The 227,987-nt window shown below is 62.7% G+C and carries 211 protein-coding genes, 1 tRNA gene and 3 pseudogenes (2 of these 215 only partly in view); 145 read left to right on the top strand and 70 right to left on the bottom strand.

All coding sequences use genetic code 11. From position 1 onward, the window contains the following. A protein-coding gene (locus CDO35_RS12195; RefSeq protein ID WP_099524998.1) for a YdgA family protein crosses the window boundary here: on the top strand, positions 1–1,402 show its 3' portion. 98 nt of this gene lie to the left of the window's left edge; only the last 1,402 of its 1,500 coding nucleotides appear in the window; its start codon lies beyond the left edge, outside the window; it ends in the stop codon at positions 1,400–1,402. Positions 1,403–1,580: 178 nt separating this feature from the next. Here CDO35_RS12195 and trpA read toward each other — a convergent pair whose 3' ends face one another. Both trpA and trpB read right to left on the bottom strand, forming a co-directional pair. Then, positions 1,581–2,390, bottom strand: a complete 810-nt coding sequence (gene trpA, locus CDO35_RS12190; RefSeq protein WP_099524997.1) for a tryptophan synthase subunit alpha — start codon at positions 2,388–2,390, stop codon at positions 1,581–1,583. Beyond that, positions 2,387–3,601 (bottom strand): tryptophan synthase subunit beta, encoded by a 1,215-nt coding sequence (gene trpB / locus CDO35_RS12185; protein WP_099524996.1) that lies wholly within the window; start codon positions 3,599–3,601, stop codon positions 2,387–2,389. The genes trpA and trpB overlap by 4 nt, the downstream gene beginning before the upstream one ends. Positions 3,602–3,725: 124 nt before the next feature. On the opposite strand from trpB, the gene CDO35_RS12180 reads away from it, so the two are divergent. The 6 genes from CDO35_RS12180 (at position 3,726) to CDO35_RS12155 (ending at position 9,658) form a co-directional block, all read left to right on the top strand. Continuing rightward, the gene (locus CDO35_RS12180; protein WP_099524995.1) at positions 3,726–4,604 is read left to right on the top strand and encodes a LysR family transcriptional regulator; all 879 of its coding nucleotides are present in this window, start codon (positions 3,726–3,728) and stop codon (positions 4,602–4,604) included. Between the two features lie 74 nt (positions 4,605–4,678). Further along, complete coding sequence (locus CDO35_RS12175) at positions 4,679–5,185, top strand: sigma-70 family RNA polymerase sigma factor (protein ID WP_099524994.1); 507 nt, start codon at positions 4,679–4,681, stop codon at positions 5,183–5,185. Next, complete coding sequence (locus tag CDO35_RS12170; protein WP_099524993.1) at positions 5,182–6,123, top strand: FecR domain-containing protein; 942 nt, start codon at positions 5,182–5,184, stop codon at positions 6,121–6,123. Before CDO35_RS12175 ends, CDO35_RS12170 begins: the two co-directional genes overlap by 4 nt. Positions 6,124–6,219: 96 nt before the next feature. After that, positions 6,220–8,628: a TonB-dependent receptor gene (locus CDO35_RS12165; protein WP_099524992.1), complete on the top strand. Its 2,409-nt coding sequence runs from the start codon at positions 6,220–6,222 to the stop codon at positions 8,626–8,628. A gap of 123 nt (positions 8,629–8,751) precedes the next feature. Beyond that, complete coding sequence (locus tag CDO35_RS12160) at positions 8,752–8,967, top strand: dodecin (protein WP_099524991.1); 216 nt, start codon at positions 8,752–8,754, stop codon at positions 8,965–8,967. 109 nt (positions 8,968–9,076) lie between these two features. Next, the gene (locus CDO35_RS12155) at positions 9,077–9,658 is read left to right on the top strand and encodes a hypothetical protein (protein WP_099524990.1); all 582 of its coding nucleotides are present in this window, start codon (positions 9,077–9,079) and stop codon (positions 9,656–9,658) included. Between the two features lie 21 nt (positions 9,659–9,679). On the opposite strand, the gene CDO35_RS12150 is transcribed toward CDO35_RS12155, so the two are convergent. The 4 genes from CDO35_RS12150 to CDO35_RS12135 all read right to left on the bottom strand — a co-directional run bounded on the left by CDO35_RS12150 (position 9,680) and on the right by CDO35_RS12135 (position 11,921). Continuing rightward, on the bottom strand, positions 9,680–10,909 hold the full coding sequence (locus tag CDO35_RS12150) for a nucleoside recognition domain-containing protein (protein ID WP_099524989.1): 1,230 nt from the start codon (positions 10,907–10,909) through the stop codon (positions 9,680–9,682). Positions 10,910–11,067: 158 nt separating this feature from the next. Continuing rightward, complete coding sequence (locus tag CDO35_RS12145) at positions 11,068–11,529, bottom strand: inhibitor of vertebrate lysozyme family protein (protein ID WP_099524988.1); 462 nt, start codon at positions 11,527–11,529, stop codon at positions 11,068–11,070. A gap of 10 nt (positions 11,530–11,539) precedes the next feature. Next, positions 11,540–11,704 (bottom strand): DUF1328 domain-containing protein, encoded by a 165-nt coding sequence (locus tag CDO35_RS12140; RefSeq protein WP_017676339.1) that lies wholly within the window; start codon positions 11,702–11,704, stop codon positions 11,540–11,542. Between the two features lie 19 nt (positions 11,705–11,723). Then, positions 11,724–11,921 carry a hypothetical protein gene (locus tag CDO35_RS12135; protein WP_099524987.1) on the bottom strand — a complete coding sequence of 66 codons (198 nt, stop codon included), beginning with the start codon at positions 11,919–11,921 and terminating at the stop codon, positions 11,724–11,726. Positions 11,922–12,295: 374 nt separating this feature from the next. Here CDO35_RS12135 and CDO35_RS12130 point away from each other — a divergent pair, with 374 nt between their 5' ends. Continuing rightward, positions 12,296–12,700, top strand: a complete 405-nt coding sequence (locus tag CDO35_RS12130) for an acyl-CoA thioesterase (RefSeq protein ID WP_017676341.1) — start codon at positions 12,296–12,298, stop codon at positions 12,698–12,700. Positions 12,701–12,766: 66 nt separating this feature from the next. Here CDO35_RS12130 and CDO35_RS12125 read toward each other — a convergent pair whose 3' ends face one another. Then, positions 12,767–13,867: a TRAP transporter substrate-binding protein gene (locus CDO35_RS12125; protein WP_099524986.1), complete on the bottom strand. Its 1,101-nt coding sequence runs from the start codon at positions 13,865–13,867 to the stop codon at positions 12,767–12,769. Between the two features lie 244 nt (positions 13,868–14,111). On the opposite strand from CDO35_RS12125, the gene CDO35_RS12120 reads away from it, so the two are divergent. From CDO35_RS12120 to CDO35_RS11985, 29 genes and pseudogenes are all read left to right on the top strand, one after another. Continuing rightward, positions 14,112–14,657, top strand: a complete 546-nt coding sequence (locus CDO35_RS12120; RefSeq protein ID WP_099524985.1) for a TRAP transporter small permease subunit — start codon at positions 14,112–14,114, stop codon at positions 14,655–14,657. After that, a complete protein-coding gene (locus CDO35_RS12115) occupies positions 14,650–16,026 on the top strand; it encodes a TRAP transporter large permease (protein WP_099524984.1) in 1,377 nt (458 codons plus the stop codon). Before CDO35_RS12120 ends, CDO35_RS12115 begins: the two co-directional genes overlap by 8 nt. Positions 16,027–16,125: 99 nt before the next feature. Then, positions 16,126–17,028 (top strand): D-hexose-6-phosphate mutarotase, encoded by a 903-nt coding sequence (locus CDO35_RS12110; RefSeq protein ID WP_099524983.1) that lies wholly within the window; start codon positions 16,126–16,128, stop codon positions 17,026–17,028. A gap of 434 nt (positions 17,029–17,462) precedes the next feature. Continuing rightward, complete coding sequence (gene tssA, locus CDO35_RS12105; protein ID WP_099524982.1) at positions 17,463–19,025, top strand: type VI secretion system protein TssA; 1,563 nt, start codon at positions 17,463–17,465, stop codon at positions 19,023–19,025. A 55-nt stretch (positions 19,026–19,080) separates the two neighbouring features. Further along, complete coding sequence (gene tssB, locus CDO35_RS12100) at positions 19,081–19,587, top strand: type VI secretion system contractile sheath small subunit (protein WP_099524981.1); 507 nt, start codon at positions 19,081–19,083, stop codon at positions 19,585–19,587. Between the two features lie 25 nt (positions 19,588–19,612). Next, a complete protein-coding gene (tssC, locus tag CDO35_RS12095) occupies positions 19,613–21,091 on the top strand; it encodes a type VI secretion system contractile sheath large subunit (protein ID WP_017676348.1) in 1,479 nt (492 codons plus the stop codon). A 6-nt stretch (positions 21,092–21,097) separates the two neighbouring features. Next, positions 21,098–21,523 carry a type VI secretion system baseplate subunit TssE gene (gene tssE / locus CDO35_RS12090; RefSeq protein WP_099524980.1) on the top strand — a complete coding sequence of 142 codons (426 nt, stop codon included), beginning with the start codon at positions 21,098–21,100 and terminating at the stop codon, positions 21,521–21,523. Further along, positions 21,513–22,031, top strand: coding sequence for a PAAR domain-containing protein (locus CDO35_RS12085; RefSeq protein ID WP_099524979.1), 519 nt, complete (start codon positions 21,513–21,515; stop codon positions 22,029–22,031). Before tssE ends, CDO35_RS12085 begins: the two co-directional genes overlap by 11 nt. Continuing rightward, on the top strand, positions 22,024–22,935 hold the full coding sequence (locus tag CDO35_RS22805) for a hypothetical protein (RefSeq protein ID WP_143507328.1): 912 nt from the start codon (positions 22,024–22,026) through the stop codon (positions 22,933–22,935). The genes CDO35_RS12085 and CDO35_RS22805 overlap by 8 nt, the downstream gene beginning before the upstream one ends. Further along, complete coding sequence (locus CDO35_RS12075; protein WP_099524977.1) at positions 22,932–23,960, top strand: hypothetical protein; 1,029 nt, start codon at positions 22,932–22,934, stop codon at positions 23,958–23,960. The genes CDO35_RS22805 and CDO35_RS12075 overlap by 4 nt, the downstream gene beginning before the upstream one ends. Before the next feature lie 59 nt (positions 23,961–24,019). Next, positions 24,020–24,481, top strand: a complete 462-nt coding sequence (locus CDO35_RS12070; protein ID WP_143507326.1) for a carboxypeptidase-like regulatory domain-containing protein — start codon at positions 24,020–24,022, stop codon at positions 24,479–24,481. Then, the gene (tssF, locus tag CDO35_RS12065; RefSeq protein ID WP_099524975.1) at positions 24,481–26,271 is read left to right on the top strand and encodes a type VI secretion system baseplate subunit TssF; all 1,791 of its coding nucleotides are present in this window, start codon (positions 24,481–24,483) and stop codon (positions 26,269–26,271) included. The genes CDO35_RS12070 and tssF overlap by 1 nt, the downstream gene beginning before the upstream one ends. Then, entirely contained in the window at positions 26,235–27,242 is a 1,008-nt protein-coding gene (tssG, locus tag CDO35_RS12060) for a type VI secretion system baseplate subunit TssG (protein WP_099524974.1), read from the top strand. Before tssF ends, tssG begins: the two co-directional genes overlap by 37 nt. Positions 27,243–27,253: 11 nt before the next feature. Beyond that, on the top strand, positions 27,254–29,854 hold the full coding sequence (tssH, locus tag CDO35_RS12055; protein WP_099524973.1) for a type VI secretion system ATPase TssH: 2,601 nt from the start codon (positions 27,254–27,256) through the stop codon (positions 29,852–29,854). A gap of 10 nt (positions 29,855–29,864) precedes the next feature. Next, positions 29,865–31,394: a sigma-54-dependent Fis family transcriptional regulator gene (locus CDO35_RS12050; RefSeq protein ID WP_099524972.1), complete on the top strand. Its 1,530-nt coding sequence runs from the start codon at positions 29,865–29,867 to the stop codon at positions 31,392–31,394. Between the two features lie 11 nt (positions 31,395–31,405). After that, positions 31,406–31,795 (top strand): DUF805 domain-containing protein, encoded by a 390-nt coding sequence (locus tag CDO35_RS12045; protein WP_075744710.1) that lies wholly within the window; start codon positions 31,406–31,408, stop codon positions 31,793–31,795. A gap of 37 nt (positions 31,796–31,832) precedes the next feature. Next, positions 31,833–31,967 carry a type VI secretion protein gene (locus CDO35_RS12040; RefSeq protein ID WP_099524971.1) on the top strand — a complete coding sequence of 45 codons (135 nt, stop codon included), beginning with the start codon at positions 31,833–31,835 and terminating at the stop codon, positions 31,965–31,967. 20 nt (positions 31,968–31,987) lie between these two features. Then, complete coding sequence (tagH, locus tag CDO35_RS12035; protein WP_099524970.1) at positions 31,988–33,184, top strand: type VI secretion system-associated FHA domain protein TagH; 1,197 nt, start codon at positions 31,988–31,990, stop codon at positions 33,182–33,184. Positions 33,185–33,189: 5 nt separating this feature from the next. Next, entirely contained in the window at positions 33,190–33,672 is a 483-nt protein-coding gene (gene tssJ / locus CDO35_RS12030; RefSeq protein ID WP_099524969.1) for a type VI secretion system lipoprotein TssJ, read from the top strand. Further along, complete coding sequence (gene tssK / locus CDO35_RS12025) at positions 33,669–35,000, top strand: type VI secretion system baseplate subunit TssK (RefSeq protein ID WP_021487504.1); 1,332 nt, start codon at positions 33,669–33,671, stop codon at positions 34,998–35,000. Before tssJ ends, tssK begins: the two co-directional genes overlap by 4 nt. Before the next feature lie 2 nt (positions 35,001–35,002). Further along, positions 35,003–35,884 carry a type IVB secretion system protein IcmH/DotU gene (icmH, locus tag CDO35_RS12020; RefSeq protein WP_099524968.1) on the top strand — a complete coding sequence of 294 codons (882 nt, stop codon included), beginning with the start codon at positions 35,003–35,005 and terminating at the stop codon, positions 35,882–35,884. Continuing rightward, positions 35,881–39,420: a type VI secretion system membrane subunit TssM gene (tssM, locus tag CDO35_RS12015; RefSeq protein ID WP_099524967.1), complete on the top strand. Its 3,540-nt coding sequence runs from the start codon at positions 35,881–35,883 to the stop codon at positions 39,418–39,420. Before icmH ends, tssM begins: the two co-directional genes overlap by 4 nt. Then, positions 39,420–40,148: a PP2C family protein-serine/threonine phosphatase gene (locus tag CDO35_RS12010; protein ID WP_099524966.1), complete on the top strand. Its 729-nt coding sequence runs from the start codon at positions 39,420–39,422 to the stop codon at positions 40,146–40,148. Before tssM ends, CDO35_RS12010 begins: the two co-directional genes overlap by 1 nt. Then, on the top strand, positions 40,145–41,116 hold the full coding sequence (locus CDO35_RS12005) for a serine/threonine-protein kinase (RefSeq protein WP_099524965.1): 972 nt from the start codon (positions 40,145–40,147) through the stop codon (positions 41,114–41,116). The genes CDO35_RS12010 and CDO35_RS12005 overlap by 4 nt, the downstream gene beginning before the upstream one ends. A gap of 38 nt (positions 41,117–41,154) precedes the next feature. Next, complete coding sequence (locus CDO35_RS12000) at positions 41,155–43,260, top strand: type VI secretion system Vgr family protein (protein WP_099524964.1); 2,106 nt, start codon at positions 41,155–41,157, stop codon at positions 43,258–43,260. 60 nt (positions 43,261–43,320) lie between these two features. Continuing rightward, entirely contained in the window at positions 43,321–45,954 is a 2,634-nt protein-coding gene (locus CDO35_RS23025) for a hypothetical protein (RefSeq protein WP_243699075.1), read from the top strand. A gap of 9 nt (positions 45,955–45,963) precedes the next feature. Further along, the gene (locus CDO35_RS22800) at positions 45,964–46,512 is read left to right on the top strand and encodes a hypothetical protein (RefSeq protein ID WP_143507324.1); all 549 of its coding nucleotides are present in this window, start codon (positions 45,964–45,966) and stop codon (positions 46,510–46,512) included. Positions 46,513–46,604: 92 nt separating this feature from the next. Further along, positions 46,605–46,844, top strand: a pseudogene (locus CDO35_RS11990) (contractile injection system protein, VgrG/Pvc8 family); the annotation flags it as partial. 158 nt (positions 46,845–47,002) lie between these two features. Continuing rightward, positions 47,003–48,052: a tetratricopeptide repeat protein gene (locus tag CDO35_RS11985; protein ID WP_099524963.1), complete on the top strand. Its 1,050-nt coding sequence runs from the start codon at positions 47,003–47,005 to the stop codon at positions 48,050–48,052. A gap of 10 nt (positions 48,053–48,062) precedes the next feature. Here CDO35_RS11985 and CDO35_RS11980 read toward each other — a convergent pair whose 3' ends face one another. From CDO35_RS11980 to purE, 6 genes are all read right to left on the bottom strand, one after another. Further along, positions 48,063–48,530, bottom strand: coding sequence for an FAD/FMN-containing dehydrogenase (locus CDO35_RS11980; protein ID WP_099524962.1), 468 nt, complete (start codon positions 48,528–48,530; stop codon positions 48,063–48,065). Positions 48,531–48,548: 18 nt separating this feature from the next. After that, positions 48,549–49,085 (bottom strand): DUF3299 domain-containing protein, encoded by a 537-nt coding sequence (locus CDO35_RS11975; RefSeq protein ID WP_099524961.1) that lies wholly within the window; start codon positions 49,083–49,085, stop codon positions 48,549–48,551. Between the two features lie 64 nt (positions 49,086–49,149). Beyond that, positions 49,150–49,395 (bottom strand): GlsB/YeaQ/YmgE family stress response membrane protein, encoded by a 246-nt coding sequence (locus CDO35_RS11970; protein ID WP_017676370.1) that lies wholly within the window; start codon positions 49,393–49,395, stop codon positions 49,150–49,152. A 66-nt stretch (positions 49,396–49,461) separates the two neighbouring features. After that, complete coding sequence (locus tag CDO35_RS11965; RefSeq protein ID WP_099524960.1) at positions 49,462–50,226, bottom strand: substrate-binding periplasmic protein; 765 nt, start codon at positions 50,224–50,226, stop codon at positions 49,462–49,464. Positions 50,227–50,280: 54 nt separating this feature from the next. After that, entirely contained in the window at positions 50,281–51,366 is a 1,086-nt protein-coding gene (locus tag CDO35_RS11960) for a 5-(carboxyamino)imidazole ribonucleotide synthase (RefSeq protein WP_099524959.1), read from the bottom strand. A 147-nt stretch (positions 51,367–51,513) separates the two neighbouring features. After that, complete coding sequence (gene purE / locus CDO35_RS11955; RefSeq protein ID WP_003242109.1) at positions 51,514–52,005, bottom strand: 5-(carboxyamino)imidazole ribonucleotide mutase; 492 nt, start codon at positions 52,003–52,005, stop codon at positions 51,514–51,516. 276 nt (positions 52,006–52,281) lie between these two features. Between purE and adhP the strand changes: the two genes are divergently transcribed. The 3 genes from adhP (at position 52,282) to CDO35_RS11940 (ending at position 55,290) form a co-directional block, all read left to right on the top strand. Next, positions 52,282–53,304, top strand: a complete 1,023-nt coding sequence (gene adhP / locus CDO35_RS11950; protein ID WP_099524958.1) for an alcohol dehydrogenase AdhP — start codon at positions 52,282–52,284, stop codon at positions 53,302–53,304. Positions 53,305–53,422: 118 nt separating this feature from the next. After that, the gene (locus tag CDO35_RS11945; RefSeq protein ID WP_099524957.1) at positions 53,423–54,217 is read left to right on the top strand and encodes a hypothetical protein; all 795 of its coding nucleotides are present in this window, start codon (positions 53,423–53,425) and stop codon (positions 54,215–54,217) included. Positions 54,218–54,297: 80 nt separating this feature from the next. Then, positions 54,298–55,290, top strand: coding sequence for an AraC family transcriptional regulator (locus tag CDO35_RS11940; protein ID WP_099524956.1), 993 nt, complete (start codon positions 54,298–54,300; stop codon positions 55,288–55,290). A 103-nt stretch (positions 55,291–55,393) separates the two neighbouring features. On the opposite strand, the gene CDO35_RS11935 is transcribed toward CDO35_RS11940, so the two are convergent. The 5 genes from CDO35_RS11935 to CDO35_RS11915 are packed head-to-tail and all read right to left on the bottom strand — an operon-like array spanning position 55,394 to position 59,935. Then, positions 55,394–57,430 (bottom strand): LTA synthase family protein, encoded by a 2,037-nt coding sequence (locus tag CDO35_RS11935; RefSeq protein WP_099524955.1) that lies wholly within the window; start codon positions 57,428–57,430, stop codon positions 55,394–55,396. Beyond that, positions 57,427–58,026: a hypothetical protein gene (locus tag CDO35_RS11930; protein WP_099524954.1), complete on the bottom strand. Its 600-nt coding sequence runs from the start codon at positions 58,024–58,026 to the stop codon at positions 57,427–57,429. Before CDO35_RS11930 ends, CDO35_RS11935 begins: the two co-directional genes overlap by 4 nt. Continuing rightward, positions 58,019–59,299 (bottom strand): sialidase family protein, encoded by a 1,281-nt coding sequence (locus tag CDO35_RS11925; RefSeq protein WP_099524953.1) that lies wholly within the window; start codon positions 59,297–59,299, stop codon positions 58,019–58,021. The genes CDO35_RS11930 and CDO35_RS11925 overlap by 8 nt, the downstream gene beginning before the upstream one ends. 10 nt (positions 59,300–59,309) lie before the next feature. Then, positions 59,310–59,612, bottom strand: coding sequence for a PepSY domain-containing protein (locus CDO35_RS11920; RefSeq protein WP_099524952.1), 303 nt, complete (start codon positions 59,610–59,612; stop codon positions 59,310–59,312). 53 nt (positions 59,613–59,665) lie between these two features. Further along, positions 59,666–59,935, bottom strand: a complete 270-nt coding sequence (locus CDO35_RS11915) for a PepSY domain-containing protein (RefSeq protein WP_099524951.1) — start codon at positions 59,933–59,935, stop codon at positions 59,666–59,668. Between the two features lie 212 nt (positions 59,936–60,147). Between CDO35_RS11915 and CDO35_RS11910 the strand changes: the two genes are divergently transcribed. After that, positions 60,148–61,176, top strand: a complete 1,029-nt coding sequence (locus tag CDO35_RS11910) for a histone deacetylase family protein (RefSeq protein ID WP_099524950.1) — start codon at positions 60,148–60,150, stop codon at positions 61,174–61,176. Between the two features lie 63 nt (positions 61,177–61,239). After that, entirely contained in the window at positions 61,240–62,334 is a 1,095-nt protein-coding gene (locus tag CDO35_RS11905) for a polyamine ABC transporter substrate-binding protein (RefSeq protein WP_099524949.1), read from the top strand. 123 nt (positions 62,335–62,457) lie between these two features. On the opposite strand, the gene CDO35_RS11900 is transcribed toward CDO35_RS11905, so the two are convergent. After that, positions 62,458–63,363 carry a LysR substrate-binding domain-containing protein gene (locus tag CDO35_RS11900; protein WP_099524948.1) on the bottom strand — a complete coding sequence of 302 codons (906 nt, stop codon included), beginning with the start codon at positions 63,361–63,363 and terminating at the stop codon, positions 62,458–62,460. 179 nt (positions 63,364–63,542) lie between these two features. On the opposite strand from CDO35_RS11900, the gene aspA reads away from it, so the two are divergent. Then, positions 63,543–64,967 (top strand): aspartate ammonia-lyase, encoded by a 1,425-nt coding sequence (gene aspA / locus CDO35_RS11895; RefSeq protein ID WP_099524947.1) that lies wholly within the window; start codon positions 63,543–63,545, stop codon positions 64,965–64,967. 242 nt (positions 64,968–65,209) lie between these two features. On the opposite strand, the gene pdxR is transcribed toward aspA, so the two are convergent. Beyond that, on the bottom strand, positions 65,210–66,676 hold the full coding sequence (gene pdxR / locus CDO35_RS11890) for a MocR-like pyridoxine biosynthesis transcription factor PdxR (protein ID WP_099524946.1): 1,467 nt from the start codon (positions 66,674–66,676) through the stop codon (positions 65,210–65,212). Positions 66,677–66,773: 97 nt separating this feature from the next. Between pdxR and CDO35_RS11885 the strand changes: the two genes are divergently transcribed. Genes CDO35_RS11885 through CDO35_RS11875 form a run of 3 tightly spaced genes read left to right on the top strand, consistent with a single transcriptional unit; the run spans position 66,774 to position 68,536 of the window. Then, entirely contained in the window at positions 66,774–67,406 is a 633-nt protein-coding gene (locus CDO35_RS11885; RefSeq protein ID WP_099524945.1) for an FMN-binding negative transcriptional regulator, read from the top strand. An 18-nt stretch (positions 67,407–67,424) separates the two neighbouring features. Then, positions 67,425–67,865 (top strand): GNAT family N-acetyltransferase, encoded by a 441-nt coding sequence (locus tag CDO35_RS11880; protein ID WP_099524944.1) that lies wholly within the window; start codon positions 67,425–67,427, stop codon positions 67,863–67,865. Then, a complete protein-coding gene (locus CDO35_RS11875; protein ID WP_099524943.1) occupies positions 67,865–68,536 on the top strand; it encodes a GNAT family N-acetyltransferase in 672 nt (223 codons plus the stop codon). The genes CDO35_RS11880 and CDO35_RS11875 overlap by 1 nt, the downstream gene beginning before the upstream one ends. A gap of 4 nt (positions 68,537–68,540) precedes the next feature. Here CDO35_RS11875 and CDO35_RS11870 read toward each other — a convergent pair whose 3' ends face one another. Next, on the bottom strand, positions 68,541–69,353 hold the full coding sequence (locus CDO35_RS11870; RefSeq protein ID WP_099524942.1) for a helix-turn-helix domain-containing protein: 813 nt from the start codon (positions 69,351–69,353) through the stop codon (positions 68,541–68,543). 159 nt (positions 69,354–69,512) lie between these two features. Here CDO35_RS11870 and CDO35_RS11865 point away from each other — a divergent pair, with 159 nt between their 5' ends. The 3 genes from CDO35_RS11865 to CDO35_RS11855 all read left to right on the top strand — a co-directional run bounded on the left by CDO35_RS11865 (position 69,513) and on the right by CDO35_RS11855 (position 72,541). Continuing rightward, positions 69,513–70,952, top strand: a complete 1,440-nt coding sequence (locus tag CDO35_RS11865; protein WP_099524941.1) for an alanine/glycine:cation symporter family protein — start codon at positions 69,513–69,515, stop codon at positions 70,950–70,952. Positions 70,953–71,080: 128 nt separating this feature from the next. Then, the gene (locus CDO35_RS11860; RefSeq protein ID WP_099524940.1) at positions 71,081–72,070 is read left to right on the top strand and encodes an asparaginase; all 990 of its coding nucleotides are present in this window, start codon (positions 71,081–71,083) and stop codon (positions 72,068–72,070) included. Between the two features lie 27 nt (positions 72,071–72,097). Continuing rightward, a complete protein-coding gene (locus CDO35_RS11855; protein ID WP_099524939.1) occupies positions 72,098–72,541 on the top strand; it encodes a GNAT family N-acetyltransferase in 444 nt (147 codons plus the stop codon). A 6-nt stretch (positions 72,542–72,547) separates the two neighbouring features. Here the strand turns inward: CDO35_RS11855 and CDO35_RS11850 are convergent, their stop codons facing one another. Beyond that, a complete protein-coding gene (locus CDO35_RS11850) occupies positions 72,548–72,943 on the bottom strand; it encodes a RidA family protein (RefSeq protein WP_099524938.1) in 396 nt (131 codons plus the stop codon). Between the two features lie 63 nt (positions 72,944–73,006). Next, on the bottom strand, positions 73,007–73,915 hold the full coding sequence (glsB, locus tag CDO35_RS11845) for a glutaminase B (RefSeq protein ID WP_099524937.1): 909 nt from the start codon (positions 73,913–73,915) through the stop codon (positions 73,007–73,009). Between the two features lie 142 nt (positions 73,916–74,057). Between glsB and CDO35_RS11840 the strand changes: the two genes are divergently transcribed. Then, the gene (locus tag CDO35_RS11840; protein ID WP_099524936.1) at positions 74,058–74,987 is read left to right on the top strand and encodes an AEC family transporter; all 930 of its coding nucleotides are present in this window, start codon (positions 74,058–74,060) and stop codon (positions 74,985–74,987) included. Here CDO35_RS11840 and CDO35_RS11835 read toward each other — a convergent pair. Next, complete coding sequence (locus CDO35_RS11835; RefSeq protein ID WP_017676404.1) at positions 74,977–75,618, bottom strand: hypothetical protein; 642 nt, start codon at positions 75,616–75,618, stop codon at positions 74,977–74,979. The genes CDO35_RS11840 and CDO35_RS11835 overlap by 11 nt on opposite strands. A gap of 404 nt (positions 75,619–76,022) precedes the next feature. On the opposite strand from CDO35_RS11835, the gene coxB reads away from it, so the two are divergent. From coxB to CDO35_RS11815, 4 genes are read left to right on the top strand one after another with little or no spacing between them, the layout of a single operon-like run. Then, positions 76,023–77,147: a cytochrome c oxidase subunit II gene (gene coxB / locus CDO35_RS11830; RefSeq protein WP_026088514.1), complete on the top strand. Its 1,125-nt coding sequence runs from the start codon at positions 76,023–76,025 to the stop codon at positions 77,145–77,147. Between the two features lie 4 nt (positions 77,148–77,151). Then, complete coding sequence (gene ctaD / locus CDO35_RS11825) at positions 77,152–78,735, top strand: cytochrome c oxidase subunit I (RefSeq protein ID WP_017676406.1); 1,584 nt, start codon at positions 77,152–77,154, stop codon at positions 78,733–78,735. A gap of 10 nt (positions 78,736–78,745) precedes the next feature. Then, on the top strand, positions 78,746–79,294 hold the full coding sequence (locus CDO35_RS11820) for a cytochrome c oxidase assembly protein (protein WP_099524935.1): 549 nt from the start codon (positions 78,746–78,748) through the stop codon (positions 79,292–79,294). Between the two features lie 11 nt (positions 79,295–79,305). Beyond that, positions 79,306–80,202 (top strand): cytochrome c oxidase subunit 3, encoded by an 897-nt coding sequence (locus CDO35_RS11815; protein ID WP_099524934.1) that lies wholly within the window; start codon positions 79,306–79,308, stop codon positions 80,200–80,202. A gap of 6 nt (positions 80,203–80,208) precedes the next feature. Here the strand turns inward: CDO35_RS11815 and CDO35_RS11810 are convergent, their stop codons facing one another. Then, entirely contained in the window at positions 80,209–80,412 is a 204-nt protein-coding gene (locus CDO35_RS11810; protein ID WP_017676409.1) for a twin transmembrane helix small protein, read from the bottom strand. Positions 80,413–80,483: 71 nt separating this feature from the next. On the opposite strand from CDO35_RS11810, the gene CDO35_RS11805 reads away from it, so the two are divergent. The 5 genes from CDO35_RS11805 (at position 80,484) to CDO35_RS11785 (ending at position 84,587) form a co-directional block, all read left to right on the top strand. After that, on the top strand, positions 80,484–81,215 hold the full coding sequence (locus CDO35_RS11805) for an SURF1 family protein (RefSeq protein WP_099524933.1): 732 nt from the start codon (positions 80,484–80,486) through the stop codon (positions 81,213–81,215). Further along, on the top strand, positions 81,190–81,768 hold the full coding sequence (locus CDO35_RS11800; protein WP_099524932.1) for a hypothetical protein: 579 nt from the start codon (positions 81,190–81,192) through the stop codon (positions 81,766–81,768). The genes CDO35_RS11805 and CDO35_RS11800 overlap by 26 nt, the downstream gene beginning before the upstream one ends. Before the next feature lie 55 nt (positions 81,769–81,823). After that, positions 81,824–82,879 carry a COX15/CtaA family protein gene (locus tag CDO35_RS11795; RefSeq protein ID WP_099524931.1) on the top strand — a complete coding sequence of 352 codons (1,056 nt, stop codon included), beginning with the start codon at positions 81,824–81,826 and terminating at the stop codon, positions 82,877–82,879. 23 nt (positions 82,880–82,902) lie between these two features. Further along, the gene (gene cyoE, locus CDO35_RS11790) at positions 82,903–83,802 is read left to right on the top strand and encodes a heme o synthase (RefSeq protein ID WP_099524930.1); all 900 of its coding nucleotides are present in this window, start codon (positions 82,903–82,905) and stop codon (positions 83,800–83,802) included. Between the two features lie 152 nt (positions 83,803–83,954). Then, entirely contained in the window at positions 83,955–84,587 is a 633-nt protein-coding gene (locus CDO35_RS11785) for an SCO family protein (RefSeq protein ID WP_099524929.1), read from the top strand. Between the two features lie 150 nt (positions 84,588–84,737). On the opposite strand, the gene CDO35_RS11780 is transcribed toward CDO35_RS11785, so the two are convergent. Both CDO35_RS11780 and CDO35_RS11775 read right to left on the bottom strand, forming a co-directional pair. Further along, a complete protein-coding gene (locus tag CDO35_RS11780; protein WP_055986022.1) occupies positions 84,738–85,688 on the bottom strand; it encodes a homoserine kinase in 951 nt (316 codons plus the stop codon). 17 nt (positions 85,689–85,705) lie between these two features. Next, positions 85,706–85,990, bottom strand: a complete 285-nt coding sequence (locus CDO35_RS11775) for a DUF2782 domain-containing protein (protein WP_037002230.1) — start codon at positions 85,988–85,990, stop codon at positions 85,706–85,708. 75 nt (positions 85,991–86,065) lie between these two features. Between CDO35_RS11775 and polA the strand changes: the two genes are divergently transcribed. Further along, the gene (polA, locus tag CDO35_RS11770) at positions 86,066–88,861 is read left to right on the top strand and encodes a DNA polymerase I (RefSeq protein ID WP_099524928.1); all 2,796 of its coding nucleotides are present in this window, start codon (positions 86,066–86,068) and stop codon (positions 88,859–88,861) included. A gap of 434 nt (positions 88,862–89,295) precedes the next feature. Here polA and yihA read toward each other — a convergent pair whose 3' ends face one another. Beyond that, positions 89,296–89,943 carry a ribosome biogenesis GTP-binding protein YihA/YsxC gene (gene yihA, locus CDO35_RS11765; protein WP_055986012.1) on the bottom strand — a complete coding sequence of 216 codons (648 nt, stop codon included), beginning with the start codon at positions 89,941–89,943 and terminating at the stop codon, positions 89,296–89,298. 243 nt (positions 89,944–90,186) lie between these two features. Between yihA and CDO35_RS11760 the strand changes: the two genes are divergently transcribed. The 5 genes from CDO35_RS11760 (at position 90,187) to CDO35_RS11740 (ending at position 94,888) form a co-directional block, all read left to right on the top strand. Beyond that, on the top strand, positions 90,187–90,477 hold the full coding sequence (locus CDO35_RS11760; RefSeq protein ID WP_017676419.1) for a c-type cytochrome: 291 nt from the start codon (positions 90,187–90,189) through the stop codon (positions 90,475–90,477). A gap of 50 nt (positions 90,478–90,527) precedes the next feature. Further along, on the top strand, positions 90,528–91,133 hold the full coding sequence (locus CDO35_RS11755) for a c-type cytochrome (protein ID WP_017676420.1): 606 nt from the start codon (positions 90,528–90,530) through the stop codon (positions 91,131–91,133). A 347-nt stretch (positions 91,134–91,480) separates the two neighbouring features. Next, positions 91,481–92,107, top strand: a complete 627-nt coding sequence (locus CDO35_RS11750; RefSeq protein ID WP_099524927.1) for a thiol:disulfide interchange protein DsbA/DsbL — start codon at positions 91,481–91,483, stop codon at positions 92,105–92,107. Between the two features lie 19 nt (positions 92,108–92,126). Continuing rightward, positions 92,127–92,999, top strand: coding sequence for an endonuclease/exonuclease/phosphatase family protein (locus tag CDO35_RS11745; protein WP_017676422.1), 873 nt, complete (start codon positions 92,127–92,129; stop codon positions 92,997–92,999). Between the two features lie 5 nt (positions 93,000–93,004). Further along, complete coding sequence (locus CDO35_RS11740) at positions 93,005–94,888, top strand: GGDEF domain-containing protein (protein WP_099524926.1); 1,884 nt, start codon at positions 93,005–93,007, stop codon at positions 94,886–94,888. Between the two features lie 58 nt (positions 94,889–94,946). Here the strand turns inward: CDO35_RS11740 and CDO35_RS11735 are convergent, their stop codons facing one another. Continuing rightward, complete coding sequence (locus CDO35_RS11735; protein WP_099524925.1) at positions 94,947–96,485, bottom strand: nucleobase:cation symporter-2 family protein; 1,539 nt, start codon at positions 96,483–96,485, stop codon at positions 94,947–94,949. 231 nt (positions 96,486–96,716) lie between these two features. Here CDO35_RS11735 and CDO35_RS11730 point away from each other — a divergent pair, with 231 nt between their 5' ends. Then, entirely contained in the window at positions 96,717–97,307 is a 591-nt protein-coding gene (locus CDO35_RS11730) for a MarC family protein (RefSeq protein WP_037001645.1), read from the top strand. Beyond that, complete coding sequence (locus CDO35_RS11725; RefSeq protein WP_099524924.1) at positions 97,304–98,086, top strand: N-acetylmuramoyl-L-alanine amidase; 783 nt, start codon at positions 97,304–97,306, stop codon at positions 98,084–98,086. The genes CDO35_RS11730 and CDO35_RS11725 overlap by 4 nt, the downstream gene beginning before the upstream one ends. On the opposite strand, the gene CDO35_RS11720 is transcribed toward CDO35_RS11725, so the two are convergent. Continuing rightward, positions 98,087–98,752, bottom strand: a complete 666-nt coding sequence (locus CDO35_RS11720) for a DUF3313 domain-containing protein (RefSeq protein ID WP_099524923.1) — start codon at positions 98,750–98,752, stop codon at positions 98,087–98,089. 50 nt (positions 98,753–98,802) lie between these two features. Next, positions 98,803–99,195 carry a response regulator gene (locus CDO35_RS11715; RefSeq protein ID WP_099524922.1) on the bottom strand — a complete coding sequence of 131 codons (393 nt, stop codon included), beginning with the start codon at positions 99,193–99,195 and terminating at the stop codon, positions 98,803–98,805. Between the two features lie 131 nt (positions 99,196–99,326). Between CDO35_RS11715 and CDO35_RS11710 the strand changes: the two genes are divergently transcribed. From CDO35_RS11710 to CDO35_RS11685, 6 genes are all read left to right on the top strand, one after another. Then, positions 99,327–102,827, top strand: coding sequence for a response regulator (locus CDO35_RS11710; protein WP_099524921.1), 3,501 nt, complete (start codon positions 99,327–99,329; stop codon positions 102,825–102,827). Continuing rightward, positions 102,827–103,636 carry a CheR family methyltransferase gene (locus CDO35_RS11705; protein WP_099524920.1) on the top strand — a complete coding sequence of 270 codons (810 nt, stop codon included), beginning with the start codon at positions 102,827–102,829 and terminating at the stop codon, positions 103,634–103,636. The genes CDO35_RS11710 and CDO35_RS11705 overlap by 1 nt, the downstream gene beginning before the upstream one ends. Beyond that, a complete protein-coding gene (locus tag CDO35_RS11700) occupies positions 103,633–104,244 on the top strand; it encodes a chemotaxis protein CheB (RefSeq protein WP_099524919.1) in 612 nt (203 codons plus the stop codon). The genes CDO35_RS11705 and CDO35_RS11700 overlap by 4 nt, the downstream gene beginning before the upstream one ends. After that, complete coding sequence (locus tag CDO35_RS11695) at positions 104,238–105,425, top strand: hybrid sensor histidine kinase/response regulator (protein ID WP_099524918.1); 1,188 nt, start codon at positions 104,238–104,240, stop codon at positions 105,423–105,425. Before CDO35_RS11700 ends, CDO35_RS11695 begins: the two co-directional genes overlap by 7 nt. 176 nt (positions 105,426–105,601) lie before the next feature. After that, the gene (locus tag CDO35_RS11690; RefSeq protein WP_099524917.1) at positions 105,602–105,913 is read left to right on the top strand and encodes a hypothetical protein; all 312 of its coding nucleotides are present in this window, start codon (positions 105,602–105,604) and stop codon (positions 105,911–105,913) included. Positions 105,914–105,931: 18 nt separating this feature from the next. Beyond that, entirely contained in the window at positions 105,932–106,117 is a 186-nt protein-coding gene (locus CDO35_RS11685) for a PA3371 family protein (protein WP_099524916.1), read from the top strand. Between the two features lie 89 nt (positions 106,118–106,206). Here the strand turns inward: CDO35_RS11685 and CDO35_RS11680 are convergent, their stop codons facing one another. Further along, positions 106,207–108,003 (bottom strand): ATP-binding protein, encoded by a 1,797-nt coding sequence (locus tag CDO35_RS11680; RefSeq protein WP_099524915.1) that lies wholly within the window; start codon positions 108,001–108,003, stop codon positions 106,207–106,209. 13 nt (positions 108,004–108,016) lie between these two features. Beyond that, positions 108,017–109,369: a sigma-54-dependent response regulator transcription factor AlgB gene (gene algB / locus CDO35_RS11675; protein ID WP_099524914.1), complete on the bottom strand. Its 1,353-nt coding sequence runs from the start codon at positions 109,367–109,369 to the stop codon at positions 108,017–108,019. 210 nt (positions 109,370–109,579) lie between these two features. Between algB and CDO35_RS11670 the strand changes: the two genes are divergently transcribed. From CDO35_RS11670 to CDO35_RS11590, 17 genes are all read left to right on the top strand, one after another. Beyond that, entirely contained in the window at positions 109,580–110,410 is an 831-nt protein-coding gene (locus CDO35_RS11670) for a BON domain-containing protein (RefSeq protein WP_099524913.1), read from the top strand. Between the two features lie 67 nt (positions 110,411–110,477). After that, positions 110,478–110,912 (top strand): ferritin-like domain-containing protein, encoded by a 435-nt coding sequence (locus CDO35_RS11665; protein WP_017676439.1) that lies wholly within the window; start codon positions 110,478–110,480, stop codon positions 110,910–110,912. 894 nt (positions 110,913–111,806) lie between these two features. After that, a complete protein-coding gene (locus CDO35_RS11660) occupies positions 111,807–112,775 on the top strand; it encodes a PstS family phosphate ABC transporter substrate-binding protein (RefSeq protein WP_075744772.1) in 969 nt (322 codons plus the stop codon). A gap of 178 nt (positions 112,776–112,953) precedes the next feature. Continuing rightward, the gene (locus tag CDO35_RS11655) at positions 112,954–115,239 is read left to right on the top strand and encodes an ABC transporter permease subunit (protein ID WP_099524912.1); all 2,286 of its coding nucleotides are present in this window, start codon (positions 112,954–112,956) and stop codon (positions 115,237–115,239) included. Between the two features lie 15 nt (positions 115,240–115,254). After that, entirely contained in the window at positions 115,255–116,931 is a 1,677-nt protein-coding gene (pstA, locus tag CDO35_RS11650; protein ID WP_166432401.1) for a phosphate ABC transporter permease PstA, read from the top strand. A 66-nt stretch (positions 116,932–116,997) separates the two neighbouring features. Then, on the top strand, positions 116,998–117,831 hold the full coding sequence (gene pstB / locus CDO35_RS11645; RefSeq protein WP_013713351.1) for a phosphate ABC transporter ATP-binding protein PstB: 834 nt from the start codon (positions 116,998–117,000) through the stop codon (positions 117,829–117,831). Positions 117,832–117,993: 162 nt separating this feature from the next. Further along, positions 117,994–118,722 carry a phosphate signaling complex protein PhoU gene (gene phoU, locus CDO35_RS11640; RefSeq protein ID WP_099524911.1) on the top strand — a complete coding sequence of 243 codons (729 nt, stop codon included), beginning with the start codon at positions 117,994–117,996 and terminating at the stop codon, positions 118,720–118,722. Positions 118,723–118,857: 135 nt separating this feature from the next. After that, on the top strand, positions 118,858–119,763 hold the full coding sequence (locus tag CDO35_RS11635) for a response regulator (protein ID WP_099524910.1): 906 nt from the start codon (positions 118,858–118,860) through the stop codon (positions 119,761–119,763). Between the two features lie 139 nt (positions 119,764–119,902). Next, positions 119,903–120,799: a peptidoglycan DD-metalloendopeptidase family protein gene (locus CDO35_RS11630; RefSeq protein ID WP_099524909.1), complete on the top strand. Its 897-nt coding sequence runs from the start codon at positions 119,903–119,905 to the stop codon at positions 120,797–120,799. A 435-nt stretch (positions 120,800–121,234) separates the two neighbouring features. Then, positions 121,235–122,530, top strand: a complete 1,296-nt coding sequence (fliD, locus tag CDO35_RS11625) for a flagellar filament capping protein FliD (RefSeq protein WP_099524908.1) — start codon at positions 121,235–121,237, stop codon at positions 122,528–122,530. After that, a complete protein-coding gene (gene fliS / locus CDO35_RS11620; protein ID WP_099524907.1) occupies positions 122,530–122,928 on the top strand; it encodes a flagellar export chaperone FliS in 399 nt (132 codons plus the stop codon). The genes fliD and fliS overlap by 1 nt, the downstream gene beginning before the upstream one ends. Further along, positions 122,912–123,229, top strand: a complete 318-nt coding sequence (locus CDO35_RS11615) for a hypothetical protein (RefSeq protein WP_099524906.1) — start codon at positions 122,912–122,914, stop codon at positions 123,227–123,229. Before fliS ends, CDO35_RS11615 begins: the two co-directional genes overlap by 17 nt. Positions 123,230–123,232: 3 nt before the next feature. Next, a complete protein-coding gene (locus tag CDO35_RS11610) occupies positions 123,233–124,318 on the top strand; it encodes a flagellar hook-length control protein FliK (RefSeq protein ID WP_099524905.1) in 1,086 nt (361 codons plus the stop codon). 27 nt (positions 124,319–124,345) lie between these two features. Then, the gene (locus CDO35_RS11605; RefSeq protein WP_079784983.1) at positions 124,346–124,822 is read left to right on the top strand and encodes a flagellar basal body-associated FliL family protein; all 477 of its coding nucleotides are present in this window, start codon (positions 124,346–124,348) and stop codon (positions 124,820–124,822) included. Positions 124,823–124,833: 11 nt separating this feature from the next. Beyond that, positions 124,834–125,568: a FliA/WhiG family RNA polymerase sigma factor gene (locus tag CDO35_RS11600; RefSeq protein WP_099524904.1), complete on the top strand. Its 735-nt coding sequence runs from the start codon at positions 124,834–124,836 to the stop codon at positions 125,566–125,568. Between the two features lies 1 nt (position 125,569). Continuing rightward, complete coding sequence (gene motA, locus CDO35_RS11595) at positions 125,570–126,442, top strand: flagellar motor stator protein MotA (RefSeq protein ID WP_099524903.1); 873 nt, start codon at positions 125,570–125,572, stop codon at positions 126,440–126,442. Beyond that, complete coding sequence (locus CDO35_RS11590; protein ID WP_099524902.1) at positions 126,439–127,380, top strand: flagellar motor protein MotB; 942 nt, start codon at positions 126,439–126,441, stop codon at positions 127,378–127,380. Before motA ends, CDO35_RS11590 begins: the two co-directional genes overlap by 4 nt. An 18-nt stretch (positions 127,381–127,398) precedes the next feature. Here CDO35_RS11590 and CDO35_RS11585 read toward each other — a convergent pair whose 3' ends face one another. The 10 genes from CDO35_RS11585 to glcD form a co-directional block, all read right to left on the bottom strand. Continuing rightward, a complete protein-coding gene (locus CDO35_RS11585) occupies positions 127,399–127,866 on the bottom strand; it encodes a hypothetical protein (RefSeq protein WP_099524901.1) in 468 nt (155 codons plus the stop codon). Continuing rightward, positions 127,863–128,699: a winged helix-turn-helix domain-containing protein gene (locus CDO35_RS11580; RefSeq protein WP_099524900.1), complete on the bottom strand. Its 837-nt coding sequence runs from the start codon at positions 128,697–128,699 to the stop codon at positions 127,863–127,865. The genes CDO35_RS11585 and CDO35_RS11580 overlap by 4 nt, the downstream gene beginning before the upstream one ends. Before the next feature lie 344 nt (positions 128,700–129,043). Next, positions 129,044–129,877, bottom strand: coding sequence for a lateral flagellin LafA (gene lafA, locus CDO35_RS11575; RefSeq protein ID WP_099524899.1), 834 nt, complete (start codon positions 129,875–129,877; stop codon positions 129,044–129,046). A gap of 271 nt (positions 129,878–130,148) precedes the next feature. After that, on the bottom strand, positions 130,149–130,316 hold the full coding sequence (locus CDO35_RS11570) for a rubredoxin (RefSeq protein ID WP_003242223.1): 168 nt from the start codon (positions 130,314–130,316) through the stop codon (positions 130,149–130,151). A gap of 139 nt (positions 130,317–130,455) precedes the next feature. After that, positions 130,456–132,156, bottom strand: coding sequence for an L-lactate permease (locus CDO35_RS11565; RefSeq protein ID WP_099524898.1), 1,701 nt, complete (start codon positions 132,154–132,156; stop codon positions 130,456–130,458). A 252-nt stretch (positions 132,157–132,408) separates the two neighbouring features. Next, entirely contained in the window at positions 132,409–134,586 is a 2,178-nt protein-coding gene (locus tag CDO35_RS11560) for a malate synthase G (RefSeq protein WP_099524897.1), read from the bottom strand. A gap of 127 nt (positions 134,587–134,713) precedes the next feature. Beyond that, positions 134,714–135,112 (bottom strand): heme-binding protein, encoded by a 399-nt coding sequence (locus tag CDO35_RS11555; RefSeq protein WP_013713369.1) that lies wholly within the window; start codon positions 135,110–135,112, stop codon positions 134,714–134,716. Between the two features lie 75 nt (positions 135,113–135,187). Then, positions 135,188–136,405 carry a glycolate oxidase subunit GlcF gene (gene glcF / locus CDO35_RS11550; RefSeq protein ID WP_099524896.1) on the bottom strand — a complete coding sequence of 406 codons (1,218 nt, stop codon included), beginning with the start codon at positions 136,403–136,405 and terminating at the stop codon, positions 135,188–135,190. Between the two features lie 3 nt (positions 136,406–136,408). Continuing rightward, positions 136,409–137,464, bottom strand: coding sequence for a glycolate oxidase subunit GlcE (gene glcE / locus CDO35_RS11545; protein WP_099524895.1), 1,056 nt, complete (start codon positions 137,462–137,464; stop codon positions 136,409–136,411). Beyond that, on the bottom strand, positions 137,464–138,963 hold the full coding sequence (gene glcD, locus CDO35_RS11540) for a glycolate oxidase subunit GlcD (RefSeq protein ID WP_099524894.1): 1,500 nt from the start codon (positions 138,961–138,963) through the stop codon (positions 137,464–137,466). The genes glcE and glcD overlap by 1 nt, the downstream gene beginning before the upstream one ends. Before the next feature lie 238 nt (positions 138,964–139,201). Between glcD and glcC the strand changes: the two genes are divergently transcribed. After that, on the top strand, positions 139,202–139,975 hold the full coding sequence (gene glcC / locus CDO35_RS11535; RefSeq protein WP_072423634.1) for a transcriptional regulator GlcC: 774 nt from the start codon (positions 139,202–139,204) through the stop codon (positions 139,973–139,975). Between the two features lie 142 nt (positions 139,976–140,117). Here glcC and flgA read toward each other — a convergent pair whose 3' ends face one another. Continuing rightward, complete coding sequence (gene flgA / locus CDO35_RS11530) at positions 140,118–140,933, bottom strand: flagellar basal body P-ring formation chaperone FlgA (protein WP_208019961.1); 816 nt, start codon at positions 140,931–140,933, stop codon at positions 140,118–140,120. 81 nt (positions 140,934–141,014) lie between these two features. On the opposite strand from flgA, the gene CDO35_RS11525 reads away from it, so the two are divergent. The 23 genes from CDO35_RS11525 to madM all read left to right on the top strand — a co-directional run bounded on the left by CDO35_RS11525 (position 141,015) and on the right by madM (position 161,265). Next, positions 141,015–141,368, top strand: a complete 354-nt coding sequence (locus CDO35_RS11525; protein ID WP_099524893.1) for a flagellar basal body protein — start codon at positions 141,015–141,017, stop codon at positions 141,366–141,368. 2 nt (positions 141,369–141,370) lie between these two features. Beyond that, positions 141,371–141,799 (top strand): flagellar basal body rod protein FlgC, encoded by a 429-nt coding sequence (gene flgC, locus CDO35_RS11520; RefSeq protein ID WP_017676466.1) that lies wholly within the window; start codon positions 141,371–141,373, stop codon positions 141,797–141,799. After that, the gene (gene flgD, locus CDO35_RS11515) at positions 141,799–142,476 is read left to right on the top strand and encodes a flagellar hook assembly protein FlgD (protein WP_099524892.1); all 678 of its coding nucleotides are present in this window, start codon (positions 141,799–141,801) and stop codon (positions 142,474–142,476) included. Before flgC ends, flgD begins: the two co-directional genes overlap by 1 nt. Positions 142,477–142,512: 36 nt before the next feature. Continuing rightward, complete coding sequence (gene flgE / locus CDO35_RS11510) at positions 142,513–143,700, top strand: flagellar hook protein FlgE (protein ID WP_099524891.1); 1,188 nt, start codon at positions 142,513–142,515, stop codon at positions 143,698–143,700. Positions 143,701–143,709: 9 nt separating this feature from the next. Continuing rightward, entirely contained in the window at positions 143,710–144,441 is a 732-nt protein-coding gene (locus CDO35_RS11505) for a flagellar basal body rod protein FlgF (RefSeq protein WP_074677691.1), read from the top strand. A 145-nt stretch (positions 144,442–144,586) separates the two neighbouring features. Then, positions 144,587–145,372, top strand: coding sequence for a flagellar basal-body rod protein FlgG (gene flgG / locus CDO35_RS11500; protein WP_045733674.1), 786 nt, complete (start codon positions 144,587–144,589; stop codon positions 145,370–145,372). 5 nt (positions 145,373–145,377) lie between these two features. Further along, positions 145,378–146,040 (top strand): flagellar basal body L-ring protein FlgH, encoded by a 663-nt coding sequence (gene flgH, locus CDO35_RS11495; protein ID WP_099524890.1) that lies wholly within the window; start codon positions 145,378–145,380, stop codon positions 146,038–146,040. A 10-nt stretch (positions 146,041–146,050) separates the two neighbouring features. After that, positions 146,051–147,145: a flagellar basal body P-ring protein FlgI gene (locus tag CDO35_RS11490; protein WP_099524889.1), complete on the top strand. Its 1,095-nt coding sequence runs from the start codon at positions 146,051–146,053 to the stop codon at positions 147,143–147,145. 3 nt (positions 147,146–147,148) lie between these two features. After that, complete coding sequence (locus CDO35_RS11485; protein WP_099524888.1) at positions 147,149–148,273, top strand: lytic transglycosylase domain-containing protein; 1,125 nt, start codon at positions 147,149–147,151, stop codon at positions 148,271–148,273. A gap of 3 nt (positions 148,274–148,276) precedes the next feature. Then, positions 148,277–149,644: a flagellar hook-associated protein FlgK gene (gene flgK, locus CDO35_RS11480; RefSeq protein WP_099524887.1), complete on the top strand. Its 1,368-nt coding sequence runs from the start codon at positions 148,277–148,279 to the stop codon at positions 149,642–149,644. A gap of 24 nt (positions 149,645–149,668) precedes the next feature. Next, positions 149,669–150,586 carry a flagellar hook-associated protein FlgL gene (gene flgL / locus CDO35_RS11475; RefSeq protein ID WP_099524885.1) on the top strand — a complete coding sequence of 306 codons (918 nt, stop codon included), beginning with the start codon at positions 149,669–149,671 and terminating at the stop codon, positions 150,584–150,586. Positions 150,587–150,599: 13 nt separating this feature from the next. Beyond that, entirely contained in the window at positions 150,600–151,622 is a 1,023-nt protein-coding gene (locus CDO35_RS11470) for a hypothetical protein (protein WP_166432404.1), read from the top strand. Between the two features lie 298 nt (positions 151,623–151,920). Then, positions 151,921–152,703, top strand: a complete 783-nt coding sequence (locus tag CDO35_RS11465; protein ID WP_099524881.1) for a type IV pili methyl-accepting chemotaxis transducer N-terminal domain-containing protein — start codon at positions 151,921–151,923, stop codon at positions 152,701–152,703. Positions 152,704–152,781: 78 nt separating this feature from the next. Next, positions 152,782–153,753: a sensor domain-containing diguanylate cyclase gene (locus CDO35_RS11460; protein ID WP_099524879.1), complete on the top strand. Its 972-nt coding sequence runs from the start codon at positions 152,782–152,784 to the stop codon at positions 153,751–153,753. 105 nt (positions 153,754–153,858) lie between these two features. Next, a complete protein-coding gene (gene mdcA / locus CDO35_RS11455; RefSeq protein ID WP_099524877.1) occupies positions 153,859–155,520 on the top strand; it encodes a malonate decarboxylase subunit alpha in 1,662 nt (553 codons plus the stop codon). Continuing rightward, positions 155,520–156,398 carry a triphosphoribosyl-dephospho-CoA synthase gene (locus tag CDO35_RS11450; RefSeq protein WP_099524876.1) on the top strand — a complete coding sequence of 293 codons (879 nt, stop codon included), beginning with the start codon at positions 155,520–155,522 and terminating at the stop codon, positions 156,396–156,398. Before mdcA ends, CDO35_RS11450 begins: the two co-directional genes overlap by 1 nt. Position 156,399: 1 nt before the next feature. Beyond that, positions 156,400–156,699: a malonate decarboxylase subunit delta gene (locus tag CDO35_RS11445; RefSeq protein WP_037005700.1), complete on the top strand. Its 300-nt coding sequence runs from the start codon at positions 156,400–156,402 to the stop codon at positions 156,697–156,699. Continuing rightward, a complete protein-coding gene (locus CDO35_RS11440; protein ID WP_099524874.1) occupies positions 156,692–157,543 on the top strand; it encodes a biotin-independent malonate decarboxylase subunit beta in 852 nt (283 codons plus the stop codon). The genes CDO35_RS11445 and CDO35_RS11440 overlap by 8 nt, the downstream gene beginning before the upstream one ends. Before the next feature lie 2 nt (positions 157,544–157,545). Beyond that, positions 157,546–158,352: a biotin-independent malonate decarboxylase subunit gamma gene (gene mdcE / locus CDO35_RS11435; RefSeq protein ID WP_099524872.1), complete on the top strand. Its 807-nt coding sequence runs from the start codon at positions 157,546–157,548 to the stop codon at positions 158,350–158,352. 122 nt (positions 158,353–158,474) lie between these two features. Further along, complete coding sequence (locus CDO35_RS11430) at positions 158,475–159,110, top strand: malonate decarboxylase holo-ACP synthase (RefSeq protein WP_099524869.1); 636 nt, start codon at positions 158,475–158,477, stop codon at positions 159,108–159,110. Next, positions 159,107–160,033, top strand: coding sequence for a malonate decarboxylase subunit epsilon (gene mdcH, locus CDO35_RS11425; RefSeq protein WP_099524868.1), 927 nt, complete (start codon positions 159,107–159,109; stop codon positions 160,031–160,033). The genes CDO35_RS11430 and mdcH overlap by 4 nt, the downstream gene beginning before the upstream one ends. Positions 160,034–160,093: 60 nt before the next feature. Continuing rightward, a complete protein-coding gene (madL, locus tag CDO35_RS11420; RefSeq protein ID WP_099524866.1) occupies positions 160,094–160,495 on the top strand; it encodes a malonate transporter subunit MadL in 402 nt (133 codons plus the stop codon). Positions 160,496–160,500: 5 nt separating this feature from the next. Continuing rightward, positions 160,501–161,265, top strand: a complete 765-nt coding sequence (gene madM, locus CDO35_RS11415) for a malonate transporter subunit MadM (protein ID WP_026088523.1) — start codon at positions 160,501–160,503, stop codon at positions 161,263–161,265. Positions 161,266–161,348: 83 nt separating this feature from the next. Here madM and CDO35_RS11410 read toward each other — a convergent pair whose 3' ends face one another. Continuing rightward, entirely contained in the window at positions 161,349–162,260 is a 912-nt protein-coding gene (locus CDO35_RS11410) for a LysR family transcriptional regulator (RefSeq protein WP_099524864.1), read from the bottom strand. 221 nt (positions 162,261–162,481) lie between these two features. Between CDO35_RS11410 and CDO35_RS11405 the strand changes: the two genes are divergently transcribed. Beyond that, the gene (locus tag CDO35_RS11405) at positions 162,482–162,934 is read left to right on the top strand and encodes a PaaI family thioesterase (protein ID WP_099524862.1); all 453 of its coding nucleotides are present in this window, start codon (positions 162,482–162,484) and stop codon (positions 162,932–162,934) included. Beyond that, positions 162,931–163,947 carry a zinc-dependent alcohol dehydrogenase gene (locus tag CDO35_RS11400; protein ID WP_099524860.1) on the top strand — a complete coding sequence of 339 codons (1,017 nt, stop codon included), beginning with the start codon at positions 162,931–162,933 and terminating at the stop codon, positions 163,945–163,947. The genes CDO35_RS11405 and CDO35_RS11400 overlap by 4 nt, the downstream gene beginning before the upstream one ends. Positions 163,948–163,953: 6 nt before the next feature. Here the strand turns inward: CDO35_RS11400 and CDO35_RS11395 are convergent, their stop codons facing one another. Continuing rightward, positions 163,954–164,421, bottom strand: coding sequence for a MarR family winged helix-turn-helix transcriptional regulator (locus CDO35_RS11395; protein ID WP_099524857.1), 468 nt, complete (start codon positions 164,419–164,421; stop codon positions 163,954–163,956). Between the two features lie 80 nt (positions 164,422–164,501). On the opposite strand from CDO35_RS11395, the gene CDO35_RS11390 reads away from it, so the two are divergent. The 8 genes from CDO35_RS11390 (at position 164,502) to pelG (ending at position 177,596) form a co-directional block, all read left to right on the top strand. Then, positions 164,502–165,107, top strand: a complete 606-nt coding sequence (locus tag CDO35_RS11390; protein WP_099524855.1) for a glutathione S-transferase — start codon at positions 164,502–164,504, stop codon at positions 165,105–165,107. A 360-nt stretch (positions 165,108–165,467) separates the two neighbouring features. Further along, a complete protein-coding gene (locus CDO35_RS11385) occupies positions 165,468–168,236 on the top strand; it encodes a bifunctional glycoside hydrolase/polysaccharide deacetylase family protein (RefSeq protein WP_425048537.1) in 2,769 nt (922 codons plus the stop codon). After that, positions 168,214–171,816: a tetratricopeptide repeat protein gene (locus tag CDO35_RS11380; RefSeq protein WP_166432400.1), complete on the top strand. Its 3,603-nt coding sequence runs from the start codon at positions 168,214–168,216 to the stop codon at positions 171,814–171,816. The genes CDO35_RS11385 and CDO35_RS11380 overlap by 23 nt, the downstream gene beginning before the upstream one ends. A gap of 27 nt (positions 171,817–171,843) precedes the next feature. After that, positions 171,844–172,362 carry a hypothetical protein gene (locus CDO35_RS11375; RefSeq protein WP_045733695.1) on the top strand — a complete coding sequence of 173 codons (519 nt, stop codon included), beginning with the start codon at positions 171,844–171,846 and terminating at the stop codon, positions 172,360–172,362. Between the two features lie 5 nt (positions 172,363–172,367). Further along, complete coding sequence (locus CDO35_RS11370) at positions 172,368–173,735, top strand: PelD GGDEF domain-containing protein (protein WP_099524850.1); 1,368 nt, start codon at positions 172,368–172,370, stop codon at positions 173,733–173,735. Further along, positions 173,713–174,702 carry a HEAT repeat domain-containing protein gene (locus CDO35_RS11365; protein ID WP_099524848.1) on the top strand — a complete coding sequence of 330 codons (990 nt, stop codon included), beginning with the start codon at positions 173,713–173,715 and terminating at the stop codon, positions 174,700–174,702. The genes CDO35_RS11370 and CDO35_RS11365 overlap by 23 nt, the downstream gene beginning before the upstream one ends. Continuing rightward, on the top strand, positions 174,699–176,225 hold the full coding sequence (gene pelF, locus CDO35_RS11360) for a GT4 family glycosyltransferase PelF (protein WP_099524846.1): 1,527 nt from the start codon (positions 174,699–174,701) through the stop codon (positions 176,223–176,225). The genes CDO35_RS11365 and pelF overlap by 4 nt, the downstream gene beginning before the upstream one ends. Next, positions 176,226–177,596 (top strand): exopolysaccharide Pel transporter PelG, encoded by a 1,371-nt coding sequence (gene pelG, locus CDO35_RS11355; protein ID WP_072423603.1) that lies wholly within the window; start codon positions 176,226–176,228, stop codon positions 177,594–177,596. It begins immediately after the preceding gene. A gap of 95 nt (positions 177,597–177,691) precedes the next feature. Here pelG and CDO35_RS23270 read toward each other — a convergent pair whose 3' ends face one another. The 3 genes and pseudogenes from CDO35_RS23270 to CDO35_RS11345 form a co-directional block, all read right to left on the bottom strand. Continuing rightward, positions 177,692–178,555, bottom strand: coding sequence for a methyl-accepting chemotaxis protein (locus CDO35_RS23270; RefSeq protein ID WP_425048539.1), 864 nt, complete (start codon positions 178,553–178,555; stop codon positions 177,692–177,694). Continuing rightward, a pseudogene (locus CDO35_RS23265) lies at positions 178,547–179,302 on the bottom strand (MCP four helix bundle domain-containing protein); the annotation flags it as partial. The pseudogene CDO35_RS23265 and the gene CDO35_RS23270, both read right to left, overlap by 9 nt. A 104-nt stretch (positions 179,303–179,406) precedes the next feature. Further along, the gene (locus CDO35_RS11345) at positions 179,407–180,204 is read right to left on the bottom strand and encodes an EAL domain-containing protein (protein ID WP_099524842.1); all 798 of its coding nucleotides are present in this window, start codon (positions 180,202–180,204) and stop codon (positions 179,407–179,409) included. A gap of 447 nt (positions 180,205–180,651) precedes the next feature. Here CDO35_RS11345 and CDO35_RS11340 point away from each other — a divergent pair, with 447 nt between their 5' ends. Together CDO35_RS11340 and CDO35_RS11335 are read left to right on the top strand one after the other, a co-directional pair. Then, on the top strand, positions 180,652–181,659 hold the full coding sequence (locus CDO35_RS11340) for an AraC family transcriptional regulator (RefSeq protein ID WP_099524840.1): 1,008 nt from the start codon (positions 180,652–180,654) through the stop codon (positions 181,657–181,659). A gap of 163 nt (positions 181,660–181,822) precedes the next feature. Further along, positions 181,823–182,803, top strand: a complete 981-nt coding sequence (locus tag CDO35_RS11335) for a GntR family transcriptional regulator (RefSeq protein ID WP_208019957.1) — start codon at positions 181,823–181,825, stop codon at positions 182,801–182,803. Positions 182,804–182,924: 121 nt separating this feature from the next. Here the strand turns inward: CDO35_RS11335 and CDO35_RS11330 are convergent, their stop codons facing one another. Next, entirely contained in the window at positions 182,925–184,460 is a 1,536-nt protein-coding gene (locus CDO35_RS11330; protein ID WP_099524838.1) for a UxaA family hydrolase, read from the bottom strand. Positions 184,461–184,688: 228 nt separating this feature from the next. Here CDO35_RS11330 and CDO35_RS11325 point away from each other — a divergent pair, with 228 nt between their 5' ends. The 7 genes and pseudogenes from CDO35_RS11325 (at position 184,689) to CDO35_RS11300 (ending at position 190,879) form a co-directional block, all read left to right on the top strand. Further along, complete coding sequence (locus CDO35_RS11325; protein WP_037001854.1) at positions 184,689–185,192, top strand: TRAP transporter small permease; 504 nt, start codon at positions 184,689–184,691, stop codon at positions 185,190–185,192. Positions 185,193–185,259: 67 nt separating this feature from the next. After that, on the top strand, positions 185,260–186,540 hold the full coding sequence (locus CDO35_RS11320; protein ID WP_099524836.1) for a TRAP transporter large permease subunit: 1,281 nt from the start codon (positions 185,260–185,262) through the stop codon (positions 186,538–186,540). Between the two features lie 103 nt (positions 186,541–186,643). Further along, entirely contained in the window at positions 186,644–187,666 is a 1,023-nt protein-coding gene (locus tag CDO35_RS11315) for a TRAP transporter substrate-binding protein (protein ID WP_099524834.1), read from the top strand. A 35-nt stretch (positions 187,667–187,701) separates the two neighbouring features. Then, positions 187,702–188,214 (top strand): annotated as a pseudogene (locus CDO35_RS23090) (NAD(P)-dependent oxidoreductase); the annotation flags it as partial. Next, complete coding sequence (locus CDO35_RS23085) at positions 188,188–188,652, top strand: NAD-binding protein (protein ID WP_279432785.1); 465 nt, start codon at positions 188,188–188,190, stop codon at positions 188,650–188,652. The pseudogene CDO35_RS23090 and the gene CDO35_RS23085, both read left to right, overlap by 27 nt. Beyond that, complete coding sequence (locus CDO35_RS11305) at positions 188,649–189,497, top strand: fumarylacetoacetate hydrolase family protein (protein ID WP_099524830.1); 849 nt, start codon at positions 188,649–188,651, stop codon at positions 189,495–189,497. Before CDO35_RS23085 ends, CDO35_RS11305 begins: the two co-directional genes overlap by 4 nt. Before the next feature lie 176 nt (positions 189,498–189,673). Further along, positions 189,674–190,879 carry an alpha-hydroxy acid oxidase gene (locus CDO35_RS11300; protein WP_099524828.1) on the top strand — a complete coding sequence of 402 codons (1,206 nt, stop codon included), beginning with the start codon at positions 189,674–189,676 and terminating at the stop codon, positions 190,877–190,879. Positions 190,880–191,071: 192 nt separating this feature from the next. On the opposite strand, the gene CDO35_RS11295 is transcribed toward CDO35_RS11300, so the two are convergent. From CDO35_RS11295 to CDO35_RS11275, 5 genes are all read right to left on the bottom strand, one after another. After that, the gene (locus CDO35_RS11295) at positions 191,072–192,118 is read right to left on the bottom strand and encodes an Ldh family oxidoreductase (RefSeq protein ID WP_099524826.1); all 1,047 of its coding nucleotides are present in this window, start codon (positions 192,116–192,118) and stop codon (positions 191,072–191,074) included. After that, positions 192,115–193,650, bottom strand: coding sequence for a tripartite tricarboxylate transporter permease (locus CDO35_RS11290; protein ID WP_099524824.1), 1,536 nt, complete (start codon positions 193,648–193,650; stop codon positions 192,115–192,117). Before CDO35_RS11290 ends, CDO35_RS11295 begins: the two co-directional genes overlap by 4 nt. Before the next feature lie 10 nt (positions 193,651–193,660). Continuing rightward, a complete protein-coding gene (locus CDO35_RS11285; RefSeq protein WP_099524822.1) occupies positions 193,661–194,110 on the bottom strand; it encodes a tripartite tricarboxylate transporter TctB family protein in 450 nt (149 codons plus the stop codon). 69 nt (positions 194,111–194,179) lie between these two features. Further along, positions 194,180–195,166, bottom strand: a complete 987-nt coding sequence (locus tag CDO35_RS11280) for a tripartite tricarboxylate transporter substrate binding protein (RefSeq protein ID WP_099524820.1) — start codon at positions 195,164–195,166, stop codon at positions 194,180–194,182. Between the two features lie 156 nt (positions 195,167–195,322). Continuing rightward, the gene (locus CDO35_RS11275; RefSeq protein ID WP_099524819.1) at positions 195,323–196,261 is read right to left on the bottom strand and encodes a LysR family transcriptional regulator; all 939 of its coding nucleotides are present in this window, start codon (positions 196,259–196,261) and stop codon (positions 195,323–195,325) included. Positions 196,262–196,429: 168 nt separating this feature from the next. Between CDO35_RS11275 and CDO35_RS11270 the strand changes: the two genes are divergently transcribed. After that, entirely contained in the window at positions 196,430–197,611 is a 1,182-nt protein-coding gene (locus CDO35_RS11270; RefSeq protein ID WP_099524817.1) for a fumarylacetoacetate hydrolase family protein, read from the top strand. A gap of 8 nt (positions 197,612–197,619) precedes the next feature. Here CDO35_RS11270 and CDO35_RS11265 read toward each other — a convergent pair whose 3' ends face one another. Further along, positions 197,620–198,555, bottom strand: coding sequence for a LysR family transcriptional regulator (locus CDO35_RS11265; RefSeq protein ID WP_099524815.1), 936 nt, complete (start codon positions 198,553–198,555; stop codon positions 197,620–197,622). Positions 198,556–198,676: 121 nt separating this feature from the next. On the opposite strand from CDO35_RS11265, the gene araD1 reads away from it, so the two are divergent. Both araD1 and CDO35_RS11255 read left to right on the top strand, forming a co-directional pair. Further along, positions 198,677–199,678, top strand: a complete 1,002-nt coding sequence (gene araD1, locus CDO35_RS11260) for an AraD1 family protein (protein WP_099524813.1) — start codon at positions 198,677–198,679, stop codon at positions 199,676–199,678. 206 nt (positions 199,679–199,884) lie between these two features. After that, a complete protein-coding gene (locus tag CDO35_RS11255) occupies positions 199,885–201,468 on the top strand; it encodes an aldehyde dehydrogenase (NADP(+)) (protein ID WP_099524811.1) in 1,584 nt (527 codons plus the stop codon). A gap of 69 nt (positions 201,469–201,537) precedes the next feature. On the opposite strand, the gene CDO35_RS11250 is transcribed toward CDO35_RS11255, so the two are convergent. Then, positions 201,538–202,311 carry an alpha/beta fold hydrolase gene (locus tag CDO35_RS11250; protein ID WP_099524809.1) on the bottom strand — a complete coding sequence of 258 codons (774 nt, stop codon included), beginning with the start codon at positions 202,309–202,311 and terminating at the stop codon, positions 201,538–201,540. Positions 202,312–202,412: 101 nt separating this feature from the next. On the opposite strand from CDO35_RS11250, the gene CDO35_RS11245 reads away from it, so the two are divergent. Next, complete coding sequence (locus CDO35_RS11245; RefSeq protein ID WP_208019956.1) at positions 202,413–203,843, top strand: HD domain-containing phosphohydrolase; 1,431 nt, start codon at positions 202,413–202,415, stop codon at positions 203,841–203,843. Positions 203,844–203,847: 4 nt separating this feature from the next. Here the strand turns inward: CDO35_RS11245 and CDO35_RS22960 are convergent, their stop codons facing one another. The 7 genes from CDO35_RS22960 to CDO35_RS11210 all read right to left on the bottom strand — a co-directional run bounded on the left by CDO35_RS22960 (position 203,848) and on the right by CDO35_RS11210 (position 214,758). Continuing rightward, positions 203,848–204,042: a hypothetical protein gene (locus tag CDO35_RS22960; protein ID WP_208019955.1), complete on the bottom strand. Its 195-nt coding sequence runs from the start codon at positions 204,040–204,042 to the stop codon at positions 203,848–203,850. Positions 204,043–204,159: 117 nt separating this feature from the next. Continuing rightward, positions 204,160–206,409 (bottom strand): ATP-binding protein, encoded by a 2,250-nt coding sequence (locus CDO35_RS11235; protein ID WP_099524807.1) that lies wholly within the window; start codon positions 206,407–206,409, stop codon positions 204,160–204,162. Next, on the bottom strand, positions 206,406–207,020 hold the full coding sequence (locus CDO35_RS11230; RefSeq protein WP_099524805.1) for a biliverdin-producing heme oxygenase: 615 nt from the start codon (positions 207,018–207,020) through the stop codon (positions 206,406–206,408). The genes CDO35_RS11235 and CDO35_RS11230 overlap by 4 nt, the downstream gene beginning before the upstream one ends. 575 nt (positions 207,021–207,595) lie before the next feature. Continuing rightward, positions 207,596–210,691, bottom strand: a complete 3,096-nt coding sequence (locus CDO35_RS11225; RefSeq protein ID WP_208019954.1) for a type I restriction endonuclease subunit R — start codon at positions 210,689–210,691, stop codon at positions 207,596–207,598. Next, entirely contained in the window at positions 210,688–211,758 is a 1,071-nt protein-coding gene (locus tag CDO35_RS11220; protein ID WP_099524801.1) for an SIR2 family protein, read from the bottom strand. Before CDO35_RS11220 ends, CDO35_RS11225 begins: the two co-directional genes overlap by 4 nt. Then, positions 211,755–213,080 (bottom strand): restriction endonuclease subunit S, encoded by a 1,326-nt coding sequence (locus CDO35_RS11215; protein WP_208019953.1) that lies wholly within the window; start codon positions 213,078–213,080, stop codon positions 211,755–211,757. The genes CDO35_RS11220 and CDO35_RS11215 overlap by 4 nt, the downstream gene beginning before the upstream one ends. After that, positions 213,070–214,758, bottom strand: coding sequence for a type I restriction-modification system subunit M (locus CDO35_RS11210; RefSeq protein ID WP_099524799.1), 1,689 nt, complete (start codon positions 214,756–214,758; stop codon positions 213,070–213,072). Before CDO35_RS11210 ends, CDO35_RS11215 begins: the two co-directional genes overlap by 11 nt. A gap of 580 nt (positions 214,759–215,338) precedes the next feature. Between CDO35_RS11210 and CDO35_RS11200 the strand changes: the two genes are divergently transcribed. Continuing rightward, entirely contained in the window at positions 215,339–215,647 is a 309-nt protein-coding gene (locus CDO35_RS11200; RefSeq protein WP_099524795.1) for a hypothetical protein, read from the top strand. Positions 215,648–216,450: 803 nt separating this feature from the next. Here CDO35_RS11200 and CDO35_RS11190 read toward each other — a convergent pair. Together CDO35_RS11190 and CDO35_RS11185 are read right to left on the bottom strand one after the other, a co-directional pair. Then, a complete protein-coding gene (locus CDO35_RS11190; protein ID WP_099524791.1) occupies positions 216,451–217,056 on the bottom strand; it encodes a helix-turn-helix domain-containing protein in 606 nt (201 codons plus the stop codon). Then, complete coding sequence (locus tag CDO35_RS11185) at positions 217,053–217,355, bottom strand: hypothetical protein (RefSeq protein WP_099524789.1); 303 nt, start codon at positions 217,353–217,355, stop codon at positions 217,053–217,055. The genes CDO35_RS11190 and CDO35_RS11185 overlap by 4 nt, the downstream gene beginning before the upstream one ends. Positions 217,356–217,464: 109 nt before the next feature. Between CDO35_RS11185 and CDO35_RS11180 the strand changes: the two genes are divergently transcribed. Next, positions 217,465–218,037 carry a hypothetical protein gene (locus CDO35_RS11180; RefSeq protein ID WP_099524787.1) on the top strand — a complete coding sequence of 191 codons (573 nt, stop codon included), beginning with the start codon at positions 217,465–217,467 and terminating at the stop codon, positions 218,035–218,037. A gap of 3 nt (positions 218,038–218,040) precedes the next feature. Here CDO35_RS11180 and CDO35_RS11175 read toward each other — a convergent pair whose 3' ends face one another. Both CDO35_RS11175 and CDO35_RS11170 read right to left on the bottom strand, forming a co-directional pair. Beyond that, positions 218,041–219,114 (bottom strand): site-specific integrase, encoded by a 1,074-nt coding sequence (locus CDO35_RS11175; RefSeq protein ID WP_099524785.1) that lies wholly within the window; start codon positions 219,112–219,114, stop codon positions 218,041–218,043. A 111-nt stretch (positions 219,115–219,225) separates the two neighbouring features. Continuing rightward, a tRNA-Arg gene (locus tag CDO35_RS11170) sits at positions 219,226–219,302 on the bottom strand. A 348-nt stretch (positions 219,303–219,650) separates the two neighbouring features. Between CDO35_RS11170 and gabD the strand changes: the two genes are divergently transcribed. From gabD to CDO35_RS11150, 4 genes are all read left to right on the top strand, one after another. Next, a complete protein-coding gene (gene gabD / locus CDO35_RS11165; RefSeq protein WP_099524783.1) occupies positions 219,651–221,102 on the top strand; it encodes an NADP-dependent succinate-semialdehyde dehydrogenase in 1,452 nt (483 codons plus the stop codon). A 157-nt stretch (positions 221,103–221,259) separates the two neighbouring features. Continuing rightward, complete coding sequence (gene gabT / locus CDO35_RS11160; RefSeq protein WP_099524781.1) at positions 221,260–222,540, top strand: 4-aminobutyrate--2-oxoglutarate transaminase; 1,281 nt, start codon at positions 221,260–221,262, stop codon at positions 222,538–222,540. A gap of 107 nt (positions 222,541–222,647) precedes the next feature. Further along, entirely contained in the window at positions 222,648–223,175 is a 528-nt protein-coding gene (locus CDO35_RS11155; RefSeq protein WP_099524779.1) for a TetR/AcrR family transcriptional regulator, read from the top strand. Beyond that, the gene (locus CDO35_RS11150) at positions 223,172–224,341 is read left to right on the top strand and encodes an MFS transporter (protein WP_099524777.1); all 1,170 of its coding nucleotides are present in this window, start codon (positions 223,172–223,174) and stop codon (positions 224,339–224,341) included. Before CDO35_RS11155 ends, CDO35_RS11150 begins: the two co-directional genes overlap by 4 nt. A gap of 73 nt (positions 224,342–224,414) precedes the next feature. On the opposite strand, the gene CDO35_RS11145 is transcribed toward CDO35_RS11150, so the two are convergent. Continuing rightward, positions 224,415–224,774: a cupin domain-containing protein gene (locus tag CDO35_RS11145; RefSeq protein ID WP_099524775.1), complete on the bottom strand. Its 360-nt coding sequence runs from the start codon at positions 224,772–224,774 to the stop codon at positions 224,415–224,417. Positions 224,775–225,027: 253 nt separating this feature from the next. Between CDO35_RS11145 and CDO35_RS11140 the strand changes: the two genes are divergently transcribed. Then, the gene (locus CDO35_RS11140; protein ID WP_099524773.1) at positions 225,028–226,521 is read left to right on the top strand and encodes an aldehyde dehydrogenase; all 1,494 of its coding nucleotides are present in this window, start codon (positions 225,028–225,030) and stop codon (positions 226,519–226,521) included. Between the two features lie 242 nt (positions 226,522–226,763). Further along, on the top strand, positions 226,764–227,912 hold the full coding sequence (locus CDO35_RS11135) for an MFS transporter (protein WP_099524771.1): 1,149 nt from the start codon (positions 226,764–226,766) through the stop codon (positions 227,910–227,912). Positions 227,913–227,918: 6 nt separating this feature from the next. Here the strand turns inward: CDO35_RS11135 and CDO35_RS11130 are convergent, their stop codons facing one another. Then, positions 227,919–227,987 carry the final stretch of an aminotransferase-like domain-containing protein gene (locus tag CDO35_RS11130; RefSeq protein WP_099524769.1) on the bottom strand. The gene runs 1,386 nt beyond the window's last position, so the window shows 69 of its 1,455 coding nt (coding positions 1,387–1,455); the start codon falls outside the window, past its right edge — the gene reads right to left on this strand; the stop codon is at positions 227,919–227,921.

The following is a 227,987-nucleotide window of genomic DNA, read 5'->3' as shown; positions in this document are numbered from 1 at the left end:
GCACGCTGCCATCAGCCAGGCCAACGCCTCGCTGGCGCAGGAGGCACCGTACCTCAAGGGCCAGATGCAACTGGTCGAGTTCGAGCAGGGCATCTTTTCCAGCCGTGCTCGCTACACCCTCAGTTTTTCTGTCGACGCCGACGCGGCGCCGCTGACCCTGGCCTTTAGCGACAACCTCGAGCACGGGCCGTTTCCGCCCTCGCGGCTGGCAGCCGGCAAGCTCGCCCCGGTCATGGCGCAGAGCCACTTCAGCCTGGAGCAGAATGAGCTGACCGCGCCGCTGTTCGAAGCGGCCGGTGGCAAATCGCCGCTCACCGGTGAAGTCGCGCTGAACTACGACCAGAGCCAGAGTGGTCGCATCGACTTGGCTGCGCTGCAGCACACTCACGCCGCAGGCACCCTGCGCACGTCCCCGGCCAGCATGGACTTCAGCGGCTCCAGCGACAGGAAGCACATCAGCGCCAGCGGGCAGTTGGCCGAGATGGATTTCAACTTCGCCGAGAGCGACAGCGGTGGTCCGGTCAGCGTGCAGCTGCGTGACCTCAGCCTGCAGGCCGACAAACAGGAAAACGCCAACGGCTTTGCCTTGGGCCCCAGCTCGGCCACGATCAAGCGCGTGACGATCCAGTCTTCGTCGGATCAGCAGATCGAACTGCAGGACGCAGTGATCGAAGAAGCCCTGACCCAAAACGGCAGCAGCCTGGATCAGACCGTCGCCTATCGCGTTGGTCTGGTGCGGGTGCAGGAGCAGAGCGTTGGCGGCGTGAAGCTGGCCGTCAGCGCCCGCCACCTCGACGAGGTCGCGTTCAAGGCGCTCAAGGACGCCTATAACCAGCTGTTACTGAGCAGCTTGGAAGGCCAGGAGGCCGGCAGCGACACCGAGGAAGAATTCAAAGGTCTCGCCCTGGCCCTGTTGGAAGGTGCTCCGGTGCTAGCCCTGGACGAGTTCTCGCTGAACACTGCCAGCGGCGAAGGCAAGGCCGCGTTGTCGTTCAGCCTGCGTAAGCCGGCAGAAGATGCCAGCAGCCCGCAGGAAATGGCACAGAGCGCACTGGCTACGCTGCAGGCCGATATCAAGCTGGACAAGGCGGTGATCAGCGACCTGGCTACGGTTCAGGGCACTCTGGAAGGTGCAGCCAGTGGCGATGTCGACTCGCAAGCCATTGCCCAGCAGGCGCAAATGATGACCGAGATGTTCAGCGGCATGGCGCTGGCCTCGCAGTGGGTAGTGGAAGATGGCAATGCCCTGCGCGGCTCGCTGGCCTACGCCGATGACAAGGTGACCTTCAATGGCAAGGTCATGAGCGTGCAAGAGTTCATGGCCTTCGCCATGGGCAGCGCTCCGGGCATGACTGGCCTGGAGGACGATGACAGCGAGTTGGAGCAATACGGCCTGGAATAACCCCGGCCCACCCACAAACGCCCGCTAAATGCGGGCGTATGCTTTTTTCTTTCATCAGACAATTCCCGGGGATCGCTGCGCTCGCTCAAGGCCGCCGAGTCATAGGCGCGAGATGCATACGAAAAAGCCGCTGACAGATTGCTCCGTCAGCGGCTTTTTTCGTATGCCAGAGAGCGGGTCAGCGACGCGCGCCACGCACCCCTTCGGCCAGCTCGCGGCACAGGCCGAGCACGCCGTCGATGGCCTGCTGCGGGCTTTTCGCCTCGGCGATCTTGTCGATCAGTGCCGAGCCGACCACCGCGCCTTCGGCGCGCTTGGCCACTTCGGCGGCGTGCTCCGGAGTGCGAATGCCGAAGCCGATGCACACCGGCAGGTCGGTGTGGCGACGCAGGCGCGCCACGGCTTCCTCGACGTGATCCATGGTCGCCGCACCTGCACCGGTGACACCCGCGACCGACACGTAGTAGACGAAGCCGGAGCTGCCAGCCAGCACGGTGGGCAGGCGGTCGTCGTCGGTGGTCGGCGTGGTCAGGCGGATGAAGTCGATACCCGCGCTCTGCGCCGGCTCGCACAGCTCGTCGTTATGCTCCGGCGGCAGGTCGACCACGATCAGGCCGTCGACACCGGCCTCTTTGGCGTCGGCGATGAAACGCTCGACGCCGTAGACGAAGATCGGGTTGTAGTAGCCCATCAGCACCAGCGGCGTGCTCTGGTTGCCTTGGCGGAATTCACGAACCATCTGCAGTGTCTGCTGCATGCCCTGCTTGCCGGCCAGCGCGCGGATGTTGGCGAGCTGAATGGCTGGGCCGTCGGCCATCGGATCGGTGAACGGCATGCCCAGTTCGATCACGTCGGCGCCAGCGTCCGGCAGGCCCTTGAGGATGCTCAGCGAGGTGGCGTAGTCGGGATCACCAGCGGTGATGAAGGTCACCAGCGCGGCGCGGTTTTCCGCTTTCAGTTCGGCGAAACGGTTCTGCAGGCGGCTCATGCGTGCTTCTCCTGGTTGTCCTGCATGTGGTGCATCACGGTCTGCATGTCCTTGTCGCCACGACCGGACAGGTTGATCACCATCAGGTGATCCTTGGGCAGCTTCGGTGCGCGTTTGAAGGCTTCGGCCAGTGCGTGGGCGCTTTCCAGGGCCGGGATGATGCCTTCCAGGCGGCAGCAGTGGTGGAAGGCTTCGAGGGCTTCGTCATCGCTGATCGGCACGTATTCGACGCGCTTGATCTCGTGCAACCAGGCGTGTTCCGGGCCAACGCCGGGATAGTCGAGGCCGGCGGAAATCGAGTGGGCATCGGTGATCTGGCCGTCCTCGTCCTGCAGCAGGAAGGTGCGGTTGCCGTGCAGTACGCCCGGCGCGCCGCCAGCCATGCTCGCCGCATGCTTGCCGGTGTCGACGCCATGGCCAGCCGCCTCGACGCCGACGATCTGTACGCCTTGGTCATCGAGGAACGGGTGGAACAGGCCGATGGCGTTGGAGCCGCCGCCGATGCAGGCCACCAGCGAGTCGGGCAGGCGCCCTTCCTTCTCGAGAATCTGCTCACGCACTTCGTTGCCGATCACCGACTGGAAGTCACGCACCATGGCCGGGTACGGATGCGGGCCGGCGGCGGTGCCGATCAGGTAGAAGGTGTTGTGGACGTTGGTCACCCAGTCGCGCAGGGCCTCGTTCATGGCGTCCTTGAGGGTACCGGTGCCGGCGGTGACCGGGATCACCTCGGCGCCGAGCAGTTTCATGCGGAAGACGTTGGCCTGTTGGCGATCAATGTCGGTGGTGCCCATGTACACCACGCACTGCATGCCGAAGCGCGCAGCCACGGTGGCGGTGGCCACGCCGTGCATGCCGGCGCCGGTCTCGGCGATGATGCGCTGCTTGCCCATGCGCTTGGCCAGGAGGATCTGGCCGATGCAGTTGTTGATCTTGTGCGCGCCGGTGTGGTTCAGGTCTTCGCGCTTGAGGTAGATCTTCGCTCCGCCGAAGTGCTCGGAGAGTCGCTCGGCGTAGTACAGCGGGCTGGCGCGGCCGATGTAGTCGCGCTGGAAGTAGGCCAGTTCTTCGAGGAAGGCCGGATCGTTCTTGGCCTTCTCGTATTCGGCGGCCAGCGAGTTGATCAGCGGCATCAGGGTTTCGGCGACGAACTGACCGCCGAAGCGGCCGAACAGGCCGCGAGCGTCGGGGCCGGTGCGAAATGAGGTCATGGCGTGCTCCTTGTCGACAGCACTGGGCTGGCAGGGCGAGTGGGTGATGGGGCCATTCTACCGCTGGCCGACGCGGTGAAAAGCGATTAGATTGCAGTAACACGTCAGAAAAAGTCACATAACCATGAGCCGAGAACTGCCCCCGCTCAACGCTCTGCGCGCCTTTGAGGCCGCCGCACGCCTGCAAAGTATCAGCAAGGCAGGTGAGGAGCTGCATGTCACCCACGGTGCGATCAGCCGGCAGATTCGTGCCCTGGAAGAACAGCTCGGTGTTAGCCTGTTCGACAAGGACGGGCGTGGCGTAAAACTCACTGATGCCGGCTTGCGCCTGCGTGATGTCACCACTGAGAGCTTCGAGCGTCTGAGTAGCGTTTGTGCTGATTTGCGCCGTGAAACCGAAGAGCGCCCCTTCGTCCTTGGCTGCCCCGGCAGCCTGCTGGCGCGCTGGTTCATCCCGCGCCTGGATCGCCTGCAGCGCGAGCTGCCCGAACTGCGCCTGCAACTGTCGGCCAGCCAGGGCGAGCTGGACCCGCGCAGCGCCGAGGTGGACGCCACTCTGCTGTTTGCCGATCCGCCGTGGCCGAGCGACATGCAGGTCTTCGAGCTGGCGCCCGAGCGTATCGGTCCGGTACTCAGCCCGCGCTATGCCAACCACGCGCAGTTGAGTTCGGCCACCGCCGATGCGCTATACGCTGAGCCACTGCTGCACACCACCTCGCGCCCGCAGGCCTGGCCGCAGTGGGCCCGTGCCCAAGGGCTGGCATCCGAGCGACTGCAGCAGGGCCAGGGTTTCGAGCATCTCTACTATCTGCTGGAGGCTGCCGCTGCGGGTCTCGGTGTGGCCATTGCGCCGCAAACGCTGGTTGCTGACGACCTGCGTGCTGGCCGCCTGTTCGCGCCCTGGGGCTTCGTCGAAACCACGGGCTGCCTGGCGCTGTGGACGCGTCGCGCCGACCCCCGCAGCGAGCGCCTGGCGCAGTGGCTGAGGCGCGAGCTGACGTAGCGCCGGCGGTGTTGCCAAGTCGATGAGGTACGGATGACAATGCAATTCATTGTCATTTGATATGAAATCGCGCTATGCCCGCCGACGCCCAGGTGCTGCACACCCTCTACCGTGACCATCACAACTGGCTGCAAGGCTGGCTGCGTCGGCGTCTGGGCAACGGCTGCGATGCCGCCGATCTGGCGCAGGACACTTTCGTGCGTCTGCTGCGCGCCGGCAATGCGGCGAGCATTCGTGAGCCACGTGATTACCTGGCCACCGTGGCGCGTGGGTTGATGGTCGATTTCCTGCGTCGGCGCTCGTTGGAGCAAGCCTATCTCGAAGCGCTGGCCAATCAGCCGCAGGCCGAACACCCCAGCGCCGAGCATCAGGCGCTGCTCCTCGAAGCGCTGATGGAGGTCGACCGCCTGCTCGCCGGCCTCGGCCGCACGGTGCGTGAGGTATTCATCCTGTCCCAGCTCGACGGCCTCACCTACGCGCAGATTGCCGCGCGGCTGGGTATTTCCCTGCGCAGCGTGAACACCTACATGGCCCGCGCCGTGGAGCATTGCTGCCTGCTGCAGGCAGGCTGGCAGCCGTGACCGAGGCGCAGCGCGCGGCGCTCAAGGCCGCCAGCAGCTGGTACGCGCGGCTGTGCGCCGGCGACAACGATGCCCATGAGCAGCAGGCCTGGCAGCGCTGGTACGACGCCGACGAGCTTCATCGCCAGGCCTGGCAGCAGATCGAGCAACTGCGTGAACAACTGGGCCTGCTGCCCGGCCCCATTGCTTCGTCGACCCTGCGTGGCGTCGACCATGGCCGGCGCCACCTGCTTGGCAGCCTGGCGTTGGTCGGCCTGGCGCTGCCGCTGGGTTGGTTCGCCTGGCACAGCGATACGCGGCGCTACTGGCTGGCCGACTACCGCAGTGCCGTGGGTGAGCGCCGCCAATGGCAGTTGAGCGATGGCAGCCAGCTGATGCTGGGCACGGCCAGCGCCGCGCAATGGCATGTCGATGGGCAGCGCCGCCTGTTGCGCCTGGTCAGTGGCGAGGCGCTGATCCAAAGCCTCGACGAAGCCCGCCCCTTGCTGGTGGAAACCCGTCACGGCGTGGTTCGCAGCGAGGGCGCGCGGTTCTGCGTGCGCAGCGATGAGCAGGGCTGTCGCGTTGCGGTGCTGGAGCAGCGGGTGGAGGTCGCGCCGCTGCGGCATCTGCAAGCCATGCAGACGCTGCTTGCCGGGCAGCAATTGCATTTCGATGCCGAACGACTCGGGGCGCCGCGTGCCAACGATGCCGCCACGACGGCCTGGACGCAGGGCAGCCTGATCGCGCTGGATCAGCCGCTGGGTGAGGTGATCGCCGAACTGGCGCGCTATCGCCATGGCGTGCTGCGTATCGACCCGTCCCTGGCCGGGTTGAAGGTGTCCGGCAGCTTCCCGTTGGCCGATACCGATCGTGCCCTGGCGGCACTTGAACACAGCTTCCCGCTGCGTGTGGTTAGGCGCAGCGATTACTGGGTAACGCTGGTGCCAAAGGTTTAATTAGCAAAAATATTCATTGTCGTTTGCACTTTTTTCTCGACTGGATCGGCCCTCCTGACATCTCGGCTACAGGCCTTTCGTTCTCAGGGGAAATCCATGCGTCAACCTCGCTGCAACCTGCATTCGCTAACCCTCGCTGTGCAAACTGCCCTGCTCTGTTCCGGCCTGGCGCTGGCCGTGCCGCTGGCCAGCGCTGCACCCGCCGAGCCTGCCGTGCAGACACAGGTTTTCGACATCGCTGCCGGCCCGCTGGCCGAGGTGCTCAACCGTTATGCCAGCGCCGCCGGCGTGGCGTTGTCGTTCGATGCCAGCGCGCTGCAGGGGCAAAGCAGCCCGGGTCTGCAGGGCCCCTATCAGGTCGAGGATGGCTTTGCCCGTCTGCTGCAGGGCAGTGGCTTGCGCGCGGTGCGCCAGGCCGAGGGGGTCTACGGCCTCGAAGCGCTGCCCGCGCCAAGTAAGCTGGGTAGTGATGTGTTGCAGCTGGAAGCGATGACCGTCAGCACTCTGCGCAGTGACAGTGCAGTGGGCGAGACCACGCAGCGCGTGACCGTCATCGATCGCCAGCAGATCGAGCAGCAGCTGGCGCTGAGCAGCGACCCAGGGCAGGTGCTGAGCAACCTGATTCCGTCCTACTCGCCGAGTCGGCAGAAGATGTCCAATGCCGGTGAGACGCTGCGTGGGCGCACCCCTCAGTTTCTTGTCGACGGCGTGCCGCAAGCCAGTTCGATCCGCAACGACGGGCGCAGCAGCTACACCATCGACCTGGCACAGATCGAGCGCATCGAGGTGATTCATGGCGCCTCGGCCGAGCACGGCGGCGGCGCCACCGGCGGCATCGTCAACTTCATCAGCCGTCGGCCTGAAGGTAACGGCGTCAGCCAGCACGCCGGGGTCAGCCTGGAGAGCGACGACCGCTTCAGCAAGGATGGCCTGAGCTACAAGATGAACTACCGGTTCAGCGCCCAGCAGGGTAACTGGGAGACGCTGTTTGGTGCCACCTGGCAGGAGCGCGGTGCGTTCTACGATGCCAACGATGAGCTGATTGGCGTCGCCTACCCGGGCGAGATCCAGGACACCCGCGACCACGATCTGATGTTCAAGCTCGGCTACTGGATCGACGAGGTGCAGCACCTGCAATTCAGTGCCAACCATTACGAGCTCAAGGGCAACAACGACTACGTGCCGGTACTCGGCAACCGCGCCGCCGGTATTCCCACCACTGCGCGCAAGGGCGATCCGCAGGGCGACCCTGCGTTCAACGAGAACCGCCAGTACACCTTCAGCTACAGCAATCAGGACCTGTACGGCAACGTGCTCGACGTGCAGCTCTATCACCAGCGCTACCGTGGCCAGTTCGGCGCGTTGATCTCAGCGACCTTCCAGGACCCCAGCATCGCGCCGGTCGGCACCCTGTGGGAGCAAAGCCGCAGTGACTCGGAGAAGTGGGGTGGCAAGCTGACCCTGCGCCGCAAAGGCCTGTTCGATGGTCTGCTGGATCTGACCGGTGGCGTCGACCTGATGCGCGACAAGGGTGAGCAGGTGCTGGTACAGACCAATCGTAGCTACGTGCCGCCGTCCACCTACGACAACCAGGCCGGCTTCCTCCAGGGCGACCTGCACCTGACCGACAAGCTGACCCTGATGGCTGGCGTGCGCCGCGAGCACTCCGAGCTCGACGTGGATGACTTCCGCACCGTGTGGGGCACCAACAACGCCGGTGGGGTGAGCGTCACCGGCGGCAAGGTGTCGTTCGGCAAAACCCTGAGCAACTACGGCTTCACCTATCAGGCCACCGATTGGGCACAGCTCTACGGCGGCTACTCCGAAGGCTTCGGCATGCCTGACATCGGTCGTGTGCTGCGCGGGCTGGACGAACCGGGGCTGGAGGTGGAAAGCCTGCTGGAGCTGGAGCCGATCGTCACCCGTTCGCGTGAAGTGGGCCTGCGTCTGAACTTCGACCGCGTGGACATGGAACTGAGCTATTACGAGTCCTTCTCCAGCGTCGGCGAGCGCCTGTCGGTAAACAGCGACGGCAACTACATCGCCAACCGCGAGCGAGTGGAGATCCAGGGGTACGAGCTGACCGGCAACTGGCATATCGATGACCGCCACAGCCTGCGCGGCAGTTACGCCCACAGCCAGGGTAAATCCGACACCGATGGCGACGGCAAGGTGGATACTCGCCTGACCGGCCTGAACATCTCGCCGGACCAGTACAGCCTGGGCTGGCAAGCCAACTGGAACGACGACTGGTCGAGCTACCTGCAATACAACTACTACGTCAGCCGCAGCTTCGACGACCCGCGCCTGGAATTCGATGGCTACGCCCTGCTCTCCGCCAGCGTCAGCCGCCGCCTGCCGGTGGGTAGCCTGTCGCTGGGCATCGACAACCTGCTCGACGAGGACTATTTCACCTACTACTCGCAGTCGGCACGTATCGCCAACGACTACAACTTCAAGGGGCGTGGGCGCACCTTCACCCTGGGCTACCAGGTGGACTTCTGAGGCCAGCCCAGGCGCTGGAAAGCCCGTGGCGGCTTTCCAGCAGGCCGGATAAGGGTGCGACAGATGACACTTCTACGGGGCGGGCTAGTCTGAACAAGAACCTTCACCACTCAGGAGTCCGTCATGTCCACTCACCACACCTACAAGAAGATCGAGATCGTCGGCTCGTCGCGCACCAGCATCGAGGAAGCCATCGAAAATGCCCTGGCCGAATGCGCCAAGAGCGTGCGCAACATGGACTGGTTCGAGGTGATCGACACCCGTGGCCATATCGAGAATGGCAAGGTGGGGCACTATCAGGTCACGCTCAAGGTCGGCTTTCGCCTGAGCGGTAGCTGACAGGCACTCAGGCGCAAGGCTGTGGCACCGCGCACAGCGACGAGGGCTGTCGCTGGCGAGGTGTGCTCGGTTCGGGCAAGCTGCGCGGGCCAATTCAGGGAGGAATGCCATGTTCAGACTCGTGCTGCTGCTCAGCCTGCTCGCACTCGCGGGCTGCGTCGACAACGAACCGCCTCTCGCCGAGGAGCGCCGACTGCTGCTCAGTGGCGAGGATTTCGCCGCTTACGAGGCCCCGGATGAGGGGCGCTACGAGAAGTTGGTGACCTACGCTGCGCGCAGCATCGACCTCAGTTTCGAGAGCGAGGGCAGCGACTGGTTCTACCTCTACAGCGGTGTCTCTCTCTACCCGCGCGCCGGTGATGCCTTGATGACCAGCTACGCCGAGACGTTCGGCGCCTCGTTCGGCCTGCGTGACAGCGGGTTGGTGCAACAGGATCTGCCGCTGGACACCAAGCTGGCCAGCCGCGCCAGCCTCAAGCTGCTGACCCAGGACGGTGAGCCGGTGGGCAACCTGTTCTATGCCACGGTCGGCAACAAGTCGATGTTCACCATTTTCACCGGGGTGTACTTCGAACAGGCCGAGGACTTCGAGGCATTCATCGCGCCCAAGCTGTTGGCGTTGCGCGAATACCAGCACAGCGATCCGTTGCTGAGCTGGGCGAGCGACAAACTGGGGTTTGGCGCCGACTGAGCGGCCCTGACTTCGCAGCGATTAGCCGAAGAACCAGTAGCACACGCCGATGGCGGCGATGATCCCGGCAGCATCGGCGACCAGGGCGCAGCCCACGGCGTGGCGGGCGCGCTGCAGGCCGACCGCCCCGAAGTACACCGCCAGCACGTAGAACGTCGTTTCGGTACTGCCCTGCACCGTCGCCGCAACCAGCGCCGGGAAGCTGTCGACGCCGAAGTTCTCCATGGTTTCGATCAGCATGGCGCGTGCGGCACCGCCGGAGAAGGGTTTCATCAGCGCAGTGGGCAGAGCATCGACGAAGCGGGTATCCCAGCCCAGCGCTTCGATCAGCCAGCGAATGCCGTCGAGGCCGAAATCCAGCGCGCCGGATGCGCGCAGAACGCCGATGGCGCAGAGCATGGCGACCAGATACGGCAGCAGGCTTTTGGCCACGTCGAAGCCTTCCTTGGCACCGTCGATGAAGCTCTCGTACACCGCCACCTTGCGCAGCGCGCCAACCACCAGAAACATCAGGATCAAGCCGAACAGGGTGAGGTTACCGAGCAGCGATGACAGCGCCGCCAGCGCCGTGGCGCTCATGCCGGCGAGCAGGGCCATGAAGCCGCCGAGCAGCAGCGCGGTAGGAATCAGGTAGGCCAGCACCACCGGGTCCCACAAACGCAGGCGTTGCATCACCGATACCGCCAGCAGGCCTGCCAGGGTCGACGCGCTGGTCGCCAGCAGGATCGGCAGAAATACCAGGGTGGGATCTTCAGCACCTTGCTGCACGCGGTACATGAAGATCGATACCGGCAGCAGGGTCAGTGAGGAGGTATTGAGTACCAGGAACAGGATCTGTGCATTGCTCGCCGTGGTGGCGCTGGGGTTGAGATCCTGCAAGGCGCGCATGGCCTTGAGACCAATGGGCGTGGCTGCATTGTCCAGACCCAAGCCATTGGCGGCGAAGTTCATGCTGATCAGCCCCAACGCTGGATGGCCGCGTGGCACTTCAGGCATCAGGCGGGCGAACAATGGGCCCAGCATGCGTGCGAGCAGATCGACCAGCCCGGCCTTCTCGGCGATGCGCAGTAGCCCCAGCCAGAGTGTCAGGGTGCCGAACAGCACCACCATCAGCTCCACCGAGAGCTTGGCCATGGCGAACAGGCTTTCGACCATGGCGCCGAATACGGCTGCATCACCGCCAATCAGCCAGCGTGCCAGAGCGGCAGCGGCTCCCAGCAGAAAAAAGCTCAGCCACAGGCCGTTGAGCATTGCGATCCCCCTAGATTGGCAAGCGAAGCCTTCCCTGATCGCCTTCTCCCTGAGGAAGAAGATGGCGCAAAGCGCCAGATGAAGGAGGGCATGCCGTTATGGCGGGGGATGATAACGTGCCGGCGGTGTCTGTGGGACAGCCGGCAAACTGCCGTCACTCAATACCAGTTGGGATCGCTGCGCAGCTGTTCCATCAGCATCTGCTGGATTTCCTCGTCCGGCTCGCCCAGCCAACGCAGGCTGGCATGCTCGCTTGGCGCGCGGTCTTCCGGCAGGCCATCCGGTACCTGCACATACAGCGCGTAGGCATCGTCGTCTTCCCATTCGAAGGCGACATAGGCGCGCTGATTGAAGCATCTGTTCGCTTCGCAGATCTGGCCAACCAGATAGCGATCGCTATCGGCTTCCACTGTCTGCATGGGAGTGGACAGGCCGCTGAGGTTGATCAGCCAGTCCGGCAAGCGCTCTTCGTTCTTCACCAGATCCTGCCAGGCTTCACGGTACTCGGTGTTGCTGGTGAGCAGCTCGCCTGGATGGAAACTGGCGTCGCGGTCGGCGGCCTGAGCCGCCAGGGCGCCGCCCATCAGCAGGGCGGCGGCAATGGCGTGGATCGATTGCATCTATGTCTCCCTAGAGGCGCGGGCGGCGGCCCATGACAAACGAGACGATGAACAGCACCAGGAACACCACGAATAGAATCTTGGCGATACCTGCAGCGGTGCCGGCGATACCACCGAAGCCCAGTACTGCGGCGATGATGGCGATGATCAGGAAAGTGACTGCCCAACTAAGCATGGTGTTTCTCCTTGATGGATCAGTGGGTAATGGCCCAGGCAGGCCAGGGGTCTTGCGCGTTGCTCGGGTCCACAGGCTGGGGCGCGGCGCCCGTAGGCAGCTCCAGCTCGGCGGTATTGCGGCTTGCGCACAGGGTCTGGCCAATCAGTACAACGCTTGCGAGCGTCAGACTGAGCAGAAGCAGCAGGGTGGCGAGCACCAGAGCAACTATCCACATGGCGGTTCTCCTGTTGCGTGGGAGGCGGATGGCTCGGGTGTGTGGCATATCCGTCTCTTCCTTATTTCTGCATTGCAACCGGTACATGACCAGTTACGTACTAGGAGTAGTGCAGCACCCGTGCCAGACTTTTTGTTTACTAAAAGTCCTTTAAAATCATTCTCTTACGATTTAGTGATGGCGTTTTGTGGTAGGCATACTGCCCGAATGAGGTTTGCCGGGTCGTGCGTTTTGCCCGACCGGGCATGGGCTGTGGCGTTTTGCGCCCCGCCAGAGTGGTCGCCCGTCGACTGCACAGTCGGTATACTCGTTGCGCCCGTGTGCCATGCGGGTTCCGCGCCCAGAACAACAACCGCGCCGCGAGTCTCGAACCGATGAACGACTACGAACAGGAAGACCCGATTCCCCAGGGCGACCTCGCTCTGCAGATCACCGCGTTGCCGCGCGAGACCAATGGTTTCGGTGATATCTACGGTGGCTGGCTGGTGTCGCAGATGGACCTCGCGGGCACCGCGATGGCGAGCAAGGTTGCAGGTGGCCGCGTGGCGACCGTCGCCATTGATCGCATGGCCTTTCTGGTTCCGGTATCGGTGGGCGCGCAGCTCTCGTTCTACACCCAGGCGCTGGAGATCGGCCGCAGTTCGATTCAGATGATGGTCGAGGTGTGGAGCGACGATCCGCTGTCCAACGAGTGGCGCAAGGTCACCGAAGCGGTATTTGTGTTTGTCGCCATCGACGGCAGTGGCCGCACTCGTCCGGTGCCGCCGCGTCGAGGCTGACCGCTTTCTGAATTGCAGTAACGAAAACGCCGGCTAGAAGCCGGCGTTTTGTTTTGCCCTGAGCGGTCAGCCGCGGATGTTGTAGATATCCTTCTCGTTGCTTTCCGCGTATTCGTACAGGCGCTTGAGATAGGCCTTCTGATGTTCCCAGACTTTGGTTGCCGCCGGATCGGCCGCAGCGCTGGCATCGACTACCTCGGCAGCCACTTCCTTCAGGCGTGCCAGGACTTCGTCCGGCAGGCGGCGAACTTCCACGCCGTCGGCCTTGAGCTGCTCCATGGCCTCCATGTTCTTGGCGTTGTAATCGTCGAGCATGTCGCCGTTGACGTCACGAGCAGCCGCGCGAACGATGGCTTGCAGATCTGGCGGCAGGGTTTCCCAGGCCTTGATGTTGACGTCCAGTTCGAACAGAACGCTCGGCTCCTGCCAGCCCGGGGTGTAGTAGTACTTGGCTGCTTTGTGCAGGCCGAGGGCCAGGTCGTTGTATGGGCCGATCCACTCGGTGGCGTCGATGGCGCCGGTCTGCATGGCGGTGAAGATTTCACCGGCCGGCATGTTGACCACGGTACCGCCCATCTTGGTCAGCACTTCGCCACCCAGACCCGGGGTACGCATCTTCAGGCCTTTGAAGTCGTCGACCGAGTTCATTTCCTTGTTGAACCAGCCGGCGGTCTGCACGCCGGTGTTGCCGCAGGCCATCGGCAGTACGCCGAACGGTTTGTAGACCTCTTCCCACAGCTGCTGACCGCCGCCACGGTGCAGCCAGGCATTCATTTCCTGGGCATTCGGGCCGAACGGCGAGGCGCAGAAGAACTGAGCCGCCGGCACCTTGCCTTTCCAGTAGTACGGCGCACCGTGACCCATCTCGGCGGTGCCGCGAGAGACTGCATCGAATACTTCCAGGGCCGGTACCAGTTCACCGGCTGCGTATACCTTGACCTTCAGGCGGCCGTTACTCATTTCATCGACCAGCTTGGCGAAGCGCTCGGCCCCCACGCCGACGCCCGGGAAGTTTTTCGGCCAGGAGGTGACCATCTTCCAGTTGAAGGTCTGAGAACTCGAACCCTCTTGAGGTGCTGCGGCGCTTTTGGCTTCTTCTTTACAGCCAGCCAGTGCGGTTGCTGCAAGGCCTACGCCCGCTGCGGCGAGTATGTCGCGACGTTTCATGCAATGCTCCTTCTTGTTGTATTGGTCTTACCACGGGATCGCCGAAGGCAGACCGGGCGTGAATAACATAGGGGGTCGTGACCTACAAGCCTAGCTACTACGACTAAAGTTGTACGGGCATTGCTGCAATACTAGTAGCCTGCATAGAATCGCCGGCCTGCGGCCCATAAGGACGCGGGCGGCGTGATATGCAGCCAACAGGTTTGCTGTCCTGTCTCCTACTCATAACGATAAAGGACTCACTATGTCCGACAAGCCTTCATTTCCCCTCGCTCTTGCATATCTGATCGATGCGCTGAACAGCTGGTTCGGCAAGGCCTGCGCCTGGCTGACGGTATTTTTGGTAATCGGTACAGCCATCGTCGTGGTGCTGCGCTACGGTTTCGGTATCGGCGCGACTGCCCTGCAGGAAGCGGTGCTGTACGCTCACGCACTGGTGTTCATGGGCGCAGCGGCCTGGGTGCTGCAACGCAACGGACACGTGCGTGTGGACATCTTCTACCAGAAGTTCAGCGGCCGCCGTCAGGCGCTGGTCGAGATCTTCGGTAATCTGCTGTTCCTGCTGCCAGTCGCGCTATTCCTCGGTTGGGCCAGTTGGGATTACGTCAGCAACTCCTGGTCGACTTTCGAAGCGTCCAGCGAATCTGGCGGCCTCAAGTTCGTCTACCTGCAGAAAAGCATCATCCTGGTACTGGTCGTCAGCCTGGTACTGCAAGGTATTTCCAATCTGATCAAGGCAATCTACGTCTTCAGCGGTCGCCTGCCAGCTCCGGAGGTGAAACATGGCTGAGTTGATGGCGATTCTGCTGTTCGTCAGTATTTGCGTGGCCTTGATGGCCGGCTTCCCGGTAGCGTTCACCCTGGCTGGCGTTTCTCTGCTGTTCGCCGCCATCGGTGTCGTCACGGGCACCTTTGATCCTGGTTACCTCAGCGCCCTGCCGAACCGTCTGTTCGGCATCATGAACAACCAGACGATGCTCGCCGTGCCGCTGTTCGTGTTCATGGGGGTGATGCTGGAACGTTCACGGGTGGCCGAGGATCTGCTCGAGTCCATGTCGCGTCTGTTCGGCACCCTGCGTGGCGGCCTGGCCATCTCCGTGTGCGTGGTCGGTGCCCTGCTCGCTGCTTCCACCGGTATCGTCGGTGCCACCGTGGTGACCATGGGCCTGCTGGCACTGCCGACCATGTTGCGCCGTGGCTATGATCCGGCCATTTCCACCGGCACTCTGGCTGCTACCGGCACCCTGGGGCAGATCATTCCTCCGTCCATCGTGCTGGTGCTGCTGGGTGACGTGATGTCCAGCGCCTATCAGCAGGCGCAGCTGAAGATGGGCATCTTCTCGCCGAAGACCGTCTCGGTTGGCGACCTGTTCGTCGGTGCTCTGCTGCCCGGTCTGTTGCTGGTCGGCCTGTATATCGTCTACATCATTGCCGTCGCCATCCTGCAGCCGAAGAAACTGCCGGCGCTGCCGCAAGAAGAGCTCGGCCCTATCGAGTGGGGCAAGCTGGGCAGGGCGTTGATTCCGCCGCTGATCCTGATTGGCGCGGTACTGGGCTCGATCCTGGCTGGCTACGCTACGCCGACCGAAGCAGCAGCGCTGGGCGCCGTAGGCGCGATGCTGCTGGCCTTCAGCAAGGGCAAGCTGAACTTCGGCCAGCTCAAGGAGGTGGCCTACGGCACCACCGAAATCAGTGCCATGGTCTTCATGATCCTGATCGGCGCGTCGCTGTTCTCCCTGGTGTTCCGCGGCTTCGGCGGTGAGGCGCTGATCGAGGACGTGTTCGCCCAGCTGCCAGGTGGTGTGCTCGGTGCGTTCTTCCTGGTGATGGTGGTGATCTTCCTGCTCGGCTTCATTCTCGACTTCATCGAGATCACCTTCGTGGTGGTGCCGATCGTCGGGCCGGTACTGCTGGCCATGGGGCTCGATCCGATCTGGCTGGGCGTGATGATCGCACTCAACCTGCAAACCTCCTTCCTCACTCCGCCATTCGGCTTCGCGCTGTTCTATCTGCGTGGCGTGACACCGGCGAGCATTCCCACCAGTACCATCTACAAAGGTGTGGTGCCGTTCATCCTGATCCAGATTCTGCTGCTGGTGATCGCCTATATCTTCCCAGGGCTGATCACTTGGCTGCCGGAGCAGGTCTACGGCAAGTAAGTCTCGCTGGCTGGTTTGGCAAAACGCCCGTCCTCGTGATGGGCGTTTTGCTTTTTGCGTTGTCACACTATTGGTCATCTATCTCAACGAGAGGTCGTCATGAGCACCGCCCAAGTCGAACGCGTGGAACTGGATCAACTGGTCTGCTGGCGCATTCGTGCTGCCGGCAGCGAATTGCTGGTAGCCCAGCAGGGCGCGCAGATTCTCAGTTACCAGCAGGGTGAGCAGCCGCCGCTGATCTGGCTAAGCCCGGATGCGGCCTATCAGCGTGGCCAAAGCGTGCGCGGTGGTGTGCCGGTGTGCTGGCCCTGGTTCGGAGATCTACGCCGCAATCCGCAGGCCGTGCAGGCGCACTATCACCTCGAGCAGGCGTCGGCCCATGGCCTGGTGCGTGCATTGGACTGGGAGTTGCTGGGCATCGACGAGGAGGACGACGCCGTCACCCTGCGGTTTGCCTACGACACACGCGCTCAGCCGCTGGAGGGCTGGCCCAGGGATGTCGGCCTGACCTTCGTCGTGCGCCTGGCAGACGATCTCGGCATGAGCCTGGAAACCCATAATCGCGGTACGGAGCCGCTGACCCTGAGCCAGGCGCTGCACAGCTACTTCGCCGTCAGCGACGTGCGCCAAATCAGCGTCGAGGGGCTGCAGGGCTGCCGTTATATCGACACCTTGCAGGACTGGCAGGAGCTGCGTCAGCAGGAAGCGCTGCTGTTCGATGCGGAGACCGATCGCATCTACTTCGACACCGCCGCGCGACTGAGCATCGTCGATCCGGGCTGGGGTCGGCGCATCCATCTGGATGCTCGTGGTTCACGCTCGGCTGTGCTGTGGAATCCCTGGGTCGACAAGGCCAAGCGCCTGTCGCAGTTCCCCGACGAGGCCTGGCAGAACATGCTTTGCATCGAGACGGCCAACGTGCTGGAAGACATCGTGCAGCTGAAAGCCGACGAGCGGCATCGGCTGGAGTTGCGCCTGTCCAGCGAGCCGCTGCTGAACTGACAGGCACTGAGCTGGCTGGCTGTCCTGGCATAAAGCCAGCTCTCTGGACAGTGGCTGGCATCACAAAAAATAATATCAATGCGCCAGTAAGTGTGATGCGCCACTAATTTGCTAGTAAGTAATTTCTTACAACTATCCAAGGGCTTATCTGAAACGCAAAACATCGATAACAACTTGTCCTAAGTGCGGGACAAATAGTCGGCACTAGCGTTCCGGTAATAATTTGAAAGATGTCGACGAATGTTAGGTGTTTCACACTTTGGGCGGTTGCTCACCTCCGGTCATGGGGCTAGGATGCCCGACCTATAAGGATCTTGCGCAATTTGTTGCACAAACAACTGCGCAAAAAGTTGCGCACTGCGATGTTTTTTCTAAGCCATAGCGGCGATATGAGATTTCGCGGAAGTTGCCCACTTTAATAGTTGAGTCATGGAATGACGTACTCCAGCAAGCTGACCGCGCATTATCTTAATTTGGCTAGATCTCCTATTAATGAGGGGAACTTTGCCGGTGAGGATGTCCGCTATTCCAGCGAATACGAAATGCTGGAAACCGAGCTGGGCAAGGCATCGTCCCTGCATGAAACCGGTGCTATCGACTGGCAGAAGGTGCGCGACGGCAGCGAGAACCTGCTCACTACGCAATCCAAGGATTTACGCGCTGCCACCTGGCTGACCTGGGGGCTGTTCCAGCGCGAATCCTTCGCCGGCCTGCAGGCCGGTCTGAACCTTCTGCACTACCTCTGCGAGCACCACTGGCACGAACTGCATCCGCGTAAGTCGCGAACCCGTGCCGCTGCCCTCAACTGGTTGCTACCGCGGCTGGAGCAGGCGCTGGCCGAGCATGTGCCGATCAGCGAGCAATTGCCGCTGTTCCGTCGCTTGGCCGAGCACCTGCATGGTCTGGAAGCCAGCCTGTCGAGCCATCTCGGCGAAGAATCGCCGCTGCTGCTGCCGCTGTGCCGTCGCCTCGACGAGCAGATCAAGCGCGCCAGCCAGGGCCAGGCTGAGCCGGGTGCCGTGGGCGCGGCCATCGCCCAGGTCAAGCAGGTCGCCACCCAGATCATTACCGGCACCGGCCCCATCGAGAACGACAAGGACGCGCACAAGGCCCTGCGTACTCAGCAGGACGCGGCCCGTCCGTTGTGCGCCTGGTGGTTGAAGAACAAGGCCACCGATCTCAAGCCGTTGCGCCTGTCGCGCACCCTGCTGTGGCTGCCCATCGAGTCGCTGCCCGAGCGCAACGCCGAACACATCACTGCCCTGCGCGGCCTACCGGCCGACAAGCTGGCCTCCTACAAGGAGCGCTTCGCCCAGGGCGCCTATGCCGATTTGCTCGCCGACCTCGAAGCCAGCATCGCCCGTGCGCCGTTCTGGCTCGACGGCCAGCGCCTGGTCTGGGAGTGCCTGCAGGAGCTCAATGCCGAGCAGGCCATGCGCGAAGTGGAAATCCAGCTCGCCCTGTTCCTGCAACGTGTTCCCGGCCTGGACGAGCTGCGCTTTCACGACGGTGTGCCTTTCGCCGACGCCGAAACCCGCGTGTGGATCGGTGCCCACGTGCTGCCGCACCTGCAGGCTCCGGACGTTGAGAAGAAGCCTGCCGCCAGTGAACAGGGCGCCACGCCGGTCTGGGAAGAAGCGCTGCAGCAGGTGCTCCCCGGCCTGCGCAAGGACGGCCTGAAAACCGCCGTGCAGCAGCTCAAAGAAGGCATGTCGCGCGCCCGTGGCGGTCGGGAACGCTTCTTCTGGCAACTGACCCTGGCCCGCCTGTGCTTCGCCGCGAAGAAGTACGACCTGGCCAAGACTCAACTCGAATCGCTCGACCAGACGCTGCAGGCCTCCGGCCTTGGCGAGTGGGAACCCGATCTCGCTCTGGATGTGCTGCGTCTGCTGCACAACTGCTGCGAGCTCCTGCCGCAGAACCATGCGGTGCGCGACAGCAAGGACGAGATCTATCGCAGGTTGTGCCACCTCGACCTCGAGGTGGTGCTGGAGTAAGGCGCCAACACGCCCAATCAAGGCCTCCGGGCCATCAACGCAAAGGAGAACACCCATGGCCAAAGAAGGCTCGGTAGCCCCCAAGGAACGCATCAACGTCACCTTCAAACCCGCCACCGGCGGCGCTCAGGAAGAAATCGAACTGCCCCTGAAACTCATGGTGCTCGGCGATTTCACTCAGCGTGCCGACGATCGCAAGATCGAAGACCGCAAGCCCATCAGCATCGACAAGAACAGCTTCGACGAAGTGCTGGCCAAGCAGGAGCTGAACCTCACCTTCGCCGTGCCGAACCGCCTGCAGGACGAGCAGACTGACGACGAGCTGGCCGTGCAGTTGAAGATCAACTCCATGAAGGACTTCAACCCGGCCAACCTGGTCGACCAGGTGCCGGAGCTGAAGAAACTGATGGAACTGCGCGACGCCCTGGTTGCCCTGAAAGGCCCACTGGGCAACGCTCCGGCTTTCCGCAAGGCCATCGAGAGCGTGCTCTCCGACGACGACTCGCGCGACCGCGTGCTCGGCGAGCTGGGTCTGGCCGCACAAGACAAGCTCGATTCCTGATTTTCACTGACAAGGACGCATATTCATGAGCACGACTAGCGCAGCAGTAGAAGGCGGCCGTAGCGCTGCTGACCTCGGCATCCTCGACCGCATCATCGCGGAAACCAAGCTGACTCCGGACGACGAAGCCTACGACATCGCCAAGCGTGGCGTGTCGGCCTTCATCGAAGAGCTGCTCAAGCCGCAGAACGAAAACGAGCCGGTGAAGAAGGCTATGGTCGACCGCATGATCGCGGAGATCGACGCCAAGCTCAGCCGGCAGATGGACGAAATCCTCCACCATGAGCAGTTCCAGGCCCTGGAATCCTCCTGGCGCGGCCTCAAGCTGCTGGTGGATCGCACCAACTTCCGCGAGAACATCAAGCTGGAGATCCTCAACGCCTCCAAGCAGGACCTGCTCGATGACTTCGAAGACAGCCCGGAAATCGTGCAGTCCGGCCTGTACAAGCACATCTACACCGCCGAGTACGGCCAGTTCGGTGGCCAGCCGGTCGGCGCCCTGATCGCCAACTACTTCTTCGATCCGAGCGCTCCGGACGTCAAGACCCTGCAGTACGTCGCCTCGGTGGCCTGCATGTCCCACGCACCGTTCATCGCCGCCGCCGGCCCAAAATTCTTCGGCCTGGAGACCTTCACCGGCCTACCGGATCTGAAGGATCTGAAAGACCACTTCGAAGGCCCGCAATTCACCAAGTGGCAGAGCTTCCGTGAGCAGGAAGATGCCCGTTACGTCGGCCTGACCGTACCGCGCTTCCTGCTGCGCAACCCGTACGACCCGGAAGACAACCCGGTGAAGACCTTCGTCTACAAGGAAAACGTGGCCAACAGTCACGAGCACTATCTGTGGGGCAACACCGCCTACGCCTTCGCCAGCCGTCTGACCGACAGCTTCGCCAAGTTCCGCTGGTGCCCGAACATCATCGGCCCGCAGAGCGGTGGCGCGGTGGAAGACCTGCCGCTGCACCACTTCGAGAGCATGGGCGAGATTGAGACCAAGATCCCGACCGAAGTGCTGGTGTCCGACCGCCGCGAATACGAGCTGGCCGAGGAAGGTTTCATCGCCCTGACCATGCGCAAGGGCAGCGACAACGCCGCGTTCTTCTCCGCCAACTCGGCGCAGAAGCCGAAGTTCTTCGGCATCAGCGAAGAAGGCAAGAACGCCGAACTGAACTACAAGCTGGGCACCCAGCTGCCGTACATGTTCATCGTCAACCGCCTGGCTCACTACCTGAAAGTGCTGCAGCGCGAGCAGATCGGTGCCTGGAAAGAGCGTACCGACCTCGAGCTGGAACTGAACAAGTGGATTCGCCAGTACGTTGCCGACCAGGAGAACCCGAGCTCTGAAGTGCGTAGCCGTCGTCCGCTGCGTGCCGCCCAGGTCATCGTCAGCGATGTCGAAGGCGAGCCGGGCTGGTACCGCGTCAGCCTGAACGTGCGCCCGCACTTCAAGTACATGGGTGCCGACTTCACCTTGTCGCTGGTCGGCAAGCTGGACAAGGAGTAAGCACGCATGGCCTACGGCAGCCTGTTCGAGCGCCTCGGTGGTGAGGCTGGCCAACGCGCCGGCTGGAGCCGCGAGGTCGCCGCCATGGCCTCGGTGGCTGCCCATCTGGCCAAGATGCTCAGCACCCGTGCGGGCAGCGTGCAGACGCTGCCCGACTACGGGTTGCCCGATTTGAACGATATGCGCTTATCGCTGCACGACTCGCTGCAGCAGGCGCGTATCGCCATCGAACGCTTTATCGAAGCGTACGAACCCCGTCTGACCCAGGTGCGCGTGATTTCCCTGCCGCGCACTCATGACCCTTTGCGTCAGGCCTTCGCCATCGACGCCATGCTGGAAATGGACGGCATCAAGCGTCAGGTCAGTTTCTCCGCGAGCCTGGATGGCAGCGGTCAGGTCAACGTCAACCCAGGAGCCTCACATGTCCGGTAAACCCGCCGCCCGCCTGAGCGATCCCACCGCCTGCCCGATTCCCGGTCACGGCACCAACCCGATCGCTGCCGGCTCGCCCGACGTGCTGTTCGACAGCCTGCCGGCCGCCCGCCAAGGCGACCCTTCCGCCTGCGGCGGCGCCATGGCTGGCGCGGTGATTCCTACCGTACTGATCAACGGCAAGCCGGCGGCGGTGGTGGGGAGTGTGGGGAGCCATGGGAATGTGGTGGTGAGTGGGTCGGGGACGGTGATTGTTGGTAGCGCCCATACGCCCGCCGAGCTCGCTCCGTTGCTCCCGATGCCAGGTTATTTCGATGAGTTCTTCGTCCTCAAAGACGAGGAGGGAATTCCTGCTTCCAATTATCGCTACCGTATCGAAACCGGTAGTGGAGATGTATATGAAGGCATCACCGATGAAGCGGGTCGCACAAAACTGATCAGCACCGGTAAACAAGCAGAAAAGCTGAGTCTTTCGCTATTGCAGTCAGAAGGTGTCGCTCATGGCTGACAACATTATTAAACGTACGAGCTCTACGCCATCTAGTCAGCGTACAGGGCAGGTTGTCACCCTGAGTCTAACGAAACTTGCCCTTTACGAGTTCAACGTACGCTCTTTCCATCCCGGCAGGACTTTTGGCTGGAGCGGGTTGAATTTTGAAGGCGATGCCCGAGGCTTTTCCCTGGGCGCAAGTGGGATTTCAGGTGGTGTCGGAGCTGAAGTTACCTCACGGATATGGCATCGCTTCAAAATAGATACGCTTTCCGGAGAAACAATTGAAATGGAAACAGAGTCAAACGACTCTGGAAAAATAGGTGGTGATCATACTCGCTACGACGGTGCTCTAAAACCGAAAGGCGGTGCTTGGCCAGCGATGAAGAAGGAGGCCGGGGCAGTGACGACACTGCATATCGATGGAGGATATGCTGGTGAGAATCATGCATTTTTCCCCTCGGCAGAATTGAAGAGAAACTTAGGTGTAACTTTTGTTCCTAGCCTGGATGTTACTTACAAGTTTATTATCACGATTGATCGCATTGCCAAACATATGGATGTCGTTACCTATGTGACAGGTGATGGATTTCCAAATTGTGAGGCATTCATTGTTGATGCTGCGGGTACCCCAATATTTTTGGGCGTCCATGTTCGCAAGGGAGCAGCATTGTTCTCCCTGTGGGGCGACAAGAAATACCCAATGATTGCCTCAGCCATACGGCTTGGCCTGGATGATAATGGCAATTTCAATGGTCTCATTGCGAACGAATTAAAGCGTAAACAACAGAACAAGGAAAAACTCGAATTCCATCCAATCGCTGAGTGGAATGATTTTTTCCTTAGCCTTGATCCGAGCGCTGAACGTTGGATGTGGCCATGGCAGGAGCCCATGCCAGATAAGCCGAGCGTAGCCCAGTGAATAAGTCAACCTACCGTTTTTTTCAGGTGGCCATATGGATTCCAGCGGCTCTCTTTTTATCGTTGCCTTTTCTAGAGATCTTGAGCCGTGGCATGGAAAACGTTGAGAACATGTTCGTGGCTTATGGTCTTTGGTTTGGAACCTTGGCCTATCTGATTTTTGCAATGTGGGCTTCTTGGTATATCAAGGGAAAGCCAGAGCCTCTCATAGTTCGCCTTGTTTGGTGGGCGCCGGTTATGTTTATTCCGTTCTATGGGATTCCATGGATAGTGTACGGATTGTTTCATGTCGCAATGGGTGATGCATCTGGCTTCGCGATGGCTGTGCTATGGGTCGCTTTCTCACCTTACATAATCATAGCGGGTTATGTATGTGTTGCTGTGACTTTCGTTGTTTATCATATGTTCTTTAAAGCGGCCAATGCTGGGCATGAGGTTATGCATATGGCGCCGAGATCAAGCTTAAATATGACAGGGGCTGCCGAATTGTTCGGCAAAAAAGTTGAGCGCGATGTATTTGTCGGCGGTAAAGAGGATTTTGCATTCTATCCCCGAAAAACTTTCCTTGGGCAGCAGGGCTTATTTGCTTACCACACAATCTTGATGATTGCCGGCAGCGAGTTCGAAGGCTTTCGTGAACTGGTTGGGGCGGTGTTCGATCAAGTAACGATAAAGCAGGATCAAGAGAGCATATGCACGAGCGGTGACGGCGGCGGTCTGAAGCTTGCCGTACGCCAAGAGTTCAACGGCCTAATCATCGAGTTGATCACCAACTCGAAGACCTTTCTCGAGAAGCTGGATGCTTCCTTCAAGGCGCCACCACCACCTTGGTTTGCATTTCCCGACATGCAGCCCATCGAGGCGATCATGAACAAGCAGGGCAGCCTCGAATACTGGTGGGACTGGATTTGGAATCCCTTTTGGGAGCGCGCCTCTGCCGAAACTCGAGCGGATTATCTGAGTGCCCATAAGGCAAGCGATGAATGGGCCGAGTATTTGGCTGGACAAGCCAATGGCTCCGACTGATCAGGGATAGATAGATGTCTTTCAATCACTACCACAGCGAACTTGCAATGCAGAGGAAGATGGGTGCATCCCTCGTGCTTGTGGCGCTCTCGACTCTCGGTGCCTGCGTCCCCTATCCACACTCGGTGACCCGAAACCCTGCCATCGAGGGGCGTGTGCTGTCTGCCGAAACGGGGCAGCCCGTGGTGGGCGCCAGAATTGAGCTGGATATCGGCAGCGACGAATTCTGGGGCGATGAAACGGTCAGTGACGCCGAAGGCCGTTTCGCCTTTGCCGAGCAACGCGACTATCGCCTGATTGCCCTGCTGGCCGATGCGCCACGCTGTTGGACCAGGCTTTCGGTCAGTGCACCCCGTTATCGCACGCGCCGTTGCGGCTGGATCAGCATCCATGGGTGTTCGTCAGAACCGCTGGTGCTGCCGCATCTGACCCTGCAGTCGGAGCATCTCGCCGCCCTCGAAGAAGAGGCGCCAGATGACCTCTGGCATTGCATCGAATCGGCCATGGAGAAGGCCAACTAATGTCTTTCAACCACTACTACCAAAGCGAACTAACTGCCCTACGCCAACTGGGCAAGCGCTTCGCCGAGCGCAGCCCGGCGCTGGCGCCGTTCCTTGGGCAGGCTGGGCGTGATCCGGACGTCGAGCGCCTGCTCGAAGGCTTCGCCTTCCTGTCCGGGCGCCTGCGGCAGAAGCTCGACGACGAACTGCCGGAGCTGACCCACTCGCTGATGCACCTGCTGTGGCCGAACTACATGCGTCCGTTGCCGGCTTTCAGCATGCTGCAGTTCGACCCGTTAACCCGTCCCGGTCCGGCGCTGCCGGTTGGTCGTGGCACGCCGGTGGAGGCCAAGGCCATCGAGGGCGTCACCTGCCGCTTCCGCACCTGCTTCCCCACTGAAGTGCTGCCGCTGGCGTTGAACGGCCTGGATTACTCGGTCAAGGGCGACGGTGCACTGCTCAGCCTGCGCCTGGGCATGAGCGCCGACGGCCATATCGGCGAGATCGGCCTGAACAAGCTGCGTCTGCACCTGGCGGGGGAGCGTTATATCGGCCAGATGCTCTACCTGGCGCTGCTGCGCAACCTAGGCGGCATCCAGCTGGTGCTGCTCGATGCTGCTGGCAAACCGATGCAGGATGCCTTTGGCCAGACCCTGGGCACGCTGCAGCTCAAGCCCGAGAAGGTGCAGCCGGTGGGCTTCGCCGAAGACGAGGCGTTGATCCCCTACCCACTGAATACCTTCCGCGGCTACCGCTATCTGCAGGAGTACTTCGCCTTCCAGGAGAAGTTCCTCTTCGTCGACCTGCTCGGCCTGGATGCCATTCACAGCTTGCCCGAGGATCTGCTCAAGCAGGCGCGCGGCCTGGAGCTACGTTTCGATATCCACAAGGCGGGCGTGCAGCGTATCCGTCCGACCCTGGAAAACGTGCGCCTGTACTGCACGCCGGTGGTCAACCTGTTCCAGCACGACGCCATTCCGATCCGCCTCGATGGCAAGCAGGATCAATACCTGCTGCTGCCGGCCGAGTTCGATTCACAGCATTGCGGTGTGTTTTCGGTGGACCGCGTCACCGGCTGGAAGCCGGGCGGCATGGGCTACGAGGAGTACGTGCCGTTCGAGTCGTTCGAACATGACCCCAGCTTCGACGTACCGGTGGCGCGCCCGCACTACAGCGTGCGCCAGCAACCCTCGATGCTCGGCGACGGCCTGGAAACCTGGCTCAGCTTCGGACTGCGCAACCTCGACCAGCACGAGACGCTGTCCATCGAGCTGACCTGCACCAACCAGAACCTGCCGCGTCAGCTGCGCCTGGGCGATATCTGCCTGCCCAGCGAGGACACCCCGGACTTCCTCAGCTTCCGCAATATCAGCGCCGTTACACCCAGTTATGCGCCGCCGCTGCATCGCGACTTCCTGTGGAAGCTGATTTCCAACATGTCGCTGAACTACCTGTCGCTGGCCAACGTCGAGGCGCTCAAGGTGATCCTCGAAACCTACGACCTACCGCGTTACTACGACCAGCACGCCGAGCGCGTCAGCAAGCGCCTGCTCGGGGGCCTCAAGAATATTGGCCATCGCCACGTCGACCGCCTGCACCGCGGCCTGCCGGTACGCGGTGTACGCACTGAACTGACCATGAATCCGGAAGGGTATCTGGGTGAGGGCGACCTGTTTCTGTTCGCCTCGGTACTCAATGAGTTTTTCGCCCTCTACGCCAGCCTCAACAGCTACCACGAGCTGCACGTACAGAGCACACAGGGAGAGTTGTACAAATGGACGCCACGTATGGGGCAGCAGCCCCTGCTCTAACTCGATTGAGCAAAGGCATCCGCGAGTACAGCCTGTTCCAGGCCGTACAGCTGGTGCTGGAACGCTTGGGTGCTGCTCATCCGCATCTGGATGAGGAGCGCCTTTACGAATACCTGGAGTTCCAGGCCAATCCGAGCCTGGGTTTCCCTGGCAGCGATATCGATCGCGTGCAGTTCTTCGAGGAGCACGGCGAGCTGCGCGCGCGCATGCGCGTCAACCTGGTCGGCCTGTTCGGCGGCGGTTCACCATTGCCGGCCTTCTATAGCGAGCAGGCTCTGGGCGACAGCGAGGACGGCAACCCGACCCGCGACTTCCTCGACCTGTTCAACAACCGCCTGCAGCGCCTGTTGCTGCCAATCTGGCAGAAGTACCGCTACCGCGCCTGCTTCCAGAGCGGGGCGATGGACGCTTTCTCAGCGCACCTGTTCGCCCTGATCGGCCTGGGCAGCGAGCAGATTCGCCAGGCCCAGGAGCTGAACTGGAAGCGCTTGCTGCCCTATCTCGGCTTGCTCAGTCTGCGTGCTCACTCGGCGGCGCTGATCGAGTCGGTGCTGCGTTACTACTTCAAGCACGCCGAGTTGTTCATCGAGCAGTGCCTGGAGCGCCAGGTGGTGGTGCTGGAAGAGCAGCGTAACCGCCTCGGTCTCGCCAACAGTCGCCTCGGAGAGGACACGGTGCTCGGCGAGCGCGTGCGCGACCGTGGCGGCAAGTTTCGTATCCACGTGCGCCAGCTGGGCTGGACGCGCTTTCACGAGTTCCTGCCGATCGGTACGGGCTATCAGCCGCTTTGCGCGCTGGTGCGTTTTACCCTGCGCGACCCGCTGGACTACGACATCCGCCTGGAGCTGCGCCAGGACGAAATCCGCGACCTGCGCATTGGCGAAGGAAACCCCTGCCTGCTGGGCTGGACCACCTGGCTCGGGCGTGAGAACGCCGATGGCCTGGTGACGCTCGGTAGCAAGATTCATTAAGGACAGATGAAATGATCAACGTCGACCTGCAACAACTGGTTCAAGCCCTGGACGCCGCGAGCAAGCGCGACCTGGAGATGGCCGCCGAACGCTGCGTGGTACGCGGCGGCAACAAGATCCTCGTCGAAGACCTGCTGCTGGGCCTGCTCGAGCGCCCGGAGAGCCTGCTGGCGCGTGCCCTGCAGGATGCCGAGATCGATGCTGGCGAGCTGGCCCAGGCGCTGCAGCCACGTGGCGAACACAGCGAATCGCGCAACCCGGTGTTCTCTGCAGAACTGGTGCAGTGGCTGCAGGACGCGCTGCTGGTGGCCAACCTGGAGCTGGGAGCCAGCCAGATCGACCAGGCCGCGCTTATCCTCGCCCTGCTGCGCAACCCCATGCGCTATGCCGGCAGCCGTTATCAGGCGCTGCTGGGCAAGCTCAACGCCGAGCGCCTGCGCGACTTCGCCCTCAGCCAGCAGCCGCAGACTGCGGGCGGCAAGCCGGCGGCCGGTGGCGAATCGAACCTGGCGCGCTTCACCCACAACTTCACCCAGCAGGCCCGTGACGGCAAGCTCGACCCGGTGCTGTGCCGCGATGGCGCGATCCGCCAGATGGTCGACATCCTTGCCCGTCGCCGCAAGAACAACCCCATCGTGGTCGGCGAGGCCGGCGTCGGCAAAACCGCCATCGTCGAAGGCCTGGCCCTGCGCATCGCCACTGGCGAGGTGCCGCAGGTGCTCAAGGGCGTCGAGCTACTGTGCCTGGACCTCGGTCTGCTGCAGGCTGGCGCCAGCGTCAAGGGCGAGTTCGAACGCCGCCTGCAGGGCGTGATTGACGAAGTGAAGGCCTCGCCCAAGCCGATCATCCTGTTCATCGACGAAGCCCACACCCTGATCGGCGCCGGTGGCCAGGCCGGCAGTGGCGACGCCGCCAACCTGCTCAAGCCGGCCCTGGCCCGTGGCGAGCTGCGTACCATCGCCGCCACCACCTGGAGCGAATACAAGAAGTACTTCGAGAAGGATCCGGCTCTGGCCCGCCGCTTCCAGCCGGTGCAACTGCACGAGCCTACTGTCGACGAGGCGGTGACCATCCTGCGTGGCCTGGCGCCGGTGTACGAGAAGAGCCACGGTATTTACTTGCGCGATGACGCCGTGGTTGCCGCTGCCGAACTGTCGGCGCGCTACCTGGCCGGCCGTCAGCTACCGGACAAAGCCGTGGATGTGCTCGACACCGCCTGCGCCCGTGTGCGCATCAGCCTGGCTGCTGCGCCCGAGGCGCTGGAGCGTCTGCGCGGCGAGATTGCCGAGGGCGAGCGCCAGGGTGAGGCCATGCGCCGTGACCTGGACGCCGGTCTGAATATCGATCACGAAGCGTTGGATACGCTGGAAAACCGTCTGGTCGCCGCCCGCGCCGAGCTGGAACAGGTGGAAACCCGCTGGGCCGTGCAGCGTGAACTGGCCGAACGCCTGCTGGAACAGCGCAAGCAATGTGCCGCGGCGCGTCTGGGTAACGACGAGGACGCCAGCGACGAACCACGCCCGAGCCTGGAAGAGCTGGAAGCCGAACTGCGCGCCATCCAGGCCGAGCTGGCTGCCGCCCAGGCCAGCGAGCGTCTGGTCAGCTTCGAGGTCTGCCCGCGCCTGGTGGCCGAAGTGATCAGCCACTGGACCGGCGTGCCGCTGAGCCAACTGGCGCGTGAGCACAACACCAAGGTCATCACCTTCGCCGACGACCTGCGCCAGCGCGTGCGTGGTCAGGAGCAGGCGATCCAGGCGCTGGACAAGGCCATGCGCGCCACCGCCGCCGGCCTCAACAAGCCCGATGCACCAGTGGGCGTGTTCCTCCTGGTCGGCCCCAGCGGCGTCGGCAAGACCGAGACAGCCCTGGCCCTGGCCGACCTGCTGTACGGCGGTGAGCGCTTCCTCACCGTGATCAACATGTCCGAGTTCCAGGAAAAGCATACCGTCTCGCGGCTGATCGGCGCGCCGCCCGGCTACGTCGGTTATGGCGAAGGCGGCATGCTCACCGAAGCGGTGCGGCAGAAGCCTTATTCGGTGATCCTCCTCGACGAGGTGGAAAAGGCCGATCCGGACGTGATGAACGTTTTCTACCAGATCTTCGACAAGGGCGTGGCCAACGACGGTGAAGGGCGCGAGATCAACTTCCGCAACACCCTGATCCTGATGACCAGCAACCTGGCCAGTGAGCGCATCGCCAACCTCTGCGCCGGCGGCGAGCGTCCGGCCGCCGAGGACCTGGAGCTGGCCATCCGCCCGCAGCTGAGCCAGCACTTCAAGCCGGCCCTGCTCGGCCGTATGCGCGTGGTGCCTTACTACCCGATGGACAGCGGCCTGCTGCGCCAGCTGGTCGGCCTCAAGTTGGCCCGTTTCGGCGAGCGCCTGGCCCGTCGTCAGCTCGCCTTCAGTCACTGCGACGGCCTGGTCGAGCACCTGGCCGAGCGCTGCACCCATGGCGACAGCGGCGCGCGCCTGATCGATCACCTGATCGACCAGCACCTGCAGCCGCTGGTGGTCGACCGCCTGCTCGATGCCATGGCCGCTGGCGAAAGCCTGCAACGTGTGCACGCCACGCTGGATGGCGATGCGGCCGTGACCTGCGAGTTCGCCTGAGGTGCCGCCGATGTTCGCCGAAGTTCCGCAACCGCTTCGCTACGCCGAAGCCCTGCTTGGCCGCTATGCCGAACTGGCCGGCGCTGCCAGCAGTGAGCGCCTGCTCGCCAACCTGGTGCGTGCCACGGCCGAACTTGCCGACTGTGCACTGGGCCAGCTGTATCTGCTGGACCATACCAACACCCGCCTGACCCTCTCTGCCGAGTGGCTCGACGGCCTGCTGCAACCGCGCGAGTCAGCCAGCCTGCCGAGTGACTATGACGGCGAACAGCTGCTGCAGTACTGCCTGTGCCAGAACCAGGTGCTGTGTATCGACGAACTCGACAGTGGCCTGCACAACATCGCCTGTCTGCCGGAAGGCAGCCGTGCCTGGCGCAGCCTGCTGTGCCTGCCGCTGCATGACGGTGTTGGTTGTACTCGTGGTCTGCTGCTGGTGGCTAGCCATGAGCGGCGAATCCTGCAGGGCTTTGCCGCCTCTTTCGCCCAGCTTGGCAGTTTCGCCTTGGCTCAGCTGCAGCTGTTGCAGCGTTTACGTGCACCGGCTGTCGAGGGTACCGCCAGTGCTGCAAGCGTCTCGTCTGTTCCAGGCACGCCCTGTGCCAGCGGCTACGGTTTGCTCGGTCAGAGCCAGGCCATGCGCCGTGTCTACCAGCTGATTGGCAAGGTGCTGCACAGCCCGGTCAGTGTGATGCTCACTGGCGAGACGGGTACCGGCAAGGAACTGGTTGCCCGCGCCATCCACGATTGCGGCGCGCGGCGCAGCAAGGCGTTCATCGTGCAGAACTGTGCGGCGCTGCCGGAGAACCTGCTGGAGAGCGAACTGTTCGGCTATCGCAAGGGCGCCTTTACCGGCGCCGACCGTGACAAGCCCGGCCTGTTCGACGCCGCTGACGGCGGCACGCTGTTCCTCGACGAGATCGGCGATATGCCGCTGACGCTGCAAGCCAAGCTATTGCGCGTGCTGCAGGAAGGCGAAGTGCGACCGCTGGGCTGCAGCGAGACGCACAAGGTCGACGTGCGCATCGTCGCCGCCACCCACCAGGAGCTGCGCAAGCGTGTCGAGGAAGGACGGTTCCGCGAAGACCTGTTCTACCGCCTATCGCATTTCCCCATCGAGTTGCCGGCGCTGCGCGAGCGTGACGAAGACATCCTGTTGCTCGCGCGTCACTTCGCCAGCACCGCCAGCGGCCTGCTGCAGCGTGACGCCTGCCGCTGGAGCGATGCCGCTCTGGAGCATCTGGCCGGCTACGCCTTCCCCGGCAACGTGCGTGAGCTCAAGGGTGTGGTCGAGCGCGCCGTACTGCTCTGCGAAGGCGGCGAGTTGCTGCCTGAGCACTTCAATCTGGAACAGACCCAGAGCGAAGGCAGCGAACCGCTGAGCCTGCGCGAGCGCATGGATCGGCTCGAGCGCAACCTGCTGCTCGACTGCCTGCGCAAGAACCGCGGCAACCAGACCAACGCCGCCAACGAGCTGGGTCTGCCCCGGCGCACCCTGCTGTACCGCATGCAACGGCTGAAGATCAGCCCGAGCGAAGTGTGATGAGAGAGGCAATGAAGAATCTACGGAACCGCGTGGCGTCATTCGTGCTGGAGCCAATGATCTCCAGCGGACGAATTGGGCGAGTCAAATATCTGCTGCTCCATGTATGGAGCGCCTGGCCACTTTTCCTCGTGGTGGCCTTGAGCAACCAGAACTCTCCGTTGTGGATGCAGCACGTGCTCTCGGCTCTTGTTGTTGTCGGACTCATTTATTGGTGGGTTGCCACGCTGACTGCAGGCGTTCGTCGCCTGCATGACCTTGGGCGGAGCGGTTACTGGGTGCTGCTGATCAATCTGATCTGGCCATTGCTGCTGCTCTGGCCTGGTCAACGCCAGAGTAATCGCTACGGCCCTCCTGTGTTGAAACGTTCTGCTGCTACGCAGATGGCTGGAACGGCCTGACATGTTCACTTTCACCTCTCTTAAAGGAGCGCATTCCATGCTGCATTGCTATCGGACCGCCGCCCTGCTCGCCCTGGCCATTGCCCTGGCCGGCTGCACCGGCAACTACAAGTTCAGCGACGACCAATACCGCCCGCTGGGCGACCCGCAAGCCGAGAAACGCGGCCACTGACCGCAAGGAGTAGGTTCACCATGGAACTGGTATTCGATGTGGTCAGCGCGCAGCAGTTCGTGCCAGGTCTGTTGACCACCAAGACGTTCAAGCAGGCCGGCGGCGTGATCGGTCGAGCCGACGAGTGCGACTGGGTGATCCCGGATCGCAAGCGCATCCTGTCCAGTCGGCATGCAGAAGTGAGCTATCGCGATGGCGCCTTCTATCTGACCGACACCAGCAGCAACGGTATCCAGCTCAAGGACAGTGGCGCCAGCCTGGCCAAGGGCAGTCCGCAGCGCATCGAGCATGGCAGCGTGTACTGCCTGGGCGACTTCGAGATCCGTGCGCGCCTGGTGCGTGACCCGGCCATGTTCGAGGGTGATATCGGTCTGCCGCAGGCCGCTGGGAGCATCATCCCCGATGACGCCTTCCTCGACCTCGACCCGATCACCGCCCTGGAGCAGCAGGAGCGCGTCTACGCCGAAGTGGACGATCTGACCGCCGTACTGCGCCCCAGCACCGCCCAGGCACAGCAGCGCGATTACGCGCAGATCGACGAGGAAAACCTGCTGGTGCCCGAGTTGGTGATGCCGACGCCCGCGCCGCAGCCGAAAGTCGCTCCGGAGCCCGAGCGCCTGCCGCCGACTTTCTGGGAGAAGTTCGCCGATGCCCTCGGCGTGCGCCTCGACGACCTCGACGACGATGCCCGCGAGGCGCTGGCGCTCAACGCCGCCAAGCTGCTCCGGCAGAGTGTTGGCAGCCTGCAGCAGGCCTTGCGTACCCGCAGCGAGCTGAAGAATGAACTGCGCCTGGCCCTGACCACCGTGCAGAGCGCCGGCAACAACCCGCTCAAGCATGGCCTGGACACCAGCGAAACCCTGAGCACCCTGCTGCGTGGCGGCAAGCCCGGCCAACTGCCGGCCGAGCAGGCCATCAATCGCAGCTTCCGCGACTTGCAGGCGCATCAGGTGGCACTGCTCGCAGCCAGCCGCGCAGCGGTCAAGGGCATGTTCGAACAGTTCACGCCCGAGCAACTGACCCTGCGTTTCGAGCGCAATGGGCGCAAACCGCTGTTGGCTACCGATGGCGGCCGCTGGCGTGCCTATCGTCGCCTGCATGCGGCGCTGGCGCAGAACGATGACTGGAGCGATCGTCTGTTCGCCCGTGATTTTGCCAGTGCCTACGAAGAGCAGGTTCGCCTGATCGCCACCCTCAATACCGACCTTCAAGGATGAACACCATGCCTCGCTTGCTTTTCCTGGCCCTATGCGCCGCACTCCTGACTCTCGCTGGCTGCGCCGCGCTGTCGCCTTACTCGACCATGACCAAGCTGGACCTGAGCCTGGCCGGCAGCGACCAGCTCAACCCGGACCTCAACGGTCGTCCTTCGCCTATCGTGATCCGCCTGATGGAGCTCAAGCACCCGGTGGCTTTCGAGAATGCCGATTTCTTCTCCCTCTACCAGCGTCCGAAAGAAGCGCTGGCGCCGGACCTGGTGACCCAGGAAGAACTGGAGCTGCGCCCGGGCGAAACCCGCGAACTGAAAGTATCGGTGCAGGAGGGCAGCCGCTATGTCGGCGTGCTCGCCGCCTATCGCGACCTGCCGGAAGCCAGCTGGCGCTACGTCATTGCCATTGACGAGCAGCAACGCAACGCGGCCAACCTGCGGCTCGACGAGCGCGGCATTCGCAACCTGGATGACGAGCAGGAGCGCAACCGATGAGCCAGCATAAAGTCGTCTGGCAGGAAGGCATGCTGCTGCGACCACAGCATTTCCAGCAGAACGATCGCTACTTCGATCACCAGCTCAAGGTGCGTACGCAGAAACTGGACAGCTACGCCTGGGGCTTCTTCGAACTGGAGATCGACCGCCAGTTTCTCAACATGGGCAAGCTGGTGGTGAGCAAGGCCAGTGGCGTGCTGCCTGACGGCAGCCTGTTCGACCTCGGTGCCGAGCGCGAGCCGCTGGGCCTGGACGTACCGCCGAACACCGGCAACACTCCCGTCTACCTGGCGTTGCCGCTGGTCACCGGTAATCACATCGAGAGCCGTCGCCCGGACCAGCGCGACGTGCTGGCGCGCTACGTCGCCTTCGACGAGGAAGTGGCCGACTGCAACGCCGGTGACAGCAGCGTCAGCCAGGTCAGCACTGGTCGCCCGGATTTCCGCCTGCTGCTCGGCGAGCAGCAGAGCGACCAGGGCTACGTGAAGATGAAGCTGTGCGAAGTGCTGGACACCACACCGGACGGGGTGATCAGCCTCGACCCGGAATTCAGCCCGACCTATGTCAACTTCCAGGCCTCCGGCTACCTGCTGAGCTGCCTCAAGGAAGTGATCAGCATGCTCGCCCACCGCGGCGACATCCTCGCCGAGCGCATCCGCGCCACCGGCAAGGTGGGCGGCGCCGAGGTTGGTGACTTCATGATGCTGCAGCTGATCAACCGCTACGAACCGATCCTGCGCCACCACCTGGGCGTCGAGCAGGTACACCCGGAGCAGATCTACCGCGAACTGGTCGGCCTGCTCGGCGAGCTGGCGACCTTCTCCAGCGAGACCAAACGTCCGCGCCTGGAAGGCCGCTATCTGCACAGCGACCAGGGCATGAGTTTCCGCAAGCTGATGGACGCCATCCGCCAGGTGTTGTCGATGGTGCTCGAGCAGCACGCCATCGAGATGCTCCTGCAGCAGCGCCAGTACGGCATCCAGGTGTCGCCGCTGCACGACCACAAGCTGCTCGGCACCTCCAGCTTCGTACTCGCCGCCAGCGCCCAGTGCGATTCCGAAGAGTTGCGCCAGCGCCTGCCCGCGCACCTCAAGGTTGGCCCGGTGGAGCGCATCCGCCAACTGGTCAACCTGCACCTGCCGGGGATCAAGGTCAAACCGCTGCCAGTGGCACCGCGGCAGATCCCCTTCCATTCGGGCAAGACCTACTTCGCCTTGGAGCTCAGCTCCGAGGAACTGGCGCAGCTGGAACGCTCCGGCGGCTTCGCCTTCCACGTGTCCGGCGAGTTCACCGGGCTTGAGCTGAAATTCTGGGCGATCAGGAACTGACCATGACAACCAAGGAAATGGAATACGGCCAGGATGACAAGACGGTCATCCTCAACCGCAAGGGCGAAGCCCGCGCCGAAAGCGCGCTGACCGATTTCAGCGCGCCACCGAAGTTCGAGCAGCTTGAGGAACGCATGATCTTCGCCGCGCGCCTGCGCCCGGCGGAGAGCTTCAACATCAGCCTCAACCCGCTGGTGGCGGCAGCCTCCACGCTGCTCTCGGAAGTGGTGCGGCTCAAACACAGCTTCGAAAGCGAGGACATGGATGCGCTCAACCAGCGCCTGACCCGCGAGATCAAGCTGTTCGAGCACCGTGCTCTGCACGATGGCGCCGAGAGCAGCCAGGTAATGGCCGCACGCTACGTGCTGTGCACCGTGGTCGACGAAGCGGTGGTGACCACGCCCTGGGGCAACGAGAGCCAGTGGTCGCAGATGAGCCTGCTGTCCTCGTTCCACAACGAGACCTTCGGTGGCGAGAAGTTCTTCCAGCTGCTCGAGCGCCTGTCGCGCAACCCGGTCAAGCACCTGCCGATGCTGGAACTGATGTACCTGTGCCTGTCGCTCGGTTTCGAGGGCAAGTACCGCGTGCTGCAGCGCGGCATGCTCGAACTGGAAGCGGTGCGCGACAGCCTCTACCGACAGATCCGCCAGTTGCGCGGCGATGTGCCGCGTGAAGTCTCGCCGCACTGGCAGGGCCTCAAGGACACCCGCCGACGCCTGGTGCGCATCGTGCCGTGGTGGCTGGTGGCGCTGTTCACCCTGATGTGCCTGGTGATGATGTATGGCGGCTTCGCCTGGGTATTGGGCGAGCAGCGCGACACCGTGCTCAAGCCGTATCAGCAACTCGACCCGGCCTCGGGTGTCAGCATGGATGACGTGAAATGAAGAGCTTCTTCGCCAAACTTGGCGCCTTTTTCCGCAAGACCTGGGTCTGGAGCCTGCTGCTGGTTCTGATTCTCGCCCTGCTGGTGTGGTTCGTCGGCCCGCTGCTGGCCGTCAGTGACTACAAGTTCTGGGAGTCGGCCACCAGCCGTCTGTTGACCATCAGTCTGATCTTCCTGATCTGGGGCCTGGCCATGGTCTTCGCCAGCTGGCGCGCCACCGCGCGCAAGAAGGCCGAGGAAAGTGACGCCGACGCCCAGGAGCGCCTGCGTCGCGAGGAGCAGATCAGCGAAGAGCAGAACGAGCTGCGCCACCGCTTCAAGGACGCCCTACGCACCCTCAAGCGCTCCAGCCTGTACCGCGGGCGCAGCGAGAAGTGGCGCAACGACCTGCCCTGGTACCTGCTGCTCGGCCCGCAGGGCAGTGGCAAGACCAGCCTGCTGGATTTCTCCGGCCTGGACTTCCCGCTCAACCGTGGCGAAAGCCAGCGCCTGACCAAGGACGTGTCCGGCACCCGCTACGCGGACTGGTACTTCGCCGACCATGCGGTGCTGATCGATACCGCCGGGCGCTACCTGACCCAGCCTGACGCGCAGGTCGACGGCCGCGCCTGGGGCACCTTGTTGGGTCTGCTACGCCAGCGCCGTGCGCGCCCGCTCAATGGTGTGCTGGTGAGCATTCCGGTCGAGCAGCTGCAGGGCGGTAGCGAAGTGGAGCTGGAAACCCTGGCCCGTCAGACCCGCCAGCGCCTGCATGAGATCCACCAGCGCCTGGGCGCCGATGTGCCGGTCTATCTGGTGCTGAGCAAGGCTGACAAGGTACTGGGCTTCGACGAGTTCTTCGACCAGCTGTCACGCGAAGAAAGCGAGCAGGTGCTCGGCGCCAGCTTCCGCAAGGAGCAGAACGTCAGCGATGTGGGCGTCGTACGCCAGGAGTTCGAAGAACTGCTGCGCCGCCTCAACAGCCAGGTGATCCTGCGCATGCACCAGGAGCGCGACACCCAGCGCCGTGGCCGCATCCTCGACTTCCCGCACCAGCTCGGCCAGATCGGCGAGCGCCTGTGCCTGTTCATCGAACTGGCCTTCGCCGGCAACCGCTACCAGCGGGCCAGCAAGTTGCGCGGCTTTTACCTGACCAGTGCACCGCAGTTGAACGAACAACTCGACCCGCTGACGGCTGGTATCGGTCGCAACCTCGGCCTGGCCGACAGCGCGCTGCCGACCTTCCGCAGCGGTCGCGCACGGTTTATCAATCATCTGCTCAGCCGGGTGATCTTCCCCGAGGCCGAATTGGCCGGCCTGGATCAGAAGGAGGTGCGTCGCATCGACTGGGGCCAGCGTGCCATGTACGCCACCGCCTTCGCCGTGCTGGCGCTGTTCGGTGTGCTCTGGGCCAGCGGCTTCTCGGCCAACCACGGCCGTTTGGAAGAGCTACGCGAGATCGCCCAGAAGCTTACCCGCGAGCATGGTTCGATCAATGCGCAGGACGATGCCCTGCAAACCCTCAAGGCGCTGGACAGCAGCTACGCCGCGACCCTGGTGTTTCCACCCAAGGGCGAGGTGTCCTACCTGGAGCGTACCGGCTTGTTCCAGGGCGAGGCGGTCAATCCTCCGGTGTATTCGACCTATCGCGCCGAGTTGGAAAACCTGCTGCTGCCGCGCGTGGCCCGTCAGCTGGAAGCACAGATCCGCGCCAACCTCAGCGACCGCGAGCGTCTGCTCGGTAGCCTGCGTGCCTACCTGATGCTCAACCTGGAAGAACGTCGCGATGCCGACTTCCTCAAGGAATGGGTCGCCGCCGACTGGTCGCTGCGCTACGCCGGCAACAGCCCGGCGCAGCATGGTCTCAATACCCATTTCGCGCGTCTGCTCGACGAGCCGTTCGCGCCCTATGCCCTCAACGCCCAGCTGGTTGCCCAGGCGCGCCAGGTGCTGCGCAGCGAGTCGCTGGCCAACGTTGTCTACCGCATGCTGCGGGAACAGGCGCGCAATCTGCCGGAATACCGTCTGAGCCAGAAACTTGGCCCGCAGGGTGGGCTGATCAGTGGCAGCGACTACGCCATTCCCGGCTTCTACACCCAGAACGGCTACAGCAAGACCTTCACCGCTCAGGGCGGCAACCTGGTGCGCGAGATCCTGCGTGACAACTGGGTGCTGGGCGAAGGCGAAACCCTCAGTGCAGGGGACCTGGGTCGCCTGATGGTGGAGCTGGAGCAACTGTACTTCCGCGATTACGGCAACTATTGGGGCGAGGCCATCGCTCAGCTTGGCCTGGAACCGATCGGCAGTGCCGGTCGCGGTGCTGCCCTGCTCAACGGCCTGACCGCTGCCAACTCGCCGCTGCTGCAATTGCTGGTGGAAGTGCGTGACAACACCCGTTTCAAGGGGCTGGCTGAGGCCGCCGACGATGCCGGTGCCGCCGCCGAAGCGCTGGAAGGCGCCAAGGGCAAGCTGGGCAAAGCCGCCAAGCTGGCCAGTGCCGCCGCTGAACAGGCGCAGCAGGCGCTGGCCAAGAACACCCCGGATACGGCGCGCAAGACGCTGGAACGCCGCTTCGAGAGCTTGCACAAGCTACTCGACGATAACGGCGGTGCCGGCGTCGACCTGGCGGCCAGCCTGCAGGCTCTGGACGAGCTGCAACGCCAGCTGGCCAGCCTGGCCAATGCCGGCGCCAGCGACCAGGCTGCATTCGAGATGGCCAAGGCACGCATGGGCGGCAAGCGTGATGCGATCAACCAGGTACGCACTGCCGCCGCGCGCCTGCCACAGCCCATTGGCAACTGGCTGGCGCTGTTGGCCGAGGACAGCTGGACGCTGGTACTCAATGACGCCTACCACTTCCTCAACCAGCGCTATCAGAGCGAGCTATACGCCGCCTACGACAACTCGCTGAAGCAGCGTTACCCCTTCACCGCGCACAGCGAAAGCGACGTGGCGGTGGCGGATTTCCGCGAGTTCTTCAAGGCCCAGGGCATCGCCGAGCGCTTCTTCGACCAGTACCTGCGCCCCTTCGTCAGTGGCAGCGCCGACGAATACCGCCTGCGCCGCGTCGATGGCCGCGGCCTGCCGCTGTCGCGCGAGTTCCTCCTGCAGATGAGTCGCGCCCAGGTGATCCGCCGCAGCTTCTTCGCCGAGAACCCGGCTGAACCGCAGGTGCTGTTCAAGCTTGAGCCCTACTCGCTGGACTCCAGCCTGAGCCGCGCCGACTTCCGCCTCGGCAAGCAGCAGCTGGAATACCGCCACGGCCCGATCGTTGCCACGTCTTTCCGCTGGCCAGCGGCGAGCGAGGAGGATCGCACCAGCCTGGTAGTCGAAGAGCTTGGCGGTCGTCGCGTCGGCATCGAGAAGAACACCGGCCCCTGGTCGCTGTTCCGCCTGCTCGACCTGATGGACGTGGACTACCACAGCGGTCGTGACGTGCTGATCCTCAAGGCCAACCTCGGTGGTCTGCACGCCAACTACCTGCTGCACAGTCAGCGCTCGCCGAACCCGTTCGACATCGGCCTGCTGCGCAGCTTCAAGCTGCCGGCGACGCTCTGATGACCGCAGTCGCCAGCGCCTGGCGCAGTGCCGCACGCACTGATACCGGCAAGGTGCGCGCGCGCAACGAGGACGCCTTCCTGGCCCTGCCCGAGCAGGGCCTGTGGGTGGTGGCCGACGGCATGGGCGGGCACCAGAACGGCGCCCTGGCCAGTCGCCTGATCGTCGAGCATCTGGCCGAGTTGCCGGAGGGCAGCCTGGAGCAGCGCCTGATTGAACTGCGCCAGTGCCTGCATCGGCTCAACCATCGGCTCGGCCAGGAGCTGACGGTCACCGCCGACCGCCCGGACACGGTGATCGGCAGCACCGTAGTCGCCCTGTTGCTCGAGGAGGACCGCGCCGCCTGCGTCTGGGCCGGTGATAGCCGCTGCTACCTGTGGCGCGGCGCGCGGCTGTATCAGCTCAGTCGCGACCATTCACTGGTGCAGCAACTGATCGACGAGCAGGGCCTGACGCCGCAGGAGGCCGCGCGCCACCCGGCGGCGCATGCCCTGACCCGTGCCATCGGCGCCAGCGAAACCCTGCAACTGGACATCCTCGAACTCGATGTGCTGCCTGGCGATGTCTTCCTGCTGTGCAGCGACGGCCTCTATCAGGGCGTTTCCGCCGACGAGCTGGGCGCCTGCCTCAACCTGCCCTCGCCGCACCTGGCCGTGGAGCGCCTGTTCCAGCGCGTGCTCGACGGCCCGGCCCGTGACAACCTCAGTGCCGTGGTGATCCGCCGATGACCGAAACCGCCGAAGCCAGCGACCTCACCTACTTCGCTCTGGCCGCCACCGCGGCCAAGGAACCTGTGCGCGAAACGCCGCGCCAGGCGCCGGGCGAGCTGCCCGATGTGCTTGGTGGGCGCTACAAGATCGAGCGCCTGCTCGGCGTTGGGGGCATGGGCGCGGTATATCGCGCGCGCGATCTGCTGCGCGAACAGTTCGGCGACCCCGAGCCCTATGTCGCGCTGAAGACCCTGAGCGACGACTTCGCCGAGTACCCGGACGCCAACGCCCTGCTCTACAGCGAGTTCGCCCTCACCTCGCGGCTCAACCACCGGCATGTGGTGCGCCTGTTCGGCTTCGAAGTGGACACTGCCTGCGAGCGCGCCTTCATCACCCTGGAGCTGATGCGCGGCCTGACCCTCGATCAGCTGCTGTGCGAACGCCCGGAGGGGCTGCCCTGGGAGGAACTTCGCGATATCGCCATCCCCCTGCTCGACGCCCTCGCCTATTCCCACGAACTGGGTGTGCTGCACGGTGACCTGAAGCCCAGCAATGTGATGTTGGCCGACGACGGCCTGCGCCTGTTCGATTATGGTCTGGGCCAGCCTGTGGAGGGCTTGCTGCCTGGTCTGCCACGCCTGTGTCGCAACCGTATTGCCGCCTGGACACCGCGCTACGCCGCGCTGGAGCTGCTCGAAGGCGCATCGCTGTCGGCCGCTGCCGACGTTTATGCGGTGGCTTGTGTGCTGGTCGAGCTGGCCAGCGGGCAACACCCGTTCCGCCGCCTCAGCGCCAAGCAGGCCAGGAGCATGGAACTGGACAGGCAACTGCAACGCCCGGCGCAGGTGCCGCTGCACTGCTGGCAGGCCCTGCGCACTGCGCTGGCCTTTGAGGAAAGCCAGCGGCAGATCGGCTGCAGCGAGCTGCTCGATGCGTTTCGCCGGCCACCGGCTTCGCGTCTGCAGCGCTGGCTGGGCAAGGCATGACAGGCTGTTGAAAAGGACTCAATCGAAAGGATACGCATATGTTCAACCCGGCCAACGAAACCCATTTCAGCCTGAGCATCGAGGGCGTCGAGCACGACCTGCAGGTGCTCGAATTCAGCGGCCGCGAGGCCATCAGCCAGCCCTATCGCTTCGACGTCGAGCTGATCAGTGAACGGCCGGACCTCGACTTGGCCAGCTTGCTGCACCAGCGCGCCTTCCTCGCCTTCAGCCCCAATGGCGACGGCATCCACGGCCTGATCCACCGTGTCGAACAGGGCGAATCCGGCAAACGCCTGACCCGCTACCGCCTGGCCATCGTGCCGCAGCTTGCGTACCTGGCGCACCGCACCAACCAGCGCATCTTCCAGCACCTGACCGTGCCGCAGATCGTCGCCCAAGTGCTGGAAGAGCACGGCATCGTCGAAGGCGGCTACCAGTTCCAGCTCGGCCCCACCCTCTACCCCGAGCGCGACTACTGCGTGCAGTACGACGAGAGCGACCTGCACTTCGTCCAGCGCCTGTGCGAGGAGGAAGGTATTCACTACCACTTCCAGCACAGCGAAAGCGGCCACGTGCTGACCTTCGGCGACGACCAGACCGCCTTCGCCAGGCTTGGCCAGCCCACGCCCTATATCCAGGACAGCGGCATGACCGCCGACGACCCGGTGATCAAGCGCCTGGCCCTGCGCCTGGAAACCCGCACCCGCCGCACCACCCGCCGTGACTACGACTTCGAGCAGCCACGGCTGCTCCTGGAGGCGGCCTACCAGGGCGAGCAAGCCGGCGAGAACGACGGCCTGCCCGATCTGGAAGACTACGACTATCCCGGCCGCTACACCGACCGCACGCGCGGTAAGCACCTGGCCAAACGCGCTCTGGAGCGCCACCGCGCCGACTACCAGCAACTGGAAGGACAGAGCGACCAGCCGCGGCTGGTTACGGGGCACCTGCTGGAGATTTCCGAGCATCCACGCAGCGACTGGAACGACCTCTGGCTGCTCACCGAAGTGCTGCACGAAGGCAAGCAACCACAGGTGCTGGAGGAGTCGGTCACCAGTGATTCGGTGCTGGGCAAGGGGCTCTCGGCCCTGCTACGTGGGGTCACCGGCAAGGCGGACGCCAACGCAGACGATGACTTCCACCAGGGCTACCGCAACCGCTTCCTCGCGACTCCCTGGGACGTGCCGTATAGGCCTTCCCTGGCCCACCCGAAACCTCGTGTTCTGGGTAGTCAGCGCGCCGTGGTCACTGGTCCCGCCGGCGAGGAAATCCACTGCGACCAGTACGGCCGGGTGAAGGTGCAATTCTTCTGGGATCGCGAAGGCCAGGCCGACGAGAAAACCAGCTGCTGGCTGCGCGTCAGCTCCAGCTGGGCCGGCGATCGTTACGGCGCCATCACCATCCCGCGTATCGGCATGGAAGTGCTGGTCACCTTCCTCGAAGGCGACCCCGACCAGCCGCTGGTCACCGGTTGCCTTTACCACGCCGAACACGTGGTGCCCTATGACCTGCCGGCGAACAAGACGCGCAGCGTGTTCAAGACTCTGAGCAGCCCCGGCGGTGGTGGCTACAACGAACTGCGCATCGAGGATCGCAAGGGCGCCGAGCAGATCTACATTCATGCCCAGCGCGACTGGGACGAGAACATCGAACACGACCAGAAGATCCGCGTCGGCAACGAACGCCACGACACCGTAGAGAAGAACAGCTACACCGAACTGCTGGCCGAGGAACACCTCACCGTCACCGCCGACCGCAAGGTCGAGGTCAAACCGCAGGATCACCTGACGGTGGGCACCGACCAGCACATCAAACTGGGTACCGCACAACTGACCAAGGCGGGCCGCGAGATCCACCTCAAGGCGGGTCAGAAAATGGTCATCGAAGCCGGCATCGAACTGACCATCAAGGCCGGCGGAAGCTTTATCAAACTCGACCCCGGCGGCATCACCATCAGCGGCCCGCTGGCCAGGCTCAACGCTGGTGGCTCGCCGGGCAAGGGCTCGGGGCTCAAGATCAAACCGCCGGTGCTGCCGGGTATGGCCGATAGCGACAAGGCGGGGAGTTTGTTGGAGCAGGCGCAGCCGGGCGAGTTGGCCAGTACGCCGCTGAAGCGTAAACGGACGCTCAACTTCTCCGGTTAAGACAGGGATAAACGCCGGCCGCCCAGACAGCCGGCAGTCAAGGTAAAGGACGGATTTAAGATGGCCGAGAACAAACCGATCAATTGGGCTTATCCTTTTCCCAGCAAGGAAACGAGCAGCAATCCGCTGCAGCTTCTTACCCATATGGCCAAGGCCAAGGGCGGTTACTACCCGACTGGTGAAAATGGCCTGTGGCATGGCGGGGTACATTTCGATGAAGGCACTGCAGCCGTATTCGATCAGTCGAGTGTGCGTTGCATCGCCGATGGTGAAGTGATTGCTTACCGTATCGACCAGCGCTATCCGATCAGCGAGTTCACCGATGAAATTCCAAGAGTCAAGCGGGCGCTATTTTCCACAGGATTCGTTCTGGTCAAACACATTCTTCAGCCGCCACAACCCAAGAAAGCCGAGGGCGACGCAACTGATGAGCAAATACCTCCGAGTCTGACTCTCTACAGCTTGTACATGCATTTACAGGATTGGGAGAGCTATCAGGCTAAACTCGATCTGCCACGACCAGCCTTTTGGGAGGCCAAGAGCTATATCGTCAATACCCAAAGTGGAGGCTTGGGCGTCCGTGCTAACCCTGACGCCAACTCCACTAGATTGTCCGAACTCTCCAAGGGTGCAGAAATCACGGTGAGCGCCGCAGAGGGTGGTTTTGTCAAACTTGTCAGCATCATCAGCGGTGCAGCAAGCTCAGCCCTTACGGCCGATGGTGAAGGCAATCTACCTGGCTATGTTTCCTCCAAATTTCTGACCCCTCGGAGTGAGCCCAAAGATCCAGGCACGCTCGTCATCCTAGGCGAAGGCATCTCGATCAAGGCGGGCGAACTGATTGGCCACCCTGGGATTTATCAGAATCACAATGGATCAGCTCATCCTCTCGTCCATCTCGAAGTCTTCAGTTGCGACGATGTGCCTGGTTTTATCGCGCAGAGCCGCGCCTGGGCCAATCGGTTGCCCGCAGATCAGAAAACCCTGCTCAAGGTCTATAAGGGCGCGAGTAAATTGATTGCCCATCGTGATGACATCAATGCGGGCAACCCACCCAAGCTAAGCGACAACGGCAGCCAGATCGGCGTCGACCTGATCATTCCCCAGGCGCTGCTGGATGGCCTACCAGCGGCGAACAAGATTCAAGTCAAAACCACTGTGGAAGGTAGCGCCACACCCAACACAACCTACTGGTGGCGACTGGATGGATTGTTCGCTGACGAAAACGGCAATTCCATCGACGGCTGGCTTGCCGAGCAGGAACTGATCACGACCCGGCATAGCCCTTGGGAATGGCTGGATTTCCAATGGGTTGAGGACACCGGAACACCCTTGGAGAAACTGACCTATGCCTTCAACGCCAGGGGCATGCTGAGTACGGACGAACAGCACAACTATCGCGCCCAGATCAGCAAGGCCGATGGTGGCCCAATTGTGGCGCTTGCCCGTTTATACGACATCGTCGATAGCGACAAGGATGGCGTACTGACCAGCAAGGAAATCCGCGCAGCGCTGGCCAAGCCTTGGCACGCCCAAGTGCTAGGGCAGTTGATCACCAAGTACGAAAGCGAATGGTTCTGGAATAAGGGTAAATGGGATGAGCTCGATCCGTTGCTGGCGGAAGAGCCTGGTAAGCCGAATCCGATTTGGGAAGTGGAAAAACAGCGGATCGAAAAGCTGAGCTGGTGGAAAGAGCTGGCGGGGCAGCATGGGATTAATGGAGATGGGAAGGCGTGGCATATTCAGCCTGCAGGATTCTTAAACCAGTTCTTCTCTGAAAAAATAACAGACTGCGGATGCAAACTTGGCCGGATATTCTCGTGCGTGCGTTTTAAAGGGCAAAGCGCAACGATTTATGGTCCCTTATATGCAGGATCAATCTCTCTAAAAGAATACGTTAAGTGGGATGAGTCTGTCGCTGCCGGCATAGTCACCGAGGAAGAGAAAAAAATCTTTATTGCAATGTCTCCGAACGAGGGAAATATAGACTCTATACAGTCATATGATAGTGAAATACTAACAGCCGGAGCCATGCAGAAAACCATAAACTCGACCGGTTCCGGAGAATTCCCTATCCAAGTTTTTGACTTTAAAGAGCGTCACCCAAGTTTTTATACCGCTCTCTTTGAAGCGTGCGGATGGATAGTCAAAGGACCTCGGGCGCAGGCAAAGCTGTATTACAAGAACACGGCCCTCACTGGGGGCAATGAATATACTGGAACTGACCTCAAAAAGCTGATTCGGGAGGGTTTCAGTGAAGATGTTTTCGCCAAGAAACAGAAGGTTGAATCACCTCCTCTTGGTGCAATACTTAAAGCTATTACTCATGAGAAATTTCAAGAGCAACAGGTTCTAGATTTTTCTAAGCGTATGAGAAATGAGGTGTTAGAGATAAGACCTACAGGCTCTGAACACAAACTCAAGGAATTTCTCAAGTCCCCGCTTGGGAAGGCTACTGCACTTGATCATCATATCAACCGCCCCGGCTATGTTGGTAGAGACTTTGGAGCGGCCTTAAATAGATTCTTCGATAAAAATCCAAATGTATCTAGATTCCCTTCGAACTGGGGTGATAGCCACGCCATTTACGAGCTTGAAATACTTGAGGACTATGGCAGTACACGAAGAATGGCGATAGTAAATGGCCGCAGTGTTGCCCTGAGCAGATACAAACATTTAAAAGACGCCCTTTGAGGAAAATTTGTGAAAACTATTTTAGGCAAGCCAACATCATTGGGATTTTTGTTTCTTGCCGTTTGCAGCGTATACGCCTGTGCGCAAGATGCCTCCAGTGTAGCTAAAACTCATAGTGGCGAGGTAGTTTTTGCCAGCCCAGAACAAGGCTCTTGGCGCAAAGTTTTTTATCTGAAAAACGGTGTCTCTCAGAAACTCTTTTCAGGAGATAGTGCTTACTTTGATGAGAGTGAAGATGCCGATTTTTCATGGGGCAAGAAATACTTAAAGGTAAATAAAATTATCCGCGGATTCTTGCAAGGTGGAGGCACTGATGAAGAATATGAACGCGCCTATTGTGTGTTTATTGAAATGTCCAGCGGGTGCGTAGTCAGGCAGGAAACCGGTTCATTTTGTGGCGGAGAGTGGGCTAGCAATGGAGATGCGTGGATATGGGGCGGAGAGGAAATAATCATTGATGAGCGTGACCCACACAAACCATTAAGTGATTCTGATATTGAAAGGCTTTCAGATATCGGCGGGAGAGAAAATATTTCTCGTTGCATAAGTCCAAAATAGAGACAGAAGGAGACTGATCTATTTACCAGGCGGCGGCGATGCTCTTTAACAAATAACCCACAACACACTTGGCGTCATCTGACGCCAAGTGTGAGGCCATCAGCCAGCCCTATCGCTTCGACGTCGAGCTGATCAGCGAACGGCCGGACCTCGACCTGGTCAGCCTGCTGCACCAGCGTGCGTTCCTTGCCTTCAGCCCCAACGGCGACGGTATCCACGGCCTGATCCATCGTGTCGAACAGGGCGAGTCCGGCAAGCGCATGACCCGCTATCGGCTGGCCATCGTGCCGCAGCTCGCCTACCTCGCACACCGCACCAACCAGCACATCTTCCACCCGACCGAATACAACTAGTCGGATGACAGCCATGTCGACCTTGCCTTCGAGGCGGGCGGCAAGACTACGATCTACAGAACCCTTGGGGCGGCCTGCGGCCTCTGATCACTCAAGGCAATAACCCAGAACAGAGTGCAGCGGCAAAATAGCTAAAGATGATAGCCCTCGTTATCTCAGGAACAATCAAGTGGCGTTTCGCTCTCACCTCCCTGCTGATGCTGGCCGGTGCCCTGGCCCACGCCGAAACGATGCGCTTCGAAGGCCTGTCCGCGCTGAAGGAGCTGAGCATCGCAGAGGGTGACTTAGGTGCCCAGCGCCTGCTGATCATTGACCGCACAGGCAAGGTGGTGCTCGACACCGGCAAGGCCTTGCAGCGTATCGAGAACGAATACTCGCCCAATAGTTACGACGGCTACTCGGCGAAACTGCTTGCCGAGCGTCAGGCCAAGATAACGGCCATTGATCTGCAGGGCGAGCGCTACGATCTGCTTTCACCATCTACCCGGGCAGGAGATTACCTGCTGTTGATCACTCGCGAAGAGGGTAATGGCGCCTATAACTTCAACCTAAGATTTAGATACGACGACACCGCGAAGTCCTTCGATCTGAACCAAGTTCTTCTGAATGAGAACAACACCGAGTGCGACCATTCGCTCCTGAGTAGCTACTCAATAGACAAGAAGATCCTTGGCGTTACATCGATTGCTAACTTCGATGGCAGCCGAGTCTTCAGTGTATTGAGGGAGTGGCGTCTGGCGCGCCAGACATCGGGTAGCATGGCGGAAAAACTGATGCCAGAGACGGTAGCTAGCAATTTCGACGCCGCTCTGAAGGCTTACAAGGTGGGTGACGCACAAGCGCTGAATACCCTCGTCGGCTACTTCCTCTCGGGCGACGAGGATGGCGACTGCGAGCCCGGCAACTACATCGCCGAGAAATACTACTTCCCGCAAAAGGTCGGCTGGTCGAACGACCTGGGCTTTCTGTTCGAGCAGGCCGGCTATTACCCGGAAGCGGTGGAACTGCTGAAGCACATCACCCGCAAACACCCGGACAGGGTCGTCGCTTACCTCAACCTGGCGGATGCCTACTGGGCGCTGGGAGAGCGAAAACAGGCCCGGGAAGCCTATGGCCAGTACCATGAGAAGATGATCGCCGCCCGGAAGCAGGCGAGGATCCCGCCGCGCGTGCTGGAGAGAAAGTAAGGCGCAGCGATCAGTGCCGCTCTGCGGCCAATGCTTGATCCAAAGCCTTTGCATCCCTGAACACCTTCTGCTCCACCAACGTCCCATCCTCCAACTGCAACCACAGCACCTCACCCTCTCCAACCTGATAACGCGGGGCGATGCGGGCGTCGTGGTCGAGGAGCACGCGGTAGTTGTAGTCGCGCATCTTCGGCAGGGCGAAGAGGGTGGCGATGATGCGGGGCATGCGGCTGATATCGGCGAGGAAGACCGCGTGGCGCTCGTCCAGATAACCCTTGGGCTTGCCTTCCAAGGCAGCGTTGACCAGTTTGGCGCCGTCCATGTCGCGGGCGACCAGGAGGATGCGGGTCTCGTCGTTCAGGGTATAGGGCACGTCATGCTGATCCAGCAGCGTCCAGGGCGCCAGGCGTTCGCCGGGCTCCAGAGCCAGTACGGCGGTAGACAGCAGGCACAGCAACAACAGGGCGGCAGCTTTCATGCGCAGACTCCAGAGCAATCAGTAGAGGTCTTCGTCGGTTACCAGACGCACTTCGCCCGCCTCCATGGCGTAGGCAGCGTCGGCCAGGTCGTTGCTGACCTGCTCCACCTTCAGTTCGCCGCTGACCCACAGTGGGGCGTAGATGTCCTCGAGTGGGATGCCCTTGGGGTAGCGCACCAGTACCAGCTGGTTGGGCGGCGGTGGTGGCACGTGGATGCAGGCGCCCGGGTAGGGCACCAGGAAGAACAGGGTGCTGTTGCCTTTCTCGTCGTTCTCCAGCGGTACCGGGTAGCCGCCCAGGCGGATGGCCTTGCCGTCGAGTTCGGGCACGGTCTTGGCGGAGTACATCACCGCAGGCAGATCCTTGTCCTGCTGGCGCAGGCCGCCCTCGTTGTAGAAGGTGCTATCGCCTTCAGGACTGTCGTGGCTGATCTCGGGCATTTCCTCGAGGGCCTTGCGGTCTTCGGGTGGCATCAGGTCGAGCCAGTCGGTTTCCGGCAGTTCGGCGTGGGCCAGGCCGGTACAAAACAGCAGGGCGAGCAGCAGGTGGCGCATGGGGTATGGCATCTCGTGGCGGCGTTAACGAGGAGCCGACAAGTCGGCTCCTGACCAGGGCTTGTCAGCCCTTCTTGATCGCGCCGTAGATTACCAGCAGAACGATGGCGCCGATCACTGCGCCGATAAAACCGGCGGCCTGTCCGGCCTGGTAGATGCCCAGCGCCTGACCGCCATAGGTAGCGGCGATGGAGCCACCGATGCCGAGCAGGATGGTCATGATCCAGCCCATGCTGTCATCGCCGGGTTTGAGAAAACGTGCGATCAACCCGACGATCAGGCCGATGAAGATGGTGCCGATAATGCCCATTGGCGTGTCTCCTTGATGAGTGCCGCTCGTGCGGCAGGCTCGGCATGGGACAAGTCAATGGGGCTATCAGTTCGCCTCGTCTGGCGGCAGAACGCCATAACGGTGGTAGATCAGGGCAACTTCGCCCTCTTCACGCATGCGTTGCAGCTCAGCGCCAAGGCGGTCGTAGAGTTCGCGCCGGTCGCTCTGGTAGCGTTTCAGCGATGCGCCGAAGTGGTTGCCCAGTACCTGCTGGTGGGCGTAGTGCGCGTAGCTGTAGGCGCGAAAGTTCATGGCCTGGAATTGCGCCTCCATCGGTACGGCGTCGAGCACTGCGATGGTGTCCAGGCGCCCAGCCCGGAACATCGCGGCCAGTTGCGCATCGTCGCTGGCATAGGCGCGACCGAGCATGTCATCGCTGTCGAAAGGTTCGAAATAGGCCGTACCGCGTTTGACGCCCAGGGACAGGTCGTACAGATCCTCGTAGCGGCTCAGTCTGGCCTCTTCCCCCGGGCGCACGACGAAGCGAACGTTCAGTTGCTGATTGCCGATGCTGGGCAGGAAATGGATGTACTCGCGGCGCTGTTGAGTGAGCAGCACGCGCGGCACTAGGTCGACTCGTCCGGAGCGCAGGTCGTCAAGACTGCGCAGGAAGGGCGCTTCACGCCACTGCAGGTCTACCCCGACACGGTGTGCGGCCGTTTCCAGCACGCTGATCAGCGGGCCGCTGGGTAGCCCGTCGACAGCACGCATCTCCGGTGGCCGTTCGCGAAAATCGACGCGCAGCACCTCTTGCGCGCCCACGCAGGTCAGCGTGAACAGTAGAGGCAGTAAGGAAAGAAGACGCTTCATGGGGGGCTCTTGAACGACCACCGTCGTTCAAGAGTCTAGCTGCGAATCGATCTGTCAGACTTCGGCGATCAACGTCTGAACGTCGGCGATACGCGCATCCAGGCTGGCGCGGTCGGCGCAGCGCAGGGTGGCATGACCGACCTTGCGCCCGGCCTTGAAGGCCTTGCCGTAGTGGTGCAGATGGCAGTCGGCAACGCTGATCACCTTGTCCACCGGCGGCACTGCGCCGATGAAGTTGAGCATGGCGCTTTCACCCAATTTGGCGGTGGAACCCAGCGGCAGGCCGGCGACGGCGCGCAGGTGGTTCTCGAACTGGCTGCACTCGGCGCCTTCGATGGTCCAGTGCCCGGAGTTGTGCACGCGCGGGGCGATCTCGTTGGCCTTGAGGCCGCCGTCCACCTCGAAGAACTCGAAGGCCAGCACGCCGACGTAGTCGAGCTTGTCCAGTACGCGGCCGACGTAGTCCTCGGCCAGCGCCTGCAGCGGATGATCGGTGCTGGCGACGGACAGGGCGAGGATGCCGCTGTCGTGGGTGTTGTGCACCAGCGGGTAGAAGCGCGTTTCGCCGTCACGGGCGCGCACGGCGATCAGCGACACCTCGCCGGTGAAGGGTACGAAGCCCTCGAGGATGCACGGCACGCTGCCCAGTTCGGCGAAGGCGCCAGTGACGTCTTCGGGCTTGCGCAGGACTTTCTGGCCCTTGCCGTCATAACCCAGGGTGCGGGTCTTCATCACCGCCGGCAGGCCAATGCTGGCCACCGCGGCGTCCAGATCAGCCTGCGACTGGATGTCGGCGAACTCGGGGGTGGGGATGCCCAGCTCGCGGAACATGGACTTCTCGAACCAGCGATCGCGGGCGATGCGCAGTGCCTCTGCACCCGGATAGACCGGCACGAACTGCGAGAGGAAGGCGACGGTTTCGGCCGGCACGCTCTCGAATTCGAAGGTGACCAGGTCGACCTCGTCGGCCAGCTGGCGCAGGTGATCCTGATCGCCGTAGTCGGCACGGATATGCTCGCCGAGCGCCTGCGCGCAGGCGTCCGGCGCCGGGTCGAGGAAGGCGAAGTTCATGCCCAGCGGGGTGCCCGCCAGGGCCATCATGCGGCCCAGTTGGCCGCCACCGATCACACCGATTTTCATAACAAAGCCCCTTTTCAGCAGGTGGCGAGACCAAGCAGTTGAACGCTGCCCGCAGCGCAGGAAGCGGAGTTTACGCCGGTAAATGAGCATTCCGAGCAGCGCACAGCGTTCAAATGCGCCGTGTCGCAGCCCCTGATGGAATGGGCGTCAGGCCTCGCGCGGGTCCGGGTTGCTCAGCACGGTATCGGTCTGTTCCTGACGGAACTGCTTCAGCGCCGCATGGAACTGCGGGTGCTGGTGACCGAGGATGCTGGCGGCCAGCAGGGCGGCGTTGACTGCACCGGCCTTGCCGATGGCCAGGGTGGCGACCGGAATGCCGGCCGGCATCTGCACGATCGACAGCAGCGAGTCGACGCCCGAGAGCATCGACGACTGCACCGGTACGCCGAGCACCGGGAGGTGGGTCTTGGCCGCGCACATGCCCGGCAGGTGAGCGGCGCCACCGGCACCGGCGATGATCACCTGAATGCCGCGTGCTTCAGCCTCTTCGGCGTACTGGAACAGCAGGTCCGGGGTGCGGTGGGCGGAGACCACCTTGACCTCGTGGGGAATGCCCAGCTTGTCCAGCATCTCGGCGGTGTGGCTAAGGGTGGACCAATCGGACTTGGAGCCCATGATCACGCCAACCAGTGCGCTCATCGTCGTGCCTCTTCTCTCGGGCGCCTCGCGGCGCGTCAAAAACCAACAAGCCACGCGGGCGGGCCAGCGTGGCTTGTCATGATTCGTTGGCCGGGTGCTGCCGGCCGAAGGCCGCGCAGTATAACGCAAAGCCACTGCTGGCGGGCAGTGGCGATGACCGTTTGTCATGCAAGCTGTGGCAGAGGGTGAAAACCGCCTAAACCTTGCTCTGGAGCAATGCCGGCGTGGGCTGCGTGCGCACACTGGACAGACACTCGCATGCAAGAGGAACCGCGCATGAACCGGACCATGAAAGCCGCAGTCGTCCACGCCTTTGGTGAGCCGCTGCGTATCGAGGAGGTGAAAACCCCGCTGCCTGGCCCCGGGCAGATTCTGGTGAAGATCGAGGCCTCGGGCGTCTGCCATACCGACCTGCACGCCGCCGAAGGCGACTGGCCGGTGAAGCCGAGCCTGCCATTCATTCCCGGCCATGAAGGGGTCGGCTACGTGGCAGCGGTCGGCAGCGGCGTCACGCGGGTCAAGGAGGGCGACCGCGTCGGCGTGCCCTGGCTGTACACCGCCTGCGGCTGCTGCGAGCACTGCCTGACCGGCTGGGAAACCCTGTGCGAGGGTCAGCAGAACACCGGTTATTCGATCAATGGCGGCTACGCCGAATACGTGCTGGCTGACCCGAACTACGTCGGCATTTTGCCGAAGAACGTCGACTTCCTCGAGATCGCGCCGATCCTCTGCGCCGGCGTGACGGTTTACAAGGGCCTCAAGGAAACCAGGGCGCGCCCCGGCCAGTGGGTGGCGATCTCCGGTATCGGCGGCCTCGGCCACGTTGCGGTGCAGTATGCCCGCGCCATGGGCCTGCACGTGATTGCGGTGGACGTCGACGACGCCAAGCTGGAACTGGCGCGCAAGCTCGGCGCCAGCCTGACCATCAACGCGCGCAAGGAAAACCCCGCCGAGGTGGTGCAGCGCGATATCGGCGGCGCTCACGGCGTGCTGGTCACTGCGGTGTCCAACGCTGCCTTCGGCCAGGCCATCGGCATGGCACGCCGGCACGGTACGGTGGCCCTGGTCGGCCTGCCGCCGGGTGACTTCCCCACGCCGATCTTCGATGTGGTGCTCAAGGCCATCACGATCACCGGCTCGATCGTCGGGACTCGCGCCGATCTGCAGGAAGCGCTGGATTTCGCTGGCGAGGGTTTGGTCAAGGCCACGGTGCACAGCGACAAGCTCGACAACATCAATGGCATCTTCGATCAGATGCGCGGTGGGCAGATCGAGGGGCGGGTGGTGTTGCAGTTCTGATTCGAGCAAGGCCACGGACTGGCAACTTTCCTACAGAACGGACGCGGACGGGCGCACAGATCGCCGCCAGGTGGCGGGCTATACTGTGCGCTCTTCATCCGAACAAGGACGTGTCGTCATGAAACAGTACGTTTCGCTCGTTGCCCTCTCCCTGCTTTCCCTTCAAGCCGCTGCGCTGGATCTGGCCAAGCATCCGCAGGTATTCGATGCCGGCCAGGGCGTGAGCCTGGCGCTGGCCCCTTCCGCTGACGGCACGCAGGCGCTGGTGCAGGTGCGCGGCATCAATCACCCGCTCGACGAAGTGGTGTTCCTTACCGACGTTCGCGAGCTGGGCAACGAGCAGCGCGACTATGGCATCCGTCTCGATGGTCGTGACTACAACCTGTTGAACAAGCGGCGCGCTTGGAGCGGCGAGAGCTACCAGCTCAACCTGCCGAACACTCAGGGCTTCGAACTCAGCTACAACGAGGACAAGACCAAGGCGCTCAAGCCGAAGGATCTCCTGGCACTCTATGAGAAGCAGGAAAAGGATGGCCTGCAGGCGCGCCTGGCTGCCTTCGACCGCAAGCAGCGTGTTGCCGATTACAGTGCGCGCCTGCAGCAAATGGACGGCGAAGCCACCAAGGCCTGCGGTACCTCGCTGGCGACCAAGGTGGACTGGAGCGCGATCAGCGACGAGCAACTGATTGGCCTCAGCGTGCCGAGCTTCTGCGGCGAGGTGGTCAATCAGATGGCCTATCTGTGCGGCCGTGATGACCGCTACAAGGCCGAAGCCAAGACCCTCAAGGGTGTCGACTGCCGCTTCGGCGAGGCGATGAAACTGCATGAGAAGGATGGTCAGCTGCAGTTCACCACCCATCCAGATGAAGCCAACCAGGGCGACTTCATCAACGCCATCCTGCGTAACCGTTGATCGTATCGGGCGGGCGTTGACCCGCCCCTCGCGGCATATTTCTTGCGTTCTATTCTCAGTCTTCCCCCACGGAACGCATCATGCTGCACGCCTCGCTGACCACCCTGCACGTGGTTTCCCTGATCCTGCAACGCTTTGCCGACCAGCCCGAGTTGCGCCCGCAATTGCTGGCCGGGAGCGGTATTGGTGCGGCTGATCTGGACAATGCCGACGCGCGCATCACCCGGGTGCAGGAGTTGCAGGTGTGTGCCAATGCCCTGGCCCTGCGTGCCGACATGGGGCTGGAGTTGGGGCGCAGCCTGCATGTTTCCTCCTATGGGCTGCTCGGTTACGCCGCGCTCTCGGCTGCCACCTTTGGTGACGCCTGGCGCCTGCTGTTGCAGTACCCTGCGCTGCTCGGCACCTATTTCCGTCTCGATCTACAGGTGGAAGGCGAACTGGCCTGGATCTGCGCCAGCGGCTATCGCGATGCCGAGGCGCTGGAAGTGTTCAACGTGGAGATGTGCCTGGCTTCGCTGAAGCTGATCGGTGACGAACTGCTGCGTCAGCCGATACCGCTGGAGGGTGCCGAGTTCACCTATGCCCAGCCGCGCTATATGAAGCGCTATGCCAAGAGTTTTCCCTGCGCGCTGCGCTTCGAGGCGCAGCGCAATGCCTTCGCCTTTCCTGCCGCGTTGCTGGAGCGCCGCCTGCCGCTGGCCGACAGCGTCACCCATGGCGATATGGTCGAGCGCTGCCGTCGCCTGAACGCCGAGTTCAGCAGCCGCCAGGCCTGGCTGGAGCGGGTGCGCCAGTTGCTGGCCGCACAGTTGGCCGAGCCGCCGGGGCTGGAGAACCTGGCGCAGCAGATGCACTGCTCGCCGCGTACCTTGCGTCGCCACCTGCAGGAACTGGGTACCAGCTATCAGGGCCTGCTCGACGAGTTGCGCTTCGAGCGTGCCAAGGCTCTGCTCAATGAGCAGCAATGGCCGGTGTATCGCATCGCCGAAGTGCTGGGCTTCAGCGAAACCGCCAGCTTTCGGCATGCTTTCCAACGTTGGAGCGGCGTGCCGCCGAGTCGCTTTCGCGCCTGAGATGATCGATGGCATTCGCGGCTGAAGCTGCTCCTACACACTCCGTAGGAGCGGCTTCAGCCGCGATAAAAGCTCGCCGCTAAAGCGCCTCCCACAAGTGTGCTCACTTCTCTGCTTGTACGTTGCGATACATCTGCAAGCGCGCTGCTTCATGCAGGCCACGGCTTAGCCCCAGCAGGCGCTGGAACTCTTGCGGGTGGCGCTCGGCGACGTTGTCGCGTGGCGTCGGCGAGCGCAGGTCGTGCAGGGTCGGCGAACTACCGTCGTGCTGCATCTGCACGAGAAAATCTCGGGTCACCGCGCCGATCACCGGGAAGGTGCCTTCCTGCAGCACCAGCGGCACCACGCGCTCACCTTCCGGCGCCGGCAGTTGCAGGTCACGACCGAGGCCGCCGTTATCGAAGGGCACGCCGACCATGCCGGCTACGGTCGGCAGCAGGTCGGCCAGACCCACGGCTTCGTCGAACTCGCGCGGCGCCAGCCATTTCGGCGCGTGGATCAGCAGCGGCACGTTGTTGCTCTCCAGCCCCAGTTGCTCGAAGGCTGGCGCCATGTGCGGAATCTGGCTGATGCGGGTGTTGTGGTCGCCGAAGAAGACGAAGATGGTGTCGTCGTAGAAGCCTTGCTCCTTGGCTAGCTCCATCAGGCGACCGATATTGAAGTCCAGCAGGCGCACCGCGTTGTACTGCTCGACGCTGCGCGAGCCGGCCTGCTGCACCTGTTCCAGCGGCAGGTCGAGCGGCTCGAAGCTGTCGTTGTCCTTGGGGATGGTGAAGGGCCGGTGGTTGCCGGAGGTCTGCAGGTAGGCGAAGAACGGTTTGTCCTTGGGTAGGGCGCCGAGAAGGCGCGTGCTTTCCTTGAAGAAATCCAGGTCGGAAATGCCCCACACGTCCACCTGTGGCGACTGCCAGTGACGCTCCTCATAGAGCTGCACGTCGTCGATGCTCTGGCGGATCAACGCATTGATATTGGCCCAGCCGGCGTTGCCGCCGATCATGTAGAACTTCTCATAACCGTTGAGCGCGTTGATCAGCGTGCGCTGGCGGGCGATCAGCGGGTTGCGCGTGGCGGTCTCCTGGCGCGACACGTCGGGGATGCCGGTGATACTCGCCCACACCGTCTTGGCGGTGCCGGTGACCGGCACGTAGAAGTGTCGGAAGAACCAGCTTTGCTGGGCCAGACGATCCAGGTTCGGCGTCGGGTTCAGCGGGTTGCCGTAGGCGCCGACGGCGCTGGTGCCGAGGGATTCGAGCATGACGAAAACCACGTTGGGCTGGCGCTCGGCCTGAATGCGATGCGCTTGCACCGGCTGGTGCCGGAAGAAGTTCAGCCCCTGCGCATCACGCTCGCTGACGCCCAGGTAATCGGCAACCACCTCGTAGTGCTCGCGCGCGGCCGCTTCGTCGAAGGCGGCGGGTTCGAGCTTGAGGGTGTCGAAGAGAAACAGCGCCGGGTTGAGGCCGAGCGCGCCGATCTGGCTGTTGCCGCTGTAGAAGGCATCGCTCCAGCGCAGCGGCACCGGGTTCTCCAGATTCAGCGCGCTGGCGCGGCCGAGCAGGCCGAAGAATACCAGCACGCCCACCACTGCCGCACCGCCAAGGGCTGGCAGCACACCAACCTTGCCGCTGGCGGGGCGATCCAGGGTGGCGCGCTCCAGGCGTAGCAACGCCCAGGCCCACAGTGCCACACCGGCCAGCCAGGCCAGGGTTATCCACAGTACCGGGTAGGTCTGCCAGAGCATGCCGGCGGAAATCTGCGCATCGCCGGCAAAGCGCAGCACCGTGGCGTTGAGGCGCACACCCAGATAGGCGTAGTGGCCGAAGTCGACTATGTACAGCAGGCCCAGCGCCGCCACGGCCAGCAGTAGATAGCCGCGCAGCAACCAGCGTATGGCGCGAAAGCGCGCCAGGCGCAGCTTTGGTAGCGCCAGCAGGAGGCCAACCGGCAGCATCAACAGCAGGGCCAGACGCAGGTCGAAGCGCAGGCCGATGCCGAGGGTCGGCAGCACGTCCGGCTCGCTGATGCTCTCAACAGCGAAGAAGCCCAGCAGGAAAAGCCCGCGCAAGCTGGCGAATAGCACGAACAGCAGCGTCGTGAGGCCTGCCAGGTAATGCAGGCGGCGGGATTTCAACCAGCTCATGCGAGGTTCCTTGTTCGAGTCGAGAGTCGAATCAGCAGCCAGCGTCCGCCTGCCAGAAGCAGCGCGCCGAGGCTGTAGAGGGCCAGGTAGGGGTCGATCAGGTAGTCCCAGTAGTTTTCCGATGCGCCCAGGCGCAGGGCGAAGGCCAGGGTCGCCAGTACCAGCGCCAGGGCGCCGAGCCAGCTGCGCTGGACGATCAGCACCACGCACAGCAGGCCCAGCACCATTAGCATCGGCCGTGGTTCGAAGCCGAGCTGGTAGGGGTCGGCATAACTCAGGCCCAGCGCCGCCGGGTAGAGCAGCACGGCCAGGCCGGCGAACAGCGCCAGGCTGGCCAGGCGATCACCGGCGCTGGCAGGTGGCACGCCGAAACGACTCAGGGTCGACCAGCCGAGCAGCACCAGGCTGGCCACCGACAGGTCGCCGATATAGGTGCGCAACTGCAGCGCCAGGCTGATGCCCTGCACCGGAACCAGGCTGAGCAGCAGGCTGCCTGCCAGCAGGATGCCGCGCTGGGTCGTATTGCGCGTCAGTCGCGTGAGGATCAGGAAAACCAGCAGGGCGAAGGCCAGGTGCGGCAGCCAGAAGTCAGTCATGCGGGCGGCGCTCCGACAGCCAGGCCTCGTTGAAGGCCAGGTGCTTGATGAACATGTCGTTCCATGAATAGACGAGGTGGTAGGTGCCCTCGCGGTCGCGGGTGAAGTAGGGGTACTCGTAGTCGAAGGTGCAGCCTTCGGCGCTGCACATGCGTGCCGTTACCTGTTCGAGAAAGCGCGCCTGCTGCTCGGGCTTGCCGCCGCTGGCGCGGTATTTCTCGCTGACCACGGCGGGAAATTCGTCGCCTGGGATCGGCTCGCCCCAGGGGTTGGGCGTCTCGTCCAGCTCGCCCAGGGTGCGCCAGTTACCCAGCTTGGCGTCGGTGGCGTAGAGGGTCAGGCGGAAACGGCCGTCCTCCAGGTCGTTCATCGCCACCAGCAGGCTGCCGTCGGGGCGACCGACCGCCGCCAGGGACGAGTTGGGGTTGCTCGGTTCTACTGGTTCCGGTCGGCTCCAGCTACGCCCGGCGTCTTCGCTGTAACTGGCCAGCACGCGGTGATGCTCCTCACCGGCATAGCGCAGCAGGGCCACGGCACGGCGCTCGTCCAGCGCCACGACGGTCGGTTGCAGGGAGTAACGGCCCTTGCCGATGCGGTACTTGCCCAGCACCTCGCCATTCGCGCTCAGGTGCAGGTACTCGGGAAACTTGCCGAGGAACTCGTGATACACCGGCAGGCCGATGCTGCCGTCGGCATGGAACACCGGCGCGGCGCGCACCAGGGTGCTGATATTCAGAAACGGGCTGGTGACCAGTTGGCGCGGCGCCGACCAGGTTTCACCGAGGTCGTCGGAGACCATGGCGTTGACCGCGCTACCAGCCCAGCCGCCGAGCGATACCGAGACGTAGAACAGCCAGAGGCGATTGTCCGGCGCCAGGCTGATCACCGGGTTGCCCAGCTTGCGGATGTGCTTGCCGACCGCGCGCTGGGTCGATTCGCGCGTGGCCAGCACGCGCTCGCCGCTCCACCGACCGCTGGCGGCATCGAAGCGTGCGGCGCGGATCTGCACATCGGCAGCGCCTTCGCGGCTGCCGGCAAACCAGGCCGCCATCAGGTCGCCGCCGGGCAGGCCGGTGATCGAGGCGGAATGGACGAAGTCCTCCAGGTCGGAGGAGGCGAAGTGCGCGGCCAGGGCCTGTGGCGCGTCGGCCGCGGGTGGCGCTGGCTGTTTGGCGAAGGGGGCCAGCGCATGGGGCGCGGCGCCGAGCCAGGCGCAGGCGAACACCGTGGCCGCGCCCAGCAGCAGGGCGCAGGTCTTGAAGGTCGGGGTCATGGTTGGTGGCTCAGGGATGGCTGGGCTTTCGCAGGCTGGAGCTGGCCACTTCCGCCACCGGGCGGGCGTCGACCGGGTCGTAGTAGACCTCCAGCTTGCGACCGTCACGGTCGAAGCCATAGATCTCGTAGCAATGGCCGGGGGTGATGCGGAACTTGGTGATCTGCACGCCCTGGCGCTTCATTTGCTCGCGGAACTGCGACTCCGGCATCCAGGCGCTGCGGTCGGGGCGGGCACAATCGGTGTCGGCCAGCAGCGGCGTGGCGCCGAGCAGCAGCAGACCGCCCAGGGCGGTGCGGGCTAAAAGGGGCATGGCGGGGCTCTCGTCACGAGGCGCCGGCCGCCAGGGCCAGCGCCGGGCTGCGCTTAGTCGTCGATCTCGGTCTTCACGGCCTTGCCGCTGACCGGATCGTGGTAGATCTCGACCTTGCGGCCTTCCTTGTCGAAGCCGTAGAGCTCGTAGCAGTTGCCTTCGGTGACCTTGAACTTGTTGATCTTGTAGCCATCGGCCACCAGCTTGGCCTGGAACTGGTCGGGGTCTTGCCAGGTGGAGCGTTCGGCCGTGGTGCATTCGGTCTTGGCGAAGGCCGGTGCGGCACAGGCCAGCAGGGCGGAAACGAGCAGTAGACGACGCATGGTAAGGCTCCTGATGGGGTTCGGAGCCGTTACCTTCGGCGCCCTGGCTTAACGAAAACTTAAGGCTCACACCTCGTTACATCTTGCCGGTGAGCATCCGGGTGGCAGCGCAATTTGGCCATTTCGATCCCCTTTTGGCCGTTGCCAGCGTTCTCGACGCTGGCCGCGCAGGCGAACAATGCAGGCACAACAACGAGCCTGGAGCGCTTTGCATGCTCACCTACTACAGCGACGACCACCACCTGCATCACGGCAAATGCGAGCTGATCGACGGGCAACTGATGCCCTGCTTCGAGAAGCCGCAGCGCGCCGACCATATCCTCGCCCGTGTGAACAATCGCCAGCTCGGCGAGGTTCGCGCACCCAGGGATTTCGGCTTGGCGCCCATCGAGCGCATCCACAGCAAGGCCTACCTGGAGTTCTTCAAGAGTGCCTGGGCGCGCTGGCAGGAGCAGGGCGGCAAGGGCGACCTGCTGCCGTTCACCTGGCCGGCGCGCACCCTGCGCCGGATGATCCCCAATGACCTGCACGGCCAGCTCGGCTACTACAGTTTCGACGGCGGTGCGCCGATTACCGCCGGCACCTGGCAGGCCGCCTACAGCGCCGCGCAAGTGGCGCTCAGCGCCCAGCAGGAGATCGCCAACGGTGCCCACAGCGCCTTCGCCCTGTGCCGTCCGCCAGGCCACCATGCAGCCGGTGACGTGATGGGCGGTTACTGCTACCTGAACAACGCTGCCATCGCCGCCCAGGCCTTCCTCGACCAGGGCCGCAAGAAAGTTGCCATCCTCGATGTCGACTACCACCACGGCAACGGCACTCAGGACATCTTCTACCAGCGCAGCGATGTGCTGTTCGCTTCCATCCACGGCGACCCGGCCGAGGAGTTCCCGTTTTTCCTCGGTTATGCCGACGAACTGGGCGAGGGCGCCGGCGAGGGCTACAACTTCAATTACCCGTTGCCCATGGGCAGCTCCTGGGAGGCCTGGAGCGCCGCACTGGAGCAGGCCTGCCAGCGCATCGCCGAGTATGGCGCGGAGGTGGTGGTGGTGTCGCTGGGTGTGGACACCTACATGGAAGACCCGATCTCGCAGTTCAAGCTCGACAGCCCGGACTATCTGGCCATGGGCCGGCGCATCGCCGCGCTCGGCCTGCCGACGCTGTTCATCATGGAAGGCGGCTACGCGGTGGAGGCCATCGGCGTCAACGCGGTCAACGTGCTGGAAGGCTTCGAGGGCGCCTGATCGGCGCCTCATCAGCAGTCAGAAATCTGCCAAACAAGAGCAATATTTCAGGGGTGAGAAACGATGAAAGCCATCAAACAGATGCTCGGCGTCGCCCTGTGCGGCGCCACCCTGCTCAGCGGCGCGGTGCAGGCCAAGGAACTGCGCGTATACAACTGGGCGGACTACATCCTCCCGGAGGTGCCCAAGGACTTCCAGAAGGAGTCCGGCATCCAGATCACCTGGGACACCTTCGAGACCAACGAGGCGCTGGAGGCCAAGCTGCTCACTGGCAACTCCGGCTATGACCTGGTGATCCCCTCCAACCAGTTCCTCGAAACCCAGATCAAGGCCGGCGTGTTCGCCCCGCTGGACAAGTCGAAAATCCCCAACTGGAAGAACCTCGACCCGGTACTGCTTGGCCTGCTGGAGAAGAATGACCCCGGCAACCAATACGGCGTGCCCTACATGTACGGCACCGTGCTGATCGGCTACAACCCGGACAAGGTCAAGGCCGCGCTCGGTGAGGACGCGCCGGTGAATAGCTGGGATCTGGTGTTCAAGCCCGAGTACATGGAGAAGCTGAAATCCTGCGGCGTGGCCATGCTCGACTCGCCGACCGAGATCATCCCCATCGCCCTGCATTACATGGGTCTGGACCCCAACAGCACCAACCCGGCCGACTATGACAAGGTCACCGAACTGCTGCTGAAAGTGCGTCCGTACGTGGCCTACTTCCACTCGGCCAAGTACATGACCGACATCGCCAACGGCGACATTTGCGTGGCCATCGGTTATTCGGGCAGCTTCTACCAGTTCGCCAACCGCGCCAAGGAAGCGGGCAACGGCGTGACGATCAACTGGCGTCTGCCGAAAGAAGGCGCGCCGATCTGGTTCGACACCTGGGCCATCCCCAAGAGCGCCAGGAATTCGGACGAAGCCCACGCCTTCATCAACCACCTGCTCGAACCCAAGGTGATCGCGCCGATCAGCGATTTTCTCGGCTACCCCAACCCCAACGTGCCGGGCATGGAACTGGTGGGCGCGGAAATCGCCGACGACCACGACCTGACCCCGACGCCGGAGCTGCAGAAGTCGCTGTACGTGGTGCAACCGCTGCCGCAGAAGATCGAGCGCGTGCGGACGCGGGCGTGGACCTCGATCAAGTCGGGCAAGTGAGCCTCAGCGGTTTGGCTCGAGCATAAAATCTCGCGGCTGAAGCCGCTCCTACGGGGTGTGTAATGCTCTGTAGGAGCGGCTTCAGCCGCGATTGCCTTACCCGTAGGGTGCGCCGTGCGCACCCTAGCCACCCACCGCCCCCGTCTCCAGCTTGCGCCAAAGCAGGCGCACGGCCGCCTTGCGCGACATGCCCCAGCGATACAGGCGGATCTCCAGCGGTATATGCCAGTGTTCCTTGCCGCACACCACCAGTTCGCCACGGGCCAGCTCGGGGCTCATCGACAGGCGCGGTACCCACGCCACGCCCAGGCCTTGCATGGCCATGGCTTTGAGGCTGTCAGCCATGGCGGTTTCATGCACGGTGGTCGAGCGCAGGGCGCGCTGGCGCAGCAGCAGGTTGACCGAGCGGCCGAGGAAGGTGCCGGCGCTGTAGGCCAGCAGCGGCACGCTCTGTCCGGTGTCGAGGTCGAACAGGGGCGCGCCTGTTTCATCTGCGGCGCATACCGGCAGCATTTCGCTGTAGCCCAGGTGCAAGGACGGGAACATGTCCGGTGCCAGCTGCACGGCGGCGTCCTGGTCGTGGTAAGCGAGGATCAGGTCGCAGGTGCCCTCACGCAGCGAGTGCACTGCTTCGCCGACGTTGGTCGCCACCAGGCGGGTGCTCAGCGGCAGGCCATCGCGGCGCAGGCGGGCGATCCATTCGGGAAAGAAGCCGAATACCAGCGAGTGCGCCGCTGCTATTTGCAGCGCTTCGCCCTGTTGTCCTTCGAGATGATGCAGGTGACGCACCACCTCACCCAGCTGCTCGACCATGCTGCGTGCGGTGAGCAGGAACAGCTGGCCGGACTCGGTCAGCTCCACCGGCGTGCGCGAGCGGTTGACCAGCGTCAGCCCCAATGCGGCCTCGAGGCTGCGGATGCGCCGGCTGAACGCCGGCTGGGTGACGAAGCGCTTCTGCGCCGACTGGGAGAAACTGCGGGTCGCGGCCAGGGTGACGAAGTCTTCCAGCCATTTGGTTTCCAGGTTCACGGGCGCGTCCTCCGCTCATGTCAGGGCAGTGCACACGGTTGGTGCATTGTTGCGGTCACATCCACATTATGCCGATCATGCATAGGGCAGCAAGTAACGGCATTGGTAGCGAGACGGTCAAAGCCCCTATTCTATTGGCATCGCGGCACTTGCCGTATTTCCCAAGAGTCATCTCTATCATGTCCTCTGCTGCATCTGTTCGCGTCGAAAAAGACCTGCTCGGTACCCTCGAAGTCTCCGCTGATGCCTACTACGGCATTCAGACTCTGCGCGCCGTGCAGAACTTCCGCCTGTCTGGCGTGCCGCTGTCGCACTACCCGAAGCTGGTGATCGGCCTGGCCATGGTCAAACAGGCTTCGGCTGACGCCAACCGTGAGCTGGGCCACCTGTCCGCTGCCAAGCACACGGCGATCAGCACTGCCTGTGCACGCATCATCCAGGGCGAGTTCCACGAGCAGTTCGTGGTCGACATGATCCAGGGTGGCGCCGGCACCTCGACCAACATGAATGCCAACGAGGTGATCGCCAACATCGCCCTCGAGGCCATGGGTCATGAGAAAGGCCAGTACCAGCACCTGCACCCGAACAACGACGTGAACATGGCGCAGTCGACCAACGATGCCTACCCGACCGCCATCCGCCTCGGCCTGCTGCTCGGTCACGACAGCCTGCTGAGCGCGCTGGACAAGCTGATTCAGTCGTTCGCCGCCAAGGGTCTGGAATTCGGCCACGTGCTGAAGATGGGCCGCACCCAGTTGCAGGACGCCGTGCCGATGACCCTCGGCCAGGAGTTCCGGGCCTTCGCCACCACCCTGGGTGAAGATCTGCAGCACCTGAAACTGCTGGCGCCGACCCTGCTCACCGAAGTCAACCTGGGCGGTACCGCGATCGGCACCGGCATCAACGCCGATCCGAAATACCAAGCCCTGGCGGTCAAGCGCCTGGCCATCATCAGCGGTCACCCGCTGACCCCGGCTGCCGACCTGATCGAAGCCACCAGCGACATGGGCGCCTTCGTGCTGTTCTCCGGCATGCTCAAGCGCACCGCGGTCAAGCTGTCGAAGATCTGCAACGACCTGCGCCTGCTCTCCAGCGGCCCGCGTACCGGCATCAACGAAATCAACCTGCCACCGCGTCAGCCGGGTAGCTCGATCATGCCGGGCAAGGTCAACCCGGTGATCCCCGAGGCGGTCAACCAGGTGGCCTTCGAAGTGATCGGCAACGACCTGGCGCTGACCATGGCCGCCGAGGGCGGCCAGCTGCAGCTGAACGTGATGGAGCCGCTGATCGCCTACAAGATCTTCGACTCGATCCGCCTGCTGACCCGCGCCATGGATATGCTGCGCGAGCTGTGCATCGACGGCATCACCGCCAACGAAGACCGCTGCCGTGAACTGATGGAAAACTCCATCGGCCTGATCACCGCGCTCAACCCCTATATCGGCTACGAGAATGCCACTCGCATCGCCAAGGTCGCTCTGGAAAGCGGACGCGGCGTGCTGGAGCTGGTGCGTGAGGAGCAGCTACTGGACGAGTCCACCCTGGCCGACATCCTGCGCCCCGAGAACATGATCGCCCCGCGCCTCGTGCCCCTGCAGCCCTGATGGGAGATTCGGCAACGCCGACCGTCAGCTGCCCGCCCGTCCGCGTAGCTGACAACCTGATTCATAGGAGGCCTTCACCAGCCTCAACCTTCAGGGATGGCCTCGGCCATCCCTTTTTTTGCCCGACATCCTGGGGGTAGATGCGATACATCAGTCGCGGCTACGACTGCATGGATGCAGGAGGTAGAGCGAAGCAGGATGCCAGAGCCGAACGCCCCTCCCACAGGCGCTATCTCGGCCTGCTACAGCTTCCAGGCCCGCCTTAGCCGCTGCACCGCCTCGACGATCTGCGCCTCCGGTACTGCAGCAAAACCGAGCACCAGCCCGGCGCGAGCGTCCTCAGCTGTTTCGCTGTCGGGCAGCCAGTAATCGCTCAAGGGGTTCATCTCGATGCCGGCGGCGCGTGCGGCGGTGATCAGCTCGCGTTCTCGCGCAAGACTCTCCACCTTGATGCTCAAGTGCAGGCCGGCGTCCACAGCCGGTAGCGAAGAGCACCCCGGAATCATCGCCGGCCAGGCCGCGAGCAAGGCGTCGCGGCGGCTGCGTGCGGCCTGGCGCATGCGTCGTACGTGGCGCTGAAAGTGCCCGGCAGCGATGAATTCGGCCATCACCGCTTGGGTACCGACCTCCGAGTGGCGCATCTCCAGCGCTTGGCGCCGGGCGAAGCTCTCGGCCAGCGCAGGCGGCAGCACCAGATAGCCCAGGCGCAGAGCCGGAAAGGCGAGCTTGCCGAACGTGCCGATGTAGATCACCCGCTGCTGCTCATCCAGCGCTGCCAGGGGGGCGAGCGGCGTACCGCTGTAGCGGTACTCGCCGTCGTAATCGTCCTCGATGATCCAGCCGTTCACACGCTTGGCCCACTCCAGCAATGCCAGGCGCCGTGGCAGCGACAGGGTCACGCCGGTGGGGTACTGGTGCGCGGGCGTGACATAGGCCAGCTGGCAATCGTTGAGGCGCTGTAGCGCGTCGATATCCATGCCTTCGCCGTCCACTGCGATACCGCACAGTTGCGCGCCGGCCACTGCGAAGGCATGGCCCGCCGCGCGGTACCCGGGATTTTCCAGCGCCACCCGCGCGCCGGGCTGTACCAGCAACTGCGCGCAGAGGCTGATGGCCTGCTGCGAGCCGCAGGTGATCAGGACCTGCTGCGCCTCGCAAGTCAGGCCGCGGCTGTTGCGCAGGTAGGCGGCGATCAGCTCGCGCAGTTGCAGGTCTCCGGCGGGGTCGCCATAGCCCAGCCGGGCCGGCGACGGTTTGCGCCAGAAGCGCGCCTGCAGACGCGCCCAGGTCTCGAAGGGGAACATGTCGAACGCCGGTACACCGATGCGAAAGGCGCGTGGCGCGCCCTTGGCCGGTGTGGCCAGGTGGTGGTTGTGCAACAGCTGCATTGCCGGGCTGGCCGCTGCCGGGGCGACGGCTGCCACCGGGGCAGGCCGGTGGCGCGTCAGATCGGCGACGTAGGTGCCATCGCCGACTCGTCCGTTGACGTAGCCCTCGGCGTACAGCTGGTCCAGGGCACGGGTCACGGTGTTGCGCGAGATGCTCAGCAGCGCGGCCAGCTCACGGCTGGCCGGCAGGCGTGTGCCACTGGCCAGGCGGCCGTCGAGGATGCGCTCGCGCAAGGCTTGGTAGAGCTGGCGCGCCAGGCCCTGACCGGGCTGCAGGTGGATGCCGGAAAGATCGAATGGCAAGGCGGACGAGCGCGTCATGATCGGCAAATTGGCTCTATGAAAGTCGTCAGGAATGGATCTTACATCAGGCCAATATCCTGCCTAGCATGGCCCCATCACGTTAGGAGAAACCCTCATGTACTGTCCCGCCGCCTTTCGTCTGGACGACCTGCCCACCCTGCATGCGCAGATGCAGTCCAGCGGACTGGCCATCGTGACCAGCATTGGTGCGCAGGGCCTGCAGGCCAGCCATCTGCCGCTGCTGCTGGCGCCTGACGAGGGCGAGTTCGGCACGCTGTACGGCCACTTTGCCCGGGCCAATCCGCACTGGCGTGATTTGGCCAGCGGTGTCGAGGCGCTGGTGGTGTTCAGCGGCGCGGATGCGTACGTGCATCCCGGCTGGTATCCGGCCAAGGCCGAGCACGGCAAGGTGGTGCCGACCTGGAATTACATTGCCGTGCATGCCTGGGGCCAAGCGGAAGTGTTCGACGACCCCGGGCGCCTGCTGCAACTGGTCAGCCGCCTCAGCGACCGCCATGAGCAGGGTCGCGCGCAGCCCTGGGCAGTCGAGGATGCGCCGCGCGACTACATCGACGCCATGCTGCGAGCCATCGTCGGCTTCGCCCTGCCGATTCGCCGGCTCGAAGGCAAATGGAAACTTAGCCAGAACCGTTCCGAGGCAGACCAGGCCGGTGTCCGCGCCGGCCTGGCGACCTCCGCCAGCCCGCGTGACCACGAACTGGCAGCGCAGATGAATCCCACCGACTGACTCCACAGGAAGGCCATCATGCTCGACATCCGTCCCATCACCGCTGCCGATCACACCGTCTGGCTGCCGCTTTGGCAGGGTTACCAGCGCTTCTACCAGGCTGAGATCCCGGCCGAGACCAGCGCCCTTACCTGGCAGCGCTTTCTCGACCCGGCCGAGCCTATGCACGCCGCTCTGGCCTGGCAGGACGGCGAGGCGGTCGGTTTGGTGCACTTCATCTATCACCGCAGTTGCTGGACGAATGGTGACTACTGCTACCTGCAGGATCTGTTCGTCGCCGAGCATATTCGCGGTGGCGGCATCGGCCGCGCGATGATCGAGCATGTCTACGCCGAGGCACGCGCTGCCGGTGCCAGCCGCGTGCATTGGCTGACCCAGGAAACCAATTACCAGGGGCGTATGCTCTACGACCGCATTGGCGACCGCTCCGGTTTCATCCAGTACAGGAAACTCTTCTGATGACGCGTGATCTCGCTCACTGGCAACCCCGTCCCGCACCGGACCAGCGCTCGTTGCAAGGCCGTTTCGTGCGTCTCGAAGCGCTCGATGTCGCGCGTTATGGCGATGATCTGTGGCGCGCGTTGCAGGGTCCGGACCCGGCGCTCTGGGATTATCTGCCCTACGGCCCCTTCACCGAGCGTGGCGTCTTCGATGCCTGGTTGGCCGGCAATGCGCGGAGCCGCGATCCGCTGTTCTACGCGGTGGTCGACCTGGCCAGCGGCCTCGCCCTGGGGCTGTTCAGCTACCTGCGTATCACCGCGCAGGACGGCAGCATCGAAATCGGCCACGTCGCCTTCGGCGCGCCGATGCAGCGCACGGCGGGGGCGACCGAGGCGATCTATCTGCTGGCGCGGCATGCCTTCGACGACCTCGGCTACCGGCGCCTGGAATGGAAGTGCGACGCGGCCAATGCCCGCTCGCGGCGCGCTGCTGAGCGCTTTGGCTTCATCCAGGAAGGGCTGTTCCGTCAGCACATGGTGCGCAAGGGGCGTAACCGCGACACCGCCTGGTTCTCCATCATCGACGGTGAATGGCCGGCCCGCCGGGATGCCTTCGAGCGCTGGCTGATGGTGGATAACTTCGACGAGCGGGGCCAGCAGCGGCAGCGCCTGGAGACGCTGCGCGAGTAATGCCTCACTCCATCTCGAACAGTCCATTGCGTAGCTGTGCGCCGCCCAGGCGCTCGCGGATGTCGTCGTCGATGCGCGGGTCGTCGGGGGCGTAGAGCATCAGCTGGCGATAGGCGTTGACCCGGTTGATCTCGTTACCCAGGTATTGCCAGACCACACGGGTGCAGGCAGGCGTGCGGCGGTCGCCGCTGGAGACGCCGGTCTTGATGCCGTTGAGGCGGATGATGCGGCTCTTGAAGCTGGGTATGAGGATGGTCTGGCTCATCTCGTTGCCGGTGAGTGACTCGTAGTCGACCAGAAACAGGCGGTCCTGCAGGAAGAACGCCGTGCCCAGGTAGCGGCAGCGCACCCAGTCCTCGCCACGTGCGGGTTCCTGCCGCTCCTGACGTTCCTGGCGCTCGAACAGGTAGTTGCCGCGCTCCTCGCGCAGGTGCACCAGCGATAGCAGCACATGCCCCGGCACCGACATGCAGTTGGAGTATTCGAAGTAGTAGCCGCAGTAGCGCTCCATCGGGCTGGCCTGACGGCGCAGCGGCGTGAACAGCTCCAGCAATGGATCGTTGCCACTGTGCGGCTGCGCATCACCGCTGCGTGCGCCGATCAGCCGGGTGAACTGCTCGGCCGGCATGCTCAGCTCGAAGGGTTCGACGCCGAAGAAATCGCAGATGCGCTTGAGGTTGTGCGTGGTCGGCCGGCTCTGCCCGGCCAGGTAGCGGTTGAACTGCGCGCGGTTGATCGACAGCTTGCGACATACCTCGGCAATCGAGCGGTAATGGCTGCAAAGCAATTTCAGATTGCTGCCGAGGGAATCGGACATATGGCCGCTCCAGCTGATGCGAATGACGCGATTCTAGCATCAACTCGCATCAGGTTGCCGCGACCTGCGAAATTGTCCCGCGCGGCGCCTTCACCAAAGATTGCGCCACCCGCCCGGCGCGGCGCATTCCCATTCAGAACAACAAGAGAGAAAGCCTCCATGCTCGATCTTCTCAATGACCTCATCTGGAGCAAGCTGCTGATCGTGATGCTGATCGGTCTCGGCCTGTACTTCACCATCGCTTCGCGCTTCGTCCAGTTCCGCTACTTTGGCAGCATGTTCCGCATCTTCAGCGAGGCATTCCAGCGTCAGCCGGGCCAGCTCAGCTCGTTCCAGGCCTTGATGCTGTCGGTAGCTGGCCGTGTGGGCGCCGGCAACATCGCCGGTGTGTCGGTGGCGATCATGCTCGGTGGTCCGGGCGCCATCTTCTGGATGTGGGTCGTGGCCCTGGTCGGCATGGCCACCAGCTACTTCGAGTGCTCGCTGGCTCAGCTGTACAAACGTCGCGAGGCCGATGGCGGCTACCGCGGTGGCCCGGCTTTCTACATCCAGCACGGCCTTGGTCAGCGCTGGCTGGGTATCGTCGTGTCGATCCTGCTGCTGATGACCTTCGGCTTCGGCTTCAACGCCGTGCAGTCGTTCACCGTCGCCAACTCGCTGCACGACACCTTCGGCATCCCGACCCTGGCCAGTGGCATCGCCCTGACCGTGGTGATCGGCCTGATCATCTTCGGCGGCATCAAGCGCATCGCCAAGTTCGCCGACGTGCTGGTGCCGGTGATGGCGTTCTCTTACCTGGGCATGGCGCTGCTGGTGATCGGCATGAACATCAGCGAAGTTCCAGCCACCTTCGCCCTGATCTTCAAGAGCGCCTTCGGCCTCGAGCCGGCCTTCGCCGGCGGCATCGGCGCGGCCATCATCATGGGCGTCAAGCGCGGTCTGTTTTCCAACGAAGCCGGCCTGGGCAGTGCACCGAACGTGGCCGCTGTCGCCGAGGTCAAGCACCCGGCCGCGCAAGGCATCGTGCAGTCGCTCAGTGTGTTCATCGACACCCTGATCCTGTGCAGCTGCACGGCGCTGATCATCCTGCTGTCGGGCGTGTATCAGCCGGGTATGGAGCAGGCTGGCGTGGTACTGACCCAGAGCGCGGTTGCCGCCGTGGTCGGCGAGTGGGGCCGGGTGTTCGTCAGCCTGGCGCTGCTGTTGTTCGTTTTCACCACCCTGATCTACAACTACTACCTCGGCGAAAATGCCCTCGGCTTCTTCAGCCAGAAGCGTGGCCCGGTAATGATCTACCGCGTGCTGGTGGTCGGCCTGGTGCTGTGGGGTTCGGTGCAGGATCTGGGCACCGTGTTCGCCTTCGCCGATGTGACCATGGGTCTGCTAGCCATCGCCAACCTCATCGCCCTGGCGCTGCTGTTCAAAGTGGGCATGCGCCTGATGCGCGACTACGATAGCCAGATCAAGGCGGGTGTTGAGTCGCCGGTATTGGATGCCAAGCAGTTCGCTGATCTGGACCTCGACCCTGCCGTCTGGGGTAGCCAGCCAGGTGAAACCGCCGACCAGGCGGAAATTGGGGATCGCGTCTACCAGCGCTGATCTGACTCAGATGGAAGAAGGGGGCGAGGCCCCCTTTTTCTTGCCCGCCAGCGTTGGCAGCTATTGTTCGGGCCGTCGTAAGCGACGTCATGAATGTCGCGCAGGCCCGTGATTTGTGAGGAGAGCCTATGGCGACCCCAGAAAAACTCCTGGTGCTGTACACAGGCGGCACCATCGGCATGCAGATGAGCGCAGACGGCCTGGCGCCGGCCTCGGGTTTCGAGGCGCGCATGCGCAGCCAGCAAGCCGGCGAGAACGCCAGTGAGCTGCCGCAATGGACGTTTCGCGAGCTGCTGCCGCTGATCGACAGCGCCAACATGAACACCGGCCACTGGCTGGCGCTGCGCGACGAAATCGTCACTGCTGTACAGACCGATGGCCACGACGCCGTGCTGGTACTGCACGGCACCGATACCCTGGCCTACAGCGCTGCGGCACTGAGTTTCCTGCTGCTCGGGCTCGATGCGCCGGTGGTGCTCACCGGCGCCATGCAGCCGGCTGGTGTCGATGGTGGAGATGCCTGGCCCAACCTGTTCGGCGCCATGCGTGCGTTGTATCGCGGTGTGAAGCCTGGCGTGCACCTGTATTTCAACGGCCAGCTGCTGCATGGCGCACGTTGCTCGAAGTTGCGCAGCGATGCCTTCGATGCCTTCCAGGTGCTTCCGCGTCAGCGTCAGGCCGAGCGGGCCACGGTCGATGACCGTATCGACTTTCGCCAGCCGCGTCAGCCTGTGAACCTTGCCGTGTTGCCGCTGCATCCGGCGGTGCAGGCCGGGCAGCTGCAAGCTCTGCTGGCCAGCGGCGCGCAGGGGCTGCTGCTGGAGTGTTACGGCAGTGGCACCGGCCCGGCCGGCGACGCGCCATTGATGAGCGTGCTACGTGAAGCGCATCAGCGCGGCGTGGTGCTGGCGGCAATCAGTCAGTGCCCGCAAGGCCATGTGCAGTTCGGTGTTTATGCGGCCGGCAGCCGTCTGGCCGAGGTCGGCCTGGTGTCCTGTGGCGGCATGACCCGTGAGGCGGCACTGGGCAAGCTGTTCGCCCTGCTCGGCGCCGGTTTGCCGCAAACGCAGGTCGAGCACTGGCTGGCGCGCGATCTCTGTGGTGAGATGAGCGACTGATCCACCTGCCCAAACAGAGGAAGGACGATGAGTATCGACATTCGCCCTGTAATCGCTGCCGATCAAGAAGCCTGGTTGCCCCTGTGGCAGGGCTACCAGCGCTTCTACATGACCGAGATTCCTGCCGAGACCAGCGCTGTTACCTGGCAGCGTTTTCTCGACCCCGGCGAGCCGATGGGCGCTGCCCTGGCCTGGCGTGATGGGCAGGCTATTGGTTTGGTGCACTGGGTCATCCACCGCTCGACCTGGACCACCGGCGACTACTGCTACCTGCAGGATATTTTCATCGCCAAGGGCGAGCGCAGCGGCGGCATCGGGCGCAAGTTGATCCAGCATGTGTTTGAGCAGGCGAGCGCCGCCGGCTGCTCGCGGGTGCACTGGCTGACACATGAAACCAACAGCCAGGCCAAGCTGCTTTACGAGCGCATTGGCGAACGCTCGGGGTTCGTGCAGTACCGCAAGCTGTTGTAGCCAGCCTCAGGGCCGGCGTGCGATGAAATCGATTTCCACCAGGGCATGGCGCGCCAGGCCGGTGGTGCCGATGCAGGTGCGCGCCGGGCGTTTGCCCTCGGGGAAGTAGCTGGCGTACACCGCGTTGAAGCGCGCGTAGTCGCCATAGAAATCGGTGAGAAACGCCCGCGCCGAGACCACGTTTTCCAGGCCAAGACCCAGCCCTTCGAGGACCACCAGCAGGTTGTCGAAGGTCTTGTGGGTTTGCGCCTCGATGCCTTCGGGCAGCGGCGCCGCTTCGTTGCCTGGGTCGATGGGCAGCTGGCCGGTGATGAACACCCAGCCATCGGCTTCGCAGGCGTGGGAGAACGGCGCGACTGGCTCGGGCGCGGCGGCGAACATGTGGTATTCAGGCAACGACATAAGTACTCCAGGGCTGATCGATGGGCACCGACACAGCACTGCGCCGGCCCCTGTGACCATACCTCAGAATACCGACCAGCCGATGCGTTCGCTGAGCAGCTCCAGCGCCTTGATCCCGGCCAGGGAGTTGCCCGCAGCATTGAGCTCCGGTGACCACACGCACACGCTGAACTGCCCCGGTACCACGGCGAGAATGCCGCCGCCGACGCCGCTCTTGCCCGGCAGCCCGACGCGGTAGGCGAAGTTGCCGGCCTCATCGTACAGCCCGCTGGTGGCCATGATGGCGTTGACCTGTTTGGTCTGGCGTGGCGATAGCACCTGTTCGCCGCTGTGCTGGCAGAAACCTTCATTGGCCAGGAAGCCGAAGGCACGCGCCAGGTCGACGCAGCTCATGCGCAGCGCGCAGCAGCTGAAGTAGCTGCGCAGCACCGCCTCGACTTCGTTGTGAAAATTGCCGAACGACTGCATCAGGTACGCAGCTGCCGCGTTGCGCGCGCGGTGCTGGTACTCCGATTCGGCGACGTGGTTGTCCACTGTGACCTCGGGGTTGCCCGACAGACGCCGGACGAAGTCGCGCATCGATAGTGCCGGTGCGGCATAGCGCGACTGGTTGATATCGCAGATCACCAGAGCGCCCGCGTTGATGAAGGGATTGCGCGGCTTGCCTCGCTCGAATTCGAGCTGCACGAGCGAGTTGAACGGCTGCCCGGACGGCTCATGGCCCAGGCGCTGCCAGATGCTCTCGCCGCTGTGGCCGATGGCCTGGACCAGGCTGAACACCTTGGAAATGCTTTGGATCGAGAAGGGCGTACGTGCATCGCCGGCGACATGTACCTGGCCGTCGTTGCCGTATACGGCGATGCCCAGTTGGTCAGGCACCACGTTGGCCAGCGCGGGAATGTAATCGGCCACCTTGCCCTGGCCGATCAGCGGGCGGACTTCATCGAGAATTTCGGTCAACAGCGCTTGCATGTTCAGGCTCGCGAGTAGGCCGGGGAGCGTCCCGGCAGGTCAGAGCTAGACGCCTGCGGGCGCTACGGAATCACAGGTAGGCGCTTGCCCTGAGCAGCGCGGCCACCTAGTCTCGGTCCTCCCCTGTCGTTGGCGTGGTTCGATGTCCACCGTTCTCAATGTACTGCTGCCGATCTTCGGTCTGATCCTGGTTGGCTTCATCTGCCGGCGAACCAATCGCTTGGGAGAGACCGCCGCATCGGAGATGAACCGCTTCGTGGTCTGGCTCGGCCTGCCTGCGTTGCTGTTCAGCCTTACGGCCAAGGCCGACTGGGCACACATCTGGCAGCCCGGTTTCCTGATCGCCTTTACCGGCGGCATGCTCGCGGTGTTTCTGGTCACGCTGGTGTATCGCTGGAAAACCACTGGCAGCCTGGTCGACGCCAGTATCGACGGGCTCAGCGCCGGTTACGCCAACACCGGCTATATCGGCATTCCGCTGTGCGTGCTGGTACTGGGCGAGGACGGCATGGCGCCGGCCTTGATCGCCTCGCTGATGGTGGTCTGTGTGCTGTTCGGCCTGGCAGTGGTGTGCATCGAGGTAGGTCTGCAGAGCAAGAAGGGGTTGGGCGGCGCCATCTTTCAGGTGGTCATGGCGCTCCTGAAAAACCCGCTGGTGGTCGCGCCATTGCTTGGTGCTGCCTGGGCGTTTGGTGGCGTGCAGATGCCCGCGGCGCTGGACGAATTTCTGCGCCTGCTCGGCGCCGCCACGGTGCCCTGTGCGCTGGTGTCGCTGGGGTTGTTCCTGGCGCAGCGGCAGAGCGGGCCGAGCGAAGGCGCCTGGCCGCTGGTGGCCTTGAAGCTGGTGCTGCAGCCGTTGGTGACCTGGTTCATTGCCTTCGTGTTGCTCGACCTGCCGCCGTTCTGGGCGCACGCCGCATTGCTGCTCAGCGCGCTGCCAACGGGCACCGGGCCGTTCATGCTCGCCGAGTACTACCAGCGCCAGGCGGCGCTGGTGTCGCGGGCGATCCTGTTCTCTACCCTCGGCTCGCTGCTGACCTTGACCCTGATCCTGCTACTGATCACGCCTTGAGTTGCAGCTCCACGCCGAGCTGTTGCGACAGGCAGGGCCAGCGCCGCCAGGCCGAGGCGGTATCCGGCGCCGCCAGACGTTCGCGGTAGGCCTGCACCGAGGGTTGGTCGAAGCTGGCGTCATCGAGCATACCGGCCAAGGCATGATGCACCGCTTCGTCGAGCTGGTTGGCGAAGGGCTCGCCAATCAACTGGTGGGCGATCAGGTTGGCGCGTGTGGTGTCCAGCGGGATCAGCGGCTGGCCGAGGTGCGCGATATAGCGGTCGTTGACCTCTTCCACCAGGCGATGGGCCAGATAGGCCTCGTCGAGCAGGCCTTCGAGTCCTTCGTGGCCCTCCATCAGCGCTGGTGGCTGCAGGAAGAAATGCTCGGCGATCTTCAGTACCGGTTTCACGGCGGCCTCGATTCCTGCTTCGCGCGCTACTTCGGCAGCAGCGTCGAGCACGTCCGGCACCTCCTCGATATAGGCGATGACGAAGGCGGTCAGTGCCCCAGGCGCATCATCCTCCGGTAGACGGATGGACGGGTGCAGGCGCTCCAGCTGAGCCTGCAGGAAGCGCGAGAGAGCCTGGCTGCCACTTTCCTGCTGACGAGCCTGGGTGATCAATTGACGAAGGGCGGCGGTGTTCATGACGGCTCCTACATTTCAGGACATGGACGTGAACCTTAGCCGGCTCCGGCAGTCGGCTAAGACGCGATTGTCATAACTTTTTCATACTTATGCGAGTTGGCTATAAATGCCTGTATCAGAACGGCTACACCCCGCGTCAGCCGGGGCGTTTAGCACAAGGCTTGCGCGCCTTCGGCGATTTTTGCGCGTACGTTGCGAGGTGCAACTCCCCGTCTATACTCGAGTTCGAAAGGCAGTACCTGATGGAACCGGACGAGCTCAGGCACGGAGAGGTTTCGGCAGTAGTCGCCAGCAGTTGAGCGCGGTACGCGGACAGTGATTCCGCCTTGTCGCTCTATGGCAGTCGATCCCTTAGCCGCAGGCTCAGCCGGCGGGATAACAAGAACAATCAAGGGGAACCCGCAATGATGCGACATCCACGAGTCTGGATGGGCCTCCTGCTGTGGCTGGCATTAGGCTCGGCGCACGCGCAGTGGACGGTCAATATGGCGCCCGGTGTAACCGACGTCAGCCGCTCCGTTTTCGATCTGCACATGACCATTTTCTGGATCTGCGTTGTGATCGGTGTGATCGTGTTCGGCGCCATGTTCTGGTCGATGATCATGCACCGCCGCTCCACCGGCCAGAAACCCGCGCATTTTCACGAAAGCACAACCGTCGAGATTCTCTGGACCGTGGTGCCATTGGCCATTCTGGTGGTGATGGCGATCCCGGCGACCAAGACGCTGATCGAGATCTACGACACCTCCGAGTCCGAGCTGGATATTCAGGTCACTGGCTACCAGTGGAAGTGGCACTACAAGTACCTGGGTCAGGATGTCGAATTCTTCAGCAACCTGACCACGCCGCGCTCGCAGATCAATAACCGCGAAGCCAAGGGCGAACACTACCTGCTGGAAGTCGACGAGCCGCTGGTGGTGCCGGTGGGCACCAAGGTGCGCTTCCTGATCACCGCCGCCGACGTCATTCACTCCTGGTGGGTACCGGCACTGGCAGTGAAGAAGGACGCCATCCCCGGGTTCATCAACGAATCCTGGACGCGCATCGAGGAACCCGGCATCTACCGTGGCCAGTGCACCGAGCTGTGCGGCAAGGACCACGGGTTCATGCCGGTGGTGGTCGAGGCCAAGTCCAAGGAAGACTTCGATGCCTGGCTGGCCGAGCGCAAGCAGGCTGCCGCCGCTGAGCGTGAGCTGACCAGCAAGGAATGGACCATGGAAGAGCTGATGGCGCGTGGTGAGAAGGCCTACAACACCTCTTGCGCAGCCTGCCACCAGCCTACCGGTGAAGGTCTGCCACCGATGTTCCCGGCGCTCAAGGGCTCGGCCATCGCCACCGGGCCGGCCGAGGGGCATATCCACATCGTCTACCAAGGCAAGCCGGGTACCTCCATGGCCGCCTTCGGCAAGCAGCTGTCGCCGGTCGACCTGGCCGCCATCATCACCTACGAGCGCAACGCCTGGGGCAACAATGTCGGTGACATGGTCACGCCCAAGGACATTCTCGATTTCTCCAAGGCGCAGGAGTAAGGACATGAGTGCAGTGATCGACCACGGTCATACTGACCACCACCATGGCCCGGCCAAGGGCCTGATGCGCTGGGTGCTGACCACCAACCACAAGGACATCGGCACGATGTACCTGTGGTTCAGCTTCTGCATGTTCCTGCTGGGCGGCTCGATGGCCATGGTCATCCGTGCCGAGCTGTTCCAGCCGGGCCTGCAGATCGTGCAGCCGGAATTTTTCAACCAGATGACCACCATGCACGGCCTGATCATGGTCTTCGGTGCGGTGATGCCGGCCTTCGTCGGCCTCGCCAACTGGATGATCCCGCTGATGATCGGCGCGCCGGACATGGCCCTGCCACGGATGAACAACTTCAGCTTCTGGCTGCTACCGGCGGCATTCGGTCTGCTGGTCTCGACATTGTTCATGGAGGGTGGCGGGCCGAACTTCGGCTGGACCTTCTACGCGCCGCTGTCGACCACCTACGGGCCGGAGAGTACCACCTTCTTCATCTTCGCCGTGCACCTGATGGGCATCAGTTCGATCATGGGGGCGATCAACGTGGTCGCCACCATCCTCAACCTGCGCGCCCCCGGAATGACCCTGATGAAGATGCCGCTGTTCGTCTGGACCTGGCTGATCACTGCGTTTCTGCTGATTGCGGTGATGCCGGTACTGGCTGGCTGCGTGACCATGATGCTGATGGACATCCACTTCGGCACCAGCTTCTTCAACGCTGCTGGCGGTGGTGATCCGGTGCTGTTCCAGCACGTGTTCTGGTTCTTCGGTCACCCCGAGGTGTACATCATGATTCTGCCCGCCTTCGGCGCGGTCAGCTCGATCATCCCGGCGTTCGCGCGCAAGCCGCTGTTCGGCTACACCTCGATGGTCTACGCCACGGCGGCGATCGCCTTCCTCTCGTTCATCGTCTGGGCGCACCACATGTTCACCGTCGGCATTCCGCTGACTGGCGAGCTGTTCTTCATGTACGCGACGATGCTGATCGCCGTGCCCACCGGGGTGAAGGTGTTCAACTGGGCCAGCACGATGTGGCAGGGCTCGATGACCTTCGAGGCGCCGATGCTGTTCTCGGTGGCCTTCGTCATCCTGTTCACCATCGGTGGTTTCTCCGGCTTGATGCTGGCCATCGCCCCGGCGGACTTCCAGTATCACGACACCTACTTCGTGGTGGCGCATTTCCACTACGTGCTGGTGCCCGGCGCGATCTTCGGCATCTTCGCCTCGGCCTACTACTGGCTGCCGAAGTGGACCGGCCACATGTATGACGAAACCCTGGCCAAGCTGCATTTCTGGATGAGCTTCATCGGCATGAACCTGGCGTTCTTCCCGATGCACTTCGTTGGCCTGGCTGGCATGCCGCGGCGTATCCCCGACTACAACATGATGTTCGCCAACTTCAACATGATCTCCAGTATCGGCGCGTTCATGTTCGGGGCCACTCAGCTGTTGTTCCTGTTCATCGTCATCAAGTGCATTCGCGGCGGCAAGCCGGCCCCGGCGAAACCCTGGGACGGTGCCGAAGGGCTGGAGTGGACGGTGCCTTCACCGGCGCCCTACCACACCTTCAGCACGCCGCCGGAAGTGAAATAGGAGGTCTGCCGTGAGCGAGGTCATCGCGACTCGTCGCCTGGTTACCCGTCTGCTGATCGTAGTGGTGGTGATGTTCTGCTTCGGCATCTTCGTCCTGCCGCCGTTCTACGACGCCATGTGCCGGGTCTTCGGCATCAACGGCAAGACGGCAGGGGCCTACCAGGGCGAGCAAATGGTGGATGAGCAGCGCCAGGTGCGCGTGCAGTTTCTCGCCACCAACGCCGCCGGCATGGTCTGGGAGTTCGGGCCCCAGGCCGACGAGATCCTGGTTCACCCGGGTGAGGCGCGCGACATGCTGTTCGTCGCCTATAACCCCAGCGACAAGCCGATGAGCGCGCAGGCGATACCCAGCGTATCGCCTTCTAAGGCGGCGGCCTTCTTTCACAAGACCGAGTGTTTCTGCTTTACCCAGCAGGTGTTGCAGCCGGGCGAGCGCATCGAAATGCCGGTGCGCTTCATCGTCGACCGCGACCTGCCGCAGGACGTGAAGCACCTGACCTTGGGCTACACCCTGTTCGATATCACCGCGCGCAAACCGCCAGTGGCACAGGCTCCATAAGGAGAACAACAATGTCGAGTCACGAAAGTCACGAGAACTATTATGTACCGGCGCAGAGCAAGTGGCCCATCGTCGCCACCATCGGCCTGCTGGTCAGCTTCTACGGTGTTGGCACCTGGTTCAACGATCTGTCGGCGGGGCGTGAAGGCTCCAACGGGCCGCTGATCTTCTTCGTCGGCGGGCTGATCCTGGCCTGGATGCTGTTCGGCTGGTTTGGCAACGTCATCAAGGAAAGCCGCAGCGGTCTGTACAGCGCGCAGATGGACCGTTCCTTTCGCTGGGGCATGAGTTGGTTCATCTTCTCCGAGGTGATGTTCTTCGTCGCCTTCTTCGGCGCCCTGTTCTACATCCGCATGTGGGCCGGCCCCTGGCTCGGCGGCGAAGGTGACAAGGGCGTGGCCAACATGCTCTGGGAAGGCTTCGAATACAGCTGGCCGATGTTGCAGAACCCCGACTCCAAGCTGTTCCCGCCACCGAGCGGGGTGATCGACCCCTGGCATCTGCCGCTGGTCAACACCATCTTGCTGGTGTCCTCCAGCGTCACCATCACCTTCGCCCATCATGCCCTGAAGAAGAACCACCGCGGCCCGCTCAAGGCCTGGCTGGCGGCGACCATCGTGCTGGCCCTGGCATTCCTGTTCTTTCAGGTCGAGGAGTACATCGAGGCCTACACCGAGCTTGGGCTGACGCTTGGCTCAGGCATCTACGGCGCCACCTTCTTCATGCTCACCGGCTTTCACGGTGCGCACGTGACGCTCGGTACGCTGATTCTGGTGGTAATGCTGGTGCGCATCATGCGTGGGCACTTCGACGCCGATCAGCACTTCGGCTTCGAGGCAGCCTCCTGGTACTGGCACTTCGTCGATGTGGTCTGGCTCGGCCTGTTCATCTTCGTCTACGTACTGTAGCGGGGGCTACCAGGTAACGTGAGAGACCAGTTGCCCTGAGTAGAAGCCCCAGGCGATCAGGGCAACGGTAATAGCGGTCAGGCCGACACGGACAGTCAGCGCGCCGACCACGCGGGAACCATGGCCTTCGTCCTTGACCAGGAAGAACAGGCCGCTGAACAGGCTGGCGATGGTTGCCAGCAGCATGAGGACGATCGCGGCCTTGAGCATGTGAGACTCCGGGGGATTGACGTGATGCATTGCAGTATAGCCAGCAACCCCGATCGTATCGGCAGGGCGCAATGAGCGCCTTCCGTCCCGGTTGGTTGCCCAGCCTGCTGGTTGCCCTGCTGCTGCCGGGCTTGCTTTGGCTGGGTTTCTGGCAGCTGCAGCGTGGCGAAGAGAAACGCCAGCTGTTGGCCAGCTTCGAGGCACGGCGTCAGGCCGAGCCGATCAGTCTCGAGCAGCTTGAGCCCATGCGTGATCCTGCCTACCGCCGCGTTCAACTGCGTGGGCACTTCGATAGCGAGCACAGCCTGCTGCTCGATAGCCGTATCCGTGATGGCCATGCCGGTGTCGAGTTGTTGCAGCCTTTTTACGATCAGTCCAGCGGTCTCTGGGTGTTGCTTAATCGCGGCTGGCTGCCCTGGCCGGATCGGCGTACAGCGCCGCCTTTCGATAGCCCTGACGGTGTGCTGCAACTCACTGCCTGGGTCTATGTCGCGCCCTCTGGTGGTTTCAATCTGCGCTCCGGTGCGGCGACCGAAGGCTGGCCGCGACTGATCACGCAGGTCGAGGCCGACAGTCTCTGGCGCCAGCTGGGTCGTGGTGGTCTGCCTTTCGAGGTGCGTCTGGAGCCCGGGCCGGCCAGTTATCGCGTCGATTGGCCAATCGTGGCCATGAGCCCCAGCAAACATCTTGGCTATGCGGTGCAGTGGTTCTCTCTGGCTGCGGCACTGCTTGGTCTGTTCATTTATCTCGGAATTCACAATGCACGGGAGCATCGTCATGAACCCAGCCATCGCCATGCCTGAGGCACCGCGCAAGGGGCGTGGTCGCCTGCAGTTGTTGTTGATCCTGGCCATTATCATCGGCCCGATGTTCCTGGCTAACGCCATGTACAAATGGCGCTTCTGGGTGCCAGAGACGCGCAGCTACCACGGTGTGCTGATCGGCGATGGGCGCACCCTTGCCGATCTCGGCGTACAGGGCGAGGTGGAGCCGCTGTGGCAGATTCTGGTGACAGCACCGGGCGCCTGTGAGGCCGACTGTCAGCAGATGGTTTACCTGGCGCGGCAGATCCAGATTGGCCTCAATCGCGAGACTGCCCGCGCGAGTCACGGCCTGGCGCTGGCCGAACCACTGCCGGCCGAGTACGACGCCACGCTCAAGCGCGAGTACCCGCAACTTGGACGCTATCAACTGGATCTGCAGGCCTACGACAAGGCCGCTGAGGCAGTGCCGGGGGCACAGCTATGGCTGGTCGATCCACACGGCAATCTGGTGCTGCGCTATCCGGCCGGCAGCAAGGGCAAGGCCATTCTCGATGATCTGCGCTACCTGCTGAAAATTTCCCTGATCGGTTGACGCCACGCTCTGTCCATATCGACAGAGCGTCAGGCCCAGTGCCCAAGGAGTAGACATGCACAAGCCCGGTTACCGTCTAGCGTTGTTCGCGACCCTCCTGACCGTGGTGGTGGTGCTGCTGGGCGCCTACACCCGACTGACCCATGCCGGGCTGGGTTGCCCGGATTGGCCAGGCTGCTACGGGTTTCTCGGCGTACCGATGAGCGAGCACAAGCAGGCCATCGCCGAAGCGCGTTTTCCCGAGGCGCCGGTAGAGGTTGCCAAGGGCTGGTACGAGATGATCCATCGTTACTTTGCCGGTGCACTGGGGTTGGTGATCCTCGCCATTGCTGCCCTGTCCGTGCGCCGTCGTGCGGAGCCAACTCAGCCGCTCAAGTTGCCGCTGGCGATTCTGGCGCTGGTGATTCTGCAGGGCGCCTTCGGCATGTGGACGGTTACCCTGCAGCTATGGCCGCAGGTGGTCACCGCTCACCTGCTCGGCGGTTTCGCCACGCTCAGTCTGTTGACCTTGCTTACCTTGCGCCTGTCTGGACGATTCGCCCCGCTGCAGTTGCCGGGGCGCCTGCGCACATTGGCGGCGGCATGCCTGCTGCTGGTGATCGGGCAGATCACCCTCGGTGGCTGGGTCAGTTCCAACTACGCCGCTGTCGCCTGCGTCGACCTGCCCACCTGTCACGGCGAGTGGTGGCCGGCGATGGATTTCGGCAAGGGCTTTCACCTGACCCAGCACATCGGCCCCAACTACCTGGGCGGACAGCTCGACAGTGACGCGCGCACCGCCATTCACATGAGCCACCGCATCGGAGCGCTGCTGGTAACGCTGGCGCTGTTGGCACTGGCCTGGCAGCTGCGCATTGCCAAGCTACCGCGCCTGGCCGGCCTGCTGCTGCTGGCGCTGGCTGTGCAGGTTGGCCTGGGTATCAGCAACGTGATCTTCCATCTACCGCTGCTGGTGGCGGTGGCGCACAACGCTGGTGGCGCTGCTCTGCTGCTGGTGATGGTGCTGATCAACTATCGCCTGAGGGCTGTTTCTGCGGCGGCTCGCGAAGCATCTGGTCTGGCGGGCAGGCGCACGACTCTGGTTTCCAACGGTCTGGTTCAAGGCCGGTAAATAACGAATCAAGGAGCAATGCCATGGCGACAATGCTGCGCACTCACTCCGAACGCGCCACCTGGCGCGACTATCTGGAGCTGACCAAGCCGCGGGTGGTGATGCTGATGCTGATCACCTCACTGGTCGGCATGTTTCTCGCCACCCGTGCCGGTGTGCCCTGGACCGTGCTGCTGTTCGGCAACCTCGGCATTGGCCTGTGTGCCGGCGCAGCGGCTGCGGTCAACCATGTGGTGGATCGGCGCATCGACTCGATCATGGCGCGCACACACAAACGTCCGGTCACCGCCGGGCGTGTCTCGCCGGTGGCGGCGCTGACCTTCGCCCTGTTGCTGGCCATCGCCGGCATGAGCCTGCTGATGGTCTTCACCAATGAGTTGGCTGCCTGGCTGACCCTGGCCTCGTTGCTCGGTTATGCGGTGATCTACACCGGTTTTCTCAAGCGCGCCACGCCGCAGAACATCGTGATCGGCGGCCTGGCGGGTGCTGCACCACCGTTGCTGGGTTGGGTCGCCGTTACCGGCCACCTCAGTGCCGAGCCGCTGCTGCTGGTGCTGATCATCTTCGCCTGGACGCCGCCGCACTTCTGGGCCCTGGCTATCCACCGCAAGGCCGAATACGCCAAGGCCGACATTCCCATGCTGCCGGTGACCCACGGTGAGCACTACACCAAAGTGCATATCCTGCTCTACACCCTGGTGATGTTCGCGGTGACCCTGCTGCCCTACGCCATTCACATGAGCGGGCCGTTGTACCTGGTTTGCGCCGTGGTACTGGGCGGCCGCTTCCTGCACTGGGCCTGGGTGCTGTACCGTGACAGCAAACCGCACGCCGCGATCAACACCTTCAAGTACAGTATCTGGTACCTGTTCCTGCTGTTTATCGCGCTGCTGGCGGATCACTATCTGCTGCTGAATATCTAGCAGGCCGTTTAAAAACGTTGGCGAGGCAGCCAGCGCAAGGCAAAAACAGGCGAGGACGCGGAGTTTACGAGTTGTAAATGAGCATTCCGAGCCTGTTTTTAACGCCGCGATGGCAACGCAGGTAGTTTTTCAACGGCTTGCTGAGGGATTTCATGACGCGTACCCATACCACCGTTTTCGTTCTTGTCGCCATCGTGGCCCTGGTGCTGGGGCTTACCGTCAACAAGGTGCTCAGCAGCAAAAGCCAGGGCGACCCGGCGGCGCTGCTCGACGCAGGTATCGTCCTGCTGCCGCAGAACCGGAGCCTGCCGTCGCTGAGCCTGGTCGATCAGGAGGGCAAGGAAGTCGCGGTTGATCAGCTCAAGGGTGACTGGAAGCTGCTGTTCTTCGGCTATACCTTCTGCCCGGACATCTGCCCGGCCACCCTCGCTCAGCTGCGCCAATTACAGACCCAGCTGCCCGAAGAAACTCGCGCACGGCTGAGCGTGGTGATGGTCAGCGTCGACCCCCATCGTGATACGCCGGAGCAGTTGAGCAAGTACTTGGGCTTCTTCAATGCGGGCTTCAAAGGCCTGACCGGCGAAGAGGAAACCCTGCAGAAATTCGCCAACTCGGTGAGCATTCCCTACATCCCGGCTGACACCAGCAAGGAAAACTACACCGTCGATCACAGCGGCAATCTGGTGATCATCGGCCCGGATGGCACCCAGCGCGGCTTCATCCGTGCGCCGATCAACAATGCCAAGCTGGCCGAGCAATTGCCGGGACTGGTTTCGGGTAGCTGATCGGCTCGGGTGTGCCTACGCACCACCACCATCAAGGCTGTATGGCACAGCATTCCCCTACGGCCCCTGTTTGGGCTCGTAGGGTGCGCCGCGCGCACCGGCGTGCGCTCAAAGTCATTGGTGCGCACGGCGCACCCTACGGGGCGTGCCCTAAAGCGCGAACGGCAGCGGCAGGTTGACCTGCTGACGTTGTGCCAGGCGCCGTTGGAATTCGGCAGGATCATGAATCAGCACTTCCTGCCCGGCGAACGACTCGGCGGCGATCAGACGTGACAGCCAGAAACGCACGCAGGCCACGCGCAGCATGGCTGGCCACAGCTCTGCTTCGGCAGCGCTGAACGGGCGTAGAGCCGCATAGGCGCCGAGTAGCGCACGGGCGCGAGCGCCATCGAGGCTGCCGTCTTCGTTCGAGCACCAGTCGTTCAGGGTGATGGCCAGGTCGTAGAGCATCGGCCCCGAGCAGGCGTTGTAGAAGTCGATCACCCCTGCCAGGTGGTTGCCGTCGAACAGCACGTTGTCGCGGAACAGGTCGGCATGCAGGTTCGCCCGCGGCAAAGCGAGGATGCGCGGCTTCAGTTCGGCGATCTCGGCCAGTGCATCACGTAGTAGCGGCAACGCCTGTTCATCAAGCTTCAGCGCCTGGCTCGGACCTTCGGCGAGCATCCAGTCCAGCCCGCGGTCGCTGCGGCGTTCCACCGGCTGTTCGCGAGTGGCCAGGTGAATGCGCGCCAGCAGGCTACCCACTTCCTGGCAGTGATGGGCGTTGGCCTCGCGCACATGCTTGCCTGACAGCCGGGGCTGCAATAGCGCCGGTTTCTCCGCCAGGGTGCGCAATGCCTCGTCGTCCTGCGTGCGTAGGGCGTAGGGCACCGGCAGGCCGGCGTCGTGCAGCACGTCGAGCAATTCGATGAAGAACGGCAGGTCGGCCACCGGGCCGCGTTCGACCAGGGTCAGGACATATTCGCCCTGCTCCAGGCTGACGAAGAAGTTGCTGTTTTCGCTGCCCGCAGCAATGCCCTGGAAGTCACGCAACCGGCCAAGCCCATAGGGAGCCAGGAAGACTTCGAGCTCATGACGCTCCAGGGGGGTGAATACCGACATATCAGACCTTAATTGCCTTACCAGCTAAAGATTTCCCAGGACGGGATCAGCATGTCCGGGTCATCCGAACGTACGAAGTTGCCGTCGCTGCCATCGGCGCGAACGAGAAAGTAGGGTTTACCGTTCTTCGGGATGACCTTGATGGCGTAGAGGAAGCCATTGACCCGGTATTCCTGAATGGTGCGGTCGCCGTCCTGGCGGATGGTCACGTCCGGGTCGCCGGATACCGGATCTTCGGCGTGAGCAGCAAGGGGGACACAGGCCAACAGGCCGACCAGCAACAGGCGATTCAATGTACCCATGGTAATCTTGCTCCTTCGTTGTTCACCGATGCAGCCATTCTACCGCTGCACCCGCCGAAAAGGTTGATCCCGCGCATGAGCCAAGCTCCCCTCGTTCTGGTCGACGGTTCCTCTTATCTGTACCGCGCCTTCCACGCCCTGCCGCCGCTGACCACTTCCAAGGGCATGCCCACCGGAGCGGTGAAGGGCGTGCTGAACATGCTCAAGAGCCTGCGCAAGCAGTACCCGAACAGCCCCTTTGCCGTGGTCTTCGACGCCAAGGGCGGCACCTTCCGCGACGAGCTGTTCGCCGAGTACAAGGCCAATCGGCCATCCATGCCGGACGAATTGCGCGTCCAGGTCGAGCCGCTGCACGCCAGCGTGCGTGCCCTGGGGTTGCCGCTGCTGTGCGTCGAGGGGGTTGAAGCCGATGACGTGATCGGCACCCTGGCGCGCCAGGCGGCCGGGGAAAAGCGCGACGTGGTCATCTCCACTGGTGACAAGGACATGGCGCAGCTGGTCTGCCCGCACGTTACGCTGGTCAACACCATGACGGGAAGCGTCTACGATGCCGATGGCGTAAAGGAGAAATTCGGTGTCGGCCCTGAGCTGATCATCGACTACCTGGCGCTGATGGGCGACAAGGTCGACAACATTCCGGGTGTGCCTGGTGTCGGTGAGAAAACCGCTTTGGGCTTGCTGGTTGGTATCGGCGGCGGCCTCGACGTGCTCTACGCCAACCTCGACAAGGTGCCCGAGCTGCCGATCCGAGGCGCCAAGGGCCTGCCAGCCAAGCTCGAAGAGCACCGCGAGATGGCTTACCTGTCCTATCAGCTGGCGACCATCAAGACCGACGTGCCGCTGAATATCGAGATCGAGTCGCTGCATCCCGGCGAGCCGGACCAGGCTGCCCTGGTCGAGTTGTACGGCCAGTTGGAATTCAAGAACTGGCTGGACGACCTGCTGCGCCAGAACAAGGCGCTGGCCGCCAAGGCTGCCGCACCGGCAGGCGATCTGTTTGCCGAGCCCGCTGGCGAAGCCGCCGAGCAAGCGCCTGAGCCAGAACCAGCCAGTGCAGGTGACTACGAACTGGTGCTGGAGCAGGCGCAATTTGACGCCTGGCTGAAGAAGCTGGAGCAGGCTGAGCTGATCGCCTTCGACAGCGAGACCACCAGCGTCGATGCGCAACAGGCGCAGCTGGTCGGCCTGTCCTTCGCGGTCAAGGCCGGCGAAGCGGCCTATATCCCGCTGGCGCACAGCTACATGGGCGTGCCGCAGCAGCTCGATCGAGATGCGGTGCTCAAGGCGCTCCAGCCGATCCTCGAAGACCCGGCAAAGGCCAAGGTCGGCCAGCATGCCAAGTACGACATCAACGTTCTGGCCAACGCCAGTACACCGATCGCAGTGCAGGGCGTGGCCTTCGACACCATGCTCGAATCCTACGTGCTGGACTCCACCGCCACTCGTCACGACATGGACAGCCTGGCGCTGAAGTACCTGAACCACAGCACCATCCGCTTCGAAGACATTGCCGGCAAAGGCGCCAAGCAGCTGACCTTCGACCAGATTGCCCTGGAGCAGGCCGGCCCGTACGCCGCCGAGGATGCTGACGTGACCCTGCGCCTGCACCAGGAACTGTGGGGCCGCCTGGAGGCGGTGCCGTCTCTAGCCAGGGTGCTACGCGACATCGAAATCCCGCTGGTGCCGGTGCTGGCGCGTATCGAGCGCAACGGCGCACTGGTCGATGCCAAGCTGCTCGGCGAGCAGAGTGTCGAGCTGGGCGAGAAACTGGTGGAACTGGAGCGCAAGGCGTTCGAGATCGCCGGCGAGGAATTCAACCTGGCCTCGCCCAAGCAACTCGGCGTGATCCTCTACGAAAAACTCGGCTACCCGGTGATCAGCAAGACTGCCAAGGGCCAACCCTCCACCGCCGAAGCGGTGCTGGCCGAGCTGGCCGAGCAGGACTTCGAACTGCCCAAGGTGCTGATGCAGTACCGCAGCCTGAGCAAGCTCAAGAGCACCTACACCGACAAGCTGCCGGAGCAGATCAACCCGCGCACCGGGCGCATCCACACCAGCTACCACCAGGCGGTGGCCGCCACTGGCCGCCTGTCCTCCAGCGACCCAAACCTGCAGAACATCCCGATCCGCACTGCCGAAGGCCGGCGCATCCGCCAGGCCTTCGTCGCGCCCAAGGGCTATAAGCTGATGGCGGCGGACTACTCGCAGATCGAGCTGCGCATCATGGCTCACCTGGCCAAGGACGAAGGCCTGCTGGACGCATTCCGCCATGACCTGGACGTGCACAAGGCCACCGCGGCGGAAGTGTTCGGCGCGGCCCTGGACGAGGTGACCAGCGATCAGCGGCGCAAGGCCAAGGCGATCAACTTCGGCCTGATCTACGGCATGAGTGCCTTCGGTCTGGCCAAACAGATCGACGTCGAACGCAAGGAGGCGCAGGCCTACATCGACCGTTACTTCGCCCGTTACCCCGGCGTGCTGACCTACATGGAAAGTACCCGCGCCCAGGCCGCCGAGCAGGGCTATGTGGAGACGGTTTACGGCCGTCGCCTGTATCTGCCGGAGATCCACGCGCAGAACCAGGCCATGCGTAAGGGCGCCGAGCGCGCGGCGATCAATGCGCCGATGCAGGGCACCGCTGCGGACATCATCAAGCGCGCCATGATCGCCGTGGACGGCTGGTTGCAGGACAGCGGCATCGATGCACGCATCATCATGCAGGTGCACGACGAACTGGTGCTGGAGGTGCGTGAGGAGCTGATCGACGAGGTCAGCGCCAAACTCAAGAGCCTGATGAGTGGCGCCGCCGACCTGGATGTACCGCTACTGGTGGAAGTCGGCGTCGGCGCCAATTGGGACGAGGCGCATTGAGTCTCGTCGCCGCGGCGTAGAGCCGCGGCCGCTCTAGCTTTTGGGTTTCAGGGAATCAAAAGGCGCTTTCTTATTGCAAATGGTTTTTAAGACGGCGATGAACTTTCTGCAAACCCACCCGGTCAGAGTTCATGAATGGCCGTTAAGCCCTTCAATGCTCCTTTGTTGTGTTAAGTGTTGGCAGACATCTGAACCCCGCCCTAGCGGTTCAGACCTTGAACCCCGAACTTCTCCCTCCCCATACGAAGCTCGGGGTTTTTTTTGCCTATAGAAAAGTGCCGCTAGCTGCATTCTGACGACCCTCTACCGCTTGTGGGAGAGGGCTTCTCAAGTCAAACCGGGCGGCTGCAGCTCAGTAGGGTGTCGCGGGGCCACCTTGGCCGGGCGCACCGAATACTCCCTACGATCTCGGTGCGCACAGCGCACCCTACGACTTATTCCTCGGCGCCTTCTTCATCCTCTTCCGGCAACAGATCCAGCCAACCGGCCAGCACCATCTGCGCCTCTTCCACGCCCATGCGCTTAGGCGCCGAGAACAGCTGGATACTGATGCCATCGCCCCACTGCTTGTGAATTTCCTGGCGCACCTTGAGCAAGGTGGTCTTCGCTGCGCCGAAAGCCAGTTTGTCGGCCTTGGTCAGCAGGATATGCAGCGGCATGCCGCTGGCTACCGACCAGTCCAGCATCATGCAGTCGAACTCGGTCAGCGGATGGCGGATATCCATCATCAAAACCAGGCCGCTCAAACTCTCGCGGCTGCCCAGATACGCTTCCAGATGTTTCTGCCAGTGCTGTTTGAGCGGGATGGGTACCTTGGCATAACCGTAGCCGGGCAGGTCGACCAGGCGGCGCTCGTCGTCCAGGCGGAAGAAGTTGAGCAACTGCGTGCGTCCCGGTGTTTTCGAGGTGCGCGCCAGGCTGGCGTGGGTAAGGGTGTTGAGCGCGCTCGACTTGCCAGCGTTGGAGCGGCCGGCGAAGGCCACCTCCAGGCCGCTGTCCTCCGGACACTGATCGACCTTGGCGGCGCTGATGAGGAAGCTGGCCTGCTGGCACAGACCGATGATGGGATTTTTCGGGAGCATGGGGGTATCCGGTGGATGCCTCGATTCCTGTTCAGTGGTTCGAGGGCTTGCGACATTTCCGCGCACCTGCTGCGCCCCAGAGGGGGCGGCAGGGGGCGTCGTTTCCGTTTCAGTGTTGCCAGTATATAATGCCGCAGATTTTGTGTGCGCTTTGTCCCACCCGCAGGAACCCAATTGCCGGGAGCGATTAAATCTCTGCTCAATAGAAAGCAGGACGTTCCCAACCCTGATGAGGTTGATCTGATGAAGAAAATGCTGCTTGCTGCTGCCGTTATGATGTTGTCGTTCAACGGCTATGCTGCTCAGGATCCGCAAGCTGTGTATGACCGTTCCTGTGGTGTATGCCACAACGGCCAGATTCCCACGGCGCCCAAGAAGGGTGACAAGGCCGCATGGGAGCCGCGTCTGGCCAAGGGCATGGATACACTGGTGCAGAGCGTTACCAATGGTTTGAATGCCATGCCGCCGCGCGGCTTGTGCATGGACTGCTCGGCCGAGGATTACCAGGCGGTCATCAAGCTGATGACCGAGTGAGTAAGCCCGCTCGATAACCCTTTCTCTCTTAGCCGTAATTGGATTAGCTGATGAACAAAGTACTCGTGAGTCTGCTGTTGACCCTGGGCCTCACTGGCGTGGCACAGGCTGCTGGCGATGCCGAAGCCGGTCAGGGCAAAGTCGCTGTCTGTGGTGCCTGTCATGGCGCCGATGGCAACAGCCCTGCACCAAACTTCCCCAAGCTGGCCGGTCAGGGCGAGCGTTACTTGCTCAAGCAGCTGCACGACATCAAGTCCGGTGCCCGTCCGGTGGTCGAAATGACCGGCATGCTGGACAACCTCAGCGAACAGGATATGGCTGACATCGCCGCTTACTTCTCCAGTCAGAAGATGAGCGTTGGTGCCGCCGATCCCAAGTTGGTCGAGCGTGGTGAAGCACTGTTCCGTGGCGGCAAGCTGGAAGAGGGCATGCCGTCCTGCATCGGTTGCCATTCGCCCAACGGCGCTGGCCTGGCCGCTGCCGGCTTCCCACACCTGGGCGGCCAGCACGCTCAGTACGTGGCCAAGCAGCTGACTGACTTCCGCGAAGGCAACCGCACCAACGACGGCGACGCGATGATCATGCGCGCCATCGCTGCCAAGCTGAGCAACAAGGATATTGAAGCCGTATCCAGCTTCATTCAGGGCCTGCACTGATAATTTGCTGCGCGTCGGCCCTGCGGTGTCAGAAACAGAATCGGAAGCCGCTTGCGGCTAACGCTCTTTAGGGCGGCCCCGGAGGGGCGAGCGGAGCGAGTCATGCGAGTGTACAAAAGTACAGTCGCCCGCGACTCCGACCGTTCCTCTCCTGTTTCTTCCTTGCAGGGCTCTAGCTCGCGAAATTCTCTGAAGACCAAGAGCTTTTTGCTTTTGGCAAGACAAAGGGTGGCTACGGCCACCCTTTTTCATTTGCGCCGCGGCTACAATGGCCGGAACCTGCCTCGTGTCGTCCGGTCTTACTAGCGATTCGCCACGAGGCGATGCCTACTACCAAGGAGTACCCCATGCGTAACCTGATTCTCGGCGCCGCTCTGGCCATCAGCAGTCTGTTCGGTATCACTGCTCATGCCGAGCCGGTGGCTGGCCAGCAGTACGTCGAGCTGAAGAGCCCGGTGCCGGTGTCCAAGCCTGGCAAGGTCGAAGTGGTGGAGCTGTTCTGGTACGGCTGCCCGCACTGCTATCAGTTCGAAGCGACTCTCAACCCCTGGGTCGAGAAGCTGCCGGAAGACGTCAACTTCGTCCGCGTACCGGCGCTGTTCGGTGGCATCTGGAACGTGCATGGTCAGGCGTTCATCACCCTGGAAAGCATGAAGGTCGAGCACAAGGTGCATGACGCCGTGTTCAACGCCATCCACCAGGAGAAGAAGAAGCTGGCTTCGGCCGAAGAGTTTGCCGATTTCGTCGCCACCCAGGGCGTTGATCGTGATGCCTTCCTCAAGACCTTCAACTCCTTCGCCGTCAAAGGCCAGATGGAAAAGGCCAAGAAACTGGCCATGGCCTACCAGATCACTGGCGTACCGGTGATGGTTGTCGGTGGCAAGTATCGCTTCGACCTGGGCTCGGCCGGTGGCCCACAGCAGACCCTGCAGGTCGCTGACCACCTGATCGCCAAGGAGCGCGAGGCGCTTTAAGCGGCCGCAGGCGCGAAGCATGCTGCGCCGCTGGCGAAAGACACGTGCGGTTGGTCTGTGCGATCCACAGATCAACCCGCACTGCTCGCCCGAGAGCGACTGGCCAGCCGACGGCCTGTTGCGTCTGCTCAGTTTCAACGTCCAGGTCGGCATCAATACCCAGCGTTATCATCACTACCTGACCCGCAGCTGGCAGCATCTGTTGCCCCATGCAGGGCGTGCCGGCAACCTGCAGCGCATCGGTGATCTGCTCGCCGACTTCGATCTGGTGGCTTTGCAGGAGGTCGATGGTGGCAGCCTGCGTTCGGGCTACATCAATCAGGTCGAGTACCTGGCCCAGCAGGGGGCCTTTCCCTTCTGGTACCAACAGCTCAATCGCAATCTCGGGCGCTTCGCCCAGCACAGCAACGGTGTGCTCAGCCGTTTGCGTCCCTCTCTGCTGGAAGACCATCCGCTCCCCGGCCCGCCTGGGCGTGGTGCGATCTTCCTGCGTTTGGGCGAGGGTGAGCATGCACTGGGCGTGGTGATGATGCATCTGGCGCTGGGAGCTCGCACCCGGACGCGGCAACTGGCCTACATTCGTGAGCGTGTCAGCGAGTTTCGCCACCTGGTGCTGATGGGCGACATGAACACCCACGCTGTCGACCTGCTGGAGAGCTCCCCGTTGCGCGACCTCGGCCTGATCGCGCCGCAGGTCGAAGCGACCTTCCCCAGCTGGCGACCGCAGCGCTGCCTCGATCATATTCTGATCAGTTCCGAGCTCGAGCTGGGGCGCGTCGATGTACTCAGTCAGCCGATTTCCGATCACCTTCCCGTGGCTGTGGAAATCCGCCTGCCGGAAGCACAGAATGCTGCGCAAATGCCTATGCTGAAGACGCCATCTCCCGAGTAAGCCGTATGAGCGATGACGCGCAACGCTGGAAAGAAAAGTACCTGAGCAGCCTGGAACAGCAGGAGAAGCTCGACCGCCGTTGGGAGTTGCGCCTGGATCTGCTGCGCCGGGGGCTGGTGCGCAGCAGCCTGGCCGCCGAGGGCGCGGACAAGGCGGTCGATCAATGCATGCAGGAAATGCGCGAAATTCTTCGCCGCGACGATATGGACGCTGCATTGGGCGGCCTTATCCCGCGTCTGGAAAAGGCTGTGCTGGATTCCGAGCAGCGCCGTCAGCAGCGTGCCGCAGAGGCTGCGACTGCGTTGGCTGGCTTGATCGAGCAACTACAGCGTCTGCAACCGCCCCGCGAGGTGCGCAAGGCACTCAAATCACTGGGCAAGCAGTTGCAGGATGCCACCGCACACCAGTACCTGCTGCCGGCGCTGCTCAGCCAGCTGAGTAATCTGCAGGGCCAGGCGCTGACCGTTCTACAGGCTCCGGCGCAGGAACAACCAGGCCTGCTTCAGCGCCTGTTCGGCTCGCGCAGCGAGACCAGCGAAAGCAATGAGGATGCGCCGGACCGTGTCGCTGAGGCCGCTAGCGTTATCGAGGAGCCCGCACCAGAGTCGGCGCCAACGCCAACGCCAACGCCAACGCCAACGCCAACGCCAGCATCCGCGCCTGCCACCGTCGCGCTAGCGAACGAGTCGCCTCCCCGTGTTGCCAGAGTGATTAGCGCGCCGGCCCAGCATCAGCTCCACGAGGCTTCGCCCGTGCTCGATAGCTTGCCTCTGCCGCCGGGGCTGGTGCGGCAGGAGGGTGCCGACGACAGCCCGTTTTCATTGCCCAGCAGCGAACCTGGATACAGCGCGGTGGCGCCGCATATCGCCAGCAGTCTGCGTGGCCTGCTCGACGAGCTCGAGCTGCCGGCGCGCCATCTGCCGCAAGGTGACGCGCTGCGCCTGCGACTGGAGGGCAATCTCAACTGGTACGAGCTGGTGCCGGTGCTGGATGACCTGGCTGTGCTGGTGCTGGCCGTGACCGATAGCGGCCAGCGTGAGTTCGCGGGCTATCTCAAGCAACTCAATGAGCGCCTGGCGGCCTTCATCGAAACCCTCAGCCAGGCACACGAGGGGTACAGCGCGTCGGCAGAAAGCGCGCGCAACTTCAATCAGCAGTTGCGTGATCAGGTCAGCGACCTGCAGCAAAGCGTGCAGGATGCGGGTGATCTGGAGTCGCTCAAGCAGGCCCTGGAGCAGCGCCTGGAGGGGTTGCTGCAGAGCGTCAGCAATCATCAGCGTCAGCGTGACAGCAGTGAGGACGACGTGGCCGAGCGGCTACAGGGCCTGGTCAAGCGTGTCGCCGAGATGGAGCAGGAGGCGCAGCAGTTTCGCGAGCACATCGAAGAACAGCGACAGAAGTCCCTGTTGGATCCCCTGACTGGCTTGGCCAACCGTGCCGCCTGGAGTGAGCGTCTGGATCTGGAAGTCGCTCGTCGCCAACGCTACGGCGGCCAGTTGTTGTTGGCGGTGCTGGATATCGATCACTTCAAGCGGATCAACGATGGCTATGGTCACCTGGCCGGTGATCGGGTGTTGAAGATCATTGCCGGTGAGCTCAACAAGCGTTTGCGCAAGACCGACTTCATCGCCCGTTTTGGTGGCGAGGAGTTCGTTTTGCTGATTCCTGCAACGCCGCTGGAGGGCGGTGTACAGCTTCTCGAGACCCTGCGCGCGGCAATCGAGGCCTGCCCGTTCCACTTCAAGGGGGAGCCGGTGACCATCACCTTCTCCGCGGGTATCGCCGAGTTTCGCAATGGCGAGGCCACCGAGGTCACCTTCGAGCGTGCCGATCAGGCGCTTTACCGTGCCAAAGGCACGGGGCGTAACCGGGTCGAACAGGCAGTCTGATCTGTTCGGTCGGAGCCGCGGTAGAGGCCGCGGCTCGCAAAGCGCCGGTCAACCTTTCCTATGACGTCGCTTCTGCCGACTGCTTGCTGGCCGTTGGGGCGTTGCGAGTTCGCGGGGCGTGGTCGTTGTCGTCCTGCAGGGGCACTTCGTTGCCCTGCGCGTCATACAGCTTGCCGTCGACGAAGTGGTCGCCTTCATGCAGCGCGGCAATATCGCGGTAGCGCAGGCTGCGCTCGGTACCGGCGACGAACACCGACTGCTGATCCGAGTTGCCCGTGGTGAAGTGGTTGAAAAGCAGGTTGAGCAGGATTGCCATGATCGCCGACGAGCTGATGCCCGAATGGAAGATGGTTTCGAACCAGGCCGGGAAGTGGTGGTAGAAGCTCGGCATGGCGATGGGGATCATGCCGAAGCCAATCGAGGTGGCGACGATGATCAGGTTCATGTTGTTGCGGTAGTCGACCTTGGCCAGGGTGCGGATGCCGCTGGCGGCCACGGTACCGAACAGCACGACGCCAGCACCGCCAAGCACGGCAGTCGGTACGGCAGCGATCAGGCGGCCCATTACCGGTAGCAGGCCGAGAGTGACCAGAATCAGGCCGGCGCTGGCGACCACGTAGCGACTCTTCACCCCGGTCACGGCCACCAGGCCGACGTTCTGGGCAAAAGCGCTTTGCGTGAAGGAGCCGAACAACGGAGCGAACATGCTGGAGATCATGTCGGCGCGCAAGCCGTTACCCAGGCGCTTGGAGTCCACCTTGGTGCCGATGATCTCGCCAACGGCGAGGATATCCGCCGAGGTTTCCACCAGGGTCACGATCACCACGATGACCATCGACAGGATGGCGGCCACCTTGAACACCGGCATGCCGAAGTGCAGGGGTTCGGGCATGGCCAGCATCGGTCCGTTCAGGACCTGGGAGAAGTCCGCCATGCCAAAGGCCACGGCAACCAGGGTGCCGATGACCATCGCCAGCAGGATCGACAGGCGCGAGATGCTGGCGCTGCCGACCTTGCTCAGCAGCAGCACGGTGGCCAGGGTGAAGGCAGCCAGGCCGATGTTGGCCATGCTGCCGAAGTCCGCGGCGCTGCTGTTGCCGCCCATGGCCCAGCGCGCGGCCACTGGCATCAGCGTCAGGCCGATGGTGGTGATGACGATACCGGTCACCAGTGGCGGGAAGAACTTGGTGATGCGTGAGAACACGGGCGTGATCAGCAGCCCTATCAAGGACGCGGCGATCACCGCGCCGAGCACCACCGGGATGCCCCCGGCGCCATCGCTGCCGATGATCGCGATCATGGTCGCCACCCCGGCGAACGAGACGCCCTGCACCAGTGGTAACTGACAGCCGAAGAAAGGCAGGCCGAGGGTTTGCAGCAAGGTAGCCAGGCCGCCGGCGAACAGTGAGGCGGCGATCAGCAGGCCGATATCGGCGGGTGACAGTCCGGCAGCCTGGCCAACGATCAGGGGAACCGCAACGATCCCGCCGTACATGGTCAGGACATGCTGCAAGCCGTAAGCAAAGTTTGCGCTGATACCGAGATTCTCGTCCTCAGGACGCTGGGTCACGGGCGCGCTGTTGGGGGTGGAAGTCATGGGGAAAGCTACTCGCTGTTGTTCTTGTCTGGTCAATGTAGACATTTTGTTGTGATCTTGGCTACCACTTTGTATACATTTTTACCGGCGGTAGTTGTCGAGAACTTGAGCGAGTGTTTGGGTCACAAAATTTCCTGGCTCGACGAAAACGCTCGAATATGACTGCTGCGCCGACTCGCGAGGCGACCCCGCAAGGCCCTAGACTATGCGCACTAGCCACCGGAGACGCCCATGGACATCTTCAGCATCGCCGTGCTGATCTTTTTGGTCACCGACCCTTTCGGCAATATCGCCATCTACATCGCCGCGCTGAAGAACGTCGAGCCGCGCAGGCGGTTGTGGATTGCCGCGCGCGAGCTGCTGTTCGCCCTCGGCCTGTTGCTGCTGTTCCTCACCTTTGGTGACAAATTCCTCACCAGCCTCGGGCTGTCACGGGAGGCAACCGCGATTGCCGGCGGTATCATCCTGTTCGTCATCGCCATGCGCCTGATCTTTCCCAGCCCGCAGGGCCTGCTCGGCGACGTGCCGGACGGTGAGCCGATGCTGGTGCCGCTGGCCACGCCGGCGGTGGCCGGGCCCTCGGCACTCGCGGTGCTGATGACCCTGCGCAACACTCACACCGGACCGCTCTGGGAGCTCTATCTCGCGTTGATCCTGGCCTGGGCGGCGACGGCATTCATCCTGTTGCAGGCGTCGTTCCTGCAGCGGTTCCTCGGTAATCGCGGGTTGATGGCGGTGGAACGATTGATGGGCATGCTACTGATCATGCTCAGCGTCGACATGCTGCTGGATAACCTGCAAAGCGTATTCGGTCACGCATGAAGTCTCTCTGCCTTACCCTCGTTCTCGTTTTGCTGGCCGGTTGCGCCGGTGGTCTGCGTATCGACGACAGCCATACCGCGACCGGCCAGAACAGCCGCGTGCAATACATCGTGCTGCATTACACCTCCGCTGACCTGCAACGCTCGCTCGACCTGCTGACGCAGACCGAGGTGAGCAGCCATTACCTGATCGGTGATGCACCGCCGACGGTCTACCGCCTGGTGGATGAAAATCGGCGTGCCTGGCATGTCGGCGTCAGTGAGTGGAAGGGGCGCACCTGGCTCAACAGCACCACCATTGGTATCGAACTGGTCAACCAGGGCTACTACCGGACGCCGGCCGGTCGTTACTGGCAACCTTTCGCGCCGCAGCAGATCGATACCCTGATCGTGTTGCTCAAGGACATCGTCAAGCGTCACCAGTTACCGTTGGGCTCGATCATTGCGCACAGTGATGTGGCGCCGCAGCGCAAGGTCGATCCGGGCCCGTTGTTCCCCTGGAAGCGTCTGGCCGACGAGGGCCTGGTGCCCTGGCCGAACGAAGGAGCTGTGGCGCGCCAGCAGGCGTTGTTCAGCACCAGCCTGCCCAGCGTGCAGTGGTTTCAGGAGCAATTGGCGCAGAACGGTTACACGGTGCCGCAGCACGGTGAGCTGGACGAGGCGACGCGCAACGTCATCGCCGCTTTCCAGATGAAGTATCGCCCGGCCAACTATGACGGCCAGCCGGACGCCGAAACCGCCGCGCGCCTGCTGGTGCTCAACCTGCAGGCGGCCGGCTGATCACCGTGGGCCTGGCTGGAAGTCACGCGCGTCGCGCGCCCAGACATCCAGCACGGGTTTGAGGTCGTCAAGGGTCAGCTGGGTGCTGCTGTTCTCCAGCGTCAGGCCATGGCCCTTGCGTACCACGCGTAGCATGGGGGCGCTGGTGCGACCATCGAGCGCCTCCATCTCGATGAAGATCGCACTGTCGCGGTCGCGGGTGCCGGCAGCTGTGGTCGCGGCAGCGAGTACGAGCGCCACGGGAATCACCTCATAGGCCTTGAGCCCCTCGGTCGACACCGTCACGCCAGTGATCGCACTGCGCAGTACCAAGCTGTCCCTGGTCGGTTCGCTGACGACCGTCATGCGGCCCTGCAGCTCACGGATCAGCGCCTGATGCAGGTAGTCGCGGACGTTTTCCAGTGTCTGCGCACTGACCTGATCGCTCGGTGCAGGCTGCGGGTAGAAGCTTGGCTTCTCTACGTAAACCGTCCTGTAGCGCGCGTTGTTGAATTGCGGCGAGATCCAGCGCAGCACTGGCGCGCCAGTGGCCGAGGTAGCGGGCTGAAGCTGGGAATAATCAACGAGGTAGCCCGAGAACTGCGCGGGTGTGGTGGTCTGACTGGCGCAGCCGCCCAGTAGCAAACCCGTGAGCAGAACCAGGCAAAGCAAGGGGAGGTAACGCATCGGCAGGCGCTCCTGTTCAGTGGCCTGCCATCAGCCTAGATGCCGCTTCGTCAGCCTGCCAGTTCGCTCAGGCGCTGCTCCAATAGCTGTAAATCGTAGGGTTTGACGATGCTGTCGGTGGCCGCCGCGCTGTCGCGGGCGCGCACTTCTTCGAGCAATTCGCGTTCGTTGTAGCCGCTGGCGAACAATACTGGCAGAGTCGGCCGCAGCTGACGCGCTGCGGCTACCAGCTCACGGCCGTCCATCCCGGGTAGGCCGATGTCGCTCATCAGCAGGTCGAAATGCTGCGCGCTGTGCAGCAGCTCCAGCGCGCTGGGTCCGTCGCGCAGGGCGTGGACGCAATAACCGAACTCCCCCAGCACTTCCGCGGTGAGTTGGCGCACGACGTCGTCGTCCTCAACCAACAGGATGGTTTTGGTGGCAGCACAATCGGTTTCGGTCATCTGAGTCTCTGTTTTCGCGCGCAGAATGCGCAAATGTTTGGCAAACTTCGGGGAATGCGCGCGGTCAGTGTGCCATACGCCTTCCCCGGATAGATAAGAAGAAGCGAGACAACCATCGAATGGACGTCCCAATGTCGAACGAGTCCGCAATGGACGAGCAGGGTTTTCGCCGAATTCTCAATCGCAACGTCGGGTTGCCGCTGGGCCTTGGGCTGGTTGGCGCTTTGTGCTTTGCGGTATTGATCGGCTACCTGCTCAGTGTGATCCGCTGGGTCGAACACACCGACCAGGTACTCAACCGAGCCAGTGAAATCTACAAGCTGACGCTCGACATGGAGACCGGCATGCGCGGCTACCTGCTCAGTGGGGAGGAGGATTACCTGGCGCCCTACGAGCAGGCACGCGGCAAGTTCCGTCCACAGGCCGAGCAGCTCATTGACATGGTCGCGGACAACCCGCCGCAGGTGCAGCGTCTCGAACGTTTGCTGGCCATGCAGGATCAATGGGATCTGTATGCTCAGGAAGTCATCGCCAGTCGCCGTTCCGGCGGCAACTTCATGGCTGAAGTCGGGCGTGGCCGCGGCAAGAACCTCACTGATGGCATGCGACGTGAGCTCGACACCTTCATCAACAGCGAGCGCGAACTGCGTCAGCAGCGTAATGCCGATGTCAGCAACACCACGCTGTGGGGGGCGGGTATCTACCTGGTGGTTAGCATCCTGTTCAGCGCTCTGTTGGCGCTGTTCGGGCGTCGTGAGTTGATGAACCTGTCGCAGACCTATTCTCAGGCCATGGCCAAGCAGGCGGACTACGCCGACGAGCAGCGCCGTCGTGCCTGGCTGGGTGGTGGTCAGAATCTGCTGGCGGAGCGGCTTGTGGGCCAGCCGCGTGTGCAGGAGCTGGCGGATCGCTCCCTTGAGTTTCTAGCTGAGTACTTGGGTTGCGTGGTTGCAGCCCTTTATCTGCGCGATGCTCAAACCGGCGACCTGAAGCGGGTAGCCGGTTATGGTTTCAGCGAAGACGCTGGCCTCAAGGCGCATTTCTACAACGGAGAAGGCCTGGTTGGGCAGGCCGCCCGCGGGCGTCGAGTGGTGTGCCTGGATGACCTGCCGACCGATTACATAAAGGTAGCGTCGAGCCTTGGCGAGGGCCAGCCGGTCAGCGTCGCCCTGGTTCCGCTGCAATCGGAGGATCGCGTCAACGGCGTGATCGAACTGGCTTTCATGCGTGCGCTGGAACCACGCGAGCGCGAGTTTCTCGAAGCCATCGCCGGCAATGTGGGTAATACGTTGGAAGCGGCCCGTTATCGCCAGCGTCTGCAGGACATCCTGGGCGAAACCCAGCAACTCAACGAGGAGCTGCAGACCCAGCAGGAAGAACTGCGTGCCGCCAACGAGGAACTGGAGCAGCAGGCTCGTGTGCTCAAGGAGTCTCAGGCCCACCTGGAAACCCAACAGGCCGAACTCGAACAGACCAACGAGAAGCTCTCCGAGCAGGCGCAGACACTGGCCGACCAGCGCGACGAACTCGATCAGCGCAACACCACCCTTGGCCGGATTCAGGCGCAATTGGAAGAGCGCGCCGAAGAGCTGCAGCGCGCCAGCCGCTACAAGTCCGAATTCCTCGCCAACATGAGCCACGAGCTGCGCACGCCGCTCAATAGTTCGCTGATCCTGGCCAAGCTGCTGGCAGAGAACGGTAATGGCAACCTCAACGACGAGCAGGTGAAGTTCGCCGAGTCGATCTATTCGGCCGGTAACGACCTGCTCAATCTGATCAACGATATTCTCGACATTGCCAAGGTCGAGGCCGGCAAGCTCGAGGTGCGTCCTGAGCGTACGCCGCTGACGAGCATGCTCGAGGGCCTGAATGATGTGTTCGTACCGCTAGCAGGCGAGCGCGGCCTGAGTTTCGTGATCGAGCAGCAGGGCGAGCTGCCGCAGGTGCTGTTCACTGACCGCCAGCGCGCCGAGCAGATCCTGCGCAACCTGCTGTCCAACGCCTTCAAGTTCACCGACCGCGGTGGCGTGACCCTGAGCGTGTCGCGTCAGGACGATCATTATCTGGCGTTCGCCGTGCGTGATACCGGTATCGGTATCGCTACCGATCAGCAGCAGGCGATCTTCGAGGCCTTCCGCCAGGCCGACGGCACCACCAACCGTCGTTATGGCGGCACCGGCCTGGGGCTGTCCATCTCGCGCGACCTGGCCGGCTTGCTGGGCGGCTCCATCACCGTCAGCAGCGTGCCCGGCGAGGGCAGTACCTTCACCTTGCTGTTGCCCGAGCGCATGGTCGACGCTGGGGGCGCGAGCAAGCCGCCGAGCGAACCGGTGGTTGCCGTGGTGCCGACCGTTGCTGTCGCGCCTGCTGCTGCAGCTGTACCAGCACCGATGCCCAGACAGCCGGCACCATTTGCCGATGATCGTGAGCACCTGGATGAGCATGGTGGCCGTCGCGTGCTGGTAGTGGAGGACGAAGTGCGCTTCGCCCGTATCCTCTTTGATCTGGCTCACGAGCTGGGCTACGCCTGTCTGGTCGCCACCTGCGCCGATGAAGGCCTGGAGCTGGCGCAGCAGTATCGTCCGGACGCCATCCTGCTCGACATGCGCCTGCCCGATGGCTCCGGTCTTGGTGTGCTACAGAGCCTGAAGGACGACGCGCAGACCCGACACATCCCGGTTCATGTGGTCTCGGTGGAAGATCAGAGCGAGGCCGCGTTGCACCTGGGCGCGGTCGGTTATGCGCTCAAGCCCACCAGCCGCGAGCAGCTCAAGGAAGTTTTCGGCAAGCTCGAGGCCAAGCTCAATCAGCAGGTCAAACGCGTGCTGCTGGTCGAGGATGACCCACTGCAACGTGACAGCGTTTCCCGCTTGATCGGCGACGAAGACATCGAAATCACCGCCGTTGCCCTGGCCGGCGAAGCGCTGGAGAAACTGCGCGACACAGTGTTCGATTGCATGATCATCGACCTCAAACTACCCGACATGCTCGGTAATGAGCTGCTACGGCGCATGGCCGAGGAGGACATCTGCTCCTTCCCGCCGGTGATCGTCTACACCGGTCGCAACCTGACTCGCGACGAGGAAACCGAGCTGCTCAAGTACTCGCGCTCGATCATCATCAAGGGCGCACGCTCGCCGGAGCGCCTGCTGGATGAAGTCACCCTGTTCCTGCACAAGGTCGAGGCCGAGCTGTCCAGCGAGCACCAGCGCATGCTCAAGACCGCGCGCAGCCGCGACAAGTTGTTCGAGGGCCGGCGCCTGTTGCTGGTGGACGACGACGTGCGCAACATCTTCGCCCTCTCCAGCGCGCTGGAGCAGAAAGGCGCCATGGTAGAAGTTGCGCGTAACGGCTTCGAAGCACTGGCCAAGTTGAAGGAACACGAGGATATCGACCTGGTGCTGATGGACGTGATGATGCCGGAGATGGATGGCTACGAAGCCACCCGGCAGATTCGCCTCGAGCCGCGCTGGAAGAACCTGCCTATCATTGCGGTAACAGCCAAGGCGATGAAGGATGATCAGGAGCGTTGCCGCGAAGTCGGCGCCAACGATTACCTGGCCAAACCCATCGACCTGGATCGTCTGTTCTCCCTGATCCGCGTGTGGATGCCCAAGCTGGAGCGTCTTTGATGCCTGACGAAATCGAGCTGCGCCTGCTGATCGAGGCGATCTACCTGCGCTACAGCTACGACTTTCGCGATTACTCGAAAGCCTCGCTCAAGCGCCGTGTACGCCAGGCGCAGACTCAACTGGATTGCCCGACCATTTCGGCGTTGCAGGAGCGCATCCTGCACGAGCCGCAAGCATTCATGAAGTTGCTGCAGTACCTCACCATCCCGGTCAGCGAGATGTTCCGTGACCCCGAATACTTTCTCGCCCTGCGTGAGCAAGTGGTGCCGTTACTGCAGACCTATCCTTCGCTGAAAATCTGGGTGGCTGGCTGTAGCACCGGCGAGGAGGTGTATTCCCTGGCCATCCTGCTGCATGAGGAAGGCCTGCTGGAACGCACCATGATCTACGCCACCGACATCAACCCGCACTCGCTGGAGAAGGCCGAGCAGGGCATCTTCGCCCTCGACAACCTGCGTACCTACACCCAGAACTACCAGCTGTCCGGTGGCAAGCGGGCGTTCTCCGACTACTACTCGGCGGCCTATGACCGTGTGTTGTTCGACAAGTCGCTGCGGGCCAACGTGACCTTCGCCGATCACAGCCTGGCCACCGACAGCGTGTTTGCCGAAACTCATCTGGTGTCTTGTCGCAACGTGCTGATCTACTTCAACCGAGATCTGCAGGACCGTGCGCTGGGCCTGTTTCACGAGTCTCTCTGCCACCGAGGCTTTCTCGGCCTGGGCAGCAAGGAGAGCCTGGATTTCTCCGCCTATGCCCGACAGTTCGAAGCCGTGTCGCGGGCCGAGCGGATTTTCCGCAAGCGATGAGCAGCCAACGGATCGACCTACGTGGCTTGGCTCGTGTTCCGCTGCAGGCATTGCTGATCGGCGCTTCTGCCGGCGGTGTCGAGGCGCTGTTGAGCCTGCTCGAAGACCTGCCGCTGGACTACCGGCTGCCAGTGGTGTGCCTGCTGCATCAGCCGGATCGCAGCGACAGCCTGCTGGCCGACCTGCTGCAGCGACGCCTGAAGCTGCCTGCCAAGGAGGCCGAGGACAAGGAGTACCTGAGTGGTGGCGTGGTCTACGTCGCGCCCGCCGGTTACCACCTGTCCATCGAAACCGATCGCAGCTTCTCTCTCAGCCGTGAGGAGCCGCGGCATTTCTCCCGGCCATCGATCGATATTCTTTTCGAGTCCGCCGCCGATGCCTACGGCGAGCAGCTGGCCGCCGCGCTGCTCACCGGTGCCAACGAGGATGGTGCCGCTGGTTTGCTGGCGATCAAACAGGCCGGTGGCCTGACCCTGGTGCAGGATCCTGCCGATGCGCAGGTGCCCACCATGCCGAATGCCGCGTTGGCCCTGCTGAAACCGGATTTTCTCCTGCCTATCAATGCCATGCGCCTGCTGCTGGCCGAACTGGATACCCTGCCATGCTGAGGAAGATTGAAGCCAAGGTCTTGATCGTCGACGATCTGCCGGAAAACCTGCTGGCCCTGAGCTCGCTGATTCAGACCGAGGATCGCACCATCTTCCAGGCCAGCAGCGCCGACGAGGCGTTGTCGCTGTTGCTCGAGCACGAATTCGCGCTGGCCATTCTCGACGTCAAGATGCCGGGCATGAACGGCTTCGAGCTGGCCGAACTGATGCGTGGCACGGAGAAGACCAAACATATTCCGATCATCTTCGTCAGCGCAGTCGGTCGCGATATGGACTACGCCTTCCGTGGCTACGAAAGCGGCGCGGTGGACTTCCTGCACAAGCCGCTGTCACCCTTCGAAGTGCGCAGCAAGGTGGCGATGTTCGTCGAGCTGTACCGCCACCGCAAGGCGTTGAGCTTGCAGCTGGAGATGGTCGAGGCGGCGCGTCGTGAGCAGGAGGCACTTCTCGTCGAGCTGCGCGAGACACAGGGCGAGTTGCAGAAAGCGGTGCAGATGCGCGACACCTTCATGTCCATCGTCTCTCACGAGCTGCGCACGCCGCTCAACGGCCTGATTCTTGATGTGCAGCTGCGCAAGCTGCGTCTGGAGCAGGGCCGGGGCGATGCCTTCACCCCGGACAAACTGCAGGAGATGGTCGCTCGCGACGAGCGCCAGATTCGCAGCCTGAGTCGACTGATCGACGACATGCTGGATGTGTCGCGCATTCGCACCGGCAAGCTGTCGGTGCGTCCGGAGCCCGGCGACCTCGGCGTGCTGGCTGGCAACGTGGTGGAGAGCCTGGCCGCGCAGTTCACCAATACGGGCAGCCATATCGAGCTGCACGTCGATGGACCGGCGCCGGTGATGATGGACGAGTTCCGCATCGAGCAGGTGTTGGCCAATCTGCTGACCAACGCTCTGCGCTACGGTGCTGGTAAACCCGTTTCGGTGCGTGTGCGGGTGGTGGACGACATGGCTCGCGCCGAAGTGCGTGACCAGGGGCTGGGTATCTCCGAGGCCGATCAGCGGCGGGTATTCGAGCAGTTCGAGCGTGTCTCCGGCACCAGCGTCGCGCAGGGGCTCGGTCTTGGTTTGTTTATCAGTGAGCAGATCGTCCACGCCCATGAGGGTCGCATCGAGCTCTGCAGTCGCCTCGGCGAAGGCTCCTGTTTCAGCATCCTGCTGCCGTTACGTCGCTGATCGTGCAAATTGCATGTGTCGTAATTCATGCATCTTGCAAAGTGCATGGCAAGAGCCATCTAATTCAATTGTAAGTTATTGATTTATAAGGATATTTTTAAGTATTTGATGTTGGCATGAGCGCTGCAAAGTCAGTCATGTAAGCCCCCCGACTGACCTGCTGATGGAGAAGCGTCATGAACATCGTCCGAGTGAGCCTGTTTTGCGTCGCTGCATTGCTGGTCAACGGGGCTTACGCCAAAGATTTCAGTGGTTCGGCTGGAGCCATTGCAAAAACGGCCGAGTTCACCCTCTCCAACTCGCCGGTGTGGGAATCTCGTGTCGCTGCGCAGCAGGACGGCTCAGCCGAACTGCSGRCCCAGCCCACCCGCGCTGTCGGGGCCATCGGTGACGATGCGCAGTGGCTGCGTATTTCTGACGATGGCGAGACCGGTACCGCCAACCGTGAACCCCGTCCTGCTAACAGCACCCCTCGCTGGGTGTTCTGACCGACAAGGAGTCTCGCCATGTCCAGAAGTGCCTTCCTGTTGTTGATCATGACTCTGTCGAGCCTGGCCGCGCTGTGGCTGAGCCCAGCTCTGCACGAGGGTGTCGCCCTGCTGCTCAAGGGTAGTAGCGTCGTCTTCGGTGCGGGCTTTCTGGTCGCGCTGATGGCCGGGCGCCGCATCAAGTTCGACCCGGTGCTGCGCTGAAGCTGAACCGCACTGAGAAAACCAAAAACGCCGCGAAGACCGCGGCGTTTTTTATTGTGAGCGAATTGCCCGGCGTCTGCTCGCCAGCCTCAGATCGGTAGGCTGAAATAGAAGTTGGCGCCTTCGCCAGGGCGAGAGTGAACCCGTAGTTGGCCGCCATGCAACTGCACGATCTCCCTCGCCAGCGCCAGGCCTAGGCCAACGCCACCCTTGCGCCTGCCGACCTGAACGAAGGGTTCGAAGATCCGCGCCTGGTGTTCGAACGGGATGCCTTCACCTTCGTCCTGCACGCTGACGATCACCTGCTCGCCATGGCGGCGTGCCTGTAGTCGTATCGTGTCGCCCGGGTTGCTGTAGCGCAGGGCGTTGTCGGTCAGGTTGTCGAGCAGTCGCTGCAGTTGCGCTGGGTCGAGTTCAAGCTGCGGCAGCGGATCGTGGGCTTCGCAGACCACCGTCACCTCGCGTTCTGCAGCCCTCTCGGTAAAGCGCTGAGAGAGCTGCTGGATCATTTCGCCGAGGTCGCAGGGGCGGCGCTGCAAGGTCTGTACGCCGTTCTGGTAGCGCGAGAAGTTGAGCAGATCGTCGATCAATTGCACCAGGCGGTGCATCTCTTCGTCGACGGTGCGCATCAGCTCCTGCTCGCGTCCACCTGCGGGCAGTGAAAGACGTTCGCGCAGCAGGCTGAAAGCCATATGCATACCGGTAATCGGCGTGCGCAGCTCGTGGGATGCGCGCAGGATGAACTCGCTGCGCACTCGGTCGAAGGCGCGTTGCTTGGTGACGTCTCGCAGCACCATCACGGCGCCCTGGCTGCTACCTTCGCGCACCTGCACCGGTGTCAGGGCCCAGGCCAGCACACGGGTCTCGCCGTCCCGTTCGATCTGCAGGTCGGCCGGTGGCTCCTGCAGCGGTTCGCCTGCCAGTACCTGACGCAGCGCTTCGTCCACAGCATGATCGGGCAATAACGGGCCAATCGGCTGGCCCTGGATGTCGGCTTGCTGAGACAGCTGGCGCAGCGCCACGGGATTGGCGTGCTCGATATTGCCTTCGGCGTCGAGGATGATCAGACCGTCATCGATGCTGTCGAGCACCGCCTTGAGACGGCCTTCGCTACTGAGCAGCTGGTTGAGATTGCTCGAATGGTATTCACGGAGGGCTTCGGTCATCAGGCCGAAGCGGCGGCTCAGCACTGCCAGTTCCAGCACCGGCGAGACGGGTAGCACCACATCGTAGCGACCCTGGCCAATCTGGTCGGCGGCTCGTGCCAGCATGTCGATGGGGCCGCCGAAGCGGCGCGCGATACCGTTGGCGGTGAGTACACCTATGGCCAGCACTGCCAGGCCGATCAGCACCAGCAAGCCGGCGATCAACTGGGAGCGCTCGCTGGCCTTGCTCTCGGCGGCGATAACCCATTGCACGACCTGATCCTGCTGGTCCAGCAGGTGATCGCGCAGGCGCTGGAAGGCTTCGGTGAAGGGCTTGTAGGGGCCCAAGTTATGGGGCACTTCACCAGGTGGGGTGCCGTTGCTGGCGGCCTTTTCCATCTCATCGTAAAGCGCCGCAGCTTGCTCCAGGCCACGTATGTAGTCGGCGCCGAGGTTGGCGTTGATTCCTTCTTCGAAGGTGGCGCGGAATGACTGGCGAATGGCTTCGAGGCGCTGCGGGTCAGGTTGCTCATCGATCAGTACGACCAGTTCATCGCCCAGGTGCTGACGCAGTTTCTGGCCGATCTGTACGGCATCGAAGCCGCGTTGGATCAGGTCGCTCTGGCTGCGCGCCATCTGCGTCACGCTGAACAGCCCGACTAACAGACCCAGCAGCGCTACAGTGATCAGTGCGGAGATGCTAAGGAACAGACGCGTGCGAAGCTTCATCGACAGCTTCATGGAAATCCCGTGTTCAGAGGTTGTACTGCTTGCGTTTACGGTAGAGGGTCGAGGTATCGATACCCAGCGTCTTGGCGGCCATGTCTAGGGTGCTGCTGCTGGCCAGTACGGCGGCAATGTGTGCCTTCTCCAGCTCTTCGAGGCTCATCGCGGCGCCGACGCGAATGGTGTTGCTCGGTGCTTCGCTGCTGCCGCCCAGGCCGAGGTGGGCAACTTCCACCGCCTCGTTCTGGCAGATGATGCTGGCGCGCTCGATGACGTTACGTAACTCGCGGATATTGCCTGGCCAGCGATAGCTCTGCAGGGCAGCGGCAGCCTCCGGGCTGAAACCGCACGCCGGGCGCCCATAGTCGCTGACGAAGCGGGCGAGAAAGCGTTCGGCCAGGTCCATCACATCCTCATGGCGTTCGCGCAACGGCGGCAGCTTGAGGGTGATGACGTTGAGGCGGTAGAGCAGGTCCTCCCGGAAGCGGCCCTCGCGCACCATTTCGTCGAGGTCCAGGTTGGTGGCGGCGACGATGCGCACATCGGCGCGTCGGGTCACTGGGTCACCGACGCGCTCGTATTCCTTGTCCTGGATGAAGCGCAGCAGCTTGGGTTGCAGGGCCAGTGGGAAGTCGCCGATCTCGTCGAGGAACAGGGTGCCGCCGTCGGCCTGGCTGACGCGGCCCTGGGTACTTTCACTGGCGCCGGTGAAGGAGCCGCGGGCGTGACCGAACAGCTCGCTCTCCATCAGCTCGGCCGTCAACGACGGGCAGTTGATGGTGACGCAGGTGCGTTTGGCGCGGCGGCTCCAGCCGTGGATGGCGCGGGACAGCTCACCCTTGCCGGTGCCGGACTCGCCGAGAATGAGGATGTTGGCGTCGGTGGTCGCGACCTGACGCGCGGTCTCAAGAACCGCCATCATCGCTGGGCTGTGCGAGTCGAGGCCATCCTTGGCCTTGCGCACTTCGCCCTCCAGGGCCTCCAGGCGTGCAGCCAGCGTGCGCACTTCCAGTTGCTTGGCGGCGGCCAGGCGCAGTTGATCGGGGGTGCAGGGTTTGACCAGGTAATCGGCGGCGCCGGCCTGGATGGCATCTACCGCAGTGTCCACTGCCGAATGGGCGGTGACGATGACCACACGCATCCAGGGGGCCTGGATGCGCATTTGCGCCAGCAGGTCCAGGCCGCTGTCTTCGCCCAGGCGCAGGTCGAGAAAACACAGGTCGAACACCTGGCGCTGCAGCAATGCCTCGGCCTGCGTCGCACTGCTGGCGCCAGCGACGTCATAGCCCTCGTCTTCAAGGCAGTAGCGGAAGGTACGCAGGATTGCCGCTTCATCGTCCACCAGCAGAATGCGCCCGCTGGTTTGCTCTGCTACTGCCATGTATGTGCTCCGTCTGACTGGTCAATGCAGCTTAGTCAGGTAAAAACCGTGCAAGTTGCACGGCCCAACTAGGCTAATGCTGCACCCTGCATGCAGGCAGGGTGCCTTTACTTGAATTAACTATTTGTTTTTAAAGGGTATTTTGTTTTTTATTGGCTGGCACGGGGCTTGCGATATTCCTTATATCGTCTCACGAACAGGAGTGAACTCATGCCCCCGTTCAAACCATGGTTGCTGGCCGCCAGCACCGCGCTGATGCTCGGTCTGACGCCCGTGGCCAGCCATGCGGCCGAAGGGCAGCTGTCAGCGCAGTTGGATGCTGCACGCCAGGAGGGCTCTATCTGGACAGCCTTCGCGCTCAATCGGCATCTAAATCCATTCAAGCTCGATATAGCAGTGGAGGATGGCAAGGCCACCCTTGGCGGCAAGGTCGAAAGCGAGGTCCAGAAGGAACTGGCCGAGCAAGTGGCGCTGAGCATAGAGGGCATCGACGCGGTGGACAATCGCATCGAAGTCAGTGACGACGCCACCGAAGGTAATCCCCCCGGCCTGGTTCAGCGTCTGGAAGACGCCAGCCTCGCTGCCACGGTGAAGTCAAAGTTGCTGTGGAACAGCAACACTCGCGGCCTGGATATTCAGGTCAAGAGCGAAACCGGCAACATCACCCTCAGTGGTCATGCGCAAACCCCGGCGGCCAAGGAGCTGGCAGGCCAGCTGGCAGCCAACACCGATGGCGTACGCGAGGTGTTCAACCACCTCAGCATCAGCACCGCGGACAGCAGCAGTAGCGAAGTGCAAACCACCCTCGATGAGGCGCGCGAGAACATCAGCGACGGCTGGATCACCAGCAAGGTCAAGGCCAGCTTCCTCTACAGCCGCAACCTGGATGCGCTGAACATCTCGGTGAATACCGACGATGGCCTGGTAAGCCTGCGCGGCAGCGTGCTGAGCAGCGCCGAGAAGCGTCTGGCGGTCGAGATCGCCCGCAACATTCGTGGTGTGAAGGGGGTCGATGCCGACGCCCTGCGCATCAGCAGTTGAATTCCAAGTAAACCCGGCCATTGGAATGGCCATCAACCCGCAAGTCCCATTGCCAAGGAGAGAATCCATGAGCAGCAAGACCGCACAACTCAATGAACTGATCGAAATCACCCGTGACGGCAAGCGCTTCTATGAGCATGCCCACGAAGAGGTCAAGGACATCCGCCTGCAGGCGCTGTTCCGCGACATGGTGCGTGCCAAGACTGAAGTGATCGACGCGCTGAGCGTCAAGGTTGCGGCCAACCAGAGCGAGCCGGCGTCTGGCGGCACCATGCTGGGCAAGCTGCGCCAGTTCTACGCCGACACCCGCGCGACCCTGGCCAAGGATGAAGATGCCACCTACGTTGCGCAGTTGGAGGAGGCGGAAGACCGCATTCTGCATGCCTTCGAAGATGCGCTGGAAAGCGCGGACAATGACGTCCGTGTCCTGTTGGCCGTGGAGATGCCCAAGGTGCGGGCTTGCCACGACCGTATGCGCGCGCTGAAGCAGAATATGCAGTAATCACTGCGGCGCTGTTACGAGCCCCTGCACGCATTGCGTGTGGGGGCTTTTTATTGGGGCTGGGCAGGCCGGGGCGCGTATTGCTCACTGGCTTAGCACTATCCGTTACCGAGTCCTCTGAGCGTTTAGGTTGCGCCCCTTACGGGCGCCACACCTTTCTTGCTTGCCCAAGAAAGGTGTGCCAAAGAAGGGCACCCCGACATCCGGGTTTCGCTACGCGAAACTTCCCTCGTTCCGGCGTCACTCCGGGGGCCGGCTTACAAGGGCCATCCCTGGCCCTTTAAGCCTCTCGCCGCATCCATGCGGCTCGTCCCCCTACGCAACACCTCCGCTCGGCCTCCTGAAGGGACTGGACCGCGAGCTTGCGAAATCTCCGGAAGATCAAAGTCGGTAGCGTTTGGCTTTTGCTCTTGAAGTGCGATCTCACAGACGACGCCCAAGCCCCCTTCAGGAGGCCGAGTGGAATCACCGTGGAAGGGGTTGAGCGACATGGATGTCGCGAGAGCCACGATGGGCCAGGGATGGCCCTTCGTGGCGTGCCCCTGGAGTGGTGATGGAGCGAGGGAACCCCGGCGCAGCCGGGGCCGGATGTCGGGGTGCCCTTCTCTTTGGTTACTTTCTCTTGGGCAAGCAAGAGAAAGTGACTCGCCCGTAAGGGGCGAAACCTAAACCTTCAGACGACGCGCCAACGGATAGTGCCAGCACCGAAAGCACACACTTATTTGCTAGCCCGGCATCACCCACTTCCCACAAACCATCCGAAGCGCTTTCTCTCTGCCGCCCTCGAAAGCCGTCGACATTCATTTAACTGTCACATTCGTTTCATAGAGTGGTCATGTGGCCTGCAGATACTTGGGCCCGTTCCATCCAACACTATCCTGCTAGGAGCAAGGCATGAAACTGAAGCGTTTGATGGCGGCCCTGACTTTCGCCGCCGCTGGCGTAAGCGCCGTATCTGCTGTAGCCGCCGTCGACCCGGCTCTGCCGAACTACGAAAAGACTTCCGGTGTGTCGGGCAACCTGTCCAGCGTCGGTTCCGATTCGCTGGCCAACCTGATGACCCTGTGGGCAGAAGAGTTCAAGAAGAACTACCCCAACGTGAACATCCAGATCCAGGCCGCTGGTTCCTCCACTGCGCCACCCGCGCTGACCGAAGGCACCGCCAACATGGGTCCGATGAGCCGTCCTATGAAGGACAGCGAAATCCAGGCCTTCGAAGAGAAGTACGGCTACAAGCCGACCGCCGTTCCGGTTGCCATCGACGCCCTGGCGGTGTTCGTGCACAAGGACAACCCGATCAAGTCGCTGTCGATCGAGCAGGTCGACGCGATCTTCTCCAGCACCCGCCTGTGCGGTAATGACAAGGACATCAAGACCTGGGGTGATCTCGGTCTGACCGGCGAGTGGGCGAGCAAGCCGCTGCAGCTGTTCGGTCGTAACTCGGTATCCGGCACCTACGGATACTTCAAGGAAGAAGCCCTGTGCAAAGGCGACTTCAAATCCAACGTCAACGAGCAGCCGGGTTCGGCTTCTGTGGTTCAGTCGATCTCCAGCACCCTGAACGCCATTGGCTACTCGGGTATTGGCTACCGTACCTCCAGCGTTCGCGCCGTACCGCTGTCCAAGAAGGGCGGTGAAGCCTTCGAAGCCTCGGAAGAAAACGCCCTGGCTGGCAAGTTCCCGCTGGCCCGCTTCTTCTACGTCTACGTGAACAAGGCGCCGAACCAGCCGCTGAGCCCGCTGGATGCCGAGTTCATCAAGCTGGTGCTGTCCAAGCAGGGCCAGGACGTCGTGATGAAAGACGGTTACATCCCGCTGCCGTCCAAGGTAGCCGAAAAAGCGATGAAGGAACTGGGCCTGTAAGGCTTCCAGTGTGATGGCCTGGCTCTGGTAGCCAGGCCATTCGACGAACCCGCCACCTTATGGGTGGCGGGCTTCGTCATGTCAGCAGGCTGTAATCTTTCTGTCACACAAGCTCGCTAAATTGACAAGCCTGGGCAGCCGTATGCGCTGCAATCAAGCTCGCGCAGAGACTTCTCGCATGAATGACTTGGCAAACGAATCCATGAACCGTTCGCAGAATCCGCTAGGGATCGACTTCAATACGCCTGCCCTGCAACGCAAGCGCCGTATGCGCGCGTTGAAGGATCGTATGGCGCGTTGGTATGTCTCCATCGGTGGTCTGGCGGTTCTGGGCGCCATCACCCTGATCTTCTTCTATCTCGCCCACGTTGTGCTGCCCATGTTCCAGGGCGCTGAACTGACCTCTCGCCAGGCTCAGCAACCGGCCTGGCTGGCTGAGGCGCAAGCGCCGTTGATGCTGGCCATCGAGGAACAGAACCAGGTGGCCATGCGCCTGGACGCTTCCGGTGCCGTGCAGTTCTTCGAACTCAAGACCGGCGAAGCCCTGCAGCGTCTGCAGCTGCCGTTGCCGCAGGGTGTTTCGGTTGCCTCCGTCAGCCAGGATCAGCCAGGCACGCGCCGCGTGGTACTGGGCCTGTCCAACGGCCAGGTGCTGATCATTCAGCACAACTACAAGATCAGCTACCCGGACAACGTGCGCACGATCGCACCACAGATCGAGTACCCCTACGGTGAGGCAGCGATCGAGGTCGATCCGCAAGGCCGACCACTCGAGCACATCGCCATCAACCTCAACAGCGGTACGCTGATGCTGGCCGGCTCCACCGGCAATGAGCTGCACCTGATCAGCCTGAGCCGTGAAGAGAACCTGTTCACCGGCGAGGTGAGCGTCAGCGAGGAGCGCATCAACCTGCCGCAGATCGGTGAGCCGATCAGCCAGCTGATTCTCGACCCGCGCCAGATGTGGTTGTACGTATTCAACGGCAGCTCCAGTGCCGACGTTTTCGACCTGCGCAAGCGTAGCCTCAATGGTCGTTACGAGCTGCTCAAGGATGCTTCCAACAGTGTGACTAGCGCCACCAGCCTGCTCGGCGGTATCTCGATCATGATCGGTGACGCCAAGGGCGGCATCCAGCAGTGGTTTATGGTGCGTGACAAGGACGGCAAGTCCACTTTCCAGTCGATCCGCAGCTTCCAGCTGGGCAGCAGCGCGATCACTCAGATTCTGCCCGAGGAGCGCCGCAAGGGCTTCATGGCGCTGGATGCCGACGGCCGCCTGGGCATTTTCCATAGCACAGCGCACCGCACCCTGCTCAAGCAGCAGGTCGCCGAAGGCAGCGCCATCGCTGCTCTGTCGCCACGCGCCAGTCGTGTGCTGGTGGAGTCGGATGGCAAGCTGCAGCGTTTCCTGGTCGACAACCCGCACCCGGAAATCTCCTGGAGTTCGCTGTGGGGCAAGGTCTGGTACGAAAGCTACCCCGAGCCTGACTACGTCTGGCAGTCGACCTCGGCCAACACCGACTTCGAAGCCAAGCTGAGCCTCTCGCCGCTGGCCTTCGGTACGCTCAAGGCAGCGTTCTACGCCATGCTCCTGGCGGCCCCTCTGGCCGTGGCTGCAGCGATCTACACCGCCTACTTCATGGCGCCGCGCATGCGCACCAAGGTCAAGCCGGTGATTGAGCTGATGGAGGCGCTGCCGACGGTGATTCTTGGCTTCTTCGCCGGCCTGTTCCTCGCGCCGTTTCTGGAGAACCACTTACCCGGCATCTTCAGCCTGTTGCTGCTGACGCCGATAGGCATTCTGCTGTTCGGTTTCCTCTGGACCAAGCTGCCTGAGTCCATCCGCCATCGCGTTCCCGAGGGCTGGGAAGCGGCGCTGCTGATTCCGGTCGTGATTGCCGTGGGGTGGTTCTCCATCGGCATCAGTGGTCATCTGGAAAACTGGCTATTCGGTGGCAACATGCGCCTGTGGCTGTCCAACGACCTGGGCATCCCTTTCGACCAGCGCAACGCCCTGATCGTCGGCCTGGCGATGGGCTTCGCGGTAATCCCGAACATCTATTCGATTGCCGAAGACGCCGTGTTCAGCGTCCCCAAAAGCCTGACCTTCGGCTCCCTGGCTCTGGGTGCCACGCCCTGGCAGACCCTGACCCGTGTGGTGATCCTCACCGCCAGCCCAGGCATCTTCTCGGCACTGATGATCGGCATGGGCCGCGCCGTCGGCGAGACCATGATCGTGCTGATGGCCACCGGTAATACACCGATCATGGACATGAACATCTTCGAAGGCATGCGCACCCTGGCGGCCAACGTGGCGGTGGAAATGCCCGAGTCGGAAGTCGGCGGTACCCACTATCGCGTGCTGTTCCTCGCCGCGCTGGTGTTGCTGATGTTCACCTTCGTGATGAACACCCTGGCCGAGCTGATTCGTCAGCGTCTGCGCACCAAGTATTCGTCGCTCTAAGGTTTTGGAAGGTATATGTCCGTGAAACAGAACAACCTGAAATCCTGGTACAAGAGCGGCGCCCCGGGCGTGTGGATGAGCGGTGGCGCGGTTGCCATCGCCATCATCATGACCCTGGGTCTGCTGGCGGTGATCGCCTCTCGTGGCCTGGGCCACTTCTGGCCGGCCGACATCCTCGAAGCCGACTACCAGGTGCCTGGTCAGGAAGCGCGGGTGATGCTGGGTGAGGTAGTGCAGGTCGAGGAAGTACCGCGCGCTCGTCTCGCGGCCGCAGGCCTGCCGGTCGCCGAAGAGGGCGGCGAATTCATGACCCGCGAGCTGATGAAAGTGGGTAACCGCGAGCTGTTCGGCGCCGACTTCACCTGGGTGGTCGGCGAGTGGCTGAGCAACCCGCGCAAGCCAGCGGGCATTACGGTGCTGGAGCGTCGCGAATGGGGCAACTTCTACGGCAACCTGGTCAACGTCAAGGAAAGCGGTCAGGTAGTCGCCGAGGGTGATGCGGCCTGGGCTGCGTTGCAAGAGCGTCTGGATCGCGTCGATGATCTGCATGCGCAACTGGTGCGCCTGGAGAAGAAAGACATCGGCCGCATCAACCACAGCCTCGAGCGCATCCGTCTGGAAGGCCGCAAACTGCAGTTGCAGGGCAAGCTGGATGACGCCGCGCAAGCTGACATGGACGCTCGCCGCGATGCGCTGAACGCCGAGTACAAGGTGCTCGAAGAACGCATGGTGGCACTGACCCAGCAGATCAACCGTGACAGTGTCACCCTGAGCGCCAGCGATGGTCGTCAGACTGAAATCGAACTGGGCAAGATCGTCCGCGCCTTCCGCCCGAACGCCATGGGCACGGTCGACAAGCTCGGCTTCTACGCCATGAAGCTGTGGGAATTCGTCAGTGACGAACCGCGTGAGGCCAACACCGAAGGCGGTATCTTCCCGGCCATCTTCGGCACCGTGCTGATGGTCATGCTGATGGCGGTGATCGTCACCCCGTTCGGCGTGATCGCCGCAGTGTACCTGCGTGAATACGCGCATCAGGGGGCACTGACCCGGGTGATCCGCATCGCGGTGAACAACCTGGCCGGCGTGCCCTCGATCGTCTACGGCGTATTCGGTCTCGGCTTCTTCGTCTACGTGCTGGGCGGCTCGATCGACCAGCTGTTCTTCCCCGAGTCCGCACCGGCGCCGACCTTCGGCACCCCGGGCCTGATGTGGGCCTCGTTGACCTTGGCAATCCTTACCCTGCCGGTGGTCATCGTCGCCACCGAGGAAGGCCTGGCGCGGATTCCGCGTGCGGTGCGTGAAGGTTCGCTGGCGCTTGGCGCGACCAAGGCCGAGACGCTGTGGAAGGTGGTCATCCCGATGGCCAGTCCGGCGATGATGACCGGCCTGATCCTGGCCGTGGCACGTGCCGCTGGTGAGGTGGCGCCGCTGATGCTGGTGGGGGTGGTGAAACTGGCACCGACCCTGCCGCTCAACGGCAACTACCCGTACCTGCACCTGGATCAGAAGATCATGCACCTGGGCTTCCACATCTACGACGTCGGCTTCCAGAGCCCCAACGTCGAGGCTGCGCGCCCGCTGGTTTACGCCACGGCGTTGCTGCTGGTGATCGTCATCGCCCTGCTCAACCTGACCGCGGTCTATATCCGTAACCACCTGCGCGAGAAGTACAAGGCGCTGGATCACTAACGCAGCTACGAGTCGCGCACCGCCGGTGCGCAGCTTGCAGCTTGTAGCTACGAACGGAGTGAGTTTATGCAACACGAAACCCATACCCACGGTATCGACCTGGCCGCACTCGGCCGCGACAAGCAGAGCCTGAGCCTGGCCAACGAGACCACGGCCATCGCCGTACCGGGCCTGAACCTGTACTACGGCCAGAAGCAGGCGCTGTTCGACGTCAAGATGGATATCCCCAAGCAGCGTGTGACCGCCTTCATCGGCCCGTCCGGCTGCGGCAAGTCGACCCTGCTGCGTACCTTCAACCGCATGAACGACCTGGTCGACGGTTGCCGTGTGGAAGGCGAGATCAACATCGACGGGCGCAACATCTACCGCAAGGGCGAGGACGTGGCCGAGCTGCGCCGCCGCGTCGGCATGGTGTTCCAGAAGCCCAACCCCTTTCCCAAGAGCATCTACGAGAATGTGGTGTATGGCCTGCGTATCCAGGGCATCAACAGCAAGCGTGTGCTCGACGAGGCGGTGGAGTGGGCGCTGAAGAGCGCGGCGCTGTGGGACGAGGTCAAGGACCGTCTGCACGACTCGGCCCTCGGCTTGTCCGGCGGTCAGCAGCAGCGTCTGGTCATTGCCCGCACCGTGGCCGTGCAGCCGGAAGTGCTGCTGCTCGACGAACCCTGCTCGGCCCTCGACCCGATCTCCACGCTGAAGGTCGAAGAGCTGATCTACGAGCTCAAGAGCAAGTACACCATCGTCATCGTGACCCACAACATGCAGCAGGCGGCGCGCGTTTCCGACTACACCGCGTTCATGTACATGGGCAAGCTGATCGAGTTCGGTGACACCGATACGCTGTTCACCAACCCGGCCAAGAAGCAGACAGAAGACTACATCACCGGTCGCTATGGCTAAGGCCATGGCAAATACTCCCTGGCTTTGTCGGGCGCCGTACTGTCAGCGCGCGCCCTTCGCACCAGAGAGCATTTTCCAAGGGCCTTAGTGCTGAAACTCAACGTGTAGGGTGCGCCATGCGCACCATGGTCACCCAAGCTGGCAGCTTTCGCGGAGCGAAACATGATCAACAAAGACAACCTTACCCAGCACATCTCCCAGCAGTTCAACGCCGAGCTGGAAGAGGTGCGCAGCCACCTGCTGGCCATGGGCGGCCTGGTGGAAAAGCAGGTCAACGATGCCGTCACCGCGCTGATCGAGGCCGACTCCGGCCTGGCCCAGCAGGTGCGCGAGATCGACGACCAGATCAACCAGATGGAGCGCAACATCGACGAAGAATGCGTGCGCATTCTCGCCCGTCGCCAGCCGGCGGCCTCCGACCTGCGCTTGATCATCAGCATCTCCAAGTCGGTGATCGACCTCGAGCGCATCGGCGACGAGTCGACCAAGATCGCCAAGCGCGCCATCCAGCTGTGCGAGGAGGGCGAGTCGCCGCGTGGCTATGTCGAGGTTCGCCATATTGGCGATCAGGTGCGCCGCATGGTGCAGGAGGCACTGGACGCCTTCGCCCGCTTCGATGCCGACCTGGCCCTGTCGGTGGCGCAGTACGACAAGACCGTCGACCGCGAGTACAAGACCGCGCTGCGCGAACTGGTCACCTACATGATGGAAGACCCGCGTTCGATCTCCCGCGTGCTCAACGTGATCTGGGCGTTGCGCTCGCTGGAACGCATCGGCGATCACGCGCGCAACATCGCCGAACTGGTGATCTACCTGGTGCGTGGCACCGATGTGCGCCACATCGGCCTGACCCGTATGCGTGAAGAGGTCGAGGGCAAGTCCAGGGACTGACGCCTGCTTAGTGCTGACGGCCCGGGAAATCCCGGGCCGTTTCGTTTGCGCGATTTGTTGCACGTCCGACGTTTTCCGTTGGCCTTAGGCCACTGGCCATGACTATGCTTACTGCCATTCGTACAGGAGTGGCCGATGAGCAAAGTCAGTGTGCTGGTGGTGGATGACGCGACCTTTATCCGTGATCTGGTCAAGAAAGGGCTGCGCGATAATTTCCCCGGCGTACAGATCGAGGAAGCGATCAATGGCCGCAAGGCCCAGCAGATGTTGAGCCGTCAGGTGGTCGACCTGATCCTCTGTGACTGGGAAATGCCGGAGATGTCCGGCCTCGAGCTACTGACCTGGTGCCGCGAGCAGGACAACCTGAAAACCACGCCCTTCATCATGGTCACCAGCCGTGGTGACAAGGAGAACGTGGTGCAGGCGATCCAGGCTGGCGTTTCCGACTACATCGGCAAGCCCTTCTCCAACGAACAGCTGGTCACCAAGGTGAAGAAGGCGCTGAGCCGCGCCGGCAAGTTGCAGACCCTGGCTGCCAGCGCACCGCCGAAGATGCTCAGCAGCGGCAGCTTCGCCAATGACTCGCTGGCCGCGCTCACCGGCGGCAAGGCCGAGGTGGTCAAGCCCAGTGCTCCGGTGCCGGCTGCGGGCCAGGCTGAGCCGAGCGCAGCACCTGCGCCGGCAGCCCCGAGCAAGTCGCCAGCCGGTCGTGGCCAGGGTCAGCTGCGTTTGCCGGCGGGTAGCATGGCTTGTGTGATCAAGGCGCTGAGCCTCAAGGAGGCACTGCTGGTGGTCAAACGCACCGAACAACTGCCGCAGGTGCTGGAGAGTGCAGTGCTCGACCTGGAGCAGGGCGAAGCAGCGGAAACCGCTCGGCTCAATGGCTACCTGCATGCGGTGGTGGCATTCGAACCCAAGCCCGACAGCGAATGGCTGCAACTGACTTTCCGATTCGTCGACCGTGACCCGCAAAAACTCGATTACCTCTCGCGGCTGATCGCCCGCGGCACTGCGCAGAAGCATTTCAGCCCCGGCGCGTAGCCGTATGCAATCCGCGGCGCTGTGCCGACCAATGGCGGTGAGCCGGTTCACAGCCTGACGGTCGGTGTCTCGCGCGCTCCGTGCTGCGCTGCTAGTCTTGCTAACCCGGATATCAAAAAGCCATAAGATCCGAGTCGTTATGCTAGGGCGTCTAATAATTCTCTGCAGTCTGCTGGCCTGTTGCAGCCAGGCCGCTGCGCTGACCATCTACAAGTACGTCGACAAGAACGGCGTAGTCACCTATAGCGATCAGGCTGCGCCTGGCGCGCAGGTGTTCGTGTTCAACGATCGCATGGTCGAGCGCTTGGACAACCAGGTGAAACTGGAAACCAAGAAGCACGAGGCCGGTGAAACCCTGCTGATTCGCAATGACCTGTATGCCCCGGTGGAAATCGAACTGAAGCTGGAGCAGGTACAGAACGCCATCGGCGCGCCGGACAAACCGATTCGCTGGGTGTTGCCACCGCGCAGCAATATCCGCCTCGCCACCCTCACCGCGCAGGATGCATCGAAGCCGCTGCGCTACAAACCCAGGTTGCGCTACGCCCTCGGCGACCCGCGACTGCAGCCGAGCATTCATCGCTATCCGCTGCCCTGGCGTGGCGGCCCGTTCCGTCAGACCCAGGGCGCCAACGGCACCTACAGCCACTTCACTGCCAAGGGCCGCTATGCGGTGGATATCGCCATGCCTGAAGGCACGCCCATCGTCGCTGCACGCGCTGGCATGGTGGTGAAGACCGAGAACCAGCAGAGCGGCCGGGGCAATAACCCGGCCGGCAACTTCGTGCGCATTCTGCATGACGACGGCACCATGGGTGTTTACCTGCACCTGATGAAGGGATCGGTCGGTGTGCGTGAAGGCCAGCGGGTAGAAACCGGCAGCCTGTTGGCGCGCTCCGGCAACACCGGCAACAGCACCGGCCCGCACCTGCATTTCGTGGTGCAGCGCAATGTGGGGCTGGCGGTCGAGTCCATTCCCTTCAACTTCCGTCAGCCGGTCAACAGCCTGCCGAATTTCGCCGTCGGCGGCGAATAGTTCGACAAGGCCTGTCGGCTACGTTCTTTTCCCGGATAGCGTCCCAGCGCTTTTGCGCGCCCTCACATTCCTGGGTGCTTCTCCTGCTGCGCGATGCCGCCGGTGCGCATCGCGCACCCTACGGTACGTGCGTGCACCGCGGACGGGGCTGGTGCCATCGGTAGGGTGCGCTGCGCGCACCGCGTCACCGCTGATGCTGTGGTTTGCCCGCTCTCTGCGGCGTTTTCCTTAAGTCACCCCTCTGTGCTGTCGCCTGTGTAATCGGTACGTCCGCCATCTGCGCGACGCAGGCGGAAGTTGGCCTTCCGCTCGTCGTTCAGCAGTCTGCAAGCGGAAAGGACCTTTCACCTGGCGGAACGCCTAGAGCCCTCTAGATCAGGGGTTTCAGCTGTTGGCACCGCTATTGCTATCTCACAGGAAAACGGGTGTCCGACTATGGCTATCGATTCAGATTACGTGCAAAGCATGGCGACCCAACTGGCCCAATACGAAATTCAGGGCCAGTTGGCCAAGGCCAATCGCAACCAGGCCGCCTACAAGGCGCAGCTCGGTGCGCTGACCAGCCTGGATACCGCGCTGAAAACCTTCAAGACGGCTGCCAGCGGTCTCAAGCTGGCCGGCAGCAGCATGCTGGTCAACAGCGCCAGCTTCAGCCAGGAGGGTTATGCCAGTGCCACGGTGGGCACCAAGGCCGTGCCCGGCAGTTATGATTTTTTCGTCCAGCAATTGGCCAGCAAGAGCCAGGTTGCTCTGCAAGGGCTGCAGGACGGCGACCTCGGTAGTGGCAGCCTGACCATCGGCAAGGGCGGTGAGGCGTTCAATATCGACCTCGGTGCCGTGGCCACGCTCGACGAGCTGGCCGCAGCCATCAACGGCGCGAGCGACAACAATGGCGTCAAGGCGACCCTGGTTCGCAGCAATGGCCAGGTCAACCTGGTGCTGACCAGTGAGAAGACCGGCGCCGACCAGGCCATCAGCCTGAGTGCCACTGGCAATGCTGCGGTTGCAGGCGCGGTGAGCGGCAGGCAGGAGCTGTCCGTGGCCAAGGATGCCATCGTGCGCCTGGGTGGCGAGACCGGCATCGAACTGAGCAGTACCAGCAACACCTTCGACAACATCATCGATGGCGTCAGCCTGACCTTCAACAAGGCGCATAAGAGTGGTGATGCGCCATTGACCATGGAAGTCGGCCAGGACCAGAAGGCCACCAAGGAGAAGGCGCAAACCTTCGTCAGTGCCTTCAATGCCCTGATGTCCAGTTTCGACTCGCTCACCTCCAGTGGTGGCGAAAGTGGCGGTCGTGGGCCTCTGGCTGGCGATGCCAGCGTGCGCGCCATCGAGACGATGCTCAACCAGTTGGTACGCACTTCGTTTGGCGGCGTGAGCCTCACCGAGTTCGGCATCGTTGCCGACCGCAACGGCAAGCTGACCATCGACAACGCCCGTTTCGAAAAGGCCGTGGCAGCCAACCCGGAAGGCTTCGAGAAGCTGTTCACCGACAAGGGCAACCTGCTCGATACCCTGGACAAGAACCTGGCGGTCTACACCAGCAGCGCTGGCGGCCTGCTGACCAATCGCAAGGACACCCTAAACACCCAGCTGCGCCGTGTCGATCAGCAGTTCGACACCATCCAGAAGCAGTACGACTCCTACTACAGCCGCTATCTCCGTCAGTACACCGGTCTCATGCAGACCATGGCGGCGATGGAGCAGACCTACGGAATGTTCTGATGAGTGCCTACAACCTCAACGAAAGTTACGACAGCTATCGCACCGTGGACCTCGAGGCGCGTGCTGCTTCGGCCTCGCCCTACGAGCTGGTGCTGGTGCTGTTCGACGGCCTCCTCGACGAGCTGGCGCGTGCCCGTGGCCATATCGAGGCCAAGCGTTACCAGCAGAAGGGCCAGTCCCTGGAGAAATGCCTGAACATCCTCGGCGGTCTCAATGGTGCCCTAGATTACGAGAACGGCGGCGAGTTGGTGCAGGGGTTGGCGCGACTCTACGACTACTGCATCTACCGCCTCTCCGATGTCAGCGTCAGCCTGTCGCTGGAGGGGTTGGACGAAGTCGTCGGCTTGCTCGGTGTGCTGCGCGAAGGCTGGGAAGGCGTGAATGCAACGCGCAAGTGAACTGCGCGCGCTGCAGCAACTGCACGCGCAGTTGGCGCAAGCGCTGGAACAGGCTGACTGGACGCGCATCGGTGAGATCGATGCGCTGATCCGCTCCTGCCTGCAGTTACTGGCCGGGCTACCGACGCTGAGCGACGAAGTGCGCGAGGCCAGGCGGCATCTGCAGCAGTTGCACGGACAGGCGCGTATCGCCTGCGCCGAAGAGTGCGAACGGGTGCGTCGGTTGTTGCTGACGCACCTGGAATACGCCGAAGGACGCAGCGCTTACATGCGCGTCGATCTGTATCAGGGTGGGAGATAAAACGTGCTGCAACTGATCAATGCCAATGCCCAGGTGAATCTGACGGACTCCGCGGCACAAACCCTGCCGGCCGGTTTTGCCCAGGCTCGGAGCGCTGCTGGTGAGACGCCGCCGTTCGATCTGCACATGGCCGTACAGGGCTTCACCGCCGCCGAGCCAGAGGTACCGCCGAGTAAAGAGGCTACTGCCGTGAAGGTCACCCTCAGCGAAGCGGATGCCGAGCAGTGGCTGGCCAGCGTGCTGGACCAGCAGGCCGTGCGTATCGAAGCGCGTGAAGCACCCGAGCAGGCGCTGCACGAACCGTTGTCTCAGGACGACTCGGAGCAGATCGAACAGGCTGCCGGGCTGCCTGCCGAGCTCCCTGGCCAGGCCCTGATACAGCCGCAGCCGCGTGAGCCGTTGCCCGCTCAGTCGCCATACAGCGCCAGTGCTTCAGCGCTCAGCCAGCAATCGTTGTCACCCCAGGTCGCGGCGCCAATACCGCAGATGGCAGTCGAGATCGCGATACAGACAGCCGCGCCGGCAATGGCGACTGAGGTCATCGAGACGAGCGATCTCGAACGTCTGCCGAGCATCAGCACGGATGCAGATAAATCCATCCCCGCCAGCGCAACCTCCGCCGCCGCGACTACTACGCCGCTGACGGCCGAGCGTTCGCTCAAACTGCATGCACCTCAGGCGCAGTGGGGCGAGCAGATGCTGGCCAGCCTGCGCGAGCAGGTGGACGTGCAGATCAACCAGCGCATACAGAACGCCACCATCCGCCTCGACCCGCCGGAGCTGGGCAGCCTGGAAATCTTCCTCAGCCATGAATCCGGCCGTCTCAGCGTGCAGCTCTCGGCTGCCAACGCCGATGTCGCCCGCCTGTTGCAGCAGACCAGCGAGCGTCTGCGTCAGGAGCTGGTCGGGCAGAACTTCGTGCAGGTCAACGTGCAGGTCTCCGCCGATGCTCAGGGCGGTCGTCAGCAGCAACAGGCGCAAGCGCAGCGCTGGCTCGCCGAGGATGAGGTGGCCGCTGCCGTCGCGCTGCCCGCCGGCCGCGAGCGCAACGCTGGGCTATCGACCAGCGACGTGCTGGTCACCGTTTAATTTCCCGTTAGTGAATCGAGAGTAGTCATGACAATGCCGCGCGTCCTCCTGCTGCTGGTTATCTTCAACACCCTGGTGGTGGTTGGCGGCACCATCTTCAATTACGCCACGCTCAAGTCCATGCAGACCGGCCAGGCCGTGCTCGGCATTTCTGCTGGCAACGCCGGCAGCGAGGAGCAGGAAGCCAACAGCGAGTACCGCTTCTTTCCGATCGAGAAGGTAATCGTCAGCTTGAAGGGGGAAAGCCGCGAGCATTACTTCGTGCTCGATCTGGTGCTGCAGACCGACCTCGAAACCGATCCGAAGAAGCTCGAGCAAATCGATCCGATGGTGCGCAATTCGGTGGTCGCCCACCTGTCTGCCATGACCTTCGAGACGCTGCGCGGCATGCCCATTCCAGAGCTGCAGAGCACGCTGGAAAGCGCGCTGTTCGATGACTTCGCCAGCAAGAAGCTGGCGATGCCGTTTGCCAACGTGCTGGTCAGCAAACTGATCGTCCAGTAGGTACCGTCGCCATGAACGCCAACTGCGCCATTGACTATCGCTACGCCGCCGAACAGGGCGGGGCTGCGCTGTTCGCCCCAGGGGCCGAGCAGAAGTGGCTGTTGCAGTACCTGCCACTGGTCAAGCGCATCGTCAGTCAGCTGGCGTTGCAGGCCAATCAGGTGCTCGACCGCGAAGACATGGAGCAAATTGGCCTGATGGGTTTGCTCGAATGCCTGCGTCGCTATGGCACGCCGGACGAGCAGTTCGGTCGTTTCGCCGCGTTGCGCATCCGTGGTGCGATTCTCGATGAGTTGCGCCGCCAGGACTGGCGCCCGCGCCAGGTGCGTCAGCAGACCCACAAGATTCGCGACGCCATTCGCCAGTTGGCGCGGCAACTGGGTCGTGTGCCGCAGGAGGAGGAGATTCTTCAGGCGGCCGGCATAAACGCCAAGGAATACCAGGAGTTTCTCCAGGCCGATGCCTGTGAGGCCATCGAAAGTCTCGATGAGTTGCTGCAGAACGGTCACGAGGGGTTCGCCTGTGGCAGCAGTGCGGTCGAGGACCGTGTGCTCAAGGAGCGCCTGCTGACTCAGGCGCTGAGCCAGCTCAGCGAGCGTGAACGACTGGTGCTGACCCTTTACTACCAACATGAGCTGAGCCTCAAGGAAATCGCCCTGGTGCTGGAGCTGAGCGACGCGCGCGTCTGCCAGTTGAGCAAGCAGGCGATCGCCAAGGCCAGTCGCTACCTGAACGAGAGAGGCTAGGGTGCAGAAGTTATTAGGTGCATTGATCATCGTCGCCTGCGTGCTCGGTGGCTACGTCATGGCCCATGGCGAACTGGCCATGCTCTGGCAACCGGCCGAGGTGATCATCATCGTCGGCGCGGGCTTCGGTGCACTGGTGGTGGCCAACCCCAAGGACGTGTTGATCGAGATGCTGCATCAGATCAAAGGCGTGTTCGTCTACAAGAAGCGTGGCGAGGAATTCCAGCGCCAGTTGTTGATGCTGCTTTATGAGCTGCTGGAGATGGTCGATGTCGGCGGCCTCAAGGTGCTCGACGCGCATATCGAGGAGCCGGAGCAGAGCGAACTGTTCGCCAAGTACCCGCTGATCCGTCAGGAGAAGAACCTGATGGCCTTCATCGCCGACAACTTCCGCCTGATGGCCATGGGCAAGATCAGCGCCCATGAACTCGAAGGCTTCCTCGAGCAGGAGCTGGAGGCGATGGAGCATGTGCTGATGCAGCCGTCGCGCTCACTGCACAAGATCGGCGAAGCCATGCCGGGCTTCGGCATTCTCGCGGCGATCCTCGGCATCGTCATCACCATGGGCAATATCGGTGGCTCGGTGGCCGAGATCGGCGCCCACGTCGCCGCAGCGCTGGTGGGCACCTTCCTTGGCATCTTCATGTGCTACTGCGTGATGGAGCCCTTGTCGAGTGCGATGGGCCAGCGCATCAAAACCGAGATGTCGGCGCTCGAGTGCGTGCGCACCACCCTCGTCGCCCACGTTGCCGGCAAGCCCACGCTGCTGGCGGTGGACGCCGGGCGCAAGCTGATCGAGCAGGACGTCAAACCGGCGTTCAAGCAGCTGGAGATCTGGGTCAACCGTTACGAAGATGAAAGGGACGCGGCATGAAACCGCGTGCCGGTGAAGGCCATGAAATCATTATCAAACGTCGTGGCAAGAAGGGTGGCCACGACGAGCATGGCGGTGCCTGGAAGGTAGCCTTCGCCGATTTCACCATGGCCATGATGGCGCTGTTCATGGTGCTGTGGATCATCCAGCCACAGACCCAGGACGCCAGCCGCGCCAATGCCGACATGCTGAACAATCCGCTGGTCGACGGCGGTGCCGGCATCTTCGATGGCACCAGTACCACGCCGCTGGACCTCGATGGGGTGCCGGTGCAGGTCAGCCCGCGTCAGGATCGGGAAAATCAGGCGCGTACACCCGAGGAAGATCCCGGCGCTGAACAGGGCGATGGCCAGCCGGGGCCCGCCCGCCGGCCACACTATGCCGAATCGCAGCAGATGCAGGATTTGGCCAAGCTGATGGAGGCGCTGGCGCTGCAACTGGACGCCGAGGCCAACATCGAAGTGCAGGTGGTACCGCAGGGCTTGCGCGTCCTGATCAAGGACGATGCGCAGCGCTTCATGTTCAACCGCGGCAGTTCCCACCTGAATCCGCACTTCGAAAAGCTGCTGCAGCGTCTGGCCGGGATTCTGGCGCGGGTGGAAAACCATCTGATCGTCAGCGGCCACACCGATTCCATGCCCTATCGCGGCGTGGTTGGTGGTTACAACAACTGGAACCTCTCCGGCGACCGTGCGCTGCGTGCACGCAACGTGATGGTCGAGGCCGGGCTGCCGCCCAGCGCGGTGCTGCAGGTCACCGCTCAAGCAGATGGCATGCCCTTGTTACCGAGTGATCCAGAGAACGGCGCCAATCGCCGTATCGAGCTGCTGTTGCTGACCAGCCAGGCCGAAGGCCTGTACCGCGAGTTGTTCGGCGATACCCAGGTACGGGTGGAGTACCGTGCCGAGGGTGCTCAGCTCAGCGCACCGGAGTCCTGACCCATGACTTGTTGCGCTCTACAGATTGCGCGCCGGGCAATAGATTTGCCGAGTTTCCAGCGCATAGAGACAGCCATCGATGCTGGTCAGGCGAATGGTCGAGCCCTTATGGCGGCCATAAAGCAGGTTGAACACCAGTTCGTCGTCGATTTCGCTGGCCAGCCCGGTGACTTGACCGTCTTCGACGCGCAGCCGGTAGTTACCGAGAAAGCCGTACTCCACCACGCCCGACGTCTCCAGGATGCTGTCGCCCTGCCGGGTCATGGCATAGAACCGACCATTGTTGACCTGCAGGCTGTGGCTGATTGCCAACACCTGACCGTTGCTCAGGTGGACTTGACCGGTGGACTGATAACGACCGTCGAGCTCGGTGCTGGAGATGAAATTCAGCCACAGCACGAGCATGCTCAACAACATCGCCAAGGCCGTGGCGAGCATGGTCAGCAACCAGCCGCGGCTGATGCCGCACTGCGTTCCCTGGCTCATGGCAGGCACCTGCTCAGTTGGGTATCGGCGACCTGATTCAGCTGGCTTTCGTGCAACATCAGCGAGCGTGCACCACCATTGCTCTGCAGGCACAGCAGTTCGTAGAAACCACCGCGCAGGCTCAGTACCAGGTTGGCCGGTTTACTGGCCAGTACGGCAAGCCGGCTGGTCAGGCCGTGAGTCTGCAGAATCAGCTGCTGCAGCCTTTGCGGGTCCTGATCGATGTAGCGCACGTGCAGTGAGCCCAGATTCATTTCGCTGCTGTGCAGGTCCTTGGGCTGGCTGATCGTGTACAGCGCCATGAACAAGGCGATGCCGATGATGCTGAACAGGCTCAGCAGAATCAGCCAGGATGCCCGCTGACGGCTGTGGCGGCGCAGAAAGGCTGGCTGTGGCGTCGGCGTATCGAGTGTTTCGCTGACCGCGCCGATGTCATCGATGCTCGGCGGATAGACCAGATAGTTGGGGTTCAGCAGATAGCCGCGGCGCGGCAGGGTCTGGATGATCTCGCGACTCTTCTCGTCGCCCAGTACCTGGCGCAGGGTATAGATCTGCTGGTTGAGGCTGCCCTGGCCGACAACCCGGTCGGCCCAGGCGTGGTTCATCAGCTCCTCGCGTGAAACCACATCTCCGGGCTCGCGTAGCAAGCGCTCGAGCAGGCGGCTCCCGGAGTAGCCCAGATCGATCTTCTCTTCGATGCCGCTCTTTACCAGGGTCAACTGATACAGCACTGGGTAGAAGTGCGCGTAACAATCGCTGCGCCCGGTCCTGATGGTCAGGCACGCAACGTTGCTTTCCTGCTCGGCTAGCGGCGTTTCTGGGCTGGTGTTCATGCGGTCCTTGAGGCGAGCGGCAATTCCATGCGTGAAATTTTCCGGCGACAGACGGTCGGCATTCTGGCGCCAGAGAATTGCAGTGGCAAGTCTTGTGCCAGACGCCTACTGCTGGAGGGCCGTTGCCGTTTGCTGGGGATGCTTACCCAATACTAACCAGTATGGAAGCGAAGTCGACGATATCGCCGAGATTCACCGATACCGTGTCGATCATGTCTCGGTTTGATGACAGCTGATCAGTATGCCTGATGCGGCAGGGGCGGTGGCCGCAGGCCATGAGAAACGCCCCGCAGAGGCGGGGCGTTGAGGGGCGGCGCAATCCGTTGCGCCTGGATGACGCGGGATCAGCCCAGCAGGGACATGACCATGCCCGGCATCTGGCCGGCTTGTTTGAGCATGGAGATGCCCGACTGCATCAGCATGGAGTTCTTGCTCATGTTGGCGCTTTCCTTGGCGAAGTCGGCATCCATGATGCGGCCCTTGGCCATGTCGGTGTTGTCCTTCATGTTGGCCAGGTTGTTGGCGGTGTGGTTCAGGCGGTTGATGTTGGCGCCGAACTGGGCGCGTATCGCACCGATATCGTCCAGTGTGGTTTCCAGGGCAGTCATGGCCGTTTGGGCGGTGGTGGCGTCTGCGAGGTCCTCAGAGCCATCGTAGTCGGTCGCTGGATCAAAGGTGCCAAAGTCGATGGTCAGGGCCAGTGTTTCGTTGGCGCTAGCGCCGATCTGGAAATTCACGGCGGCGGCGAACTTGCCGGTAGCGCCGAAGAGGTTCTCGCCAGCATATTTGGTGTTGTCATAGATATTGTTCAATTCGCCGGCCAGTTCGTTGTACTCGGCGGCCAGCGCTTCACGATCACCATCACTGTTGGTGTCGTTCGCCGCCTGGGTGGCCAGGTCCTTCATGCGCTGGACGATATCGGTCATCTCGTTGAACGCGCCTTCGGCGGTCTGCAGCAGCGATACGGCGTCGCCAGTGTTGCGCATGGCCACGTCCATACCACGCGACTGGGCGTTCAGACGGGTAGCGATCTGCAGGCCAGCGGCGTCGTCGGCAGCGGAGTTGATGCGGAAACCGGTGCCCAGACGCTGCTGGTTAGTGCCCAGGGCGTTGTTGGTCTTGCCCAGGTTGGTCTGGGTGATCAGCGAGGAGTAGTTGGTATGAATCGACAGAGCCATGATGATATTCCTTCAGTTGAGTGAAGCTGGCTGTGATTGCCTGCTGTAAGTGAAGGGCGACCGGCTCTTGGCACCGATTAAATGGCGCTGGCACAATTTTTTCTGCATGTGCGGCGATGGCGCGGACTGTCGTGCGTAGGGTGCGCGGTGCGCACCGGCTGTTGTAATGGCGCCTCGTGGTGCGCGCGGCGCACCCTACGTGGCGTCGCGCGAAACACGCCAAACAAAAACGGCGACCCGAGGGTCGCCGTTTTGTTAAAACCAGGCGTGATCAGCCGATTTCGATCATCTCGAAATCCATCTTGCCGACGCCGCAGTCAGGGCATAGCCAGTCTTCCGGCACGTCTTCCCAGCGGGTGCCGGGAGCGATGCCGTCATCCGGCCAGCCCTGGCTCTCGTCGTAAATCAGTCCACAGACCACGCATTGCCACTTTTTCATAAAAACCTCAGGCCAATCTCACGGTGTTGCGCGACGCAAGCTACCGCAATTGCACTGACGCGCCAAGCGGGCTGGCGGCAATCGCCGCCAGCCAGGGACCAACCAAAGTCGGGCCGCGCAGTGCACGGCCCGCCATCGGTCAGCGAGCGGTCATCAGCGGATCGGTCAGTGCCATGCCGTACATCGCCACCACCGCGATCACGCCAGCCGCAGCGAGGTAGTAGAGCGTCGGCAGGATGGTCTTGCGCAGGGTGATGCCTTCGCGTCCGAGCAGACCAACGGTAGCCGAGGCCGCCACCACGTTGTGAATAGCGATCATGTTGCCCGCCGCCGCACCGACCGACTGCACAGCGACCATCATCGCCCCGGACACGCCGATCAGCTCGGCAGCATTGAGCTGGAACTGCGACAGCATCAGGTTGGACACGGTATTGGAGCCGGCGATGAAGGCGCCCAGTGCGCCGACCGCTGGGGCGAAGAACGGATACACGCCGCCGACGCTGTCGGCCACCAGTTGCGCCATGGCCACCGGCATCGACACCAGGTCGCTGCCGTTGACGCCCGAGTTGATCAGAATACGCACCATGGGAATGGTGAAGATCAACACGAAACCGGCACCGAGCAGGGTCTTGCTCGACTCGCCCACCGCCGCCTTGAGCTCGGAGAAGCGCATGCGATGCAGGAAGAAGGTCACCAGTACCACCATGCACAGGATGCCGCCCGGCAGGTACAGCGGCTCGATGGTGCCGGACACGCCGGTCTCACCGAGGATGTCTTTCCAGCCGAAGCTCAGGCCCAGCATTGCCGCCTTGAGCTCAGGGAAGGTGCGCGACACCACCAGGAACACCGCCAGCAGCAGGTAGGGCGCCCAGGCCATGGGCACGGAGATTGGTGCCTTGCCGGCCACCTCGTCGAGTTTCATCTCGATCTTGCCCATCCAGTCGGACGGCCAGTCATTCGGGTCAGCGAAGTCCCAGGTGTCCTTCGGCAGCAGGAAGCCGGCCTTGGCGGCCGGTACCACGATGGCCAGGCCGACCAGGGCGCCGATCATCGAGGGGAATTCCGGGCCGAGGAACACGCCGGCTGCCATGTACGGCAGGGAGAAGGCAAAGGCGGTGAAGATGGCGAACGGCGCGACGGCCAGGCCTTCCTTCCAGCTCTGATTCTTGCCGAAGAAGCGGGTCATGATCATCACCATGATCAGCGGCATCAGCAGGCCGATAAGGCCGTGGGTGATGGCTACCCGCGAGTAGATCAGGTGGAAGAAGGCTTCCCAGCTGCTGCCGGTGGCAACCAGTTGCTCGGTGATGCCGGTTCTGTCCAGGCCCGAACCGACACCCACCAGGATTGGCGTACCCACTGCGCCGAAGGATACCGGCGTCGATTGCACCATCATGCCCAGCACCACCGCGGCCAGAGCCGGGAAGCCCAGGGCGACCAGCAACGGCGCGGCCACGGCAGCCGGGGTGCCGAAACCGGAGGCGCCCTCGATGAAGCAGCCGAACAGCCAGGCGACGATCAGCGCCTGCACGCGGCGATCCGGACTGATGTTGGAGAAGCCCCGGCGAATTGCCGCGATACCGCCGGAGTGCTTGAGGGTGTTCAGCAGCAGGATCGCGCCGAAGATGATCCACAGGATCGCGGCCGTGAGTATCAGCCCCTGCAGGCTGGAGGCGATGACCCGGTTGAGGGACATGTCCCAGGCCAGCAGGCCGATCAGGGCGGTGAGGACGAACACCAGCGGCATCGCGTACTTGGCCGGCCAGCGAAAGCCGATCAGCAGTACACCCGCTAGCACCAGTGGCACGAAGGCCAGGATGGACAGCAGCGTTTGACTCATGGGTTGGTTCCTTCTTTTTCTTGTGAACCACAGTTTTCCGGGGATACCCGGCGCCACGCATCTGGAAGGGCCGGGCACCACGGCACCGGCCTTTCCGCGAGCCGCGACGGCAGGGATCACCCATCGTCGCGCTCATGCTCGAAAGCCCCGACGGTCAGAAACCGTCAGGGCTTGTTACTGCTCTGTGGGAGGGGCTTTAGCCGCGAGCTTTTTATCGTTGGTTTGTCGCGGCTAAAGCCCCTCCCACATTACTTAGGCCTCCTGCTTGAAGCGCAGTCGCCAGGCATGCAGCAGCGGCTCGGTGTAACCGGACGGCTGCTCGCGGCCCTTGAACACCAGGTCACTGGCGGCGCGGAAGGCGTGGGATTGTTCGAAGTTCGGCGCCATCGGGCGGTAGGCCGGGTCGCCGGCATTCTGCCCGTCGACTACCTGTGCCATGCGCTGCAGGGTCTCGCGCACCTGGGCCTCGTTGACCACACCGTGGTGCAGCCAGTTGGCGATGTGTTGGGCCGAAATGCGCAGGGTGGCGCGGTCTTCCATCAGGCCGACGTTGTGGATATCCGGCACCTTGGAGCAGCCGACGCCCTGCTCGACCCAGCGCACCACGTAACCGAGGATGCTCTGGCAGTTGTTGTCCAGCTCCTGCTGGATATCGCTGGCGCTCCACGGCCGCTCGGCGCTGACCGGCACGCTGAGCAGATCGTTCAGCAGACTGTCGCGCTGGCTGGCCAGGTCGATCAGTTCCAGCTCGCTCTGCACCGCCTGCACGTCGATCTGGTGATAGTGCAGGGCGTGCAGCACGGCAGCGGTTGGCGACGGCACCCAGGCGGTGTTGGCGCCGGCTTTCGGGTGGCCGATCTTCTGTTCGAGCATGGCGGCCATCAGGTCGGGCATGGCCCACATGCCCTTGCCGATCTGCGCCTTGCCACGCAGTCCGCAGGCCAGGCCGACCAGCACGTTGTTGCGCTCGTAAGCCTGGATCCAGGCGCTGGACTTCATATCACCCTTGCGCAGCATCGCGCCAGCTTCCATGGCGCTGTGCATCTCGTCGCCGGTGCGGTCGAGAAAACCGGTGTTGATGAAGGCCACGCGCGCGCTGGCGGCCTCGATGCAGGCCTTGAGGTTGACGCTGGTACGCCGTTCCTCGTCCATGATGCCCATCTTCAGCGCGTTCGCGGGCATGCCCAGCAGCTGTTCGACACGACCGAACAGCTCGTTGGCGAAGGCCACTTCGAACGGCCCGTGCATCTTCGGTTTAACGATATAGACGCTACCGGTGCGCGAGTTGCCGCGGCGCTTGAGGTCGTGCAGGGCGATCAGGCTGGTGACCACCGCATCGAGGATGCCCTCGGGAATTTCCAAGCCTTCACCGTCGAGGATCGCCGGGTTGCTCATCAGGTGGCCGACGTTGCGGATGAACAGCAATGAACGACCGTGCAGGGTCAGTTCACTACCATCGGCGGCGGTGTAGACGCGATCCGCATTGAGGCGGCGGGTGATGCGCTTACCACCCTTGTCCAGCTCCTCGGCCAGGTCACCCTTCATCAGGCCCAGCCAGTTGCGGTAGACCACCACCTTGTCGGCGGCGTCGACTGCAGCCACGGAGTCCTCGCAGTCCATGATGGTCGACAGCGCCGCCTCCATCAGCACGTCCTTCACGCCGGCGGCGTCGGTACGGCCGATGGGGCTACCTGCGTCGATCTGGATCTCGAAGTGCAGGCCGTTGTTCTTCAGCAGCACGGCGCTCGGCGTGGCAGCCTCGCCCTGGAAACCGACGAACTTCTCCGGTTGCGCCAGCGAAGTCTGCGCGCCGCTGCTCAGGGTTACCTGCAGTTGGCCGGCGACCACGGCATAGGCACTGGCATCTGCGTGCGAGCCCTGGGCCAGTGGGGCGGCCTGGTCGAGGAATGAGCGGGCGAAGGCGATCACCTTGGCGCCGCGCACTTCGTTATAGCCTGGGCCTTTGCTGGCGCCACCTTCTTCGCTGATGGCATCGGTGCCGTATAGGGCGTCGTACAACGAGCCCCAACGGGCGTTGGCGGCGTTCAGCGCATAACGCGCATTCATCACTGGCACGACCAACTGTGGGCCGGCCTGGGTGGCGATCTCGCTGTCGACATTGGCCGTGGTCGCCTTGACCTGCTCCGGCTGCGGCAGCAGATAGCCGATGGAGCCGAGGAAGGCGCGGTAGGCGTTCATGTCAGTGATCGGCCCGGGGTTGGCGCGGTGCCAGGTATCCAGCTCGGTCTGCAGGCGGTCACGCTCGGCCAGCAACGCACGGTTGCGTGGCGCCAGGTCGTGCACCAGCGCATCGAAACCGCTCCAGAAGGCATTGGCCTCGACACCGCTGCCGGGCAGCACTTCGCTTTCGATGAATTGCTTGAGCTCGGCCGCTACCTGCAGGCGCTGACATTGCACGCGTTCGGTCATGTTGCTGTTCTCCTGTCTAATCGCTTGCTAGAGGGGCCAGTCGTTGTCTGTTGGAACCCTCTTCCGTCACTTCGTGACACCTTCTCCCAGAGGGAGAAGGTCATCAGTTGGCGGCTGCGCCGCATGTTTAAAGGGCCGCAATACCCGCCTTGGCCACTTGCGCATCCTGTTCGGCCTTGACCCCGGACACGCCGACGGCACCGACCACCTGGCCGTCCACCAGCACGGGTACACCGCCCTCCAGCGAGGTGATCAGTGGCGCGCTGACGAAGGCGGTGCGACCGCCGTTGACCATGTCCTCGTAGCCCTTGGTTTCGCGGCGGCCGATGGCGGCGCTGCGAGCCTTCTCGGTGGCGATGTAGGCGCCGATGGGTGCACAGCCATCGAGGCGCTCCAGGGCCAGCGGATGACCGCCGTCGTCGACCACGGCGATGGCCACGGCCCAGCCCTGTTGCTGCGCTTCGCTGCGGGCCGCCTGGAGGATCTGGCTGACTTCGCTCTGGCTGAGTACGGCTTTGTGTTGCATGGCATACCTCGTGTTCTTGGTTTTTCTCCCTTCTCCCGTAAATGGGAGGAGGGCTGGGGGAGAGGGTTCAGGCTTTCAGCCCATCGCCTCCTCGACGATTTCGATCCAATGGCGTACCGGCGTACGACCGGCGCCGTCCAGATGGGTCTGGCAGCCGATATTGGCGGTGACGATGGCATCCGGTTTGCCGCTTTCCAGGGCGTTCAACTTGTTGTCACGCAGCTGCCGCGACAGCTCCGGCTGGGTCAGCGAATAGGTGCCGGCCGAGCCGCAGCAGAGGTGGCTATCCGGCACGGCGGTCAGGCCAAAGCCGAGGCGCGTCAGTACGCCTTCCACCGCGCCGCCGAGCTTCTGCGCATGCTGCAGGGTGCAGGGGCAATGGAAGGCCAGGCGCTGCTCGGCACGTACCTGCAGCTGTTCCAGGGCCTCGCCCTGCAGCACCTCGACCAGATCCTTGGCCAGGGCGCTGACCCGCGCTGCCTTGCTTGCATAAGCGGGGTCACCTGCGAGCAGGTGGCCATAGTCCTTGACGAAGGCGCCGCAGCCGCTGGCGGTCTGCACGATGGCCTCAGTGCCGACCTCGATGGCCGGCCACCAGGCGTCGATGTTCTGCCGGGCGCGTTGCAGGCCCGCTTCCTGGGCGTTGAGGTGGTAGTCCACGGCGCCGCAGCAACCGGCCTCGCGGATCGGCGTGACGCTGATGCCGAGGCGATCCAGCACGCGCGCGGTGGCGGCATTGGTATTGGGCGACAGCCCCGGCTGCACACAACCTTCGAGCATCAGCACACGGCGCGCATGTTGCTCGGTCGGGCGCGGCTTGGCCGGACGAACCTCACGCGGCAGCTTGGCTTTGAGCGCGGCTGGCAGCAGCGGACGCAGGGCCAGACCGGCCTGGGTCAGCGTCTTGAACAGCGCTGGTCGCGGTACCACGGCGCGCAGACCCTGGCGCAACAGGCGTTCGTTCAGCGGTCGCGGCACCGCCTGTTCGACCACTTCACGGCCGATATCCAGCAGGTTGTGATACTGCACGCCGGACGGGCAGGTGGTTTCGCAGTTGCGGCAGGTCAGGCAGCGATCCAGATGCTGTTGGGTCTTGGCCGTGACTTCATTGCCTTCGAGCATCTGCTTGATCAGATAGATGCGCCCGCGTGGGCCGTCCAGCTCGTCGCCGAGCAGCTGGTAGGTCGGGCAGGTGGCGTTGCAGAAGCCGCAGTGCACGCAGGAGCGCAGGATGCGTTCGGCTTCTTCGGCGCGCGGCAGGCGTTTGGCCTGTTCACTCAGATTGGTCTGCACGTCTTATACCTCGGCGTACATGCGGCCAGGGTTGAAAATACCCTGGGGGTCGAGCTGGTTCTTCAACTGGCGCTGGTAGCGCAGCAGCGGTGCAGCCAGCGGCTGGAAAGGTTGCGCCTGGCCGGCGGCGAAGCAGGTGGCGTGGCCGCCGAGCCTGGCCGTCACGCGCTGGATCAGCTCGCCGTCGGCGTCGGTCTTCAGCCATCGCTGCGCGCCGCCCCAGTCGATCATCTGGCGACCGGGCAGGTCGAGCAGACCGCTGTTGGCCGGCAGCGACAGGCGCCACAGCGTGCCGCTGGCGCTGAAGAACGGCAGGCGCTGTTCGCGTAGCTCATGCCAGTAAGCGTTGTCGATCTCCTCGCCACCCAGGCGCTGGCGCGCGGCCAGAACCGAGCCCTCGCCACCTTCCAGGCGCAGGTGCAGCGCTGCACCATCGTGGCTGGCGGCGCTGATCGGCAGCGGCTGCTGGCCCCATTCGGCGAGCTTGTTCAGGGCGTGCAGGGCGTCCACTTCCAGGCGCAGGCTGAGTACCTGGCGCGGTTTGGGCAGCACCTTGATTGACACTTCGGCGAGCAGGCCGAGGCAGCCGAAGCTGCCGGCCATCAGGCGCGACAGGTCGTAGCCGGCGACGTTCTTCATCACCTCTCCGCCGAAACGCAGCAGCTTGCCCTGGCCGGTGATCACGCGGGTGCCGAGCACCTGGTCACGTACCGAGCCGGCCCAGGGGCGGCGCGGGCCGGACAGCCCGGCGGCAACCATGCCGCCGAGGGTGGCGCCATCGCCCAGATGCGGCGGCTCGCATGGCAGCATTTGGTCGTTGGCCTCCAGCGCCGCCTCGATCTCGGCCAGCGGCGTACCGGCGCGAGCGCTGAGTACCAGCTCGGTGGGGTCGTAGCTGACGATCCCGCGATGCATGCGGGTGTCCAGCACCTCGCCGGTGCTGGCGCGGCCCAGATGAGCCTTGCTGCCGCTGCCCTGGATGCGCAGCGGGGTGGCGCTGTTCAGCGCGTGGTTGACCTGTTCCAGCAGCGCGGCGCTGGCGTCGAAATCATGCGACATCAGAAACGCTCCAGTTCCGGGAAGGGCAGTTGGCCGTGGTGCACATGCATGGCGCCGAACTCGGCGCAGCGGTGCAGGGTGGGGATGTTCTTGCCCGGATTGAGCAGGCCGCTGGGGTCGAACGCCGCCTTCACCGCATGGAACAGGGTGATCTCGTCGCTGTTGAACTGCGCGCACATCTGGTTGATCTTCTCGCGGCCAACGCCATGCTCGCCGGTGATGCTGCCGCCGACCTTGACGCAGAGTTCGAGGATCTTGCCGCCGATGGCCTCGGCGCGCTCCAGCTCGCCAGGTACGTTGGCATCGAAAAGAATCAGCGGGTGCATGTTGCCGTCGCCGGCATGGAACACGTTGGCCACGCGCAGGCCGTACTCCTCGGACAGCTCGGCGATGCCGCGCAGCACGCCCGGCAGCTCGCGGCGCGGGATGGTGCCGTCCATGCAGTAGTAGTCCGGCGAGATGCGCCCGACCGCTGGGAAGGCGTTCTTGCGCCCGGCCCAGAATTTCACCCGTTCGGCCTCGTCGCGAGCGAGGCGTACTTCGGTGGCGCCGGCTTTCTCCAGCACCTCACGAACGCGCTCGCAGTCGTCGGCGACGTCGGCCTCCACTCCGTCGAGCTCGCAGAGCAGAATGGCCTCGGCCTCCACCGGGTAGCCGGCGTGGATAAAGTCTTCCGCCGCCCTGATCGCCAGGTTGTCCATCATCTCCAGGCCGCCGGGGATGATGCCGGCGGCGATGATGTCACCCACGGCACGACCGGCCTTTTCCACCGAGTCGAAGGCCGCCAGCAGCACCTTGGCCACTTGCGGCTTGGGCAGCAGCTTGACCGTCACCTCGGTGACGATGCCGAGCATGCCTTCGGAGCCGGTGAACAGCGCCAGCAGGTCGAAACCCGGCGCATCCAGGGCATCACTGCCGAGGGTCATGAACTCGCCTTCGACAGTGAGAATGTCGACCTTGAGCAGGTTGTGCACGGTCAGGCCGTACTTCAGGCAATGCACGCCGCCGGCGTTCTCGGCGACGTTGCCGCCAATGGAGCAGGCGATCTGCGAAGACGGATCAGGCGCGTAATACAGGTCGAACGGCGCGGCGGCCTGAGAAATCGCCAGGTTGCGTACGCCGGGCTGGACGCGGGCGAAGCGACCTTCGCGGTTGATCTCGAGAATCTGATTGAAGCGCGCCATCACCAAGAGGATGCCCTTTTCCAGTGGCAGCGCGCCGCCGGACAGGCCGGTGCCTGCGCCGCGTGCTACCACCGGTACACCACGGGCGTGGCAGAGCTTGAGCAACTGCTGCACCTGCTCGATGCGCTCGGGCAGCACCACCAGCATGGGCGTGGTGCGATAGGCGGAAAGCCCGTCGCACTCATAGGGTTTGAGGTCTTCCTGAGTGTGCAGGATGTCGAGATCGGGCAGGCTCTGGCGCAACTCGGCCAGTAGGGCGGTCTTGTCGACCGCGGGTAGCGCGCCGTCGACGCGCTCGTCGTACAGAATGCTCATGGCAGGCTCAATCTTGGACGTTGTTGTTGTTGGCGGTCATGCTGCGACCTTGGCTGCATGTTTAGGCTGCCTGCTTTTTTACGTCCATTCTCTTTGCTGCTGGTAGGACCAGTTTCTTTCATCAGGCTTTCGCCATGGATTGGCCTAAGGTCTCATACACTGTGGCTTGCCTGCCGGAAGGTGCGCGATCTAAGGTGGCCCTTAAAAATTGGTACGACCAGTGCTGCGGAGGTGGCGAATGGACGGGCAACAGGGTGTCGCACGGCGGCAGGTAAGCGATGTGGTGGCCGAGCGTATCGAGCGGCTGATCGTCGACGGCGTGCTCAAGGTAGGGCAGCCATTGCCGTCGGAACGACGCCTGTGCGAAAAGCTGGGCATCTCCCGTTCGGCCTTGCGTGAAGGGCTCAAAGTGCTGCGCGGTCGCGGCATCATCGACACCGCGCAGGGACGTGATTCGCGAGTCGCCAAGCTCAGCGGGGAGCGCGATGCCAGCCCATTGATGCACCTGTTCAATTCGCAGCCACGCACCCTGTATGACCTGCTGGAGGTGCGCGGCCTGCTCGAAGGCGAGTCGGCGCGCCTGGCGGCGCTGCGCGGTACCGAGGCGGACTTCGTCCTGCTGACCCGGCGTTACGAAGAGATGCTGGCGGCCCATGCGCAGGAAAATCCGGTCGACCCGCGTGAGCATGCGCGTCTCGACCATGCCTTCCACCTGGCCATCTGCGAGGCCTCGCACAACCCGGTGCTGGTGCACACCTTGCAGTCGCTGACCGACCTGATGCTCAGCACCGTGTTCGCCTCGGTGAACAACCTCTATCACCGCCCGGCGCAGAAACGGCAGATCGACCGCCAGCATTCGCGCCTGTATCACGCGGTGATCGAACGCCTGCCTGAGCAGGCCCAGCGCGCCGCTCGTGACCATATCAACAGCATTCGCGACAACCTGCAGGAGATCGAGCAGGAAGAGCAGCGCCTGGTGCGCGCGACCATGCGCCTGGAGGGTTGGGCGTAGGGCGCATTGGTGCGCGCGGCGTACCCTGTTGGGCCGACGTAGGGTGCGCCGTGCGCACCGAATGCTTGTCACGATGGATTCAGACAGGCTCGTTGCCGCTTGGTGCGCATGGCACACCCTACGTAGCTACGTCTCGGTGCAACTACCTGAAAGTACTGGTCACCACCCCTTCTTCCACCACCTGCGCCTCGATCACCTTCTGGCTGCCGAGGTTGCGCACGCGGATCACCTCGCCTTCACGGCCATTGGCCATGGCTTCGCCGGTGGCCGATGCGGAGATGCCGTCCTGGCTGGCGATGATGGTCACTTGCTGGCCGCGGCGGATCAGCAGTGGCGCGGCGAGCAGGTTCGGCGCGATCAACTGGCCGGCACGTACGCGGCGTTTGGCGCCCTGGCCGATCACTTCGTCGAGGCTGTTATAGAAGCCGCGTGATGCCCTGCCGACATTCACTTCCTGCAGTTGCAGTTGTTCGGCAGCGATGGTCTGGCCGCGTTCGATCACCCGTGCGGCATGCACGGCCGGCAGGAACACGCTGGCCTGCACCAGCGCCGTGACGCTCCAGCCGGGCGCATCTGCGCAGCTCAGCTCCAGGCGTTGCCGTGACAGGGGTGAGGGATCGTCGCTGGCGACCGTCACGCTCAGCGCCTGGGCACAGGCCGGCAGGCGTTCGGCGCTATTGAGCAGGGTGATATTGAGGCTGTGACGCATGCCCTTCCAGGCCTGACGCTTGGCCTCCTCGGCCAGCTTCTGCTGCATGTGTGCGGTCACGGCCTGATCGATCTGGCTGGCGGCATCGGTCTCGGCACGCGCAGCGTTCAGCGGCAGTAGGGCCAGGAGGAAAAACGTCGACGCCCAAGCGGAAAACGCCTTTCCGCTTTTCCTCCAGGCCGCGCTTCGATGCGGAAGGAGGGCGACGCGGAAGCCGTCTTTCGATCTTGTGAATGCCTTGTAAATCAATGTGATACGGCTCTCTTTGGGGTTGGGCACGCTTTGTGCTGAAGGCACATGGGCACAACCTTGGGTTAAGGGTACCGGTAAATGAGTATACGGATTGATGACGTGGTGGGCGTGCATTCGCGAGCACTCGAGCTGCGCATGCAGCGCAGCGAAATCCTCGCTGCCAACCTCGCCAACGAAGACACGCCAGGCTTTCTCGCCCGTGACATCGATTTCGCTGGCGAGATGCAGCGAGTCGATCCGCAGCAAACCTTCGCCGCCAGCAGCGCGGATCTCAAGTACCGCGTACCGACCCAGCCGTCGCAGGACGGCAACAGCGTCGAGTTGAGTGTGGAGCAGGCGGCGTTCTCCAAGAACAGCATGGACTTCCAGACCAGCCTGACCTTTCTCAGCATGAAATTTCGCGGCCTGAAACAGGCCATCGAGGGACGCTGACCATGGCTTTCGATTCCATTTACCGTATCGCCGGCTCGTCGATGAACGCGCAGACCGTGCGCCTCAATACCGTGGCCAGCAACCTGGCCAACGCCGATTCGGCTGCGGCCAACGCCGAGGACGTGTACCAGGCACGCAAGCCGGTGTTCGCTGCCGTCTACAACAACGACCAGCTGACCCGCAGCGTGGGCATGGGCGGCGCCCATGTGCAGGTGCTCGATGTGGTGACCGCCGGCCGCGAACCGGTGCGCCGCTACGAGCCGGACAATCCCCTGGCCGATGACCAGGGCTACGTGTTCTACGCCGACATCGATCAGATCGAAGAAATGACCGACATGATGTCGGCCACCCGCAGCTTCGAGACCAGCGTCGAAGTGCTCAATCGCCTGAAGAGCATGCAGCAGGGCCTGCTCAAGCTCGGAGAATCCTGATGGCCACGGTCAGCAACAACAGCCAGAACAATCCCGCCTACAGCATCGACGAGGCGGTCAAGCAGTCGGTCAACGTCAGCGACGCGACCCAGCTGGAAAACAACTTCCTCACCCTGATGGTCGCGCAGATCCAGAACCAGGACCCGACCAAACCGGTGGACAGTACCGAGTTCCTCAATCAGTTCGCCGCCATGAGCCAGGTCAAGAGCCTGGAAAACATGGCCTCGCTGAGCAAGAGCAACCTGGTGTTGCTGGACAACCTGCAGACCCTTACCGCTGCCGGCCTGGTCGGCCAGGAAGTGAAGGTGGCGACCGAGCAGCTCGAGCTGGGCGTGGACAAGGTGCGCGGCGAGATCAACCTGGAGCATGCCGCCGGCAAGCTGGCGTTGGTGGTCACCGACAGCAATGGCGTGAAGAAGGAAATCGACCTCGGCTCCCAGGCGCCGGGGCGCGTGCCCTTCGAGCTCGACCCCAAGGCCCTGGGCCTGGCGCCGGGCAGCTACAAGGTCGAGGTCAAAAGCGACAGCGGCGAGTACCCCAAGGTCGAGGTGGCCGGTCGCGTTACCCAGGTGCGCGTGAGCGCCGAGGGGCCAGTGCTGGAAGTCATCGGCGTCGGCTCCGTGCCCTTCTACAACATCACCGAATTCGGCCAGACGCAGACCGCCGGTCTGCTCTGAACCCTCCTACTCGTTCAATTCAAAGGTCCAGTCGCCATGAGTTTCAACATCGCCATGACCGGCCTCAGCGCCGTCAACGAACAACTCAACACCATCAGCCACAACATCGCCAACGCCGGCACCACCGGCTTCAAATCCTCGCGTACCGAGTTCGGCAGCATCTACGCCGATAGCCAGGCGATGGGCGTGGAGGTGCTGGCCACCACCCAGAGCATCAGTCAGGGCGGCTCCCTGGTGACCACCGGGCGCAGCCTGGATCTGGCCATTTCCGGCGGTGGCTTCTTCGTCACCCGTGATACCAATGGCGACCTGAGCTACACCCGCGCCGGCGTGTTCGGCGCCGACAAGAACAACAACATCGTCAACGCCGCCGGGCAGACCCTGCAGGGCTATCCAGTGGACGCCGCCGGCAACCTGCTGGTCGGCGCGATGGGCGACCTGCAACTGCAGAACGCCAACCTGCCTGCCCGCGCCACCGACACCCTGGCCTTCGTCATGAACCTGGACTCGAACCAGACCGTGCCGGCCACCGCGCCGTTCGACCCGGCGGACGTGAACACCTACAACTCCACCTACACCACCAAGGTGTTCGACTCCCAGGGCAAGGAACACACCCTGACCCAGTACTTCGTTAAGACTGGCGACAACACCTGGGATGCCTATTACTACCAGGGCAACACCGCCGTCGGCGGCCCGCAGGCACTGACCTTCGGCACCAACGGCACGCTCACCGCGCCGGTCGGTCCGGTCAACGTCGGCTTCGCCCTGCCGGGCGTCGACCCGATGGCCGTCGCCATCGACTACAGCAATTCCAGCCAGTACGGATCCGACTTCGTCGTCACCACCAACCGCGCCAGCGGCTATGCAGCGGGTGAGCAGACCGGTCTGTCGGTGGAGAAGGACGGCATGGTTTACGCCAACTACAGCAACGGCCAGCGCATGTTGCAGGGCCAGGTGGCACTGGCCACTTTCGCCAATGCGGGTGGCCTGAAGAACATCAGCGGCACCGCCTGGGTGGAGACTGCCGACTCCGGCGCCGCGCTGATCGGCGTGCCCGGTGTCGGCCCGTTCGGCGAGCTGGTGGCCGGCTCGCTGGAGAACTCCAACGTCGACCTGACCCAGCAACTGGTCGGCCTGATGGAGGGGCAGCGCAACTACCAGGCCAATACCAAGGTGTTGACCACCAACAAGGAACTCACCCAAGTGCTGTTCGGCGCGATCTGAGGCTGACCCATGGACCGTCTCGGCTATACCGCAATGACCGCTGCCAGCCGCACCATGAGCTCGCTCACGGTGCGTGCCAACAACCTGGCCAACGTCAACACCCCCGGCTTTCGCGCCGACCTGGAGCAAGCCCAGGCCGTCACCGTGGAAGGCTACGGCTACGACAGCCGGCACCTGGCGCGGGTGAAGAACAACGGTGTGAACCTGGCACCAGGCGCGCTGATGGCCACCGGCCGTGATCTCGACGTGGCGATCCAGGGTCGCGGCCTGTTCACCGTCGAAGGTGATGGCGGCGCCGAGCGCTACACGCGCAACGGCGCGCTGCAGGTCGATGCGGAGTTGCGCCTGACCCTCAACGGCCGCGCCGTGATGGGCGAGGGTGGCCCCATCGTGCTGCCCGAGTACGACAGCCTGCATATCGGCCGTGACGGCACCGTGTCGGTGATCCCGCGTGGCGACTTCGTCACCGCCGAGGTCGATCGCATCCGCGTGGTGGATGTCGACGCCGCCGACCTGACCAAGGACGCCAGCGGTCTGCTGGCACGCACCGACGGCCAGCCGGCCGAAGACATGGAGGCGCCGGTGCTGGTCTCCGGCTACCTGGAGGCGAGCAACGTCGGCGCTATCGATCAGCTGGTGGCGACCATGAGCCTGAACCGCCTGTTCGAGACCCAGGTGAAGATGATGAAGGCCGCCGAGGATCTGTCCGAAGCTGGCAACCGAATGATTCGCGGCAGTTGAGCAGGAAAGCCGGCGGCCGTGTAGGAGCGAGCTCTGCTCGCGAATCGAGTTTCGCCAGACACAGCTTCGCGAGCAGAGCTCGCTCCCACGACACACAGGCGCACGTCGTTGATACGGCGTTCGCCACAGCGAAGAGGTAACGCACATGAGTTCCGCACTTTGGGTCAGCAAGACCGGCCTGGCCGCCCAGGACAAGGCCATGAGCGCCGTGGCCAACAACCTGGCCAACGTCAACACCAACGGTTTCAAGAGCGACCGCGTGGTGTTCGAGGACCTGTTCTACGCCATCGAACTACAGCCGGGTGCGCAGGCCGATGAGGTCAATACCGTACCGTCGGGCATTCAGCTCGGCAGCGGCGTACGCGTGGCCGGTACGCAGAAGGTGTTCACCGAAGGCAGCATCCAGACCACCGGCCAGCCGATGGACCTGGCTATTGTAGGCGCCGGTTTCTTTCAGGTAGAGGCGCCCAACGGCGACATCTACTACACCGAGAACGGCCAGCTGCAGCTCAATGCCGAGGGCATGATCGTCAATTCCCAGGGCCTGCCGCTGACGCCGGCCATCGAAGTGCCTGCTGGCAGCAGCCGTTTCACCGTGGGCAGTGATGGCATCGTCACCGCCGTACTGGCCGGCGATAGCCTGCCGTCCGAGCTGGGCCAGATCACCCTGGTCAACTTCACCAACCCGGGTGGCCTCGAAGCCCTCGGCGGCAACCTCTACCGTGAGACCGTGGCCAGCGGCGAGCCTGTCGAAGGCGTGCCAGGTGAAGAAGGCTTGGGCAACCTCAAGCAGGGTGTGCTGGAAGGCTCCAACGTGCAGGTGGTCGAGGCCATGGTGGCGATGATCTCCATCCAGCGTGCCTACGAGGCCAACGCCAAGGTGCTCGACGCCGCGTCGGGCATGCAGCAGTTCCTCAACCAGACCGTGTGATTGCCATGAAGCGCCTGATCCCGCTCGCTCTACTGCTGACCCTGGGTGGTTGCGCCAGCTTCAACGAGATGCTGCCCGACGAGGACTCCAGCCACTACGAGCCGCTGGCACTGGACTACAGCGTGCCGCCGAGCACTGGCGGTGGGTTGTTTCGCAGCGGCTACAGCGGCTCGTTGATCGGTGACAAGCGAGCGGTGCGGGTCGGCGACATCCTCACCGTGGTGCTCGACGAGTCCACCCAGTCGAGCAAGAGCGCCGGCACCAGCTTCGGCAAGAGCTCAGGCGTGTCTGTCGGTATTCCCACGGTGCTGGGCAAGACCTACGACCGCCTGGAAAGCTCCGCCGAAGCCGAACGTGATTTCAACGGTTCGGCGCGCAGTTCGCAGCAGAACACCCTGCGCGGCTCCATCGCCGTGACCGTGCATCAGGTGCTGCCCAACGGCACGCTGCTGATCAAGGGCGAGAAGGCCCTGCGCCTGAACCAGGGCGATGAATACATCCGCCTGGTCGGCCTGGTGCGCATGGACGACATCAACCGAGCCAACCAGGTGTCGTCGCAGAACGTAGCCAACGCGCGCATCTCCTATGCCGGCCGCGGCGTGCTCAGCGACAGCAACTCGGCCGGTTGGCTGACGCGCTTCTTCACCAGTCCGCTGTTCCCGCTCTGAGGCCCAGACCATGATCAAACGTATGCTCGTCGCCTGTGTTCTGGGCTGGCCGCTGTCGACCAAGGCCGTGCCACTGATGGACCTGGTGGACATCGAAGGCATTCGCGGCAACCAGCTGATTGGCTACGGCCTTGTGGTCGGCCTGGATGGTACCGGTGACAAGAACCAGGTGCGCTTCACCAGCCAGTCGGTGGCGAACATGATCAAGCAGTTCGGCATCAACCTGCCGCCGAACGTCGACCCCAAGCTGAAGAACGTCGCGGCGGTGACCGTGACCGCAGAAATTCCGCCGTCCTACAGCCCGGGGCAAACCGTGGATATCACCGTCGCGTCGCTGGGCGATGCCAAGAGTCTGCGCGGCGGCCAGTTGCTGCTGACTCCGTTGCAGGGTGTCGATGGCGAAACCTATGCCCTGGCCCAGGGCGCCGTCGTTGTCGGCGGCCTGAATGCCACCGGGCAGAGCGGCTCCAGCGTGGCGATCAACTCCGTTAACAGCGGCCGCGTGCCTAATGGCGCCACTGTCGAACGGATGATCCCCAGCGATTTCAGTACCCGTGACGAGGTCATGCTCAACCTGCGCCAGCCCAGTTTCCAGACCGCTGCCAAGGTGGTCGAGGCGGTCAACGGCCGCTTCGGCAGCGGCACCGCCAGTGCCCTGAACTCGACCAAGATTTCCATTCGCGCGCCCATCACCAGCACCCAGCGCATCGGCTTCATGGCCATGCTCGAAGGCCTCGACGTGGAGGAAGGTCGTGAGCGACCGCGTGTGGTGTTCAACAGCCGCACCGGTACCGTGGTGGTTGGCCAGGGCGTACGCGTCAAGGCCGCTGCCGTGGCCCATGGCACGCTCACCGTGACCATCAGCGAGAACCCGCAGGTCAGCCAGCCCAACGCTTTTTCCGGCGGCCAGACCGCCGTGGTACCGCGCTCCGACGTCGCCGTCAGCCAGGACAAGAACGCCATGTTCAAGTGGCCCGACGGCGCCAGCCTGGACAGCATCATCAACACCGTGAACAGCCTCGGCGCCACCCCGGACGATGTCATGAGCATCCTCCAGGCGCTGGAGCAGGCCGGTGCCCTCAATGCCGAACTGATCGTGATCTAAGCTATGAGCATCGTTTCCCTCGCCCAACACATGAACAGCCACCGCGGCAGCGCCGACGGCATCGGCACTGCCCGTGAGCAGCAGTTGCAGGCCGCCGCCGAGCAGTTCGAGGCGCTGTTTTTGCAGCAGATCCTCAAGCAGATGCGCAAGGCCAGCGACGTACTCGCCGAAGGCAACCCGATGCGCAGCCGCGAGATGGACACCATGCGCGACTTCTACGACGAGGTGCTGGCCGAGACCCTGGCCGGGCGCAAGCAGACCGGTATCGCCGACATGCTGGTCAAGCAGCTGTCCGGCGGTGGCGATAGCACAGTGGATCTGGATGCGGCCGCAGCTGCTGCCCGCTCGGCCGAGCTGCCGCAGCGTTCCGGCAGCAGCCTGCTGGAGCCGCTGCGCGCGACCTGGCAGCGTGGTGTCGACGGGCTGGGCAAGGTCTGGGACAAGGGCTCGGCGGGCTTTCTCGCCCTGGTCGACAAGGTCATCCAGCAGGAGTCGGCCGGGCGTGTCGATGCCGTATCGCCCAAGGGCGCACGTGGCCTGATGCAGCTGATGCCGGACACCGCGCGGGAGATGGCCGCCGAACTCGGTCTGCCGTTCGATGAGGCGCGCCTGACCAGCGATGCCAGCTACAACAAGCGTCTCGGTAGCGCCTACCTGGACAAGATGCTGCAGCGTTACGACGGCCACCAGGCCCTGGCGCTGGCCGCCTACAACGCCGGCCCCGGCCGCGTCGATGAGTGGCTCAAGGTCAATGGCGACCCGCGCAGTGGCGAGATCGGCACGGGCGCCTGGATCGAGCGCATCCCCTTCCAGGAGACCCGCGACTACACGCGCAAGATCCTCGGCGACCTGGCCAGCCGCGAGATGCCGGCGCCGGAAGCAGGGGCGCAGCAAACCTCGCTCAGCGCGCAGACCCGCCAGCAACTGGCCAGTGCCCTGAGTGCCGACAGCGGCCTGCTGCTCGGTGCCGTTGCCGGCAAGCAGGTCATGCAACGCGATGAATTTAAGTCCGTCGCTGATTCCGTCGCCCTGTCTGCAGTAACAGCCCAATTCGCTGCCGACGACGCTCGTGCGCCGCGTCTGGCGGCCTTCGCTCAGCCGATGCGCTTCGAGCGTCAGGAGTCCTAAGCCGTGACCATCCTCAACCAGATCGCCTACAGCGGTGTGCGTGCCAGCCAGGTGGCCCTGGCCACTACCGGGCAGAACATCGCCAACGTCAACACGCCCGGTTTCAGCCGTCTGCAGACCATCACCGGCTCGCTGGCCGGGCAGGGTGGCTTGAGCGTCGGCGGCGGGGTCGAGGTGATCAGCATTCGCCGCATGACCAACGAATTCCACAACCAGCAGCTATGGCGCGCGACCACCGAGCAGAATTTCTACGGCGCCTCGCAGCAGTACCTGACCGCGCTGGAAGCGTTGATGTCGGGCACCGGGTCGAGCATCAGTGCCGGCCTCGATCAGTTCTTCGCCGCGCTCAGCGAAGCCAGCGCCACGCCCGGATCGATCGCCCTGCGTCAGCAGATCATCAGCGAGGCCGGTAACCTTGCTCAGCGCTTCAATGGTTTGAGCAGCAACATCGATGCGCAGGTCAAGGCGCTGCAGGAGCAGCGCACGGCCATGGCCACCGAAATCAACGGTCTGACCGAAAACATCGCGCTGCTCAACAAGAAAATCGTTGAGACCGAATCGGTCAAGGGTGACAGCACCGCGTTGCGCGACCACCGTGAAAGCCTGATCGGCCAGCTCAGCCAGTTCGCCAAGCTACGCATCAACGAAGTGCCGGATGGCTCGGTCAGCGTCGCCCTGGCCAACGGTCAGCCCCTGGTAGCCGGCCCTACTGCCGGCCAGTTGAAGGTGGCGATGACCGCGACCGGGGAGCAGGAAGTCAGCCTGGCCTTCGCCGGCACCAGCTTCCCGCTGCGTCAGGACGGCTTCGGTGGCGCCTTCGGCGGTCTTTACGATGTCGAGTACAACAGCCTGCGACCGAACCTGGACGCCCTGCACGACATGGCCGGTCAGCTGGCGCAGATGGTCAACGACGTGTTGGCTACCGGCTTCGACCTCGATGGCAACCCGGGGCAGCCGCTGTTCGCCTACGACCCCACCAGTACCACCGCACTGCTGCGTATCGAGCCGCTGAGCGCCGAGCAGTTGGCGTTCTCCTCGACGGCTGGCGAGACCGGTAACAACGAGGTGCTGCTGGACCTGCTCGGTCTGAAGAACCAGACTATCACCCTGGGTGGCAGCCAGGTCACCCTCAATGATGCCTATGCCGGCTTGCTTGGCCAGGTGGCCAGCGACAGTCGGCAGAACCAGGCTGACTTCAAGTCCGCCACCGCCGTGACCCAGCAGGCGCAGTCGCAGCGCGACAGCGTCAGCGCCGTGAGCCTGGATGAGGAGGCGGTCAACCTGATGACCTACCAGCAGGCCTACCAGGCCAACATGAAGGTGATCAGTACCGCCAACCAGTTGTTCGACGAAATGCTTGCCGCGTTCTGACGCGGCTTCTAGAGAGACTCAGCCATGATGCGCATCACCAACTCGCAGATCACCTCGCTGATGCACAACTCGATGAACGCCAGTTCTGCCGAGTTGGGCAAGCTGATGCAGCAGATGGCTACCAGCAAGCGCATCCTGCTGCCGTCGGACGATCCCATCGCCAGTGTGCGGGTGCTGCGCGTGCAGCGTGAAGAGGCGAGTCTGGAGCAGTTTCGCAAGAACATCGCCAACGTTTCCGGCAGCCTGTCGACCCAGGAAGCCAACCTCAAGTCCACTTCCGACGCCATGCTCAACGTGCGCGATCTGCTGCTGTGGGCGGCCAACGGCTCCAACACCAGCGAAGACCTGTCTGCCATGGCCGGTGAGTTGTCGATCATCGAAGACACGATTTTCAGCTTCGCCAACGTACGCGACGAAGAAGGGCGCTATCTGTTCTCCGGCACCCTCAGTGACACCCCGGCGCTGGCCTTCGACGCCGCGACCCAGACCTACAGCATCACTGGCAACGACAAGCATCGCCAGGCCGCTGTGGCCAACGGCGTGTTGGTCGACGAGAACGTCACGGCGACCAGCGTGTTCGGTGCTGGTGTGGGCATGCTCAATGAGCTGCGTGGCCTGATCAACACCCTGCAGGACCCGGCGCTGGACGTCACCGACCCAGCCGTACGCCAGCAGATCACCGACGCCCTCGGCGCGCTGGATGATGCCCATGGCCGGGTGCTCGGCTCGATCACCGAACTGGGCGGCCGGCAGAATGCCCTGAGCCTGCTCAAGGACAGCAACGAGGATGTATCCCTAGTCAACCAGAAGATCGAAGGCGAGTTGTCGCAGCTGGACTATGCCGGCGCCACCATTGCCCTGAACAACTACCAGCTGGCTCTTGGCGCGACGCAGAAGACTTATTTGAAGATCAACGAGATGTCGTTGTTCAGCCTGCTGTAAGGAGCCTGCGGTGATCAAGGTCGATAGACAGCTCCCGATCGTCACGGCGCTCGATCCTCAGGCCCGCCGCCCGGTGCAGGGCGAGCAGGCCGTGCAAAGCCAGCGCAAGCAGTTGCCGGCTGAGCCCGCGTCACCGCCGCGCGGCAAGAGTGCCTCCTTCAATCTGCAGCTCAACCAGCAGTTGACCTCGATGCAGGCAGCCGACAGTTACCTTGGCGAACTGGCAGGGCGCCTGGGTCAGCTCAAGCTCAGTCTCAGCCGCGAGCTGAGCAATGCTCAGGCCGGGGAGCGTGATGGTCTCAAGCGCGAGCTTGAGCAGGTACGCAAGCTACTCGCCGAGCGCGGCCAGCGTTCCGGCGAGGCGCTGGATGCCAGCTTCAAACTGCGCCTCAACGAGCCGGTGCGTAGCCGCTTCAGTTTGCAAGGGCTGGACTCCATCGCCACAGTGCAGCAGGCCGGCAAGGAAACCCTGTTGTTCAGCGCCGGGCGCAAACTGGCCGAGCCGCTGGCGGTGGTGCTCGACGAGGGTTTGAGCGAGCAGCAGATTCTCCGCCGTTTCAATGCCGGCCTGGGGCCGGCGGGCATTCGCGCCGAAATCGATAGCGGCGGGGCACTCAAGTTCAGCGCGCGTGAAAGCGAATGGCAGCAGCTCAAGGGCGAGCTACGCGTGCAGGGCGAAGGCAAGCTGGCGAGTCAGGCTCAGGCGGCCGTGGTCAGCCATGAGGAGCAGATGTTGCGCCTGCCCGAGGCGGCGCGTCTCGATGGTGCCCGCGAACTGCGTCGGGCACTGGACGAAGTAGTCGCGGCGCTGGATCGGATCGGCACGCTGCGTGAGCAACTCAGCCATCGTCAGGAAGAAATTCGCGAGTTTCTCGCCCGTCACGCCGATCACAACGAGCGTGAGTGGGCCAAGGATTTTGCCGGTGAAGTGTTCAGCCTGATGCGCCGCAGCCCCAGTAGCTACGCGGCGGTGACTCAGACCGTGGTGGCCCAGGCCAATATCAGCCGCTCCAGCGTGGTCAGCCTGTTGTCCTGATCGCCGGAGCTCCGACTCCTCTGCCGTCAGTCGCTTTCCCCCTTGTTTCATGGCGACTGGCGGCTTTTTTATTCGTGTCGCTGCAGAGCGGCGACCAGTCGTCCGCTTCTTGACTGGTCGCACAGAATGATGGCGTTTTACCAGCTATGATCGCGCCCTTTTCCGCAGCATCTGGGCCTCGTGCCCGTCGAAACTGCCCGCCCATTCCAATAAAAACCCCGCATTCAAGGGTTCAACCCGTTACCGGTAGCGTGTGCTTCCGGTGCATTGCCTTGTTCTCGAATTTTGGAGTACCGACGTGTTGAAGAAGTACCTGACTTTCCTCCTGCTTGCCTGCACCGCACTGGTCAGCGTGCCCAGCCTGGCGCAGTTGAGCGATTCCGAAGCCATGAACATGACCGGTCTGCAGCGTTCGCTGACCCAGCGCATGGCCAAGAACTACCTGATGCTGGGTGCCGATGTGCGCGTGGATGCCGCCCAGCGCCAGCTGCAGGAAACCATCGAGCGTTTCGATGCCAGCCACAAGGCCTTGACCGCCTATGCGCCGACTGCCGAGATCAAGGCCGCGCTGGCGAGGATCGACGGTACCTGGGCCTCCTACCGCCAGCAGCTGGAAGCCAAACCGGAGCAGGCCAAGGCCGTCCAGATGCTCGCCACCAGTGAGGAACTGCTGCAGCAGACACAGACCGTAAGTGACCTGATGGGTAAGCACCTGGGCGCCATGGGCGCATCGGTGCACCGTACCGGCTGGGCGCGGGTGCAAACCCAGCGCATCGCCATGCTCTACATGGCCAAGTCCTGGCATGTGCAGGCGCCGGACCTGGATGCCAAGCTGGATACGGCCGTGAGCGACTTCGAAACCATCCTCAAGGAGCTGGAAGCCCGCGGTACGCCGAACGAGGAAATCGCCAACGCCCAACGCCGTGCCCGTGCCCACTGGGGCTTCACCCTCAAGGGCATCGACCTGCATGCCAGTCAGGACTTCGTGCCGACCGTGATCACCGTCAGTACCGACTCGCTGTTCCGCCAGCTCAACGAGCTGACCCGCCTGTACGCCGGCCTGCAAGCCAAAGAGGCCTGATAGCCATTCGCCAGGTCGTCACCTTGCTGACCCGCTTTTGCGCTATAACCAAGCGAAAGTCGGGCAGAGGTGACGGGCATGAGCGAAGCAACTGATCAGGCGGTCTACAAGACTTTGCTGGAGTCCACCCGGGCGATTCCCTGGAAGATCGACTGGAAGAGCATGACCTTTGCCTACATCGGCCCGCAGATCGAGAGTCTGTTGGGCTGGTCGCAGGCCAGCTGGGTCAGCGCCGAGGACTGGGCGACGCGCATGCACCCGGATGATCGCGAGAAGGTGGTGGAGTTCTGCATCTCGCAATCGCAGAACGGCGTCGATCACGAAGCCGACTACCGTGCACTGACCGCCGCCGGTGATTACGTGTGGATTCGCGACGTGGTGCACGTGGTGCGCGACGACAACGGCGAGGTGGACTCGCTGATCGGCTTCATGTTCGACATCAGCGAGCGCAAGAAGACCGAGGAACAGCTGCTGACCCTGCAGAAGCAGTTGGAGGAGTACTCCTACAAGGACGGCCTTACCGGCGTGGCCAACCGGCGCATGTTCGACAGCGTGCTGGCCACCGAATGGGCCAATGCTCAGCGCACTCAGCAGCCGCTGTCGCTGATCCTGCTGGATATCGATCACTTCAAGCAGTTCAACGACCATTACGGGCATATCCAGGGCGACGACTGCCTGAAGAGCGTCGGCCAGGCGCTGAGCCGCGCGGCCAGCCGGCCACGGGATTTTGTCGGCCGCTTCGGTGGCGAGGAGTTCGTGCTGGTGCTGCCGGAGACCGATGAAGCTGCCGCCCGCCATATCGCCGAGCGCTGCCGCCAGCAGGTACGCCAGCAGCGCATTGCCCACGAACGCTCGTCGGTGTCGTCGCTGCTCACCATCAGCCTGGGCGTGGGCACCATCGTGCCGGGCGTCCACGACCGCCCGCTGGACTTCCTCAACTGCGTCGACAAGTTGCTCTATCAGGCCAAGCAACGCGGTCGTGACCGCTTGGAAGTGGCCAAGGCGCCCGCTCGTTCGACGCTGGATGGTGCCGCTGACGCCCGCGCTTGAGCAATCGTTAACCTGAGCGTAACGATAGCGCTGGCTGCTTGATTGATGACCCGAGGGTCACGCTCCTAATGTGCCTCCACGACAGCGGAACTCGTGGAGTCTTCAATGACAACAACAATATCCCCACCGCCGCAGTGGTCGCGTCGTCGCGCTGAAAAAGCCCGGCGACTCGATCAGGTGCGCAACCTCGCCGATGGCGTGGTCCTGCCCAGCGACAAGATCGTCGCGGCCCTCGAAGCCCTGATCGCCCCCGGCGATCGCGTGGTGCTCGAAGGCAACAACCAGAAGCAGGCGGACTTCCTCTCCCGCTCGCTGGCCAAGGCCGATCCCGGCCGCCTGCACGACCTGCACATGATCATGCCCAGCGTCAGCCGCGCCGAGCATCTCGATCTGTTCGAACGCGGCATCGCCCGCAAGCTCGACTTCTCCTTCGCCGGGCCGCAGAGCCTGCGCATCGGCCAACTGCTCGAAGACGGGCAGATGGAAGTTGGCGCCATCCACACCTATATCGAACTGTATTCGCGCCTGCTGGTGGACCTGATCCCCAACGTCGCGCTGGTTGCCGGCTTCCAGGCCGACCGCCACGGCAACATCTACACCGGCCCGAGCACCGAGGACACGCCGGCGCTGGTCGAGCCCACGGCGTTCAGCGACGGCATTGTGATCTTCCAGGTCAACGAGATCGTCGACGAGCTGCCGCGCGTGGACATCCCCGCTTCCTGGGTCGACTTCGTGGTGGTGGCGGACAAGCCCTTCTATATCGAGCCGCTGTTCACTCGCGACCCGCGCCACATCACGTCGGTGCACGTGCTGATGGCGATGATGGCGATCCGCGGCATCTACGAAAAGCACAACGTGCAGTCGCTCAACCATGGCATCGGCTTCAACACCGCCGCCATCGAGCTGATCCTGCCAACCTACGGCGAATCCCTGGGGCTGAAGGGCAAGATCTGCCGCAACTGGACGCTCAACCCGCACCCGACGCTGATCCCGGCCATCGAGACCGGCTGGGTCGAGAGCGTGCACTGCTTCGGCACCGAGCTGGGTATGGAAGGCTATATCGCCCAGCGCCCGGACGTGTTCTTCACCGGCCGCGACGGCTCGATGCGCTCCAACCGCATGATGTGCCAGCTGGCCGGGCAGTACGCGGTCGACTTGTTTATCGGCGCCACGCTGCAAGTGGACGGTGATGGCCATTCTTCCACCGTCACCCGTGGGCGCCTGGCCGGCTTCGGCGGCGCGCCGAACATGGGCCATGACCCGCGCGGTCGGCGTCATTCGACGCCTGCCTGGCTGGACATGCGCCCTGGCGACAGCGAAGCGCCGCTGCTCGAGCGCGGCAAGAAGCTGGTGGTGCAGATGGTCGAGACCTTCCAGGAAGGCGGCAAGCCCACCTTCGTCGAGCAGCTCGATGCGGTAGCGATGGCGAAGAAGGTCGGCATGCCGCTGGCGCCGATCATGATCTACGGCGACGACGTCACCCATCTGCTTACCGAGGAAGGCATCGCCTACCTGTACAAGGCGCGCACCCCGGAAGAGCGTCAGGCGATGATCGCCGCGGTGGCCGGCGTCACCTCCATCGGTCTGCGCCACGACCCGAAAGACACCGCGCGCATGCGCCGTGAAGGGCTGATCGCCCTGCCCGAAGACCTCGGCATTCGCCGCACCGATGCCAGCCGCGAACTGCTCGCAGCCAAGAGCATCGCCGAACTGGTCGAGTGGTCGGGCGGCCTGTACAACCCGCCCGCCAAGTTCAGGAGCTGGTGATGAATGCACTGACTGCAATTCAGCCGCAGCTCTCGCTAAGCGATTGGCTGGCCGACCTGGCCGTCGATGCGCTGATCGACGAGGCCGACCTGTCGCCCAAGCCGGGGCTGGTCGACCGTCGCGGCAGCGGCGCGCATACCGATCTGCATCTAGGCCTGATGCACGCCTCGGCGCTGGCCCTGTGGCCAAGCTTCAAGGCCATGGCCGAGGCCGCGCAGCAACGCGGTGCCATCGACCAGGCATTGCGTGAGGACGTTGGCCGTATCGGTCGAGAAGGTGAGGTGGAGATGCTGCGCGTCACCGGCGGCGTCAACACCCATCGTGGCGCGATCTGGGCGCTGGGGCTGCTCAGTGCTGCTGCCGCACTTGAACCACGCGAGTTGGTACCAGAACAGGTCGCCGTGCGCGCCGCCCGTCTAGCCTTGCTCAACGACCGCGCTGCTCCCATGACTGGCGACAGCCATGGCGCGCAGGTTTGCCGTCTGTACGGTGTGCATGGTGCGCGTGAGGAGGCGCAGCTTGGCTTCCCCGCGGTGATCCAGCAGGCTCTGCCGCAACTGGCGCGCAGCCGCGCCGCCGGAGCAGGGGAGCAGAACGCTCGCCTGGACGCGCTGCTGGCGATCATGACCCAGCTTGCCGACACCTGCGTGCTCTATCGCGCCGGTATGGCCGGGCTGGTCAGTATGCAAAGCGGTGCCCGCGCAGTGCTCGCCGCCGGAGGCTGCGCCAGCCTCGACGGTCGTCGCCATTTGCGCGACCTTGAGCGCGACATGCTGCACCTGCGTGCCTCGCCTGGCGGCGCGGCCGATCTGCTCGCCGCCACCCTGTTCCTCGACCGCCTGCAGCATGGCCTGCCGGCGCAGCTTGGGAGTCTGTGAAATGGAAACCCTGTCTTTTCAATTCCCCGCCGGGCAACCGGCCAAGGGTCGCGCGCTGGTGGGTTGCGTCGGTTCCGGCGACCTGGAAGTGCTGCTCGAACCTGGCCAGGCCGGCACCCTGGCGATTCAGGTGGTGACCTCGGTGAACGGTAGCGCGCCGCGCTGGCAGCTCTTGTTCGAACGCATGTTCCGCGAGCAGCAGCTGCCCGCGCTGAACATCGCCATTCATGATTTTGGCGCCACGCCCGGCGTGGTGCGCCTACGCCTGGAGCAAGGCCTGGAGGAACTGAACCATGGCTGAGCAAAACATTGCGCGCCTGCTGGCGCAGCGCAGCTTCACTGAACTCGGTGCCCGCGGGCGAGCTCGCGCACTGCTCGATGCCGGCAGCTTCCGCGAGCTGCTCGATCCCTTCGCCCGGCTGATGTCGCCCTGGCTGCCCAAGCAGGGCATCGTGCCGCAGGCCGATGACGGCGTGGTGGTGGCCAAGGGCCTGATCGACGGCCAGCCTGCGGTGGTGATCGCCATCGAAGGTGCCTTCCAGGGCGGCAGCCTCGGCGAAGTGGGTGGGGCGAAGATCGCGGGTGCCCTGGAACTGGCGGCTGAAGACAACCGCAATGGCACGCCGACCCGTGCCGTGTTGCTGCTGGAAACCGGTGGCGTGCGCCTGCAGGAAGCCAACCTGGGCCTGGCGGCCATCGCCGAGATCCAGGCTGCCATCGTCGAGCTGCGCCAGTATCAGCCGGTGATCGGCCTGGTCGCCGGCCCGGTCGGCTGCTTCGGCGGCATGTCCATCGCTGCCGGACTATGCAGCTACCTGCTGGTCACCCGCGAGGCGCGCCTGGGGCTCAACGGCCCGCAAGTGATCGAACAGGAAGCCGGGCTGGATGAATACGACTCGCGCGACCGTCCCTTCATCTGGAGCCTGACCGGCGGCGAGCAGCGTCACGCCAGCGGTCTGGTGGATGGCTATGTAGCCGATGACGTCGACGCCATTCGCAGCGAGCTGCATGGGCTGTTCGCCAAGGGCAAACCGACGCAGGAGCGCAGCCGGCGCCACGCCTGGTTCCTGCAGCGCTTGCGCGCTGTCGACACCGCCGTCCAGGCCGATGCCGCTGCCGTACGCAGCGCCTACCAGGGAGCATGAACATGACAACTGCACAGGAACAACGCGGCCTGCACTGGTTCCAGGCCCTGGCCGGCGCCGCCCAGCAGCAACCAGGTTTGCCTGCCTCGCTGCGGGTGGCCGATGGCGAATTGGCTGGCCAGGCAGTGCGCTATCTGGCGGTGATCGCCGATGCCAACAATCCATTCCCCCGCGCCCGCAACGGCGAGGTCGGCCTGCTCGAAGGCTGGGGCCTGGCCCAGGCCGTGGATGAAGCCATCGAGGCGGATCGCGATAACCCGCACAAGCGCGCACTGATCGCCATCGTCGACGTGCCGAGCCAGGCTTATGGCCGCCGTGAGGAAGCCTACGGTATTCATCAGGCGCTGGCCGGCGCGGTGGACGCCTATGCCCGTGCTCGCCTGGCTGGGCATGCGGTGATCGGTCTGCTGGTCGGCAAGTCCATGTCCGGCGCCTTCCTCGCCCACGGCTACCAGGCCAACCGCCTGATCGCCCTGCGCGACGCTGGGGTGATGGTGCACGCCATGGGCAAGGCGGCGGCCGCGCGCATCACCCTGCGCAGCGTCGACGAGCTGGAGGCTCTGGCCGCCAGTGTGCCGCCGATGGCCTACGACCTGGACAACTACGCCTCGCTCGGTTTGCTTGCGGATGTGCTCGATGTGGAGCAGGCCGCGCAGCCGACGGCGGCCGACCTGGCCCGCGTGCAGGACGCCCTGGGCCGCGCCCTGGCCGATATCGCCGCCAGCCCGCGCGATCTACGCAACCGCCTGGGCGCCGCCAATCGCGCAGCTTCCAGTCAGGTGCGTGAGGCCTTGCGCGCGCAGTGGTGAAGCGCAATGGCGGGTTGCACCCGCCCTACGGAGGACTCCGCGGCACCTTGTTGACAACAAGTAGGGCGGGTGAAACCCGCCAATCCTGAATAACCCGAACCGACCCCACGGAGAACGCATCAATGCCCCCCACACCCCGTCCACATGATCTGCTCTGGGGCCTGCGCCCCGAGCACCTGCCACAGGAGGCGCCGGCCTGGGCTCGTGCCGCTCTGGGCGGGCATGTGCCGGTGGTGGTGCGCCGTGCGCCGGCTGAATCCGGCTGGGTCGCGGTGGGTATCCGTGGCATGGCGCGTGAACAGCGGCATGCCACCTGGATGCGCGTGAGCGAGATCCGTCGTCTTGTCAGCCCGCAGGCGGTGGCGCGGGCCGGCCGTTGGCGTAGCCACGCTCAGCCGCAGTGGCCAGCGTTGCGCGCGTTGAGCCAGCTGGCGCCGCGTCTCGATACCCTCGGCCTGGCCTGGGGCGTGACCGGTAGCCTGGGCTTCGAGTTGGCCAGCGGCATCAGCGCCGCACATCCAGATAGCGATCTCGATCTGTCGCTGCGTGCGCCGCACCACCTGCAGCGCGAATGGGCACGCACGCTTTGCCGCCTGCTGGACGAGGCCCCCGGGCGTATCGACCTGCAGCTGGAAACCCCATACGGCGCTGTGGCGCTACGTGAATGGGCCAGCGAGGCGCCGCGCGTGTTGCTGAAAACCCAGGACGGCCCGCTGCTGGTAGGTGATCCGTGGCAGTTACAGCAGGTGGCGGCGTGAGCACGCTCTGGGCCTTCCCCGGCCAGGGCGCGCAGCAGCCCGGCATGCTCCAGGCATTGCCCGCCTTGCCGGTGGTGCAGGCTTCTATCGAGCAGGCCAGCGCTGCGCTGGGCGAGGACGTACGCCTGCTGGATTCGGCCGAAGCCTTGCACAGCACGCGTGCCGTGCAGCTCTGCCTGTTGATTGCCGGTGTCGCCACCGCGCGACTGCTCGGCGAACGTGGGCATCGTCCGGACTATGTCGCCGGGCTGTCCATCGGCGCCTATGCCGCCGCTGTGGTGGCCGGCGCGCTGGATTTTGCCGATGCCCTACGCCTGGTCGCCCTGCGTGGCGAACTGATGCAGCGCGCCTACCCCAGTGGCTACGGCATGACCGCCATTCTCGGCCTCGACCAGGGCAGCATCGAACGCCTGCTGGCCGAAGCCGAAGGCCCGGTGTACCTGGGCAATATCAACGCCGAAACCCAATTGGTGATCGCCGGCAGCGATGCCGCCATGGCCGCCGTGGCCGAACGTGCTCGCGCCCTCGGCGCAGGTATGGCCAAACGCCTGGCCATGAGCGTGCCGTCGCACTGCGAACTGCTCGATGCACCGGCTCGCGAGTTGGCCTCGGCATTCGCCAAGGTCGAGCTGCGTACACCGCAGGTGCGCTACCTGAGCAGCAGCTCGGCACGCCTGATCCGTGATCCCGAAACCTTGCGCGACGACCTGGCTTACAACATGAGCCGCGTCGTCGACTGGCAAGCCACGCTCGTCACCGCCTATGAACGCGGCGTGCGCCTGCACCTGGAACTGCCACCCGGCGGCGTGCTGACCGGGCTCGCCCGGCGTGTCTTCGACGCCGGCCAGGCAATCGCCTTCGAGGGCGCACGTCTGGATACACTCGACGCCATGTTGCGTCAGGAGGTAAGCCGCGACCGCTGAGCCGTAGCGTTTACCGAAGCACAAAAACAACAACTTCGATACGAAACGAGGACAACAACAATGATCATCTACGGTGTCGCCTTCCTGGCGTTCTGCACCCTGGCAGGCATCTTCATCGGTGAACTGCTGGGCAAACTCATCGGCGTGCCCGCCAACGTTGGCGGCGTCGGTATCGCCATGATCCTGCTGATCTTTCTGGGCAGTTACCTGAAAAACCGCGGCCTGTTTACCGGCAAGTCGGAACAGGGCGTGGAGTTCTGGAGCGCCATCTACATTCCCATCGTGGTCGCCATGGCCGCCCAGCAGAACGTCTACGGTGCCCTCAAAGGCGGCCCGATGGCGATTCTCGCTGGCACCGCTGCCGTCGCTATCGGTTTTGCGCTGGTCCCCGCACTGAGCCGCATCGGGCAAAAGAAGCCTGAAGCCGACGTAGCCCCCTCCCTGAACAAAGCGCCACGGTGACTGCCATGTACGAATCTTTGATGAAGGTCATTACCGGCTACGGCCTGCTCAGCGGCTTCGCCATCATCGGCATCACCATGTGGGTGTCGTACTGGATTTCCGACAAATTCACCAAGGGCCGCCTGCATGGCTCGGCTATCGCCATCCTGCTCGGCTTGCTGCTGTCCTATATCGGCGGGGCTTACACCGGCGGCCAGAAAGGCCTGGTGGATATCCCGCTGTTCGCCGGCATCGGCCTGCTCGGTGGGGCCATGCTGCGCGACTTCGCCATCGTCGCCACCGGTTTCGGCGTCAGTGTCGAGGAACTCAAGCGCGCCGGTTTCGCCGGGGTGCTGGCGCTGTTCGTCGGCGTCTTCGCCTCCTTCGTGGCGGGTGTCGGGGTGGCCATGGCCTTCGGTTATACCGACGTGGTCAGCCTGACCACCATCGGCACCGGCGCGGTGACTTACATCGTTGGTCCGGTAACCGGTGCGGCTATCGGCGCCAGCTCCGATGTGATGGCCCTGTCGATTGCCGCCGGCCTGATCAAGGCGATTCTGGTGATGGTGGCGACGCCCTTCATCGCGCCCTATATCGGCCTGAACAACCCGCGCAGCGCGGTGATCTTCGGCGGTCTGATGGGCACTTCCAGCGGCGTGGCCGGTGGCCTGGCGGCAACCGATCCGAAATTGGTGCCATACGGTTGCCTGACAGCGGCGTTCTACACCGCACTGGGCTGCCTGCTCGGCCCATCGTTGCTCTACTTTCTGATGCGAGGCCTTCTAGGCTGACCTTTGCCCGCCGCCATGGCGGGCTTTTTATTCGGGCTGAACGCGCTGCCCTGTGGGAGGCGCTTCAGCGGCGACGCTTGCGACTACGATTGCCGGCTATACATCCGGCATTCGGCCAGCAGCGCCAGCAGGTTGGGGTCGCGCTCCTTGGCCTTGAGAAAGACCACGCCGATATGCTGTTGCAAGTGGTACTTGGCCTGCAGCGGGATCAGCTTCACCCGGTTCTCGTACACCGCCGCCACGCGCCCCGGCAGCAGGGCATAACCGACGCCGGAGCTGACCATGCTGAGCAGGGTGAAGATGTCCTTCACCTGCATCGCCACCTTGGGTTCGAAGCCGGCCTGCTGGAACACCCGCTCGCCATCGCGGAAGGTGGCGTAGCCTTGGGTCAGGGTGATGAAGGTCGAATCGCGCAGATCTGCCAGGTCCACCTCGGTGTGATCGGCGAAGGGCGAGTCGTTGGGTGCGGCGAGAAAGATGTCGTCGGAGAACAGCGCCAGCTGCTCGCAATCCGGATCGCTGACGCTGTCGTCGAGGGCGATCAGGATGGCGTCCAGCTCCATGTTCTTCAGCTTGTACAGCAGGTCGACGTTGGAGCCGAGCACCAGGTCGATGTTCAGCTCGCTGCGGCGCAGCTTCAGACCCATGATCAGTTGCGGCACGGTCTTCACCGTCAGCGAGTAAAGCGCACCGAGCTTGAAGCGCTCGGCGCCGAAGCCCGCCGCCTCGCGGGTCAGACGCACCATCTCCTGGGCGTCCTGGATCAGCTTCTGGGCCTTCTCTTCCAGCACATAGGCGCTCTCCAGCGGAATCAGGTTGCGCCCCTCGTGCTTGAACAGCGGGCAGCGCAGCGCGCTTTCCAGCGAATGGATGGCGCGGTGCACACTGACGTTGCTGGTCTGCAGCTCGCTGGCGGCACGCGCCAGGTTGCCGCTGCGCATGAAGGCGAGAAAGACCTCCAGCTTTTTCAGGGTCAGTTCTTCATCGATCAGCATCGGCTGTTGTCCTTTTCCAGCGGTGGCTGATTGTGCCGCATCCATGTCGGTCAGCGGTGATTGGTAGGTGCGACTTTGGTTGCAGACGGCAATGTCTGGAATGCCCCCTTGTTTGTCATTTCAATAATGTTGATGTGATTGGTGGGCAGGGGCTACCGTACGGGCAGTCCTGTATCGGTAAAGGTCAATGCCTGCGCCGTTCCTGTTTGAGGAGTACCGCCATGAACGATTTCGCCTCGCTACCCGCGACCTCCGGCCTGAAGGCCCTACAAGCCCTGATTCGCGGCGAGCTGCCGGCGCCGTCCATCGGCGAGACCATGGGCATCCATGCGGTGCAGGTGGAGGCGGGTAGCATCACTCTGGAGGGCCGTCCGGATCAGCGTCACCTGAACCCAGCCGGGGCCGTGCATGGCGGTTTCGCGGCCACCTGCCTGGACGGCGCCGCGGCGCTGGCGCTGTTCTCCACCCTGGAGGCGGACGTGCCGCACTCGACGGTGGATCTCAACGTCAAGTACGTGCGCCCGCTGCGCCCTGGCGAGGTCTATCAGGTGCGCGGCTGGGTGGTCGAGCGCACCCGCAGCCTGGCGATCTGCGACGCGCACATCCTCGATGCGCAGGGCAAGCTGTGCGCCAAGGCCACCACCACCTTCGTCATCGGAGCGGCCATGGCATGAAGGAGCTCATTGTTCAGGGTCCCGGAAAGCTCGCCTGGGTCGAGGCGCCCGATCCACAACTTGCTACTGCGGCCAGTGCGTTGGTCAGGCCCATCGCCTCGGCTTCCTGTGACCTGGATAGACGCCTGATCGCCGGTACCACACCGTTCGAGCCGCCCTTCGCGCTGGGCCACGAATGTGTGGCCGAGGTGTTGGAGGTGGGCTCGGCCGTGCGCAAACTGCGCCGTGGCGATCTGGTTTCGGTGCCCTGGAAGGTCGCCTGCGGCAGCTGTGCCCAATGCCTGGTCGGGCGCTCCAGCGCCTGCACGGCAGTGCCGCGCATGGCCGCCTACGGTGTGCCTGCTGGCGGTCACTGGGGTGGGCTGTTCTCCGAGTTGGTGATGGTGCCGTTTGCCGACGCCATGCTGGTGCCATTGCCGGAGGGACTCGACCCCGTGGCGGTGTCCAGCGCCAGTGACAACCTCACCGATGCCTGGGTGGCCGCCAGCCGGCCGCTGGCCACCCGTAAGGATGCCCGTGTGCTGGTGGTCGGCGGCACGGAAAGCCTCGGCGTGCTCGCCGTGCAGATGGCGCGGGCGGCCGGGGCGGGCAGCGTGGATTACCTCGACGATCATCCGCTGCGCCAGCAGCTTGCCGCGCGCAGTGGCGCCGGTGTCGACCTGGCGGAGCGCGACCTCGACCGCAGCTATGACCTGGTGATTTCCGCCACTCGTGATCATCAGGCGTTGCGCCGTGGGCTGCTGGCGCTGGCGCCCGGCGGGCATTGCTCGTGCATCGGCATCATCTTCGATGACCCGAAGATTCCGCTGTTCGACATGTATCTGCGCGACGTCACCTTCTCGGTCGGCGCCTGCAGCGTGCAGCAACACATCCCCAAGGTGCTGGATCTGGTGCACAGCGGCTGCTGCGACCCGCTGCTGGTCAACCCGCAGGTGGTGGGCTGGGAGGAGGCGCCGCAGGCGCTGATTCAGCCGCTGACCAAGTGCATCGTGGTGCGCGAGCGCATCACTTGAGCGTGCTCAGTTGAGTTGTCCGGCCAGCGCCAACATCACTCGGCGCCAGGCGTCCTGACCGTCGGCGTCGGTAGTGGCCAGTGCCTCGCGCAGGGTGCGCCGCTCCAGCTCGGTGGCTTCGGCCTCCAGCGTCGTGCCTGCCTCGCTCAGGGCCAGCAGCTTGAAGCGATGCCGACCTGGTTCGCGGGTGTACTGCACCAGGGCCTGCTCGAACAGGTGCGACAGGGGGCGATGCAGCGCCTGATTGCTGACGCCCAGAGTGGTGGCCAGCTCACCAATGCTGATTGCATCGGCGCGGGCGATCACATACAGAATGCGGTGGTGAACACGAGACAACCCGCGAGCGTCGAGAAAGCGGTCGGCCTCCACCGTCAGGCCGCGGAAACCGAAATGCAACAGCTCGAGGCTATGGTCGAGCGGATCCAGCGATTTCAGACTCACGGACGCCGTATTGATCTTTTTCTCGATGACCATGGGATATTTACACCGGTTGAGGTGGCGAACAGCCTAAGGCCTCCACCCGCTTCATCACAACACGACACAGGAACACGCGCATGCAACTGATCTACGCTGCGGCTTCACCCTTCGCCCGCAAGGTTCGCGTGCTGGCCGCGGAAACCGGCCTGCTGGATCGAATCGAACTGCTCGACACTGCCGTACTGCCGACCACGCTCAATGAGCGGGTCAATGCCCTCAATCCGCTGGGCAAGATTCCGGTGCTGCTGACCGATGGCGATGAGGCGCTTTACGACAGCCGGGTGATCTGCGAATACCTCGACACCCTGCATCCGGGGGCGAAGCTGCTGCCTAGCGGCGCGTCGCGCTGGCAGGTGCTGCGCCTGGCCGCACTGGCCGACGGCCTGATGGACGCGGCCCTGCTGGCGCGCTACGAACGGGCAGCGCGGCCAGCGGAGTTGCAATGGCCAGCCTGGCTGGATGGTCAGTTGGGCAAGGTGCAGCGCGCCCTGGCAGAGCTGGAACGACAGGTCGAACAACTGCAGGGCCCGCTCGACCTGGCGCAGATTGGCGTCGCCTGCGCGCTGGGCTACCTGGACTTCCGCTTCGCCGATCTCGACTGGCGCGCTGCACATCCGGGTCTGGCCGCCTTTCAGCAGGCCTTCGCCCAGCGCGCCTCAATGCAGGCCAGCGCGCCGTTGTGAGCAACGGTACGAAAGGCGTGTGATTTGCCTCTCCGTCATGAAAAGTCAAAGAGGTGTGGGCTCTCGTGCAAGGCTTCCTGAATCGATATTGATAAGCCAGTATTGCGGCGGGCTCGTCCTCTTTGGCTGGACATTTAATTGACGTTCCATGAAGGCTTAGTGCCATCTGTCTGGGATTTTTATCGGAAAATTGACAGTCTGTTGGTTGGGCTGATTCAATGCCGATACATATAAGTGTCACGATTGTGCTCAAAGCCCAGGGGTCGACTAGAGTTTCAGCACGTGACGGGGGGAGGCCTCACCGGAGGTTTCCGAGAGAAGTAGGCGTGCCAACGCTTTCCAGTTCAGTGGGTTGATCAGTTGAAATTCTCAAATGGAATAGCTGGGCTTTTCAGCCTGGCCGTTGCGTTTTTCGCTAGCACAGCACTTGCCCAGCCCTCCAGCGTAGCTTTCTGGTACGCCGATGAGCCACCGCTTCCCGAACTTTCACAGTTCGAGTGGGTGGTTGTTGAGCCCGGACATGTCTCCGCTTCCGACCTCGCTTATCTCAAGGCCCAGGGGCGCACGGTGTTCGCTTACCTGTCGGTCGGTGAATACCATGGCGATATCGCTGCGGCTGGCTTGGCGAGCGCTGCCAGCAGCATCAGAAACAATGCCTGGAACAGTCAGGTCATGGATCTCGATGCGTCTGCCTGGCGCGACTATCTCCTTGGCCGAGCCAGTGCTCTGAAAGGGCAAGGTTACGACGGTGTTTTTCTCGATACACTGGACAGCTTTCACCTCCAACCCAAAGCTTTTCAGGAGCCTCAGCGCGTTGCTCTGAAAAGTCTTCTGCAGCAAATGCATCGTCGCGAGCCCGAGCTCAAGTTGTTCTTCAATCGCGGCTTCGATGTTCTACCCGAGCTGCCGGGCGTGGCTTCTGCCGTAGCCGTAGAGTCCCTCTATGCAGGGTGGGACGCCGCAAGTGGCGGTTATCGCCAGGTGCCGCAAAGTGATCGCGACTGGTTGCTGCCGCACCTCGATGACGCGCGGTCAAAAGGCATTCCGGTCGTGGCGATCGAATACCTGCCCCCAGAGCAGCGCAAGGAGTCACGCGAACTTGCTGCTCGCCTGGTTCGTGAGGGCTTCATTCCCTACATCACGTCGCCTGAATTGAATGCGTTGGGGATGAGTTCCATCGAGGTCCAGCCCCGCCGTATCGGTCTGGTCTATGACCCTCGGGAAGGCGAGGTCGAGGATAACCCCGGCCATATCTATCTTGGTGGGTTGCTCGAGTACCTGGGCTATCGCGTCGACTACTGGCCTGCCGACGCCTCGTTGCCGCAGCGTTCGCTCAAGGGACTGTATGCCGGCGTCGTGGTCTGGATGACCAGTGGCGCCCCGGAGAAGCGCGACATCTTCGAGGATTGGCTGAACAAACGGCTCGATGAACAGGTACCGCTGGCTTTCTTTTCCGGTCTGCCGCTGGACAACGACAGCCTGCTCAGCCGTCTTGGTATTCGCACCCTATCGCAGCCAATTGCCGATGACGCCGTACTGGAATCGCATGATGCCGCGCTGGTCGGTGGGTTCGAGGCGCCCATGCGCTTGCGTACCCGGGAGCTGCCGGCGCTGACGGTTACCAATCCTGATGTGAGCCAGGCCGCTGTGGCTCTGCGTAGCGGTGAGAGGCGCTATGTACCTGTCGCTACGGGCAGTTGGGGCGGATACGTGCTGACTCCCTATGTATTCGAGGAAGGGCTGGATCACCGTCGCTGGATCGTCGACCCCTTCGCTTTCCTCCAGCGCGCCTTTGCCTTGCCTTCCATCCCCAGACCCGACACGACGACGGAAAACGGTCGACGTATCGCCACCGTTCACCTCGATGGTGATGGTTTCGTTTCGCGCGCTGAAGTAACCGGTACTCCCTACTCCGGTATCCAGGTACTGGATGATTTCATTACCCCCTATCCGTTGCTGACTTCGGTGTCGGTGATCGAAGGCGAGGTCGGCCCCAAGGGCATGTATCCGCACCTGGCTCGTGAGCTGGAGCCGATCGCCCGCAAGATCTTTGCCGATCCCAAGGTCGAGGTCGCTAGCCATACCTTCAGTCACCCGTTCTTCTGGCAGCCGGAGAAGTCATCGCAACGTGAAGACTTCGAGGCGCAGTACGGCTACATGATGGCCATTCCGGGCTACAAGACGCTGGACATGCAGCGCGAGGTCGTGGGCGCGCGCGACTACATCAACCAGCGCCTGACCACGCCTGAGAAGCCGGTGAAGATGATCTTCTGGTCGGGTGATGCCATGCCCAGTGCCGAGACGCTCAAGCTGGCGTATGACAGCGGTCTGCCCAACGTCAATGGCGGCAATACGGTTCTGACCAATGCCTACCCTTCGCTGACCGGCCTCTATCCTTTGATTCGTCCGACCTCCGGAGGCTTGCACTTCTACGCGCCGGTGATCAACGAGAACGTCTATACGAATCTATGGACAGGTCCCTACTACGGTTTTCGTGGCGTACAGGAAACCTTCGCGCTGACCGACAGCCCACGCCGCCTGCGAGGCTTTCACCTGTATTACCACTTCTACTCGGGGACCAAGCAGGCCTCCATTCGGGTGATGAAGCAGACCTATCAGGCCATGGTCGACAGCCAGCCCTTGTCGCTGTGGATGAGCGATTACATCAAGCGGGTAGAGGGCCTCTACCGAGCGAGCCTGGCCAAACGTAGCGATGGCGCGTGGTTGGTCAGGGGACTCATGGGCATGCGCACGCTGCGTCTCGACCCGGCTCTGGGCTGGCCCGACCTGTCTCGCTCCGAGGGCGTTGCGGGCGTGCGAGATCTGCCGCAGGGGCGGTACGTGCACCTCAGTGGATCTGAGGCCGTGCTGGCGCTGCGCGAAACGCGTGATCCGCGTCCGTCTCTTGAGGAGGCCAACATCCCGCTGACTGCCTGGCGTTACAACGATGACAGAAACGTCACGTTTTCCTTCGAGGGAGAGTTTCCGCTGACGTTCAGCGTTCGCTCGGACAGGGCGTGTCAGGTTCAGGTGGGGAGCAGTCGCTTTCAGGCGAAGGCTGACAAGGGTATCTGGCACTTCGAGTTGCCAATGAAGCGGGTGAGAGATGGAAAGCTTATCTGCAACTAATAAACGTGAGCGCCAGACGCGCCTGCTCAACCCATGGATGATCGTGCTTGTCGCGCTCTTCGTGATTGCGCTGCTGGCCCTGTCCTACAAGAGCGAGGATGTATTCCTACCGGCCGCCGATTCGGCGCCTGATGCTGTGGCCATCAGCTATACCGAGCTGCTGATCAAGGCACACCCCGAGGATGACCAACTGCGGCTGAGGCTGATCGATCAGTTGATTCAGGTCGGTGACTTCAAGCGTGCCCGCGAGTACCTCGAACAGCTGCAAGGCCGTCTTTCGGCCATTACCCCATTCTATGTGGTGATGCTGGATATCCTCAGGGCTCAGGCCGATCCGGACGGTATCAGCGACGCGCAGCGTGCGCAGCTGATCGATGAGTTGCGGGCGCTGAACATCGCTGACCTGGATAACTCCATGCTGGAGCGCACCGCGCGTTATGCGCTGGAGATCGGTGGTCTGGATGTGGCCGTGAGCTCCTACAAGGAGCTCGCCGAGCGTGATGCCGAGCGACGCACTCACTGGCTGGACGAGGCCGCCCTGTGGAGCCTGGCGAACAATGACCAAAGCGGGGCTGCGCAACTCTACCTGCAGTTGGCCGCGGCGGAGCCGGATGCGCAAAAGCGTGTCGAGTACCTGCGTGAGGCATTCAATGCCTTGCGCGCCGCAAACCACTCTGCGCAGGCCGCGGAGCTGCTGGCTCAGCATCTTGGTGAGCTGAATGCCGAGCAGGAATCGCTGGATTGGCTTGCCGAAGGTGTGGACGCTGCACAGGCGGCGCAGCGCTTCGATCTTGCCGAGACCTTCGTTCAGCACTGGTTGAACCTGAAGTCCGATGATCATCGGGCACTCAACGCCGATTTCCGCCTAAGTCTGGCATCCGGTGCCATCGAGCGTGCCTGGCAGCTCGGGCCGCAACTGCTGGCGCAGGCTCCCGATGACTTCGAGTTGATGGCGGAGCTGGCACGCCTGGCAGAATGGACCGGGCATACCCAGCAGGCATTGAATTACTGGGTACAGATGCTGGCTCATCAGGAAGACCCGGCCATGCGTGAGCGTGTCTGGCGCTATGCATTGCAGCTGTTCGATTTCGATCAGGTGGTCAGTACGCTCTCGGCCATCGACCGTCAGCGGCAGATGACGGATCAGGAGGTCGACACCCTGGTATACAGCCATGAGGTCCGCGGCACTCCTGAAGACGCAGAGTCATGGCTACGGGCTTATCTGCAGCGCTACCCCAATCATCTGTTTGCTCGTAAGCGCCTGCGCATGCTGCTGGAGAATACCCAGCAGCTCGACAAGGAAGCTGAGCTCTGGGCCAGCATGGCTGAGCGCACGAGCCTCACCACCGAAGATCGTATCCGCTGGGCCAAGGTGTATTGGAACCTCTTTCAGCCTGAGAAGGCCTGGGCGGTATTGACCGCCGTGGACGACAGCGCGGTGGATGACCCGCAGTACTGGCAGTTACGCGCTGACCTAGCCTGGAAACTTGAGCGGGATGCCGATGTTCGTGCGGCTTACGAGCGTCTTGTCAGCCTCGACGTGCCGTTGGGCCGGGATGATGAAGATCGTCTGATAAGGATCTACTGGGACAAAGAGCCGCGCCGTGCCCTGCAGGTCCTTGTTGAAAGTTGGCGGCGCACCGGCAGGGTGGCGCGGCTGACAGTGGCATTGCAACTGGCCGAAACCTTGCGTGACTGGGATACGCTCAGAGCGCTCCTGGCTGAAGCGGAGCAGTCGCCGGCGGGCCGTAGCAGTTCGCAGTACTGGCTCGCCCGTGCTGCGCTCGCCGCCCAGGATGGGCAATACGAACAGGCCAACGCGTTCTACAAGCAGGCTCTGGCCCAGTTCCCGGAAGACAACCTGGTACGTCAGCGCATGCTCTGGTTCTACATCGACAATGCCCAGCGCGATGTCCTTGCAGCGCTGCTGCCGCAATGGCGCTCACGGGCTGTGGCTGACAGTCGTCTGTGGTTGCCCTATGCGACCGGCCATATGATGCTCAACAACACTCGCGAGGCCTTGCTCTGGTTCCGTCAGCACCTCAAGTCCAATCCATCTGATCGTTTGGCGCTGGCTGCTTACGCCGATGCTGCCGAGGCTGCTGGTTATGCCGACCTGGCCTGGCGCCTGCGTCGCCAATTGCTCAAGGATATGGACCGTTCGCGCATCATCGCTACACCGGAAGGTTATGCCATGTATCTGCGCCTGCTCGCCGGTAGCCAGGGCTCGTTGGTATCGCTGTCGCAAGCCAAGCAGTTGTGGAACGGCGAACAGGCGACGTTGCAACTCTGGTTCGAACATTTCCTCGAGCGGCTGGACGCGGGCAACCAGGCGGCACTCAAGGACGACTGGCTGGCGTGGGGTGCTGCGCGTGGCCTTGAGCCAGGTAACTACGATCAGATTCAGCAGGCGCTGCGCAGCGATAACCGTGAGCAGATGCAGCGTCTTCTGCAGCGCGGCGGCCTGGACGTAGCACATCAGGTCGAGGTTCTCGCTCGCCTTGGGCATGACGGCGAGGCATTGGCCACTGCGCTCAGCGCCCAGGGCGATGAGCAACCGGTATCCATTCGCCAGCAACTGCTCTATCAGGCCACCGGTATGCTGGAGCGCTCACCGCAGGGTATTCAGCTGGGATGGCAGAAGATGGACTTCGGCGACCTGGATATCTCCGGACCTCGCTTGCGCGTTGCGCGCAATCTGGGCGACGACTGGTATGCCGATCTGCAGCTCGACCAGATGCGCTACGACAGCGCCAACCTGGACAGCGCGGTGATGGGTAATGAGCGCAATCTCAAGCTGCATACCCGTCGAGAGCTTTCCGATGGCGATCTGAGTCTGTACCTCGACAGCAGTCTGCGCGATGACGATGACCGCCATGGCCTGGGCGTTGAGCGGACCTGGCGTCTGAGTTCGCGAGATGAGCTGGGCCTCGCCGTGGATTGGCACAGGCAAGCCGATGACACCGGGCTATTGCGCGCCCTGGGTATGCGTGACGGCCTGGGCCTGAGAGGTCAACACGGCTTTTCCGCGCGTGACCAGCTGAGCTGGTCGATCACGCACAGCCGCTACAGCTCGAGAAGCGGCGATGCGCTCGGCACTGGCAATGGCGTATCCGTCGAGTGGGGGCACATGCTGTTCTTCGACGACCCTTCCTGGCTGCTGCGTACCGGCCTCGATTACCAGAAGAACAGTGTCGAGAGCGAGGTTCCCAGTGAGCTTCTGAGCGCCAACGGAGGCGCCTACATACCCTTCGATACCACGCCGGGGGCGACGATCCTGGGCGAGGAGCTCATGCAGGATCGTTACGGCCAGGTGTACGTCGCCAGCACCTGGCGTCGAGGCTTCCCCGGCGCACTGAATAGAACCCGTCCACAGTTCACCTGGATGGTCGACACCATTGCCGGCTGGCAGTGGACGGAAAAGCAGTTCAACTACGGCATCAACCTGGGGGTTGGCGTCGAGTTGTTCGGTGATGACGAGTTGGCTGTGACCCTCGGCTATCAATCCGCCCCCCGTGGTGGAGAGGGTGATGCCGGCGGGTCCATGGGTATTACCTACAGCACCCGTTTTGGGCGCTAAGCAAGGATTCTCAAAGGAGGAATGACGATGCAAATCATCCGTTGCCTGACCCTGGTGGTCATTGCAGCACTCGCGACCGGGTGCTCGAGCTTCACCCGCGAAAGTGGTCAGACGCTGCCGCGCAACGCTGCCTGGGGCGTCGCGCCACTGGTCAACTACGCCCAGACTCCGCAGGCCGGTGAGCGCGCAGAGCAGATCCTGATCAGCATCCTGGCCGAAGAGGGCGTGCGTCCGCTGATGTATCCTCAGGCGCCGCGTCAGGACCTGTTGCTGCAGGACGACCGTGAGCGCCAGATCCAGGCGCTCGACTGGGCGCGCCAACAGCGTCTGGCTTACGTGATCACCGGTAGCGTCGAGGAGTGGCAGTACAAGAATGGCCTCGATGGCGAACCCGCCGTGGGCGTCAGCCTGCAGGTGCTGGAGCCGGCGACCGGCCGTGTGGTCTGGAGCTCGAGCGGCGCCCGTGCGGGTTGGTCGCGCGAGAGTCTGGCGGGGGCGGCGCAGAAGGTGCTGCGTGAGCTGGTCGGTAACCTCGACTTCGAGTAATGACGATGCAGTCTGCCCACAAGGATTTCATTCTTGCGCCGAGGGCCAGTGGCCGTGTTTCCTGGTGGGAAACCTGTCTGCTGAGCCTCCTCGCCCTAGGTTTCGGCTACTGGCTATCGCCGGACGACCCCCTGCTCGTGGTGGCGTCGTTCCCCTGGATGATTCTCGTACCGATCCTGCTCGGCGTTCGTTACGGATTCCTGCAGGGGCTGTTCAGCGCCGCATTGCTGATTGCTGCGCTGTTCGTGTTTCGGCTGTCGGGGTGGGAGCTCTATCTGGACATCCCGGCGTCCTTCATCGTCGGCATGTTGCTCTGCAGCATGCTGGTCGGTGAGTTCCGCGACATCTGGGAGCGCCGCCTCGAGCGACTCAGTCTGGCCAACGAGTATCGCCAGCTGCGGCTCGATGAGTTCACCCGCTCCCACCATATCCTGCGCATCTCGCATGATCGCCTGGAGCAACGTGTAGCGGGCAACGACCAGAGTCTGCGCAGCTCACTCCTGAGCTTGCGCGAACAGCTGCGTGCCTTGCCTGGTGATCGCGACGCCCTGAAGACCCTGGCCGATACGGTCATCTCCCTGCTTGCCCAATACGGTTCGTTGCGAGTGGCGGGGCTCTATCGGGTCACGGACAACGCTCAAGTCGACCCCCGAGCGCTGGCCACACTAGGGGAAATGGGCGAGCTGAACGGCAACGATGTGCTGTTGCGCCAGTGCCTGCAGCGCGGCGAGCTGGTCAGTGTGCGTTCCGAGGTGCTGGATCGCGGCGAGGGTGTCCGGCATTCCGCGTTGCAGGTCTGTGTGCCGTTGATCGATACCGAAGACCGCATTCTGGCAGTGCTGGCGATTCAGCAGATGCCGTTCTTCATGTTCCATGAGCGCAGTTTCAGCCTGCTGGCGATTCTCGCCGGGCATATCGCCGATCTGTTGATGAGCGATGCGCAGGCGCTGCAACTGCCAGATGCCGATGCCCAGCACTACTCGCAACTGCTCAAGCGCTCGCTGTCCGATGCGCGCGACCATGCCCTGCCGGCCAGCCTATATGCGTTCGAACTCTCCGAGGAAAACGGAGAAGAGGTTCAGCGTCTTCTGGAAGGCAGCCAGCGCGGTCTTGATGTCCAGCTCAAGGTCATCAACGGTCGCGGCAGTCGCCTGGTGCTGGTGCTGCTGCCGCTGACCTCGGGTGAGGGCGCGCAGGGATATCTGGTGCGTATCCGCCAGCTTTTTGCAGAGCGCTTTGGCCAGGGCCGAGATTTTGATTCGCTCGGTGTACAGACGCATCAGTTCCTGTTCGAGGGCGGTGATGAGCGGGATGCCTTGAGACACTTCCTCTTCAACGAGTGCGCATTGAATGATCAGCAAGTGGCTATTTAGCGGCGCTGCGCTGCTTGAGGTCGGGAGCTGGGCCAGTGCGGTCAGCGATCTCCCGATTCATCAGGCTGCGTTGCTCTATGCCTCCGCGCATGGCCTGGGAAGCGCCATGCTGGCTGCCGGAATCTGGCTGCTGCTGCCGCGCCGCTATCGCTACCCCTTGCCTTGGAGCCTGCTGTTCATTTTCAGCGTCTCATTCTTCATCCCTTTGATCGGCATGATCGGCGTAGCGCTGGCGCTGTTTCCGGCCCTCTACTTGCCGCGCAAGCGCAAGGTTCAGTCCTGGGAGGCGACCGCCGTTCCCGAGCTGCCTTTCCGGCCGCGCGAGCGCAAGCAGGAGTTGATGTTCAGCGATGGTGGCCTTCAGGACGTGCTGCGTCATGCACGTGACCCCGATCAGCGTTTGACTGCGATCTTCGCGACACGACGCATGCGTAGCAAGGAAGCCATCCCGATTCTCAAGCTGGCGCTGCGTGATCCATCTGACGACGTGCGTCTGCTGGCCTACTCGATGCTCGATCAACGTGAAAGCCGAATCAACCAGCGTATCGAACACGCCTTGGCTGACATGGAAAGCGTCAGCACGGACCGCAAGTTCGCCCTGCATGGGCAACTGGCGCGTTGGTACTGGGAGCTCGCCTATGTCGGCCTGGCTCAGGGCAGTGTTCTGGAGCACGTGTTGCAGCAAGCCTGGAGCCATGTGATGGCGGCGCTGCAAGGCAACTCGGGTGGCGAACTGCACTTGCTGGCCGGGCGTATCGCCATGGAACAGGGCAATCTCGATGAGGCGTTGGCGCAGTTCGACCAGTCGGGGCAGGCCGGGATGGATGCGGTGCAGCTGGCGCCTTATCGGGCCGAGATCGCATTCCTGCGGCAACGCTATGCGGACATCCCGCAAATGCTGGCGACTATGCCGGCCGAGCTGTTGCAACGTCCTCCCTTCGCGGCATTGGCAAGATACTGGTTATGAGTGAGAAATCCGTTGTTCCCGACGTACAGAGCGTCGATGTCTGCCTGTTGCTCGAGGGAACCTGGCCCTATGTGCGCGGGGGCGTGTCGAGCTGGATCAATCAGCTGATCCTGGGGCTGCCTGACCTGACCTTCTCGGTGTTGTTCATCGGTGGTCAGAAGGAGGCCTACGGCAAGCGCCATTACGCCATCCCGGACAACGTGGTGCACATTCAGGAGCATTTCCTCGAAGACTCCTGGAGTTCGATTCCCACCACCAGTACCCGTGCGAGCGCAGAGCTGGCCGAGCTGATGCTGGATGTGCATCGATTCCTGCACAACCCGGAGGAGCCCAGCGCTGAGCAGGGTGATGCATTCGTCGACACCCTGGCGGCCGGGCGCATCGGCCGTGAGGCCTTCCTGCAAAGTCGTGCCAGCTGGGATGCCATCGTCGATGGATATACCCAACACTGCGCCGATCCGTCATTCGTCAATTACTTCTGGACGCTGCGCTCCATGCAGGCGCCGCTGTTCATGCTTGCGGAGGTCTCCAGAACGCTGCCGCGCGCACGTATGCTGCACTCGATCTCCACTGGTTACGCGGGCATGCTGGGCAGCGTTTTGCAGCGCCGTTGGGGCTGTTATTACCTGCTTAGCGAGCACGGCATCTATACCAAGGAGCGCAAGATCGATCTGGCGCAGGCGGGCTGGATCGCCGAAAGTCCCGACGAGCGCCTGAGCACCGGCCTCGATGCGGAGGTCAGCTACATCCGCAGACTGTGGATCCGCTTCTTCGAACGTATCGGGCTGATCACCTACCGATCTGCACACTCCATCATCGCGCTGTACGAAGGCAACAGGCGACGTCAGGTTCTCGATGGCGCTCCCGAGGAGCGTACTCGGGTGATCCCCAATGGCATCGACCTGGCCAGCTGGGATCAGGCACTGCTCAGCCGACCAGAAGGCGTACCACCGGTAGCCGGCCTGGTTGGGCGGGTGGTACCGATCAAGGACGTCAAAACCTTCATCCGCGCCATCCGTGGTGTGGTCAGCGTCATACCCGAAGCCGAGGGCTGGATCGTGGGTCCGGAAGAAGAAGATCCGGATTACGCGGCCGAGTGCCACAGCCTGGTGGCCAGTCTGGGGCTGCAGGACAAGGTGCGCTTTCTCGGCTTCCGTCAGGTGCGCGAAGTCGTACCGCAGTTGGGCGTAATGGTGCTGACCTCGATCAGTGAGGCGCAGCCGCTGGTGGTGCTCGAGGCCTGGGCGGCCGGCACGCCGGTGGTGACCAGTGACGTAGGCTCCTGCCGCGAGTTGGTCGAAGGCTCCACGCAGGAGGATCGTCAGCTTGGCTCGGCTGGGGAGGTGGTAGCAATTGCCGACCCACAGGCTACCTCGCGCGCCATCCTTTCGCTGTTACGCAATCCCGAACGCTGGAAGGCGGCCCAGGCCGTCGGCCTGGAGCGCGTGCGACGTTACTACACCGAAGAACTGATGCTCGCGCGCTATCGCGAGTTGTATCGCGAAGGCACGGAGAGCGCGTAAATGGCGGGCATAGGTTTTGAACTGAGGAAGATCCTGTCCAAGGACTCCTACACCTCGACGATGCGCGCCTACCTGTATGCCGGCCTGATCAGTTCCGGCCCGTGGGTATTGTCGATCATCAGCGTGATGCTCATCGGTGTACTGAGCCTCGGGGCGGTGCTGCCGGAAACGCTGATCGGTCAGTTCCTGGTCACCGTGACGTATCTGATGGCCACCTCGCTGATCCTCACTGGTGGGCTGCAGCTGTTCTTCACCCGCTTCGTCTCCGACCGGCTGTTCGAGAAACGCCTGGATCTGATCCTGCCCAACCTGGTGGGCATCCTGCTGCTGGTGACGATCGTCTCGGGGCTGCTGGCGATCTGTGTGCTGGGCCTGCTGTTCGATCAGTCGTTTTCCTATCGCCTGCTGGTGATGGCCAACTTCGTGGTGCTGTGCAACCTGTGGCTGGTGATCATCTTCCTGTCCGGGATGAAGGCCTACAACCGCATTCTCGGGGTGATGTTCCTCGGCTACTCGCTGATGGTTGCTTCGGCCTATCTGCTGCGCTTTCTCAATATCGACGGCCTGCTGCTCGGCCTGCTGATCGGTCACTCCAGCCTACTGTTCATCTTCCTGTTCGACATCCTTCGCGAGTATCCGGCCGAGCGCCTGGTCGCGTTCGATTTTCTCAAGCGTCGCCAGGTATTCGGCAGCCTGTTGCTGACAGGGCTCTGCTACAACCTGGGCATCTGGATCGACAAGTTCATCTTCTGGTTCAACCCTTCGACTTCCGAAGCCGTGATCGGTCCGCTACGGGCGTCAATCCTCTATGACCTACCGATCTTCCTCGCCTACCTGTCGATCATCCCCGGCATGGCTGTATTCCTGGTGCGCATCGAAACCGACTTTGCCGAGTGGTACGAGCGGGTCTATGACGCGATTCGCGGCGGGGAAACCCTGCAGCACATCGGCTGGCTCAAGGAGCAGATGATTCTGGCGATTCGCCAGGGCCTGATGGAAATCTGCAAGGTTCAGGGGCTGACCCTGGTTCTGCTGTTTCTGCTCGCGCCGCAGTTGTTGTCCTGGCTGGGTATCTCGCACTACTACCTGCCGCTGTTCTACATCGACGTGATCGGCGTGAGCATTCAGGTAGTGTTCATGGCCTTGCTCAACGTGTTCTTCTATCTGGACAAGCGCGCCATCGTCCTTGAACTCTGCGTTCTCTTCGTCCTGGCAAACGGTGCGCTGACCCTGTTCAGCCAGATGCTCGGCCCGACTTTCTTCGGCTATGGTTTCACCCTGTCGCTGCTGCTGTGCGTGCTCCTGGGGTTGTACCGTCTCAATGAGGCGCTGGACGATCTCGAGTTTGAAACCTTCATGCTTAGCCGCTAAGCGAGGTGGCTCGCCCTGCATGCGCTGACACGGACTCAAGTGCGATCACACTTGCCCTTGAGCCCAAGTAGTTGAAAGACAGTCGGGTTGTGGCGTCACAACCGAAAGCGCGTCACCAGCGTGCTGAGGTCGACTGCCAGGCGTGACAGCTCCTGGCTGGCGGCGGTGGTCTGATCGGCGCCGGCCGAACTTTGTTGCGACAGGTCGCGAATGTTGACCAGGTTGCGATCCACCTCGCGCGCTACCTGCGCCTGTTGTTCCGAGGCGCTGGCGATCACCAGGTTGCGTTCGTTGATCGCGCCGATGGACTGGGTGATTTCCTCCAGCGCTTGCCCGGCGGCCTGGGCCAGGTCGAGTGTTGAATTGGTGCGCTGCATGCTGTCGTCCATCGCCTGCACGGCCTGTTCGGTCTCTTTCTGAATCAGCGCGATCATCTGCTCGACCTCACCGGTCGATTGCTGCGTACGGTGGGCGAGGGCGCGCACCTCGTCGGCCACTACGGCGAAGCCACGGCCCTGCTCACCGGCCCGTGCAGCCTCGATGGCCGCGTTGAGCGCCAGCAGGTTGGTTTGTTCGGCAATGGCACGGATCACGTTGATGACCTGACCGATATTGCGCACATTGCCCGCGAGGCGACCGACCTCTTCACCAGTGGTACCGATGTCCTGAGTCAGCAGGCGAATCGAGTCGATCGTCTGGCCAACCTGGGAATGGCCGCGACACGCACTCTGATTGCTTTCATGTGAGGCCTCGGACGTGCTGACGGCGTTGCGCGCCACCTCTTCCACGGCGGCGGTCATCTGGTTGACTGCAGTGGCGGCCTGCTCGATCTCGTTGCTCTGCTGGTGCAGCCCGCGTGTGCTGGCCTCGGTGACGGCATGCAGCTCTTCGGAGGCAGATGCCAGCTGGCTGGACGAGTCTGCGATCTGCTGAATGGTGTCGCGCAGGCTGTTACGCATGCTGGCGAGTGCGGCCAGCAACTGTGCCGGTTCATCCTGGCCCTCGTCGCTGATTTCACGGCTGAGGTCACCGGCGGCAATGTCATCGGCCATGCTCACCGCCATGTTCAGCGGCGCGACGATGCTGCGCGTGAACAGCAGGGCGAGTACTACCGTCAGCAGCATGGCCACGGCAACGGCGGTCTGCACGATATGCCTGGCGTTGTCGTAGGCATCTTCACTCTGCGCCGAGGCATTGCCGGCGCCAGCCTTGTTGAGCAGCATCAGTTCTCGCATCGATGCCGTCAGATCGTCGGCCGTTTCGCTCAGTGTGCCCTCTACCAGTTGGCTGACCTGCATGTCGTTACCGGTGAGAATCGCTTCCATCACCTCGGCCTGACTGGCCATATAGCGTTCTCGGTTGCTGCGAAAGCTGTCAAAGGCTGCCTGTTCTTCGGTCGAAGTGATGAAGGTGGCGTACGTTTGCTCGACGCGTGCCAGATCCTTCTTCGCCTGTTCGAGAGCAGCCAGGTCGGTGCTGCGCTTTTCGGCATTGCGGGAGATATAAATGCGCAACGTCAGCGCACGAATCCTCGCTGCGCTCATGTTCATTTCATCCAGCGCGAGTACCGAGGGAAACCACTTTTCTTCGATGGCGTCGGACATATCGTCCATGCGTGACATTTGCGTCAGGGTGATCCAGCCCAGTATCAATACCAGCAGTGCGAGCATGGAGAAGCTGGCAGCCGCACGCCAACCGATCTTCATCTTTCTCAGTAACATGGCGACCTCGTGAAAAGCAGTGTGATGATTTATGGATAGGCGATAAAAGTTGATTGAGTGATCAACTTTTATATCGGTGGCCACGTCGGTTAATTAGTGATGCGAGAAGAGCCTTGCATTCCGCTCAAGTCGGCTGTTGGGTGCCCGAATAAATAACCTTGCACCCAATAGCTGCCGAGACTTTTCGCCAGATTTAAATCGGCAGAGGTTTCGACGCCTTCGACTATTACGCAGGGGGCCAATGTCTTGCACAGTTCCAGCAGATACTTGAGCGTTTTCTCGCCCTGAGTACTATTACGCGCGCGTTGTATATAGCTCTGGTCGATCTTGATGATGTCCGGCTGGCTTTGCTGAATGAACGACAATGTGCCGAAGCCCGAACCGAAGTCGTCGACTGCTACCCGGCAGCCGGCATGGCGCAGGCGATGAACCAGATCGACCGCGCTACGGTGGCTGGGTGGCACGGCGCTTTCGGTGATTTCGATGACCAGGCGGCTGGTCACCTCGGGATCGCTGGAGAAACGCTCCAGCAACTGATCCCAATCGTTGTCGAGCACGGTGCTGAGCGCGGAAATGTTGCAGCCCAGGGTCAGTGTCGGGTTGTCCTGTAGCAGCGTGAGTACAGTGCAGATCACGCGATGATCCAGCGGCCGTATGACGTGCAGCCGCTCCAGCAAGGGGAAGGGATTGAAGCCCAGCCCCTCGCCTGTATGACGCAGCAGGCTCTCACGGTACAGCACTCGCTGGGTTTCGCCGGGAGCGACCACGGGCTGGAAGGCCAGGTGAAATTGACCGCGTTGTAGCTGATCGTAAAACAGGTGTGCTCGCTGCAGATCATTCAGCGGGTTGCTGGTTACAAGGCGAAAGAAAGGCTCATGGCTGGTCATGCCAGGGCGTCTCTGAAAAGGGCGGTATCTCGGGGGCTGTGCATCTTTCCCTGTCCCTGTAATGAATTCGTTGGCAATGAAAAAAAGATGCCGTCACCCGCTTTGTCGTGGTGTGCAATCACTGATCGATAGGTAATGGCGCTATGCGCCTTATGAAGTTTTTTGAACTGGCCAAGTGCCTGCGTATTGCGCACTGGTCATATGAGGTTTCACAGCGCTCGAGTGCGAGGCAGTCACATCTTGCTCACGAAGTGACTATTTACCGATAGAGGCAATTCCAGTTTCTTGTAGAGATTAAGAGTGCTGGCAACTCGCCTGCGTCATCCTCGCACTCGATTTATGAGGTGAGAAGTGTTCCGGGAAACCAATCGTATGTCCTCTGGCCCAGCCTTCTTTTTCTGCGTGTTATTTGGGTGGGCCAATTAGGTTGTCGCTCAGGAATACTTGATGCATACGATTACAAATGCCTGTTTCCAGGTAATGACCAAGGCATTTGCGAGCAAAGGTGTAGCGCTGGCCAGGTATCTACCTGGGTTGGATCAGGTCTTGGCCGGAGGCGAGCCGGTCAGGGTGATGCTGGTCTACCGTCTGCTGAGTGCACTCGTGAGCGAAACGGGTGATGCGGACATGGGGCTGAATGCATACGAGCATTTTCACCCGTGCATTCTTGGTGCGCAGAGCTACGCGCTGATGTCCAGTCCGACGCTGGCTCATGCGTTGCAGCGCCTGGCCGATTATCACCCGATGACCAGCGACGGCTCGCACATGTTTCTGGAGCACCATGTCGATCGCCTGAAGCTGGTTGGCCTGGAGAACGCCACGGTGGCCCAGCGGGCTCCGCGAGCCTTCATCGATGCGGGGGCGGCCTTGATCTTTGCCATCGTGCACTGGCTTTCGCCGTTTCAGCGGCCCATGCCATTGATGCTGGAGCTGACCTATCCCGAGCCTGCCGACACGCGGCAGTTGCGGCGCCTGTTTGGCGATAACCTGTATTTCTCGGCACGGCGCAATTGCATGACCTTCAGCGTCGAGGCTGGTGCGATCGAACTGCCCACTGCGGCCGTAGCCCTGCATCCCCTGCACGTCGAATATGCGCAGGCGCGCATGAGTGAGCAGGTGGATGGATCGCTGGAAGCCAGGGTAAGGCGCGTTCTGGCCGAGCAACTGAGTCAGGGCATCAGCCCGAGTCTCAGCCAGATTGCCGATCAGCTCGGTATGAGCCGGCGCAGCCTGCAGCATGGCCTTGAACGTGATTCGGCGAACTTCAGCCTGCTGCTGGACCAGGCCCGCCGCCGTCAGGCTGACAGTTTTCTGCGCAACACCAGCCGCAGTCTCAAGTACATCTCGGCGCAGCTGGGGTTTCGTGATCAGAGCAGCTTTCACAAGGCGTGCATGCGCTGGTTCAACACCTCGCCGAATCAGTACCGTGCTTTACAGGAGGGTCGCGCGTTGTGAGGACGTGCACATCGCCTGGCATATGTCGTCACGCTACAACGAGTTGTCGATAAAGAACATTGCATGCAAAAGCTGTTTTGTATGAGGCTGTCATATGTAGGAGTATTGCGGGGCATGGAGCTCTGTGGTTCTTTCCCTTCTCACATACGACCCGAAAACAATAATGAAGAAGCACCTCAACGATCAGTTATTCGAACTCATCGCAACGAGCATCCGTAAAGGTCGACTCAAGTCGGGAACGTTGCTGCTTGAAGGACCCCTGGCGGATCTGTTCGGGGTGAGCCGCTCGCCTGTGCGCCAGGCGCTGCTCAGCCTGCATCAGGCAGGTCTTGTCTGTACGTTCGAAGGCCGTGGTTATCTGGTTGGTGCGCAGCCCGGCAAGGTGCTGCGGCGCAAGCTCGAGGCCGCTGATTTCAAGCTGACGGATGACCAGGCTCAGGCTCCGCGCAAGACTGAAACCTGGAAATCCGTATACGACCAGATCGAACGGGACTTGCTGCACCAGTCGCTGTTCGGTACCTATCGCATCAACGAGCTCGAACTGTCCCGCCATTACGCCATCAGCCGCACGGTCTCCAGCCAGGTGCTCACGCGCCTTTCGCTGATGGGGTTGGTCGAGCGCGACGAGCGCTCCCGTTGGCAGCTCGGGCAGTGGGACGAGGCGCGTTTGGCTGAGCTGTACGAAGTGCGTCGGCGCCTGGAGCCTTATGTGCTGATGCGGGCGGCGGAGTTCATCGATGGCGAGCAGATCGAGGGGTATATCGAGCGTCTGCACCAGGCGATGGATCTCTACCCGGACATGGACAGCCACCAGTTCGACGATCTTGAAAGCGACCTGCACATCGAAACCCTGGGCCGCTGTCCCAATCGGCAGATGCTGCAGATATTGCGCCGCACCCACTCGCTGCTGCTGTCGGGCAAGCACATCCTGCTGGACAAGAGTTACTTCCCCGATGAAGAACCCTTCTTCCGCGAGCACCTGAGCATCTTCGAGAACCTGCAGGCCGGTCGCCCTGACCTGGCGGCGCAGAGCATGGAGGAGCACCTGGTGATCGCCGAGCGCAAGGTCAAGCAGCGCCTGGCGCAGTTCCGCGCGCAGAACGTGATCCAGGCGGTGCCCTATCTAGAACGGGTCGAGGCTTAGGCTGTCTGGTGTTGGTGCGCACGGCGCACCCTACCATTGGGTGCGCTCCGCTGGCACCTTCCAATCGAGACGAAAACGGCCGGGATCGCCCGGACGTTTTCATTCCCTCAGCGCCTGACGGTCAGGTCACCGCGCCCACCTGCCAAGGGACGAACTCGTTGTCGCCGTAGTTGTACAGCTCACTCTTGGACGGCTCGCCCGAGGCGATCTCGATAAGGATGTCGAAGATCTTCTGCCCGGCTTCGGCGATGCTCAACTCACCATCGACGATGCCGCCGCAGTTGATGTCCATGTCCTCTTCCAGCTTGCGGAACATCTCGGTGTTGGTGGCCAGCTTGATGCACGGCGCCGGTTTGAAGCCGGACACCGAGCCGCGGCCGGTGGTGAAGCAGATCATGTTGGCGCCGGAGGCGACCTGGCCGGTCACGGATACCGGGTCATAGCCGGGGCTGTCCATGAACACGAAGCCGCGTTCGGTGATCGGCTCGCCCCATTCGTATACGCCGTTGAGCGAGCTGGTGCCGCCCTTGGCCGCCGCACCGAGGGATTTTTCCAGGATGGTGGTCAGGCCGCCTGCCTTGTTGCCTGGCGAGGGGTTGTTGTTCAGCTCGGCACCGTTGATGCGCGTGTATTCCTCCCACCAGGTCAGGCGGTCGAGCAGCTTCTGGCCCACTTCATGGCTGATCGCACGGGCGATCAACAGGTGCTCGGCGCCGTAGATTTCTGGCGTCTCGCTGAGGATTGCAGTGCCGCCGTGCTGCGCCAGCAGGTCGGCTGCGTAGCCCAGTGCTGGATTGGCGGTGATGCCGGAATAACCGTCGGAGCCGCCGCACTGCATGCCGACCATGATGTGCTCGACACTTTCCGAGGTGCGTTCCAGGCGGCCGATGGCGTCAAGCATCTCGGTCACCTGCTCGATGGCGCGGGCGATGCTGGCGCGGGTACCGCCGGCATTCTGGATGTTGAAGACGCGGAAGTTCGGTCCTTCGCTGATGTTGTAGCGCTTCATCAGCGAGCTGATCTGGTTGGTCTCACAACCCAGGCCGATGACCAGCGCACCCGCGATATTCGGGTTGCAGGCGTAGCCCCAGATGCTGCGCTCGAGAAACTTGAAGCCTTCCGATTCGGTGTTGATCGCACAGCCGCTGCCATGGGTCAGCGCCACCACGCCATCGATGTTGTAGCGCTTGAGCAATTCCGACCCATTGAAATGCGCCGCCACTGCGCGCGACACCGTCGCCGAACAGTTCACCGTGGACAAGATACCGATGTAGTTGCGCGTGCCGACGCGGCCGTCCGGGCGGCGATAACCCATGAAGCGACGACGTTGCTCCGGCGGTAGCACCGGTGTGCGCTCGATGGCCGCGGGGAGTTCGCCGCTGGAGTGACTTTGCGGCATCACCACGTTGTGGGTGTGTACATGTGCGCCGGCGGCGATGTCCTGGCTGGCGACACCGATGACCTGACCGTATTTGAGAACCGGTTGCCCGGCGGCAATGTGGCAACGGGCGATCTTGTGACCGGCGGGGATATCGTCCAGAGCCTCTAGATCGAGCTTTTCGACTCGGCTGCCCTGGGCCAGCGCGCGGCGTGCGACCGCGACCGAATCGAGATCGCTGAGGATGACCACGGCTGGGGTGTTGGTGATGAGTTGCATGGCTCGTTCTCATTGTTGTTGTGATCGACTGGCGACGATACTGACAAAAATGAACATTGCACGCAATAATTTGTGATGTTAGTGTCGGCTCCACAGGGCTGCTTGCCAGCTTACAAAAACAACAATGTGAGGCTTTCCCGATGGCTCATTCCCATCCTTCCGGGAGCGTTGGCTGCCAGCCGACATCCTGCCTGTACGCTGTCATCGTCAGCTTGCTGGAGCGCCGTCATGCATAAGCTCGTCGACGGTTATTTCACCCTGCTCAAGGTGCTGGCGATCATCTGCCTGGTGACCATGGTGGTGCTGGTATTCGGCAACGTCGTGCTGCGCTACGGCTTCAACGAAAGCATCCTCATTTCCGAAGAAATTTCGCGTTGGGCCTTCGTCTGGCTGACGTTCCTTGGTGCCGTGGTGCTGCTGCGCGAGCGGGGTCACATGAGTGTGGACCTGGCGCTCCGGGCGCTGCCGAGCTGGGGTGAGCGCGGCTGCCTGATCCTTTCCCAATTGCTGATGCTGGCCTGTTCCGGGCTGTTCTTCTGGGGCAGTTGGCAGCAGATGGAAATCAACTGGAACGTACCGTCGCCGGTCGCTGGCTGGTCGATGGGCCTGTTCTACGGCTCTGGTGTGTTCTTCGGCATCTCGGCCTGCCTGATTCATCTCTACGAGATCGCCCGTCTCGCACTGGGCGGCGAAATACCGCGACCTGACCTCTCGGCCGAGCTGCATCAGTAGCGCTTTCCAGTATTTCGCCCGGCCTGCCGCCGGCGCTCAATTTCATAATAAGAATCGGAGTGATGTGATGGTCATCATCGCGATATTCGTACTGTCTCTGCTGGGCGCCATGGCCATTGGTGTACCCATCTCCTATGCGCTGATCCTCTGCGCACTGGCCATGATGTATCACCTCGATCTGTTCGATGCGCAAATCGTCGCCCAGGGTCTGGTCAATGGTGCCGACAGCTTCCCGCTGATGGCTGTTCCGTTCTTCATGCTCGCGGGTGAGCTGATGAATGCCGGTGGTCTGTCCCGGCGTATCGTCAACATGGCCGTTGCTCTGGTCGGCCACATCAAAGGCGGGCTTGGCTATGTCACCATCCTGGCCGCCTGCGTGCTGGCCAGCCTGTCAGGCTCGGCTGCGGCGGATGCCGCTGCGCTGGCTGCGCTGCTGGTGCCGATGATGGTCAAGGTCGGTCACGACAAGGCGATTGCCGGTGGTCTTGTCGCTGCATCGGGCATCATCGCCCCGGTTTTGCCGCCTTCGATTGGCCTGATTCTGTTCGGCGTGGCGGCCAACGTATCGATCACCAAACTGTTTCTCGCCGGTATCGCGCCCGGTCTGATGATGGGTGTGTCGCTGTGTATCGCCTGGGCCATCATCTCGCGCCGCGAGACGCTGATCACCCGCCCGCGAGCGCCGATGCGCGAAGTCGCCAAGGCGTTCTACGAAGGTGTCTGGGCGCTTCTGCTGCCGGTGATCATCCTCGTTGGCCTGCGCGCCGGGATCTTCACGCCCACGGAAGCGGGCGTGGTGGCAGCTGTCTATGCGCTGTTCGTTTCCCTGGTGATCTACCGTGAGCTGACCTGGAAAAGCATGTACCAGGTACTGGTGTCTTCGGTGATGACCACGGCGATGGTGATGTTCCTGGTCGCCTCGGCGATGGTCGCTGCCTGGATGATCACCGTGGCCGACTTGCCAAGCTCGGTGGTCGAGGTACTGGAGCCGCTGATGGACAGCCCGCGTCTGCTGATGCTGCTGATCGTCGCCATCATCGTGCTGATCGGCATGGCCATGGACATGTCGCCGATCATCCTGATTCTGGCTCCGGTGATGATGCCGGTGGCCGTCGCGGCCGGTATCGATCCTATCTACTTCGGCGTGATTTTCGTCATGACCTGCGCCATCGGGCTGATCACTCCGCCCGTTGGGCTGGTGCTCAACGTGGTGGCCGGTGTGGCGAAGATCGACTTCGTCGCGACCATCCGCGGTGTGTTGCCCTTCCTGCTCGCCGAACTGCTGGTGATCGGCCTGCTGCTGGCCTTCCCGCAACTGCTGCTGGTACCCGCGCAGTGGCTCTACTGATCGACAACACCGCATTCGTCGTGTTCTGACGGCGAATGCGGAGCGGGCTGTTTCGCCCATTTCCCCGCCATTGCTGGCGGTAATAACAACAAGAGGAAACCTTATGAAATTCATCCCCAAAGCCCTCGCCGCACTGCTCTGCTCCTCGGCCCTGCTGTTGTCTGCCGCCAGTCAGGCTGCAGAGGAGATCAACCGCCACAACTTCAAGATCGCTTTCGTCCAGGCCAAGGACCACCCGCATGGCCTGGGCGCGCAGAAATTCGCCGAGATCATCAAGGAAAAGAGCGGCGGCAAAATGAAGGTCATGGTGTTCGCCAGCGGCACACTGGGTGGCGATGCCCAGGTGATCTCGTCCGTACAGGGCGGCACTGTCGACATGACGCTGGTAACTCCCGGCCTGCTCTCGGGCATCGAAAAGGGTTTCGCCCTGTATGGCCTGCCGTTCCTGTTCCAGAACTCCGCCGAGGTCGATGCCGTGCTTGACGGTCCGGCCGGGCAGAACCTGCTGACCACCCTGGAACCACATGGTTTGATCGGCCTTGGCTACTGGGATCATGGCTTTCGTCATATCACCAACAGCAAGCACCCGGTGCAGAAGCTGGAAGACATCAAAGGCCTGAAACTGCGTCTGCAGCAGATTCCGACCGCCATCGAATCGTTCAAGGCGCTGGGTGCCAACGTGGTGCCGCTGTCGTTCACCGAGCTGTACACCGCGATGGAAACCCGCACCGTGGATGGCCAGGAGAACCCACTGGCGGCTATCGAAACCTCGAAGTTCTACGAAGTGCAGAAGTACCTGTCGCTGACCGGCCACTTCTACGATCCGCTGGTGGCGATCTTCAGCAAGCGCACCTGGGACAAGCTCAACGAAACCGAGCGTGAACTGGTACGCAGTGCATCGCTGGAGGCACAGGCCTACGAGCGCAAGGTATCGCGCGATATGGACGTCAGCTCGCGCGAGGCGCTGGCCAAGCATGGCATGCAGATCAACGAAGTCGCGCCTGAGGAAATCGAGCGCATGCGTGAGCAGGTGCGTCCGACCGTCGAGAAGCTGGTCGCCGAGTATGGCCCGGCGCTGATGGATGAAATGAACGCCGAGATCGCCAAGGTCCGCAACGCTCAGTAACCCTTTACGCCTGTGCTCGGCACGGCTGGTGCCGGGCACAGTCGCTACATGCAAGGTGGAGTCTCATGACCGCAATCAATGTTGGGTTCATCGGCCTCGGGTTGATGGGCCATGCCATGGCCAGCAACATCCAGAACAAGGGCTTCAGCCTCGGAGTCACGGCGCACCGCAACCGTCAGCCGGTCGAGGATCTGGTCAGCAAGGGCGCCCGCGAATACGCCAACGCCGCCGAGTTGACGCGTGCTGTCGACGTGGTACTGCTGTGTCTGCCAGGCACGGCGGAAGTCGGCCGCGCTCTGGCTGGCGAGACCGGTATTCTCGCTGGCTTGCGCCCGGGGCAGATCGTCGTCGATTGCAGCACGGGTGATCCGAACCGCACCGCTGACCTGGCCGCGCAGGTGGTTGCACAAGGCGGCCATTACCTCGATACGCCGGTCAACCGGACCCCCAAGGATGCCGTGGCCGGACGCCTCAATGTGCTCGCCGGCGGCGATGCCGAGGTGCTCGACAAGGTGCGCCCGGTGCTCGAGTGCTTCTCCGAGACCATCCACCACCTTGGCCCCCTGGGCTCGGGCCACAAGGCCAAGGTTATCCACAACTTCATTTCCCAGGGCAACGCCACCATCCTCGCCGAGGCGTTCTGCACGGCGGCGAAGAATGGCATCGACCTGGCCGCATTCGCCGAGATCTGCAGCATGAGCGGCGGCTACAGCCGCACCTTCGAGCGGATCATTCCCTATGTCCTGAAGGGCGACGATTCCGGGCAGCAGTTCGCCCTGGCCAACTGCGAGAAGGACATGCGCTATTACACCGAGCTGAGCAAGATGACGCCGACCACCGGCATCGTGTCCGACGCCGTGTACCAGACCTTCATGCTGGCCAAGGCACTGGGCCATGGCGACAAGTACGTCCCGCGCCTGTTCGATGTGCTGGGTGAGATCAACGGTGTGCGCGTACGCGCCTACGCGGAAGAGGAAAAGGCATGAAACTGTTGCGTTACGGCCCGCCGGGCCAAGAGAAGCCGGCGCTGGTCGCGGCCGACGGCAGCCTGCGCGACTTGTCGCAGCACGTGCCCGATATCAACCCGCAGACGCTCGACGCCAAGGCGCTCGATGAGCTGCGCGCGCTCGATCCGGCCAGCCTGCCGCGAGTCGAGGATGGCGTGCGTATCGGCACGCCTATCGCCAATATCGGCAAGCTGCTGTGCGTCGGCCTGAACTACGCCGATCACGCCAAGGAATCCAATCTGCCGGTGCCCAGCGAACCGGTGTTGTTCATGAAGGCGACCAGTGCCATCTGTGGGCCGAACGATCAGGTGATCATCCCGCGCGGCTCGGAAAAGACCGACTGGGAAGTGGAGCTGGGCATCGTCATCGGGCGCAAGGCGCAATACGTCGAGCGTGAGCAGGCGCTGGAGCATGTTGCCGGCTACTGCATCGTCAATGACGTGTCCGAGCGTGCCTACCAACTCGAAAGGGGCGGCACCTGGGACAAGGGCAAGGGCTGCGACACCTTCGCCCCGATCGGCCCGTGGTTGGTGACGCCTGACGAAATCGCCGACCTGCGCAATCTCGATATGCACCTGAGCGTGAACGGCGAGACCCGGCAGAACGGCAACACCCGTACGATGATCTTTTCCATAGACGAGATCGTCAGCTACATCAGCCAGTTCATGACGCTCAACCCGGGCGACGTGATCTGCACCGGCACGCCGCCGGGCGTGGGCGCGGGTATGAAACCGCCACAGTTTCTCAAGGCCGGTGACCGCATGCGCCTGAGCATCAGTGGGCTGGGTGAGCAGTGCCAGGAAGTAGTTGCCTGGAGCCGTTGATTTCAGGGCGATATGCGACGCACAGCCTGTGCAAGATCTCGCGAGCTAGAGCCATACAAGGCAAAAACAGGTGAGGAGGCGGAATGTACTTTTGTACATGAGCACTCCGAACCTGTTTTTAACGCAGTAGGGCCGACGCGCAGCAGATCGTTTATCTAGCGAATAGAGAATGAATCATGCAACGACGCCTATATCCAGGGCGCGATTTTCGTCGTGCGCAGAACATCGAAGAACTGCGCGAGATGGCCCGTCGCCGCCTGCCCAATTTCTCCTTCGAGTACGTCGAAGGCGGGGCGGACGATGAGTTCACCCTCAAGCGCAACCGCTCGATCTTCGAGAGCGTGACCCTGCAGCCGCGCACCCTGCGCAATGTAGGCCAGCGCAGCCTGGAACGCAGCATCTTCGGGTGCACCTCGCAGTTGCCGTTCATGGTCGGCCCCACCGGCTTCAACGGCCTGCTGACCCGTGACGGCGACCTGCACCTGGCGCGTGCTGCGGCAGACGCCGGCATCCCCTTCGTGCTGAGCAATGCCTCGACCACGTCCATCGAGGACATCGCCGCAGTCGACGGCGTGCGCGCCTGGATGCAGATCTACCTGTATCGCACCCGTGACCACGTGGCCAAGCTGGTCGAGCGGGTGAAACGGCTGAACCTGGAAGCCATCGTGGTGACCACCGACAGCGCCATCTTTGGCAATCGCGAGTGGGACAAGCGCAACTACGCCAAACCGTTGCACTTGGACCTGCGCAACCGCCTCGATGTGCTGTGTCACCCCGAGTGGATCTGGGATGTGCTGGTGCCCGATGGCGTGCCGCGCTTTCGCAACCTCGGTGACCTGCTGCCGCCCGGCAAGGATTCGGTGAAAGGCGCCGCCAGCGCACTGGCCGCCGAACTTGACCCGACCCTGAGCTGGGATGACATCGCCTGGTTGCGTGATATCTGGCACGGCAAGCTGATCGTCAAGGGCATGATCCACCCGGATGACGCACGTCTGGCGCTGCAGTACGGCGTCGACGGCGTGGTGCTGTCCAATCATGGCGGTCGTCAGCTCGACGGTGCAGTGTCGGCGCTGGAGACACTGCCGGAGGTGGCGCGCATCAACCAGGGACGGATGGAGATTTTCCTCGATGGTGGTTTCCGTCGTGGCAGCGACATCGCCAAGGCGCTGCTGCTGGGCGCCAGCGGCGTGCTGATCGGCCGCGCCGGCCTATACGGACTGGCCGCCGGCAAGGGCCCAGGCGCCGTGCACGCGCTCGAGATTCTGCGTACCGAACTGGATCGCACCCTGGGCCTGCTCGGTTGCAGCAGCCTGGAAGAGCTGACCCCTGACCTGATCCACTCGGCGCATTGGCGCGCTCTGGCTGAGCGGATTCGCAACTAGTTTCCCAACTGCCTCGTACTCCCCACATCTGCAGGTACGAGGCAGTTTTTTATTCCAGCCCGGTAGGGCGCGCCGTGCATATCAGTTGCACCATCGGCATTAACCACTGGTGCGCGCGGCACACCCTACCTGTCGCCCGCAAGGCAAAAAAAAGGGGCGGCCATGCCGCCCCTCAGGGTTATCCGCACGCTTTCAGAACGGATACTCGAACCCCGCCTCACCGGCCGCCCCACGCAGCGCCGCCAGCACATCGTCCGGCAACTCCAGCCCTTGCTCGAAGGCTTTGGCGCGGCGCGCGATGCCGGCGTGGCCCGGCATGCGCACCGGGTTTTGTGCCACCCGCGGGCGACTTTCCAGGCATGCACCGACGAAGTGATCCATCTCTGCTTTCAGTTCATCGACGCCACCGAAGAACGCTGGGTCGAAGGTCAGCACGGTCACCGCAGCGCCCCATTGCTTGACCCCGTCCTTGCGCCCGAAACCGCCCAAACCGGCAGTCAGCGCCTCGACCATGGTGCCAAGGGCGAAGCCCTTGTGGCCGAACTCCAGGCTGCCCAGCGGCAGGATCGCGCCCGGCGGCGTGCCGAAGTAGGCCGCTGTGTCACGGGTCGGCTGGCCGTCCTGGCCGATCAGCGCGGCGTGCTCCAGCTGGCCGCCGGCCTGGTGGGTCTTGTTCACCAGGCCATTGGTGATGGTCGACATGCTGACGTCGATGAGGATCGGCTTCTCGCCAGTGGGAATGCCGATGCCCAGCGGGTTGGGCGTGTATACCGGGTCGAGGCCGCCGTGCGGCGCCACCGAGGCCACGGCCGGGTCGGAGGTCAGCACCAGCGGGATCAGATCCTGCTCGGTGTAGCGTTGCAGGTACGCAGCCAGGCAGGCGATATGGTGCGAGCGGCGAATGGTCGCCACACCGATACCGAAGGTGCGGGCGGCTTGGGCGGTGAAGTCCAGCGCCTGTTCGACGCAGTACGGGCCGAGCAGGTAGTCAGCGTCGTAGAGCCGTGCCGCCGGTGTCTGGCGGATGATCTGCAGGCTGTCGGCCTTACCTTTGGCCTGGCCGCTGCGCAAATCCTTGAGGTAGCCCTGGGCCAGTTTCACACCGTGGGTGTGATGACCGAGCAGGTCACCCTCGACCAGCACGCGGCTGACCACGCTGGCGACCTCGGGGCTGACGTCAGCCCCGAGAAAGAGTTGCTGGATGAAGTGTTCCAGTTGTTCAGGGGCGATGCGACTCATTCGATAGCTTCCTTGGGCGAGGGCAGGGCGCGTGGGTAGCGCATGCGCCAGTACTTGGCGAGTACCGGGAACAGGGCCACCAGCAGTACCAGCAGGGCCAGGCCGATGCTGATCGGACGCTCGACGAAGGCCAGCAGGTTGCCGTCGGCCTTGATCATCGAGGTCATGAAGTTGGTTTCGAGAATGTTGCCCAGCACCAGGCCGAGAATCGCCGGGGCGATGGGGAAATCAGCGTTGGCGATCAGATAGGCGACGATGCCGCAGACCAGCATGATCCACACATCGGTCAGGCTGTTGTTGATGGCGAAGGCACCGACGATGCAGAAGCACAGGATGATCGGCATCAGTACGCGTGTCGGCGTCACCGCGAAGATATGAGCACTGCGGATCGCCAGGTAACCGATCGGCAACAGGATCAGGTTGGCGACGAAGAAGGCGGTGAACAGGCCGTAGGCCATGGCGCTGTTGTCCATGAAGATGGTTGGCCCGGGGTTCATGCCCTTCATGTACAGCACGCCAATGACGATGGCGGTGATCGAGTCCCCGGGGATGCCGAACACCAGCGCCGGTACCCAGGCACCGGCAACTGCAGCGTTGTTCGCCGAGCCCGCGTCGACCAGGCCTTCGACATGGCCCTTGCCGTAGGCTTCAGGGGTTTTCGAACGCTTCTTGCTGACGGCGTAGCAGATCCATGCCGCGATATCGGCGCCGGCACCAGGCAATGCACCGATGAAGGCGCCCAGGCTGCTACCGCGGATCACGTTCTTCCAGTAGCGTTTGAGGTGCGTTGGCACCATACCGAAGACGCTGCCGTGCTGGGGCGCGATGGTTTGCGTCGCGTCCTGCCCATTGGCCTTGTCGCGAGGCATGGAATACAGCTTCATCACCTCGTACATGGCGAAGAAACCGATCATCACCGGGATGAAGTTGATGCCCCCCATCAAGTCGGGCACATCGAAGGTGAAGCGCGGCGCGCCAGTGACCATGTCCAGGCCGACCGTGGCCAGCAGCAGGCCGACCATCAGCGACAGGAAGCCCTTTACCGCCGAACCGGTGGAGATGAACACCGCGCTGCCCAGGCCGAGCACGGCCAGCCAGAAGTATTCGAAGGAACTGAAGTTCAGCGCGAACTCGGCCAGCGACGGGGCGATCATCACCAGCACCAGTGTGCCGGTCAGGCCACCGATCACCGAGCAGGTGACGTTCAGGCCCAGTGCCTCACGCGCACGCCCGGCACGGCCCAGCGCAGCCGAGTCGGCCACGTAGGCGGCGGAAGCCGGTGTACCCGGAATATTCAGGTAGGTGCCGGGAATGTCGCCGGCGAAGATGGCCATGGCAGCGGTGGTGATGATTGCCGCGATGGCAGCGGTCGGGTCCATGGCGAACGTGATCGGGACCAGCAGCGCAACGGCCATGGTGGCTGACAGGCCCGGAATGGCGCCGACGAAGACACCGAACAGAGCGGCCAGCAGGATCACCAGCAGCGTCTGGAAATTGAAGACGAGCAGAATGCCGTCGAGTAACTCGTTCATGGTTGGCTCCTCAGAAACCTAGGGGCCCGACGGGCAACGGAACTTTGAGCAGGTGACCGAAGGAGAGGCTGATGATCGCCGTGGCCACGCAGCTGATGACCAGAGATGGCATCAGGCGTACGCCACGCTGAATCAGCAGCGTCAGCATGATCAACAGCATCATCGGAGCGGCGCCGATGACTTCGCTGAGGTAGATGTAAGCCACGACCGATGCGCAAGGCAGTAGCAGAGCCATTGATGGCAGGCTGAATCCGGCGGTCTTGCCCGCCCCTTCCGTGCGCAGCTGGCGCAATGCATTGAAGCTGAGCACGGCACCGCCACCGGCCATGCCGATGGCGATCAGCGTGGGGAAAAAGTCGGCGCCGTACTGCATGCCGGGCACGACCGGAAACTCGCGGGCCATCAGCCATACGGCCAGGCCCAGAGCGATGAAGATCAGACCGAACAGAAGGTCTTTCATGGGGGAGCTCTCATACAACCGAGTAAAGGCAAACGGCACCCCGCAGGAGTGCCGTATCGACAGTCGGGCTTACTTCTTCATGCCGATCTTTTCGATGATGCCGCCCATGTAGGTGTTGTTTTCCTCGAGGAAGGCATTGAAGTCGGCGGTGTTGCGCCACTCCGCACCGAAGCCCAGTTTGTGCATGTAATCCTGATACGTGTCGGACTTGTAGGCTTTTTCCAGCGCCGCTTCGAGGGTAGCGACGATTTCCGGCGACAGGTTCTTGGGCCCGGCGATACCGCGCCATTCGCCGAGGGAGTAGTCACTGCCCAGACTTTCCTTGAGGGTCGGGATATCCGGGAAGGCCGGGTTGCGTTCGGGCGAGAGAATGGCCAGGCCCTTGGCCTTGCCGGCGTCGATCATCGAGCGGGCTTCCGGCACCGAGGTCGGCACCAGCTGGATGCTGCCGGCCGCCAGTTCGACCATGGCCGGTGCTGCACCCTGGCTCGGCACGAAGGTGATCTTCTGCGGGTCGATGCCCTGCTCCAGCAGCAGGCCGGAGAAAGCCACGTGCCAGATGCCGCCCAGGCCAGTGCCTGATGCCTTGATAGTGCCCTTGGGTTCGTTGCGAATGGTTTCCAGCAGTTCGCCGACGCTGTTGTACGGCGCATCTGCCGCGACCTGCACGCCAGGATAGTCATAGTTGGTCATGGCTATCGGGGTGTAGTCCTTGTAGGTCAGCTTGGTCAGCCCCTGCCAGTGCATCATGTTCAGCTCGCCGGTGATGAAGCCCAGCGTGTAGCCGTCCGGCTTGGCGGTGGCCATCACGCTGTGCCCGACCACACCGTTGCCGCCCGCACGGTTGACCACGTTGATGGTGACGCCCAGTTCCTTCTCCAACGCCGCCGCGATACCGCGTGCCGCCGCATCGCTGCCACCGCCGGCAGCCCAAGGCACGATCAGCTGGATAGGCTTGTCCGGATACGCCGCCATGGCCATGGGCGAGACCAGCAGGGCGGAGAGCAGGAGGGATTTGAGGGTGCGGCGCGTGGCGCCAGCCTGGTTGGAGAGCATGGATGTCACCTATTGAAATTATTGTCAGTGATCGCGCCGTGACCGCAGTCGCTCGGTCGCGATAGCCCGTGTCAGAGCGTTGGGCATGGCCTGCACACTATTGTCTGACAAAGCGGGCTGTCTAATGAGGCTTAGTAATCAACCCATAACGAGTAGTTATCTGGGGTTGTCGAGCACGCTTTGCAGCGCCTCGTAGAACTCTGCGGCGTTGGCGGACAGCGGCTCGTCCTTGCGTTGCAGCAGGCCATAGCCGAGTGACGGGGTCTGTAGTGGCGGTTGCAGCAGAACCAACTGTCCCAGCGCGACCTGCTGCAGGACGATGGCTTCCGGCAGCAGTGCCAGCGCCTGGCTGTGATGCAGCAGGTGCAGGGTCGACTGTACCGAGGCGGTTTCCACTCGGTTGACCGGGAATTGAATTCCGGCGTCGGTGAAGGACTGCTCGATCATCCGCCGCAATGGCGTATTGGGCGGGTACACCACCCAGGGCCACTGTTCCAGGTCGCGAGCGCTGGGCGTGGCCGCGCGGGCCAGCGGGTGAGCCGGGTCGGCGCAGAGCAGGAAGGGTTCGCTGGCCACTCCCTGATAGCTGAAATGCTCCTGCTGGCGTGGTTCGGTGAAGCGGCCGATGGCCAGATCCAGCTGTTTGTGCAGGAGCATCTGCAGCAGGTAATCGCTGGTGTGCTCTACCAGCTCGATGGTCAGCAGCGGGCGCTGGCGTTTGAGCTGCAGCAGGGTCTTCGGTACGACCTGGGCGGTAGCGGCGAAGATCGCGCCGACGCGCAGATGGCCATAGCCGCCCTGGCGCAGGGTATCGAGTTCTTGGGCGAAGTGCTGGCAGTCGTTGAGCGTGCGGCGGGCATAGGCGATCACGGTCAGACCGAGCTCGGTGGCCACCAGCTCGCGTGGCTGGCGGTCGAACAGGGCGAAGTCGAACATCTGCTCGATCTCGCGCAGCATCTTGCTCACTGCAGGCTGACTCAACCCCATCTGTTGAGCCGTGGCGTGCATGTTGCCGGTGTCGGCGAGGGTTTCTATCAACTGCAGATGGCGAAGGCGCAGCCAGTTATGCAGGGTGGGCAGCTTGTTCAGGCTCACGACTACGGAACTCCCTGTGAGGCGGTGCGATAACCAGTGTGTATCGGGCGTTGACGATTCGTCATTGGTCGAGTGCACGAACGCTTGGCTATGGTCGCACAGCAGCGGCCGGGCATCCATTTGGGGTGCCGTGCGGTCGCCTCCCAACAACAATTCAAGAGTCCGCCCATGGCCCGCCCCCTGATCCTCACCCCCGAAAACACGCTTCCCGAAGATGGCCTTGCCGGCACCCTGATCGCGCGCATCTGGCTGCCAGGCGACCTGGCCGGGCCGGTCCCTGTGCTGTTGCATGAAGATGGCGTGTTCGACCTCAGCCCGCTGTCGCCCACCCTGGCCGGCCTGTGCGAGCTGGAAAACCTGGCCATGCGCGTGCATGACTGCCGCGCTCGGCGCCTGTGCAGTGTCGCCGAGCTGCTGGCCAACAGTGGCAGCGAGCGCAACACCGCCTTGCCAAGCCTGCTGGCGCCTGCGGATCTGCAGGTGATCAAAGCGGCAGGCGTCACGTTTGCGGCCAGCATGCTCGAGCGCGTGATCGAAGAGCGCGCTGGCGGCGATCCGCAGCGAGCAGAAGAAATCCGCGGCCAGGTGCGCGCGGTGATTGGTGACAACCTGCGTAGCGTCGTCCCGGGCTCGGAAAATGCCATGCGCCTGAAGGCACTGCTGCAGGAGCAGGGACTGTGGTCGCAATACCTGGAAGTCGGCATCGGCCCGGATGCCGAGGTCTTCACCAAGGCACCGGTGCTGGCGGCCGTCGGCAGCGGTATGGATATCGGCATCCACCCTGGTTCTGCCTGGAACAACCCCGAGCCGGAAGTGGTGCTGGTGGTCAACAGCCGTGGCCAGGTGCTCGGTGCGACCCTCGGCAATGACGTCAACTTGCGCGATTTCGAGGGCCGCAGTGCACTGCTGCTGAGCAAGGCCAAGGACAACAATGGCTCCTGCGCCATCGGCCCGTTCATTCGCCTGTTCGACCAGCGCTTCAGCATCGACGATGTGCGCAACGCCGAAGTCGATCTGCGCGTCGAAGGCGATGAGGGCTTCGTGCTCAAGGGCCGCAGCAGCATGAATCAGATCAGTCGCGATCCGCTGGATATCGTTGGCCAGACGCTCAACGCCAACCACCAGTACCCCGATGGCTTCCTGCTGTACCTGGGGACGCTGTTCGCCCCGACCGAGGATCGCGACCAGCCTGGCAACGGCTTCACCCACAAGTTGGGCGATCACGTCAGCATCAGCAGTCGCCAGCTCGGCGCGCTGCACAACCGCGTGCAGCACAGCAGTGCACTGGCGCCCTGGACGTTCGGCCTGCTGGCCTTCATCGACAACCTGGCCCGCCGTCAGCGGACCTGATCGCGTTTCTAGGTCAGCGCCTGCTGTTCGCTACGCAGGTGCTCCAGCAGCAGGCTTGCCAGCGGCGACAGGCTGCTGCCGCGGCGATGGATGATCGAACACGGCTCGTTGCGCGCCTGCAGCTCCAGGGGCAGGCGGCGCAGCAGGCCGAAGCCTTCGCTGGAGCAGGCGATGGAGTGGGGCATCACCGCCACCAGCTGCGGGTCTTCCTGCAGCAGGCTGAGCATGGTGAAGGTCGAGGAGGTCTCCAGTGGGTAACGCGGGAACTCCAGGCCCGCCTCGCCGAACTCGCGCTCCAGCACCGTACGCATTGGTGTGCCCGTGGGATAGACCACCCAGCTGTAGGCGCTCAGGTCGGTCAGGCTCAGTGCCGGGTTGACCTGCTGCGGGTGCTGCGGTGCGGCCACCAGCGCCAGGCGTTCGGCGTGCAGGCTCAGGCATTCGTAGTCATCCGGATGTTGGCTGCCGCTGGTACGGGCGATGGCCAGGTCCAGGCGGCCTTCGTCGAGCAGCTTGAGCAGGCGTGGGCTGATGTCTTCGACGATCTGCACGGAGATGTCCGGTTGCATCTGCCGCAGGCTGGTGAGTGCGCGTAGCACCAGCGGCACCGAGCCGGCGATGGTGCCGATCGCCAGGTGGCCGCCATGACCTTGCAGGATGCTCTGCATTTCCTCATGCAGGTGCGCCAGATCCGAATGGATGAGCCGCGCATAGCGGATCACGCAGCGGCCCAGGTCATTGGCCTGCAAGCCCTGCGCCGAACGAGTGAACAGCGGCGTACCGAAGGTCGTCTCGATTTCGTGCAGCGCCTTGGTCGCGCCCGGCTGGCTGATGGAGATACGTTCGGCGGCGCGATGCAGCGTGCCCAGTTCGTCGAGGGCGATCAGCAGTCGCAACTGGCGAATACGCAGGCGGGAAACGATGTAGGTCAGAGGTGGCAGCATGGGGATGACGAAAAGTTATCACCTAATCAGAAGCTTTCATTAGGCAGCACTGCGGGCAGTTTTTAAAGTGCCGGCCAGCAACGTCGCAATCGCGACGCACAAGAACAACAGGAGTAGCACAATGCGGCTGATTCAGTTTGAGAACGAGCAGGGCCAGCGTCAGGTCGGCGTCGTCGGCGAGGCGCGCGTCAGCGTGATCAAGGGCGTGGCCACGACCCGTGAGCTAGCGCTGCAGGCGATTCGCAACGGCCATGGCCTGATCGCTGAGATCGAGCGTCTGGGCGTCGAGCCTGGCCCGGTCTATGCCGAACTGATCGAGCAGCGCCGCGTGCTGGCTCCGCTGGATCACGCCGACCCGGCGCACTGCCTGGTGTCCGGCACCGGCCTGACCCATCTGGGCAGCGCCTCCACCCGCGACAAGATGCATCAGCAGGTCGAGGCGCAGCAGGCCGAAGGCAAGCTCACCGACACCATGCAGATGTTCCAGTGGGGCATGGCCGGCGGTCGCCCGGCTGCAGGCAGCGAAGGCGCACAGCCGGAGTGGTTCTACAAAGGTGACGGCAGCATCGTGGTTCGCCCCGGTGAAGACTTCCCGGTGCCGGACTTCGCCGAAGACTTCGGTGAGGAGCCCGAGCTGACAGGCCTCTACGTGATTGGCGACGATGGCCAGCCCTATCGCATCGGCTTCGCGCTGGGCAACGAGTTCTCCGATCACGTGGTCGAGCGCAAGAACTACCTGTACCTGGCTCACTCGAAGCTGCGCTTCTGCTCCTTCGGTCCGGAAATGCTGATCGGCGAGTTGCCGCGTCATTTGTCCGGCATCAGCCGCATCCGCCGTGGCTACCAAGTGCTGTGGGAGAAGGAGTTCCTCTCCGGCGAGGACAACATGTGCCACAGCCTGGAGAACCTCGAGTACCACCACTTCAAGTACCGCCAGTTCCTGCGTCCCGGCGATGTGCATGTGCACTTCTTTGGTACCGCGACGCTGTCGTTCGCCGATGGCATCAAGGCGCAGCCGGGCGACACCTTCGAGGTCAGCCTTGATGCGCTGGGTGAGCCGTTGCGCAACGGTATTCGCGTGCATCAGCCCGCTGTGAAGGTCGGCGGGGTACGTCAGCTGTAAGGTTTTGCGGTCCGGCAGCAGGCTGTCGGACCGCGATTCTGCTCGGCAGATTGCGGATTGTGCCCTCACAAGGGGACGAATTTCGAAGTTATCACTTATCATATGTCTGACAACTGCAGTAGAGTTGTCACCCCTCGACCCAAAAGGTCGAGGCCTCATTCATTGTCCCGGGGCGGCGCTGCCGTCCCTCCTGACAGGAGTACACCATGCTGAGTCTGACTGGCCACAATTACATCGGCGGTGAGCGCCGCGCCGCCGGCACCGTCGAGCACAAGAGCCTCGACGCCAGCAGCGGTGAAGCGCTGCCGTACACCTTCATCCAGGCCACGCCGGAAGAAGTCGACGCTGCCGCCCAGGCTGCCGCTGCCGCTTACCCGACCTACCGCAACCTGTCGGCCGTGCGCCGTGCTGAGTTCCTTGAGGCCATCGCCGACGAAATCGATGCCCTCGGTGACGACTTCGTTGCCCTGGTCACCCGTGAAACCGCACTGCCCGCTGCCCGCATTCAGGGCGAACGTGGTCGTACAAGTGGCCAGATGCGCCTGTTCGCCAAGGTGCTGCGTCGTGGTGACTTCTACGGTGCGCGCATCGACCGCGCTCTGCCGGATCGCCAGCCGCTGCCGCGTCCGGATCTGCGTCAGTACCAGATCGGTGTCGGCCCGGTTGCCGTGTTCGGCGCCAGCAACTTCCCGCTGGCCTTCTCCACTGCCGGTGGCGATACCGCTTCCGCCCTGGCTGCCGGTTGCCCGGTGGTGTTCAAGGCGCACAGCGGCCACATGGCCACTGCCGAGTGCGTGGCCGATGCGATCATCCGCGCCGCCGAGAAGACCGGCATGCCCAAGGGCGTGTTCAACATGATCTTCGGTGGCGGCGTCGGCGAGATCCTGGTCAAGCACCCGGCCATCCAGGCCGTCGGCTTCACCGGCTCGCTGAAAGGCGGTCGCGCCCTCTGCGACATGGCCGCTGCCCGTCCGCAGCCGATCCCGGTGTTCGCCGAGATGTCCAGCGTCAACCCGGTGATCGTCCTGCCGGGCGCCCTGAAAGCGCGTGGCGCCACCGTGGCCAAGGAGCTGGCTGGCTCCGTGGTACTGGGCTGCGGCCAGTTCTGCACCAACCCGGGCCTGGTCATCGGCATTCGTAGCGCCGAGTTCAGCGAGTTCGTCGCCGGCCTGGCCGACGCCATCGGCGCGCAGCCGGCGCAGACCATGCTCAACGCCGGCACCCTGCGCAGCTACGCCAACGGTGTGGCGCAGTTGAGCGGCCATGCCAAGGTCAGCCGTCTGGCAGGCAACGAGCAGGCCGGCAACCAGGCACAACCGCAGTTGTTCAAGGCCGACGTGAGCATGTTGCTCGAAGGCGACCACCTGCTGCAGGAAGAAGTCTTCGGCCCGACCACCATCGTCGTCGAAGTCGCCGATAGCGCTGAGCTGACCCGTGCCCTGCAGAGCATGCACGGCCAGCTGACCGCGACCCTGATCGCCGAGCGTGAAGACCTGAGCGCCTTCCGCGATCTGCTGCCGCTGCTGGAAGTCAAAGCAGGCCGTGTGCTGCTCAATGGCTACCCGACTGGCGTGGAAGTCTGCGACTCCATGGTGCATGGCGGCCCGTACCCGGCGACTTCCGACGCCCGTGGTACGTCGGTCGGCACCCTGGCGATCCACCGCTTCCTGCGTCCGGTCTGCTACCAGAACTACCCGGACGAGGTCCTGCCGGAGGCGCTGCAGAACGCCAACCCGCTGGGCATCCAGCGTCTGGTCGACGGCGTGCACAGCCGTGATGCGCTGAGCTGATCGTAGCGCTGCAACGAAAAATGCCGCACCCGTGAGGGTGCGGCATTTTTCATTCTGAAGGCCGAATCTTTATTTAGCAGCGGCCTGGGTTTTCTCCACCGCCTGGATGATCACCTTGGCCACATCGGCCGGCCGCGACTGCTGCGGTACGTGGCTGGCGGCGACCTCGGTGGTCTGCGCGCCGATCTTCTTGGCGAAGTCGCGCTGCATTTCCGGCACGATCATACGGTCATCGCTGGCGATGAGGTACCAGGACGGCTTCTGCTTCCAGGCCGCGGCGCTGGTGCGCTCATCGAAAGCCGCTGCGCGGATCGGGCCTTGCGTGGCGGTCATCACCGCCGTCTGTGCGGCTGGCAGGTCCTGGGCGAAGTCGGCCGCCATGCCTTGTGACGTCAGGTAGAGGAAGCCGTTCTTGTCCGCCGCGATCTGGCTCGAACCCGGCGCAGTGCGGTAGCCGCTGTAGAGCTCGCCGCTGGACTGGCCGGCGTTGGGGGCGAAAGCCGCGACATAGACCAGGCTGCGCACTTTCTCGTCGACACCAGCCTCGGTGATCACCGTGCCGCCCCAGGAGTGGCCGACCAGTACCACGTCGCCTTCCTGGTTGTTCAACACGCGCTGGGTGGCGGCCACGTCGTCGACCAGCGAGGTCAGCGGGTTCTGCACCACGGTGACCTTGATGCCTTTTTCCTGCAGCAGCGGCACGACCTTGGCCCAGTCGGAACCGTCGGCGAAGGCGCCATGGACGATCACCACCGAGGGCTTGGCCTCGGCAGCCTGGGCATTGAGGGCGAAGAAGGGGCTGGCGATGGCGAGTGCGAGGATCAACGGCTTGGTATTGATCATGATGGAATCTCCTGTGCTTGGGGGAGTTCAGTGTCGATAATGCGCCGGTGTCCCGGTATCGGTCGTTTATCCGAGGCCGGCAAAAAACAGGAGAGCTGCCCATGCAGGTGAATGACGCCGTCGCGCTGGAAGACGCCATGCTGGCCCTTGCCATGGTCGGTGACCTGAGCATGGGCCAGCCCATCGATCAGTCGCGGCGCACTGCGCGCCTGGCGCAGTGGTTGGTGCAGGCTGCTGGCGGCGATCAGGCGCAGATCGATGCGGCCCGGCAGGTGGCGCTGCTGCGTTGGTCCGGCTGTACGGCCAACGCCGAGGGCTTCATGCGTCTGTTCGGCGACGATGTCGGCGGGCGCCGCGACATGCTCGCGCACACCCTGGATGCTGCCGGTCAGCGCGCCATGCTGCGCACCACTCCCTTGGCCGTGGTGCACTGCGAAGTGGCCGGTGAGGTGGCCCGCACCCTCGATTTGCCGGCGCAGGTCGAGCTGGGGTTGCGGCATATCTTCGAATGCTTCGACGGCAGTGGCCGGCCGCTGGGCCTGCGTCATCCCGATATTCCGCAGGTGGTCTATCACGTGGTGCTGGCCGGCGATCTGGAAATCCTCTCACGCGTCCACGGGCTGGAGGCGGCGCTGGAGTGGATCGGTGCGCAGGGCGATCGCCGCTATCCTGCGGGCCTCGCCGAGCTGATTGTCCGCCATGCAGCGGATTGGCTGGAGGCACTGCGTACGCCCGAGAGCATGCTGCCTGGCGTCGGGCCGCAGGTCTCGCTGACCCTGGTGGGCGACGTGATCGATCTCAAGCTGTCCTGGATGGCCGGCTATTCACGTCAGGCGTCGAATCTGGTGCGCGATGCCGGCCGGCTCTGGGGTCTGCCCGACGCGCGCATCGAACTGCTGGCCAAGGCCGCGCTGATCCATGGCCTGGGTCGCGCGGCCGTGCCCAATCGCATCTGGAGCACGCCCGGCCCGCTGCTCGAAGGTGACCTCGAATCGGTACGCCTGGTGCCGTATTGGACGCACCGCGCTTGCAGTCAGATCGGTGGCCTGAGCGAAGCCGGACAGCTGGCCGCGCATGCCTACGAACGGCTGGATGGCAGCGGCTATTTCCGTTCGCTGAGCGGTGATGCCCTGAGCGCCGAACACCGACTGCTGAGCGCCGCACTGGCCTGGCTCGCATTACGCGGTGAGCGCCCCTGGCGCCCGGCCTTCAGCGACGATCAGGCCGCTCGCGTATTACTGGATGAAGCCGAGCAGGGCCGCTTCGACCCACGCGCCTGCCAGGCGGTGATCAGTGCTGCGCACGGCGAGCAGGCGCCGCTCACCAGCAAGCCCGGCAACGGCCTGCTCAGCGAACGTGAGACGCAGATCCTGCAGCGCATCAGCAGCGGGGCGAGCAACAAGGAAGTGGCACGCGATCTAGGCATCAGCCCGAGCACGGTGCGCACTCATGTCGAGAGTGTGTTCCGCAAGCTGCACTGCTCGACGCGTGCGGCGGCGACCTTGAAGGCGCTGACCTTGGGGGTGATTTGAGCGATCAGTCGCCCCCACCGCCGCCGCCATCGCCCCCTCCGCTGTAGTCGAAGCCTCCGTCAGTGAAACCTGAGCCGGAGTCCTGTCCGCTCAGGCCGCTGTGCTTTCTCTTGCGCGGCAGAGGCCTGGGGCGCGAGCGCCGCCAGCTGTAGATGAAGAGCACCACGAAGGCGACGGTGATCAGCAGCAGAATTTCCATATGTGTTCTCTCCATTGCCTGGCGATGCAGTGGCCTACCTATCCCGGACGCCAATGGCGTCGAAGATCCTCGCCGCCAGAGAGGCGTCAGATGGGCGAGCGTGTGTAGATAGCAATACTACGCGGGGCTCTCTGCAAGCGCTGGCACAGTGAACTGAAACTCCGAGCCCTCACCTGGCTCGCTTTCGACAGCGATATGTCCGCCATGGGCTTCCACGATGCCTTGGGTAATGTACAAACCAAGCCCAGTCCCGGTTGGATTCCCATCCTTGGCCGTCCAGTAACGGTCGAACACATGAGGCAGGTGTTCCTTGGGGATGCCCTCGCCGGTATCGCGCACGGTGAATACGATGTCATCGCCTACGGATTTCGCGCGGACGCCGACAGTGCCCCGTCGAGGGGTGAACTTGATCGCATTGCCGATCAGGTTCGAGAGCACCTGAAACAGCCGCTCGGGGTCAGCGTGAATCCGCAGATCGGGATCCGCCTCGAAGGAGATACTGATGTCCTTGTCGAGAGCCAGTGGTGCGAGCAGCGATTGCGCTTCTTCGAACATGTGCCCGACATCGAGCTTCTGCGGGGTGATGGTGTAGCGCCCGGCGTCGATCTTCGACGTGTCGAGCAAATCCTCAAGCAGCGTATTCATCCTGCCGGCCGCCTGTTGCATGGTGTCGAGCGCCGTGGCGATGCGTCGCGACGTGTGCGGGCCGTCAGAGCTGAAGGTCTTCTGCATCATGCCGCAGAGCATCGAAATCACCGTCATGGGATTTCTCAGATCATGCGACACCACAGCAACCAGCTCGTCACGGGCACGCACCGCCTCCTGCTCGCGGCGTACTTGCCGGGCGAGGTCATGTTCCAGCGCCGAGCGACGCAGGTCGTTGGCGGCAAATAAATCCCCGTGGCTCCATTTGGTTGAGATACCAGCCATCTCGACCTTCCAGATTTCGAAGGATGTACGAGGCCGCAAACGCAGGCCCGCATCGGAGTTCTCCAGATCCATGGGTTTGCGCGGATCGCCGCTCCAGTTGACGCTCTCCTTTACCTCCGGGCGAAACCACATCACACCGTTATCCACCGGTTTGGGCAGGCTCATCGCGAGTACGCCGCTCGCCACCTGCGGATACTGCGCAGCGGGTGGGTAGACACCAGCAAGGTGATGACTGGAAAACACCGGTTCACATCTTTCCTGCAACCATTTGTGCAGCGCGCGGATTTCCTGAGGCTCCGGGCAGTTGCCGTAGCGGTGCAACTGCTTGTCTTCGATGATGGCGACACCACCGGCTCCGGTCAGCGCCATCAGCACCTCCGGTTGCCCTGCGAGCCCATCGAAAACATTCTGCGGCGAATCGATCATTGCCTGATTGAGTAGCGTCAGTTCATCGATTTTCTCTTCACGCTGGCGGTTGATCTCCAACGATTCCATGGCGCTGATCTGCAACGACAACACCTGGCCGATAGTCTGACAGGCGCTGCGCAGCTCATGCGGTACGTGCAACGGCTGGCGATTGCCGCAACTGATCAGGCCCCAGAGTTTGTCGTCCTTGAGCAGAGAAATGCTCATCGACGACAGCACGCCCATGTTCTTCATGTATTGGCAGTGAATCGGTGAAACGCTGCGCAAGGTAGCGAAGCTCAGGTCCAGCGGGGTCTGCGTGTCGGGTCGCAGTTTCGGCACCAGGGGCACGGGTTGGTAATCGGCATTGGGGATGATCCGCAGCCAATTGGTGCGATACAACTCACGAGCCTGCTCGGGGATGTCCGAGGCGGGGAAGAATAAACCATTGAAGACCTCCATTGACGGGGCGGAGGCTTCAGCAATGACCTGACCATGGCCCTCTTCCTCGAAGCGATAGATCAGCACCCGGTCATAACCGGTCATCGCCTGAATTTCCTTGACGCTGATGTCATACAGCTCTTGCAGCGTGGTCGCCATTTGCAAGCGCTGGAGCATGCGTCCCAGGTTGGTGTTGAGCCCGGCGACGTTGCGCGGCTGGAAATTTTCGACGTGGATTTCCAGCTCCAGGATCAACACACCCTGATGCCGGTGCAGCAAGCCCTCGAAGGTCGTGCCATTGATATGAACGTGCAGTGGGCCGGCGTCGGCGAACGCTGGCTGTACCAGCGCCTCGCGCACTGCTTCGGCATGAGTCTCGCCAATCAGCCGGTGTAATGGCTGGCCGATCAGTTCTTGCGGCGTGTGCGCCAGCAAGGTTTCGACGTTGGCGCTGATCTGGATGATCGCAAGGTCGGGCTCGCTGAGTGTCAGCAGCAAACCATGGGGTTGAATCGCCCCGGGGAAGCGGATGGGCTCGTCGGCGCAGTTGGCCAGCAAGTCCTCAAAAGCATCTTTGTTCTGCGGGGTCATATCAGTACCTCTCTGCTTTCAAGCCAGCGCTCGAAACAGCTAAATGTGGCTTGGGCTGTCATGACAACAGCCCTACGTTCGACCGTATCCAGTGGTCGACTACTCAAATAATCGATGAAATTGCGCCAGCGCCGCCCTGTTTCCGCCCCGTAGATGTCGAGAAATGCCGCCCCGTTGTCGGCATTCAGCTCCAGCCGTGAAGCCATTTCCCGGCGCAGAATTTGCCCACCAAGCGTCGCCCCTTCGAGCACATACAAAACGCCCAGGCAGGTGGGCCTGTCGCTGATCACGGGCAATGACTGGCAGATCGGCAAGCCATTGATGTCCTCATCTGACAGGCCTAGAGCAAGCAGATCTTCGCGCAGGGTGGGTGCTTTGAGGCGTGAGGCGAGATCGAAATCAGCAGGCGTCACGGCGGCATGGAGCAACGCGTTTTCAAGCGGCAAATAGAAGCCGTAGTACGCCTGCATCAGCCGTTGAAAGGCATTCGTGTCGAAATGGTCCGAAAAAAAAGGAAGCTTTTTCTCCAGACTGACGTGCAGTTTCGCCGTTCCGGCCCGCAGATCTTGCAGCACCGGCGGCACAGGAACTTCGTGGGCCTTGGCTTGCATCTAGATCGCTCTTGTGAGGGCCTCGAGTGCCCAGTTTTAAGGTGAGCAGGAGCTAACACCTTACCATGCGGGCTATTCCAAGCTAAAACGGCTCGATTCGAATGAGCGCGTTGCCGAGCTGTTGAAGGCTGGGCTGGATAGGCTAGCCAGGCCCTTAAGTGAGCAGTGAAGTGCTGATATCCGCTGCTCCGGCCAAACAAAAAAGGCCCCAAGTTTTCACTTGGAGCCTTTGATGATCTGGCGCACTCGGCGGGATTCGAACCCACGACCCCTGCCTTCGGAGTCCTAAAAGTCGACGTTTAGAATCAATACGTTAGCGCGAGTTAGCTGGAAAATCAAAGTGTTACGGTAGCTATTGTTAGCGGGTTTTCGTCCCAGTTAGAGGGGTGAGTGTGGCAAATTTGTGGCATTTCGATCAGCGGCTAAGCCTCTTCATACACCTGTCGACTGGATTGAGCCAAAGTTGCTGTTCGGCGAAAACAGCAATCATCCCTTTAGACGCTAACGCTCAGCATCAGCGGCTTTTACGTCCGCTAAATGCTGTTGTTAGGCTTCGCCACCAATCAGGAGCTCTGCTACTCCGCGCTCTCCGTCGACAACTCAGCTTGACGCAAGACGAGTTGCGTTGCTTTTTCGGACAGGTCCGGCGGGTAGCCATACATCGCCAGCAACCGACGCACCTTGCGTCGCAGATCTGCACGCACGCTTTCCCGCTGGGTCCAGTCGAGTCGGGGCATCTTCTTGACCATTTCCGCCAGCTCACGAGCCATTAAGCGAAGCTGGTCGGATTTCATGATCTCCTTGGCCGACCCGTTCTCCGTCAAGGCGTCGTAGAACGCCGCTTCCTCGTCGCTTAGTCCGAGATCTTGCCCGTGCCGTTTCGCTTCGCGCACCCACTTCGCCAGTTCCAGCAACTGCGCGATCATCTGAGCCGTGGTGATCTGCTTGTTCATGTAACCGAGCATCGCCCTTTCCAGCGCCTCGCGGAACTTCTGCGCTTGCACGAGATTAGACCGCTCGCTGAGCTTGATCTGATCGGCCAACAGCTTGCGCAGCGTCTCCAAGGCCAAGTTCTTCTGCTCCAGCGCAGACACCCGCTCCAGAAATTCGTCGCTGAGAATATCTAGCCGCGCCGCGTCGAGCCCAGCGGCGGCGAACAGATCGATCACCTCCCCCGCATCCACCGCACCGCCGATCACCTGCCGCACCGCAGCGTCGATGTCGGTGGAACCATCGATTCGATCCTCTGCACGTCCGCTCTCGTCGGCGAGCCGCTTGCGGATCATCGCGGCCACACGTTGGAAGAACGCCAGATGCGGCGCGATGTCCCTCGTTTCCTCACGCGGCACGGCCAGCGCGAACGCCGTTGCCAGCCGTTTCACCATCCCGCCGAAGCGCTGCCAGCCTGTTTCTTCGCCCACGGAGTGCTTCACGTCCAGCACGTGATCGATCGCCCCCAGGTACACACGCAACACTTTCGACGGATCGACTTCTAGCGCTGCCGCATAGCTGAACTCGTGGAAGAAACTGCGCAGTTGCTCGAACGCCGATTGCATGGCTGGAATCGCTTCATCCTGCAATTCTTTGACCGGTTTGTCTGTTTCACCCGTCGCGCCCGCATACGTCGCCAGCGCATCGGCCAACGGGTCGGCCAGCCCGATCAAGTCGACGACCAATCCCCCTGGCTTCTCGCCGTACACGCGGTTCACCCGCGCAATGGTCTGCATCAGGTTATGTCCAGCCAGTGGCTTGTCCAGGTACATAGTGTGCGCACTGGGCACGTCGAATCCCGTGAGCCACATGTCTACGACGATTGCCAGCCGGAAGTCATCGGCTGGGTCCTTGAACCGGTCCGCTAGTGACTTACGCTGTGCCTTGCTCCGAGTGTGCCGCGCCACATGCTCGGGGTCGTCCGGGCCGCCGGTCATGATGACCTTTACCGCACCTTTCGCGTCATCGTCGTCGCGCCAAGACGGGCGCAGCTCGCAGATCTCGTCGTACAGTCGTGCGGCGATGTCGCGACTCATGGTTACAAGGATCGCCTTGCCTTCCATCGCAGCGCGGCGCTCTTCCCAGTGCTCAACCACGAACTTCGCCACGCGCTCCAGCCGCTCCGGTGCGCCATACAACTCTTCCAATGGAATGCGAACGTTCTCCGGCGTTTCTTGCCCGTTCTCGTCGCGGGTCACGTACTGCGCGATCTTCGCCTCTGCCTCCTGCGCCCCCGCTTCGTCGATCGATAGCTTTACGATGCGCGACTCGTAGTAGATAGGCACCGTCGCACCATCGGCGACTGCCTGCCGGATATCGTACACATCGGCGTACTCACCGAAGATATGTCGCGTGACTTTGTCGCCATCAGTCAGCGGTGTACCGGTGAAGCCGACGAACGTCGCATTCGGCAGCGCCTCACGCATCCACCGCGCCCCACCTTCGACAAACCCATACTGGCTGCGATGCGCCTCATCCGCCATCACGACGACGTTCGCTCGCTCGCTGATCGTACCGTGCGCCTCGGTAAACTTGTGGATCGTCGTGAACACCACGCCGCCGCTGGCCCGGTCGAGCAGTTGTCGTAGGTGCTCACGGCTGTCGGCCTGCACCGGGTCTTGTCGCAGTAGAGCGCGCCCAATTGCAAAAGTATTGAAGAGCTGATCGTCCAGGTCGTTTCGGTCGGTAACGATCACAACCGTGGGGTTGGCCATCTCTGCTGCCCGCACGAGTGTGCCGGCCAGCATCAGCATCGTCAGGCTCTTACCGCTTCCCTGTGTATGCCAAACCACACCACCCTTTCCCGCCGCCTCATCGTCGCTGCGCGACTGCGTCTTGATCGCGCCGATTACTGTCGCCCGCGCCTTGCGCACCGCCCGGAACTGGTGATACCCCGCCACCTTCTTGACGATGTTGCCCCGCTCGTCCTCTTCGAACACCACGCACGATCGCAGGTAGTCCAGCAGCGCGGTGGGGTTCAGCAGTTCGCGGATCAACGCCTCCAGCGCCGGCTCGCCGCCATTGGCAGGCCGCCATGGCGTGAAACGTTGCCGCCCGCTAGTGATACTGCCCACCCTCGTCAACAACCCATCGCTGGCGACCAACAGCAGATTCGGTACGAACAGATCGGGCGCGATGGTCTTGTAGCGCCCGATCTGGTCGACTGCAATGTCCAGTGTCGCCGCCGTATTGCCAGGGTTTTTCAGCTCGATAACGACCAACGGCAAGCCGTTGACGTAAAGCACCAGGTCCGGCCGAATAGTCTTGCCGTTGGCTCCCGTAATCGAGAGTTGCCGGACGACGAGAAAGTCGTTGTTAGCTGGATTGTCAAAGTCGACCAGTCGTGCTCGCCCGCCCCGTGTCTCGCCGGTGGAGTCTTTGTATTCGATCGGCACGCCGGTGGTTAGCAAGTCGTGGAGGTGGCGATTGTTTTCGTACAATGATACGAACGGGAGCGATCGCACAGATCGAATCGTGTCGGCGACAACTTCCTCGCGTATCGGTTGGTTCAGGCGTTCGACTGCGGAATGCAATCGCTGCTCAATTAAAGGAATAAAAGATCCCTGCGGCAAACGATCGGCAGCGACATCACTGGCCTCCACTACCTTGAATCCATTGCGCAGGAGAGCCTCGATTGCGAACTGCTCGACAGCCGCTTCGGTAAGCACACCCTTACTCAATTGCCACCTCCCAGCTGGGCGAGCTTGTCGCTTTTATCTAGCAAACCGACGAGCAAAGACATGATCGAAAGATCTTCGTCCTCCAGGTCGTCATACCAGATGGGGAAGACTTTGCGTTCAGCCAGCTCCCTTTCACGAATGAGCCGGTAAGCATCGTCTTTCGGCAGTCGAAGAAACGCATAGTGTCTCGGCGCAGCGGCGTCACCTGCGACGACGTCCTTCATCAAGGTGACCGTTCTATCGACCCCGAGGCTGCATCCCATCCAGAGGAGTACATGAGCACGGCAGATCAATGCAAGAGACTCTCGCGTCGGTGCGTTTGCGGCATATGCAGCATCGTATTCTGCGACGCCAAGAACTCTGCCCTCGGCATCGCGACAGTCGCCGTGGATCTTCAACAACAATCGCTTGTTGGCGGTTGCGAGCATTCGATATTTCTCAATTCGAGGGCCTATGAGGACCTCGTCGAATCGCTGCTCGACAGCTGCATATGTGTGCTCCAGTACATCATCGAGATTAGTGCTGAGCACAAGCCTTGGAAACAATGCAGGTAATAAGCGAACCGGCCCGTCGATAGTCTCCGGATCAATCACTCGAAGCGATTGTTCGATGCGTTCATCGAATAGGTGACGACCGGCGGCCTCGGCAATCCGGTCCACGGCCTCCTCATATTGACCAGCATCGAGCATGGCCTTGACGTCTGCTTCGGAGATTTCGGTAAAACTCCGAAGCTGATGAATGAAGTCTTTCCAGAGTGGGAACCCAGACGAGTTTGACATTCCAGATCCGACTGCAGGTATGACGAAATCATTTCGGAAGGCGTCGACAAGCGAGTGGAACCGCCCGCTGTTACCGTGCAGCTTGAGAAGGCGGTCAAGCCGCCTCCGGTGGTCATCGAGCCAAACGTCATTTAGCCATGCGCGAAACTCAGCCTGATACGCCGTGTTATCCGATTCAAGAACAGCAACGGGCGTCAAAGGAGTCCCGCCGAAGGGAAATTCGATGTCTCCATCGGCGTTAATGCCTGCCGTCAGTGCATCCTCGAAGAGGGCATAAATCGCCTTCATGACGCCCCCTTCGATGCAACGCGCACAGCTCCGGACAGCAGCCTAGGCAAGAGGTAGTCGCGCAGTGCCGCGAGCTTCGACGATTCGGCCTTGCCGGCTCGGATGCACTCGAATAGCGGAAGAGCGATGTCGCCGAAAGCGGCGGCGGTCACTGCGTCTGGAACGGCGACGTGATAATGCTCCAAGGCTGACGCGGCGACCCTCTGTCGGCCGCTCGTGCCGGTCATGTTCTGAATGGCGAAGTCGCGGAACTCGGACGTACGGGCGAGGCAATACGCATAAACTTGCGGCAACGGCGGCTTCGGGCGAAGCACGATGTACTCGGTCGAGCCCCAAGCTACCTCGTCGTCCTTTAGGAAATCGACGAAAGCTGTCTTACCGTTCTCCAAGCAAGGAGTGATGCGGGCCACAAGCGTGTCACCGTTGATGAACCGCATGCCGGAACCATGTGGCCGCCTCTCCCACGCGTCAGGCGCGTGGCCGTTGGTCGGCATGTTCTTCATGTCGAGGTACGGAGCGTCTTGTCCCTTGGACAAGCGTCGCGGCGGGTTGATGTCGAACACTTCCGCGAGCGTTCGCACTACCACCCCCTGTGGTACCGGCCCGTTCAACGAGTCAGTGAGGCAGTCGGGCAGTGCGGCGAAGACGGCGGGCGGCATACCAGGAAAGCTCGTCTGCCCTGCGGCCTTGGCCTTTACCGGCTCGAAATCCACGAACCACGCCTTGAACGTCGCTCGCACTAGTTCATCCAACGCCTGGCCAGTCTTACGGTTCTGCTCGATCTTCTCGTCCAACGCCTGGAGCACTTCAACGATCGCCCGCTGCTCCCGCAGTGGCGGAAGCACGATTTCGCAAGCACGAAGCGACGCCAGGGGTTGGCTGATGCCCGGTGTCCCTACTTGGGACGCATTGCGGAGCAACTGGTGACGCCCGGCAGGCGACCGGAAGTAATAAAAGGCGAAATGTGGATCAAGCTTCTCGGGATGAGTCCGCAGCTTCATCATGCTCGTCGAGAGCATCCATTCGTCATAGCCTTGCGCCGTTACCAATCCGACTTCACCGATAGCCCCGCGATGAGGGAAAACAAGATCGCCGGGACGAACAACACAGCGTGCAAATCGGGCAGCGACTTCCTTTGGCACGAAGACAACATCGCCACTGAAGCCGGGTTGTCCCTTCAAATTGGTTCCGCGAACAACCGGAACACCTGTCGCGGTGTAGACGTCAGCCTTCATACTCGACCCGAATGGACCGATCGCGATCGCACCGTCGTCATCGGCCGCCAACTCGCCGATGGTCGTAATGGGCCATTCACTCGACAACGGACACCCCCCTTAACGCGGTGCGAACGACAGCAGTCAACCGTTCCCCCTCTGACAACTGTTCCTCCAACTCCTCCATTAGGCGCGGGTATTTCTCGGCGAACGGCTCGGCGTCGTCCTCCTGCTCTTCCGCGCCGACGTAGCGGCCAGGGGTGAGGACGTGGCCGTGTTTGGCGATCTCGTCTAGCGTCGCAGCCGCGGCAAAGCCGGAGGTCGGGATGAACGCCCAGGGGCCATGCTCGGCCTCGTTCCACCATTCGGGAGTGGGCTCGCCACGCCAGCGGCGGTAGGCGTAGACGATGCGCCCAACATCGGACGCCGGAAGCGGGTCGCTAGTGCCCGGCACGCACTCGGCTTCCTCGACCCCAGTGAGTACGCGTAGCACGCGCGTCTGCATCGTGCCGAGCTTGCGGGCGTCGATAAAGAGTGTTTCGCCCTTGCGGCCGTCCGGGCGATTGGGCGTGCCATGGCGAATGTTGCGGCCGGTCTTGTCGCGGGTGAGGAACCACAGGCACACCGGAATACCAGTGGTGAAAAACAGCTGAGCTGGCAATGCAACAATGCAATCAACGAGGTCGGCCTCGATGATCAGGCGGCGAATGTCGCCCTCGCCGCCAGTGTTGCTCGATAAGCTGCCGTTGGCCATCACAAAGCCGGCGACGCCACCGCCCTTGCCGTTCGGGTAGGCAAGATGGTGGATGAAGTGCTGAATCCAGGCGTAGTTGGCGTTGCCAACAGGCGGGTCGCCGTATACCCAGCGCTTGTCACTGCGCAGCAGTTGGCCCGACCAGTCGCTCACGTTGAACGGCGGGTTGGCGAGGATGAAGTCAGCCTTAAGGTCGGGGTGCTGGTCCCGCAGGAACGTGTCGGCAGGCTGATCGCCGAGCTTGGCCTCGATGCCGTGCATGGCGAGGTTCATGTGGGCCAACCGCCACGTGGTGGGGTTGCTTTCCTGCCCGAAGATGGAGACGTCTGTGCGCCGACCTCCGTGTGCTTCGACGAACTTTTCAGACTGGACAAACATGCCGCCGCTGCCGCAAGCGGGGTCGTAGATGCGGCCCTCGTAAGGCTCCAGCATTTCAACCAGTACGCGAACGACACTGCGTGGCGTGTAGAACTCACCACCCAGCTTGCCCTCGGCGGCGGCGAACTTGCCGAGGAAGTATTCGTAAACGCGGCCCAGCATGTCGCGGGCGCGGCCACGGTCACCCTTGAAACCAATGCCGGCGATGAGGTCAATCAACCCCTTCATTTTCACCGGCTCAATGCCACGACGGGCATAGTCGCGCGGGAGTTTGCCCTTGAGATTTGCATTGTCCCGTTCGACGGCGAGGATCGCGTCATCAATCAGCGTAGCGATGTCGGGGCGCGTAGCTTGGCTCTGCAGGTTGACCCAGCGCGCCTCGGGTGGCACCCAGAACACACGCTCGGCGGTGTACTCGTCGCGCGATTCGAGCAGGCGTTCGAGCTGTTCGCCCTGGATACCATCGTTCGTCAGTTCGGTACGCAGGTCATCGCGGCGACTCTCGAAACTATCCGAGATGTACTTAAGGAACAGCAGGCCCAATACAATGTGCTTGTATTCAGCCGCATCGACCTGCCCGCGCAGAGCGTCAGCGGCCTTCCAGAGTGTATCTGCATAGTTCAGGTCGCTGGTGTTTGCTTCAGTACTCGCCATCAGTGCTCCGTTTTGGTTTCTTTCATATTGCCGCGTCCGCTCAGCTTTCTTGAGCGCTGCTCAGAAAATCTAACGTTTGGCAAAGGGCTAGCCAAAAGAGCAGCCTTGGACGTCCGGAGTCAGCGAAGCGAACGACTTGAGCCAATTGGATGCCCAGCCAAACGCTGGAAATTGAATTAGCGGCGAGCATAACCTGCGGAGCGCAGACGCGTCATTTTAGCTATAGAGCTGTGACTCACCGAAGCATCAACATCCGATACGCGTGATGGCATCTTTTATCTCGGCCAAGACACTTGCGTATTCCTTGGAAAACACTGCGCCGCCCGTTGCGAAAAAGTGCTTCTGCAAGACGCTCTTGTCGATGGAGCAGGACATTTTTTCCAGCTGGATGGAATCAGCTCTTGGCGCATTGTGCCGGCCGGGAAGCGTAACCATCGGCTTGAGGTGCTTACCCGCAACCCTCGGCTCCCTGTATTCAGCCTTGTGCTGAACCGAGAGGTGCTTACCACCGAAGCCAGGCTAGCCGCTGTGCTCGGCGCATAAGCTGGCAGTCAACAATCCTTCAAGTAAAGAGGACCATATGCTGAGCAACAACCCTCCACTATCTATCGCCACCAACGTGCTGGCCTACGACACGATCAAGGCTGTTCGGCACTCTCCGTCCTTCCATGCGCGAGCCTGGCGGATTCTTGATCGCTGGGCGCTCAACAATCCGACGCAGCTTCGTCAGATGGAGGCGGAGGGCGAGATCACCCTGCTGGAAAGGCTGCTTATTCAACAGGAACTAGAGCATCAGGCTCTATGTTCAGAGGACGGGCTAAATCAGCAGCGTCTTGGCCTCGCAGAGCACGAGATTCTGACGCTGCACGGGATTTCAAGCTGCCTCTGATTGGCTTCGCTTTTGGGGTCTCGGGGCTTGCCCTGAGCAAGAGAGGTAGGCCGGTAAGGGAGTGCAACGACTGCATCCGTCCGATTGCTATTTAGCCGTGTACGGCGGTATAGCAAACCCTACCTTGTCCTGCTGATATCCCCCGCCGGGGTGAATAACCCTGCGAACAATTTGTGGAACTACCTGGACCAACATTGCGAACACGGCTCGCACGGAAAGCTGAACCAATCCCCGCATGGATGAGCATGCCCGCAGACATACAAGTAGGAGCGATTTGCGGAACGTTTTTAGGACTGGACCGAGGAATGATTTGAGGACTTTGCGCTGCGCAGTTTGGGGATGGATGTTAGTGTTCAATCGTGCACCTCCCGAGGGATGTTCAGATGCGTCAGTACCGTGGATCCGATAGCAGCTTCGAAGAGATCTTGGAAACCAAGCGACTGAATCGTGAGCGGCTGCTTCAAATCCTCAGAGAGGCTCCGCCCGAGGTCATCGAAGCGGATGCTGAGAGGCTCCGCGAGGCGATGCGAAAGCGAGAGGGCACGCCTAAGCGGCGCCGATATGATCCCCCCGTGCTCCACAAACCCAGCAAGTAGATCTGCCTGCTGACGGCAAGGCTCTGCATTGGCGGCAGAAGGCAGACATGCGTTTCCGGCTGGGCCTAGTGGGCTCGTACGCATCTTTAAATTTCTCTTCTTGTTTGGGTGACTCTCAGGCACCCGTACACGCGCGTTACCTGCCAGGTAGTCACCTGAATTGGCATCGGCCATGACTTACTGGCATGTGACAGTCAGTCACATGAGCTACTCGCATTCAGGCCGACTCATGGCCTTCCCGATCGACAGGAGTGCGCGATGTAAAGTCGGGCTGCTCTGGGACAACTGCTGTAGCGCTTCCCGCCCCCCGACCTGGATGTCGATGTTGTTCTCGCACTGGATAACCTGCACCTTCTCGATGTGAATGGTGGCCCCCGCAAATTGCTGGGTGCGCAGCATCTCTTTGAGCCCCTTCACCAGCTCTTGAATCTTGGCAGGCTGGTACTCTAGCTTGACCACCGCCCTTTTCTCGCCCAGTGGGTCGAACACAGAAAGACGCTCTTGAAGGTGATAGCCGTTGTGCTTCCGCACCCGGACCTTTCTAACGTAGCCATGTTCTTGGAGCGTTTTCAGCTCACGCATGACCTGCCGGGCACTTATCCCCGCCTTCTTTGCGATTGTCTCGATGCCAGGCTCAGCCAAGCCAGTCTCGAGCCTACAGTGCGACTTGATCACGCAGTACACAGCGAAGGCGTACGGGCCAAGCGTTCTCAGATCGTTGTCCACCATGGACTTGAAAACGTGAAACCAATGGGGGTCGAGCTTCATGCCCTCTGCCCCGGACGCTTCATCAGCATCGGCATCCCTAGTCATTTCCGCCCCTCCACCTGCGATTTCTTGGTCGGCCTTCCCATCGGCCGAGATGGCTCTTTCGCATTGGTTGCAATATCTGCGGCAGCTTTACTTTGAGGGCCGCAGCGCATCCACTGTCGCAAGTCCCCTAGCCGCCAGCGGAGGCGCGACAAACCTGGCACAGGATCAAGGCCTGGCAACTTTCGTTGCCGAACGGTGAGGATGCTGAAGCCGGTCAACGCGGCCACCTCAACAACTCCGATCAGCACATCGTCGCCGAGCTTTTGGATTTTCTGGATGGTTTCGTAATCGACGCTCATGGTTTCTTTCGCCTGACTGCATTTCGATGCATTCAGTTTTCGCCAGAGGAAGCCGGGCCACCTAGGACAGCTTTTTGACATGAGCAGGAGTTAGCTAAAGAATCGGTGCATGCACACCGAATCTGAACTCACCGATGACGAAGCAGCCGATCTCGTGATTCGGGAGATACGCACGCATCTCGAAGAGGGGCGGAAAAATTTTGTCTTGCGCGCCCCTCAATGGATAACGGTCTATTTACTCAGCGGATTGTTGGAGTCATCAGGGCTGTCGATGGTGGCTCTCGAGGGCCTGATGTCCGAGCAGAAAATTTCTGGAATCCCTAGCTCGCATGAAGGCAGAGTCTTACGGCGCTACATGAGTGGCGAAACACGCATGACTTGGCGGATTTATCGGCGCATGATTTTTTGGGCGATCGCCAACAACTGGTTTCGTATGTGGGTGGCGCGAGACCTGTTTTTCCGCACCCTCCAACTGGAAGCGGCTCAGATAACGGCACGTCAGCTGATACGTAAGCTGAAAAAGGGGCAGCCGCCCGAATCGCTACCCCGAGAGTTGATTGCCGAGAGCTTTTTCCAAACCTTCGAGCAGCAACGTCATGAAGACTTGCTGGCTGCAACGAGGGCTGCAGAGTGGAGCAGAGAGTCCAGGGAGCTTGCGCACTCTCTGGGGCTCGAGATCTAACGGTCAGGCTAGTTTGGCGGCCAACTCTTCCGCTGTGATGTTGTAGTAGCGCTTGAGCATGTTGACCTCACGATGCCCGGTCACGCTGGCAAGCTCGATTAGGTTCGGCAGCTTGGTCGCCAAACGGCAGGTGGCTTCGTGGCGAAGGTCATGGAAACGCAGGTCAAGCAGGAAGTCTTCTTGAGGCGTTGCAGCCTCCTTCTCGCAATCATCCACATAACGTGCCCGCGCCCGCGCTAATCCGCGTACGAAGGCCTTCTTGAGGGCATCTGGGGTAGTCGGAAAAACACGACCGCAAAGCGACCTTGGAAGATGGCGCAGGAGCTCGACTGCCTTTGGCGTAAGCGGCAGCGATCGTGGAAAGCCATTCTTTGTTGCAGGAAGGTGCGCCGTCCGCCGCTCCAGGCTGACGTGCTTCCAGCGCAACTCGAATAGCTCTCCTCGGCGCATGGCCGTCTCGAGAGCAAGCTGCACGATGGGGCGGATCCACGGATTGTGTGAGCCGTCCGCATAGGTGCCATCTTCACGACGCTCATAGTATTCGAGCGCACTCAGCAGATAGGCCTCTTCATCGTGGGCCAGGCGGCGGGAACGTTCGTCGTTGTAGCTGGGCCGGCTGACCATCCGCACGGGGTTGTCAGCCAGGTGAATGCCCCACTCGCGCCGAGCAACCTCAAGCACGCATTGAAACAGCGCGAGCTCGCGTTTGACTGTGTTGCCCTTGCGAATCTTCAGGCGCTCGTCGCGGTAGCGAGCGAAGTCGGAAGAGGTGAGGGTGGCGACAATGCGGCCGGCCATGGGGTGCCGTTTGAGGGCCCCGAGGCGCTTGATTTCTGAGTAGGCGCCCTTGTGCTTGGGAGCAACCTCGGCGATGTAGCGATCGATGAGCTCGCTGAATAGCGTGCGCTCTGCTTCGACTCGGGAGACGAAGACGCCACGGTCCATTTCACTTTCGATCATGCGCGCCCAGGCTTGGGCATCGGCTTTGGTTTCGAAGGTTTTGCGCTGGGCTGGATAGCCCTTGCGGCGGATCTGCACTTCCCACTGATACTCGCCGCGATTCCTGATCGTTGCCATTCCTACCATCCACGCCACATCAACTGTGGCAAATTTGTGGCAAAAACGACTTTCAGGCCTAGGACAGGTTTTCGTTAGGAGCGCATCCCTTTGATATCAAAGGGAAAAAGATGGCGCACTCGGCGGGATTCGAACCCACGACCCCTGCCTTCGGAGGGCAGTACTCTATCCAGCTGAGCTACGAGTGCGTTGCGGGGCGCAATCATACGCATCTCGGCGGTTAGCGTCCATTCTGCATGAGTGTGCATTATTCAGAACGGACTTTACACTTTTGGGCAGCCTGAACCTTAGTTTCAGAAGTTTTTGCCATTATTTTATCGATTTTGCTTGGTCGCCTATTGCCCTTTACCCCTGCCGATCCTAGGATTCGTTTGAGATTTCAAACGGCGTGTTCGGTCATTCTGAACCCTCGCGCGTTCAACGGCTCTGAATCCATTACCAGGCCCCGCACGGCTCCCTTTTCGGCCTTGCGGGCTCTGCCCGTGACTCCAACGACTTACGCCGACGCCCGGGCGCCGGAACTGAAGGAGACTGCCATGCAACTGAAAGACCCCCAGCTGCTGCGCCAACAGGCTTATATCGATGGCCAGTGGTTGGACGCCGACAGCGGTCAGACCATTGCCGTGAACAACCCGGCCACTGGCGAGATCATCGGCCATGTTCCGAAGATGGGCCGTGCTGAAACCCGCCGCGCCATCGAGGCCGCCGAGAAGGCGCTGCCAGCCTGGCGTGCGCTGACTGCCAAGGAGCGTGCGAACAAGCTGCGTCGCTGGTTCGAGCTGCTGATGGAAAACCAGGATGACCTGGGCCGTCTGATGACCCTGGAGCAGGGCAAGCCGCTGGCTGAAGCCAAGGGCGAGATCGCCTACGCCGCGTCCTTCATCGAGTGGTTCGCCGAAGAGGCCAAGCGCGTATACGGCGACGTGATCCCTGGTCACCAGCCGGACAAGCGCCTGATCGTGATCAAGCAGCCGATCGGCGTCACTGCGGCCATCACCCCGTGGAACTTCCCCGCCGCGATGATCACCCGCAAGGCTGGCCCGGCGCTGGCCGCTGGTTGCACCATGGTGATCAAGCCGGCCTCGCAAACCCCGTTCTCCGCCCTGGCCCTGGTCGAGCTGGCCGAGCGCGCCGGTATCCCAAAAGGTGTGCTGAGCGTGGTCACCGGTAGCGCTGGTGAAGTGGGTGGCGAGCTGACCAGCAATCCGATCGTGCGCAAGCTGTCCTTCACTGGCTCGACCGAAATCGGCCGCCAGCTGATGGCCGAATGCGCCCAGGACATCAAGAAAGTGTCGCTGGAGCTGGGCGGCAACGCGCCGTTCATCGTCTTCGATGACGCCGATCTGGACGCTGCCGTCGAAGGTGCGCTGATCTCCAAGTACCGCAACAACGGCCAGACCTGCGTCTGCGCCAACCGTATCTACGTGCAGGACGGTGTCTACGATGCCTTCGCCGAGAAGCTGGTCGCCGCCGTGTCCAAGCTGAAGATCGGCAACGGTCTGGAAGATGGCACCACCACCGGTCCGCTGATCGACGAGAAGGCCGTGGCCAAGGTGCAGGAGCACATCGAGGACGCCGTGGGCAAAGGCGCCAAGCTGGCCCTGGGCGGCAAGCCGCACGCCCTGGGTGGCACCTTCTTTGAGCCGACCATTCTGCTCGACGTACCGAAAACCGCCGCCGTTGCTAAAGAAGAGACCTTCGGCCCGCTGGCGCCGCTGTTCCGCTTCAAGGACGAGGCCGAAGTGATTGCCATGGCCAACGATACCGAGTTCGGCCTGGCTTCCTACTTCTATGCCCGCGATCTGGGCCGCGTGTTCCGCGTGGCCGAGGCGCTGGAGTACGGCATGGTGGGTATCAACACCGGCCTGATCTCCAACGAAGTCGCGCCGTTCGGCGGCGTGAAGGCGTCCGGCCTGGGCCGTGAAGGCTCCAAGTACGGGATCGAGGACTACCTCGAGATCAAGTACATGTGCCTCGGTGGAATCTGATTCGGAAATCCGTTGATTTCCAAGACGGGGCAAGGTGCGAAAGAGCGTGCGGCGCCCCGGTTGTAAGTCGTAACCCTATTGAGTCCCTCGCGGGCTCGGTTCAGTCGATCATCGCATGCTGAGCCGACCTCCCGCTGGGGGCGAGCATGAGGACACCATGAGCAAGACCAACGAATCCCTGCTGCAACGCCGTGCCGCCGCTGTACCGCGCGGTGTCGGCCAGATCCACCCGATCGTCGCCGAGCGCGCCGAGAACGCCACCGTGTGGGACGTCGAAGGCCGCGAGTACATCGACTTCGCCGGCGGTATCGCCGTGCTGAACACCGGCCATCTGCATCCGAAGGTGATCGCCGCCGTTCAGGAGCAACTGACCAAGCTGACCCACACCTGCTTCCAGGTGCTGGCCTACGAGCCCTACATCGAGCTGTGCGAAGAGATCGCCAAGCGCGTACCGGGCGACTTTGCCAAGAAAACCCTGCTCGTCACCTCCGGCTCCGAAGCGGTCGAGAACGCGGTGAAGATCGCCCGTGCTGCCACCGGTCGTGCCGGCGTTATCGCCTTCACCGGCGCCTACCACGGCCGCACCATGATGACCCTGTCGCTGACCGGCAAGGTCGTGCCGTACTCCGCCGGCATGGGCCTGATGCCTGCTGGCGTGTACCGCGCCCAGGCGCCTTGCCCGCTGCATGGCGTGAGTGAGGACGAGTCCATCGCCAGCATCGAGCGCGTGTTCAAGAACGACGCACAGCCGCAGGACATTGCCGCGATCATCATCGAACCGGTGCAGGGCGAGGGTGGTTTCTACGTCAACTCCCCAGCCTTCATGCAGCGCCTGCGTGCCCTGTGCGACCAGCACGGCATTCTGCTGATTGCTGACGAAGTGCAGACCGGCGCTGGCCGTACCGGCACCTTCTTCGCCACCGAGCAACTGGGCGTGGTGCCGGATCTGACCACCTTCGCCAAATCCGTTGGCGGCGGCTTCCCTATCTCCGGCGTGTGCGGCAAGGCCGAGATCATGGACAAGATCGCTCCCGGTGGCCTGGGCGGTACCTACGCCGGCAGTCCGATCGCCTGCGCCGCGGCCCTGGCCGTGCTCAAGGTTTTCGACGAAGAGAATCTGCTGGCGCGCTCCAACGCCGTGGGCGAGAAGCTCAAGGCGGGCCTCAAGACCATCGCGGAGAAGCACAAGGTGATCGGTGACGTGCGCGGCCTGGGTTCGATGGTCGCCATTGAGCTGTTCGAAGGCGGCGACCACAGCAAGCCGGCTGCCGAGCTGGTCGGCAAGATCGTCGCCCGTGCGCGCGACAAGGGCCTGATCCTGCTGTCGTGCGGTACCTACTACAACGTCATCCGTTTCCTGATGCCCGTCACCATCCCTGACGCGCAACTGGAGAAAGGCATCGCCATCGTTGCCGAGTGCTTCGACGAGCTGGCCTAAGCACGCGCCTGCGTGCTCATCAAAAGACCCGCCTTGTGCGGGTCTTTTTTTGCCTTGGATTCTCTATTTGGTTGACGAGGTAAAGTGATCGTTTTACCTTGGCCTACATGAATATAGATACCAAAATCATCTCAGCCGCCGAAAATCTGTTCGACTGTCACGGCTTCAGCGCAACCGGCATGGATCGACTGGCCCAGGCCGCAGGGATGTCCAGCCGGACGTTGTACAAGCACGCTGGCAGCAAGAACGAGCTGATTGCCGCGGTGCTGATGACCCGTGGGCAGCGTTTCTTGCAGCGCCTTGAGGTCGACAGTGTCGAGGCGTTGTTCGATGCCTTGGCCGGCTGGATGAGTGAAGAGGGCGCGCGCGGCTGCCTGTTCCTGCGCGCGCAGGGCGAGCTCGGCAGCGCGGTATCGGAAGTCACCGAGGCGGTGCTCGCCTACAAGGCTCGATTCGCTGAGACGATTGCGCAGATTCTCACGCGTCAGCTCGGAGCGAACGCCAATGCCGAGCTGGTCGAGCAGATCGTTATCCTCATCGAGGGGGCGACGGCTGCAGCCAGCTATCGTGGCCTGGAAGCCGTCGCCAGTGCGCGCAAGGCCGCGAGTCTGCTGGTCGAGCGAGCGCGGCCATGAACCGCGGCCTTTTTTTCGGCGCCACCGGCTTCGGCTTGATCGCTATCTGCTACGGCTTCGCGCGTTTCGCGTTTGGTCTGTTCCTGCCGCAGATCGAAGCAGACCTCGTGTTGCCGGATGCCGTTGGCGGTCTGATTGCTGGTGGCTCCTTCCTCGGTTACTGCCTGGCCATAATCCTCGCCGCGCAATTGACCGAGCGTATCGGCGCCCGTGCTGTCGCGGTGTGCGCGGCGCTGGTTGCCGCCTTGGGCATGCTGGGTATAGCGCTGGCACCCACGGCTGCTTGGCTGGCAGCTGCAGTGCTGTTGGCGGGGATGAGTACCGGCTTGGCCTCCCCACCTATGGCCGCAGCGGTGGCGGCAGTGATAGAGCCGCGACGACAGGATGCCACCAATACCCTGATCAACGCTGGTACCAGTGCCGGGGTCATCCTCTGCGGCCCTGTCGCATTGCTGCTCGGCGCTGAGTGGCGCTTGGCCTATACCGTGTTCGCCTGCTCGGCATTCGCCCTGGCGCTGTTTGCGTGCATCTGCGTGCCCGATACCGCGCGCTCGCAGGGGCCTGTCACCAAGGCCGGACCGCTGTTCAGTCATACGCTGAAGCGGCTAGTCGTCGCTTCGTTACTGATGGGGGCGGCCAGCACGGCGCTGTGGTCGTTCGGTAGTCAGATCGTCGCGCAGCGCCTGAGTTGGGGGAGCGCAGGCTCTGGTCTGCTCTGGGTGGTGATCGGCGCTGCTGGCATCGCTGGTGCAGGAGCCGGCAGCCTGATCGCTCGGCTAGGCGTGGATTGGGCGAATCGATTGTGTCTTGGCGCTCTGGCGGCAGCTATCACCCTGGTCGGTATGGGCAGCGCGCCCGCACTGACTCTGCTCGGCGGTGCGTTGTTCGGCGCGGCCTACATTACCCTGAGTGGCATCTATCTGGTTTGGGGGGTGGCGGCGCTTCCCGAGCGACCTGCCACAGGGCTCACTGTCGCTTTTCTCAGCATCGCCATCGGTCAGACGCTGGGGGCGCCGGTCTTTGGCTTGCTGATGAGCAGGCTGGGCATGGATAACATCGTATGCCTGTTCTCGCTGTTGGCGCTGGCTGCCGGGGTGATGCGCTCGACCGTTGCCGAAACTGTGCCTTCGAGCCCCATCGGCTGCGCAGAAAAAGGCCCGCACTAGCGGGCCAAAGGGTGACAAGCAACAACAGGATTCGGTGTAGCGGGAACCTGCCAGGCAGGTTCCAGTCAAGTGCTTACTTGGGTTCGAAGATCACGTAGACCTTGCGGCAGGCTTCGAGCACTTCCCAGGTGCCGGAAAAACCGGCGGGAATCACGAAGCGGTCGCCGGCGCGCACGGTCTTGGCGTTGCCATCGGCATCACGCAGCACGGATACGCCCTGGAGAATCTCGCAGTACTCGTGCTCGGTGTAGTTCACCGTCCACTGACCGACTGCGCCCTCCCAGATACCGGTGCTGAACTGGCCGCACGGGCTGCTGTAGTGGTTGCGCACGTTTTGCTCAGGGTCGCCCTTGAGCACTTTTTCCGGCGCTGGGCGATAGTGTTCGGCGGACGTGCCGGCCTGGGCGAAGTCGACGATTTGCTCGATATTCATCTGGCTGTTCCGTGGTGTCGATGGCGGCAACCGTGCGACCAGCAGGGCTGTCGCAGGAAGTCGTGGTCTCAGTCTATGTTTAAAAAAACGAACATGACAAGGGTTTTTGCCGGCCCATGTCAAAAATATTGAAAAGCCACAGCCCTCTGGTTTAGTGTGGCGAACAGGATTTGGCCAACGATCTGGCCTTGCAGAATTATTGACAGCGCGCGCGCTGATGCGCGCCGCTTCCACCCATTGAGAGGATGCCGGAATGACTAGCCTGACTCGTGCCGACTGGGAACAGCGTGCCAAGACCCTGACCATCGAAACCCGTGCGTTCGTCCATGGTGAGTACCGGGCTGCCGAGTCTGGTGCCACCTTCGAATGCATCAGCCCGGTCGACGGCCGCCTGCTCGGCCTGGTGGCCAGCTGTGACCAAGCCGATGCCGAAGTGGCGGTCAAGGATGCCCGCGCCACCTTCGAATCCGGTGTCTGGTCGCGCCTGGCGCCGGCCAAGCGCAAGAAGGTGATGATTCGTTTCGCCGAGCTGATCGAAGAGCATGGCCAGGAGCTGGCCCTGCTGGAAACCCTCGACATGGGCAAGCCGATCAGCGACTCGCTGAGCATCGACGTCGGCAGCGCCGCCAACGCCATTCGCTGGAGCGGAGAGGCTATCGACAAGATCTACGACGAAGTCGCCGCCACTGCGCATGATGAGCTGGGCCTGGTCACCCGCGAGCCGGTTGGTGTGGTCGCCGCCATCGTGCCGTGGAACTTCCCGCTGCTGATGACCTGCTGGAAGCTCGGCCCGGCGTTGTCCACCGGTAACTCGGTCATCCTCAAACCCTCCGAGAAGTCGCCGCTGACCGGCATTCGTATCGCCCAACTGGCTATCGAGGCCGGTATCCCGGCGGGCGTGTTCAACGTGTTGCCGGGCTTCGGCCACACCGTTGGCAAGGCCCTGGCCCTGCACATGGACGTCGACACTCTGGTGTTCACCGGTTCGACCAAGATCGCCAAGCAACTGATGATCTACGCCGGTGAGTCGAACATGAAACGCGTCTGGCTGGAGGCCGGTGGCAAGAGCCCGAACATCGTCTTCGCCGACGCGCCGGACCTGCAGGCCGCTGCCGAGTCTGCCGCCAGCGCCATCGCCTTCAACCAGGGCGAAGTCTGCACCGCCGGCTCGCGCCTTCTGGTGGAGAATTCCATCAAGGACAAGTTCGTGCCCATGGTGGTCGAAGCGCTCAAGGCCTGGAAACCGGGCAACCCGCTGGACCCGGCGACCAATGTCGGTGCACTGGTCGACACCACGCAGATGAACAACGTGTTGAGCTACATCCAGGCCGGCCACGATGACGGCGCCAAGCTGGTCGCTGGCGGCAAGCGGGTGATGGAAGAAACCGGCGGCACCTATGTTGAACCGACCATCTTCGACGGCGTGAACAACGCGATGCGCATCGCCAAGGAAGAGATCTTCGGCCCGGTGCTGTCGGTGATCGGTTTCGATGATCAGGACGAGGCCATCGCCATTGCCAACGACACCATCTATGGCCTGGCCGCTGCGGTGTGGACCAGCAACCTGTCGCGTGCCCACCTGGTCGGCAAGGCGCTGCGCGCCGGCAGCGTGTGGATCAACCAGTACGACGGTGGCGACATGACTGCGCCGTTCGGCGGCTTCAAGCAGTCCGGTAACGGCCGCGACAAGTCGCTGCACGCGTTCGACAAGTACACAGAGCTGAAGTCCACCTGGATCAAACTGTAACGATAGCGGGGCGATCTTCTGGTCGTAGGCCATACGGCGTTGCGTCCTCGCTTTCAATGCTCACGTACTACAGTACGTGAGCATTGAAAGCTCCGGGGTGCCTTGTTTGGCCTTAGCCCAGGAGATCTTTATCGAAGTTAGTTCCGGGCGAAGATCTGTTTTAAAACACTCCACCTACGGCCGGGTTCCCGAGGAACCCGGCCGTTGTCTTTGCAGTGGCTCGTCTGCCAAGGAATTCACCAATGCGTTGGGGCACCTATTTCGCCGTATGCTCGGCGGTCATCAGCATCGGCCTCGCACTGGGCGTTACCATGCCGCTGGTTTCGCTGCGCCTGGAAAGCTGGGGCTACGACTCCTTCGCCATAGGCGTGATGGCGGCGACTCCGGCTGTCGGCGTGCTGCTCGGTGCCTTGCTGGCCGGGCGTCTGGCGGCGCGTTTCGGCACAACCGTGCTGATGCAGCTATGCCTGTTGCTGGGTGCGATATCGGTGGCCGGGCTGGCGCTGGTGCAGAATTACGCGGTCTGGGTCGGTTTGCGCCTGTTCATCGGCGTGGCGCTGACCGTGGTGTTCATCCTCGGCGAAAGCTGGATCAACCAACTCGCTGTGGAGAAATGGCGCGGTCGTCTGGTGGCGTTGTACGGCACCGGCTACGCCCTCAGCCAGCTCAGCGGCCCGCTGCTGCTGACGGCGCTCGGTACCGCCACCGATGCCGGTTTCTGGACGGGCGTGTGCCTGCTGATCGGCGGCTCGCTGATCCTGCTCGGGCGCACCGGTGCGCCCAAGGTGGATGCGCATAGCGCTTCGGGGCGCGGGCTGTTGGTGTTCTGCCGCAAGCTGCCGGCGATTGCCTGGGCGGTGATGCTGTTCGCTGCCTTCGAGGCGATGATGCTGACCCTGCTGCCGATCTACGGCCTGCGCCAGGGCTTCACCCAGGAGGTGGCGCTGTTCATGGTCAGCGTGGTGGTGGTCGGCGATGCGGTGCTGCAGCTGCCCATCGGTTGGCTGGCCGACCGCATGTCGCGGCAGTTGCTGTTCCGTGGTTGTGGCATCGTGCTGCTGGTGTCCAGCCTGGCGATTCCGCCGCTGTTGCATACGCCGGTGATCTGGCCGGTGCTGGTGGCCTTCGGTGCCAGTGCCGGTGGTCTGTTCACCTTGTCGCTGATCATGATCGGCGAGCGTTACCGTGACGACGAACTGGTGCGTGCCAATGCTCACGTCGCCCAGTTGTGGGGGCTGGGCTGCCTGATCGGGCCGCTGACCACTGGGGCTGTGAGCCAATGGCTAAGCGGTCATGCACTGCCGCTGATGATGGCCACTGGTGCCTTCGTGTTCATCATCCTGGCGAGCAAGCGCGGTGCCTTCAGCGAGATGGAAACGGCGCGTTCCTGAAACGGCTCAGCGCCACTGCCCGAGGTCCTGCGTGTGCTGCAGGTCGGCCTCGTCGATCAACTCGGCGATGGTCGC

The sequence above is a fragment of the Pseudomonas sediminis genome, from assembly GCF_002741105.1.
In the GTDB taxonomy this organism is placed as follows: Bacteria; Pseudomonadota; Gammaproteobacteria; order Pseudomonadales; family Pseudomonadaceae; genus Aquipseudomonas; species Aquipseudomonas sediminis.
This window is presented reverse-complemented; position numbering and strand designations above follow the sequence as displayed.

Bases quoted from the DNA above. Each gene is read 5' to 3' on its own strand.
- trpA (WP_099524997.1), bottom strand. From the start codon at position 2,390: ATGAGCCGCCTGCAGAACCGTTTCGCCGAACTGAAAGCGGAAAACCGC.
- trpB (WP_099524996.1), bottom strand. From the start codon at position 3,601: ATGACCTCATTTCGCACCGGCCCCGACGCTCGCGGCCTGTTCGGCCGC.
- CDO35_RS12180 (WP_099524995.1), top strand. From the start codon at position 3,726: ATGAGCCGAGAACTGCCCCCGCTCAACGCTCTGCGCGCCTTTGAGGCC.
- CDO35_RS12175 (WP_099524994.1), top strand. From the start codon at position 4,679: ATGCCCGCCGACGCCCAGGTGCTGCACACCCTCTACCGTGACCATCAC.
- CDO35_RS12165 (WP_099524992.1), top strand. From the start codon at position 6,220: ATGCGTCAACCTCGCTGCAACCTGCATTCGCTAACCCTCGCTGTGCAA.
- CDO35_RS12160 (WP_099524991.1), top strand. From the start codon at position 8,752: ATGTCCACTCACCACACCTACAAGAAGATCGAGATCGTCGGCTCGTCG.
- CDO35_RS12155 (WP_099524990.1), top strand. From the start codon at position 9,077: ATGTTCAGACTCGTGCTGCTGCTCAGCCTGCTCGCACTCGCGGGCTGC.
- CDO35_RS12150 (WP_099524989.1), bottom strand. From the start codon at position 10,909: ATGCTCAACGGCCTGTGGCTGAGCTTTTTTCTGCTGGGAGCCGCTGCC.
- CDO35_RS12145 (WP_099524988.1), bottom strand. From the start codon at position 11,529: ATGCAATCGATCCACGCCATTGCCGCCGCCCTGCTGATGGGCGGCGCC.
- CDO35_RS12140 (WP_017676339.1), bottom strand. From the start codon at position 11,704: ATGCTTAGTTGGGCAGTCACTTTCCTGATCATCGCCATCATCGCCGCA.
- CDO35_RS12135 (WP_099524987.1), bottom strand. From the start codon at position 11,921: ATGTGGATAGTTGCTCTGGTGCTCGCCACCCTGCTGCTTCTGCTCAGT.
- CDO35_RS12130 (WP_017676341.1), top strand. From the start codon at position 12,296: ATGAACGACTACGAACAGGAAGACCCGATTCCCCAGGGCGACCTCGCT.
- CDO35_RS12125 (WP_099524986.1), bottom strand. From the start codon at position 13,867: ATGAAACGTCGCGACATACTCGCCGCAGCGGGCGTAGGCCTTGCAGCA.
- CDO35_RS12120 (WP_099524985.1), top strand. From the start codon at position 14,112: ATGTCCGACAAGCCTTCATTTCCCCTCGCTCTTGCATATCTGATCGAT.
- CDO35_RS12115 (WP_099524984.1), top strand. From the start codon at position 14,650: ATGGCTGAGTTGATGGCGATTCTGCTGTTCGTCAGTATTTGCGTGGCC.
- CDO35_RS12110 (WP_099524983.1), top strand. From the start codon at position 16,126: ATGAGCACCGCCCAAGTCGAACGCGTGGAACTGGATCAACTGGTCTGC.
- tssA (WP_099524982.1), top strand. From the start codon at position 17,463: ATGACGTACTCCAGCAAGCTGACCGCGCATTATCTTAATTTGGCTAGA.
- tssB (WP_099524981.1), top strand. From the start codon at position 19,081: ATGGCCAAAGAAGGCTCGGTAGCCCCCAAGGAACGCATCAACGTCACC.
- tssC (WP_017676348.1), top strand. From the start codon at position 19,613: ATGAGCACGACTAGCGCAGCAGTAGAAGGCGGCCGTAGCGCTGCTGAC.
- tssE (WP_099524980.1), top strand. From the start codon at position 21,098: ATGGCCTACGGCAGCCTGTTCGAGCGCCTCGGTGGTGAGGCTGGCCAA.
- CDO35_RS12085 (WP_099524979.1), top strand. From the start codon at position 21,513: ATGTCCGGTAAACCCGCCGCCCGCCTGAGCGATCCCACCGCCTGCCCG.
- CDO35_RS22805 (WP_143507328.1), top strand. From the start codon at position 22,024: ATGGCTGACAACATTATTAAACGTACGAGCTCTACGCCATCTAGTCAG.
- CDO35_RS12070 (WP_143507326.1), top strand. From the start codon at position 24,020: ATGGGTGCATCCCTCGTGCTTGTGGCGCTCTCGACTCTCGGTGCCTGC.
- tssF (WP_099524975.1), top strand. From the start codon at position 24,481: ATGTCTTTCAACCACTACTACCAAAGCGAACTAACTGCCCTACGCCAA.
- tssG (WP_099524974.1), top strand. From the start codon at position 26,235: ATGGACGCCACGTATGGGGCAGCAGCCCCTGCTCTAACTCGATTGAGC.
- tssH (WP_099524973.1), top strand. From the start codon at position 27,254: ATGATCAACGTCGACCTGCAACAACTGGTTCAAGCCCTGGACGCCGCG.
- CDO35_RS12050 (WP_099524972.1), top strand. From the start codon at position 29,865: ATGTTCGCCGAAGTTCCGCAACCGCTTCGCTACGCCGAAGCCCTGCTT.
- CDO35_RS12045 (WP_075744710.1), top strand. From the start codon at position 31,406: ATGAAGAATCTACGGAACCGCGTGGCGTCATTCGTGCTGGAGCCAATG.
- CDO35_RS12040 (WP_099524971.1), top strand. From the start codon at position 31,833: ATGCTGCATTGCTATCGGACCGCCGCCCTGCTCGCCCTGGCCATTGCC.
- tagH (WP_099524970.1), top strand. From the start codon at position 31,988: ATGGAACTGGTATTCGATGTGGTCAGCGCGCAGCAGTTCGTGCCAGGT.
- tssJ (WP_099524969.1), top strand. From the start codon at position 33,190: ATGCCTCGCTTGCTTTTCCTGGCCCTATGCGCCGCACTCCTGACTCTC.
- tssK (WP_021487504.1), top strand. From the start codon at position 33,669: ATGAGCCAGCATAAAGTCGTCTGGCAGGAAGGCATGCTGCTGCGACCA.
- icmH (WP_099524968.1), top strand. From the start codon at position 35,003: ATGACAACCAAGGAAATGGAATACGGCCAGGATGACAAGACGGTCATC.
- tssM (WP_099524967.1), top strand. From the start codon at position 35,881: ATGAAGAGCTTCTTCGCCAAACTTGGCGCCTTTTTCCGCAAGACCTGG.
- CDO35_RS12010 (WP_099524966.1), top strand. From the start codon at position 39,420: ATGACCGCAGTCGCCAGCGCCTGGCGCAGTGCCGCACGCACTGATACC.
- CDO35_RS12005 (WP_099524965.1), top strand. From the start codon at position 40,145: ATGACCGAAACCGCCGAAGCCAGCGACCTCACCTACTTCGCTCTGGCC.
- CDO35_RS12000 (WP_099524964.1), top strand. From the start codon at position 41,155: ATGTTCAACCCGGCCAACGAAACCCATTTCAGCCTGAGCATCGAGGGC.
- CDO35_RS23025 (WP_243699075.1), top strand. From the start codon at position 43,321: ATGGCCGAGAACAAACCGATCAATTGGGCTTATCCTTTTCCCAGCAAG.
- CDO35_RS11985 (WP_099524963.1), top strand. From the start codon at position 47,003: ATGATAGCCCTCGTTATCTCAGGAACAATCAAGTGGCGTTTCGCTCTC.
- CDO35_RS11980 (WP_099524962.1), bottom strand. From the start codon at position 48,530: ATGAAAGCTGCCGCCCTGTTGTTGCTGTGCCTGCTGTCTACCGCCGTA.
- CDO35_RS11975 (WP_099524961.1), bottom strand. From the start codon at position 49,085: ATGCGCCACCTGCTGCTCGCCCTGCTGTTTTGTACCGGCCTGGCCCAC.
- CDO35_RS11970 (WP_017676370.1), bottom strand. From the start codon at position 49,395: ATGGGCATTATCGGCACCATCTTCATCGGCCTGATCGTCGGGTTGATC.
- CDO35_RS11965 (WP_099524960.1), bottom strand. From the start codon at position 50,226: ATGAAGCGTCTTCTTTCCTTACTGCCTCTACTGTTCACGCTGACCTGC.
- CDO35_RS11960 (WP_099524959.1), bottom strand. From the start codon at position 51,366: ATGAAAATCGGTGTGATCGGTGGCGGCCAACTGGGCCGCATGATGGCC.
- purE (WP_003242109.1), bottom strand. From the start codon at position 52,005: ATGAGCGCACTGGTTGGCGTGATCATGGGCTCCAAGTCCGATTGGTCC.
- adhP (WP_099524958.1), top strand. From the start codon at position 52,282: ATGAACCGGACCATGAAAGCCGCAGTCGTCCACGCCTTTGGTGAGCCG.
- CDO35_RS11945 (WP_099524957.1), top strand. From the start codon at position 53,423: ATGAAACAGTACGTTTCGCTCGTTGCCCTCTCCCTGCTTTCCCTTCAA.
- CDO35_RS11940 (WP_099524956.1), top strand. From the start codon at position 54,298: ATGCTGCACGCCTCGCTGACCACCCTGCACGTGGTTTCCCTGATCCTG.
- CDO35_RS11935 (WP_099524955.1), bottom strand. From the start codon at position 57,430: ATGAGCTGGTTGAAATCCCGCCGCCTGCATTACCTGGCAGGCCTCACG.
- CDO35_RS11930 (WP_099524954.1), bottom strand. From the start codon at position 58,026: ATGACTGACTTCTGGCTGCCGCACCTGGCCTTCGCCCTGCTGGTTTTC.
- CDO35_RS11925 (WP_099524953.1), bottom strand. From the start codon at position 59,299: ATGACCCCGACCTTCAAGACCTGCGCCCTGCTGCTGGGCGCGGCCACG.
- CDO35_RS11920 (WP_099524952.1), bottom strand. From the start codon at position 59,612: ATGCCCCTTTTAGCCCGCACCGCCCTGGGCGGTCTGCTGCTGCTCGGC.
- CDO35_RS11915 (WP_099524951.1), bottom strand. From the start codon at position 59,935: ATGCGTCGTCTACTGCTCGTTTCCGCCCTGCTGGCCTGTGCCGCACCG.
- CDO35_RS11910 (WP_099524950.1), top strand. From the start codon at position 60,148: ATGCTCACCTACTACAGCGACGACCACCACCTGCATCACGGCAAATGC.
- CDO35_RS11905 (WP_099524949.1), top strand. From the start codon at position 61,240: ATGAAAGCCATCAAACAGATGCTCGGCGTCGCCCTGTGCGGCGCCACC.
- aspA (WP_099524947.1), top strand. From the start codon at position 63,543: ATGTCCTCTGCTGCATCTGTTCGCGTCGAAAAAGACCTGCTCGGTACC.
- pdxR (WP_099524946.1), bottom strand. From the start codon at position 66,676: ATGACGCGCTCGTCCGCCTTGCCATTCGATCTTTCCGGCATCCACCTG.
- CDO35_RS11885 (WP_099524945.1), top strand. From the start codon at position 66,774: ATGTACTGTCCCGCCGCCTTTCGTCTGGACGACCTGCCCACCCTGCAT.
- CDO35_RS11880 (WP_099524944.1), top strand. From the start codon at position 67,425: ATGCTCGACATCCGTCCCATCACCGCTGCCGATCACACCGTCTGGCTG.
- CDO35_RS11875 (WP_099524943.1), top strand. From the start codon at position 67,865: ATGACGCGTGATCTCGCTCACTGGCAACCCCGTCCCGCACCGGACCAG.
- CDO35_RS11870 (WP_099524942.1), bottom strand. From the start codon at position 69,353: ATGTCCGATTCCCTCGGCAGCAATCTGAAATTGCTTTGCAGCCATTAC.
- CDO35_RS11865 (WP_099524941.1), top strand. From the start codon at position 69,513: ATGCTCGATCTTCTCAATGACCTCATCTGGAGCAAGCTGCTGATCGTG.
- CDO35_RS11860 (WP_099524940.1), top strand. From the start codon at position 71,081: ATGGCGACCCCAGAAAAACTCCTGGTGCTGTACACAGGCGGCACCATC.
- CDO35_RS11855 (WP_099524939.1), top strand. From the start codon at position 72,098: ATGAGTATCGACATTCGCCCTGTAATCGCTGCCGATCAAGAAGCCTGG.
- CDO35_RS11850 (WP_099524938.1), bottom strand. From the start codon at position 72,943: ATGTCGTTGCCTGAATACCACATGTTCGCCGCCGCGCCCGAGCCAGTC.
- glsB (WP_099524937.1), bottom strand. From the start codon at position 73,915: ATGCAAGCGCTGTTGACCGAAATTCTCGATGAAGTCCGCCCGCTGATC.
- CDO35_RS11840 (WP_099524936.1), top strand. From the start codon at position 74,058: ATGTCCACCGTTCTCAATGTACTGCTGCCGATCTTCGGTCTGATCCTG.
- CDO35_RS11835 (WP_017676404.1), bottom strand. From the start codon at position 75,618: ATGAACACCGCCGCCCTTCGTCAATTGATCACCCAGGCTCGTCAGCAG.
- coxB (WP_026088514.1), top strand. From the start codon at position 76,023: ATGATGCGACATCCACGAGTCTGGATGGGCCTCCTGCTGTGGCTGGCA.
- ctaD (WP_017676406.1), top strand. From the start codon at position 77,152: ATGAGTGCAGTGATCGACCACGGTCATACTGACCACCACCATGGCCCG.
- CDO35_RS11815 (WP_099524934.1), top strand. From the start codon at position 79,306: ATGTCGAGTCACGAAAGTCACGAGAACTATTATGTACCGGCGCAGAGC.
- CDO35_RS11810 (WP_017676409.1), bottom strand. From the start codon at position 80,412: ATGCTCAAGGCCGCGATCGTCCTCATGCTGCTGGCAACCATCGCCAGC.
- CDO35_RS11805 (WP_099524933.1), top strand. From the start codon at position 80,484: ATGAGCGCCTTCCGTCCCGGTTGGTTGCCCAGCCTGCTGGTTGCCCTG.
- CDO35_RS11800 (WP_099524932.1), top strand. From the start codon at position 81,190: ATGAACCCAGCCATCGCCATGCCTGAGGCACCGCGCAAGGGGCGTGGT.
- CDO35_RS11795 (WP_099524931.1), top strand. From the start codon at position 81,824: ATGCACAAGCCCGGTTACCGTCTAGCGTTGTTCGCGACCCTCCTGACC.
- cyoE (WP_099524930.1), top strand. From the start codon at position 82,903: ATGGCGACAATGCTGCGCACTCACTCCGAACGCGCCACCTGGCGCGAC.
- CDO35_RS11785 (WP_099524929.1), top strand. From the start codon at position 83,955: ATGACGCGTACCCATACCACCGTTTTCGTTCTTGTCGCCATCGTGGCC.
- CDO35_RS11780 (WP_055986022.1), bottom strand. From the start codon at position 85,688: ATGTCGGTATTCACCCCCCTGGAGCGTCATGAGCTCGAAGTCTTCCTG.
- CDO35_RS11775 (WP_037002230.1), bottom strand. From the start codon at position 85,990: ATGGGTACATTGAATCGCCTGTTGCTGGTCGGCCTGTTGGCCTGTGTC.
- polA (WP_099524928.1), top strand. From the start codon at position 86,066: ATGAGCCAAGCTCCCCTCGTTCTGGTCGACGGTTCCTCTTATCTGTAC.
- yihA (WP_055986012.1), bottom strand. From the start codon at position 89,943: ATGCTCCCGAAAAATCCCATCATCGGTCTGTGCCAGCAGGCCAGCTTC.
- CDO35_RS11760 (WP_017676419.1), top strand. From the start codon at position 90,187: ATGAAGAAAATGCTGCTTGCTGCTGCCGTTATGATGTTGTCGTTCAAC.
- CDO35_RS11755 (WP_017676420.1), top strand. From the start codon at position 90,528: ATGAACAAAGTACTCGTGAGTCTGCTGTTGACCCTGGGCCTCACTGGC.
- CDO35_RS11750 (WP_099524927.1), top strand. From the start codon at position 91,481: ATGCGTAACCTGATTCTCGGCGCCGCTCTGGCCATCAGCAGTCTGTTC.
- CDO35_RS11745 (WP_017676422.1), top strand. From the start codon at position 92,127: ATGCTGCGCCGCTGGCGAAAGACACGTGCGGTTGGTCTGTGCGATCCA.
- CDO35_RS11740 (WP_099524926.1), top strand. From the start codon at position 93,005: ATGAGCGATGACGCGCAACGCTGGAAAGAAAAGTACCTGAGCAGCCTG.
- CDO35_RS11735 (WP_099524925.1), bottom strand. From the start codon at position 96,485: ATGACTTCCACCCCCAACAGCGCGCCCGTGACCCAGCGTCCTGAGGAC.
- CDO35_RS11730 (WP_037001645.1), top strand. From the start codon at position 96,717: ATGGACATCTTCAGCATCGCCGTGCTGATCTTTTTGGTCACCGACCCT.
- CDO35_RS11725 (WP_099524924.1), top strand. From the start codon at position 97,304: ATGAAGTCTCTCTGCCTTACCCTCGTTCTCGTTTTGCTGGCCGGTTGC.
- CDO35_RS11720 (WP_099524923.1), bottom strand. From the start codon at position 98,752: ATGCGTTACCTCCCCTTGCTTTGCCTGGTTCTGCTCACGGGTTTGCTA.
- CDO35_RS11715 (WP_099524922.1), bottom strand. From the start codon at position 99,195: ATGACCGAAACCGATTGTGCTGCCACCAAAACCATCCTGTTGGTTGAG.
- CDO35_RS11710 (WP_099524921.1), top strand. From the start codon at position 99,327: ATGTCGAACGAGTCCGCAATGGACGAGCAGGGTTTTCGCCGAATTCTC.
- CDO35_RS11705 (WP_099524920.1), top strand. From the start codon at position 102,827: ATGCCTGACGAAATCGAGCTGCGCCTGCTGATCGAGGCGATCTACCTG.
- CDO35_RS11700 (WP_099524919.1), top strand. From the start codon at position 103,633: ATGAGCAGCCAACGGATCGACCTACGTGGCTTGGCTCGTGTTCCGCTG.
- CDO35_RS11695 (WP_099524918.1), top strand. From the start codon at position 104,238: ATGCTGAGGAAGATTGAAGCCAAGGTCTTGATCGTCGACGATCTGCCG.
- CDO35_RS11685 (WP_099524916.1), top strand. From the start codon at position 105,932: ATGTCCAGAAGTGCCTTCCTGTTGTTGATCATGACTCTGTCGAGCCTG.
- CDO35_RS11680 (WP_099524915.1), bottom strand. From the start codon at position 108,003: ATGAAGCTGTCGATGAAGCTTCGCACGCGTCTGTTCCTTAGCATCTCC.
- algB (WP_099524914.1), bottom strand. From the start codon at position 109,369: ATGGCAGTAGCAGAGCAAACCAGCGGGCGCATTCTGCTGGTGGACGAT.
- CDO35_RS11670 (WP_099524913.1), top strand. From the start codon at position 109,580: ATGCCCCCGTTCAAACCATGGTTGCTGGCCGCCAGCACCGCGCTGATG.
- CDO35_RS11665 (WP_017676439.1), top strand. From the start codon at position 110,478: ATGAGCAGCAAGACCGCACAACTCAATGAACTGATCGAAATCACCCGT.
- CDO35_RS11660 (WP_075744772.1), top strand. From the start codon at position 111,807: ATGAAACTGAAGCGTTTGATGGCGGCCCTGACTTTCGCCGCCGCTGGC.
- CDO35_RS11655 (WP_099524912.1), top strand. From the start codon at position 112,954: ATGAATGACTTGGCAAACGAATCCATGAACCGTTCGCAGAATCCGCTA.
- pstA (WP_166432401.1), top strand. From the start codon at position 115,255: ATGTCCGTGAAACAGAACAACCTGAAATCCTGGTACAAGAGCGGCGCC.
- pstB (WP_013713351.1), top strand. From the start codon at position 116,998: ATGCAACACGAAACCCATACCCACGGTATCGACCTGGCCGCACTCGGC.
- phoU (WP_099524911.1), top strand. From the start codon at position 117,994: ATGATCAACAAAGACAACCTTACCCAGCACATCTCCCAGCAGTTCAAC.
- CDO35_RS11635 (WP_099524910.1), top strand. From the start codon at position 118,858: ATGAGCAAAGTCAGTGTGCTGGTGGTGGATGACGCGACCTTTATCCGT.
- CDO35_RS11630 (WP_099524909.1), top strand. From the start codon at position 119,903: ATGCTAGGGCGTCTAATAATTCTCTGCAGTCTGCTGGCCTGTTGCAGC.
- fliD (WP_099524908.1), top strand. From the start codon at position 121,235: ATGGCTATCGATTCAGATTACGTGCAAAGCATGGCGACCCAACTGGCC.
- fliS (WP_099524907.1), top strand. From the start codon at position 122,530: ATGAGTGCCTACAACCTCAACGAAAGTTACGACAGCTATCGCACCGTG.
- CDO35_RS11615 (WP_099524906.1), top strand. From the start codon at position 122,912: ATGCAACGCGCAAGTGAACTGCGCGCGCTGCAGCAACTGCACGCGCAG.
- CDO35_RS11605 (WP_079784983.1), top strand. From the start codon at position 124,346: ATGACAATGCCGCGCGTCCTCCTGCTGCTGGTTATCTTCAACACCCTG.
- CDO35_RS11600 (WP_099524904.1), top strand. From the start codon at position 124,834: ATGAACGCCAACTGCGCCATTGACTATCGCTACGCCGCCGAACAGGGC.
- CDO35_RS11590 (WP_099524902.1), top strand. From the start codon at position 126,439: ATGAAACCGCGTGCCGGTGAAGGCCATGAAATCATTATCAAACGTCGT.
- CDO35_RS11585 (WP_099524901.1), bottom strand. From the start codon at position 127,866: ATGAGCCAGGGAACGCAGTGCGGCATCAGCCGCGGCTGGTTGCTGACC.
- CDO35_RS11580 (WP_099524900.1), bottom strand. From the start codon at position 128,699: ATGAACACCAGCCCAGAAACGCCGCTAGCCGAGCAGGAAAGCAACGTT.
- lafA (WP_099524899.1), bottom strand. From the start codon at position 129,877: ATGGCTCTGTCGATTCATACCAACTACTCCTCGCTGATCACCCAGACC.
- CDO35_RS11570 (WP_003242223.1), bottom strand. From the start codon at position 130,316: ATGAAAAAGTGGCAATGCGTGGTCTGTGGACTGATTTACGACGAGAGC.
- CDO35_RS11565 (WP_099524898.1), bottom strand. From the start codon at position 132,156: ATGAGTCAAACGCTGCTGTCCATCCTGGCCTTCGTGCCACTGGTGCTA.
- CDO35_RS11560 (WP_099524897.1), bottom strand. From the start codon at position 134,586: ATGACCGAACGCGTGCAATGTCAGCGCCTGCAGGTAGCGGCCGAGCTC.
- CDO35_RS11555 (WP_013713369.1), bottom strand. From the start codon at position 135,112: ATGCAACACAAAGCCGTACTCAGCCAGAGCGAAGTCAGCCAGATCCTC.
- glcE (WP_099524895.1), bottom strand. From the start codon at position 137,464: ATGTCGCATGATTTCGACGCCAGCGCCGCGCTGCTGGAACAGGTCAAC.
- glcD (WP_099524894.1), bottom strand. From the start codon at position 138,963: ATGAGCATTCTGTACGACGAGCGCGTCGACGGCGCGCTACCCGCGGTC.
- glcC (WP_072423634.1), top strand. From the start codon at position 139,202: ATGGACGGGCAACAGGGTGTCGCACGGCGGCAGGTAAGCGATGTGGTG.
- CDO35_RS11525 (WP_099524893.1), top strand. From the start codon at position 141,015: ATGAGTATACGGATTGATGACGTGGTGGGCGTGCATTCGCGAGCACTC.
- flgC (WP_017676466.1), top strand. From the start codon at position 141,371: ATGGCTTTCGATTCCATTTACCGTATCGCCGGCTCGTCGATGAACGCG.
- flgD (WP_099524892.1), top strand. From the start codon at position 141,799: ATGGCCACGGTCAGCAACAACAGCCAGAACAATCCCGCCTACAGCATC.
- flgE (WP_099524891.1), top strand. From the start codon at position 142,513: ATGAGTTTCAACATCGCCATGACCGGCCTCAGCGCCGTCAACGAACAA.
- CDO35_RS11505 (WP_074677691.1), top strand. From the start codon at position 143,710: ATGGACCGTCTCGGCTATACCGCAATGACCGCTGCCAGCCGCACCATG.
- flgG (WP_045733674.1), top strand. From the start codon at position 144,587: ATGAGTTCCGCACTTTGGGTCAGCAAGACCGGCCTGGCCGCCCAGGAC.
- flgH (WP_099524890.1), top strand. From the start codon at position 145,378: ATGAAGCGCCTGATCCCGCTCGCTCTACTGCTGACCCTGGGTGGTTGC.
- CDO35_RS11490 (WP_099524889.1), top strand. From the start codon at position 146,051: ATGATCAAACGTATGCTCGTCGCCTGTGTTCTGGGCTGGCCGCTGTCG.
- CDO35_RS11485 (WP_099524888.1), top strand. From the start codon at position 147,149: ATGAGCATCGTTTCCCTCGCCCAACACATGAACAGCCACCGCGGCAGC.
- flgL (WP_099524885.1), top strand. From the start codon at position 149,669: ATGATGCGCATCACCAACTCGCAGATCACCTCGCTGATGCACAACTCG.
- CDO35_RS11460 (WP_099524879.1), top strand. From the start codon at position 152,782: ATGAGCGAAGCAACTGATCAGGCGGTCTACAAGACTTTGCTGGAGTCC.
- mdcA (WP_099524877.1), top strand. From the start codon at position 153,859: ATGACAACAACAATATCCCCACCGCCGCAGTGGTCGCGTCGTCGCGCT.
- CDO35_RS11450 (WP_099524876.1), top strand. From the start codon at position 155,520: ATGAATGCACTGACTGCAATTCAGCCGCAGCTCTCGCTAAGCGATTGG.
- CDO35_RS11445 (WP_037005700.1), top strand. From the start codon at position 156,400: ATGGAAACCCTGTCTTTTCAATTCCCCGCCGGGCAACCGGCCAAGGGT.
- CDO35_RS11440 (WP_099524874.1), top strand. From the start codon at position 156,692: ATGGCTGAGCAAAACATTGCGCGCCTGCTGGCGCAGCGCAGCTTCACT.
- mdcE (WP_099524872.1), top strand. From the start codon at position 157,546: ATGACAACTGCACAGGAACAACGCGGCCTGCACTGGTTCCAGGCCCTG.
- CDO35_RS11430 (WP_099524869.1), top strand. From the start codon at position 158,475: ATGCCCCCCACACCCCGTCCACATGATCTGCTCTGGGGCCTGCGCCCC.
- madL (WP_099524866.1), top strand. From the start codon at position 160,094: ATGATCATCTACGGTGTCGCCTTCCTGGCGTTCTGCACCCTGGCAGGC.
- madM (WP_026088523.1), top strand. From the start codon at position 160,501: ATGTACGAATCTTTGATGAAGGTCATTACCGGCTACGGCCTGCTCAGC.
- CDO35_RS11410 (WP_099524864.1), bottom strand. From the start codon at position 162,260: ATGCTGATCGATGAAGAACTGACCCTGAAAAAGCTGGAGGTCTTTCTC.
- CDO35_RS11405 (WP_099524862.1), top strand. From the start codon at position 162,482: ATGAACGATTTCGCCTCGCTACCCGCGACCTCCGGCCTGAAGGCCCTA.
- CDO35_RS11400 (WP_099524860.1), top strand. From the start codon at position 162,931: ATGAAGGAGCTCATTGTTCAGGGTCCCGGAAAGCTCGCCTGGGTCGAG.
- CDO35_RS11395 (WP_099524857.1), bottom strand. From the start codon at position 164,421: ATGGTCATCGAGAAAAAGATCAATACGGCGTCCGTGAGTCTGAAATCG.
- CDO35_RS11390 (WP_099524855.1), top strand. From the start codon at position 164,502: ATGCAACTGATCTACGCTGCGGCTTCACCCTTCGCCCGCAAGGTTCGC.
- CDO35_RS11380 (WP_166432400.1), top strand. From the start codon at position 168,214: ATGGAAAGCTTATCTGCAACTAATAAACGTGAGCGCCAGACGCGCCTG.
- CDO35_RS11375 (WP_045733695.1), top strand. From the start codon at position 171,844: ATGCAAATCATCCGTTGCCTGACCCTGGTGGTCATTGCAGCACTCGCG.
- CDO35_RS11370 (WP_099524850.1), top strand. From the start codon at position 172,368: ATGCAGTCTGCCCACAAGGATTTCATTCTTGCGCCGAGGGCCAGTGGC.
- CDO35_RS11365 (WP_099524848.1), top strand. From the start codon at position 173,713: ATGATCAGCAAGTGGCTATTTAGCGGCGCTGCGCTGCTTGAGGTCGGG.
- pelF (WP_099524846.1), top strand. From the start codon at position 174,699: ATGAGTGAGAAATCCGTTGTTCCCGACGTACAGAGCGTCGATGTCTGC.
- pelG (WP_072423603.1), top strand. From the start codon at position 176,226: ATGGCGGGCATAGGTTTTGAACTGAGGAAGATCCTGTCCAAGGACTCC.
- CDO35_RS23270 (WP_425048539.1), bottom strand. From the start codon at position 178,555: ATGCGTAACAGCCTGCGCGACACCATTCAGCAGATCGCAGACTCGTCC.
- CDO35_RS11345 (WP_099524842.1), bottom strand. From the start codon at position 180,204: ATGACCAGCCATGAGCCTTTCTTTCGCCTTGTAACCAGCAACCCGCTG.
- CDO35_RS11340 (WP_099524840.1), top strand. From the start codon at position 180,652: ATGCATACGATTACAAATGCCTGTTTCCAGGTAATGACCAAGGCATTT.
- CDO35_RS11335 (WP_208019957.1), top strand. From the start codon at position 181,823: ATGAAGAAGCACCTCAACGATCAGTTATTCGAACTCATCGCAACGAGC.
- CDO35_RS11330 (WP_099524838.1), bottom strand. From the start codon at position 184,460: ATGCAACTCATCACCAACACCCCAGCCGTGGTCATCCTCAGCGATCTC.
- CDO35_RS11325 (WP_037001854.1), top strand. From the start codon at position 184,689: ATGCATAAGCTCGTCGACGGTTATTTCACCCTGCTCAAGGTGCTGGCG.
- CDO35_RS11320 (WP_099524836.1), top strand. From the start codon at position 185,260: ATGGTCATCATCGCGATATTCGTACTGTCTCTGCTGGGCGCCATGGCC.
- CDO35_RS11315 (WP_099524834.1), top strand. From the start codon at position 186,644: ATGAAATTCATCCCCAAAGCCCTCGCCGCACTGCTCTGCTCCTCGGCC.
- CDO35_RS11305 (WP_099524830.1), top strand. From the start codon at position 188,649: ATGAAACTGTTGCGTTACGGCCCGCCGGGCCAAGAGAAGCCGGCGCTG.
- CDO35_RS11300 (WP_099524828.1), top strand. From the start codon at position 189,674: ATGCAACGACGCCTATATCCAGGGCGCGATTTTCGTCGTGCGCAGAAC.
- CDO35_RS11295 (WP_099524826.1), bottom strand. From the start codon at position 192,118: ATGAGTCGCATCGCCCCTGAACAACTGGAACACTTCATCCAGCAACTC.
- CDO35_RS11290 (WP_099524824.1), bottom strand. From the start codon at position 193,650: ATGAACGAGTTACTCGACGGCATTCTGCTCGTCTTCAATTTCCAGACG.
- CDO35_RS11285 (WP_099524822.1), bottom strand. From the start codon at position 194,110: ATGAAAGACCTTCTGTTCGGTCTGATCTTCATCGCTCTGGGCCTGGCC.
- CDO35_RS11280 (WP_099524820.1), bottom strand. From the start codon at position 195,166: ATGCTCTCCAACCAGGCTGGCGCCACGCGCCGCACCCTCAAATCCCTC.
- CDO35_RS11270 (WP_099524817.1), top strand. From the start codon at position 196,430: ATGGCCCGCCCCCTGATCCTCACCCCCGAAAACACGCTTCCCGAAGAT.
- CDO35_RS11265 (WP_099524815.1), bottom strand. From the start codon at position 198,555: ATGCTGCCACCTCTGACCTACATCGTTTCCCGCCTGCGTATTCGCCAG.
- araD1 (WP_099524813.1), top strand. From the start codon at position 198,677: ATGCGGCTGATTCAGTTTGAGAACGAGCAGGGCCAGCGTCAGGTCGGC.
- CDO35_RS11255 (WP_099524811.1), top strand. From the start codon at position 199,885: ATGCTGAGTCTGACTGGCCACAATTACATCGGCGGTGAGCGCCGCGCC.
- CDO35_RS11250 (WP_099524809.1), bottom strand. From the start codon at position 202,311: ATGATCAATACCAAGCCGTTGATCCTCGCACTCGCCATCGCCAGCCCC.
- CDO35_RS11245 (WP_208019956.1), top strand. From the start codon at position 202,413: ATGCAGGTGAATGACGCCGTCGCGCTGGAAGACGCCATGCTGGCCCTT.
- CDO35_RS22960 (WP_208019955.1), bottom strand. From the start codon at position 204,042: ATGGAAATTCTGCTGCTGATCACCGTCGCCTTCGTGGTGCTCTTCATC.
- CDO35_RS11235 (WP_099524807.1), bottom strand. From the start codon at position 206,409: ATGACCCCGCAGAACAAAGATGCTTTTGAGGACTTGCTGGCCAACTGC.
- CDO35_RS11230 (WP_099524805.1), bottom strand. From the start codon at position 207,020: ATGCAAGCCAAGGCCCACGAAGTTCCTGTGCCGCCGGTGCTGCAAGAT.
- CDO35_RS11220 (WP_099524801.1), bottom strand. From the start codon at position 211,758: ATGAAGGCGATTTATGCCCTCTTCGAGGATGCACTGACGGCAGGCATT.
- CDO35_RS11210 (WP_099524799.1), bottom strand. From the start codon at position 214,758: ATGGCGAGTACTGAAGCAAACACCAGCGACCTGAACTATGCAGATACA.
- CDO35_RS11200 (WP_099524795.1), top strand. From the start codon at position 215,339: ATGCTGAGCAACAACCCTCCACTATCTATCGCCACCAACGTGCTGGCC.
- CDO35_RS11190 (WP_099524791.1), bottom strand. From the start codon at position 217,056: ATGACTAGGGATGCCGATGCTGATGAAGCGTCCGGGGCAGAGGGCATG.
- CDO35_RS11185 (WP_099524789.1), bottom strand. From the start codon at position 217,355: ATGAGCGTCGATTACGAAACCATCCAGAAAATCCAAAAGCTCGGCGAC.
- CDO35_RS11180 (WP_099524787.1), top strand. From the start codon at position 217,465: ATGCACACCGAATCTGAACTCACCGATGACGAAGCAGCCGATCTCGTG.
- CDO35_RS11175 (WP_099524785.1), bottom strand. From the start codon at position 219,114: ATGGCAACGATCAGGAATCGCGGCGAGTATCAGTGGGAAGTGCAGATC.
- gabD (WP_099524783.1), top strand. From the start codon at position 219,651: ATGCAACTGAAAGACCCCCAGCTGCTGCGCCAACAGGCTTATATCGAT.
- gabT (WP_099524781.1), top strand. From the start codon at position 221,260: ATGAGCAAGACCAACGAATCCCTGCTGCAACGCCGTGCCGCCGCTGTA.
- CDO35_RS11155 (WP_099524779.1), top strand. From the start codon at position 222,648: ATGAATATAGATACCAAAATCATCTCAGCCGCCGAAAATCTGTTCGAC.
- CDO35_RS11150 (WP_099524777.1), top strand. From the start codon at position 223,172: ATGAACCGCGGCCTTTTTTTCGGCGCCACCGGCTTCGGCTTGATCGCT.
- CDO35_RS11145 (WP_099524775.1), bottom strand. From the start codon at position 224,774: ATGAATATCGAGCAAATCGTCGACTTCGCCCAGGCCGGCACGTCCGCC.
- CDO35_RS11140 (WP_099524773.1), top strand. From the start codon at position 225,028: ATGACTAGCCTGACTCGTGCCGACTGGGAACAGCGTGCCAAGACCCTG.
- CDO35_RS11135 (WP_099524771.1), top strand. From the start codon at position 226,764: ATGCGTTGGGGCACCTATTTCGCCGTATGCTCGGCGGTCATCAGCATC.